This is a genomic window from Prescottella agglutinans (assembly GCF_004011865.1).
GTDB classification, from domain to species: Bacteria; Actinomycetota; Actinomycetes; order Mycobacteriales; family Mycobacteriaceae; genus Prescottella; species Prescottella agglutinans.
The window spans coordinates 229,094-455,495 of sequence record NZ_RKLP01000002.1 but is presented as its reverse complement, the minus strand read 5'-3'; the positions used below and the strand labels follow the sequence as shown (position 1 = coordinate 455,495).

The 226,402-nt window shown below is 69.5% G+C and carries 220 protein-coding genes, 3 tRNA genes and 4 pseudogenes (2 of these 227 cut by a window edge); 117 read left to right on the top strand and 110 right to left on the bottom strand.

Features of this window, described 5'->3' with window-relative positions; genetic code table 11:
- The 7 genes from EGT67_RS06145 to EGT67_RS06115 form a co-directional block, all read right to left on the bottom strand.
- A protein-coding gene (locus EGT67_RS06145; RefSeq protein ID WP_127915316.1) for an ATP-binding cassette domain-containing protein crosses the window boundary here: on the bottom strand, nt 1–928 show its 5' portion. The gene continues 35 nt to the left of window position 1, outside the view; 928 of the gene's 963 nt are visible here — the first part of the coding sequence; the start codon lies at nt 926–928; its stop codon lies off the left edge, out of view.
- Nucleotides 929–930: 2 nt separating this feature from the next.
- Nucleotides 931–1,803 carry a DUF4097 family beta strand repeat-containing protein gene (locus EGT67_RS06140; protein ID WP_127915164.1) on the bottom strand — a complete coding sequence of 291 codons (873 nt, stop codon included), beginning with the start codon at nt 1,801–1,803 and terminating at the stop codon, nt 931–933.
- A gap of 47 nt (nt 1,804–1,850) precedes the next feature.
- Nucleotides 1,851–2,366 carry a hypothetical protein gene (locus EGT67_RS06135; RefSeq protein WP_127915163.1) on the bottom strand — a complete coding sequence of 172 codons (516 nt, stop codon included), beginning with the start codon at nt 2,364–2,366 and terminating at the stop codon, nt 1,851–1,853.
- 86 nt (nt 2,367–2,452) lie between these two features.
- The gene (locus tag EGT67_RS06130; protein ID WP_127915162.1) at nt 2,453–3,721 is read right to left on the bottom strand and encodes a hypothetical protein; all 1,269 of its coding nucleotides are present in this window, start codon (nt 3,719–3,721) and stop codon (nt 2,453–2,455) included.
- Between the two features lie 37 nt (nt 3,722–3,758).
- A complete protein-coding gene (locus EGT67_RS06125) occupies nt 3,759–4,565 on the bottom strand; it encodes a class I SAM-dependent methyltransferase (protein ID WP_127915161.1) in 807 nt (268 codons plus the stop codon).
- Nucleotides 4,562–5,155, bottom strand: coding sequence for a hypothetical protein (locus EGT67_RS06120; RefSeq protein WP_127915160.1), 594 nt, complete (start codon nt 5,153–5,155; stop codon nt 4,562–4,564). The genes EGT67_RS06125 and EGT67_RS06120 overlap by 4 nt, the downstream gene beginning before the upstream one ends.
- A gap of 180 nt (nt 5,156–5,335) precedes the next feature.
- A complete protein-coding gene (locus tag EGT67_RS06115) occupies nt 5,336–6,103 on the bottom strand; it encodes a crotonase/enoyl-CoA hydratase family protein (RefSeq protein ID WP_127915159.1) in 768 nt (255 codons plus the stop codon).
- Between the two features lie 77 nt (nt 6,104–6,180).
- On the opposite strand from EGT67_RS06115, the gene EGT67_RS06110 reads away from it, so the two are divergent.
- Both EGT67_RS06110 and EGT67_RS06105 read left to right on the top strand, forming a co-directional pair.
- A complete protein-coding gene (locus tag EGT67_RS06110; protein ID WP_127915158.1) occupies nt 6,181–6,789 on the top strand; it encodes a TetR/AcrR family transcriptional regulator in 609 nt (202 codons plus the stop codon).
- A gap of 66 nt (nt 6,790–6,855) precedes the next feature.
- Nucleotides 6,856–7,656: an FAD:protein FMN transferase gene (locus tag EGT67_RS06105; protein ID WP_127915157.1), complete on the top strand. Its 801-nt coding sequence runs from the start codon at nt 6,856–6,858 to the stop codon at nt 7,654–7,656.
- Between the two features lie 9 nt (nt 7,657–7,665).
- On the opposite strand, the gene pgi is transcribed toward EGT67_RS06105, so the two are convergent.
- Nucleotides 7,666–9,303, bottom strand: a complete 1,638-nt coding sequence (gene pgi / locus EGT67_RS06100; protein ID WP_206612305.1) for a glucose-6-phosphate isomerase — start codon at nt 9,301–9,303, stop codon at nt 7,666–7,668.
- Between the two features lie 91 nt (nt 9,304–9,394).
- Between pgi and EGT67_RS06095 the strand changes: the two genes are divergently transcribed.
- Nucleotides 9,395–10,846 (top strand): NAD-dependent succinate-semialdehyde dehydrogenase, encoded by a 1,452-nt coding sequence (locus tag EGT67_RS06095; RefSeq protein WP_206612295.1) that lies wholly within the window; start codon nt 9,395–9,397, stop codon nt 10,844–10,846.
- A 107-nt stretch (nt 10,847–10,953) separates the two neighbouring features.
- Here EGT67_RS06095 and EGT67_RS06090 read toward each other — a convergent pair whose 3' ends face one another.
- Nucleotides 10,954–11,247, bottom strand: coding sequence for a chorismate mutase (locus EGT67_RS06090; RefSeq protein ID WP_127915154.1), 294 nt, complete (start codon nt 11,245–11,247; stop codon nt 10,954–10,956).
- A 332-nt stretch (nt 11,248–11,579) separates the two neighbouring features.
- Between EGT67_RS06090 and pcrA the strand changes: the two genes are divergently transcribed.
- Complete coding sequence (gene pcrA, locus EGT67_RS06085; RefSeq protein WP_127915153.1) at nt 11,580–14,042, top strand: DNA helicase PcrA; 2,463 nt, start codon at nt 11,580–11,582, stop codon at nt 14,040–14,042.
- A 79-nt stretch (nt 14,043–14,121) separates the two neighbouring features.
- Here pcrA and EGT67_RS06080 read toward each other — a convergent pair whose 3' ends face one another.
- On the bottom strand, nt 14,122–15,231 hold the full coding sequence (locus EGT67_RS06080; protein ID WP_127915152.1) for a M23 family metallopeptidase: 1,110 nt from the start codon (nt 15,229–15,231) through the stop codon (nt 14,122–14,124).
- 264 nt (nt 15,232–15,495) lie between these two features.
- Here EGT67_RS06080 and EGT67_RS06075 point away from each other — a divergent pair, with 264 nt between their 5' ends.
- The 3 genes from EGT67_RS06075 to sucD all read left to right on the top strand — a co-directional run bounded on the left by EGT67_RS06075 (nt 15,496) and on the right by sucD (nt 19,584).
- Nucleotides 15,496–17,352, top strand: coding sequence for a hypothetical protein (locus tag EGT67_RS06075; protein WP_127915151.1), 1,857 nt, complete (start codon nt 15,496–15,498; stop codon nt 17,350–17,352).
- Nucleotides 17,353–17,496: 144 nt separating this feature from the next.
- A complete protein-coding gene (sucC, locus tag EGT67_RS06070) occupies nt 17,497–18,666 on the top strand; it encodes an ADP-forming succinate--CoA ligase subunit beta (protein ID WP_127915150.1) in 1,170 nt (389 codons plus the stop codon).
- A 15-nt stretch (nt 18,667–18,681) separates the two neighbouring features.
- A complete protein-coding gene (gene sucD / locus EGT67_RS06065) occupies nt 18,682–19,584 on the top strand; it encodes a succinate--CoA ligase subunit alpha (protein ID WP_127915149.1) in 903 nt (300 codons plus the stop codon).
- A gap of 97 nt (nt 19,585–19,681) precedes the next feature.
- Here sucD and EGT67_RS06060 read toward each other — a convergent pair whose 3' ends face one another.
- On the bottom strand, nt 19,682–20,320 hold the full coding sequence (locus EGT67_RS06060) for an IMPACT family protein (protein ID WP_127915148.1): 639 nt from the start codon (nt 20,318–20,320) through the stop codon (nt 19,682–19,684).
- A gap of 82 nt (nt 20,321–20,402) precedes the next feature.
- Between EGT67_RS06060 and EGT67_RS06055 the strand changes: the two genes are divergently transcribed.
- The 5 genes from EGT67_RS06055 to purH all read left to right on the top strand — a co-directional run bounded on the left by EGT67_RS06055 (nt 20,403) and on the right by purH (nt 26,613).
- Nucleotides 20,403–21,794 carry a DUF2252 domain-containing protein gene (locus EGT67_RS06055; protein WP_127915147.1) on the top strand — a complete coding sequence of 464 codons (1,392 nt, stop codon included), beginning with the start codon at nt 20,403–20,405 and terminating at the stop codon, nt 21,792–21,794.
- Nucleotides 21,795–21,877: 83 nt separating this feature from the next.
- The gene (locus EGT67_RS06050) at nt 21,878–22,735 is read left to right on the top strand and encodes a DUF5336 domain-containing protein (protein ID WP_127915146.1); all 858 of its coding nucleotides are present in this window, start codon (nt 21,878–21,880) and stop codon (nt 22,733–22,735) included.
- A 70-nt stretch (nt 22,736–22,805) separates the two neighbouring features.
- Nucleotides 22,806–24,371 carry a cell division protein PerM gene (locus EGT67_RS06045; RefSeq protein WP_127915145.1) on the top strand — a complete coding sequence of 522 codons (1,566 nt, stop codon included), beginning with the start codon at nt 22,806–22,808 and terminating at the stop codon, nt 24,369–24,371.
- Between the two features lie 84 nt (nt 24,372–24,455).
- Complete coding sequence (gene purN / locus EGT67_RS06040; RefSeq protein ID WP_206612294.1) at nt 24,456–25,067, top strand: phosphoribosylglycinamide formyltransferase; 612 nt, start codon at nt 24,456–24,458, stop codon at nt 25,065–25,067.
- Entirely contained in the window at nt 25,060–26,613 is a 1,554-nt protein-coding gene (gene purH / locus EGT67_RS06035) for a bifunctional phosphoribosylaminoimidazolecarboxamide formyltransferase/IMP cyclohydrolase (RefSeq protein WP_127915144.1), read from the top strand. The genes purN and purH overlap by 8 nt, the downstream gene beginning before the upstream one ends.
- 43 nt (nt 26,614–26,656) lie before the next feature.
- On the opposite strand, the gene EGT67_RS06030 is transcribed toward purH, so the two are convergent.
- Together EGT67_RS06030 and EGT67_RS06025 are read right to left on the bottom strand one after the other, a co-directional pair.
- Nucleotides 26,657–26,929 carry a hypothetical protein gene (locus EGT67_RS06030; protein ID WP_127915143.1) on the bottom strand — a complete coding sequence of 91 codons (273 nt, stop codon included), beginning with the start codon at nt 26,927–26,929 and terminating at the stop codon, nt 26,657–26,659.
- Nucleotides 26,930–27,263: 334 nt separating this feature from the next.
- Nucleotides 27,264–28,229 carry an alpha/beta hydrolase gene (locus EGT67_RS06025; protein WP_127915142.1) on the bottom strand — a complete coding sequence of 322 codons (966 nt, stop codon included), beginning with the start codon at nt 28,227–28,229 and terminating at the stop codon, nt 27,264–27,266.
- An 85-nt stretch (nt 28,230–28,314) separates the two neighbouring features.
- Between EGT67_RS06025 and EGT67_RS06020 the strand changes: the two genes are divergently transcribed.
- Nucleotides 28,315–29,709: an ATP-binding protein gene (locus EGT67_RS06020; protein ID WP_421958096.1), complete on the top strand. Its 1,395-nt coding sequence runs from the start codon at nt 28,315–28,317 to the stop codon at nt 29,707–29,709.
- A 13-nt stretch (nt 29,710–29,722) separates the two neighbouring features.
- On the top strand, nt 29,723–31,672 hold the full coding sequence (locus EGT67_RS06015) for a vWA domain-containing protein (protein WP_127915141.1): 1,950 nt from the start codon (nt 29,723–29,725) through the stop codon (nt 31,670–31,672).
- Nucleotides 31,673–31,681: 9 nt separating this feature from the next.
- Here EGT67_RS06015 and EGT67_RS06010 read toward each other — a convergent pair whose 3' ends face one another.
- The 10 genes from EGT67_RS06010 to rpmB all read right to left on the bottom strand — a co-directional run bounded on the left by EGT67_RS06010 (nt 31,682) and on the right by rpmB (nt 37,721).
- Nucleotides 31,682–32,068 (bottom strand): VOC family protein, encoded by a 387-nt coding sequence (locus EGT67_RS06010; protein ID WP_127915140.1) that lies wholly within the window; start codon nt 32,066–32,068, stop codon nt 31,682–31,684.
- 24 nt (nt 32,069–32,092) lie between these two features.
- Entirely contained in the window at nt 32,093–32,662 is a 570-nt protein-coding gene (locus tag EGT67_RS06005) for a DUF6630 family protein (RefSeq protein ID WP_127915139.1), read from the bottom strand.
- Nucleotides 32,663–32,698: 36 nt separating this feature from the next.
- Complete coding sequence (locus EGT67_RS06000; RefSeq protein ID WP_127915138.1) at nt 32,699–33,625, bottom strand: AEC family transporter; 927 nt, start codon at nt 33,623–33,625, stop codon at nt 32,699–32,701.
- Between the two features lie 49 nt (nt 33,626–33,674).
- Nucleotides 33,675–34,445 (bottom strand): ABC transporter ATP-binding protein, encoded by a 771-nt coding sequence (locus EGT67_RS05995; RefSeq protein ID WP_127915137.1) that lies wholly within the window; start codon nt 34,443–34,445, stop codon nt 33,675–33,677.
- Complete coding sequence (locus EGT67_RS05990) at nt 34,442–35,476, bottom strand: FecCD family ABC transporter permease (protein WP_127915136.1); 1,035 nt, start codon at nt 35,474–35,476, stop codon at nt 34,442–34,444. The genes EGT67_RS05995 and EGT67_RS05990 overlap by 4 nt, the downstream gene beginning before the upstream one ends.
- On the bottom strand, nt 35,473–36,654 hold the full coding sequence (locus EGT67_RS05985) for an ABC transporter substrate-binding protein (protein WP_127915135.1): 1,182 nt from the start codon (nt 36,652–36,654) through the stop codon (nt 35,473–35,475). The genes EGT67_RS05990 and EGT67_RS05985 overlap by 4 nt, the downstream gene beginning before the upstream one ends.
- Nucleotides 36,655–36,737: 83 nt before the next feature.
- A complete protein-coding gene (gene rpsR, locus EGT67_RS05980) occupies nt 36,738–36,995 on the bottom strand; it encodes a 30S ribosomal protein S18 (protein ID WP_031940661.1) in 258 nt (85 codons plus the stop codon).
- Nucleotides 36,996–37,004: 9 nt separating this feature from the next.
- On the bottom strand, nt 37,005–37,310 hold the full coding sequence (gene rpsN / locus EGT67_RS05975) for a 30S ribosomal protein S14 (RefSeq protein ID WP_127915134.1): 306 nt from the start codon (nt 37,308–37,310) through the stop codon (nt 37,005–37,007).
- Between the two features lie 4 nt (nt 37,311–37,314).
- Entirely contained in the window at nt 37,315–37,479 is a 165-nt protein-coding gene (gene rpmG, locus EGT67_RS05970) for a 50S ribosomal protein L33 (protein WP_127915133.1), read from the bottom strand.
- Between the two features lie 5 nt (nt 37,480–37,484).
- Entirely contained in the window at nt 37,485–37,721 is a 237-nt protein-coding gene (rpmB, locus tag EGT67_RS05965) for a 50S ribosomal protein L28 (protein WP_127915132.1), read from the bottom strand.
- A gap of 115 nt (nt 37,722–37,836) precedes the next feature.
- Between rpmB and mrf the strand changes: the two genes are divergently transcribed.
- The 9 genes from mrf (at nt 37,837) to EGT67_RS05920 (ending at nt 44,749) form a co-directional block, all read left to right on the top strand.
- Nucleotides 37,837–39,066, top strand: coding sequence for a ribosome hibernation factor-recruiting GTPase MRF (gene mrf / locus EGT67_RS05960; protein WP_421958095.1), 1,230 nt, complete (start codon nt 37,837–37,839; stop codon nt 39,064–39,066).
- Nucleotides 39,063–39,332, top strand: coding sequence for a type B 50S ribosomal protein L31 (locus tag EGT67_RS05955; RefSeq protein WP_127915130.1), 270 nt, complete (start codon nt 39,063–39,065; stop codon nt 39,330–39,332). Before mrf ends, EGT67_RS05955 begins: the two co-directional genes overlap by 4 nt.
- A gap of 3 nt (nt 39,333–39,335) precedes the next feature.
- Nucleotides 39,336–39,509: a 50S ribosomal protein L32 gene (rpmF, locus tag EGT67_RS05950; protein WP_127915129.1), complete on the top strand. Its 174-nt coding sequence runs from the start codon at nt 39,336–39,338 to the stop codon at nt 39,507–39,509.
- A 33-nt stretch (nt 39,510–39,542) separates the two neighbouring features.
- Nucleotides 39,543–40,154 (top strand): trimeric intracellular cation channel family protein, encoded by a 612-nt coding sequence (locus tag EGT67_RS05945; protein WP_127915128.1) that lies wholly within the window; start codon nt 39,543–39,545, stop codon nt 40,152–40,154.
- Between the two features lie 68 nt (nt 40,155–40,222).
- Entirely contained in the window at nt 40,223–40,909 is a 687-nt protein-coding gene (locus tag EGT67_RS05940) for a response regulator transcription factor (RefSeq protein WP_127915127.1), read from the top strand.
- The gene (locus EGT67_RS05935; protein WP_421958100.1) at nt 40,909–42,372 is read left to right on the top strand and encodes a HAMP domain-containing sensor histidine kinase; all 1,464 of its coding nucleotides are present in this window, start codon (nt 40,909–40,911) and stop codon (nt 42,370–42,372) included. Before EGT67_RS05940 ends, EGT67_RS05935 begins: the two co-directional genes overlap by 1 nt.
- 164 nt (nt 42,373–42,536) lie before the next feature.
- Complete coding sequence (locus EGT67_RS05930; protein WP_127915126.1) at nt 42,537–43,928, top strand: S1C family serine protease; 1,392 nt, start codon at nt 42,537–42,539, stop codon at nt 43,926–43,928.
- A 95-nt stretch (nt 43,929–44,023) separates the two neighbouring features.
- Nucleotides 44,024–44,518 (top strand): MogA/MoaB family molybdenum cofactor biosynthesis protein, encoded by a 495-nt coding sequence (locus tag EGT67_RS05925; RefSeq protein ID WP_241565908.1) that lies wholly within the window; start codon nt 44,024–44,026, stop codon nt 44,516–44,518.
- Nucleotides 44,519–44,533: 15 nt separating this feature from the next.
- Entirely contained in the window at nt 44,534–44,749 is a 216-nt protein-coding gene (locus EGT67_RS05920; RefSeq protein WP_127915125.1) for a hypothetical protein, read from the top strand.
- Between the two features lie 94 nt (nt 44,750–44,843).
- Here the strand turns inward: EGT67_RS05920 and mscL are convergent, their stop codons facing one another.
- The 4 genes from mscL to EGT67_RS05900 form a co-directional block, all read right to left on the bottom strand.
- Nucleotides 44,844–45,281 carry a large conductance mechanosensitive channel protein MscL gene (mscL, locus tag EGT67_RS05915; protein ID WP_127915124.1) on the bottom strand — a complete coding sequence of 146 codons (438 nt, stop codon included), beginning with the start codon at nt 45,279–45,281 and terminating at the stop codon, nt 44,844–44,846.
- Nucleotides 45,282–45,320: 39 nt separating this feature from the next.
- On the bottom strand, nt 45,321–46,028 hold the full coding sequence (locus EGT67_RS05910) for an RcpC/CpaB family pilus assembly protein (protein ID WP_127915123.1): 708 nt from the start codon (nt 46,026–46,028) through the stop codon (nt 45,321–45,323).
- Nucleotides 46,029–46,130: 102 nt separating this feature from the next.
- Complete coding sequence (locus tag EGT67_RS05905) at nt 46,131–46,421, bottom strand: FmdB family zinc ribbon protein (protein ID WP_127915122.1); 291 nt, start codon at nt 46,419–46,421, stop codon at nt 46,131–46,133.
- A 112-nt stretch (nt 46,422–46,533) separates the two neighbouring features.
- A complete protein-coding gene (locus EGT67_RS05900; protein WP_164877491.1) occupies nt 46,534–47,130 on the bottom strand; it encodes a 5-formyltetrahydrofolate cyclo-ligase in 597 nt (198 codons plus the stop codon).
- 60 nt (nt 47,131–47,190) lie between these two features.
- On the opposite strand from EGT67_RS05900, the gene EGT67_RS05895 reads away from it, so the two are divergent.
- Genes EGT67_RS05895 through EGT67_RS05885 form a run of 3 tightly spaced genes read left to right on the top strand, consistent with a single transcriptional unit; the run spans nt 47,191 to nt 50,072 of the window.
- On the top strand, nt 47,191–48,114 hold the full coding sequence (locus tag EGT67_RS05895) for a UTP--glucose-1-phosphate uridylyltransferase (protein ID WP_127915120.1): 924 nt from the start codon (nt 47,191–47,193) through the stop codon (nt 48,112–48,114).
- A gap of 55 nt (nt 48,115–48,169) precedes the next feature.
- Entirely contained in the window at nt 48,170–49,429 is a 1,260-nt protein-coding gene (gene glp, locus EGT67_RS05890; RefSeq protein ID WP_127915119.1) for a molybdotransferase-like divisome protein Glp, read from the top strand.
- Between the two features lie 7 nt (nt 49,430–49,436).
- Complete coding sequence (locus EGT67_RS05885; protein WP_127915118.1) at nt 49,437–50,072, top strand: GNAT family N-acetyltransferase; 636 nt, start codon at nt 49,437–49,439, stop codon at nt 50,070–50,072.
- Between the two features lie 76 nt (nt 50,073–50,148).
- On the opposite strand, the gene EGT67_RS05880 is transcribed toward EGT67_RS05885, so the two are convergent.
- Nucleotides 50,149–50,880 (bottom strand): MspA family porin, encoded by a 732-nt coding sequence (locus EGT67_RS05880; RefSeq protein WP_241565907.1) that lies wholly within the window; start codon nt 50,878–50,880, stop codon nt 50,149–50,151.
- Nucleotides 50,881–51,352: 472 nt separating this feature from the next.
- On the opposite strand from EGT67_RS05880, the gene sepX reads away from it, so the two are divergent.
- Entirely contained in the window at nt 51,353–52,174 is an 822-nt protein-coding gene (gene sepX / locus EGT67_RS05875; protein WP_127915116.1) for a divisome protein SepX/GlpR, read from the top strand.
- A 194-nt stretch (nt 52,175–52,368) separates the two neighbouring features.
- Nucleotides 52,369–52,441 (top strand) — tRNA-Ala (locus EGT67_RS05870).
- A 110-nt stretch (nt 52,442–52,551) separates the two neighbouring features.
- Here the strand turns inward: EGT67_RS05870 and EGT67_RS05865 are convergent.
- The gene (locus tag EGT67_RS05865) at nt 52,552–52,968 is read right to left on the bottom strand and encodes a helix-turn-helix domain-containing protein (RefSeq protein ID WP_127915115.1); all 417 of its coding nucleotides are present in this window, start codon (nt 52,966–52,968) and stop codon (nt 52,552–52,554) included.
- Nucleotides 52,969–53,201: 233 nt separating this feature from the next.
- Between EGT67_RS05865 and EGT67_RS25015 the strand changes: the two genes are divergently transcribed.
- The gene (locus EGT67_RS25015) at nt 53,202–53,345 is read left to right on the top strand and encodes a hypothetical protein (protein ID WP_164877481.1); all 144 of its coding nucleotides are present in this window, start codon (nt 53,202–53,204) and stop codon (nt 53,343–53,345) included.
- Between the two features lie 128 nt (nt 53,346–53,473).
- Nucleotides 53,474–54,313 (top strand): SDR family oxidoreductase, encoded by an 840-nt coding sequence (locus EGT67_RS05860; RefSeq protein WP_127915114.1) that lies wholly within the window; start codon nt 53,474–53,476, stop codon nt 54,311–54,313.
- On the opposite strand, the gene EGT67_RS05855 is transcribed toward EGT67_RS05860, so the two are convergent.
- Together EGT67_RS05855 and EGT67_RS05850 are read right to left on the bottom strand one after the other, a co-directional pair.
- Entirely contained in the window at nt 54,297–55,010 is a 714-nt protein-coding gene (locus EGT67_RS05855) for an ABC transporter ATP-binding protein (protein ID WP_127915113.1), read from the bottom strand. The two genes, EGT67_RS05860 and EGT67_RS05855, sit on opposite strands and share 17 nt — an antisense overlap.
- A 29-nt stretch (nt 55,011–55,039) precedes the next feature.
- The gene (locus EGT67_RS05850) at nt 55,040–56,107 is read right to left on the bottom strand and encodes an ABC transporter permease (protein WP_127915112.1); all 1,068 of its coding nucleotides are present in this window, start codon (nt 56,105–56,107) and stop codon (nt 55,040–55,042) included.
- Between the two features lie 128 nt (nt 56,108–56,235).
- Here EGT67_RS05850 and EGT67_RS05845 point away from each other — a divergent pair, with 128 nt between their 5' ends.
- From EGT67_RS05845 to EGT67_RS05835, 3 genes are read left to right on the top strand one after another with little or no spacing between them, the layout of a single operon-like run.
- Nucleotides 56,236–57,441 carry a sensor histidine kinase gene (locus EGT67_RS05845; RefSeq protein WP_127915111.1) on the top strand — a complete coding sequence of 402 codons (1,206 nt, stop codon included), beginning with the start codon at nt 56,236–56,238 and terminating at the stop codon, nt 57,439–57,441.
- Entirely contained in the window at nt 57,438–58,064 is a 627-nt protein-coding gene (locus EGT67_RS05840) for a response regulator (RefSeq protein WP_127915110.1), read from the top strand. Before EGT67_RS05845 ends, EGT67_RS05840 begins: the two co-directional genes overlap by 4 nt.
- A 22-nt stretch (nt 58,065–58,086) precedes the next feature.
- Nucleotides 58,087–58,599, top strand: a complete 513-nt coding sequence (locus EGT67_RS05835; RefSeq protein WP_127915109.1) for a DUF2505 domain-containing protein — start codon at nt 58,087–58,089, stop codon at nt 58,597–58,599.
- A gap of 2 nt (nt 58,600–58,601) precedes the next feature.
- Here the strand turns inward: EGT67_RS05835 and soxR are convergent, their stop codons facing one another.
- A complete protein-coding gene (gene soxR, locus EGT67_RS05830; protein ID WP_127915108.1) occupies nt 58,602–59,063 on the bottom strand; it encodes a redox-sensitive transcriptional activator SoxR in 462 nt (153 codons plus the stop codon).
- 87 nt (nt 59,064–59,150) lie between these two features.
- Between soxR and EGT67_RS05825 the strand changes: the two genes are divergently transcribed.
- Nucleotides 59,151–60,377, top strand: coding sequence for an arginine deiminase (locus EGT67_RS05825; RefSeq protein ID WP_164877490.1), 1,227 nt, complete (start codon nt 59,151–59,153; stop codon nt 60,375–60,377).
- A gap of 8 nt (nt 60,378–60,385) precedes the next feature.
- Here the strand turns inward: EGT67_RS05825 and arsC are convergent, their stop codons facing one another.
- Nucleotides 60,386–60,742: an arsenate reductase (glutaredoxin) gene (gene arsC / locus EGT67_RS05820; protein WP_421958099.1), complete on the bottom strand. Its 357-nt coding sequence runs from the start codon at nt 60,740–60,742 to the stop codon at nt 60,386–60,388.
- Nucleotides 60,743–60,823: 81 nt separating this feature from the next.
- Here arsC and EGT67_RS05815 point away from each other — a divergent pair, with 81 nt between their 5' ends.
- The 4 genes from EGT67_RS05815 to EGT67_RS05800 all read left to right on the top strand — a co-directional run bounded on the left by EGT67_RS05815 (nt 60,824) and on the right by EGT67_RS05800 (nt 64,095).
- Entirely contained in the window at nt 60,824–61,510 is a 687-nt protein-coding gene (locus EGT67_RS05815) for an SDR family oxidoreductase (RefSeq protein WP_127915106.1), read from the top strand.
- Nucleotides 61,511–61,553: 43 nt separating this feature from the next.
- A complete protein-coding gene (locus EGT67_RS05810; RefSeq protein WP_127915105.1) occupies nt 61,554–61,913 on the top strand; it encodes a GntR family transcriptional regulator in 360 nt (119 codons plus the stop codon).
- Between the two features lie 103 nt (nt 61,914–62,016).
- Nucleotides 62,017–62,445, top strand: a complete 429-nt coding sequence (locus EGT67_RS05805; protein WP_127915104.1) for a DoxX family protein — start codon at nt 62,017–62,019, stop codon at nt 62,443–62,445.
- 93 nt (nt 62,446–62,538) lie between these two features.
- Complete coding sequence (locus EGT67_RS05800; protein ID WP_127915103.1) at nt 62,539–64,095, top strand: BCCT family transporter; 1,557 nt, start codon at nt 62,539–62,541, stop codon at nt 64,093–64,095.
- A 12-nt stretch (nt 64,096–64,107) separates the two neighbouring features.
- Here EGT67_RS05800 and EGT67_RS05795 read toward each other — a convergent pair whose 3' ends face one another.
- Both EGT67_RS05795 and EGT67_RS05790 read right to left on the bottom strand, forming a co-directional pair.
- Nucleotides 64,108–65,157: a phosphatidylinositol-specific phospholipase C domain-containing protein gene (locus EGT67_RS05795; protein ID WP_206612292.1), complete on the bottom strand. Its 1,050-nt coding sequence runs from the start codon at nt 65,155–65,157 to the stop codon at nt 64,108–64,110.
- A gap of 54 nt (nt 65,158–65,211) precedes the next feature.
- Nucleotides 65,212–66,771, bottom strand: a complete 1,560-nt coding sequence (locus EGT67_RS05790; RefSeq protein ID WP_127915102.1) for a dolichyl-phosphate-mannose--protein mannosyltransferase — start codon at nt 66,769–66,771, stop codon at nt 65,212–65,214.
- A gap of 23 nt (nt 66,772–66,794) precedes the next feature.
- Between EGT67_RS05790 and rsmI the strand changes: the two genes are divergently transcribed.
- Complete coding sequence (gene rsmI, locus EGT67_RS05785) at nt 66,795–67,634, top strand: 16S rRNA (cytidine(1402)-2'-O)-methyltransferase (RefSeq protein WP_127915101.1); 840 nt, start codon at nt 66,795–66,797, stop codon at nt 67,632–67,634.
- Nucleotides 67,635–67,700: 66 nt separating this feature from the next.
- Here rsmI and EGT67_RS25445 read toward each other — a convergent pair whose 3' ends face one another.
- Entirely contained in the window at nt 67,701–67,829 is a 129-nt protein-coding gene (locus EGT67_RS25445) for a hypothetical protein (protein WP_277750143.1), read from the bottom strand.
- A 346-nt stretch (nt 67,830–68,175) separates the two neighbouring features.
- Between EGT67_RS25445 and EGT67_RS05780 the strand changes: the two genes are divergently transcribed.
- Nucleotides 68,176–72,264: an nSTAND1 domain-containing NTPase gene (locus EGT67_RS05780; protein WP_127915100.1), complete on the top strand. Its 4,089-nt coding sequence runs from the start codon at nt 68,176–68,178 to the stop codon at nt 72,262–72,264.
- Here the strand turns inward: EGT67_RS05780 and EGT67_RS05775 are convergent.
- From EGT67_RS05775 to metG, 3 genes are all read right to left on the bottom strand, one after another.
- Nucleotides 72,185–73,489, bottom strand: a complete 1,305-nt coding sequence (locus EGT67_RS05775) for an aminodeoxychorismate synthase component I (protein ID WP_127915099.1) — start codon at nt 73,487–73,489, stop codon at nt 72,185–72,187. The genes EGT67_RS05780 and EGT67_RS05775 overlap by 80 nt on opposite strands.
- An 88-nt stretch (nt 73,490–73,577) precedes the next feature.
- Nucleotides 73,578–74,792, bottom strand: a complete 1,215-nt coding sequence (locus tag EGT67_RS05770) for a DUF2786 domain-containing protein (protein WP_127915098.1) — start codon at nt 74,790–74,792, stop codon at nt 73,578–73,580.
- 46 nt (nt 74,793–74,838) lie between these two features.
- Nucleotides 74,839–76,413: a methionine--tRNA ligase gene (gene metG, locus EGT67_RS05765; protein ID WP_127915097.1), complete on the bottom strand. Its 1,575-nt coding sequence runs from the start codon at nt 76,411–76,413 to the stop codon at nt 74,839–74,841.
- Between the two features lie 20 nt (nt 76,414–76,433).
- Here metG and EGT67_RS05760 point away from each other — a divergent pair, with 20 nt between their 5' ends.
- A complete protein-coding gene (locus EGT67_RS05760) occupies nt 76,434–77,273 on the top strand; it encodes a TatD family hydrolase (RefSeq protein ID WP_127915096.1) in 840 nt (279 codons plus the stop codon).
- A gap of 4 nt (nt 77,274–77,277) precedes the next feature.
- Here the strand turns inward: EGT67_RS05760 and EGT67_RS05755 are convergent, their stop codons facing one another.
- The gene (locus tag EGT67_RS05755; protein ID WP_127915095.1) at nt 77,278–78,270 is read right to left on the bottom strand and encodes a pirin family protein; all 993 of its coding nucleotides are present in this window, start codon (nt 78,268–78,270) and stop codon (nt 77,278–77,280) included.
- A gap of 200 nt (nt 78,271–78,470) precedes the next feature.
- Here EGT67_RS05755 and EGT67_RS05750 point away from each other — a divergent pair, with 200 nt between their 5' ends.
- The 6 genes from EGT67_RS05750 to EGT67_RS05725 all read left to right on the top strand — a co-directional run bounded on the left by EGT67_RS05750 (nt 78,471) and on the right by EGT67_RS05725 (nt 85,291).
- On the top strand, nt 78,471–79,598 hold the full coding sequence (locus tag EGT67_RS05750; protein ID WP_127915094.1) for a resuscitation-promoting factor: 1,128 nt from the start codon (nt 78,471–78,473) through the stop codon (nt 79,596–79,598).
- A 9-nt stretch (nt 79,599–79,607) separates the two neighbouring features.
- Nucleotides 79,608–80,735 (top strand): resuscitation-promoting factor, encoded by a 1,128-nt coding sequence (locus tag EGT67_RS05745; RefSeq protein ID WP_127915093.1) that lies wholly within the window; start codon nt 79,608–79,610, stop codon nt 80,733–80,735.
- Between the two features lie 29 nt (nt 80,736–80,764).
- Nucleotides 80,765–81,664 carry a 16S rRNA (adenine(1518)-N(6)/adenine(1519)-N(6))-dimethyltransferase RsmA gene (gene rsmA / locus EGT67_RS05740; RefSeq protein ID WP_127915092.1) on the top strand — a complete coding sequence of 300 codons (900 nt, stop codon included), beginning with the start codon at nt 80,765–80,767 and terminating at the stop codon, nt 81,662–81,664.
- Between the two features lie 178 nt (nt 81,665–81,842).
- Entirely contained in the window at nt 81,843–82,442 is a 600-nt protein-coding gene (lppU, locus tag EGT67_RS05735) for an LppU family putative lipoprotein (protein ID WP_127915309.1), read from the top strand.
- Nucleotides 82,443–82,648: 206 nt separating this feature from the next.
- The gene (locus EGT67_RS05730) at nt 82,649–83,536 is read left to right on the top strand and encodes a hypothetical protein (protein WP_127915091.1); all 888 of its coding nucleotides are present in this window, start codon (nt 82,649–82,651) and stop codon (nt 83,534–83,536) included.
- 150 nt (nt 83,537–83,686) lie between these two features.
- Entirely contained in the window at nt 83,687–85,291 is a 1,605-nt protein-coding gene (locus EGT67_RS05725) for an ABC transporter substrate-binding protein (RefSeq protein ID WP_127915090.1), read from the top strand.
- Between the two features lie 54 nt (nt 85,292–85,345).
- Here the strand turns inward: EGT67_RS05725 and EGT67_RS05720 are convergent, their stop codons facing one another.
- From EGT67_RS05720 to EGT67_RS05710, 3 genes are read right to left on the bottom strand one after another with little or no spacing between them, the layout of a single operon-like run.
- Entirely contained in the window at nt 85,346–87,616 is a 2,271-nt protein-coding gene (locus EGT67_RS05720) for a heavy metal translocating P-type ATPase (protein WP_127915089.1), read from the bottom strand.
- Nucleotides 87,616–88,560, bottom strand: coding sequence for a hypothetical protein (locus EGT67_RS05715; protein ID WP_127915088.1), 945 nt, complete (start codon nt 88,558–88,560; stop codon nt 87,616–87,618). The genes EGT67_RS05720 and EGT67_RS05715 overlap by 1 nt, the downstream gene beginning before the upstream one ends.
- A gap of 8 nt (nt 88,561–88,568) precedes the next feature.
- Entirely contained in the window at nt 88,569–88,781 is a 213-nt protein-coding gene (locus EGT67_RS05710; protein WP_127915087.1) for a heavy-metal-associated domain-containing protein, read from the bottom strand.
- 325 nt (nt 88,782–89,106) lie between these two features.
- On the opposite strand from EGT67_RS05710, the gene cspE reads away from it, so the two are divergent.
- Nucleotides 89,107–89,310 carry a transcription antiterminator/RNA stability regulator CspE gene (cspE, locus tag EGT67_RS05705; protein ID WP_005514750.1) on the top strand — a complete coding sequence of 68 codons (204 nt, stop codon included), beginning with the start codon at nt 89,107–89,109 and terminating at the stop codon, nt 89,308–89,310.
- Between the two features lie 163 nt (nt 89,311–89,473).
- On the top strand, nt 89,474–89,944 hold the full coding sequence (locus EGT67_RS05700; protein ID WP_127915086.1) for a nuclear transport factor 2 family protein: 471 nt from the start codon (nt 89,474–89,476) through the stop codon (nt 89,942–89,944).
- On the opposite strand, the gene EGT67_RS05695 is transcribed toward EGT67_RS05700, so the two are convergent.
- Nucleotides 89,929–90,897, bottom strand: coding sequence for a helix-turn-helix transcriptional regulator (locus EGT67_RS05695; protein WP_127915085.1), 969 nt, complete (start codon nt 90,895–90,897; stop codon nt 89,929–89,931). The genes EGT67_RS05700 and EGT67_RS05695 overlap by 16 nt on opposite strands.
- A gap of 108 nt (nt 90,898–91,005) precedes the next feature.
- Here EGT67_RS05695 and EGT67_RS05690 point away from each other — a divergent pair, with 108 nt between their 5' ends.
- The 6 genes from EGT67_RS05690 (at nt 91,006) to EGT67_RS05665 (ending at nt 96,574) form a co-directional block, all read left to right on the top strand.
- Nucleotides 91,006–91,965, top strand: a complete 960-nt coding sequence (locus EGT67_RS05690; protein ID WP_127915084.1) for an ATP-binding cassette domain-containing protein — start codon at nt 91,006–91,008, stop codon at nt 91,963–91,965.
- A 53-nt stretch (nt 91,966–92,018) separates the two neighbouring features.
- Nucleotides 92,019–92,762, top strand: coding sequence for an ABC transporter permease (locus EGT67_RS05685; protein WP_127915083.1), 744 nt, complete (start codon nt 92,019–92,021; stop codon nt 92,760–92,762).
- Between the two features lie 73 nt (nt 92,763–92,835).
- Complete coding sequence (locus EGT67_RS05680; protein WP_127915082.1) at nt 92,836–93,771, top strand: 4-(cytidine 5'-diphospho)-2-C-methyl-D-erythritol kinase; 936 nt, start codon at nt 92,836–92,838, stop codon at nt 93,769–93,771.
- Nucleotides 93,771–95,561, top strand: coding sequence for an ABC-F family ATP-binding cassette domain-containing protein (locus EGT67_RS05675; protein WP_127915081.1), 1,791 nt, complete (start codon nt 93,771–93,773; stop codon nt 95,559–95,561). Before EGT67_RS05680 ends, EGT67_RS05675 begins: the two co-directional genes overlap by 1 nt.
- Before the next feature lie 123 nt (nt 95,562–95,684).
- Nucleotides 95,685–96,179: a nuclear transport factor 2 family protein gene (locus tag EGT67_RS05670; RefSeq protein WP_127915080.1), complete on the top strand. Its 495-nt coding sequence runs from the start codon at nt 95,685–95,687 to the stop codon at nt 96,177–96,179.
- On the top strand, nt 96,176–96,574 hold the full coding sequence (locus tag EGT67_RS05665) for a VOC family protein (RefSeq protein WP_127915079.1): 399 nt from the start codon (nt 96,176–96,178) through the stop codon (nt 96,572–96,574). Before EGT67_RS05670 ends, EGT67_RS05665 begins: the two co-directional genes overlap by 4 nt.
- 94 nt (nt 96,575–96,668) lie before the next feature.
- Here EGT67_RS05665 and EGT67_RS05660 read toward each other — a convergent pair whose 3' ends face one another.
- Nucleotides 96,669–98,027 carry an MFS transporter gene (locus EGT67_RS05660; RefSeq protein ID WP_127915078.1) on the bottom strand — a complete coding sequence of 453 codons (1,359 nt, stop codon included), beginning with the start codon at nt 98,025–98,027 and terminating at the stop codon, nt 96,669–96,671.
- A gap of 183 nt (nt 98,028–98,210) precedes the next feature.
- Here EGT67_RS05660 and EGT67_RS05655 point away from each other — a divergent pair, with 183 nt between their 5' ends.
- Together EGT67_RS05655 and EGT67_RS05650 are read left to right on the top strand one after the other, a co-directional pair.
- Nucleotides 98,211–98,915, top strand: a complete 705-nt coding sequence (locus tag EGT67_RS05655; RefSeq protein WP_127915077.1) for a pyridoxine/pyridoxamine 5'-phosphate oxidase — start codon at nt 98,211–98,213, stop codon at nt 98,913–98,915.
- A gap of 26 nt (nt 98,916–98,941) precedes the next feature.
- The gene (locus EGT67_RS05650) at nt 98,942–100,012 is read left to right on the top strand and encodes an enoyl-CoA hydratase/isomerase family protein (protein ID WP_127915076.1); all 1,071 of its coding nucleotides are present in this window, start codon (nt 98,942–98,944) and stop codon (nt 100,010–100,012) included.
- On the opposite strand, the gene EGT67_RS05645 is transcribed toward EGT67_RS05650, so the two are convergent.
- From EGT67_RS05645 to EGT67_RS05610, 8 genes are all read right to left on the bottom strand, one after another.
- Nucleotides 99,983–101,269 (bottom strand): sensor histidine kinase, encoded by a 1,287-nt coding sequence (locus EGT67_RS05645; RefSeq protein ID WP_127915075.1) that lies wholly within the window; start codon nt 101,267–101,269, stop codon nt 99,983–99,985. The genes EGT67_RS05650 and EGT67_RS05645 overlap by 30 nt on opposite strands.
- The gene (locus tag EGT67_RS05640) at nt 101,266–101,967 is read right to left on the bottom strand and encodes a response regulator transcription factor (RefSeq protein WP_127915074.1); all 702 of its coding nucleotides are present in this window, start codon (nt 101,965–101,967) and stop codon (nt 101,266–101,268) included. Before EGT67_RS05640 ends, EGT67_RS05645 begins: the two co-directional genes overlap by 4 nt.
- Before the next feature lie 22 nt (nt 101,968–101,989).
- Nucleotides 101,990–102,421, bottom strand: a complete 432-nt coding sequence (locus tag EGT67_RS05635) for a hypothetical protein (RefSeq protein WP_127915073.1) — start codon at nt 102,419–102,421, stop codon at nt 101,990–101,992.
- 187 nt (nt 102,422–102,608) lie between these two features.
- A complete protein-coding gene (locus tag EGT67_RS05630) occupies nt 102,609–104,054 on the bottom strand; it encodes a cellulase family glycosylhydrolase (protein ID WP_241565905.1) in 1,446 nt (481 codons plus the stop codon).
- 59 nt (nt 104,055–104,113) lie between these two features.
- Nucleotides 104,114–106,279: a phosphocholine-specific phospholipase C gene (locus EGT67_RS05625; RefSeq protein WP_127915071.1), complete on the bottom strand. Its 2,166-nt coding sequence runs from the start codon at nt 106,277–106,279 to the stop codon at nt 104,114–104,116.
- A gap of 127 nt (nt 106,280–106,406) precedes the next feature.
- Nucleotides 106,407–107,279: an LLM class F420-dependent oxidoreductase gene (locus tag EGT67_RS05620; RefSeq protein WP_127915070.1), complete on the bottom strand. Its 873-nt coding sequence runs from the start codon at nt 107,277–107,279 to the stop codon at nt 106,407–106,409.
- A gap of 28 nt (nt 107,280–107,307) precedes the next feature.
- The gene (gene pnuC / locus EGT67_RS05615; RefSeq protein WP_127915069.1) at nt 107,308–107,976 is read right to left on the bottom strand and encodes a nicotinamide riboside transporter PnuC; all 669 of its coding nucleotides are present in this window, start codon (nt 107,974–107,976) and stop codon (nt 107,308–107,310) included.
- Entirely contained in the window at nt 107,973–109,655 is a 1,683-nt protein-coding gene (locus tag EGT67_RS05610) for a peptide chain release factor 3 (protein ID WP_127915068.1), read from the bottom strand. The genes pnuC and EGT67_RS05610 overlap by 4 nt, the downstream gene beginning before the upstream one ends.
- 163 nt (nt 109,656–109,818) lie before the next feature.
- Here EGT67_RS05610 and EGT67_RS05605 point away from each other — a divergent pair, with 163 nt between their 5' ends.
- Entirely contained in the window at nt 109,819–111,447 is a 1,629-nt protein-coding gene (locus EGT67_RS05605) for a fatty acyl-AMP ligase (protein WP_127915067.1), read from the top strand.
- Here EGT67_RS05605 and EGT67_RS05600 read toward each other — a convergent pair whose 3' ends face one another.
- The 5 genes from EGT67_RS05600 to EGT67_RS05580 all read right to left on the bottom strand — a co-directional run bounded on the left by EGT67_RS05600 (nt 111,448) and on the right by EGT67_RS05580 (nt 116,440).
- On the bottom strand, nt 111,448–111,939 hold the full coding sequence (locus EGT67_RS05600; RefSeq protein WP_164877489.1) for a YfbM family protein: 492 nt from the start codon (nt 111,937–111,939) through the stop codon (nt 111,448–111,450).
- Between the two features lie 170 nt (nt 111,940–112,109).
- On the bottom strand, nt 112,110–112,688 hold the full coding sequence (gene pth / locus EGT67_RS05595; RefSeq protein WP_127915065.1) for an aminoacyl-tRNA hydrolase: 579 nt from the start codon (nt 112,686–112,688) through the stop codon (nt 112,110–112,112).
- Between the two features lie 98 nt (nt 112,689–112,786).
- Nucleotides 112,787–113,383 carry a 50S ribosomal protein L25/general stress protein Ctc gene (locus tag EGT67_RS05590; RefSeq protein WP_127915064.1) on the bottom strand — a complete coding sequence of 199 codons (597 nt, stop codon included), beginning with the start codon at nt 113,381–113,383 and terminating at the stop codon, nt 112,787–112,789.
- Between the two features lie 271 nt (nt 113,384–113,654).
- Nucleotides 113,655–115,130: an FAD-dependent oxidoreductase gene (locus tag EGT67_RS05585; protein WP_127915063.1), complete on the bottom strand. Its 1,476-nt coding sequence runs from the start codon at nt 115,128–115,130 to the stop codon at nt 113,655–113,657.
- Nucleotides 115,131–115,267: 137 nt separating this feature from the next.
- On the bottom strand, nt 115,268–116,440 hold the full coding sequence (locus EGT67_RS05580; RefSeq protein ID WP_127915062.1) for an aminotransferase class V-fold PLP-dependent enzyme: 1,173 nt from the start codon (nt 116,438–116,440) through the stop codon (nt 115,268–115,270).
- An 87-nt stretch (nt 116,441–116,527) separates the two neighbouring features.
- On the opposite strand from EGT67_RS05580, the gene egtA reads away from it, so the two are divergent.
- Genes egtA through egtD form a run of 4 tightly spaced genes read left to right on the top strand, consistent with a single transcriptional unit; the run spans nt 116,528 to nt 120,779 of the window.
- A complete protein-coding gene (egtA, locus tag EGT67_RS05575) occupies nt 116,528–117,754 on the top strand; it encodes an ergothioneine biosynthesis glutamate--cysteine ligase EgtA (protein WP_127915061.1) in 1,227 nt (408 codons plus the stop codon).
- Nucleotides 117,751–119,043, top strand: coding sequence for an ergothioneine biosynthesis protein EgtB (gene egtB, locus EGT67_RS05570; protein WP_241565904.1), 1,293 nt, complete (start codon nt 117,751–117,753; stop codon nt 119,041–119,043). The genes egtA and egtB overlap by 4 nt, the downstream gene beginning before the upstream one ends.
- Nucleotides 119,043–119,771, top strand: a complete 729-nt coding sequence (gene egtC, locus EGT67_RS05565; protein ID WP_127915059.1) for an ergothioneine biosynthesis protein EgtC — start codon at nt 119,043–119,045, stop codon at nt 119,769–119,771. Before egtB ends, egtC begins: the two co-directional genes overlap by 1 nt.
- A gap of 36 nt (nt 119,772–119,807) precedes the next feature.
- Entirely contained in the window at nt 119,808–120,779 is a 972-nt protein-coding gene (egtD, locus tag EGT67_RS05560) for an L-histidine N(alpha)-methyltransferase (protein ID WP_127915058.1), read from the top strand.
- Here the strand turns inward: egtD and EGT67_RS05555 are convergent, their stop codons facing one another.
- The 6 genes from EGT67_RS05555 to EGT67_RS05530 all read right to left on the bottom strand — a co-directional run bounded on the left by EGT67_RS05555 (nt 120,780) and on the right by EGT67_RS05530 (nt 125,618).
- Entirely contained in the window at nt 120,780–121,289 is a 510-nt protein-coding gene (locus EGT67_RS05555; RefSeq protein ID WP_127915057.1) for a GNAT family N-acetyltransferase, read from the bottom strand. It abuts the gene before it with no gap.
- A gap of 16 nt (nt 121,290–121,305) precedes the next feature.
- On the bottom strand, nt 121,306–121,989 hold the full coding sequence (locus EGT67_RS05550; protein WP_127915056.1) for a hypothetical protein: 684 nt from the start codon (nt 121,987–121,989) through the stop codon (nt 121,306–121,308).
- A gap of 141 nt (nt 121,990–122,130) precedes the next feature.
- On the bottom strand, nt 122,131–122,766 hold the full coding sequence (locus EGT67_RS05545) for a DUF2461 domain-containing protein (RefSeq protein ID WP_127915055.1): 636 nt from the start codon (nt 122,764–122,766) through the stop codon (nt 122,131–122,133).
- A 64-nt stretch (nt 122,767–122,830) separates the two neighbouring features.
- Entirely contained in the window at nt 122,831–123,811 is a 981-nt protein-coding gene (locus EGT67_RS05540; RefSeq protein ID WP_127915054.1) for a ribose-phosphate diphosphokinase, read from the bottom strand.
- On the bottom strand, nt 123,808–125,286 hold the full coding sequence (glmU, locus tag EGT67_RS05535; RefSeq protein ID WP_127915053.1) for a bifunctional UDP-N-acetylglucosamine diphosphorylase/glucosamine-1-phosphate N-acetyltransferase GlmU: 1,479 nt from the start codon (nt 125,284–125,286) through the stop codon (nt 123,808–123,810). Before glmU ends, EGT67_RS05540 begins: the two co-directional genes overlap by 4 nt.
- Nucleotides 125,287–125,547: 261 nt before the next feature.
- Nucleotides 125,548–125,618: transfer RNA gene (locus tag EGT67_RS05530), tRNA-Gln, on the bottom strand.
- A 172-nt stretch (nt 125,619–125,790) separates the two neighbouring features.
- Between EGT67_RS05530 and EGT67_RS05525 the strand changes: the two genes are divergently transcribed.
- From EGT67_RS05525 to EGT67_RS05515, 3 genes are all read left to right on the top strand, one after another.
- Nucleotides 125,791–126,381, top strand: coding sequence for a TetR/AcrR family transcriptional regulator (locus EGT67_RS05525; protein WP_127915052.1), 591 nt, complete (start codon nt 125,791–125,793; stop codon nt 126,379–126,381).
- A 127-nt stretch (nt 126,382–126,508) separates the two neighbouring features.
- Entirely contained in the window at nt 126,509–130,165 is a 3,657-nt protein-coding gene (gene mfd / locus EGT67_RS05520) for a transcription-repair coupling factor (RefSeq protein ID WP_127915051.1), read from the top strand.
- Between the two features lie 5 nt (nt 130,166–130,170).
- On the top strand, nt 130,171–130,857 hold the full coding sequence (locus tag EGT67_RS05515; protein ID WP_127915050.1) for a nucleoside triphosphate pyrophosphohydrolase: 687 nt from the start codon (nt 130,171–130,173) through the stop codon (nt 130,855–130,857).
- A 16-nt stretch (nt 130,858–130,873) separates the two neighbouring features.
- Here EGT67_RS05515 and EGT67_RS05510 read toward each other — a convergent pair whose 3' ends face one another.
- The 4 genes from EGT67_RS05510 to efeU all read right to left on the bottom strand — a co-directional run bounded on the left by EGT67_RS05510 (nt 130,874) and on the right by efeU (nt 136,179).
- Nucleotides 130,874–132,478, bottom strand: a complete 1,605-nt coding sequence (locus EGT67_RS05510) for an ABC-F family ATP-binding cassette domain-containing protein (protein ID WP_127915049.1) — start codon at nt 132,476–132,478, stop codon at nt 130,874–130,876.
- A gap of 332 nt (nt 132,479–132,810) precedes the next feature.
- Nucleotides 132,811–134,127 (bottom strand): iron uptake transporter deferrochelatase/peroxidase subunit, encoded by a 1,317-nt coding sequence (efeB, locus tag EGT67_RS05505; protein WP_127915048.1) that lies wholly within the window; start codon nt 134,125–134,127, stop codon nt 132,811–132,813.
- Nucleotides 134,108–135,241, bottom strand: a complete 1,134-nt coding sequence (gene efeO, locus EGT67_RS05500) for an iron uptake system protein EfeO (protein WP_127915047.1) — start codon at nt 135,239–135,241, stop codon at nt 134,108–134,110. The genes efeB and efeO overlap by 20 nt, the downstream gene beginning before the upstream one ends.
- A 26-nt stretch (nt 135,242–135,267) precedes the next feature.
- Nucleotides 135,268–136,179 carry an iron uptake transporter permease EfeU gene (gene efeU, locus EGT67_RS05495; protein ID WP_127915046.1) on the bottom strand — a complete coding sequence of 304 codons (912 nt, stop codon included), beginning with the start codon at nt 136,177–136,179 and terminating at the stop codon, nt 135,268–135,270.
- Nucleotides 136,180–136,438: 259 nt separating this feature from the next.
- On the opposite strand from efeU, the gene EGT67_RS05490 reads away from it, so the two are divergent.
- The 6 genes from EGT67_RS05490 to EGT67_RS05465 all read left to right on the top strand — a co-directional run bounded on the left by EGT67_RS05490 (nt 136,439) and on the right by EGT67_RS05465 (nt 141,073).
- Nucleotides 136,439–137,221, top strand: a complete 783-nt coding sequence (locus EGT67_RS05490; RefSeq protein ID WP_127915308.1) for a lytic transglycosylase domain-containing protein — start codon at nt 136,439–136,441, stop codon at nt 137,219–137,221.
- Between the two features lie 204 nt (nt 137,222–137,425).
- Nucleotides 137,426–138,721, top strand: coding sequence for a phosphopyruvate hydratase (gene eno / locus EGT67_RS05485; RefSeq protein WP_127915045.1), 1,296 nt, complete (start codon nt 137,426–137,428; stop codon nt 138,719–138,721).
- Nucleotides 138,722–139,023: 302 nt separating this feature from the next.
- Nucleotides 139,024–139,437: an FtsB family cell division protein gene (locus EGT67_RS25255; protein WP_241565902.1), complete on the top strand. Its 414-nt coding sequence runs from the start codon at nt 139,024–139,026 to the stop codon at nt 139,435–139,437.
- Entirely contained in the window at nt 139,434–139,970 is a 537-nt protein-coding gene (locus EGT67_RS05475) for a DUF501 domain-containing protein (RefSeq protein ID WP_127915043.1), read from the top strand. The genes EGT67_RS25255 and EGT67_RS05475 overlap by 4 nt, the downstream gene beginning before the upstream one ends.
- Nucleotides 139,967–140,923, top strand: coding sequence for a Ppx/GppA phosphatase family protein (locus EGT67_RS05470; protein WP_127915042.1), 957 nt, complete (start codon nt 139,967–139,969; stop codon nt 140,921–140,923). Before EGT67_RS05475 ends, EGT67_RS05470 begins: the two co-directional genes overlap by 4 nt.
- A gap of 76 nt (nt 140,924–140,999) precedes the next feature.
- Nucleotides 141,000–141,073: transfer RNA gene (locus EGT67_RS05465), tRNA-Leu, on the top strand.
- Nucleotides 141,074–141,449: 376 nt separating this feature from the next.
- Here the strand turns inward: EGT67_RS05465 and EGT67_RS05460 are convergent.
- Entirely contained in the window at nt 141,450–141,836 is a 387-nt protein-coding gene (locus EGT67_RS05460) for a VOC family protein (RefSeq protein WP_127915041.1), read from the bottom strand.
- A 62-nt stretch (nt 141,837–141,898) separates the two neighbouring features.
- Between EGT67_RS05460 and EGT67_RS05455 the strand changes: the two genes are divergently transcribed.
- A complete protein-coding gene (locus EGT67_RS05455) occupies nt 141,899–142,927 on the top strand; it encodes a helix-turn-helix transcriptional regulator (protein WP_127915040.1) in 1,029 nt (342 codons plus the stop codon).
- 69 nt (nt 142,928–142,996) lie between these two features.
- On the opposite strand, the gene EGT67_RS05450 is transcribed toward EGT67_RS05455, so the two are convergent.
- The 6 genes from EGT67_RS05450 to EGT67_RS05425 all read right to left on the bottom strand — a co-directional run bounded on the left by EGT67_RS05450 (nt 142,997) and on the right by EGT67_RS05425 (nt 147,644).
- A complete protein-coding gene (locus EGT67_RS05450; RefSeq protein ID WP_127915039.1) occupies nt 142,997–144,031 on the bottom strand; it encodes an alpha/beta hydrolase in 1,035 nt (344 codons plus the stop codon).
- A 214-nt stretch (nt 144,032–144,245) separates the two neighbouring features.
- Nucleotides 144,246–144,425 (bottom strand): hypothetical protein, encoded by a 180-nt coding sequence (locus tag EGT67_RS05445; RefSeq protein WP_127915038.1) that lies wholly within the window; start codon nt 144,423–144,425, stop codon nt 144,246–144,248.
- A gap of 225 nt (nt 144,426–144,650) precedes the next feature.
- Complete coding sequence (locus EGT67_RS05440; protein WP_127915037.1) at nt 144,651–144,923, bottom strand: hypothetical protein; 273 nt, start codon at nt 144,921–144,923, stop codon at nt 144,651–144,653.
- A gap of 197 nt (nt 144,924–145,120) precedes the next feature.
- Complete coding sequence (locus tag EGT67_RS05435) at nt 145,121–145,456, bottom strand: GNAT family N-acetyltransferase (RefSeq protein ID WP_127915036.1); 336 nt, start codon at nt 145,454–145,456, stop codon at nt 145,121–145,123.
- A gap of 7 nt (nt 145,457–145,463) precedes the next feature.
- On the bottom strand, nt 145,464–145,964 hold the full coding sequence (locus tag EGT67_RS05430) for an SRPBCC family protein (protein WP_164877488.1): 501 nt from the start codon (nt 145,962–145,964) through the stop codon (nt 145,464–145,466).
- Nucleotides 145,965–146,006: 42 nt separating this feature from the next.
- Entirely contained in the window at nt 146,007–147,644 is a 1,638-nt protein-coding gene (locus EGT67_RS05425; RefSeq protein ID WP_127915034.1) for an acyl-CoA dehydrogenase family protein, read from the bottom strand.
- A gap of 158 nt (nt 147,645–147,802) precedes the next feature.
- Between EGT67_RS05425 and EGT67_RS05420 the strand changes: the two genes are divergently transcribed.
- From EGT67_RS05420 to EGT67_RS05410, 3 genes are read left to right on the top strand one after another with little or no spacing between them, the layout of a single operon-like run.
- Entirely contained in the window at nt 147,803–148,891 is a 1,089-nt protein-coding gene (locus EGT67_RS05420) for an LLM class flavin-dependent oxidoreductase (RefSeq protein ID WP_127915033.1), read from the top strand.
- A complete protein-coding gene (locus EGT67_RS05415; RefSeq protein WP_127915032.1) occupies nt 148,888–149,514 on the top strand; it encodes an FMN reductase in 627 nt (208 codons plus the stop codon). Before EGT67_RS05420 ends, EGT67_RS05415 begins: the two co-directional genes overlap by 4 nt.
- Nucleotides 149,515–149,567: 53 nt before the next feature.
- Complete coding sequence (locus EGT67_RS05410) at nt 149,568–150,623, top strand: alpha/beta fold hydrolase (protein WP_127915031.1); 1,056 nt, start codon at nt 149,568–149,570, stop codon at nt 150,621–150,623.
- A 62-nt stretch (nt 150,624–150,685) separates the two neighbouring features.
- Here EGT67_RS05410 and EGT67_RS05405 read toward each other — a convergent pair whose 3' ends face one another.
- Nucleotides 150,686–151,621, bottom strand: a complete 936-nt coding sequence (locus EGT67_RS05405; RefSeq protein ID WP_164877487.1) for an NHL repeat-containing protein — start codon at nt 151,619–151,621, stop codon at nt 150,686–150,688.
- A gap of 167 nt (nt 151,622–151,788) precedes the next feature.
- Here EGT67_RS05405 and EGT67_RS05400 point away from each other — a divergent pair, with 167 nt between their 5' ends.
- A complete protein-coding gene (locus EGT67_RS05400; RefSeq protein ID WP_127915029.1) occupies nt 151,789–152,922 on the top strand; it encodes a class I SAM-dependent methyltransferase in 1,134 nt (377 codons plus the stop codon).
- Between the two features lie 9 nt (nt 152,923–152,931).
- On the opposite strand, the gene EGT67_RS05395 is transcribed toward EGT67_RS05400, so the two are convergent.
- Complete coding sequence (locus tag EGT67_RS05395) at nt 152,932–153,270, bottom strand: hypothetical protein (RefSeq protein WP_127915028.1); 339 nt, start codon at nt 153,268–153,270, stop codon at nt 152,932–152,934.
- A gap of 243 nt (nt 153,271–153,513) precedes the next feature.
- On the opposite strand from EGT67_RS05395, the gene EGT67_RS05390 reads away from it, so the two are divergent.
- Nucleotides 153,514–154,368, top strand: a complete 855-nt coding sequence (locus EGT67_RS05390; protein ID WP_206612290.1) for a Bax inhibitor-1/YccA family protein — start codon at nt 153,514–153,516, stop codon at nt 154,366–154,368.
- A gap of 156 nt (nt 154,369–154,524) precedes the next feature.
- Here the strand turns inward: EGT67_RS05390 and EGT67_RS05385 are convergent, their stop codons facing one another.
- A complete protein-coding gene (locus EGT67_RS05385; protein WP_127915026.1) occupies nt 154,525–155,742 on the bottom strand; it encodes an acetyl-CoA C-acetyltransferase in 1,218 nt (405 codons plus the stop codon).
- Between the two features lie 306 nt (nt 155,743–156,048).
- Here EGT67_RS05385 and EGT67_RS05380 point away from each other — a divergent pair, with 306 nt between their 5' ends.
- The 4 genes from EGT67_RS05380 to EGT67_RS05365 all read left to right on the top strand — a co-directional run bounded on the left by EGT67_RS05380 (nt 156,049) and on the right by EGT67_RS05365 (nt 160,802).
- Nucleotides 156,049–157,431, top strand: coding sequence for a cystathionine beta-synthase (locus EGT67_RS05380; protein ID WP_127915025.1), 1,383 nt, complete (start codon nt 156,049–156,051; stop codon nt 157,429–157,431).
- Between the two features lie 77 nt (nt 157,432–157,508).
- Nucleotides 157,509–158,090 carry a hypothetical protein gene (locus EGT67_RS05375; RefSeq protein WP_127915024.1) on the top strand — a complete coding sequence of 194 codons (582 nt, stop codon included), beginning with the start codon at nt 157,509–157,511 and terminating at the stop codon, nt 158,088–158,090.
- 34 nt (nt 158,091–158,124) lie between these two features.
- Nucleotides 158,125–159,279: a cystathionine gamma-synthase gene (locus tag EGT67_RS05370; RefSeq protein ID WP_127915023.1), complete on the top strand. Its 1,155-nt coding sequence runs from the start codon at nt 158,125–158,127 to the stop codon at nt 159,277–159,279.
- Between the two features lie 164 nt (nt 159,280–159,443).
- Nucleotides 159,444–160,802: a C40 family peptidase gene (locus tag EGT67_RS05365; protein WP_127915022.1), complete on the top strand. Its 1,359-nt coding sequence runs from the start codon at nt 159,444–159,446 to the stop codon at nt 160,800–160,802.
- A gap of 97 nt (nt 160,803–160,899) precedes the next feature.
- Here the strand turns inward: EGT67_RS05365 and greA are convergent, their stop codons facing one another.
- Entirely contained in the window at nt 160,900–161,394 is a 495-nt protein-coding gene (gene greA, locus EGT67_RS05360) for a transcription elongation factor GreA (protein ID WP_127915021.1), read from the bottom strand.
- Between the two features lie 245 nt (nt 161,395–161,639).
- On the bottom strand, nt 161,640–162,065 hold the full coding sequence (locus tag EGT67_RS05355) for a DUF4307 domain-containing protein (RefSeq protein WP_127915020.1): 426 nt from the start codon (nt 162,063–162,065) through the stop codon (nt 161,640–161,642).
- A gap of 206 nt (nt 162,066–162,271) precedes the next feature.
- Here EGT67_RS05355 and mca point away from each other — a divergent pair, with 206 nt between their 5' ends.
- The 3 genes from mca to EGT67_RS05340 are packed head-to-tail and all read left to right on the top strand — an operon-like array spanning nt 162,272 to nt 165,495.
- The gene (mca, locus tag EGT67_RS05350; protein WP_127915019.1) at nt 162,272–163,147 is read left to right on the top strand and encodes a mycothiol conjugate amidase Mca; all 876 of its coding nucleotides are present in this window, start codon (nt 162,272–162,274) and stop codon (nt 163,145–163,147) included.
- Nucleotides 163,148–163,149: 2 nt separating this feature from the next.
- Nucleotides 163,150–163,470, top strand: a complete 321-nt coding sequence (locus EGT67_RS05345) for a hypothetical protein (RefSeq protein ID WP_127915018.1) — start codon at nt 163,150–163,152, stop codon at nt 163,468–163,470.
- Nucleotides 163,471–163,479: 9 nt separating this feature from the next.
- Complete coding sequence (locus EGT67_RS05340; RefSeq protein WP_127915017.1) at nt 163,480–165,495, top strand: thioredoxin domain-containing protein; 2,016 nt, start codon at nt 163,480–163,482, stop codon at nt 165,493–165,495.
- A gap of 57 nt (nt 165,496–165,552) precedes the next feature.
- Here EGT67_RS05340 and EGT67_RS25010 read toward each other — a convergent pair whose 3' ends face one another.
- The 6 genes from EGT67_RS25010 to trhA all read right to left on the bottom strand — a co-directional run bounded on the left by EGT67_RS25010 (nt 165,553) and on the right by trhA (nt 171,789).
- Nucleotides 165,553–165,705 (bottom strand): hypothetical protein, encoded by a 153-nt coding sequence (locus tag EGT67_RS25010; protein ID WP_164877486.1) that lies wholly within the window; start codon nt 165,703–165,705, stop codon nt 165,553–165,555.
- 980 nt (nt 165,706–166,685) lie between these two features.
- Nucleotides 166,686–167,717: an alpha/beta hydrolase gene (locus tag EGT67_RS05335; RefSeq protein ID WP_127915016.1), complete on the bottom strand. Its 1,032-nt coding sequence runs from the start codon at nt 167,715–167,717 to the stop codon at nt 166,686–166,688.
- 29 nt (nt 167,718–167,746) lie between these two features.
- The gene (locus EGT67_RS05330) at nt 167,747–168,814 is read right to left on the bottom strand and encodes an alpha/beta hydrolase (RefSeq protein WP_127915015.1); all 1,068 of its coding nucleotides are present in this window, start codon (nt 168,812–168,814) and stop codon (nt 167,747–167,749) included.
- A gap of 386 nt (nt 168,815–169,200) precedes the next feature.
- On the bottom strand, nt 169,201–169,392 hold the full coding sequence (locus tag EGT67_RS05325; protein WP_127915014.1) for a hypothetical protein: 192 nt from the start codon (nt 169,390–169,392) through the stop codon (nt 169,201–169,203).
- Between the two features lie 147 nt (nt 169,393–169,539).
- Nucleotides 169,540–170,976 (bottom strand): wax ester/triacylglycerol synthase domain-containing protein, encoded by a 1,437-nt coding sequence (locus EGT67_RS05320; protein WP_241565901.1) that lies wholly within the window; start codon nt 170,974–170,976, stop codon nt 169,540–169,542.
- A gap of 135 nt (nt 170,977–171,111) precedes the next feature.
- On the bottom strand, nt 171,112–171,789 hold the full coding sequence (trhA, locus tag EGT67_RS05315) for a PAQR family membrane homeostasis protein TrhA (RefSeq protein WP_127915012.1): 678 nt from the start codon (nt 171,787–171,789) through the stop codon (nt 171,112–171,114).
- A gap of 178 nt (nt 171,790–171,967) precedes the next feature.
- On the opposite strand from trhA, the gene EGT67_RS05310 reads away from it, so the two are divergent.
- From EGT67_RS05310 to EGT67_RS05290, 5 genes and pseudogenes are all read left to right on the top strand, one after another.
- On the top strand, nt 171,968–172,735 hold the full coding sequence (locus tag EGT67_RS05310) for an isoprenyl transferase (protein ID WP_127915011.1): 768 nt from the start codon (nt 171,968–171,970) through the stop codon (nt 172,733–172,735).
- Nucleotides 172,736–172,753: 18 nt separating this feature from the next.
- Nucleotides 172,754–172,826, top strand: a pseudogene (locus EGT67_RS05305) (ATP-binding protein); the annotation flags it as partial.
- Nucleotides 172,827–173,200: 374 nt separating this feature from the next.
- Nucleotides 173,201–173,464, top strand: a pseudogene (locus EGT67_RS25595) (transposase); the annotation flags it as partial.
- 128 nt (nt 173,465–173,592) lie between these two features.
- Nucleotides 173,593–173,970: a TA system antitoxin ParD family protein gene (locus tag EGT67_RS05295; RefSeq protein WP_127915010.1), complete on the top strand. Its 378-nt coding sequence runs from the start codon at nt 173,593–173,595 to the stop codon at nt 173,968–173,970.
- Entirely contained in the window at nt 173,967–174,548 is a 582-nt protein-coding gene (locus EGT67_RS05290) for an ATPase (protein ID WP_127915009.1), read from the top strand. The genes EGT67_RS05295 and EGT67_RS05290 overlap by 4 nt, the downstream gene beginning before the upstream one ends.
- Nucleotides 174,549–174,716: 168 nt before the next feature.
- On the opposite strand, the gene EGT67_RS05285 is transcribed toward EGT67_RS05290, so the two are convergent.
- Entirely contained in the window at nt 174,717–175,316 is a 600-nt protein-coding gene (locus tag EGT67_RS05285) for a hypothetical protein (RefSeq protein WP_127915008.1), read from the bottom strand.
- A 65-nt stretch (nt 175,317–175,381) separates the two neighbouring features.
- On the bottom strand, nt 175,382–175,699 hold the full coding sequence (locus EGT67_RS05280) for a hypothetical protein (protein WP_127915007.1): 318 nt from the start codon (nt 175,697–175,699) through the stop codon (nt 175,382–175,384).
- Nucleotides 175,700–176,206: 507 nt separating this feature from the next.
- Here EGT67_RS05280 and EGT67_RS05275 point away from each other — a divergent pair.
- Together EGT67_RS05275 and EGT67_RS05270 are read left to right on the top strand one after the other, a co-directional pair.
- Nucleotides 176,207–178,006, top strand: a complete 1,800-nt coding sequence (locus EGT67_RS05275) for a BCCT family transporter (protein ID WP_206612289.1) — start codon at nt 176,207–176,209, stop codon at nt 178,004–178,006.
- A gap of 315 nt (nt 178,007–178,321) precedes the next feature.
- Complete coding sequence (locus EGT67_RS05270) at nt 178,322–179,959, top strand: alpha/beta fold hydrolase (RefSeq protein WP_127915006.1); 1,638 nt, start codon at nt 178,322–178,324, stop codon at nt 179,957–179,959.
- A 124-nt stretch (nt 179,960–180,083) separates the two neighbouring features.
- Here EGT67_RS05270 and EGT67_RS05265 read toward each other — a convergent pair whose 3' ends face one another.
- Nucleotides 180,084–180,443, bottom strand: coding sequence for a YybH family protein (locus EGT67_RS05265; RefSeq protein ID WP_127915005.1), 360 nt, complete (start codon nt 180,441–180,443; stop codon nt 180,084–180,086).
- A gap of 212 nt (nt 180,444–180,655) precedes the next feature.
- On the opposite strand from EGT67_RS05265, the pseudogene EGT67_RS05260 reads away from it, so the two are divergent.
- Nucleotides 180,656–181,041, top strand: a pseudogene (locus tag EGT67_RS05260) (transposase); the annotation flags it as partial.
- 77 nt (nt 181,042–181,118) lie between these two features.
- Here the strand turns inward: EGT67_RS05260 and EGT67_RS05255 are convergent.
- The 4 genes and pseudogenes from EGT67_RS05255 to EGT67_RS05240 all read right to left on the bottom strand — a co-directional run.
- Nucleotides 181,119–181,514 (bottom strand): annotated as a pseudogene (locus EGT67_RS05255) (helix-turn-helix domain-containing protein); the annotation flags it as partial.
- 37 nt (nt 181,515–181,551) lie between these two features.
- Entirely contained in the window at nt 181,552–182,319 is a 768-nt protein-coding gene (locus tag EGT67_RS05250) for a MerR family transcriptional regulator (RefSeq protein WP_127915004.1), read from the bottom strand.
- A gap of 29 nt (nt 182,320–182,348) precedes the next feature.
- Nucleotides 182,349–183,257: a DUF2268 domain-containing putative Zn-dependent protease gene (locus EGT67_RS05245; protein ID WP_127915003.1), complete on the bottom strand. Its 909-nt coding sequence runs from the start codon at nt 183,255–183,257 to the stop codon at nt 182,349–182,351.
- Nucleotides 183,258–183,343: 86 nt separating this feature from the next.
- Nucleotides 183,344–183,994 (bottom strand): TetR/AcrR family transcriptional regulator, encoded by a 651-nt coding sequence (locus EGT67_RS05240; protein ID WP_127915002.1) that lies wholly within the window; start codon nt 183,992–183,994, stop codon nt 183,344–183,346.
- A gap of 107 nt (nt 183,995–184,101) precedes the next feature.
- On the opposite strand from EGT67_RS05240, the gene EGT67_RS05235 reads away from it, so the two are divergent.
- Together EGT67_RS05235 and EGT67_RS05230 are read left to right on the top strand one after the other, a co-directional pair.
- The gene (locus tag EGT67_RS05235; protein ID WP_127915001.1) at nt 184,102–185,436 is read left to right on the top strand and encodes a flavin-containing monooxygenase; all 1,335 of its coding nucleotides are present in this window, start codon (nt 184,102–184,104) and stop codon (nt 185,434–185,436) included.
- On the top strand, nt 185,433–186,572 hold the full coding sequence (locus tag EGT67_RS05230) for a serine hydrolase domain-containing protein (protein WP_127915000.1): 1,140 nt from the start codon (nt 185,433–185,435) through the stop codon (nt 186,570–186,572). The genes EGT67_RS05235 and EGT67_RS05230 overlap by 4 nt, the downstream gene beginning before the upstream one ends.
- 52 nt (nt 186,573–186,624) lie before the next feature.
- Here EGT67_RS05230 and coaA read toward each other — a convergent pair whose 3' ends face one another.
- Complete coding sequence (gene coaA / locus EGT67_RS05225) at nt 186,625–187,557, bottom strand: type I pantothenate kinase (protein WP_127914999.1); 933 nt, start codon at nt 187,555–187,557, stop codon at nt 186,625–186,627.
- A gap of 160 nt (nt 187,558–187,717) precedes the next feature.
- Between coaA and EGT67_RS05220 the strand changes: the two genes are divergently transcribed.
- The gene (locus tag EGT67_RS05220) at nt 187,718–188,947 is read left to right on the top strand and encodes a DUF885 domain-containing protein (protein ID WP_127914998.1); all 1,230 of its coding nucleotides are present in this window, start codon (nt 187,718–187,720) and stop codon (nt 188,945–188,947) included.
- 58 nt (nt 188,948–189,005) lie between these two features.
- Nucleotides 189,006–190,316 carry a serine hydroxymethyltransferase gene (gene glyA / locus EGT67_RS05215; protein ID WP_127914997.1) on the top strand — a complete coding sequence of 437 codons (1,311 nt, stop codon included), beginning with the start codon at nt 189,006–189,008 and terminating at the stop codon, nt 190,314–190,316.
- A 52-nt stretch (nt 190,317–190,368) separates the two neighbouring features.
- Here the strand turns inward: glyA and EGT67_RS05210 are convergent, their stop codons facing one another.
- A complete protein-coding gene (locus EGT67_RS05210) occupies nt 190,369–190,983 on the bottom strand; it encodes a nucleoside/nucleotide kinase family protein (RefSeq protein WP_127915306.1) in 615 nt (204 codons plus the stop codon).
- 300 nt (nt 190,984–191,283) lie between these two features.
- Between EGT67_RS05210 and EGT67_RS05205 the strand changes: the two genes are divergently transcribed.
- The 3 genes from EGT67_RS05205 to kstD all read left to right on the top strand — a co-directional run bounded on the left by EGT67_RS05205 (nt 191,284) and on the right by kstD (nt 195,795).
- Nucleotides 191,284–192,594 carry a PhoH family protein gene (locus tag EGT67_RS05205; protein WP_127914996.1) on the top strand — a complete coding sequence of 437 codons (1,311 nt, stop codon included), beginning with the start codon at nt 191,284–191,286 and terminating at the stop codon, nt 192,592–192,594.
- Nucleotides 192,595–192,955: 361 nt separating this feature from the next.
- Nucleotides 192,956–193,918 (top strand): prolyl aminopeptidase, encoded by a 963-nt coding sequence (gene pip, locus EGT67_RS05200; protein WP_127914995.1) that lies wholly within the window; start codon nt 192,956–192,958, stop codon nt 193,916–193,918.
- A 173-nt stretch (nt 193,919–194,091) separates the two neighbouring features.
- Entirely contained in the window at nt 194,092–195,795 is a 1,704-nt protein-coding gene (gene kstD, locus EGT67_RS05195; protein ID WP_127914994.1) for a 3-oxosteroid 1-dehydrogenase, read from the top strand.
- On the opposite strand, the gene EGT67_RS05190 is transcribed toward kstD, so the two are convergent.
- The 4 genes from EGT67_RS05190 to glpX all read right to left on the bottom strand — a co-directional run bounded on the left by EGT67_RS05190 (nt 195,782) and on the right by glpX (nt 199,281).
- The gene (locus EGT67_RS05190) at nt 195,782–196,192 is read right to left on the bottom strand and encodes a carboxymuconolactone decarboxylase family protein (protein WP_127914993.1); all 411 of its coding nucleotides are present in this window, start codon (nt 196,190–196,192) and stop codon (nt 195,782–195,784) included. The genes kstD and EGT67_RS05190 overlap by 14 nt on opposite strands.
- Before the next feature lie 77 nt (nt 196,193–196,269).
- The gene (locus EGT67_RS05185; protein ID WP_127914992.1) at nt 196,270–196,680 is read right to left on the bottom strand and encodes a limonene-1,2-epoxide hydrolase family protein; all 411 of its coding nucleotides are present in this window, start codon (nt 196,678–196,680) and stop codon (nt 196,270–196,272) included.
- A gap of 48 nt (nt 196,681–196,728) precedes the next feature.
- A complete protein-coding gene (locus tag EGT67_RS05180; protein WP_127914991.1) occupies nt 196,729–198,147 on the bottom strand; it encodes a class II fumarate hydratase in 1,419 nt (472 codons plus the stop codon).
- Between the two features lie 93 nt (nt 198,148–198,240).
- Complete coding sequence (gene glpX / locus EGT67_RS05175) at nt 198,241–199,281, bottom strand: class II fructose-bisphosphatase (RefSeq protein WP_127914990.1); 1,041 nt, start codon at nt 199,279–199,281, stop codon at nt 198,241–198,243.
- A gap of 182 nt (nt 199,282–199,463) precedes the next feature.
- On the opposite strand from glpX, the gene EGT67_RS05170 reads away from it, so the two are divergent.
- Nucleotides 199,464–200,033, top strand: coding sequence for a DUF4245 domain-containing protein (locus tag EGT67_RS05170; protein ID WP_206612287.1), 570 nt, complete (start codon nt 199,464–199,466; stop codon nt 200,031–200,033).
- Between the two features lie 22 nt (nt 200,034–200,055).
- Here EGT67_RS05170 and EGT67_RS05165 read toward each other — a convergent pair whose 3' ends face one another.
- The 3 genes from EGT67_RS05165 to EGT67_RS05155 are packed head-to-tail and all read right to left on the bottom strand — an operon-like array spanning nt 200,056 to nt 202,129.
- Complete coding sequence (locus tag EGT67_RS05165; protein WP_127914988.1) at nt 200,056–200,277, bottom strand: exodeoxyribonuclease VII small subunit; 222 nt, start codon at nt 200,275–200,277, stop codon at nt 200,056–200,058.
- Nucleotides 200,274–201,530 (bottom strand): exodeoxyribonuclease VII large subunit, encoded by a 1,257-nt coding sequence (gene xseA / locus EGT67_RS05160; protein ID WP_127914987.1) that lies wholly within the window; start codon nt 201,528–201,530, stop codon nt 200,274–200,276. Before xseA ends, EGT67_RS05165 begins: the two co-directional genes overlap by 4 nt.
- Nucleotides 201,527–202,129, bottom strand: a complete 603-nt coding sequence (locus EGT67_RS05155) for a lipid droplet-associated protein (RefSeq protein WP_127914986.1) — start codon at nt 202,127–202,129, stop codon at nt 201,527–201,529. The genes xseA and EGT67_RS05155 overlap by 4 nt, the downstream gene beginning before the upstream one ends.
- Before the next feature lie 121 nt (nt 202,130–202,250).
- Between EGT67_RS05155 and EGT67_RS05150 the strand changes: the two genes are divergently transcribed.
- Complete coding sequence (locus EGT67_RS05150) at nt 202,251–203,255, top strand: 4-hydroxy-3-methylbut-2-enyl diphosphate reductase (protein WP_127914985.1); 1,005 nt, start codon at nt 202,251–202,253, stop codon at nt 203,253–203,255.
- A 76-nt stretch (nt 203,256–203,331) separates the two neighbouring features.
- Here EGT67_RS05150 and EGT67_RS05145 read toward each other — a convergent pair whose 3' ends face one another.
- Complete coding sequence (locus tag EGT67_RS05145; RefSeq protein ID WP_206612286.1) at nt 203,332–204,252, bottom strand: DUF6542 domain-containing protein; 921 nt, start codon at nt 204,250–204,252, stop codon at nt 203,332–203,334.
- Nucleotides 204,253–204,412: 160 nt separating this feature from the next.
- Between EGT67_RS05145 and EGT67_RS05140 the strand changes: the two genes are divergently transcribed.
- Entirely contained in the window at nt 204,413–205,609 is a 1,197-nt protein-coding gene (locus EGT67_RS05140; protein WP_127914984.1) for an exonuclease SbcCD subunit D, read from the top strand.
- Nucleotides 205,606–208,587, top strand: coding sequence for an AAA family ATPase (locus EGT67_RS05135; RefSeq protein ID WP_127914983.1), 2,982 nt, complete (start codon nt 205,606–205,608; stop codon nt 208,585–208,587). The genes EGT67_RS05140 and EGT67_RS05135 overlap by 4 nt, the downstream gene beginning before the upstream one ends.
- Here the strand turns inward: EGT67_RS05135 and EGT67_RS05130 are convergent.
- Nucleotides 208,584–209,804, bottom strand: coding sequence for an AI-2E family transporter (locus EGT67_RS05130; protein ID WP_127915304.1), 1,221 nt, complete (start codon nt 209,802–209,804; stop codon nt 208,584–208,586). The genes EGT67_RS05135 and EGT67_RS05130 overlap by 4 nt on opposite strands.
- Nucleotides 209,805–209,987: 183 nt before the next feature.
- Here EGT67_RS05130 and EGT67_RS05125 point away from each other — a divergent pair, with 183 nt between their 5' ends.
- Entirely contained in the window at nt 209,988–210,485 is a 498-nt protein-coding gene (locus tag EGT67_RS05125) for a hypothetical protein (RefSeq protein ID WP_127914982.1), read from the top strand.
- Here EGT67_RS05125 and EGT67_RS05120 read toward each other — a convergent pair.
- Nucleotides 210,466–212,073: an FMN-binding glutamate synthase family protein gene (locus EGT67_RS05120; protein ID WP_127914981.1), complete on the bottom strand. Its 1,608-nt coding sequence runs from the start codon at nt 212,071–212,073 to the stop codon at nt 210,466–210,468. The genes EGT67_RS05125 and EGT67_RS05120 overlap by 20 nt on opposite strands.
- Nucleotides 212,074–212,169: 96 nt before the next feature.
- Between EGT67_RS05120 and EGT67_RS05115 the strand changes: the two genes are divergently transcribed.
- From EGT67_RS05115 to ychF, 6 genes are all read left to right on the top strand, one after another.
- The gene (locus EGT67_RS05115) at nt 212,170–212,601 is read left to right on the top strand and encodes a MarR family winged helix-turn-helix transcriptional regulator (protein WP_127914980.1); all 432 of its coding nucleotides are present in this window, start codon (nt 212,170–212,172) and stop codon (nt 212,599–212,601) included.
- Nucleotides 212,602–212,687: 86 nt separating this feature from the next.
- A complete protein-coding gene (locus EGT67_RS05110) occupies nt 212,688–213,143 on the top strand; it encodes a MarR family winged helix-turn-helix transcriptional regulator (RefSeq protein ID WP_127914979.1) in 456 nt (151 codons plus the stop codon).
- Between the two features lie 126 nt (nt 213,144–213,269).
- Entirely contained in the window at nt 213,270–214,889 is a 1,620-nt protein-coding gene (locus EGT67_RS05105) for an MDR family MFS transporter (protein WP_476742038.1), read from the top strand.
- Nucleotides 214,890–214,970: 81 nt separating this feature from the next.
- Nucleotides 214,971–215,558: a class I SAM-dependent methyltransferase gene (locus tag EGT67_RS05100; RefSeq protein ID WP_127914977.1), complete on the top strand. Its 588-nt coding sequence runs from the start codon at nt 214,971–214,973 to the stop codon at nt 215,556–215,558.
- A 66-nt stretch (nt 215,559–215,624) separates the two neighbouring features.
- On the top strand, nt 215,625–216,044 hold the full coding sequence (locus EGT67_RS05095) for a CD225/dispanin family protein (RefSeq protein ID WP_127914976.1): 420 nt from the start codon (nt 215,625–215,627) through the stop codon (nt 216,042–216,044).
- 74 nt (nt 216,045–216,118) lie between these two features.
- Nucleotides 216,119–217,198: a redox-regulated ATPase YchF gene (gene ychF, locus EGT67_RS05090; protein ID WP_127914975.1), complete on the top strand. Its 1,080-nt coding sequence runs from the start codon at nt 216,119–216,121 to the stop codon at nt 217,196–217,198.
- Between the two features lie 151 nt (nt 217,199–217,349).
- Here ychF and EGT67_RS05085 read toward each other — a convergent pair whose 3' ends face one another.
- On the bottom strand, nt 217,350–217,604 hold the full coding sequence (locus EGT67_RS05085; protein ID WP_127914974.1) for a hypothetical protein: 255 nt from the start codon (nt 217,602–217,604) through the stop codon (nt 217,350–217,352).
- Between the two features lie 149 nt (nt 217,605–217,753).
- Here EGT67_RS05085 and EGT67_RS05080 point away from each other — a divergent pair, with 149 nt between their 5' ends.
- Nucleotides 217,754–218,740: a glycoside hydrolase family 43 protein gene (locus EGT67_RS05080; RefSeq protein WP_127914973.1), complete on the top strand. Its 987-nt coding sequence runs from the start codon at nt 217,754–217,756 to the stop codon at nt 218,738–218,740.
- 543 nt (nt 218,741–219,283) lie between these two features.
- Here EGT67_RS05080 and EGT67_RS05075 read toward each other — a convergent pair.
- A complete protein-coding gene (locus EGT67_RS05075) occupies nt 219,284–219,625 on the bottom strand; it encodes a hypothetical protein (RefSeq protein ID WP_127914972.1) in 342 nt (113 codons plus the stop codon).
- A 349-nt stretch (nt 219,626–219,974) separates the two neighbouring features.
- Here EGT67_RS05075 and EGT67_RS05070 point away from each other — a divergent pair, with 349 nt between their 5' ends.
- Nucleotides 219,975–220,484: a hypothetical protein gene (locus EGT67_RS05070; RefSeq protein WP_127914971.1), complete on the top strand. Its 510-nt coding sequence runs from the start codon at nt 219,975–219,977 to the stop codon at nt 220,482–220,484.
- 52 nt (nt 220,485–220,536) lie between these two features.
- Here the strand turns inward: EGT67_RS05070 and EGT67_RS05065 are convergent, their stop codons facing one another.
- Complete coding sequence (locus EGT67_RS05065; protein WP_127914970.1) at nt 220,537–221,505, bottom strand: pseudouridine synthase; 969 nt, start codon at nt 221,503–221,505, stop codon at nt 220,537–220,539.
- Between the two features lie 180 nt (nt 221,506–221,685).
- Between EGT67_RS05065 and EGT67_RS05060 the strand changes: the two genes are divergently transcribed.
- Nucleotides 221,686–221,946, top strand: a complete 261-nt coding sequence (locus EGT67_RS05060) for a hypothetical protein (RefSeq protein WP_127914969.1) — start codon at nt 221,686–221,688, stop codon at nt 221,944–221,946.
- Nucleotides 221,947–221,955: 9 nt separating this feature from the next.
- On the opposite strand, the gene EGT67_RS05055 is transcribed toward EGT67_RS05060, so the two are convergent.
- The gene (locus EGT67_RS05055; RefSeq protein WP_127914968.1) at nt 221,956–222,225 is read right to left on the bottom strand and encodes a GlsB/YeaQ/YmgE family stress response membrane protein; all 270 of its coding nucleotides are present in this window, start codon (nt 222,223–222,225) and stop codon (nt 221,956–221,958) included.
- A 390-nt stretch (nt 222,226–222,615) separates the two neighbouring features.
- Between EGT67_RS05055 and EGT67_RS05050 the strand changes: the two genes are divergently transcribed.
- The 4 genes from EGT67_RS05050 to EGT67_RS05035 are packed head-to-tail and all read left to right on the top strand — an operon-like array spanning nt 222,616 to nt 226,266.
- Complete coding sequence (locus tag EGT67_RS05050) at nt 222,616–223,626, top strand: ABC transporter substrate-binding protein (RefSeq protein ID WP_127914967.1); 1,011 nt, start codon at nt 222,616–222,618, stop codon at nt 223,624–223,626.
- Nucleotides 223,623–224,465 carry an ABC transporter permease gene (locus tag EGT67_RS05045; protein ID WP_127914966.1) on the top strand — a complete coding sequence of 281 codons (843 nt, stop codon included), beginning with the start codon at nt 223,623–223,625 and terminating at the stop codon, nt 224,463–224,465. Before EGT67_RS05050 ends, EGT67_RS05045 begins: the two co-directional genes overlap by 4 nt.
- Nucleotides 224,438–225,172: an ABC transporter ATP-binding protein gene (locus EGT67_RS05040; RefSeq protein ID WP_127914965.1), complete on the top strand. Its 735-nt coding sequence runs from the start codon at nt 224,438–224,440 to the stop codon at nt 225,170–225,172. Before EGT67_RS05045 ends, EGT67_RS05040 begins: the two co-directional genes overlap by 28 nt.
- Nucleotides 225,169–226,266: an LLM class flavin-dependent oxidoreductase gene (locus tag EGT67_RS05035; RefSeq protein ID WP_127914964.1), complete on the top strand. Its 1,098-nt coding sequence runs from the start codon at nt 225,169–225,171 to the stop codon at nt 226,264–226,266. The genes EGT67_RS05040 and EGT67_RS05035 overlap by 4 nt, the downstream gene beginning before the upstream one ends.
- A gap of 53 nt (nt 226,267–226,319) precedes the next feature.
- Here the strand turns inward: EGT67_RS05035 and EGT67_RS05030 are convergent, their stop codons facing one another.
- Nucleotides 226,320–226,402: the end of a zinc-dependent alcohol dehydrogenase family protein gene (locus EGT67_RS05030; protein ID WP_127914963.1), read on the bottom strand. The gene runs 952 nt beyond the window's last position; the window shows 83 of its 1,035 coding nt (coding positions 953–1,035); its start codon lies off the right edge, out of view; the stop codon is at nt 226,320–226,322.

Genomic DNA, 226,402 nt, shown 5'->3' with positions numbered 1-226,402 from the left:
CGGTCAGGGCGAGGAAGACGTCGTCGAGGTCGGGGGTGTGGATCGACAGGTTGGTGACCTCGATCGAATCCTCGTCGAGTCGATCGAGGATCGACCGCAGCGACGGCACGCTGCCGTCACCGGGAACGTCGAGGGTGAGGGCGTCGTCGTCGCGCGGGGCGACTCCGAGTGCGGTTGCGGCCATAGCCAGTTCGCGAGGGTCGGCGAACGAGAGGCTGACGTGTCCGCCCGGCACCAGGCGCTTGAGGTCGGCGGGCGTGCCCTGGGCGATCACGCGACCGCCGTCGAGCACCCCGATCCGGTCGGCGAGTTGATCCGCCTCCTCGAGGTACTGGGTGGTGAGGAAGATCGTGACCCCGTCGGCGACGAGGCCTCGCACGATGTCCCACATCGTGCGCCGACTGCGCGGATCGAGACCGGTCGTCGGTTCGTCGAGGAAGATGATCCGCGGACGGCCGACGAGGGTCATCGCCAGATCCAGTCGGCGACGCATGCCACCGGAGTATGTTCCGGCGGTCTTCGCCGCGGCGTCGGCGAGGTCGAAACGTTCGAGAAGTTCCGCGGTGCGGCGACGCTCCTCGCGGCGCCCGAGGTGGTGCAGATCGGCCATCAGTGCCAGGTTCTCGGCGCCGGTCAGAAGATTGTCGACCGCGGAGAACTGGCCGGTGACACCGATCGCGGCGCGGATCGCGTCCGGTTCCTGTGCCAGGTCGTGCCCACCCACCCGGACATCGCCGCCGTCGGGGTGGACGAGGGTGGAGAGAATGTGGACGGTGGTGGTCTTGCCGGCGCCGTTGGGGCCGAGCAGGGCGAAGACCGAACCTCCCTCGATGTCGAGGTCGATCCCGTCGAGAACAACCTTGTCCCCGAAGGACTTCCGTAGGGACCGGACTCGAATGTCCGATGTCATGAGGGTAGCTGCGGTCATCATCACTCCGCCTTCTCGCTGGTGGGCTGGTCGGGGGTCGCGCGTCGAACGAGGATGTCGCCGAAACCGGTGTGCGCCTGGACCTCGACCGAATCGTCGGTCGACGCCGGACCGGCGGTCTCGGCCAGTAGGTTCTGAACCTTGCCGAAGGTGGTGTGGACGTCGAGGCGCGCCGCGGTGCCGCTCCGGATGCCGATCTCGATCTCGCCGCGTGCGGTCCGCAGGTTCGCCGCCCCGCGCGCGATCTCACCGATCCGGATGTCCCCGTTGGCGGTTGCGGCCTCGACGTCGTGTCCCACCCCGTCGACGACGATGTCGCCGTTGGCAGTCTTGGTCCGGAGCGATCCTGTGACCGGGCCGATCCGGTTGTGGCCGTTGGAATTCTTGACGACGGCACTGCCCGCGATGCTGCGCACCTCGATCCGGCCGGATCCGGTGCTGACCTGGGCATCGCCGTCGACGTGCTCGATGGTGACGGCGCCGGCACCGGTGCGGACGTGCGCGGCGCGGGTCGCGCTCAGGCGGACATCGCCCGTCGAGGTTTTGATCCGGCAGTCGCCGAGTGCGCCGGCCGCGCGGACGGCGGCGACCGAGGCGTCGGCCTCCAGGTCGGAACCGGTCGGGAGTTCGATCGTCACGTCGACCGATCCGGCCTTGCCCCACAGAACGCGGGGCCGGGGGGCGCGGACGACCAGTCGGCCGGACGTGTACTCGACCCGGGTCTGCTCGGCGGCGCGCACGTCCGCGTCGCGGGTCGCGTCGGTGGGCCGTACCTGCACGACCGTGTCGTCGCGATCGGTCGCCGTGACGGTGGCGTCGCCGACGGCGAGTTGGATGACGGCCGAGATCGGTTCCGGGGTGGTGAAAGTGGGCATCGTGATCCTCTGGGTGTGATGGAGGTGGCTGCTCTGCGGAGGCGGGGTCAGTGGACCCAGCCGGTGAATCGGTCGCCGCCGGTCGGGGCCCGGCGCTCCGGGCGCCGCGTCGTGGTGTTCTCGTCCAGCGTCGCCGTCGCGGCGCGGACGAGCCACGCATTGACCGACAGACCGGCCGCGCGTGCCGCGTCCTCGACGCGGTCCTTGAGGTCCTGTGAGAGCCGGAGATTGATCCGGGTCATCGGGCCGTCCTCGACATCCGCGGGACGCGTGGACGGCGCCTCCGCCGGGGCGGCGGGTTCGTCGAACGCCGGCGGTGCCGGCGGGGGAGTGACGACGAAGCCCGGTTCGCGTCCCCGCAGGCGCAGGTCCACCGAGCCGGGGGCGAGGTCGCGGGTGATCTCGTTCGCGGCCGCCGAGAGGGCGTCGAGCAGAGCCAGGCGTACCGCCGAATCGAGCGGGGCAGTCAGCCGCTCGGCGACCGCCCGGGCCTCCGGACCACCGGCCTCGGCGGCTACCGCGAGGTCGTTCTGGAGTGCGGTTACATACGGTGTCAGATCCATGGCATCACTATGGCACCAAAATGATGCCATGTGAAGGCCCCTGTCGAACTTTCCAGGTCAGGGTGGTGCCAAAGTGGCACCACTCGTCACCACGAGTGTGCCGTCAGCCCCTTTGCTGCGAGTGCGGCCACCGTGAGGTCCCGCAACCGTTCACCGCTGTCGAAGCGGTCCGGGTCGATCCCCACCAGCGACAGCGTGTAGGTGCCGCCGAGCGAGGACAGGTAGGCCGACAGGTGTGTGGTCGTCCGCACCGGGCGGTCGGCGGAGATCCCCGGGTGCATGGCCCGCGTCGCGACGCCGGTGGTGCGGTGCGGACCCAGCGACGCGAGGGCGCCCGGCAATCGGCCGATGTTCGAGCACAGGGCGTCGAGTTCCCCTGCCCCGGCGGTCAGGCGCGCGGCGATCCGGTCGGGCAGGATCTGCGCGGTCTCCTCGGGAAAGCCAGACGGTGCGCCCATCGGCGCCGCGGCGAAGGCGTCACGGCTCGCCCTGCGGATGTCGGAAAGTGAATCATTCGGTTTCACAACCACTTCGGTGATCACCATCGCGTTGTCCACGGCGTCGGAGTTACGGGTGTCGACCGGCACGCTGATGTGCAGCGGCATCGGTACACCGGAGGCGTCGGCGATCGCGGTGACAACCGCGAGGAACAGTCCGTTCGCGGTGCCGCCGTCGGCGGCCGCGGCCGCGTCCCACGCCGCCCCGTCGACTTCGACGATCGCCGTGCACGTCCCGGTCGTGAGGTGCGTCCGTCCCGGCCCCGGCTTGGGGGCGGCGTCGACGAACTCGCGCAGTTCGCGGCGCCGTGCGGCGCTGAACGCGAGCCCCAGCGACGCCCCGGCCCCGCCGAGCAGCACGGTGCCGACGGTCCGGACCGCATCCGCGACGTCCGACGTCCGGGGTGCTGTCGGGGCGGGCGGGCGGCCGGTGAGGGCGGCGTCCACGGCGGACACGAGGCCGCGGGCGTCGGCGACGACGTGCGAGCACACCAGCGAGACCACGGTGCCACCGCCGGTGACGGGCGCCGCGGACAGCGCCCACCCGGGGCCGAACTCGGGGTCGACGTCGACGTCGGCCTGCGCGTCGGCCCACCGCACGACATCGTCGATCGGGTCCTGCTCGTAGCGGAGGGGGCGGGCGTCGGCGCTCGCCTCCCACCGGGGCCGCGCGCCGGGCACCCGCGGGCGGACGACGCGGCGGCCCAGCGCACTGTGCGTGAGGGCGTCGTGCACCGATTCCAGGACCGCGGCGTCCACGGCGTCCGCGGTGCGCCACACGCCCTGCATCACGATCGGGACCCCGTATCCGTGATGCCGGCGCAGGAATATCTCGTCCACCATGGTCAACCGGTCCATGGGTTCGGACGCTACCGTCAGCCGGCCCGGTCCGGTGTCACCGTCGCTTCCGGAGGGCCAGAACCGCGGTGTGTCCGTCGTCGCCATGGTGCCGGCGGACCCCGAAGCCGGCGCGGCGCGCGTGTTCGGCCGCGCTCGCGCACTGGCCCCGGTTCATCTCGATCAGCACCGACCCGCCCCCGCTGAGCCATTCGCCCGATTGGTCGATCAGCCGCCGGACGTGGTCGAGTCCGTCGGCGCCGGCGAACAACGCCCTGCCCGGTTCGTGCTCGAGTGCCTCACGAGGAAGGAGACCGGACGCCGTCGTGGGCACGTACGGCGGAACGGCGGCGATGACGTCGATCCGCCCGCGCAGCGCCTCGTCGACGGCGGTGATTCCGGCGCCGCAGAACACGCCGGCGCGGGTGCCCAGGTTCCGTCGGGCGAACCCGGCTGCGACCGCGTCGATCTCGGTGGCGTGCACGTGGGCATGCGGAACGAAACGACGCACCGACGCGGCGATGGGCGCGGCGCCGGCGAACGCCTCCAGGACGATCGGAGCGCGAAGGGGAGCCGCGGTCGCGACCGCGACACCGGCGAGCAGCAGGGATCGCTGCCGGGGGACGAACACGCCGACCCCGACTTGGAGGCGGAGCCGGCCGAACGCGACCCAGCCCACGACGTGCTCCAGCGGCTCGCCGGAAACACGTCGTGCACAGAGACTTTCGAGCTCGTCAGCGTCGGTGGCGCTCAGGCGCAGTACGGCGGCCTCGTCCTCCGCGAAGACACAGCCCGCGTCGCGAAGTCGTCGCACCAGCGGATCCGACCCACCCACCACGGCTACGGGGGAGGGCGTGTCGTTCATCGCTGCGGGTACTCCACGACGAGGAAGCCGTCGTCGACCGCGACGAGCCGACCGCCCGCGCGGTGCATCGCGGTCGCCGCGGCCGCGAGGCGGCGATAGGCGGCCCCGGCGTCCGGCAGGCTCGCCGCCCGGTCCGCGGCATGTCGGTGGCCGAGTGTTTCCACCGTGCGGACGAGGACCCCGTCGATCACCGCATGGCTCCGCAGCGCGCCGTCCCGGACGGCCAGCCAGGGCGTGGCCGGAGCGCTCTCGAACCCGAGATGCGGTCGATCCGCCGCGGCCGGCTCGTCCACGACACGCACCCGCCAGCGCAGCGCCGGCGCGGTACCGGTGGCGCTGTCCGCACCCGCGGTCGCCGTCCGTGTTCGCTGCCGTCGGGAAGGTCGGCGTGCATGCAGCCGCCCGTCCGACATCGGTCCCTCCAGCCACCATCCCGCGGAGTGCGCGGACATCAGTTCCTCGGCGATCGCCGCGAACCGGGACGCAGCCTCCGGCAGCGAGTCGACGTCGTCGAAGTCCCAGCCGTGGGACGCGAAATGCTCGGAACCTCGCCACGGCGACGGCCGCCCGACCTGCACGTCAGTAGTCATGTGATCCCTGCCCTCACTCGATCTCGCGCGCCTCGGGCAGCGGGAACTCGGTGATCGAAATCGACCGACCCGGCGCTGCGTACGACAGCCGCGACCAGCGGAGTGCGGGTTCCCTCGTGAGAGGTCCAGCGCAAGTCAGCACATGGTAGACGTTCGAGCGCCGCCGCCGATATCGGACGGTCACGGTTCGTCGAATCGGCCGTGTCGTCCCTCGCCGGCCGCGAATCGGGCGGCGCCGGTGAGCGCGTCCACCGTCACCGCGACCATGCCGTGCCGGAACTCCGACGCCAGCGCCTCCTCTTCGGGCAGGCCCTCCTGGTCGAGCACCGACATCCGGTCCTCGCGCAGGCACGTCTGCGGGAAGCGGGCGAGTTCGGCGGCCAGTTCCTCCGCGGCCGCGCGTGCCTGCCCGGTCGGCACCACCCGGTTCACCAGGCCGATCGCGAGGGCCTCGTCGGCGTCGACCGACCGACCCGTCAACACCAGGTCCATCGCTCGACCGGCCCCGATGATCCGCGGCAACCGCACCGTGCCGCCGTCGATCAACGGCACCCCCCACCGTCGGCAGAACACCCCGAAGACGCTGTTCGACTCGGCAATTCGAAGATCGGCCCACAACGCCAACTCGAGCCCGCCGGCCACCGCGTGACCGGAGACCGCGGCGATCACCGGCTTCGACAGCCGCATCCGGGTCGGCCCCATCGGCCCGTCGCCGTCCGGGGTGACGTGATTGGAGCGGTCGGTGCCCAACGCCTTGAGGTCCGCGCCCGCGCAGAAGGTGCCGCCTTCGCCCCACAGGACCGCAACGGCGGCGTCGGGATCGGCGTCGAACTCGCGGAACGCGTCCGCGAGCGCGGCGGCGGTGAGCCCGTCGACCGCGTTGCGCACCTCGGGCCGGGACAGCACGATCGTCGTGACGGGCCCGGATCGTTCGGTGCGCACCGGCATGGTTCGACGCTACCCGCGCGCGAGCGGTCCTCAGGACCGAATCGCGACTTCCCCGCTCGCCCTGGTTCACTGAATACATGGCCTACCGTCGGACCCCTGCAGTCGAGGCGCGCCTCGCTGCGCAGCGTGACGCTATCTTCGAGGCCGCGGTCGCGGTGCTGTCCGAGTCCGGCTACCAGGGATTGACGATCGCCTCCGTCGCGAACCGGGCGCAGGTCGCGACGGGCACGGTGTATTCGCACTTCGACGGCAAGTCGGATCTGGTGGTCGCGGTCTTCCGCGAGATCGTCGGCCGGGAGGTGGCGGCGGTGAACGCCGCCGCGGGGCCGGGCCGGTCGGCCGGCGAACGCATCGCCGCGGTGATCGAGACGTTCGGCGGGCGCGCGATGCGGAACCCGAAACTCGCGTACACATTGCTCGCCGAACCCGTCGACGCGGCCGTCGACGCCGAACGGTTGATCTTCCGGCGCACCTTCGCCGACGCCTTCGCGGCCGCGGTCGCCGCCGGTGTCGCCGCCGGGGAACTGGCGCCGCAGAACGTCCCCCTCGTGGCAGCCTCGCTCGTCGGTGCCACCGCGGAGGTGCTGGCCGGGCCCCTCGCGTCCGGACATGACGCCCCCGGCGTGATCGACGACCTGGTGCGGTTCGCGCTCACCGCCGTCGGCGTGGTGCCGGTAAAGCGCTGATCGGGAAGTTTGCGCAGCGAGCGCATACTGGGGGCAGCACAATCACGATCCGTACGGAGCACGGTCATGCAGGTCGACACTCGCTGGAGCGCCTGGAACGAGGAGATCGAGGTTCAAGTCACCGAAGGTGCCGCGCTGGGGCCCGCGGTGGCGCTGGTGGGGACGGTGCTCACCGAGGTCGAGGCTGCCTGCAGCCTCCAGCGCGGTCACGCCGAGATCCACGCCCTCAACCTGGCACAGGGACTGCCCGTGCGGGTCAGTGTCCGCCTGGCCGGATTGCTGAGGTCGGCGCTGTGGGTGGCCCGCATGACCGACGGCGCCGTCAGTCCGCTCGCGATCGAGGAATCACCGTCCGGCGTTCCGCCCATCCACCCCGAACCGACGTTCGCCGACGTCCAGATCGACGACGCGACCGTCCTGGCCCCGTGGGGCGTCTCGTTCGACATCGCCGACACCGCGAAGGCCGACACCACCGACCGGGCGGCGGCGCTGGTCGCCCACGAACTCGAGTGCGGCGTGCTGGTGCGCGTCGGTTCCGTCCTCGCGACGGCGGGACACTGCCCGGCCGGCGGCTGGCAGGTGGCGGTACCCGGTGACGGCGCGGTGGAGTTGCGGGCGGGTACCGCGATGGCGACCGTCGGCGCCGATCTGACGTACGGCGGGCACGATCCGGTCAGCGGGGAGTGGGAGCAGGTGTCGGTGATGGCCGACGACGGGCTGTGGGCGTACGGCGCGGCGGCGGCGTCGATCCGGCGCGGCGTCGGCGCGGTGCCCTGGCTCGAACAGCAGGAACTCGGCGCGCGACTGGTCGACCGACTCGGCCGGGTCTACACGACGGACGGGTGGAGCCACCCGCACGCCGCGTAGCGGCGCACGTCAGACCGCGCGACCCCGCTGTGCCCGGTACCAGCGCACCAGCGTGTCGGTCGACGAATCGTCCTGCTGCGGAGGAGCTTCCGGCGACGTCAGCACGGGGCCGAGTTCGAGGGCCTGCGCCTTGCCGAGTTCGACACCCCACTGGTCGAACGAGTCGATTCCCCAGATGACGCCCGCGACGAACACCTGGTGCTCGTACAGCGCGATGAGCTGGCCGATCGTCGACGGCGTGAGCCGCGGGGCCAGGATGGTGGTCGAGGGCCGGTTGCCCGGCATGACCTTGTGCGGCACCAGTTCCGGTGCGGTCCCCTCCGCGGCGATCTCCTCGGCGGTCTTGCCGAAGGCCAGCACCTTGGTCTGCGCGAACAGATTGCTCATGAGCAGGTCGTGCATGCTGCCGGTGCCGTCCGCGGTGGGCAGGTCGTCGGTGGGCTCGGCGAAGCCGATGAAGTCGGCCGGCACCAATCGGGTGCCCTGGTGCAGCAGTTGGTAGAACGCGTGCTGGCCGTTGGTGCCGGGCTCGCCCCAGAAGATCTCACCGGTCTTGGTGGTGACGGGGGTGCCGTCGGCGCGCACCGACTTGCCGTTCGACTCCATCGTCAGCTGCTGCAGGTAGGCGGCGAACCGGGCGAGGTCGTTCGAATACGGAAGCACAGCACGCGATTCCGCATCGAAGAAGCTCGAGTACCAAACGCCGATCAGGCCGAGCAGTGCCGGCGCGTTCCGCTCGAGTGGCGCGGTCCGGAAGTGCTCGTCGATGGTGTGGAAGCCAGCGAGGAATTCGGCGAACCGCTCCTTGCCGATCACCGCCATCACCGACAGGCCGATCGCCGAATCCACCGAGTACCGGCCGCCGACCCAGTCCCAGAACCCGAACATGTTGTCGGTGTCGATACCGAAATCGGCGACACGCTGCGCGTGCGTGGAGACCGCGACGAAGTGCTTGGGCACCGCCTCCTCACCGAGTTCGTCGACCAGCCAGCGACGGGCCGCCGACGCGTTGGTGAGTGTCTCGAGCGTCGAGAAGGTCTTCGAGGCGACGACGAACAGCGTCGTGGCCGGGTCCAGATCGGCGAGCGTCCCCACGAGGTCCGCCGGATCGACGTTCGAGACGAACCGGGCCGAGATCCCGGCGTCGGCGTAGTGACGCAGCGCGCCGCACACCATGACCGGTCCGAGATCGGAGCCGCCGATACCGATGTTGACGACCGTGCGGATCCGCTCGCCGGTCGCGCCGCGCCACTGTCCCGAGCGCAGGCGGTCGGTGAAGTCGCCCATCCGCCGCAGGACCGAGTGCACGTCGGCGACGATGTCCTGACCGTCGACCTCGAGTGCGGTGTCGGCGGGCAGTCGCAGCGCGGTGTGCAGCACCGCCCGGTCCTCGGACGTGTTGATGTGGGCGCCCGCGAACATGTCGTCTCGCCGCTGTTCGACCTGCGCGGCGCGCGCCAGATCGAGGAGCAGGGACAGGGTTTCGCGGGTCAGGCGGTGCTTGCTGTAGTCGATGTACAGGTTGCCCGCCGAGACGGTCAGCTCGGTTCCGCGCCGGGGATCCTGCGCGAACAGGTCTCGCAGATGGGCAGATTCGATCACTCGATGATGCGCATCCAGGTTCTTCCAGGCTGCGGTACCGGTGATGTCTGTGCTCATGGAACAGCAGCTTATCGGCACCACCCTCGTCGAGTCGGACGACTCTCGTGGAACGAGAAGACGGCGCATGATGGAGGTCATGAACCCAGCCGAATTGATTCGTGCCGTTCCTACCAAACTGTGGATCGGGGGCACCCCGGTCGATGCCGAGAACGGCGCCACGTTTCCCGTTCACGACCCCGCCACCGGCGAGGTGCTCACCGAGGTCGCCGACGCCAGTCCGGGCGACGCGGTCAAGGCGCTGGACGCCGCGGCGGCCGCGCAGTCGGACTGGGCCGCGACGCCGGCCCGCGAGCGCAGCGAGCTGCTGCGTGCGGTGTTCGAGAAGATCACCGCACGGGCGGAGACGTTCGCCCAGTTGATGACCCTCGAGATGGGCAAGGCGCTGCCCGAGAGCCGCGCCGAGGTGCGGTACGGCGCGGAGTTCTTCCGCTGGTTCGCCGAGGAGGCGGTGCGCGCGGAGGGCCGCTACCAAGCCGCGCCGGCGGGCAACGGCCGCATCCTCGTCAGCAAACAGCCGGTGGGACCGTGCCTGGCGATCACGCCGTGGAACTTCCCGCTCGCGATGGGCACCCGCAAGATCGGGCCGGCGCTGGCCGCCGGCTGCACGATGATCGTCAAGCCGGCGTCGGAGACGCCGCTGACGATGCTCGCGCTCGCCGAACTGTTCGTCGAGGCGGGGCTCCCGCAGGGCGTGCTGTCGGTGCTGCCCACGTCGCGTTCGAGTGCCGTCACCGAGCCGCTGCTCGCGGATCCGCGGCTACGCAAGCTCACCTTCACCGGGTCCACCGGTGTCGGCCGGTTGCTCGTGGAGAAGTCGGCGAAGGGCCTGCTGCGCACCTCGATGGAACTCGGCGGCAACGCCCCGTTCGTCGTGTTCGACGACGCCGACGTCGATGCGGCGGTCGACGGCGCGATGCTCGCGAAGCTCCGCAACGGCGGCGAGGCGTGCACCGCTGCGAACCGTTTCCACGTCGCGAACGCCGTCCGCGAGGAGTTCACCGCGAAGCTCGCCGAACGCATGGCAGCGTCGAAGCTGGGCCCCGGAATCGACCCCGCGACGACCCTCGGCCCGCTGGTCAACGCCGATCAGCTCGCCACCGTCACCGAACTGGTCGACGACGCCGTGCAGGCCGGTGCGAAAGTGCTGCTCGGCGGTGAGGCGCCGGGCGGGCCGGGCTGGTTCTATCCCGCGACCGTGCTCGCCGACGTGCCCCCGTCGGCGCGGATCCTGCGCGAGGAGGTGTTCGGTCCGGTCGCCGCGATCAGCGGGTTCGACACCGAGGAGGAGGCGATCGCGGCCGCCAACGACACCGAGTTCGGCCTGGCGGCCTACATCTACACGCGCGATCTGGACCGGGCCCTGCGCGTCTCCGACGCGCTCGAGACCGGAATGGTCGGTGTCAATCGGGGCGTCATCTCCGACACCGCGGCACCGTTCGGCGGCGTCAAGTCGTCCGGCTTCGGGCGCGAGGGCGGCAGCGAGGGCATCGCCGAGTACCTGGAGACCAAGTACATCGCCCTGACCTGACCTCCCTGAGGCCGCGGACGCGACCGCGAAACCAGAACCGCCCGGTCCGAAGACCGGGCGGTGCTGGTTGGGAAGTTCGACGCGTGGAGCTCGACGCTCTCGGAGGTCTAGTGCCCCAGTCGTCCGCGACCGAGGCGCAGCAACAGCATGGCGAGGGTGTGTCCCTCCTGGCCGAGCTCGCTGAAACGCTCGAGAACCTTCATCTCCCGGCTGTGGACCAGGCGGGGTCCACCGGAGGCCATCCGGGTGCGGCCGATGATCTGGGACACCTCGCTGCGACGCTTCACGGCGGCGAGGATTTCCGCGTCGAGGCGGTCGATCTCCTTCCGGAGTTCGGCGATCTCGGCCTCGCTCGAAGGCAGGGGTGACTCGGATGAAGGCGTTGCGGTCGGACTGCTCATAATCTTCTCCTCGTGTCGGAACTAGGTTCGTTCGGTTCCCTCGAGTCGTTACGAATCCGGGTCCAGCTCACAAGAACGCCCCGGGATCCGGTGTGGACCTCGGGGCGCGCGGGGGATCAGGCCGCGGGCACCGTCGGTCGGTACCCGCTGGGAAATCGCCAGTGCTCGCGGGGCGAGCGCCATCGGATACCCGGCTCTCCCTGTGCGGCAATGATCATCACCCCAGTTTGCCACGCAAAGGAGTGCAACCCAAGCAGAGGTGACTGCCTTCACCGTCGGCGCGATCGGGTCCCTGCCGCAATGTCGGACTTCGCCGGTAGCGTGGACAGACGATGAACACGATTCCCGGCTCCACGATCGGTGCGGCAGGCCGTTCTCACGCCTCGTCCGACGCCCTGCTCGAAGGTCTCAACCCCCAGCAGCGGGAGGCCGTCCTGCACGCGGGATCGCCGCTGCTCATCGTCGCGGGCGCGGGGTCCGGCAAGACCGCCGTGCTGACCCGGCGGATCGCCTACCTGCTGGCCGAGCGGGACGTGGTGCCCGGGCAGATCCTCGCGATCACGTTCACCAACAAGGCCGCCGCGGAGATGCGCGAACGCGTCGCGCAGTTGGTCGGCCCGCGCGCCAACAGCATGTGGGTGTCGACGTTCCACTCGAGCTGCGTGCGGATCCTGCGCGCCCAGTCGGCGCTGCTGTCGGGCCTGAACTCGAACTTCTCGATCTACGACGCCGACGACTCGCGCCGCCTGCTGACGATGATCTCCAAGGACCTGGAGATCGACACCAAGCGTTACTCGGCACGGCTGCTGGCGACCAAGATCTCGAACCTCAAGAACGAACTGATCGACCCGGAAGAGGCCGCGGCGGACGCGGACCGCGACTCCAACGATCTCGACAAGCTCGTGGCGCGGGTGTACGCGCACTACCAGCAGCGCCTGCGCGCCGCGAACGCGCTCGACTTCGACGACCTGATCGGTGAGACGGTGTCGCTGCTGCAGCGGCACCCGCAGGTCGCCGAGTACTACCGGCGTCGGTTCCGGCACGTCCTGGTCGACGAGTATCAGGACACCAACCACGCGCAGTACGTGCTGGTCCGTGAGCTGGTGGGGGAGCCGAGCGACGACCCGCACGCCGTCCCACCGGCCGAGTTGTGCGTCGTCGGCGACGCCGATCAGTCGATCTACGCCTTCCGCGGCGCGACCATCCGCAACATCGAGGAGTTCGAGCGGGACTACCCGGAGGCCCGGACCATCCTGCTCGAGCAGAACTACCGGTCCACCCAGAACATCCTGTCGGCCGCCAACTCCGTCATCTCCCGCAACACCGGTCGCCGCGAGAAGCGGCTGTGGACCGACTCGGGCGAGGGTGAACTGATCACCGGCTACGTCGCCGACAACGAGCACGACGAGGCCCAGTTCGTCGCGTCCGAGATCGACCGCCTGGTCGACGCCGGCGAGGCCAAGTTCAGCGACGTCGCTGTCTTCTACCGGACCAACAACTCGTCGCGGGCGCTGGAGGAGATCTTCATCCGCCTCGGCATCCCGTACAAGGTGGTCGGCGGCACGCGGTTCTACGAGCGCAAGGAGGTGCGCGACATCGTCGCGTACCTGCGTGTGCTCGCCAACGAGGACGACGCGGTGAGCCTGCGGCGCATCCTCAACACCCCGCGCCGCGGCATCGGCGACCGCGCCGAGGCGTGCGTGTCCGTGTACGCCGAGCAGAAGGGCGTCGGGTTCGCCCAGGCGCTGCGGGCCGGCGCCGAGGGCGTCGTGCCGCTGCTGAACACCCGGTCCCAGAAGGCGATCGCGTCGTTCCTCGAGTTGCTCGACGGGGTGCGCGGGCTGATGGCGTCCACCGACGCCGACGGAAACGACCTCACCGACATCGGCGAGATCATCGAGGCCGTCCTCGACCGCACCGGGTACCGCCGCGAACTCGAACTCAGCAGCGATCCGCAGGACGGCGCACGACTCGACAACCTCAACGAATTGGTGAGCGTTGCGAGGGAATTCAGCTCCGATGCGCGCAACGCGGCCGCGTTCGCCGAGGAGAACGCGGCCCCCGACGACGTCGTGGACGACGAGGGCATGCCCGACCCGGGTTCGCTCGCGGCCTTCCTCGAGCGGGTCTCGCTGGTCGCGGATTCCGACCAGGTGCCCGACTCCGGTGAGGGTGTCGTCACGCTCATGACGCTGCACACCGCGAAGGGTCTCGAGTTCCCCGTCGTGTTCGTCACCGGTTGGGAGGACGGGCAGTTCCCGCACATGCGGGCGCTCGGTGACCCCGCCGAGTTGTCGGAGGAGCGTCGCCTCGCCTACGTGGGCATCACGCGGGCGCGGCACCGGCTCTACCTCACCCGTGCGATCGTGCGATCGGCGTGGGGGCAGCCGGTCACCAATCCGGAATCACGCTTCCTGCAAGAGATCCCGGCCGACCTGGTCGACTGGCGCCGGGAGGACCCCGGGGTCCTCGGGGGCGGTGGAGCGATCGGCGGTGGTCGCCCACGCGGTCAGGGTTACGGCGGATCGGGTTACGGCGGATCGGGATTCGGTGGTTCGGGCTTCGGAGGCGGAGGCCGGGCGGCCGGCTCGTCGCCCAGCTTCGGGGCCCCGCGCGGACGCAACAACAATCTGGTGCTCGCGGTCGGCGACCGGGTGAGTCACGACAAGTACGGCCTCGGCAAGGTCCTCGAGACGAAGGGCAGCGGACCCACCGCGACCGTCACGATCGACTTCGGGTCCGCCGGCAAGGTGCGCCTGATGCTGATCGGCGGCGTGCCGATGGTCAAGCTCTGAGGCTGCCGCACGAAAAACGCCTGCGGGCCACGCGAATTCGCGTGGCCCGCAGGCGTTTTTCGTGATCGGGGAGCGAGCGTCAGGGCTGCTCGACGCCGAGGCTGATGCCGCGGGTCGCGAGCCACGGAATCGGATCGATCTTGTTGTCGCCGGCGAGGTGGACCTCGAAGTGGAGGTGCGGGCCGGTGGAGAAGCCGCGGTTGCCCATCGTGGCGATCTGGTCGCCGGCCATCACCTGCTGGCCGACCGTCACCAGGGTCTCGTTGATGTGGCCGTACACGGTGATGGTGCCGTCGGCGTGCTGCACGCGGACCCACATGCCGAAGCCGGAGGCCGGACCGGAGTCGATGACCACGCCGTCGGCCACCGCGTAGATCGGGGTGCCGATCGCGTTGGCGATGTCGACGCCCGCGTGCAGCGTGCCCCAGCGGGCGCCGAAGGACGAGGTGTAGGTGCCCTTGGCGGGCAGCACGAACAGCGGGCGGCGGGCGGCGGCCTCGCGGGCGGCGCGCTCCTCGCTGAAGCGCTGGCCCTTGGCGAGGAGGTTCGAGAACTGGCCGAGGTCGGTCGGGCTCGCGACGGCGAGAACCTGCGGTGCCGAACTGTCGGAGGAGTTCTGCGCGACGTCGCTGAACTGGGCGGCCTGTGGAACCGCGGTGGAGGCGACGGAGCCGGAAGCGGTGAGTTCGACCTCGGAGTGGTCGGAATTCTCGGCCGGGCCGTTGGTGGCTGCCTGGCCTGCGGCGACGACTGCGCCGGCGGCGACCGCGATGACTGCGGCGCGGCCCTTCAGGGCGGAGGGGGGAGCGGGGAGGCGGTGCTGGCCGCCTCGGCGGGGCGCGACGACATCGGCTGTCGGGTCGATCGTTCCCGCGGGGGTGAAGAACTCGGTCGGAGGCCCGTCGATGTCGAGGGCGTCGTCGTGGCTTTCGGGTTCGGAACTCTTGGAACTGTGGAGCATGGCGTTACGAATCTCAGATCTTTCCGCCTCGGGGTAACGAACCCCCGAGGGCGTCGGATAGCTGGTTGTGACGCCGTTCGCCCGTTCCGACAGCTTGACCGGAGACGGCTCCGCTGCTGGATTGCAACGCTCGAACTCGTGATCTGCCGCAGCCGGGAACCGTCGGGCTTCCGGGTCAGCGTGTTGATTCACAAAACGGCTGGCGGTGAACTGAGTGCGGTGGCGCATGTGCCCTTCCGTCCTCCTGCCCGTGACCTGCCTGTGACTTAGACCCTGGCGACGGTAACGAAACGGTTGCAGGGGAGCAACCCGTAAGACCGGACGAAACGGGAGATGTGACTGGCGTCACAGCGTGAACTGGGCGGATGCCGAACATGCCAAATGGTCTCGTTCATATATCGGGACGGGCCCGCCGCGTTACATCCCGTATATCCGCGGTCCGCCATCCCCGTTCGAGCGACGATCGGCCGCGCACCCGCTAGCGTCGCGCGAGTGGATTCCCCAACCCAACTCAGCGCGGTGCCCGAAGCGATCGAGCCCGACGGAAAACGGACGACCGACCGGCCGGCGGGCCGCGGTGACGACGGACCCGGGCTGCTGCCGTACGCGGCCGTGGCGCTCGCCGCCGTGGGCGCACTCGGGGTCGCCGCGGGAACTCTCGGCGCGGTCGCTCGCTCCGCAGCCGACGGCACGCGGATTCCGGCGGTCGGCGCGGCCGCCGTCGTGACGGTGGTCCTCGCGCTGGCCGTTCCCGTCGTGGCCGCGGTCCTCACCGCGCGGAGGTCGCCGGCGGGTGCCGCTCTGCTCGCGGGGGCCGGCGTCGTGTCGGCCGGGTTGTGCGTGATGGATGTGCAGTTGTGGACCGGTCCGATCGACGCCAACCGGCTCGAACTGTTCCGCCCGCTGACCGCCGGTGGAATCGAAGCCGGGCCCGGTGCCGTGCTCGTCCTCGCCGGGCACGTGTGCGCGGTCGTGGCGGGGATCATCGGGCTGGTGGCGGTCCACCGCGCCTCGCACGCAGACGGTTACGGCTCGTCGCCCGATCCGGACGCGGTCGGGCGTCCGGTGGGGAGCCGTGTCGGGGCCGGACTCGTCGCGGTCGTCCTCGCCGCGGCCGGGGCCCTCGCGGCGGCCCTCTTCGCGCGCCCGTTCACGTCGAGCGATCCGGTGCTCGTGGTGCGCGCCGCGATCGCTGCGGACGCCCCCACCGCGATCGGCAGTGCCGTCGTCGCGATCGCCGTGCTGATCGCCGTCGCGGCGGCCCTGGCGTCGGTGGACGTCGCAGTGGCGGCAGGCGTCGTCGGGGGAGCGGCCCTGGCCGCACTCGGGCCGACCGGCAGCCGCCTGGCCGCGGGGCTCGTCGACGACCGACTCTCTCCCGGCGCCGGCACCGTGTGGGGCGTTCTCGGTGCGGCGCTGCTGGCCGCGGGGGCGGCGGCGATACCGGCCGTCGCGGGCCGCCGGGAACGGCGTGCGGTCGCGCGGGTCGCGGCGTCCGCCGAGACCCCGGCCGACGCCCGCGGAACCGGTGCCACGGCCCGGGACCGGATGCAGCGGTGGCACGCCGCTGCGGGGATCGCGGGCATCGTCTCCGGCGCGCTCGCGAGCGTGGGTGCGCTGCTGCCGGCGCTCTCCGTACCTGCAGGTCTGCCGGAGCCGAGCATCCCCGCCACCCGGATGGTGCTCGTCGCCGGGGTGTTGCTGGCGATCACGGGCGTGTGGCTGCTGATGTCGGAGTTCTCCGTGTTGTTCCGGCCGGCCCTCGCGATCATGTGGGTCGCGGTGGTCGCCGCGGCCGCGGACGTCGCGCAGACCGCCCTGACCGCGGTGCAGATCCCCGGCGTGACGTTGGGCGTGGGCAGTGCGCTCGTCACGGGCGCGGTCGTCGCGGCCGTCGGCGCCGGTGTCCTGGCGGGTATCGCCGGCGCGGCCGAACGTGACGACATCGACACCTCGGAGCCGAACGATCCCCCGCAACGGGTACTGGTCGTCGGGGCGGCCGCCGCCGTCGCGACGGTGCTCGGGTACGCGTTGCCGCTGTACCGCGGCAGCGACGGCACGGCGGCGGCGCTCGGTCGCCTGCCGTGGGGTTGGGACGCGTGGGGGCAGGTGCTGTCGGTGGTCGCGATCGTGGTCGCGGTGCTGGTCGCGATGGGTGCGCGGGCCCAGCGCGGCGCCGTGCTCCTGGTGGGTGCGGCCGTGGTCGTCGCCCTCCACGTGCTCTCGTGGCCGCTGTCCGCCGGGCGTCTGACCGATCCGGTCGTCGCCGCCGGTGTGGCACCTGCAATCCTTGCGGTAGTGCTCCTCGCGGTGAGCGCGGCGCTCGTCGGGCGCCGTGACCGCCGTTGAGGCGTGCATCGACGGCTGTCGTCGCGTGACATATGCCACATAGCATGTGGGCGGGCGATAGTCGATTGATTGAACTAGTTAAAGTCCGACACGGACCCGCTCCTACCCCTGAGCGGGCGTCAACGCAGACGAGACGGTGAGCAGATGGATCTCTTCGAATACCAGGCGAAGGAACTCTTCGCCAAGCATGACGTGCCGACGTCGGCCGGCCGTGTTACCGACACTGTCGCCGGTGCCCGCGAGATCGCGGAGGAAATCGGTAAGCCGGTCATGGTCAAGGCGCAGGTCAAGGTCGGTGGCCGTGGCAAGGCCGGTGGCGTGAAGTACTCGCCCGACGCGGATGCCGCGCAGGCGAACGCCGAGGCGATCCTGGGCCTGGACATCAAGGGTCACGTCGTCAAGAAGCTGCTGGTCGCAGAGGCGAGCGACATCGCTGAGGAGTACTACATCTCCTTCCTGCTCGACCGCACCAACCGCACCTACCTGGCCATGTGCTCGGTCGAGGGTGGCGTCGAGATCGAGGTCACCGCCGAGGAGAACCCCGACGCTCTCGCGAAGATCCCCGTTGACGCCGTCAAGGGTGTCGACCTCGCGTTCGCGCGCAGCATCGCAGAGGCCGGCAAGCTGCCCGCCGAGGTGCTCGACGCCGCGGCCAACACGATCCAGAAGCTGTGGGAGGTCTTCATCAAGGAAGACGCTCTCCTGGTCGAGGTCAACCCGCTCGTCCGTACGCCCGACGACCAGATCCTGGCCCTCGACGGCAAGGTGACGCTGGACGAGAACGCTGGGTTCCGTCAGCCCGGCCACGAGGCTTTCGAGGATCGTGACGCCACCGATCCCCTCGAGCTCAAGGCCAAGGAGAACGACCTCAACTACGTCAAGCTCGACGGCGAGGTCGGAATCATCGGTAACGGCGCCGGCCTGGTCATGTCGACCCTGGACGTCGTCGCGTACGCGGGCGAGAAGCACGGCAACGTCAAGCCCGCCAACTTCCTCGACATCGGTGGCGGCGCCTCGGCTGCCGTCATGGCTGCCGGCCTGGACGTCATCCTGAACGACGCGCAGGTCAAGAGCGTCTTCGTCAACGTCTTCGGTGGCATCACCGCGTGTGACGCGGTCGCCAACGGCATCGTCGGCGCCCTCGAGACCCTGGGCGACGAGGCCAACAAGCCGCTCGTCGTGCGCCTGGACGGCAACAACGTCGAAGAGGGTCGTCGCATCCTCGCCGAGGCCAACCACCCGCTGGTGACGGTCGTCGCAACCATGGACGAGGCTGCCGACAAGGCTGCCGAGCTCGCGTTCGCCGCGAAGTAAGGGACACACACAACAATGGCTATCTTCCTGACCAAGGACTCCAAGGTCATCGTCCAGGGCATCACCGGCGGCGAGGGCACCAAGCACACCGCGCTGATGCTCAAGGCCGGCACCCAGGTCGTCGGTGGCGTCAACGCCCGCAAGGCCGGCACCACGGTCTCGCACACCGACAAGGACGGCAACGCTGTCGAGCTGCCGGTCTTCGCGACCGTCGCCGAGGCCATGAAGGAGACCGGCGCGGACGTCTCGATCGCGTTCGTTCCCCCGGCCTTCTCGAAGGACGCCATCGTCGAGGCCATCGACGCGGAGATCCCGCTGCTCGTGGTCATCACCGAGGGCATCCCGGTGCAGGACTCCGCTTACGCGTGGGCCTACAACGTGGAGAAGGGCAACAAGACCCGCATCATCGGCCCCAACTGCCCCGGCATCATCACCCCGGAGGAGGCCCTCGTCGGCATCACCCCGGCGAACATCGCGGGCAAGGGCCCGGTCGGCCTGGTCTCCAAGTCGGGCACCCTGACCTACCAGATGATGTTCGAGCTGCGTGAGTACGGCTTCTCGACCGCCATCGGCATCGGTGGCGACCCGGTCATCGGCACCACCCACATCGACGCCATCGAGGCGTTCGAGAAGGATCCCGAGACCAAGCTGATCGTGATGATCGGTGAGATCGGTGGCGACGCCGAGGAGCGTGCCGCCGACTACATCAAGGCCAACGTCACCAAGCCGGTCGTCGGCTACGTGGCGGGCTTCACCGCTCCCGAGGGCAAGACCATGGGCCACGCCGGCGCCATCGTCTCCGGTTCCTCGGGCACCGCGCAGGCCAAGAAGGACGCCCTCGAGGCTGCCGGTGTCAAGGTCGGCAAGACGCCGTCCGAGACCGCGGCTCTCGCTCGGGAGATCCTGAAGACCCTCTGATCCACCGTGCGGTGAGCGCTCGCCGCTCACTCGGGGATCTCACGAACGGCGCTCGCAACCAGGACGTTCCGTCCGGTTGCGGGCGCCGTTCGGCGTCTCACACGTCCACCCACCGGACGCCGGCGGGCTCCAATTCTCCTGCGCCGGAGGTGAGTTCGGCGACGATCGCGGCCAGCTGTGCGGGGTTCTTCGTCGCCAGGGTGAAGGTGACCTCGGCGCCGTAGTCGGTGTCGACGACAGGGATCCCACGGCCGCGCAGTTCGGCCTCGATCCGGCCCGCGGTGTCGTGCCCGACGTCGAGCGACAGCAGGTCGAGGCGCTCGCGGCTGAGCAGGCCTGTGCCGGTCGCGGCGGCAGCATCCACGGCCACCGCGACCGCGCCGGAATAGGCGCGCACCAGTCCGCCCGCGCCCAGCTTGATGCCGCCGAAGTACCGGGTCACCACCGCGGCGACGTCCACCAGGTCCCGTGCCCGCAGCACCTGCAACATCGGCACGCCGGCGGTGCCGCCGGGTTCGCCGTCGTCGCCCGACCGTTCGGCCCGCTCGGACGGTTCGTTGCCCGTCACGTACGCCCAGCAGTGGTGCCGCGCGTCGGGATACAGCCGACGCTGCTCGTCCACGAACTCCTGGGCGCCGACCGGGTCGTCGACCCGTCGCAGCGCCGCGATGAACCGCGAATGCTTCACCTCGGTCTCCACGACGACGTCGGAACCGGCGGGCAGCGTGAAGGACATACTTCATCTTCTCTGTTCTCGTGCCCTGGCTGCGTAGCGGGGAGACAATGGGGCGGTCGGGACCGAGCGGAGGCGAGGCGCCATGACCGACGTAGTCCAGTTACCCAGCCGGACCGACCGCGTGCGCCGCGGGGAGGAGACACGTCGCCGCGTGCCGTTCGATGCGCTCGCCGACATCGGTCCCGACGCGGACCGCGATCCACTCGGGCTGCTCGAGGAGCAGGCGCGGACCCGTATCCCCGATCTGGTGCCCGTGCGGTACTCGCGAATGTCGACGACCGCGTTCGCCTTCCTGCGCGGCGCGGCACTCGTGATGGCCGACGACCTGTCGCGGACACCGGACACCGGCCTGCAAGTGCAGTTGTGCGGCGATGCCCATCTCGCCAACTTCGGGATCTTCGCGACGCCGGAACGCCGACTTGCTTTCGACCTCAACGATTTCGACGAGACCTATCCCGGCCCCTTCGAATGGGACGTCAAACGTTTGGTCGCGAGTTTCGAGGTAGCGGCCCGGCAGATCGGATTCGGTGAGAAGCGCCGTTCGCGCATCACCCGGGCGTGCGTCGCCGAATACCGGGAGACCATGGTCAGGCAGGCGGATCTCGGAAACCTTGCCGTCTGGTACGCACATGTCGAACCGGCGAGTGAACTGGCGCAACTGCGAGACGAACTCGACTCGGCTACCCGCAAGAGCAGCCGGAAACTCGTCGAGAAGTCCTGGCGCTACGGCAGTTTGCAGGCGCAGGGGAAGCTGACGGCGGTGGTGGACGGGCGGCGTCGGATCGTCAGCCGTCCACCGTTGGTCGTACCGATCGAGGAGGTGTTCGCCGACGCGGACGCCGACGGTCTGTATCGGGAACTGCGTGGTCGTCTCGGCGAGTACGCCGACACGCTACAGCGCGAGTGTCGGATCCCGTTGGAGCAGTACGAGTTCGTCCAGGCGGCGAGGAAGGTCGTCGGGGTGGGGAGCGTCGGCACCCGGGCCTGGATCCTGCTGCTGCGGGGGCTCGACGACGACGATCCGCTGTTCCTCCAGGCGAAGGAGGCGCAACCGTCGGTGCTCGCGCGGTATCTCGGCGGCCCGTCCTACCGCTGCGAGGGACAGCGAGTGGTCGAGGGGCAGCGGGTGATGCAGGCGGCGAGCGACATCTTCCTGGGTTGGCAGCAGGGGGTGGGGTACGACGGCGTGCGCCGGGACTACTACTTGCGCCAGCTGCGGGACGCCAAGGGGTCGGTGTCGATAGACGGGGCGACCTCGACCGGTGCCGAGATCTACGGCCGACTGTGTGGGCGGGTGCTCGCCCAGGCCCATGCCCGCTCGGGCGATCGGGTCGCGATCGCGGCCTATCTGGGGTCGGGGTCCGGATTCGACGAGGCCGTCACCGCTTTCGCCCGCGCGTACGCGGACCGGAACGCGGACGACCACGCCTTACTGGTCGGAGCGCTCGGGTCCGGGCGGCTCACGCAAGGGTGAGTGTGCACGCTCCGTCGATCACCTGGCCGCGCGAAACTGAGGGTAGCGTTCATGGGGTTGCGGTATCTCGACGAGGAGCAGACATGACTTACACCGACGGAGGGTCCTACGGGCAGCCTTCGAACGCCCCGGCCACGGACGGGACCAAGGGGCTGTCGTTCTATCTCGGACTCGGCGTCCTCACCCTCGGCGTCGTGAACTTCCTGCTCGGGTTCGCCCCCTACGTCGAGAACTCGACGACCGTCGGCTACGGGTTCACGTTCACGCAGGACGCATTCGAGAGCGGCGGCGCGCTGCCGCTGGCGTTCCTGCTGACGGGTGGACTACTCGCCGGGCTGTCGCTGCTGCCCAAGCAGGAGCACGCCGCTCCGGCCGCCGTCGCGTCGGTCGTGGGCTTCCTCGTGTCGTTCGTCTTCATGCTGAGCCTGCCCGGTGGTGGCAGCCTCGCTGCCGGCGGGATCGCGATCCTGATCCTCTCGTTCGTCCAGGCGATGATCGCGGTCGCCGTTTTCCTCTTCGGCGCGGGCATCGTCAAGATGCCGCAGCCGCGGCCGTCGCGCACCCACGTCCATCCGGCCGCGTACGGCCACCCGCAGGGATACAACCCGCAGGCCCCGCAGCAGGGCTACGGTGCACCGCAGGGGTACGGCACCCCGCAGGGCTACCCGCAGCAGATGCCCGGCTACGGCCAGTCCACGCCGCAGGGCCAGCAGGCCTACCCGCAGCAGCCGACGGCCGGATACGGGCAGTTCCAGGCGTACCAGGCGCAGCAGCCGACGCAGCACCTGCCGCAGCAGTCGTCGACGCCGCCGGCCCAGCCGCAGGCTCCGCAGTCCGGTGAGTCGTCCGGCGCCCCGGCCGTGAACCCGACCGACACCACCGGCGCACCCACGCAGGCATTCGACGCGCAGGCGCGCAAGGACGACGACGAGCAGAAGTGACGCAGTGCGCCCCACCGTGCCTCGGCGCGCCTGAGGGGCGTCGCCCCGAGCGGGTGCGACCCTCGATCCGATGACTTCTCTGCTTGCTCGCGGCACCCGCCGCGACACTCCCGGCCGCTCCGACCACACCCCCGAGCAGCTTCGTGCCCTGGTCGGGGTGGCGCTGCGCCCCACGGGCGTCGCGATCGTCCTGATCAGTGCTGCCGTGCTCGTCACATTGGTGTCGTCGAACAGCGACCTGACGGGTGCTGTCGGCGCCATCGCGGCGTGCTGGCTGGCGCTGCACCAGGTGTCGCTGACCGTCACCGACGCACCGCTCGCGATCCTGCCGCTGCTGCCGACGGCGCTGCTGGTGTGGGCCGTCGCGCGGGGCTGTGCCCGGGCGGTGACCCCCCGGTCGTCACTCGCGGACGCGGCGCGGGTCGTCGCGGCCGCGGTCGCCGGCCCGCTGGCGGCGACGCTGATCGCGGCCGCGGTGATCACCGACGCCACCGTCGTCATCCCGCTGGCGGCGCCGAATGTGCTCGAGGCGCTCGCCTGCGTCGTCGGCATCCACCTCGTCGCGGCGTGCGCCGGTGTCGCGGTGGTGATCGGACGTGCCGAGAACGCCCGGTTGGGCGCCCCGGATTGGCTGCCCGACACCGCCCGGCCCGCCACGCGCGCGGCGGGGTTGCTCTTCGCTGCGGGTACCGCGGTGACGGTCGCATCGCTCGTGTGGTCGTGGTCGGAGGTCGGAGACCTGCTCGACGACGACTCCGGGTTCGTCGGGGTGCTGGGCCTGACCGTGCTGTCGGTGCTGTATCTGCCGAACGTCGCGGTCGGTGCCGTCGCCGTGCTCGTCGGCGGCACCGCACACGCGGGCGGGACGGCGTTGAGTGTGTTCGAGATCGTCGGTGGGCCGGTACCGCCGGTCCCGGTGCTCGGTGGCGTGCCCACCGCCCTGGTCGGCAACGCGTGGCCCCTCCTGCTCGTCGTACCGGTGACGGTGGGTGCCCTGCTCGGTCGTGACTGCGGGCGCTTGCGCCTGCCCTTGGCGGAGACCGCCTACACGGTGTTGTGCGCCGCGGCCGGCGTCGGTGTGCTGGCCGCGGTGGTCGGCGCTCTGGCGGGCGGCGACATCGGATCGTACGGGTTCGTGGGGGTGGAACCCCTCGCCTTCGGGCTGGTCACATTCGGCTGGTTGGCCGTGCCGGGTGTCCTCGTCGGGGTGCTTCTCGCGCGACGGGGCGGCGCCGCATCCGACGACGACCAGGCCGGCTCGGCGGACGCGGAAGACGCATCGCCCGAGGCGGCGGCCGGCGAGCCGACCTACGAGGTGAAGCGGCTCGAGCGTCCCGCGATGAGGTACCGTTCGCCGGCCGTTCCCGAGTTGGAACAGGCCGCCGGCGAGACAACCGAGACGACCGAAACCGAGACGGTGGTCGAGGCCGAGATCGTGTCGGAACCGGCGGATTCGTCCGTGGTGGACGAGCCGTCCGGCGGCGCCGCCGGATCGGACGAGGCGATCGAGGCCGTCGTCGAAGAAGTCGTCCAAGCCGACGAAGTGGTCGACGAGGGATCGCGGAAGAACCGGCCGGAGGGCGCCGCAGCCGCCGAAGGCGACCTGCCGGACGGTCCGGTGACCCCCAGCGACTAGGCTTGGGGCGGCCCGTGACGCGGCCGGATCGTCTCGAAAACCAGGAGTAGTGCGCTGACTGCCACGCGTGACCAGCTGCGGCCCATGGTGCCCGCTCGGATTGTCGTACTCGCGTCGGGGACGGGCAGCCTGCTGCAGGCGCTCATCGAGGCCACGCGCGCCGACGGCTACCCCGCGACGATCGTCGCGGTCGGGGTCGACCGGGACTGCGCCGCCACCGATCATGCCGCTGATGCCGGCATCGCGCACTTCAAGGTCGCGCTCCGCGATCACGCCGACCGCGCCGCCTGGGACGTCGCGCTCACCGAGGCCGTGGCCGCGCACCAGCCCGATCTGGTGATCAGTGCCGGTTTCATGAAGATCTTCGGCCCGGCGTTCATGGAACGCTTCGCCGGCCGCATCATCAACACGCACCCCGCGCTGCTGCCGTCGTTCCCCGGCGCACACGCGGTGCGTGACGCGCTCGCGTACGGCGTGCGGATCACCGGATCGACGGTGCATCTGGTCGACTCCGGTGTCGACACCGGCCCGATCCTGGCGCAGGAGCCGGTCGAGGTCCGCGTCGACGACGACGAGGCCGCGCTGCACGAGCGCATCAAGATTGTCGAACGGCGACTACTGGCCGAGGTCGTGGCCGCCGTCGCCCTCCGAGGTGTTGTTTCCGACGGACGAAAGGCCGTGATCCCCAGTGAGTGAACGCAAGGCTGTGCGCCGCGCACTCGTCAGCGTCTACGACAAGACCGGACTGGTCGAACTGGCCACCGGCCTGCACCAGGCCGGTGTCGAGCTGGTGTCCACCGGCTCGACCGCAGCCCAGATCGCCGACGCCGGCATCCCGGTCACCAAGGTCGAGGACCTGACCGGCTTCCCCGAGTGCCTCGAGGGCCGCGTGAAGACGCTGCACCCCCGCGTGCACGCCGGCGTCCTCGCCGACACCCGCAAGCCCGAGCATCTCGCGCAGCTCGAGGAGCTGGGCATCGAGGCGTTCCAGCTGGTGGTCGTGAACCTGTACCCGTTCACGCAGACCGTCGCGTCGGGCGCCACCCCGGACGAGTGCGTCGAGCAGATCGACATCGGCGGCCCGTCGATGGTGCGTGCCGCCGCGAAGAACCACCCGTCCGTCGCGGTCGTCGTCGACCCGAAGAAGTACGAGGGCGTTCTGGCTGCGGTCGAGGCCGGTGGCTTCAACCTCTTCGAGCGCACCGCTCTGGCCGCGCAGGCGTTCCAGCACACCGCGTCCTACGATGTCGCGGTCGCCACCTGGATGACCGAGAGCCTGATCGAGTCCGACGACAAGTTCCCGCGCTGGGTCGGCGCGACGTGGGACCGTTCCGCGGTGCTGCGCTACGGCGAGAACCCGCACCAGGCTGCGGCGCTGTACGGCAACCCGGCCGAGCCGGCCGGTCTCGCGCAGGCGAAGCAGTTGCACGGCAAGGAGATGTCGTACAACAACTACACCGACGGTGACGCCGCGTGGCGTGCCGCGTTCGACCACTCGGAGCCCGCGGTCGCGATCATCAAGCACGCCAACCCGTGCGGCATCGCGGTCGGCGCCGATATCGCCGAGGCGCACCGCAAGGCGCACGCGTGCGACCCGGTGAGCGCTTACGGCGGCGTGATCGCCGCCAACCGCGAGGTGACCGTCGAGATGGCCGAGCAGGTCGCCGACATCTTCACCGAGGTCATCATCGCGCCGTCCTACGCGGACGGGGCGATCGGTGTGCTGCAGCGCAAGAAGAACATCCGCGTCCTCGAGGCGGCCGCACCCACCGCGACCGGCATCGAACTGCGCCCGATCTCCGGCGGCACACTGCTGCAGGAGCGCGACGTCCTCGACGCCGAGGGCGACAACCCGGCCAACTGGACGCTGGTCGTCGGCGAGGCCGCGGACGAGAAGACCCTCGCGGACCTCGAGTTCGCGTGGCGCGCCTGCCGCGCCGTGAAGTCCAACGCGATCCTGCTCGCGAACGACGGCGCCTCGGTGGGTGTCGGCATGGGCCAGGTCAACCGCGTCGACTCCGCGCACCTCGCGGTGCAGCGTGCCGGTGACCGCGCCAAGGGTTCGGTGGCCGCGTCCGACGCGTTCTTCCCGTTCCCCGACGGACTGCAGGTCCTGCTCGACGCCGGCGTCCGCGCCGTCGTCCAGCCGGGCGGCTCGGTCCGTGACAACGAGGTCATCGAGGCCGCCCGCGAGGCCGGCGTCACCCTCTACCTGACCGGTGCGCGCCACTTCGCGCACTGATCGAAAGCCTCTGCAGCGCTCCCTCTTCCGGAGTTCGCGGGCCTCAGGCCGCGAGCCCGGACGGGGGAGCGTTGTGCTGTGCCGAGGCGAGCAGGGTGCGGGCGCGGGCGTCGTCGGTGCCTGCGACGACCAAGCGGGCCGCCCCGCGGGCGATCAGTTCGCTGAGCAGTTCCGTCGCGCCGGCGTCCTGACCGGGGTCGACGTGGCGCAGATCGACGGTGACGACCTGCCCGGTGAGATCGCCGGGCAGATCCTGGGTGGTGGTGCCACCGGCACCGTGTCGAGTGGCGCCACCGGCGCCGAGTCGAAGTTTCATGTGGTTCTCCTGACTGGATGTAGGTAAAAGAAAAGGCACCCGAGGCGGTGTGCCTTCGGGTGCCCGAGAGAGGTTCCGGTTACGGGGAACTCGTCTCTCGGGGCCACCTGAAGAAGGCTGCGTGGCTGTGCTGCGCGGGTACGGCGAAGAATGCGTGCTTCGAAGCGTGCTTGGCGTATACGTGCATTGATGAAAATGCCGGGATCTTGCCGTGCATCGCGACCGTACCTTTCTCGTGTGTGCCCGTCGGTTAACGGAGAACCATACAGCAGTGTCCGCCGGACGACATCTCGGTTTTTCGTCGAGCGTGTCGCCGGCGGCACGGGGAGTGACGTCAGAGGCTGCGGAGCCAGCCCTCGAATCCGCTGGTGAACTCGGTCGACCAGGGCAGCGGCTCGATGTAGTCGGCACCGGTCGAGGCGGCTGCGCCGATCTCCTTGAGTACGTGATTCGCCGTCGTCATCCGCACCGACGTGAGCGCGGTGTGGGCGAGGGCGGCGTCGAGGGCGTCGACGTCGGCGCAGTCGAGCTGGATGTCCTTGGCGGAGCAGCTCGTCACGACCGGCAGGCCGGCGGGCAGGCGACGCGCGAGCTCACGCGGGTCGAGCGCGTCCTCCTCCGCGAGCGCCCGCGCGTTCGCCGGAACCAGGCCGGCCGCGCGCAGCGGATCGGGCAGGTCGTCGCTGAGCGTGGCATCGGTGCGCAGCGACTCGACGGCACCGGCCAGTGCCAGCCGCAGTTCGTCGGCCAGTTCGACGGGCAGCTGCCCTGCCCCGACGACCGCGGTGAGCTGGCTGTCGATCTGCGTGGTCAGCAGGTCCAGCAGACGCACGCTGAGCGGCTCGAGCAGGCCCAGTCCGGCGACCGTCGCGCCGCTGTCGGCGAGGGCCAGCGCGATGAGCGCACCCTCGCTGTGCCCGACGACGGACACGCGTTCCGGGTCGACGGCCGCGCGGCCGGACAGGAAGGCCAGTGCGGCGGCGGCGGAGTCGGTGAACACCGAGAAGCCCAGGTCACCGATGTCCTCGACGTCGTACGGGCCGAGCCCGGTGGTGCCGCTGCCGAGCTTGTCGTAGCGCAGGCTCGCGAACCCGTGCTCTTCGAGCAGGTCCGCCAGGAACTCGAGGGTGCCGATCGAGCCGGGCAGCAGGGCGCTGTCGCCGTTGCGGTCGGTGGGACCGCTGCCGGCGAGCAGCAGCACCGCGGGCGCGGGCGAGTCCGCGTCGGCGCCCGCGGGGAGACGGAGGCTGCCGTGCAGCGTGATGTCGCCGGTGGTGAAGGTGATCTCGAAGTCGGGCATGACGTGTGTCTATCAGAGCCGGGGAAATCGCAGCGCACACGACGGCCGTTCAGGTGCCGAATCGCCAGAACGCTCGTAACTTGGAGTGGTGACTGCCACACCGCCTGCGTACCTGCCCCGGACACTCGGCGAACTCCGGGCGTCCGGCCACGTCCAGCGTTCGGTCAAGGACGAGATGCGGGAGAACCTGCTCGTGTCGCTGCGCGACGGCTACGACCCGTGGCCCGGCATCGTCGGCTTCGAGGAGACGGTGTTGCCGCAACTCGAGCGGGCGCTCATCGCCGGTCACGACGTCGTGCTGCTCGGCGAGCGCGGCCAGGGCAAGACCCGTCTGCTGCGCACCCTCCAGCTGCTGCTCGACGAGTGGACACCGGTGATCGCCGGCTCCGAACTGGGCGAGCACCCGTACGAGCCGATCACGCCGATCTCGCTGCGGCGGGCCGCCGAACTGGGCGACGCGCTGCCGGTCGCGTGGCGGCACCGCAGCGAGCGGTACGCGGAGAAGCTCGCGACGCCTGACACATCGGTCGCCGACCTCGTCGGCGACGTCGACCCGATCAAGGTCGCGGAAGGACGCAGCCTCGGCGACCCTGAGACCATCCACTTCGGCCTGGTGCCGCGCGCCCACCGCGGCATCGTCGCGATCAACGAGCTGCCGGACCTGGCCGAGCGGATCCAGGTGTCGCTGCTCAACGTGATGGAGGAACGCGACATCCAGGTCCGCGGCTACACGCTGCGGCTGCCGCTCGACGTGCTGCTGGTGGCCAGCGCGAACCCGGAGGACTACACCAACCGCGGACGGATCATCACCCCGCTCAAGGACCGCTTCGGCGCCGAGATCCGCACGCACTACCCGTCGCTGCTCGAGGACGAGATCGCGGTGATCCGGCAGGAGGCGAACCTCCAGGCCGCCGTCCCGCACCACCTGCTCGAGGTCCTGGCCCGGTTCACCCGGCTGCTGCGCGAGTCGACGTCGGTGGACCAGCGGTCGGGGGTGTCGGCCCGCTTCGCGGTGGCCGGTGCCGAGACCGTCAGCGCGGCCGCGGTGCACCGCAGCGCGATCCTCGGCGAGGCGGAGGCGGTGGCCCGGCCGATCGACCTCGGCACGATCGTCGAGGTGCTGCGCGGCAAGGTCGAGTTCGAATCCGGGGAGGAGGGGCGCGAACTGGAGATCCTCGAGCACCTGCTGCGCCGGGCGACCGCCGACACCGCCCGCCTCCGGCTCGGCGGCATCGACCTCGCGCCGCTCGTGACCGCCGTCGAGCTGGGACAGCCGGTGGTGACCGGGGAGCGGGTCACCGCGAAGGCCCTGCTCGGCGAGCTGCCGGAACTCGAGGTGCTCGACGAGGTCGCCGAGCGCCTCGGTGCCCAGTCCGACGGCGAACGCGCGTCCGCCGCGGAACTCGCGCTCGAGGGCCTGTACCTGGCCCGGCGGATCTCGAAGAACCCGGACGAGAACGGGCAGGCGGTGTACTCATGAGGACGGCGGCCTCGTGAGTCCGGCTCGCGGCGCACGGTATGGCCCGTACGAGGGCGGCGATCCACTGGCCCCGCCGGTGGATCTGCGGGAGGCGCTGGCCGCGATCGGCGACGACGTGCTCGAGGGGGCGTCGCCGCGGCAGGCGCTGCGGGAGTTGCTGCGCCGCGGATTCGGCGACCGGCGCGGACTCGACGACCTGGCCGCGCAGGCCAACCGGCGACGCCAGGAGTTGTTGTCGCGCAACAACCTCGGTGGGACGCTCGACGAGGTGCGGGAACTGCTCGACCGCGCGGTGCTCGAGGAGCGCAAGACCCTGGCCCGCGCCCTCGACGACGACGCCCGGTTCGCGGAGATGCGGATCGAGGAACTGCCGCCGTCGACGGCGCAGGCGGTCGCCGACCTCGCCGACTACGACTGGCGCAGCAGTCAGGCCCGCGAGGACTACGAGAAGATCCGAGACCTGCTCGGCCGTGAACTGCTCGACCAGCGGTTCGACGGAATGAAGCGGATGCTCGAGGGTGCGACGGACGAGGACCGTCAGCGCATCCGGGAGATGCTCGAGGACTTGAACTCGTTGCTGGACAGCCATGCTCGCGGCGAGGACACCACCGAGCAGTTCCGGGAGTTCATGGACCGGCACGGCGAGTTCTTCCCCGAGAACCCGCGCAACACCGACGAGTTGCTGGACTCGCTGGCACGTCGGGCCGCGGCCGCGCAGCGGCTGCGCAACTCGCTCACCCACGACCAGCGCGCGGAGCTGGACGCGTTGGCGCAGCAGGCATTCGGGGATCCCTCGCTGACGAGCCAGCTGGACCGACTGGACGCGCACCTGCAGGCCGCCCGGCCCGGCGAGGACTGGGACGGATCGGCACAGTTCCGTGGTGACGAGGGCCTGGGCCTGGGGGAGGGGACGTCGGCCGTCGCGGATGTCGCCGACCTCGAGCGGCTGTCCGAGCAACTGTCGCAACAGTATCCGGGCGCCCAACTCGACGACATCGACACCGAGGCGCTCGCCCGGCAACTCGGGGACCAGGCCGTCGCCGACGCCCGCACCCTCGCCGACCTCGAGCGGGCGCTGCAGCAGCAGGGTTTCTTCGATCGTGCCCCCGACGGTCAGTGGCGGCTGTCGCCGAAGGCGATGCGCCAGTTGGGGCAGACGGCGCTGCGCGACGTCGCCGGTCGGCTCGCCCACCGCGGCGGCCAGCGCGAGACCCGGCGCGCCGGCTCGATGGGCGAGCCGACCGGGGCGTCACGGGCCTGGGAGTTCGGCGACACCGAGCCGTGGGACGTCACCCGGACCCTGACGAACGCGATCCTGCGCGAGCCGGGCCGGAGGCCGGTGCGGATGACGGTCGCCGACGTCGAGGTCGCCGAGACCGAGCAGCGGGCGCAGGCCGCCGTCGCGCTGCTGGTGGACACGTCGTTCTCGATGGTGATGGACGGGCGCTGGGTCCCGATGAAACGCACCGCCCTCGCGCTGAATCACCTGGTGACCACGCGGTTCCGGGGAGATGCATTGCAGCTCATCGGTTTCGGCCGCTACGCGCAGACTCTCAGCGCCGCCGAACTCGCCGGCCTGGACGGGGCCTGGGACCAGGGCACCAACCTGCACCACGCGCTGCTGCTCGCGGCCCGGCACCTGCGCCGGCACCCCGACGCGCAGCCCGTCGTGCTGATCGTCACCGACGGCGAGCCCACCGCGCACCTCGAGCCCGACGGGCAGGCGTTCTTCGACTACCCGCCGAGCGTGCGGACGCTGGGGCTGACGGTGCGCGAACTCGACACCCTCGCCCGACTCGGCGCCCAGGTCACCATCTTCAGACTCGGCGACGACCCCGGCCTGGCCCGCGTCGTGGACCGGATGGCGGAGCGCGTCGGCGGCCGGGTCGTCGCGCCCGACCTGGACGGACTCGGCGCCGCGGTGGCCAGCGACTACATGCGGATGCGCCGGCCGGGTCGGTGATCGCGGGCGTCAGGGCTGACTGGCGATCTGGATGAGGTTGCCGCACGTGTCGTCGAGGACGGCCGTGGTGACGGGCCCCATCGAGAGCGGTTCCTGCGTGAACACGACGCCGAGCGCCTTCAGTCGCCCGTACTCGGCCTGGACGTCGTCGACGGCGAAGGACGCCGCCGGAATCCCGTCCGCGACGAGGCCCTTCTTGTAGGCCTGGGCCGCCGGGTGCTGGTCGGGCTCGAGGAGCAGTTCGGTGCCGTCCGGGTTCTCGGGGGAGACGACGGTGAGCCACTTGTGTTCGCCGAGAGGGACTTCGGTCTTCTTCACGAAGCCGAGGACGTCGGTGTAGAACGCGAGGGCCTTGTCCTGGTCGTCGACGTGCACGCTCGTCAGGTGGATTCTCATCTATTCCCTTCCTCTCTGTCCGGCTCAGGCGGGTTCCACGATCATCGGCGCGATCGGGGTACCGGTGGGGTCGAACAGGTTTCGAGCGCACGAGTTGCATTCGCCTTCATCGGGCCGGGAATCCGAGACGGACAGCAGCCACATGTTCATGGCGCCGCACGGGCAGTCGATGATGTAGATCAACTCGGACGCGGGCCGATCGAGGCCCCAAGAGCGAATCGATTCATCCGTGCGGCGCATGACGCCGACACGGTACGTATCGTCGCCGAACCGCAGTTCGCCGAGTGCCAGCCCCGCAGGCGCGAGGGCGTCATCCACGGCGCGCAGGATCGCCGGCACATGTTCACCGCGCGCCAGGTCGTCGGATCCGGCGGCATCCCTGGCCGCAGATGCCACGGCATCGGCAACGGCGTGGCCCCTGCCGAAGGCCTCCACTCGCCGCGCCACGAACTGCGATATCTGTCCGAGATGCTCCTCGCCGGACCAGTCGACGGACAGAAGGACGCCCGCCCGGAGCAGGGAATCCACCACGTCGTCCCCATCGAGCGGGAACCCCCGCTCGGCCGTCTCGAGAAAGAACGCCATATCGCTCATGCGGCCAGCCTAGACACGCACCGGATCGAAGCGACGTCAGGCCAGCAACGCCGCCACGAGCGCAATCGCGGGGATCGACGCGAGGGTCGTGACGAAGGCGGCATCGCGGGCGAGGACCGTGCCGCGCTGGTACCGGCTGGCGTAGACGAAGACGTTCTGCGCGGTCGGCAGCGTCGAGACGACGACGATCGCGAACAGCTCGTGGCCGTCGAGGCCCAACAGGAAGCGGGCCATCAGGTAGCCGAGGACGGGTTGGACGCAGATCTTGAGCACCGACGCGAGCGCGACGTCGCGGCGCGGACTCGCGCCCTTCTCCAGGACCCGCACCCCGTAGAGCGACAGGCCGAACGCCAGCAGCGCACCGGGAACCGAGGCCCCGCCGATCAGGCGGAACGGCTGCATCAGCGCCTCGGGCGGCGTCCACCCGGACACCGCGACGGCCAGGCCGGCGGCACCCGCGAGCACGATCGGATTCTTGAACGGCGCGGTGATCGTCTCCAGCCGGGAGGCGCCCTGGCGCATCGTGCTGATGTCGAGCACCGTCAGCGCGATCGGCGAGAAGATCATGATCTGGAACAGCAGCAGCGGCGCGACGAACGACGCGTCACCGAGCACGAACACCGCGATCGGGATGCCGAGGTTGGCGGAGTTCACGTACGACGACGCCAGCGCGCCGATCGTCAGTTCCGGGAGCGGCCGACGCAGCCACAGGCGCGCGATCACCAGATAGATGCCGGCGACGACGAATGCGGTGGCCGCCGCGACCGCCAGAGTGGGGGAGAAGACCACCGACAGATCGGAGTTCGCGAGGGTGTCGAACAGCAGCGCCGGCGTCGCGACGAAGAACACCAGTCGGCTCAGGACGAACTGGCCGTGATCCCCGAGGGTGCCGCTGCGACCGAGGAAGTACCCGATCGCGATGACGACGAAGATAACCGTGAAACCCGCGACCACACCCGACACGCCGCGGGGCACCTCCAAACCGAACCGAAACTCGGCGGAAAGTCTAGACCTACTCGAGGCGGAAGATGCCGTCGGTCGGGTCGAAGCGGACGCGACGCGAATCGAACGCCCGCCGGATCGCGCCCGACTCGACGAGGGCGGCCGGCGTGCCGTCGACGACGGTGCCGTCCCCGGCGGCCAGCCACACGTGCCGCGACGTCCGCAGCACCAGTTCGACATCGTGGGTGGAGAGCAGCACGGTGATGCCGGCGTCGTCGGCGATCTCCTCGAGCAGCGCCAGGAGTTCGACCCGGGCGGCGACGTCGAGGAACGCGCTGGGCTCGTCCAACACCAGCAGCGAAGGCTGCTGGACCAGCGCCCGCGCGATCAGCACCCGCTGACGCTGCCCGTCGGACATCTCGTGCAGCCGGACGTCGGCCAGGGGCGTGGCGCCCATCCGCTCGAGGCTGTCGGCGATCAACTGCTTCTCGCCGGCGCTGAGCCGCGACGCGAACCCCTGGTGCGGCAGCCTGCCGAGCGCGGCCACCTCGCCGCCGGTGAGCAGGCCGCCGTCGACCCGGTCGGTGAGGACCACCGCGATCCGCCGGGCCCGCTGCGCCGGCGGCAGGGACGTGACGTCGACGCCGTCGAGTCGCACCGCCCCGCCGAGCACCCGCTGCAGCCCGGCGACCGACCGCAGCAGCGTCGACTTGCCGGCACCGTTCGGGCCGAGCAGCGCCGTCACCTGCCCGGAGTGCGCGGTCAGGTGCAGGTCGGTGAGGACCTTGCGCGGCGGGCGTCCCGGGTAGCCGACGGTCACGCCGTCGAGCACGAGAGTCATGCCATGCCCGCCTTCGCCCGGCGCGAGCGCAGCAGCACCAGGATCACGACCGGCGCGCCGACGAGCGCGGTCACCACGTTCAGCGGCAGCACGCCGTCGCGTCCCGGAAGCTGCGCCACCACCGAGCACAGCAGCGACACCGCCGCGCCCATCAGGATCGCGCCGGGCAGCAGCAGCCGGTGATCCGACGTCCGCAGCGCGAGCCGCGCCAGGTGCGGGACCGCGATGCCGAGGAACGCGATGGGTCCGCAGAACGCCGTGACCACGCCCGCGAGCAGGGCGGACGAGGTGATCGCGACGGCCCGGGTGCGCGGCAGGTGCACGCCCATCGAACTCGCGTAGTCCTCGCCGAGCAGCATCGCGTTGAGCGGGCGCACCAGCGTCGCGGCCAGCACCAGGCCGACGAGCACGACGGGCACCAGCACCCGCAGATCCGACCACGACGCGCCCGCATAGGAGCCGAGGCTCCACAGGATGAACTGCTGCATCTGGGCGGGCTGCGAGAACGCGACCAGCAGGGAGACGACGGCGCTGGTGACCGAGCCGACCATGACGCCGACGATCAGCAACGTCACCACCGACTGCACCCACCGCGAGATCGCGAGCACCACGAGCAGCACCACGAGCGCGCCCACCGCGGCGGCGGCCGCGATCCCGAGTCTGCCGGTGCCGGCCACGGCCGCGAACACGCCCGCCCCGGTGCCCGAGCCGAGCACGACCAGCGCGACACCGAGGCTCGCGCCGGACGACACCCCGAGGATGTACGGGTCGGCGAGCGGGTTCGCGAACAGCGTCTGCATCAGCAGGCCCGCGACCGCGAGGGCGGCACCCGCGCACGCCGCCGTCACGACCCGGGGCAACCGGATGTCCTCGATCAGCGTGGTCCAGCGGCCGGTGCCCGCGTCCCCGGTGAACAGGTAGCGGACGGTGGCGTCGAACGGAACGGTCACCGACCCGACCGACACGGCCAGCACGGTCGCCGCGACGACGAGCGCGACGAGCGCGGTGACGGCGGCTGCGGTGCGGTTCACTGCAGGCGACGGTAGAACGTGAACTCGTGGCCGGGCAGCAGGTCCGGGTGCGCGATCGCGATGAGATCGGCCAGCACCAGGTCGGGCCGCAGGACACCCTGCTCGTAGATGTCGAGGGCGCCGGCGTCGGTCACGCGGTTCGACGACGTCCACACCTGGCCGTCCCGGAACGCCGCGAACTCGGCCAGGCGCGGTTCGGCGCCGATCGCCTCGGCCTTGCTGGTGTTCGAGGACGTGCTGATCGCGAGCGGGATGTCGCCGGCCTTCGCGAACACCGTCTCGAGGTCGGTCTGCAGGCTGCCGGTGCCCGGCTCGCTCATCCACGGGTGCGTGATGTGGGCGGTGGCGTACAGGTCGTTGGAGTAGCTGGCCAGCGGCACCGACCAGGCGCCCTGGTACGGCAGGCCCGGGACGATCGGCACGGGCGCCGTGTTTGCGGCCAGGGTCGTGTACTTGTCGTACTCGGCGACGATGCCGTCGAACGTCTCGGTGGCCTGCTTCTCGGTGCCGGTCAGCGCCGCGAAGAACTTGATCCACTCGGCGCGGCCCAGCGGGTTCGTCTCGAGCCAGTCGTAGTTGTCGAGGACCGGGATCTGCGCGCGCTCGATCACCGCGAACGCCGGATCGGTGAAGCCGCCGGTGACGAACGCCTGCGGGGCGTGGGCGACGACCGCCTCGGCGTCCACCTGGCCGGCCGTGGCGAACTGCACGACGCCGGCGTCGGCGATGTGATCGCGGGCGGTCTGGCTGTAGACGTAATCGGCGCTCGCGAAACCGGTGAGGGTGTCGAGCTTGCCGAGCGCCTCGAGGCTCGGCAGGTGCGTCGTGGACTCGGCGAACAGGTCCGTCACGGGCGTGGTGACCTGCTGGGCGGCGGCCAGGTCGCCCTTCATGTCGGGCGTCGGGGCGCCGCACCTGGTGAGCACGTACGACTCGTCGGCCTGGCCGGGCTGCCGGACGGTGAGCACCTGGTACGAGTTGTGGTACTCGATGTCGAAGTTCTGTGCGTACTCGACGGTCTGCTTGTCCGGGAAGTAGTCGACGCTCGGGTCGAAGTCGGTGATGCAGCCCTCGGCGTCGGACGCCGACGGCGAGGAATCGGACGAGCAGGCCGTCAGGCCACCCACGGCGAGGGCGGTCGCGGCGAGGAAAGCGGCGGTACGGATCGGAAACGACACCCGGAGAATCTAGCGCGACGCCGAACGCGCGAGGCCGCGCAGTCTCTGCGACTGCGCGGCCTCGCGCGGGATTCGGCGGGGTGCTACCGGCTGGTGAACGGCAGCAGTGCCATCTCGCGGGCGTTCTTCACCGCGACGGCGACCTGACGCTGCTGCTGCGGGGTCAGGCCCGTGACGCGCCGGCTGCGGATCTTGCCGCGATCGGAGATGAACGTGCGGAGCAGGTTCACGTCCTTGTAGTCGACGTACTCGATCTTGGCCGCGAACAGCGGATTCTTCTTGGGCTTGCGGCCCGCGTCCGCGCCGCGTCCCTTCTTCGACGGTGCCCTCTTGACTGCCATTGCTCTTCCTTACCAGCTCGACTTGTGTACGCCTGGCAGTTCCCCGCGGTGGGCCATCTCGCGTACCCGCACGCGGGAAAGACCGAATTTCCGCAGGTGACCGCGCGGACGTCCATCCGCAGCGTCTCGATTGCGCAATCGTACCGGACTGGCGTTCCGCGGCAGCCCTGCCAGCCGAAACTGTGCGGCGGAACGTTCCTCGGGCGTGCTGGACGGACGCCGGATCGTCTCCTTCAGTTCGGCCCGCAGTGCGGCATAGCGCGCGACGACCAGCTTGCGCTGCTCGTTCCGGACGATCTTCGACTTCTTCGCCATGCGGTCAGCGCTCCTCTCGGAAGTCGACGTGCCGGCGCACCACCGGGTCGTAGCGGCGCAGCACCAGTCGGTCGGGGTCGTTGCGCCGGTTCTTCCGGGTGACGTACCGGTAGCCGGTGCCCGCCGTCGAGACGAGCTTGACCAGCGTGCGGATCTCGTTGCGTGCCATGGTTTTCAGACCCTCTCTCCGGCCGCCCGCATCCGGGCGACGACGGCCTCGATGCCGTCGCGGTCGATCGTTCGGATGCCCTTGGGGGTCAGGCGCAGGGTGATCCGGCGGCCCTCGCCGGGCAGGAAGTACGTCTTGGTCTGGATGTTCGGGTTCCAGCGCCGACTGGTCCGTCGGTGGGAGTGCGAGACGGACCGACCGAAGCCGGGTCGTCTGCCGGTCACCTGGCAGCGAGCGGACACGGGTGCTCCTTTCCGGCCGCGGACGGCCAGCTAATGAAAACGATTGTCGTTAACCGCTCGATGAGTGTAGTCTCGACAATCGTTAATGACAATCATTTTCGAAAGGGGCTCGATTGTGGCTGCGAAGCCGGACGGCCGCACTCCGCTGATCGTGGTGAGTGGATGGAGCGGGCCGGTTCACGAGACCGCGCACTCGTTCCTCGGCGACCGGGAGACACCCACCGTCGTGGTGCGTCACGACCTCGGCGACCTCGGCCAGGGTGTCGTGCGCCGGACGGTCACGACCGGGCCGGTGGATGCGCCCGAGGTGACCACCGAGGTCCTCGAACTGGCCCACGGATGCGTGTCCTGCACGCTCCGCTACGACCTGCTGCCGCTGCTGCGGAGACTGCACGCCCGAAGCTCGGTCGGCCGCATCGTCCTCGAACTCGACCCCGCGCTCGAGCCCGAGGCCGTGTGCTGGGCGGTGGAGCACGTCCCGGTGGTCGGCGTCGTCGGACAACTCGACGGACCCGCGGGCCGCGACGTCCGGGTCGAGGCCGTCGTCACCTGCCTCGACGTCGACGCCTGGTGGGACGCCGTGACCGGCGACGAGGAACTCGGCGACGACCGGACCGTCGCCCAGGTCGCCGTCGGACAGGTGGCGTTCGCCGACGCCCTCGTCGTCGACGCCCACGACCCCTGGCTGACGCACCGGGTGGCGGCGGTGCTCGCGAGGCTCGCCCCCGGCTGCCCGACGTCCGCCGTGCCGAACGGTCCGGCGCTGCTGGCGCGCGTCGGAGCCGACGCCCGCCGCGGCCGCGTCGACGGCGCCCACTCGCCGCTGCTCCGCTGCCGTCCGCCACTCGACACCGACCACGGCGTCGCACTCGTCGAGTTCACCGCTCGGCGACCGTTCCACCCCGGACGGTTGCACGAGGCGATCGACGTGCTGCTCGACGGCGTCGTCACCGCGCGCGGCCGACTCTGGCTCGCCACCCGCCCCGACGTCGCGCTCTGGCTCGAATCGGCGGGCGGGGGACTACGGGTCGCCGCGGCCGACCGCTGGCTCGCAGACCTGACCGACGACGAACTGCGCGACGTCGACGCCGAGCGTCGCGCACTCGCCGCCCTGCGCTGGGACGAGCGGTTCGGCGACCGGGACACCTCGATCGTCGTCCTCGTCCACGACGCCGAACCCGCCGCGATCACCGCGGCGCTCGACTGGGCGCTGCTCACCGAACGCGAACTCGCCGACGAGGCGTCGTGGCCCACGTGGGACGACCCGTTCGGCGAATTCCACACCGACCCCTGCGCCCCGACCTCCCTGGGCGCACTCGAGAAGAACGGAGAAACGACATCGTGAAACCCGGCATCCATCCCGACTACCGCCCCGTGGTGTTCCAGGACGCGGGCACCGGCACCGCCTTCCTCACCAGGTCCACCGCCCGGACCGAACGCACCGTGCGCTGGGCGGACGGGCGCAGCTACCCGCTCGTCGTCGCCGACGTGACCAGCGCGTCCCACCCGTTCTGGACCGGCGCGGACCGCATCGTCGACACCGAGGGGCGGGTCGAGAAGTTCGAGCGCCGGTACGGTCGCCGGACGCGTCCCGGAACGCGGGAGGGCTGAGCGGTGGCGGTACCCAAGCGGCGCATGTCCCGCGCCAACACCCGCAGCCGGCGGGCGCAGTGGAAGGCGTCCGTCCCGGATCTGGTGACCGTCACGGTCGGTGGGACGGCGTACCGCGTGCCGCGCCGACTGGTCCGCGGCATACGACTCGGCGTGGTCGATCCGTCGCGCCTGTGATCGCGGGCGGCAGGTCCGTGCGAGGCTGTCCGCGTGCTGCTGAAGATCCTCGAACTGGTGGGCATCGTGGCGTTCGCCGCATCGGGTGCCCTGGTCGGGGTCAGCAAGCGCTTCGACATCTTCGGGGTGTGCGTCGTCGGTGTGTTCACCGGCATCGGCGGCGGCATCGTCCGTGACCTGCTGCTCGGGATCCATCCGCCGACGTCGCTGACCAGTTGGCCGTTGTTCGGCACGGCGGCGGCGACGTCGGTGATCGTGTTCTTCGTGCACTCCGCGCTGGGGAAGTTGCGGCGCGAGATCCTCGTGCTCGACGCCCTCGGCATGGGCCTGTTCGCGAGCACCGGCGCGACGATCGCGCTCGAGGCTGACGCGGGCCCGCTCGCGTCCGCCCTGATCGGGGCGACCGCAGCCATCGGGGGTGGCATCCTGCGCGACGTGCTGGTCAACGAGGTCCCGCTGCTGCTGCATCGGGACCTGTATGCGATCCCGGCGCTGCTGGGGGCGGCGCTGGTCGTCGCGGGGTCGTCGGCGGGCATGACCCACAACTGGGCCCTGGTGCTGGGCACGGTGGTCGCGACGACGTTGCGACTGGTCGCGATGTGGCGGCGCTGGAGCCTGCCCGGCCCCCGGACAGCGTCCGACTGAGCCGACACGCGGGTCTACTCCGCGGGACCTCTCAGCGGGATCTCAGTCGGTCGGGCCAAAATGTCGGCATGCGCATTTTGGTGGTCGACGACGACCGGGCGGTCCGCGAGTCGCTGCGGCGGTCCCTCAGCTTCAACGGCTACACCGTCGACCTCGCCGTCGACGGGGTCGACGCGCTCGAGAAGGTGACAGCGTCCCGCCCGGACGCGCTGGTGCTCGATGTCATGATGCCGCGACTCGACGGGCTCGAGGTGTGTCGTCGGCTCCGCAGCACCGGCGACGACCTCCCCATCCTCGTCCTGACCGCGCGCGACTCGGTGTCCGAACGGGTTGCCGGACTCGACGCCGGCGCCGACGACTACCTGCCCAAGCCGTTCGCGCTCGAGGAACTGCTGGCGCGGCTACGGGCCCTGCTGCGCCGTGCGGCCCCCGCCGCCGGTGAGGACTCGGAGACGATGAAGTTCGAGGACCTCACGCTCGACCCGGTCACCCGCGAGGTGACCCGTGGCGGCCGCTCGATCAGCCTCACCCGCACCGAGTTCGCGTTGCTCGAGATGCTGATGGCGAACCCGCGCCGGGTGCTCTCGCGCAGTCGCATCCTCGAGGAGGTGTGGGGGTACGACTTCCCGACGTCGGGCAACGCGCTCGAGGTGTACGTCGGCTACCTGCGCCGCAAGACCGAGGCCGACGGCGAGCCCCGGTTGATCCACACGGTGCGCGGCGTCGGATACGTGCTGCGGGAGACGCCACCGTGATGGTCACCCCCTTCGGTCGGGCGGGTGCCCGTCCCAACGGCCCGGAAACCCCGCTCGGCCCGATGCCGCCGCCCCGGCACGAGATGCGCCCGCCGATGCCGCTGACCCGCTCGGTGTCGCTGCGCTGGCGTGTGACGTTGCTCGCGGCGTCGGTCGTCGCCATCGCCGTGGCCGTCATGGCCGTCGCCGCCTACGCGGTGGTGTCGCGCGCCCTGTACGCCGACGTCGACAAGCAGTTGCAGTCGCGGGCGTCGGCGATCGTCGACAACGACCTCATCACCTTCGACCCGCGGTACGTCGCGGGCGCGACGCTGTACACGAGCGACATCAGCGTGGCGCTGATCTTCCCCGACCTGAACAAGTACATCCCGCCGGGATCGGTGGTGCCGATCGGCGCGCCCGAACTCGCGGTGGCCCGTGGACAACGCGACTTCTCGCTGCGGACGGTCGAGGACAATCGGGTGCTCGCCGAACGCACGCGCGACGGCAGCACGCTGGTGATCGCGCAGCGACTCCAGCCCACGAAGGACGTCCTCGACCGCCTCGCCTGGGTGCTCTTCGTCGTCGGCGGCTGCGGCGTCGTCCTGGCGGCGGCCGCGGGAACCACGGTGGGGCGGACCGGGCTGAGACCGATCGGCCGGCTCACCGCCGCCACCGAACGCGTCGCGCGCACCGACGACCTCACGCCGATCCCGGTCACCGGCAACGACGAACTGGCCCGTCTGACGGTCAGTTTCAACACGATGCTGCGCGCGCTGGCCGAGTCCCGGGTGCGGCAGAGCCGGCTCGTCGCCGACGCCGGACACGAGCTCCGCACCCCGCTCACCTCGCTGCGCACCAACATGGAGTTGCTCATCGCGTCCAGCCGTCCCGGGGCGCCGCACATCCCGGACGAGGACATGGCCGAACTCCGCGCCGACGTCATCGCGCAGATCGAGGAGCTGTCCACCCTCGTCGGCGATCTCGTGGACCTCGCGCGGGAGGACGCGCCGGAGACCGTCTTCGAACTCGTCGATCTCCGCGAGGTCGTGGAGCGGTCGCTCGAGAAGGCGCGGCGGCGGCGCAACGAGATCGACTTCGAGGCGGTCACGACACCGTGGTTCGTCTACGGCGACCAGGCCGGGTTGTCCCGGGCGGTGCTCAACGTGCTCGACAACGCGGCGAAGTGGAGCCCGTCCGGCGAACGCGTCGACGTCATGATGCGGCAGATCGGGGACCGGCTGCTCGAACTCACCGTCGACGACGCCGGCCCCGGCATCCCGATCGAGGAGCGCGAGCTGGTCTTCGAGCGGTTCTACCGCGCCACCGCGTCGCGGTCGATGCCCGGATCGGGGCTCGGCCTGGCGATCGTCCGGCAGGTGGTCGTCAAGCACGGCGGCACGATCGCCGTCGAGACGTCCGATCGCGGCGGCGCCCGCATCCGCATCGTGCTGCCGGGCGAACCGGACGCCGACGCCCGCTGAGCGGGGCCGGCCGGGCACCCCGGTGTGATCTCGGTGGCATTCGTGGCAAGTCCACGGGAAACTGAAAGCGGCGTCTCAGGGGCCTCTCAGCCGTGCCGGGCAATCTGAAGTCAACGACCGGACCAGAGCCGCCCACCAAGGCGGTCACGAATGAAGGCGGTGCGATGACCGACGACCGTAACCCGCACGGTGGCCCCGACCAGGGGGCTCCGCAGCACGGCAACCCGCAGCCCGGCACTCCCCAGCAGGGCGCTCCGTACCAGGCGCACGGACAGCAGTCCGCGCCGCAGGATCCGTGGCGGTACCAGCCCCAGACCCCCGGTTACCCAGGCGCTGCGGGCCATCCCGAGCAGGGCTACCCGCAGCCCGGCTACCAGGCGGGTTACCAGCCGACCGAGCAGTTCCCCGGCGTCGGAACGACCGGCACGCTGCCGACCACCGGCGCGCCGGTGGACACACCGCCGCGGCGGGTGGGGCGGACCTCGCTCGTCGCCGGCGCCATCGCCCTGGCACTGGTCAGTGGCGGTATCGGCGGTGCCGTCGGCTCGCTCGCGACGTCGTCGGGCAACGGCAGCAACGCCCCGGTGTCGAACGCGCTCGACGCCCCCAAGGCGAGCACCAGCCCGGCGTCCAACGCGCCGGAGGGCTCCGTCCAGGCGGTCGCGGCCAAGGTCGTGCCGAGCGTCGTGCAGATCCAGGTCTCCGGCAGCCGCGGCGAGGGTGAGGGATCCGGTGTGATCCTCTCGTCCGACGGCCTGATCATGACCAACAACCACGTGGTCTCCGGCGGCGGGCCCGACGGCAAGCTGATGGTCGCCTTCTCCGACGGCAGCACGGCACCCGCGACCCTCGTGGGGACCGACCCGACGTCGGACATCGCGGTCATCAAGGTGCAGGGCAAGTCGGGCCTGACCCCGGTCGAGCTGGGCTCCTCCGAGGGGGTCCAGGTGGGTGAGCAGGTCGTCGCGATCGGCTCGCCGCTCGGACTGGCCGGCACCGTGACCTCCGGCATCGTCTCGGCGCTCGACCGGCCGGTGTCGACCAGCGGCGAGACCGGCAACCAGAACACCGTCATCGACGCGATCCAGACCGATGCCGCGATCAACCCCGGTAACTCGGGTGGCGCGCTGGTGAACATGAACGGCCAGCTCATCGGCATCAACACCGCCATCGCGACCGCCGGTGGTCAGGGCGGATCGATCGGTCTCGGCTTCGCGATCCCGGTCGACCAGGCCCGACGGATCGCCGACGAACTCGTCGACACCGGCAAGGCCACGCAGGCGATCATCGGCGTGCAGGTGTCGGCCAAGGAGTCCACGGGCGGCGCGGCCGTCGTCGAGGTCACCCCGGGCGGTCCGGCGGACAAGGCCGGCATCCCTAAGGGCGTCATCGTCACCAAGGTCGACGATCGGGTCATCACGAGCGGTGACTCGCTGATCGCGGCCATCCGGTCCCACGCTCCCGGTGACACCGTGAAGGTGACCTACCAGGACTCCGCGGGCAACAGCAAGACCGTCGACGTCCAGCTCGGAACCCAGACCCAGGGCGGGCGTTGATGGAATCCGGTCATCCACGGCCCCCGGCACGGATTCTCAGGCCGCTCCCGACGGTGTCGGGCGGGCTGCCGGGGGCTGCCACTACGGTAGGGGCCATGGAACTCGAAGCACCGCTCGCCGGACGTGCGCTCGTCGTGATCGTCGATGACCGAACCGCACACGGTGACGTCGACTCGATCGGACCGCTCGTGACCGAACTGCTCACCGAGGCAGGATTCCTGGTGGACGCGACGGTCGCGGTGACCGCCGACGAGGTGGAGATCCGCAACGCACTGAACACCGCGGTGATCGGTGGCGTCGATCTGGTGATCTCCGTCGGCGGCACCGGTGTCTCGCCGCGCGACGTGACCCCGGACGCCACTGCAGACGTGCTCGATCGGGAACTGCCGGGAATCAGCGAGGCACTGCGGTCCTCGGGACTCGCGGCCGGCGCGGTCGACGCCGTCATCTCGCGAGGCCTCGTCGGGATCTCGGGCAGCACCCTGGTGGCCAACCTGGCATCGTCCCGGGCCGCGGTGCGCGACGGTATGGCGACGCTGACCCCGCTGGCGAGCCACGTCATCGGGCAGCTGTCCAGCATCGAAGAATAGGCGGCACGAACAGACATGTCGGAGGAACAGACGGACACCGGCTCGACGGCAGAGGGCCGGGCGTCGTCGGTGTCCGGACGGGCCCGCATCGATCGGGCCCGGCTGGACGCCATCTTCGGGACGGTTCTGCCGGAGCAGACCTCCGACGAACGCTCCCGCGACGGCGCGTCGTCCTCGGGCGGCGGCCAGGACGAATGGCTGCGGCGGCAGGTGCCGCCGCACCACGGCTGACCGGCGTTCCGCCCCGACAGCGCGACGACAACGACGAAGGAGCCCATCCGAATCCGATTCGGATGGGCTCCTTCGTCGTTGGGGGATCGAGCGGCTAGTCGAGGACGCGGGTGTGCTTCCCGTCCGGCTCCGTGCCGGCCGCCTCGCCGATGCGGCCCTCCGCCAGGATGTCGCGGATCTGGATCAGCAGATCGGCCTCGCTCGCCTTCGTGTCCTCTTCTTCGGTCGCGAAGCGGGCCTTGACGGCGTTCGCGGGCACGATGAGGACGAAGTAGACGACGGCGGCGATGATGACGAAGTTGATGATCGCGGTCACCACGGCGCCGACGTTGACGAACGTCTCGGGGTTCCCGGCGATGATCTCCTTGCCCCACGCGTGCTCCTCGGAGCCGCCGACCGCGGCGACGAGCGGGTCGACGATGTTGCTGGTGAACGCGGTCACGATCGCGGTGAACGCGGCGCCCACGACGACCGCGACCGCGAGATCCAGAACGTTTCCACGGAGCAGGAAGTCCTTGAAGCCCTTGAGCATGTGATGTCCCCTCTGTGTGTTTGCCCGACCGAGGCGAGACTAGTGCAGCGTCACCGTGATCGCGTCGGTGAGCGACGCGGCCGCGACCGCACTCGCCTCGGGCGCGGGGAGCGCGAGCATCACGACCTGGTCCCGCCGCGCCCCCGACGACGGTTGCTCGGGTGACACCAGGACCACCGCCGCGCCGGACGCCAGGACGGTCGCCGTGGGCGGCCGGGACGAGTCGGCTGCACGGGCTTCGCCCACTGTGAGGACGTCCACCCGGTCGCCCTCGCGGATGAATTGGGCGAGCCCGGCGTCGGACAGGCGGACGGGCACCACGCGGGCGTCGGCGGATCCGACGGCGGCCTCCGCGAGCCGAGGTCCGAGCAGGCGGACGTCGGTGAGGATCTCGCCGCCACGGACGGGGGAGGACACGGTGCGCCCGATGACCGCGCCGGAATCGTCCACGGCGGCGTCGGGGAGGTCGGTGCGGGGTCGGGCGACGGTGCGGATGTCGTTCGCGGTCACGACGTGACCGGGCGTCAGGTCGCGCGCCGCCACGACGACCGCTTCACCGGCGTCTTCGCGGTTGTCGCGGACGAACAGGACGAGCGCCACCGCGGCCAGGGTCGCCGCGGCGATCCGACGCGCAGTATCGGTCCGGGCCCACCCGGGGCGCAGCACCCGACCGAGCCGGTCGGTGATCGTCGGCGCGAGGGCTCCGCTGCGGTCGGTCTCGCGCCGACTGAACAGGTCGAGAGGCATGACGGGAACGCTAGGCCCGGGAGTGGAGGCCGGAACCCGTCCGAGGCGTGGTTTCCGGCCCGCCTGTGGATGAACGGCGGGCTGTGGAGAACCTGCTGTGGACTAGCTGGCGGCGGCGGGGGCGGAGGCGCTCGACGACGATCCGGACGTCGACGAGGTCGACGTGCTGGACGAGGAGTCGCTCTTCTTCGCCGGTTCGCTGGCGGTGCTCGAGCCGCCGCGGCTGTCGGTGCGGTAGAAGCCGCTGCCCTTGAAGACGATGCCGACCGAGTTGAACAGCTTGCGGAGCTTGCCGGAGCACTCCGGGCAGACGGTCAGGGTGTCGTCGGTGAACGACTGCACGATGTCGAATCGGTTGTCGCATTCGGTGCAGGCGTACGAATAGGTGGGCACTGGGGTTCCTCCGCATTGTGTAGTCAAACCGCAGGTGTTGGCACTCTACAGTCGACAGTGCCAACAGCGCGAACCAGCCGACTATTCCGCCGGTAGCGGGTGGACCTGGCGATTACGCCGGATCGCCCGCCCCGAGACGCACCAGCCCGCGACCCGGCGTGAGGGCATGGGTCATCGCCACGTCGTGCGGATCACCCGGCAGCCGCGGCACCAGCTCGCTGTCACGGACGATGGCGACCAGCATCGCGTCGGGTCGCGCCATCCCCAGCGTGCGGTCGTAGAAGCCGGCCCCCCGGCCCAGCCGGACGCCCTGTTCGTCCACGGCCAGCGCCGGCACGAGGACCACGGAGGCGGCGCCGACCTCGGTCGACGGCAGTACCGGACCGCGGGGCTCGCGCAGCCCGTATCCGGCCGGAACGAGGTCGTCCTGTCCGGTGAATTCGGCCCATTCGAGCGGGCCGGGCGCGCCGGTCACCGGCAGCAGCACCCGGCGTCCCGCGTCGCGCAGCGCGTCGAGCATCGCCGTCGAGCCCGGCTCGGTGCCGACCGGGACGTACGCGCACACCGTGGCGCCGACGTCCGGGGCGGGTGTGACCGATGTGACGAAAGCGACCAGCGACTCCGCCTCGGCCTGCTTGGTCTCGGGCGCGACGGCCCTGCGTTCCCGGAGTACGCGGGTCCGCCATTCCGCTTTGGTCGGCACATTCATGATCGCCACCTTAGGATCGCTCCGACCGGCCGCGGGGGCCGGTGGATAGGGTGGTGAGTTATGACAGATGCCGTCACCAATGACAACAGGTGCTTTCGGACGGCGGTCGTTCCCGCTGCAGGTATGGGAACTCGGTTCCTACCTGCGACGAAGACCGTCCCGAAGGAGTTACTTCCGGTGGTCGATACCCCCGGTATCGAATTGGTGGCGGGAGAGGCGGCCGACTCCGGGGCGAACCGTCTGGTCATCGTGACCTCACCGGGTAAGGACGGCGTCGTCGCTCACTTCGTCGAGGACCTCGTCCTCGAGAGCAAGCTCGAAGCCAGCGGCAAGTACCACCTTCTCGAGAAGGTGCGGAAGGCCCCCGGGCTGCTCGAGGTGGACTCCGTGGTGCAGGAGGAGCCGCTGGGTCTGGGACACGCGGTCGGGTGTGCCGAGGCTGTGCTCGACGACGACGAAGACGCCATCGCGGTGCTGCTGCCGGACGATCTCGTCATGCCGCGCGGCGTGCTCGAGACCATGTCCCGTGTGCGCGCCAAGCGCGGCGGCAGCGTGCTGTGCGCCATCGACGTGCCCAAGGAGCAGGTCAGCGCATACGGCGTGTTCGAGGTCGAGACGGTCCCGGATACCACCAACCCGGACGTCCTCAAGGTCACCGGCATGGTCGAGAAGCCCGCGATGGAGGACGCGCCGTCCACGTTCGCCGCGGCGGGCCGCTACCTGCTCGATCGGGCGATCTTCGACGCGCTGCGCCGGATCACGCCGGGCGCCGGTGGCGAGTTGCAGCTCACCGACGCGATCGCGCTGCTGATCTCGGAGGGCCACCCGGTCCACGTCGTCGTCCACCGCGGATCCCGACACGATCTGGGAAATCCCGGCGGCTACCTGCGCGCTGCGGTTGACTTTGCATTGGACAGCGAGGAATACGGCCCGTCCCTGCGTGAGTGGCTGACCGACCGTTTGAAGCGGCCGTCCGCCGAATAGCAGCACGCAGCAGTACACGGTCGGGTCGGCCAGGGTCGGGAGGACGAGAAACCACATGCGCTCGGTTGAGGAGCAGCAGTCGCGAGTGACTGCTGCCGCGGTCGCCCCCCGGCCCGTCCGGGTCGCAATCTCCGAGGCGCAGGGGTTGCTGTGCGCCGAGGAAGTGGTGACCGAACGGCCCCTGCCCGGCTTCGACCAGGCCGCCATCGACGGCTACGCCGTGCGCAGCGTCGACGTCCTCGCCGCGGGTACCGACATCCGCGGCGAGGACGGCGAGCCCACCGAGCTGACCTTGCCGGTCGTCGGCGAGGTCACCGCGGGTTCGCGCCAGCCGATTCGGCTGCAGCCGCGTCAGGCGGTGCGGGTCGACACCGGTGCGCCGCTGCCGACGCTGGCGGACGCGGTGCTGCCGATGGACCGCACGGACGGCGGGCATGCCCGCGTCAAGGTCTACAAGCCGGTCCGGTCCGGCGACTACGTTCGTCGCGCGGGCGACGACGTCCAACCGGGTGACGTCGCTGTGCGGGCCGGCACGATCATCGGTGCCGCGCAGGTGGGTCTGCTCGCCGCGGTCGGCCGGGACAAGGTCCTGGTGCATCCGCGTCCGCGCCTGTCGGTCATCTCGGTCGGCGGCGAACTGGTCGACATCGACCGGACCCCCGGACCGGGTCAGGTCTACGACGTCAACTCGTACGCGCTCGCGGCCGCGGCCCGCGACGCCGGCGCCGACGTCAATCGGGTCGGTATCGCGACGATGGATCCGCGGCGCCTGCGCGAGGTGGTCGAGGGTCAGCTGATCCGCTCGGAGATCGTCGTGATCGCGGGGGCTGTCGGCGGCGGCGCCTCCGACGAGGTCCGCGATGCGCTCGCCGACCTCGGGAACCTCGAGGTGGAGCGGGTGGCGATGCACCCGGGCTCGGTGCAGGGCTTCGGACAGCTCGGACGGGACGAGGTGCCGACGTTCCTGCTGCCGTCCAACCCGGTGAGCGCCCTGGTGGTGTTCGAGGTCATGGTCCGGCCGCTCATCCGTATCGCCCTGGGTCGCCGACAGCCGATGCGCCGGATCGTCACCGCGCGGACGGTCAGCCCGATCACGTCCATCGCGAACCGCAAGGGTTATCTGCGCGGTCAGCTGATGCGCGACGAGTCGACAGGGGAGTACCTGGTCCAGGCGCTCGGCGGCGCGCCGGGTGCGTCGTCGCATCTGCTCGCGACGCTGGCCGAGGCCAACTGTCTGGTTCTTGTCGAGCCGGACGTCACCGAGATCCGTGCCGGCGAACAGGTGGAAGTCGCGTTCCTTGCGCAGCGGGGCTGAACGCTCGATGTCGGTGCATCCGGGTTGGCCGGTACGGATCGGCCCGCTGCGGGTCCCGGCGGGCCGAGTGACGTTGCGACCCATCCGATTGCGGGATGCGGCCGTGTGGAGTCGGCTGCGGATCGAGAATCAGGAACACCTCGAGCCGTGGGAGCCGACCGGGCAGGCGCCGTGGGCGGACCGACACCACATCACGGCGTGGCCGGGGCTGTGCTCGAGTCTTCGTTCGGAGGCCCGCAAGGGTCGGATGCTGCCGATGGCCATCGAACTGGACGGCGACTTCTGTGGGCAGATCACGGTCGGGAACATCATCCGCGGTGCGCTGTGCTCGGCGTGGATCGGCTACTGGGTGGCCAAGGAGGTCGGCGGACAGGGAGTCGCGACGGCGGCGCTCGGGCTCGGCTTGGACCACTGCTTCGGGCCCATGATGCTGCACCGGGTGGAGGCCACGGTGCGCCCCGAGAACGTGGCCAGCCAGGCGGTGCTCCGACACGCCGGGTTCCGCGAGGAAGGGTTGTTGCGCCGATACCTCGACGTCGACGGCCAGTGGCGTGATCATCTGCTGGTGGCGATGACGGTCGAGGAGGTGCCGGGTTCGGTGTCCGATCGGCTGGTGCGCGAGGGGCGCGCGGACTGGGCGTAGTCCGCCCTCGTCGAACCCGAGAAACGCGGAGCGGCCCCGCCGGTGCCCGACTGCCGGCGAGGCCGCTGATCCGTGCTCAGACGATGACCGGCGGGCCGTAGCTGACGACGACGTCGTCGGCGACGTCGGTCGACGCGGTGAAGATGGCGTACGAGCGCACCGACACCGAACCCATCGCGTGGTTGACCTCGAGGTGCACGTCGCGCAGCGTGATCGCGCACTGCGTGGACTTGCACTCCTTCTTCTGGACCGGGACCGTCGCGATGGTGCCGGGGGCGACCTGCGTCGAGAGGTTGCCCTCGACGGGTGCCTCGACGCCGAGCTCGAGTGCCTGGCCGGTGAACAGGTTCACGGCGGCCGGCACGTTGGGATCGGCGGTGAGGATGAGGGTCTGCGCCTCCTCAGGGATGTAGACCGCCCCCGGCGTGAGGCCCGCGTTGCCGGTGATCACGGCGCCGTTGGAGACGTCCGCCTGGTAGCCGATCTGGTAGCCGACCTCGAGGGTGCCGCCGGTGAACGGCGCGCCGCCGTTGCCGCTCACCGTGGCGAGAGCCCGCTGGCTGGCGAAGAGGTCGCGCGTGAACTGGTTACCGGACAGCGGCGGAACGCTGTTGATGGACTGTCCGGTCTGGTCGATGCGGAGGTCCCAGCCGTCGAAGCTGACGGTGTGGGCGGACGTGTCCTCCTGTTGCATCACGTCGGCGCCGGCCGACCCGATGGAGATCGTCAGCATCAGGGCCGCGGCCCCGGCGAGGGCGAGGGTGCTGGAGCGTGCGAGCTTGCGGCGAAGGAAAGACTGGTGATTCACGAGCATAGGAATTCCTCGTCTTCGTTTGTTCGCGACCGGTGCAAACCGGCCTCGGGCAGTTTTGGACGACTCCGCGCGGCGTCGCCTCGATTGCAGTATTCGTTCTCCATCACTGGCGCGTAAGATTTTGGCGACTAGTTATCGCAAATTTGATAAAGAAAAGCTAACAATTCGGATTCGGTCTACCAAATGTGCCAATTCCGGTTTTCGAGCGAATCGTCGGAATTGGCACCCCGGGGCGGGGTGCGGGGGTGAGCGGTGCCCGTGCGCCGCCCCGGATCGGTGGGGCGATCACCGTCACTGAATCTCGAGGCTGCAATTTCGTTCTCGAGGGGTGATAATCGAGTGACGGGTGTGACACCTGCGAAAGCTGAGTCGGCGCGTCTGCGACGATGAGGGAGCGGATGCCACTACCCTGAACGGGGCAAGAGCGTCATCAGTGCTGGTAGACGAATGGGAGGAGGTCGCCGGTATGCCGAGTTCCTCGATCATCTGGATCGCGCTGGTTGCCGTCTGGCTGTTCGTCCTTGTTCCGATGCTCGTCAGCAAGCGGCCTCGCATCCGGCAGACCACAGATGCGGCGCTCGCCACTCGAGTGTTGTTCCGGGGAGGCGCGGATCGGCCGGCACGTGGTCCCGCGGCAGGGCATCGCAGTGATCCGAACTGGCATCACGGGCCGACATCGCAGAGCAGCGACACACACGGCGACGACGACATGTACGGCACAGACGCGGAGGACCGAATGGATGTTCATGCCGACTCCGAAATGATGGATGACGAGATGGATCGCCAGCGCGGTTCCGCACGGGAATTCGTTCCCAATCGGCGCGGCCGGGGCGGATTCGACCCGGAGGCCGACGCGCTCGCCCGGGCGGCGCGCTATCAGTTCCGGCAGCGCGCCATGCTCGGGTTCGTGTTCGCGGCGATTCTCACGGCCGCGCTCGCGATCGCCGTCAGTCCGGTCCTGTGGTGGGTGTTCGCCCTCGCCGTATTCGGGCTCGTCGGCTACATGGCGTACCTGCGGCGTCAGGTCAACCTCGAGCAGGAGATCCGGCGGCGTCGGATGGCACGACTCGGCCGCTCCCGCCTGGGGGTGGAGTCCGACACCGACGAGGAACTGCGTCTGGTGCCGTCGCGGCTCCGTCGCACCGGGGCGGTCGTGCTGGAGGTCGACGACGGGGATCCGGCGTTCGACCACCTCGAGCACTACGACATCGAGGCGGAGGAGTACGGCGAGCGGCGTGGCTACGACGGCTACCGCGACGACGGGATGCGGCGGGCGTCGGGGATGTGACGCCCCGCGGCACGGCCGCGAGGGACTCCGCGGGAGTCGCCGAAGCACTTCGAGAGCGCTGAGCGCCCGATCACCACGGTGATCGGGCGCTCGTTTCGTTTGCGCCTAGACATGGGATCTGACCAGGCGATTCGTTGTCCGGGGTCATGTCCTGTTACAGTTTCCGAGCGGTCAGCGAAAGCGGATCGTGGTTCGGGGCTGTGGCGCAGTTGGTAGCGCGCTTCGTTCGCATCGAAGAGGTCAGGGGTTCGATTCCCCTCAGCTCCACAACAAGAGAGGCCCCCTCCTTCGGGAGGGGGCCTCTTTCGTGTCCGGTCTTCTCGCGGACGGGGCGACTTCTGCGGGGGCTCGCTCGTCGGATCGCCGCCGCGGGTCCGTTAGCGGGACGCGTCCGGCGGGATCTCCGGCAGCCCTTCCGCGGCCCGCAGCTTCTCCGCGAGCGCCGTCAGCAGCGCCTGTGACTCCTCGGACAGGTCGAAGGCGCGTGTCGCGAGCCTGCGCAGCCCGTAGCCCTGCAGTTGGGACAGCAGGTCGAGGTCGTGGTCGACCTTCGCGGCGTAGATGTCGTTGAAGAAGTACGCCGGCTTCACCTTGAAGAACTTCGCGAAGGCCGCGACTGTCTCGTCCGACGGATTGGACCGCTGCCCCGAACGTAGCTGCGAGATGTACGGCTTCGAGATCTGGTGGCCGTCGGCGATGAGGGCGTTCGCCACCTCGGCGTTCGTGTGGGGTTTCCGGCCGGGAGGGTGGACGGTATCGAATAGCTTGTTGAGCCGCGCGGCGAAGTCAGACATCGCGAAGATAGTAGCACCGGGAATAACCGGCGGGTAGCTCGAGAATGATGATTGGTCGACCGTTCGGAAGACGCTCTCGTTGCCCCGTTCGAGACGGTGGAACGGGGCCTTGGAGTGTGAATAACCTTGTGATAGCTCGACGCCACGCTGTGCGGTAACGATGTCGGCCCGGTGCCACCGGAACCTGGAAAATGTGAGTGCCTGCGGGGAAACTGGGACTCATGGACCGCAGAATGAGCGACAACGAATTGCGCCGGGCGATTCGCGTGCTGCGTGAGCGGGCGGACGACGCGCGCAGCCACGGTCGTCCCGAGGACGCGGACGGGATCGAGAAGACCATCCGCGACTACCAGGACGAGATGACACAGCGCCTCTAGGCACTCGTCCCACAGCTTCCGGCGCCGTGTATCTCGGCGCCGGAAGTCGTCGAGCGCGGAAGTGGCGTGCGCCACGTACACTGCCGACACGGACCGAACGGATCGGCGAAGGTGGGGGACTGCACGCGATGGCGATCAAGACGCTCGACGGTAAGAAGTGCCTGATCACCGGGGCTGCCAGCGGGATCGGCCGGGCCACCGCGATCGCCGCGGCGGCACGCGGCGCCCACCTGTTCCTCACCGATGTGAACGAGATCGGGTTGGCCGAGACGATCGCCCTCATCGGCGCGGCCGGCGGCACCGTCAGTTACTCGCGGGCGCTCGACATCTCCGATTTCGAGGCGGTCACCGCCTTCGCGGACGAGATCCACGATCAGTTCGGCAGCCTCGACGTCGTGATGAACGTTGCCGGGATCTCGGCGTGGGGCACCGTCGAGAACCTGGAACACCGGCACTGGAAGTCGATGGTCGACGTCAACCTGATGGGACCGATCCACGTCATCGAGTGCTTCGTGCCGCCGATGATCGCCGCCGGACGGGGCGGGCACCTCGTGAACGTCTCGTCGGCGGCCGGCCTGCTGGCGCTGCCCTGGCACGCCGCGTACAGCGCCGGCAAGTTCGGGCTGCGCGGCGTGTCCGAGGTGTTGCGGTTCGACCTCAAGCGCCACGACATCGGGGTGAGCCTCGTCGTTCCCGGTGGCGTCCGCACGCCGCTCGTGGGCACCGTGCAGATCGCCGGGGTGGACCGCTCCGATCCGCGGATCGAGAAGCTCACCCGCCGGTTCGAGAAGCGCGCGGTCACCCCCGAGAAGGTGGCCGCCTGCATCCTCGCCGGTATCGCGAAGAACCGCTTCCTGGTGTACACGTCCGCGGACGTCCGGTTCGGCTACTGGTGGGCGCGCAAGTTCGCCCCGCCGTACGAGTTCGTCATGCAGAAGGCCAACGACCAGTTCAGTAAGCTCCTGTAGCCGCCACGGGGACGGTGGGAACTGCAGCCCGGGGCCGCAGCCGCCCGCTGTGCATCTCGTAGGCCGCGTCGACGAGGTCGAGCTGGTTCAGGTCGTGGGTCACCATGACCGTCGCGACGGAGCGTTCGCGGCTCAGGTCGGCCAGCAGGGCGACGATCTCCCGGCTGCGTTCCTCGTCGAGGGCCGACGTCGGTTCGTCCACCAACAGCACCGCGGGATCGTTCACGAGCGATCGGGCGATCGCGACCCGCTGACGCTGTCCACCGGAGAGCTGGTGCGGGCGTCGGTCCAGCTGGCCCTCGAGGCCGAGGCTGCTCAGCAGGTCGCGGGCGCGCCGGCGGCTCTCCCGGACCTTGCCGCCGTTCAGGTGCGTGATCATCTCCAGCTGCTCGGTGGCGGTGAGGGACGGCAGCAGGTTCGACTGCTGGAACACGAAGCCGAGCTTCTCGCGCCGCACATCGGTGCGGGCTGCGCGGTCGAGGCCGGTGACGTCGGTGCCGTCGATCGTCACGGTGCCGGAGTCGGGTGAGGTCAGCAGCCCGGCGACGGCGAGGATGCTCGACTTGCCGGACCCGGACGGGCCGGTCACGGCGACCAGGTGGCCGCGGTCCACGTGGAGGTTCACCTCGTCGAGGACGCGCAGCCGGGTGTCGCCGTCGGGGTAGGTGAGGACGATGTCGCGGAGGTCGATGCTCATGGGAGTCCTTTCGGGGTTTGTCGGCCGGCTCAGCGGGCGTTCGCGAGCGCAGACTGGGGGTCGATCGAGACGATGCGGGCCAGGGCGGCGGCGGCGCCCACCATGCCCATGACGATCAGCGCGACGAACGGCACGAGGGTGCCGGACAGGGTCAGCGTGAACGGAACGAACTGTGACGCGACCGCGCCCAGTGCCACCGCGGCGAGGCTGCCGAGCCCGGCGCCGAGGACCAGCACGATCAGCGACTGGCCGAGGGCGTCCTTGAGCAGGTACTTCGTGGATGCGCCGACAGCCTTGAGGACCGCCAGGTCCTGGCTGCGCTGGATGGTCCAGACGGTGAAGAACGCGCCGACCACGAGGGCGCTGACGGTCATCAGCATCGCCTGCATGAGGAGCAGCGAGCCGCGCTCCGAGGTGTAGGAGCCGATCGCCTCGAGGGCGCCCTTCTCGTCGGTGATCGACGTGCCGGTCGCCGCGGCGGCGCCGTCGGCGTCGAATCCACCCGACGTGCGCAGTGCGACGACGGTGCCGTCGCTGCCGCCGGCGGACGGCAGCTGCGTCCACATCTCGTGGTCGATCCACACCACGGGCTGGTGGCTGTAGAGGGAGTCGTCGACGAGTGCGGTGATCGTGAACGTCTGTGCGCCGACATTGATTCGGCTGCCCACGTCCCACCCGTTGTCCTTCGCGAGGTCGCTGTCGACCGCGGCCGATCCGGCGTCGAGAGGGACGGGGGCGGCGAAGGATCCGCCGTCCACACCGAACGCGGACGCGGCCACCTCCCTGCTGCCCGTGCTGATCCGGACCGGTGCGATCCCGATGATCGAGGCCTCGTCGACGCCGGGCGTCGCGGCGAGGGCGTCGCGCTGCTGCTCGGTGACGGTGGATTCGCCGAACGAGAGCGACTGACCGTCGGCGGGCTCGCCGAACGCGAACTTGTCGGCGCCGATGTTCTGCACGGCGGCGATCGACTGGTTGCCCAGTCCTGTGGTCAGCCCCGACAGCATGACTACCATCAGGGAGATCAGGAACAGGGCCGAGCTCATGAGGGTGAACCGACCCTTGGCGAAGCGGAGATCTCGAATACTGAGGAACATGTGATCCAGCGTCCCGCGGAGTAGGGGTCGGGGGCATCGCGCATCGGTTGACTTCCTCGGTCCATCGAAAGTAGGAGTTCGCCGCTCGCTGCGGCGAGTGGTGTACCGGCGGTGTTAGCGTGAGTGAAATGCAGACTTCCGACGCATCCCACCCCGGCGGTGTCGCCCCGGTGCTGCGCGCGATGCAGATCGGTGCGCACTTCCTGTTCGTGCTTCTGCTCGCGATCGGCGTCGGACGGGTCCTCGTCACGAAGGGCGCCGACGGCTGGTGGATCGTGGCGATCGCGGTCGCCGAACTGGTCTGGTACGGCTGCGGGGTGTTCTTCGCCCGTGGTGCCCGGGACGGCGGCCCGGTCGACAAGGCGTCGGGGCGGTCGTGGCTGGGCATCCTCGTCCTCGGCTGGCTGCTGCTCGTGGTCTCGGACCCCAACTTCGTGTGGCTCGTGTTCGCCCTTTTCTTCCTGTGTTTCCACCTGCTGACGATTCCGCAGGCGTTCGGCGCGACCGGTGCGCTCACGGCGGTGTCGATCGCGGCGAGCCTGTGGCACGGCGTGACCGAGACGGTGCCGTCGATCGTGGGACCGCTGATCGGCGCGGCCGTCGCCGCCGGCATGGCGACGGTGTACCAGTTGCTGGTGCGCGAGGCCGCCGAACGGCAACTGTTGGTCGACGAACTCACCGAGGCCCATCGCGAACTCCTCGGCGCGCAGGACGAACTGGTTGCGCTGCAACGGGAATCGGGTGCGCTCGCCGAGCGTTCACGGCTGGCTCGTGACATCCACGACACGCTCGCGCAGGGGTTCTCGTCGATCCTGCTGCTGGCGCGCGCCGGCTTGCGCGGCACCGAGACCGGTCCGATCTTCACTCAGATCGAGGACACCGCGCAGCAGAACCTCGTCGAGGCCCGCCGGGTCGTGGACGCGCTCGCGCCCGCCGCCCTCGAGTCGGCGCCGCTCGAGTCGGCGTTGCGCCGGTTGCTCGACCAACTCTCCGACCAGACGGGCATCAAGAGTGAACTGGTCACGGACGGCGCACAGGCGCTCTCGATGGACTACGACGTGGCACTGCTGCGGGTCGCGCAGAGCGCGCTCGCGAACGTGCGCCTGCACTCGCAGGCGCAGCGGGTCCGGGTCACCCTGAGCTACGCGGCCGACGAGGTCCGCCTCGACATCGTCGACGACGGTATCGGGTTCGATCAGCGCGAGGCCGGTGGGTTCGGTCTGCGCGCGATGCGGGATCGGCTCGGCGAACTCGGCGGCACGCTGGTCGTCGAATCGGCCCCCGGCGACGGGACGGCGGTTGCGGCTACGCTTCCAGTCGGGAGGCTGGTGTGAGCGAGATTCGGGTCCTGTTGGTCGACGACCATCCGGTGGTGCGTGCCGGTCTGCGCGCGTTGCTGGCGTCGCACGACGGGGTCGAGGTGGTGGCCGAGGCGTCGTCGGGCGAGGAGGCCGTGGCGCTCGCGGCGACCGCGAAACCCGATGTGGTGCTGATGGATCTGCGGCTCGGTGCCGGTATGGACGGGGCCGGGGCCACCGCGAAGATCACCGCGATGCCGGAGCCGCCGCGGGTCGTGGTGCTCACGACGTACGACACCGACGCCGACATCCTCCGGGCGGTGGAGGCGGGCGCGTCCGGCTACCTGCTCAAGGACACCGCCCCGCACGTGCTGATCGATTCGGTGGCGGCCGCGGCGCGCGGCGAGACGGTGCTGGACCCGGAGGTCGCGCAGCGGCTGTACCGGCGGATGCAGCAGCCCCGCGCCGACCTGAGCGCGCGGGAGATCGAGGTGCTCGGACTCGTGGCCCAGGGGCTGTCGAACCGGGCGATTGCGAAGCAGTTGTTCGTCAGCGAGGCCACCGTCAAATCGCACCTGGTGCACGCGTTCACGAAACTCGACGTCGACAGCCGCACCGCCGCCGTCGCGGCGGCCCGCGAACGGGGCCTCATCACCTGATCCGTCCGGTACCGTCGGCACCATGCCGAAGCGTTTCGAGTTCTCGGCCGAGTTCGATCATCCCGTCGAGCGTGTGCACGCACTGCTGACCGACGAGGACTATTGGCGCTCGCGCGTGGCCGCGGAGTCGCGCGCAGTGGTGCAGGTCGGCGAGGAGGCCGACGGCGACGGGCCTCCGGTGGTGACGGTCACGATGACCGAAACGGTCGACCCGGACAACTTTCCGGCATTGGTGCGCAAGGTGATTCGCGGCGAGATGCGGATGGAGCGGACCGACGTGTGGTGCCCGGTCGACGGCGGTAGGGCGGCGGGACGGGTCACCGGACGCTCCACCGGGATCCCCGTCGCGATCGACGGCGAGTATGCGCTGCGGCCGAACGGCGCAGGGGCGGTGCTCGACGTGCGCGGCACGATCACCGTGCGCGTCCCACTGGTTGGTGGACAGATCGAACTGCTGGCGCGGCAGATGGTGTCCCAGATGGTCGAGCGCGACCGCGTCGCGGCGCAGCGCCGCCTCGACGGGGACGGGGCGTGACGTCAGTCCAGGTCGACGTCGATGACGCGTGCCCCCGGGCCCTCGGTGCCGAGTTCGTCGTGCGGGTTGGCCAGGGTGCAGCTCGCCAGTGACAGGCATCCGCAGCCGATGCAGTTGGTGAGGTCGTCGCGGAGCCGGATCAACTGCTCGATCCGTCGGTCGAGGTCGGCGTGCCAGCGGCTCGACAGGCGGGCCCAGTCGCTGCGGGTCGGGGTGCGGCCGTCGGGCAGGGTCGAGAGGGCGTCGCGGATCTCGGCGAGCGGGATGCCGACGCGCTGCGACAACCGGATGAACGCGACCCGGCGGAGGACGTCGCGCTTGTAGCGCCGCTGGTTGCCGCTGGTGCGGCGGCTCGAGATGAGGCCCTCGCGTTCGTAGAAGTGCAGCGCCGATACCGCCACCCCGCTCCGCTCGGACAGCTGCCCGGGGGTGAGCTCCTTGGTGTGCCAGTCCGGCTTGTCCACGTCGTCCGCCTTTCTCGAGCCGGCAACCTCGACAATAGTCGAGGATTGCGAGGTGCCCACCGCGCGGCGCGGGACTACCGTTTACCCATGAGCGTGCGGGAGGCCCCGGGGCTCGGTGTTGACACCGAGGTGGGCACGTTGCGGTCGGTCCTGCTGCACCGCCCCGGCGACGAACTCAGGCGTCTCACGCCCCGCAACAACGACCAACTCCTGTTCGACGGGCTGCCGTGGGTGGACCGCGCACAGGACGAGCACGACGCGTTCGCGGACCTGCTCCGCCGCCACGGCGTCGAGGTGCTGCTGCTGGCCGACGTGCTCACCGAAACCCTGACGACCAGCGGTGCGGCACGCATGCAGGGCATCTCGGCCGCGGTCGATCCGCGCAAGCTCGGGCACGCGCTGGCGCAGGACCTGGCCGCGCACCTGCGCGGTGTCCCCGCCGACGAACTGGCCACGATTCTCACGTCGGGCATGACGTTCGACGAATTGCCGATCGGTACCGGTGCCGCGACGCCGTCACTGGTTCGGCTGATGCACCACGGTGGCGACTTCGTCATCGACCCGTTGCCGAATCTGCTGTTCACGCGCGATTCGTCGTTCTGGGTAGGCGGTCGCGTCGCGATCACGTCGCTCGCGCTGCCGGCGCGGGTGCGCGAGGCGTCGCTGACCGACCTGATCTACGCGCACCATCCACGATTCCGGGGGGTGCGCCGGGCGTACGAATCGCACACGGCGCCGGTCGAGGGCGGCGACGTCCTGCTCCTCGCGCCCGGGGTGATCGCGGTGGGGGTGGGGGAGCGGACCACGCCGGCGGGGGCGGAAGCGTTGGCGCGCAGCGTCTTCGAAGACGGTCTCGCGCACACGGTGCTCGCGGTGCCGATCGAGCAGCGGCGCGCGTCGATGCACCTCGACACGGTGCTCACCATGGTCGACTCGGACGCCGTGGTGATGTATCCCGCGGTGCGGGACACGTTGTCGGCGTACACGATCCGACGCGAGGACGGGCTCGTCTGCATCGGCGGGCCGGAGCCGTTCCTGGAGGCCGCGGCGACGGCGATGGGCATCGGCAAGCTCCGGGTGATCGACACCGGACTCGACCACGTCACCGCCGAGCGCGAGCAGTGGGACGACGGCAACAACACCCTCGCGCTGGCGCCGGGAGTCGTAGTGGCCTACGAGCGGAACGTCGAGACGAACGCCCGGATGGAGGCGTCGGGCATCGAGGTGCTGCGCATCTCCGGGTCCGAACTGGGGTCGGGCCGGGGCGGACCGCGATGCATGTCGTGTCCACTTGCACGCGATCCGCTGGCCTGACCGGCGAACTACAGGATCTCGCGCACCTTCTCGTAGGGGCGCGCCAGCACGGTGCCGCGATCGGTCACCACGATGGGGCGTTCGATCAGGATCGGGTTGACGACCATCGCGTCGAGCAGCTCGTCCTCCGACGCCGTCGCCAGCCCGAGTTCCTTGAACAGGGCCTCCTTCTTGCGGATGGCCTCGCTGGGGCGCAGGCCGGCGTCGTCGAGGAGCTTGCGCAGTCCGTCGTGCGACGGCGGCGTCTCGAGGTACTTGACGATCGTGGGCTCGATTCCGGCGTCCTCGATCAGCTTCAGGGTGTTCCGCGACGTGCTGCAGCGCGGGTTGTGGTAGATCGTTGCGGTTTTCGCGGTCTCGTTCATGCCTGCCATGCAAGTCATTGTGCACGGGGACAATGGCAGGGAGCGGACACGTCATGTCGAAACCAGTGTGAGGAGTCCACCATGACCGATCGACGCGTCGTCATCGCCGGCGGGCACGGGAAGATCGCCCGGCACCTGATCAAGCTGCTCACCGCCTCGGGGGACCGGGCGGTGGCGCTCATCCGCAATCCCGACCACGAGGGCCCGGTCCGGGCGCTCGGGGCGTTTCCAGTGCTCGTGGACCTCGAGCAGGCGACCGCCGACGAGGTCGCCGAACTGCTCCGCGGTGCCGACGCCGTGGTGTTCGCGGCCGGTGCCGGACCCGGGAGCGGTGCGGCGCGCAAGGACACCGTCGACCGCGGTGCGGCGGTGCTCGTGGCCGACGCGGCCGAACGTGCCGGGGTTCGGCGGTTCGTGCAGGTCAGCTCGTTCGGGGCGGGGGAACCGGTTCCGCCGGGTACCGACGAGGTGTTCGCCGCGTACCTGATCGCGAAGTCGGCGGCCGAGGAGGATCTGCGCGGCCGGGACGGCCTGGACTGGACGATCCTGAGGCCCGGCGGCCTCACCGACGACGAGCCCACCGGGGAGGTGGCGCTGACCGAGCCGCCGCTCGAGCGCGGCACGGTGCCGCGAGCCGACGTCGCCGCGGTGATCGCGGCTCTGCTCGATTCCGGCGCGGACGGCCGCACACCCCGGGCGGTGGGCCGCACTTTGATGCTCACGCAGGGCTCGATTCCGATCCCGGACGCCGTCGCCGCGATACCGTGAGTTCACGGGCCGGATCAGCAAGGACGACGAAACGGGGACGCCGGTGGAGATCGAGATCGACCACGACGCTGCGACACCGCCGTTCGAGCAGTTGCGGATCCGCATCCTCGAACTCGTTCGCAACGAGGAGTTGGTCGCGGGCACCAAGATTCCGACGGTGCGCAAGTTGGCCGCCGATCTGGGGATCGCGCCCAACACGGTGGCCCGCACGTATCGCGAACTCGAGCAGCTCGGGGTGATCGAGACCCGCGGCCGGCTCGGTTCCTTCATCGCGGCGACCGGAGATCCGACGCGGACCAAGGCGCAACGGGCGGCGTCGGAGTACGTCGCGACGGTGCGGCGGCTGGGAATGTCCGACGAGGACGCGGCCGCGTTCGTCGCGACCGCGCTCAAGGGCGCGTGAACCGTTTAGTTGACGCTTCAACTTAAACCTGTCACAGTGGAGGCATCCGAGGGCGCGGTCCCGTGCGTCCGAATCCCATCCCGATCCCACCCTGAGGCCTCTCATGAACTCCACGGCATTCCGTGACGCCACCCTGCTCATCGCCCGCGTCGGTATCGGCGTCGTCTTCATCGCCCACGGCTGGCAGAAGTTCTTCGACTGGGGCATCGACGGCACCCAGGCCGCGTTCGCCGGCATGGACATTCCGCTCGCCGACGTCTCGGCGATCGTCGCCGCCACGATCGAGCTCGTCGGCGGCATCTCGCTGCTCATCGGGTTCGCCACCCGCATCGCCGGTGTCCTGCTGTTCCTGAACATGCTCGGGGCGTTCTTCTTCGTCCACGTCGGCAACGGCGTCTTCGTCGGCGACGGCGGTTACGAGCTGGTCGTCGCCCTCGGCGTCGCGTCGCTGCTCATCGCGGGAGTCGGTGCAGGCCGGGTCAGCGTCGACGCCTTCGTCGGCAAGAACTCGCGCATCCTGTCCGCGGCATAACCGCGCAACGCCAGGTCGCACGCGAGCACCCGGACGCCGCCACGAGCGTTCGGGTGCTTGCTTTTGTCCCTGAAGATGAGCAGCGTGTGAGGAATGGCAGGCACGCGCGAGGTGTCCCGGACCGATCGTGTGGTGTTCGGCGTCGCCGCGGGTGCGGTCGCCGCCATCCTGGTGTGGGGACTGGCCGCACCCGACAATCTCGAGTCGGTCACCGGGGACATGCTCGACTGGCTGGTCACGAACATGGGCTGGCTGTTCGTCATCGCCGCCTCCGGTTTCGTGATCTTCACGCTGTGGCTGGCGGCGAGCCGCTACGGGCGGATCCCGCTCGGCAAGGACGGTGAGAAACCCGAATTCACCACGGTCAGTTGGATCGCGATGATGTTCAGCGCGGGCATGGGCATCGGACTGATGTTCTTCGGTGTCGCCGAACCCCTCGCACACTTCGTCACCCCGCCGCCCGGCACCGACGGCGGTATCGGAACGGCCATGGCCACCACCATGTTCCACTGGAGCCTGCACCCGTGGTCGATCTACGCGGTGATGGGACTGGCGATCGCCTACGGCACCTACCGTCGTGGACGCCCGCAGCTGATCAGCGCGGCCTTCTTCCCGCTGCTCGGCCGGCGCAGCGAGGGGCCGATCGGCCGGGTCATCGACATCCTCGCGATCTTCGCGACGATGTTCGGTACCGCCGCGTCCCTCGGGCTCGGAGCGCTGCAGATCGGTTCCGGACTCGAGGTCGTCGGCTGGATGGGCGAGGTCGGCACCTTCCTCCTGGTCGCCGTCGTCGCGGTGCTCACCCTTGCCTTCGTCGCGTCCGCGGTGTCCGGAGTGGCCAAGGGCATTCAGTGGCTCTCGAACATCAACATGGTGCTGGCGCTCACCCTCGCGGTGTTCGTCTTCGTGCTGGGGCCGACGGTGATGATCCTCAACCTCGTGCCCGCCACGATCGGCAACTACGCGGCCGACCTGGCGATGATGTCCGCGCGGACGGCGGCGTCGAGCAATCCGGCCACCGGAGAGTGGCTCTCGTCGTGGACGATCTTCTACTGGGCGTGGTGGATCTCGTGGACCCCGTTCGTCGGGATGTTCCTCGCCCGGATCAGCCGCGGCCGCACCATCCGGCAGTTCGTGGTCGGCGTCATCCTGATCCCCAGTCTCGTCAGCCTGCTCTGGTTCTCGGTGTTCGGCGGCGCCGGCATCAACGAGCAACAGGAGGGCATCGACCTCGCCGGCCGCGACACCACCGAGAGCCAGTTGTTCGGCATGCTCGAGCACCTGCCGCTGTTCGGGCTCTCGACCGTCATCGTCATGGTGCTGGTCGCGATCTTCTTCGTCTCCGGCGCCGACGCCGCCTCCATGGTGATGGGCACGCTGTCGCAGCGCGGGGCGCTCGCGCCGGCCCGCTGGGTCGTCGTCTTCTGGGGCCTGCTCACCGGCGGCGTCGCGGCCTTGATCTTGTGGACCGGCGGCGCCGACGCGCTCAACGGGCTGCAGACCATGACGATCATCGCGGCCGCGCCGTTCGTGATCGTCATGATCGGGCTTAGCATCTCGCTGTACCGGGATCTGTCGCGTGACCCGATGATCCTCGCCGAGCGCAAGGAACGACGTCTGTCGGTGCGGGCCCGCAGTCGCTGGACGTGACGCGCCGACCGGTCAGCCGCGGTCGGTGACCATCGACAGGATCCGGGGCAGCGGCGTCCAGTCGGTGGAGACGACGGACGCCGACCGGCCCGCGAGTTCGAGGACCCGCGCCCGCGCGCCCGCCTCGTCGGGGGCGACCGGGTCGAGCGCCGGAGCCACCTTGTGCGCGTCGGTCATGACCACCAGGTAGCCGTTGTCGCGGTACCACTCGGTGTCGATGTCGCCGCCCGTGAACGCCGTCGCGTCGCCGTCGAACACCACGAACCACGGCCGCAGGGCCTCGTCGTAACGCACGCGCGGATCGCCGGCCTGCGCCTTGTGCACCGCGGGGAACGCGCTCGCCAGGCCCACACCGTCGACCCGGGCGAGGTCCGCGAGGTGCGTCGCGTAGGCGCGGTCGATCCACCAGGTGTCGAGCGGATTGACCTCTTGCACGGTCCCCGGGATCAGTTCGAACAGGAACTTCCCGCGCAGCGCGTCCACCGCGGGCCAACCCGCGGTGCGCACGGCGTCGTCGAGCGTCGCGGCGCCCGGCCCACCGTGGGCGAGCAGATCGGCGGGCCCGAACACCGCATCCCCGAGATGGCTGCGCACCAGCGCGTCGAACTCCCGTGGACCGCGACCGAGCGGCGCGGTGAACCCGTCCTTCATCTCGACCTTCACCACGACGGGCGGATGGTCCGGGTTCGCGTCGTGCCACGTCCGCAGATCGTCCAGACAGCCACCCAGGAACTGGTCGCGCGGACCGGTCCGCAACTGTGCCGGAGAGGTCGCGCCCGCGCAGTTGTTGTCGTTCGCGACCGGGTTCGAATGCGACACACGCCAATCCGGGCCCGCGGCGTTGGTCCACACGTCCAGCTCGATCAGGCCCGCCCCGGCATCGAGGGCATCGGTGAGGAACGGGTAGCGCTGCTTCTCGAACGTGTTGTGGACACCCACCGACGTCACGTCCGAGTAGCGTGGCGCCCCCGGACCGGAATCGGCTTGCGCCGTTGCGGGTACGAGCACGGTCAGCACGGCGAGTGCGGTCGTCGCGATTGCCGCGAGAGACGTTCTGGGCATCCGGTGCACACTACCCACACGCGGGCACGTCCGGACGCCTTTCACGGAGCGGGGTCAGCGCCAACTCGGCAGCCACAGTTCCCGCTGCCACATCTCCGGGGTGATCGGCATCGCCGTGAGGATCGGCCACAGCCACACGAAGTTCGCGACCACGAGCCCCACGTACAGGCACACCGCGAGCAGTCCGGTGCCGCGCCGCTCGGCCGAATCCCTCACGGTTCCCAGAATCTCGCCGAGAATCAGCGCGATCGCCATCACGAAGAACGGGGCGAGCGCGACCGCGTAGAAGTAGTACATCTGCCGGTCCAGCGTCACGAACCACGGCAGCAGCGCGGCGGCGTACCCGGTGAGCACGGTCGCGTACCGCCAGTCGCGGCTCACGAACGTTCGCCACAACGCCCAGCCGAGCACCGGCACCGCCAGCCACCACATCGCGGGCGTGCCGATCAACATGACCGCCTTGACGCAGCTGGGCCCGCCGCAGCCGGACACGTGATCGCCCTCGGCGTAGTAGTACAGCATCGGCCGCAGGCCCATCGGCCACGTCCACGGCTTGGACTCCCACGGGTGGTGGTTGCCCGCCGAATTGGTGAGCCCCGCGTGGAACTCGAGCACCTTCGCGCTGTAGTACCACAGCGACCGCAGCGCCTCGGGCACGAAGGAGAACGGCCCGCCCGCGCCGATCTGATTGCCCACCGCGTGCCGGTCCACACCGGTCTCGCTCGCGAACCAGGCACCGTACGTGCCGAGATACACGATCAACGGCACCGCGACGAGCGCGTACAGCGACGGGCCGATGTCACGGATCGCCGTCCCGACCCACGGCCGGCGCACCCCGTACGCGCGTCGGGCCGCGATGTCGAAGCCCACGCACATGAGTCCGAAGAACGCGATGAAGTACATGCCGGACCACTTGGTGCCGCACGCCAGCCCGAGCATGATGCCCGCGCCGAAACGCCACCACCGGACACCGAGTCTGGGCCCGAAGTCGGTGACGTCGATGCGCCCCTCCGCCCGCACCCGGGCCATCCGCTCGCGCACCTGGTCGCGGTCGACGACGAGGCAGCCCAGCGCCGCGACGGTGAACAGGGCCAGGAAGATGTCGAGCATCCCGAGCCGGGACGAGACGAACGTGACGCCGTCGACGATCAGGAGCAGGCCGGCGATGGCGCCGATCAGCGTCGACCGGGTCATGCGGCGCACGATGCGGACGACCAGCAGCACCAGGATCGTCCCCGCCATCGCCGACGCGAACCGCCAGCCCCACGCGTTGTAGCCGAACAGGGCCTCGCCGATCGCGATCAACTGCTTGCCGACCGGGGGATGCACCACCAGCCCGTAGCCGGGGTTGTCCTCGATGCCGCCGCCGGTGAGCACCTGCCAGCCCTGCGGGGCGTAGTGCTTCTCGTCGAAGACCGGGGTGCCCGCGTCGGTGGGGTAGTTCAGCATCGTGAACCGGGTGATCGCGGCGAGCGCGGTCACGATCGCCGTCACGATCCAGCCACGTCGCCGATCGGTCGGGCCGAAGTCCGGGGCGGGGGCGAGCGGCGCCGGGCTCACGAGTCGGCCACTGCCGGACGACGGCACGGGACGATCGTCCGTCAGCTGGGTCACGAGTCGATCGTAGGCTGTCACCCATGACTGGTCGCCTCGTCCTCGCCGCAACTCCGATGGGTGACATCGGTGATGCCTCCGATCGCCTGCGCAGCGCGCTCGGATCCGCCGACGTCGTCGCCGCGGAGGACACCCGTCGCACCAAGGCGCTCGCGGCCGCGTTGGGGGTCACGATCACCGGTCGGGTGGTGAGCTTCTACGACCAGGTCGAGGTCAGCAGGCTGCCCGCACTGCTCACGGACCTCGAGGAGGGCCGGACGGTCCTGCTCGTCACGGACGCCGGGATGCCGTCGGTGAGCGACCCCGGCTACCGGTTGGTCGCGGCGTGCGTCGAGAAGGATCTGCCGGTGACGTGCCTGCCCGGGCCGTCCGCGGTCACGACGGCGCTGGCGTTGTCCGGGCTGCCAGTCGAGAGGTTCTGCTTCGATGGGTTCCCGCCGCGCAAGGCGGGGCAGCGCCGCGCCTGGCTGGAGGCCCTGCGGACCGAGCCGCGGGCGTGCGTGTTCTTCGAGGCGCCGCACCGGCTGGCGGCCTGCCTCGCCGACGCAGTGGACGTGCTCGGCGGGGATCGGCGCGCCGCGGTCTGCCGGGAGCTGACGAAGACGTACGAAGAGGTGCGCCGCGGCACGCTCGCGGAGCTGGCCGAGTGGGCGGTCGACGGTGCCCGAGGCGAGATCACGGTTGTCCTCGAGGGCGCGCAGCCGGTCTCGGCTGATCCCGAGGATCTCGTGGGGGAGGTGGAGCGTCTCGTCGCCGAGGGCGTCCGGCTCAAGGACGCGTGCGCTCAGGTCGCCGCGGAGAAGTCGCTGGGCGTGTCCAAGCGAGAGTTGTACGAGACGGTGCTCGCGACGCGTCGGGACTGACGCCCGGCGCGTCCGGACAAAAAATCGCCGACGGTTGCCGGCCCCCGCCGACCCCCGTCGAACGACTCACCCGCGGGTGGGGGCTTCGACCGAGATCGAAGCCCCACCCGGCGGGTTCGCGGCCGCATCGGCGGGGGCCGCACCCAACAGCACCATCAGCCCCACAGTCGCCGCGATCACGAGAGCAGCTGCCACTGCCGGCGGTGTTCTCGCCGTCAACTTCGTCGCTCTTTCGATCATCGCGCGCTCCTCCTCGGTGGCGTGTGCCGGTTGGGACTACCCCTCGTCTGTCTCCAGCCCCTACCGGCAACCGCGCCGCCGGCCGGGGCCGTTGTGCGTCGATGTCGACTTTGCCCCGCTTCGCCGAACTCAGAAACCGACGAGTCCGCACGAAGCGCTATCATCGCAGTTCGCAGGCGGTGAGGAATTAATCCGCAGCGGAATTCGAGGGGTCCTCTACGCCGCCTACGTCGTCGGCTGAGGGGCGGAATCGACACGAATCGGGCCAACCAGTCGGGGACGGAAGGAGGGGACGCGGGCGATGACGTCCGAGACCGAACAGACGCCGGACGCGGGGCAGTCGGGATCGCAGGCACGGCTGTTCTTCGCCGACCAACTGCGGCTCCTCTTCGCGACCGCGGGCGGCCCACCGCTGAAGAAGGTGGTCTCCGAAGCCGCGACCCTGACGCGCTCGATGGGCGGGGAGAAGCCGGCGTCGGTCCAACGCATCAGCGACTGGCGTTCGGGCAAGCGGATGCCCGCCACGTTCGATTCCGTGCGTCCGGTGCTCGCCGTGCTGATCCGCATGGCGCGCTCACTCCATGTCGGTCAGCCTCCCACCGACGGACTGTTCTCGATGCGGCAGTGGGAGGCGTGGTGGCGCAGCGCCAACGCGGTCCCCGCCGCGCGGACCGCCGGTGGCAGCGCCGAGCCGATCGTCCCGGCCCTCCCCGCGGGCGTGCGGCCGTACCGCGGACTCGCCCCCTATCGGGAGAAGGACGAGCGGCTGTTCTTCGGTCGACGCCAGAGCGTGAGTGCCCTCGTCGCCGCAGTGCTCGCGGCGCAGGGGCAGGGCCTCGTGATCGTCACCGGCGCCTCGGGCGTGGGCAAGTCGTCGCTCGTGCAGGCCGGCGTCATCCCCGAACTGCGCGGACACGACCGCAGCGAGGGCCGGACCGCGTTCGCGCCGATCGTGTTCGCGCCCGGCGCGAACCCGCTCGACGCCCTGGTCGCGGCCGTGCCGGAGCTGGAGAAGTGTGTCGCGGCGCCGGACCACGAGCAGATCGACCTCGCGCTTCGCGAGGCCGCGATCAGGCTGGGCGCCTCCCAGGTGCTGCTGGTCGTCGACCAGATCGAGGAACTCTTCACCCAGTGCACCGATTCGGACCAGCGGACGCGGTTCCTCGCGGTGCTCGATTTCGCGGCGACCGCCCGGTTCGGCCACGAGCCGTCCGAGACACCGTCCGTCGTCGCGACCATGCGCTCGGACTTCTACGCGCAGGCCCTCGCCTACCCGGTGCTCGCTCGTGCGCTGGAACAGCGCAGCAAGGCGGTCGCGCCGCTGCTGCGTGAGGACGTCGTCGAGGTGATCACCCAGCCGGCTCGGATGATCGGCTTGAAGCTCGAGCCCGGTCTGGTGGACCTGATCCTCAACGACCTCGGCGTGCTCACGGCCGCGTCCCCCAACCCGTCCGACGGCGGTGACGCCGTGCCGCCCGAGGGGAGCGGCACCGTGCTGCCGCTGGTCTCGTACCTGCTCGACACGATGTGGGAGCGTCGCCGGGGCGGCCAGCTCACGATCGCGAACTACCGCGGCACCGGCGGTGTGCTCGGCTCCGTCGCCGCGGCCGCCGAGCAGGCCTGGGAACAACTGGACGAGCGCGGTCGTGTCCTCGCGCGGGCGATGCTGGTGCACCTGGTGTACGTCACCAGCACGGGCACCGACGTCAAGATCCGTCGCACGCTCGCGCAGCTCGTCGCGTTCGAGGGTGCCGACATCGGCGCCGGCCGGCGCGTGGTCGACCACTTCGTCAACGCGCGCGTGCTCGTCGTCGACGGCGACGACGTCGAGCTGATCCACGACGCGGTGATCGCCACCTGGCCGAGGCTGGCGAGCTGGATCCAGGAGGATCGGTCCTACTCGGCGCTGCGGCAGCAGGTCGAGACCGACGCCGTGCACTGGGACGACGCGGAGCGTAATCACAGCCTGCTCTATCACCGCGGTCGTCTCGATCTGCTGGCCGAGCATGCCGCGAAGCGTGCCGACCGCTCCGCCGACGCCGCCGAGGGCGGGATTCCCGCGGTCGCCGCCTCGCTCACGCCCGCGGCCGTCGACTTCCTGGACGCGTCCGTCCGCCAGGTTCGGCGCCAGTCCTGGATGGAGCGGAGCGTGATGGCGGCCCTCGCGTTCTCCGCCGTGGTCGCGGTGGTGATGGGCGTGATGGCCCTGGCCGCGAAGTCCCGCGCCGAGAACGAACGCAGCGCGGCGCAGTTCCAGCAGGTCGTGGCGCTGGCCGACGCGCTGCGCGACAACGACCCGACGACGTCGGCGCAGCTCTCGCTCGCGGCGTGGCAGATGCGTCCCGGCAGCGACGACGCGTTCTCCCGACTGGTCGCCACCGAGAACACCCCGATCTCCCGCGCGCTGCCCGGCCACACCGGACCGATCTACGGGGTGGCGATCTCGGCCGACGGCCGCACGCTCGCCACGGCGAGCGACGACCGGACGGTGCGCCTGTGGGATTTCACCGATCCGTCCGACCCGGTCCAGTTGGGTGCCGACCTGACCGGTCCGGACAAGTACATGGCATCGGTGTCCTTCAGTCCCGACGGCCGCCTCCTGGCTGCGGGCAGCGGCGACGGCGCGACGTGGATCTGGGACGTGACCGACCGCGCGGCGCCGCGTCCGCTTGTCGACGGCGAGCGGTCGGCGCCCGGCGCCGTGCACAACGTGCGGTTCAGCCCCGACGGCCGACTCCTCGCGGTCCCGCACGACAACGGCACCGTCACCCTCGTCGACACGTCCGACCCCGACTCCGGACGGTTCCCGTCCTGGACGTTGCAGGGCCATTCCGGTGCGGTGCGGACGGTGTCGTTCCGTGGGGGTTCGGTCCTCGCGACGTCGAGCGACGATCGCACCGTCCGGGTGTGGGACATCGCCGACCCGGCGCGTCCCGTCCAGATCGGGCGTGAGCTGACGGGTTTCGACGACGTCGTGCACTCGGTCGCGTTCAGCCCGGACGGTCGAAGCCTGGCCGCGAGCAGCGACGACGGGCTGATCAGGATGTTCGACACCACCGATCTCGCGGCGATCCGGCCGATCGACACCCCGGTCCAGGCGCACACGGGCGGTATCTGGACCATCGCGTTCGCGGCGGACGGGGCGACGCTCGCCAGCGCGTCGTGGGACGGGACCGCGAAACTGTGGTCGGTGGACCCGGCGACGCGCATCCTGCACGAGATGAAGCCTGCGCTCAGCGGCAACGGCGGCGGGGTGCCCGCGCTCGCCCTCTCCCCGGACGGGGGCGCGATCGTCACCGGCGGCCAGGACTCGGTCATCCGGGTCTGGACGTTGGCGCCCGGCACGGTGCCGGTGTCGGATTCGCAGTTGACCCTGCCGTCGTTGAACCAGGACGGTTCGCTGCTGGCGACCGCCGGATACGACACGGCGGTGCGGCTGTGGGCGGTCGACGCGGAGGGACGCCTCGACCAGGTCGGGGCGATCGACGTGCCGCGACCGCGCGGCGGTGCGAACGTCGCGGCGCTCTCACCGGACGGCAGGATCCTGGCGACCACGCAGACCTCCGGCGGGCACGTGCAGTTGTGGGATGTTCAGGATCCGACCGCGCCCACTCCGTTGGGGCCGGCCATCGTCACCGCGACCCGGTTCACGTGGGAGATTGCGTTCAGCCCGGACGGGAGGACGTTGGCGATCGGCGACGACGACTTCAGTGTCGCGTTGTGGAACGTCTCGGATCCACGGGCGCCCGTCATCCACGGCCGGAGCCTCACCGGACCGCGCAATCTGGTGCGCACCGCCCAGTTCAGCCCGAGCGGCGACCTGCTGGTGGTGGCCAGCGCCGACGGTGATATCCAGGCGTGGGACGTCACCACTCCGTCCGCGCCGGTGCCGCGGGATCTGCGGGGCGCTGGTCACGAGGGTGGTGTCAACGCCGTCGCGTTCAGCCCGGACGGTTCGACGATGGTCACCGCGAGTGACGACCACACATTGTTGCTGTGGGATCGCGACGCGGACGGCGGATTCGACCAGCGTCCGGAACCGTTGCGGGGCCATACCGGCACGGTGTACAGCGTCGCGTTCACGGCGGACGGGTCCCATGTCGTCAGCGGCAGCGACGACGGCTCGGTCCTGTTGTGGAGCGTGGCCTCCAATGGCGAGGCTGTCGGAGGCCCCTTGACGACTCTGGGGAGGGGGCGCTGGCAGGTGACGACGATGCCGCGGACCGACACGGTGGTCGCGGGTGGCGGCGACGGAGTGCTGCGCATGTGGCGACTCGACACCGACACGATCACGGGACGGATCTGTGCCGCTACCTCGGAACTGACGCAGGATCGGCCGGCGCACTTCGAGATGCCGGAGTCGGGGCGGGATGCGTGCGGGACGCGGTGAGCGTCACGATGCTGCGCGCCTTGTCGAGGCATTCCTGCCACTCGGCGGCGGGATCGGAGTCGATCGTGATGCCGCCGCCGACGCCGAGTCCCACTCGGCCGCCGGGCTCGAACTCGACAGTGCGGATCGCGACGTTGAGTTCCAGACCCGCGACCGGGCTGTGCATGCCGACCGTGCCGCAGTAGACGCCCCGCGGCTCCGGTTCCCACTGCGCGAGTAGTTGTCGGGCGGAGTGTTTGGGGCACCCGGTCACCGACGCGGGCGGGAAGGCGGCGTCGATCAGTTCTTCGGTTTCCACGGTGCCGGGGACGGTCGCGGTGACGGTGGAGACCAGGTGCCAGACGCCGGGGGCGGGCTTGACCCGCAGCAGATCGGCCACCCGGACGGATCCCGGCTCGGCGACCCGGCCGAGATCGTTGCGGACGAGGTCGACGATCATCACGTTCTCGGCCACGTCCTTGACCGAGGCGCGGAGCAGCGCGGGGTCCTCGCCGAGCGGGAGGGTGCCCTTGATCGGGCTCGACGTGACGGTGTCCCCGCGCCGAGTGAGGAACACCTCGGGGGACAGCGACGCCACGGCACCCCACGGCCCCTGCACGAAGGCGGCGCGGCTGGGGCGGGTCCGCTCGACGGCGTCGGCGAAGAAGTCGGCGGGCAGTCCCGAGCTTGCGCCTTGGAACCGCGCACACACGCAGGCCTGGTAGACGTCGCCGCGGGAGATGGCGTCGAGACAGTCCTCGACGCCGCGGCGATGCGCGTGCCGGTCCGGTTCGGTCCACTCGATGTGCCACGGCTGGGGAGATGTGTCCGGGCGGCACACCGCTCGGACGATGTCGTCGGGGCACGGTTCGTCGAGCAGACTCTCGAACCACCAGCAGCCCGACGCGTCGAGCCGCACGACGTGATCGGTCCAGCCGCCGGCCGCGGCGGGCAGCGCCCCGGTCCGGTCGGGATAGGCGCGGTAGCCGATCCATCCACCGCCGACGATCAGCCCGTCCGGTGTCGGTGTTTCACGTGGGACGGTTTCGGGAAGTGGGAGCGGCGTGAATGCCGTCGCGGGATCGCACGGCGTCGCCCGAACGCTCGGTGCGATCACGGCGGCCGTGCCGAACCAGCGTCCGGTCAGGCCGGCCGGCGGGGGAAGCTGCCGCGTCCGAGCCCGTCGAGCCAGTGCGCGGAACACGTCGGCTGCGGTGCCACCGTCTCCGAGCCGCTCGATCCGCATTGGTCCAGCTTTCCATGAGGTGCGGGCCGCACCGGCATCGGTCCGCGGTGACGTCGATCGGGCCGGCACCCGATGTGTGGCCGGTACCTCATCGGGGGATCGCTCGTGCGGACGGTGACAGCGAGGCGTCGTCGGCTGCGGACTGCCCCGCGTGCCACCCGTCGGCGTCGACGGCGCGACTCCGGGATGCCCTGGTGGTCGGGAATAGCCGCTCGAACTCGGCATCGACGGCCGCGGACCGCGCGGCCAGCACCGGCAGCAGGTCGTCGATCCGCACGTCGGCGTCCACCGCCGCCTCGGCGGTGGCGCGGCTGTCCGTCTCCTTGAGTCGCTGTCCGATGCGTACCGCGAATCCGAACAGGAATGCCTTCCGGAACGACGCCGTCCGGGAGGTGCCCGCGTCGTGGGCGCCGGCCGCCTGCATCGCTCGAGTGGCCTGGACCAGCAGCGACGTGAACAACAGGTCGACCTGTTCGAGGTCGAGTGGGCTGCCCACGACGGTCGCGATCGCGAACCGGTCGAACCACACCGTTCGCACGCGATTGGCCTCGCCGATCGCGGTGAGCAGGTGGACCTTCTCCCGCACGTACGGGTTGTCGAGGTGGAGGCGGCGGCTGTGGACCGCGGTGGACGCCCGCGCGCTCCCGCCGAGCAGCGCGGTGCTGATCGCGTACCGCGTCATGAGGTCCTGCGCCTTGGCGGTGAAGGTCTCGGCTTCCTCGACGAACTCGGTTGCCTCGGCCTTAGCGAGGAGCCCGCGGATCCGGCCCAGGACCCGGGGGTCGACGGCAGCGGCGGGGACCTCGGTGCCGGGGCCGTCGTGCTGCGTCGGCACGCGCGACCACGCGGACGGCGGTGCGCACAGCTGGTTCAGCCGAGGGAACTCGAGCCACAGCACCGTCAGGTCGACCCAGTCGCGCACCCCGATCTGCCAGTCGACGGCGTCGAGGGCCGCGGCGAAGTCGTCGGGGTCGCAGCGGGGCGCCAGCCCGTCGGCGAACCGGGCGGCGTCGGGTTCGCCGTCCGCGATCCGGGTGAGCTGCGCCCGCCAGTCGCGTGGGGCCCGGTCCGCGGTGTCGCAGGTGCGTGCCTGGAAGAGCACCGCCGCGGCGGCGGTCGCCGCGGTCCCGGCGCCGAGTGCGCGCCGGGACACGTGCATCACGTCGGCGGGCTGCCAGCCGCGCTCGTAGGCATCGGCGAGGGCGGCCATGAGGCCGGCAGCCGACCGATGCCGGGGCGGCGGTGGGCATCCGAACCGATCGAATGCGTCGCGCGTTCGAAAGTATGTTCTATTGCTCCCCATGCGTGACAGTGTGCACGAGGGGACCGACAACTTTTGGGAACGAAAGCTACGCGTCGGTCTCCTCGACGTACCGCGGGAACACGCCCACGGGCTTCGGCAGCGGCGTACCAGCGACGATGCGGTTCTCGAGGTCGACGAAGGCGCGGGCTTCGGGGGCCTGGCCCAGCAGGTCGAGGATCTTCTCGGCCGAGCCCGGCATCACCGGCTGGACCAGGATGCCGACGATGCGGACCACCTCGAGGGTCACGTAGAGGACCGTCGCCATGCGGGCCGGATCGGTCTTGCGGAGCACCCACGGTTCCTGCTGCGAGAAGTACCGGTTGGTCTCGCCGAGCACGTGCCAGATCGCCTCGAGTCCGAGGTGCAGGGCCTGCACGTCGAACTCGGCGCGCACCTTCTCGAGCAGCGCGTCGGCCTGCGTGAGCAGCGCCCGGTCGTCGTCGGTGAGTTCACCCGGCGTCGGAACCTGTGCGTCGCAGTTCTTCGCGACCATCGACAGCGACCGCTGGGCCAGGTTGCCCAGTTCGTTCGCGAGGTCGGTGTTCATGCGGGTGACGATCGCCTCGTGGCTGTAGCTGCCGTCCTGGCCGTACGAGATCTCGCGCAGCAGGAAGAAGCGGACCGCGTCGAGTCCGTACTGCTCCACCATCGCGAGCGGGTCGACGACGTTGCCGACCGACTTCGACATCTTCTCGCCCTTGTTGAACAGGAAGCCGTGGACGAAGACGCGCTTGGGCAGTTCGACGCCCGCCGACATCAGGAAGGCCGGCCAGTACACGGTGTGGAACCGCGTGATGTCCTTGCCGATGATGTGCAGGTTCGCGGGCCAGTACCGCTCGAACTCGTCCGAATCGGTGTTCGGGAAGCCGGCGCCGGTGAGGTAGTTGGTGAGCGCGTCCACCCACACATACATGACGTGCGCGGGGTCGCCGGGCACCGGGACGCCCCAGTCGAACGTGGTGCGCGAGATCGACAGGTCCTTGAGCCCGCTCTTGACGAAGCTGAGGATCTCGTTGCGGCGCGTGGACGGCGCGATGAAGTCCGGGTTCTCCTCGTAGTGCGCGAGCAGGCGGTCCTGGTATTTCGACAGCCGGAACGTGTAGTTCGACTCCTCGGTCCACTCGACCGGCGTACCGGTCTCGGTGGCGATCCGGGTGCCGTCCTCGAGGACCTTCGTCTCCTCCTCGGCGTGGAACGCCTCGTCGCGGACCGAGTACCAGCCCGAGTAGGTGTCGAGGTAGATGTCGCCGGCCGCGACCATCCGCTCCCAGATCGCCTTGCTGGCCTCGAGATGGTCGGCGTCCGTCGTGCGGATGAACCGGTCGTACGAGATGTTCAGCACCTTGTCCATGGCCTGGAACACGTCCGAGTTGCGCGTCGCGAGGTCGCGGACGTCGATGCCTTCCTTGGCCGCCGTCTGCTGCATCTTCAGGCCGTGCTCGTCGGTGCCGGTCATGAAGAACACGTCGAACCCGTCGAGGCGCTTGAAGCGCGCGATCGCGTCCGACGAGATGTACTCGTAGGCGTGCCCGATGTGCGGGACGCCGTTGGGGTACGCGATCGCCGTCGTCAGATAGAACGGCGGACGGGCGGGCTGGGCGGGCGAGGAAGGCACAGTCATGGTGCGCCTACTCTATCGACGTGAGCAAAGATCGTCCCGCCCCGGACCTGCCCGAGCCGCTTTTTCCGCTCGTCGACGCCCATACGCACCTCGACGCGTGCGGTGCCACGGATGCGGCGAGTGTGCGGGAGATCGTCGACCGCGCGGCGTCGGTCGGCGTCGAGCGGATCGTGACGGTGGCGGACGACCTGGCGGCCGCGCAGTTCGCCGTGGACGCCGCGAATTGGGACGAGCGCGTCTTCGCGGCGGTCGCGATCCACCCGACCCGGGCCAACGCCCTCGACGACGCCACCAGGGCGGAGATCGAGCGTCTGGCGTCCGACCCGCGCGTCGTGGCGGTGGGCGAGACCGGCCTGGATCTGTACTGGCCCGGCAAGCTCGACGGCTGCGCGACGCCGGACGAGCAGGAGGAGGGCTTTCGCTGGCACATCGACCTCGCGAAGCGCCTCGGCAAGCCGCTGATGATCCACAACCGTGAAGCGGACACCGACCTGCTGCGCGTCCTCGACTCCGAGGGTGCCCCCGACACGGTGATCTTCCACTGCTTCTCGTCCGACGCGACGATGGCCCGGGCCTGCGTCGACGCCGGCTACGTGCTCAGCTTCTCCGGCACGGTCAGCTTCAAGAACGCCAAGGCACTCCGCGAGGCCGCGCTGCTGGTCCCCGCCGACCAGTTGCTCGTCGAGACCGACGCGCCGTACCTCACCCCGCACCCGTTCCGCGGTGCGCCCAACCAGTCGTACTGCCTGCCGTACACGCTGCGCGCGCTCGCCGAGGTGCGCGGCGACGACCCCGCCGAGCTGGCGAAGGCGTCGACCGCGAACGCCGAGCGCGTCTACCGGCTGCCCAGCCGCGACTGAGCACTCAGGCCGACGGGGGGTTCTTGCGCGGCCGGATCCGGGCGTTCGGCAGCGGCGGCGCGGGCAGTCGCTGCACGGCACCGGCGTAACCCTCGACGGCCCCGAACTGGTCCGACTCGGCCTGCCAGGCGTCGCGGAACCGCTCGATCTCCTCGTGGCTGCGCCCGACGAAGTTCCACCACATCACGATCTCCTCGCCGAACGGTTCGCCGCCGAGCAGCACGACGCGCGCCGGGTCGTCAGTGAGGTTCGTGAGCGTCAGCGTCGACGCGCCGATCCCGACGTAGCCGAGGTCGGCGCGGGCGAGGTCGAGGTCCTCGAGGCGGACCGCGCCGGTGTCGACGAGTGCGCCGTGTTCGAACGCCGGGTCGACGTCCAGGCGCACCTGCGCCCGGGGTTCGAGCGTCAGTTCCGCGCCGAGCAGAGGGGTGAAGGTGTGGACGGGGGACCGGGATCCCGCCAGCGAGCCGAGGAACACCCGAGCAGACCCGCCCTCGAAGGCCACGACCGGCGGTACGTAGTGCTCGAAATTGCGGGGAGCATCGCGGGCGTCGTCGGGCAGGGCCACCCACAGTTGGACGCCGTGCAGGATCGTCGTGTCCGGCGTGGAGACCTCGGAGTGGCAGATGCCGCGGCCGCCGGTCATGAGGTTGACCTCGCCGGGCCGGACCATCGCGTGCACGCCCTTGCTGTCGCGGTGCTCGATCTCACCGGTGAACAGCCAACTGACGGTCTGCAGCCCGGTGTGCGGGTGCGGTGCGACGTCCATGCCGCCGGTGACCGCGACGTCGTCGGGCCCGTAGTGGTCGGCGAAGCACCACGCCCCGATCAGTGACCGCTGCCGTTGCGGGAGGGTGCGGCGCACCGGCATCGCACGGGGTCCGCCGAGCGGCACCTCCCGGGACGTGATGATCTCCGTCAGCGGTCGCCCGGAGACGGGTGTGTCGGGTCCGTGCTCGCACTCGATCTCGACCGGATCGGCTTCGACGTTGCTCATTGCCCCACCCTTTCATGTGCCCGCAGGGTGAGCGTCCGGACATTCGACGACCAAGGGCCCGTGACCGATTCGTGACTGACCAGCGGCGTTGCCGAGACGTTTGTTGCAGCATATGTGCTGATCGACACGTTGCGGTTGCCAGATCGCAGACCCACCGTTACCGTGCTGTGATCAACTTGTCGTCGGCCCCAGGACGTGTCGTGTCTCCTCTCAGTCGGATCAACACCGTCAGGTCGCCACTGCTGTACGGCGTGATCGCCGCCCTGTTCGTGACGCTTCTCGCCGGTGGCGGACTGGTCGTTGCTCGGCACAAGACGATCACCCTCGACGTCGACGGCGAGGCCGTCGCGCTCAGCACGTTGCGGACGGATGTCGGGTCGATCCTGGACAGTGCCGGCTATCCGATCGGTGAGCACGACGTCGTCGCTCCCGGTGCCGACGCGAAGCTCTCGGACGGCGACACCGTCGTCCTGCGTCGCGGCCGCGAGATCGTGCTGACGGTCGACGGCGAACGTCGGACGGTGTGGACGACGGCCCTGACGGTCGACGACGCGATGCGCCAGCTGAGTCTGGCCGGCGATGCGTACGTGTCGGCGTCGCGTGGCCAGCGCATCCCGCTCGACGGCATGGAGTTCGACGTCCTCAACGCCAAGACCGTGAAGGTCTCCGACGGCGGCGCGCCGCCGGTCGAGGTGCGGGTCGCCGCTCCCACGGTGGGCGAGTTCCTGACCGTCACGAAGGCGGCGCTCGAGCAGGCCGACACCGTGACGCCGGCGCCGGAGACGCCGCTGACCGACGGCCTCGAGGTCGTCGTGACCCGCAACCGCACCGAGACTCGTACCGAAACCCAGCCGATCCCGGCCCCGGAGCATCGCGTCGACGACCCGGAACTCGAGCAGGGCAAGACCACTGTCGAGAACCCCGGTGCGCCGGGGGAGCGGACGGTGACGGTGTCGGTGACGACGGTCAACGGTGCGGAGACGCATCGGCAGGAGCTGTCGTCGTCGGTGGTGCGTGAGCCGGCCGTGACGGTCGTGCGGGTCGGCACCAAGCCCAAGCCGTCGGCGCCGTCGGTGGCGAACGGCTCGGTGTGGGATTCGATCGCGCACTGCGAGGCCACGGGCAACTGGGCGATCAACAGCGGCAACGGATACTACGGCGGCCTCCAGTTCAACCAGGGCACGTGGGAGGCGTACGGCGGCACCCAGTACGCTCCGCGTGCCGACCTGGCCACCCGTGAACAGCAGATCGCTGTCGCAGAGAAGGTCCAGGCGGCGCAGGGCTGGGGTGCGTGGCCCGGCTGCACCAGCAAGTTGGGTCTCGGATAAGGAATCGCGATGTCGCCCCTGTCGAAGATCAACACGAGTCGGTCGCCGCTGATGTACGGCGTGGTGGCCGCGACTCTTGCGACCCTGTCGGTCGGCGGCGCGACCGCGATCGCGCAGCACAAGACCGTCACCGTCGACGTCGACGGCGACCTGATCCAGGTCGGCACGATGTCGTCGGACGTCAGCGGAGCGCTTGCGGCGGCAGGCTATTCGGTCGGCGAGCACGACGCGGTCGCGCCCGCGGTGGACTCGGACCTGCACGACGGCGACACCGTGGTGTTGCGTCGCGGCCGTGAGGTTGCGCTCACCGTGGACGGCCGGGAGCGCAGCGTGTGGACCACCGCGCTCACGGTCGACGAGGCGCTGAACCAGTTCCGGCTCGCCGGGGACGTGCATGTGTCGGCGTCGCGTTCGCAGCGGTTGCCGCTCGAGGGTGCGGACCTCGACGTGGTCAACCCGCGCACCGTCCGCCTGGTCGACGGCGCTAATGCGGCGACCGACGTCCGGTTGGCCGCTCCGACGGTCGGTGAGTTCCTCGCCGCGCACGGGACCCCGCTCGAGCAGGCCGACACCGTCGTCCCGGCCGCCGACACCCCGCTCACGGAGAACATGGAGATCACCGTGACCCGGGGCCGGGTGGAGACACGCGTGGTCACCGAGTCGGTGGCCCCGCCGGAGCAGCGCATCGAGGATCCGTCGATGAACATGAGCCGCACCGTCGTCGAGAACGCGGGCCGCTCGGGTGTCGCGGACGTCACGTACGAGGTCACGACGGTCAACGGCGTCGAGGCCGGGCGCACGCCGGTCGGCTCCGTGGTCAGGGTTGCGCCGGAGCCGCGGGTCGTGCGGGTGGGCGCCAAGCCGGGCACCGAGGTGCCGCCGGTACAGAACGGCGCGACGTGGGACGCGCTGGCGCAGTGCGAGGCCACGGGCAACTGGGCGATCAACACCGGCAACGGGTTCTACGGCGGCGTGCAGTTCGACCAGAACACGTGGGAGCGTCAGGGCGGACTCAAGTACGCGCCCCGCGCCGACCTGGCGACCCGCGAGGAGCAGATCGCGATCGCGTCGCGTACGCAGGAGACGCAGGGCTGGGGCGCGTGGCCGTCGTGCACCAGCAGGCTGGGCCTGCGCTGACCGCTTGCCTCGTGGGTTAGGTTCTTCAGGTGTCAGACGCCGTGCCGCCCCCCATCCACCCGCGAGGACAGGCCGCCCTGCTGGGCCCCGCCGAGGTCCGCGCCCTCGCTGAAGAGTTCGGGGTGCGCCCCACCAAGCAGCTCGGGCAGAACTTCGTGCACGACGCCAACACGGTGCGCCGCATCGTGGCCTCGGCCGGCGTCGGCCCGCAGGACACGGTGCTCGAGGTCGGTCCGGGGCTGGGCTCGCTGACGCTGGCGCTGCTCGACGTCGTCGACAAGGTCGTGGCCGTCGAGATCGACCCGAAGCTGGCCGCGCGCCTGCCCGCGACGGTCGCGGACCGTGCGCCGGAACTGGCGGACCGGCTGACGGTGGTCGGCGCCGACGCGATGCGGGTGATGCCCGACGACGTCCCGGGTGAGCCGACGGCGCTGGTCGCGAACCTGCCGTACAACGTGGCCGTCCCGGTGCTGCTGCACCTGTTCGCGGAGTTCCCGAGCCTGCGCACCGCGCTGGTGATGGTGCAGTCCGAGGTCGCGGACCGGTTGGCGGCGACGCCGGGCAACAAGGTGTACGGCGTGCCGAGCGTGAAGGCCAACTTCTTCGGTGCGGTCAAACGTGCAGGCGCAGTGGGGCGGGCGGTGTTCTGGCCGGTGCCGCAGGTGGAGTCCGGTCTGGTGCGCATCGACCGGTACACCGAGGAGCCGTGGCCGATGGACGCCGCGCACCGACGTCGGGTGTTCGCGGTGATCGACGCAGCATTCGCGCAGCGCCGCAAGACTCTTCGCGCTGCCCTCGCCGGCTGGGCCGGCTCGCCCGTCGAAGCGGAGCGGCGACTCGTCGCCGCCGGGATCGAACCGTCGACCCGGGGCGAGAAGCTGGACGCGGCCGCCTTCGTGCGACTCGCGTCGATCCCGGAATCGGATTGATACCCGGATCATCCTGCGTGGCAGGGGGGTTCGCCCCGTATTTGTGATCCGAACGGCTTCGATTCGTGCGGATCGGACTTCTGGACCACAATGGACCGGGCGGTCTCTGTCGGGGGAGGTCGCCGTGAAACGATCCCGTCGAGCTGTGATTTCGAGGAAAACTGTTGTGAACAAGCGAATGTGGGCATATCTGTGCCGGTCGATCGGTGTGGCGTCGGTGGTGGCAGCGACCGCGCTGGTCGCCGGTTGCGGTGGTTCGGTGGAGGGCACTCCGGCGGCTGCCGATTCCGGGTCGAGTTCCTCGAGCACGAGCAGCGCGGCTCCCACGACGGTGGCCGGTCAGGCGGGGAGCGACCGCGGAGGTTCGGTCGACATCGACGTCGAGATCGGCGACTGCGTGCGACTGGGCGGCACGTCGGATGCGGCAACGATCGCCGAGGCCACCTGCGGCAGTGACAAGTCCAACTACAAGGTCGTCGCCAAGGCGGCGCAGAACTCACAGTGCCCCGCGGACGTCGATCAGGTCTACTACGAGACCAAGTGGGGCAGCGAGCGCGGCGCCCTGTGCCTCGACGTCGACTGGGTGATGGGCGGTTGCATGAGCATGCCCGACGGCGAGGACGAACCGCAGCGCGTGGACTGCAACGATCCGTCCGCGCCGAACATCGAACGGGCCATCGAGATCATCGAGGGCGTCACGGACGTCGAGCAGTGCTCGGAGGGCGGCTTCGTCCACGACGAGCGGCGCTTCACCGTGTGTACGGAGACAGTGAGCTAGCACCGTCCCGAGACGACGGCCCGGAGGAATTGCCTCCGGGCCGTTCGTGTTTCGTGGGCCGGTGGGTTCGTACGGGCGTCTCCTCCTTTCGTACGGAAGTGCTCCTACTTTCGTATCGGCATGCCTCGGTGTGGTCCCGGTGCCGGCGCGAGTCGCCCTAGGTTCGTCGGGTACAGCCTCGCTATTTCGCCTCGAAAGGTGTTTCCATGTCTCGAATTTCGATCCGCCGTGCCGCCGCCGTCGCCGCGATCGCGGGCACTGCCGCACTGGCCGTTCCTGCTCTCTCCCATGCCGAACCCACCGGCTCCCTCGGTTCGCTCGGCAGTGCGGACGGCGGCTCCTCCACCGGGTCGCTCGGTGGTTCGCTCGGTGGTTCCTCCACCGGTTCGCTCGGTGGTTCGCTCGGCGGTTCGTCCGACGCACCCGCCGGCGGTTTCACGTGTGAGTCGCTCTCGACCGAGGCGACGCCGGCGGGCTGGGGCATCCCGTTCGACGACGAGCAGGGGCAGGAGGCGTCCTACTCGGCGTCGGGTGTCTTCGATCGGAACGGCTCCCTCGAGCTCGCCGTCGACGGGCCGTCGGACCGCGCCGCGTGGTACCACTCGGCGGGCAGCGTGAAGCTCGCGGACGTCATCGGGAAGGAGATCGGGTTCGCCGAGAAGGCGGCCACGTCGACCGCGTCGTTCCAGATGCGGCTGCTGGGGACCACGGGCGGCAAGTTCGAGAACGGATTCACCACTCTCGTGTGGGTCGCCGAGCCGGGCACCACCTCCACCTCGGACGGCGGCATGCACGACATGATCCAGAACGGCCGGTGGTGGAGCACCCAGAACATCGACGGCGCGAAGGATCGGGTGCCGACGACGCTCGCCGCGATCTCGGCCGCCAACCCGAACGCCACCGTCGAGCACTACGGCGTGAGCGTCGGCACCGGTTCGGTCGCGACCTCGACGCTCGTCGACGCGGTGACGTTCAACGGCTGCACCACCGACTTCGCCACGAACGGTCCCGCCGCCCCGGCCACGGGATCGGGCTCGGGCACAGGCTCGGGCGCGGGGTCGCTCGGAAGCCTGTCCGGCAGCACGTCCTCCTGATCCACCTCCGCTGCGCCGTCCGAGCCCGAGAGAGGCTCGGTCGGCGCGGTTCTCACTGACCGGGAACGGGCGTTCGGGACAAACCGGGGCCGGTTAGCCTCTCCGCAATCTGTGGCGGGCGTCACAGTTTCACGAGTGGTGGGAGGGTGCGTGGCCGGAAGATCGGTGTTCGGAAAGGGCTTGGTCGCGGCGGTGGTCGCGAGTGCGCTGGTGCTCGCGGGATGCGCGAACTCGGCCGACGGCAGCGAGTCCGGGGGCGGGGACACGCGGACCCCGCCGGCCGTCGGCTTGGTGGGCGACCAGGAGGGCACGCCTGGCCCGGTGCCCCAGTTGACGTTCAGCGTGCAGGCGCTCGCGGCCGTCCTGGATCCGGCGAGGACCGCCGCCCGCGGCGGCAGCGGCGGCGACGAACTGGCTGCGGTCTACGACGTCCTGCTGCGGTACGACGACAAGACGGGCGAGTTCGTGCCGCGGCTCGCACAGTCCCTGACGGCGGACGGCAGCAGCATGGTGTGGACGCTGAAACTGCGTCCGGGCGTGACCTTCAGCGACGGCACGCCGCTCGACGCGAACGCGGTGGTGGCGAGCATCGACCGCTACAACACCAATCGCGGTAACGGTGCCGCGGTGTGGGTCGACGCGGTCGAGTCGACGACGGCCGTCGATCCGCAGACGGTCGAGTTCCGCCTGCGCAAGCAGTGGCCGACCTTCCCGTCGATGCTGGCCCTGGGCCACGGCATGATCGTGGCACCGAGCGCCGGTGAGGGCGAGGCGTTCAAGCCGATCGGTGCCGGCCCGTTCGTGCTCGAGCGGTATGCGCCCAACGAGGAGCGCATCCTCACCGCGCGCGCCGACTACTGGAACGGCAAGCCCAACGCCGACCGGATCCGGTTCATCGCGCTGAGCGGCTCGAGGGAGAACCTCGAATCGCTGAAGACCGACGGCATCGACATCGGCTTCATGCGCGGCAACCCGCAGGCCATCTACGACGCTCTCGACGCCGACTACCCGGGCTCGTTCAGCATCCTCAACAGCGGTGGCGCCGAACTGGTGAACAATCGTGAGGGCCGCCCCGGCTCCGACGTCCGTGTCCGCAAGGCGATCGCGCTCGCGATTGATCCGGAACTGGTGGGCCAGCGCGGCGACAACGGTCTCGGCCTGCCGGGCAAGGCGATGTTCGACAAGCGCTCCCGCTGGGCCACCGACGTCGAGGGCCTGCCCTACGATCCGGACGCCGCTCGCAAGCTGCTCGACGAGGCCAAGGCCGACGGATACGACGGCAAGCTGAACTACATCGTGTTGCAGGAGCCCACCGAGGCGGCGATCGGCCTGGCGGTGCAGTCGCTGCTGCAGGCGGTCGGGTTCACTGTGAACATTGTCAACGCGAACAACGCGGGCGACATCGTCAAGCAGGTGTACGTCCAGCACGACTACGACATGGCGCACGCCGGTATCGGCCTGTACGAGGCGATTCCGTTCCTGGGCCTGCAGACGACGTTGGCGGGCAACTCCGGCGCCAACTTCTCGGGGTACTCGAACCCGCAGATGGACGAGTTGCTCGCCAAGCTGCAGGCCGCCGACGGCGACGACCGGATCCGCGGCGTGATCTCCGAGATCCAGACGCTGTGGAACGAGACCGTGCCGAGCGTGCCGATCAGTTCCGTGATGATCTACGTGGCCTGGCAGCAGGACGTTCGCGGCGTGCTGCCCACCGCGACGGGAATCATGCTGCTCGACAGGGCCGGTCGCGCCTGACGGGACACACGACGACGGGCCCGGCGACAGTGTCGCCGGGCCCGTCTCGTCCGCTCAGGAAGAGGGGCGGAACCGCCGCAGCCGCAGGCTGTTGCTGACGACGAACACGCTCGAGAACGCCATCGCCGCGCCGGCGAGCATCGGGTTCAGCAGGCCCGCCGCAGCGAGCGGGATCGCCGCCGCGTTGTACGCGAATGCCCAGAACAGGTTGCCCTTGATGGTGCGCAAGGTCTTGCGCGACAACTCGATCGCGTCGGCGGCCGAACGGAGATCACCACGGACCAGGGTGATGTCGGCAGCCTCGATCGCGACGTCGGTGCCGGTGCCCATCGCGAGTCCCAGGTCGGCCTGGGCGAGGGCCGCGGCGTCGTTGACGCCGTCGCCGACCATGGCGACGACCTTGCCGCGGGACTGCAGGTCCTTGACGGCGGTCACCTTGTCACCGGGCAGCACCTCGGCGATCACGGTGTCGATGCCGACCTGCTCGGCCACGGTCCGCGCGACCGTCTCGTTGTCGCCGGTCAGCAGGACGGGGGTCAGGCCGAGGGCCTTGAAGCGGCGCACGGCGTCGGCGCTGGTGTCCTTGATCGCGTCGGCGACGACGAACACGGCGCGGGCCTGCCCGTCCCAGCCTGCCGCGATCGCGGTCCGTCCCAGCTTCTCGGCGTCCCGCTTGGCGCGGGCGAGGTCCTCGGGCAGGTGCTGCGACCAGTCGGCGAGCAGGCTCTCGCGTCCGGCGATCACGGCGTGGCCGTCGACGATGCCCTGGACACCCTTGCCCTCGACGTTGAGGAAATCCTCCACGCCGGGCAGGGTGCCGACGCTGCGGGCGGCGCCGGTGGCGACGGCCTGGGCGATCGGGTGCTCGGACGCATTCTCCAGCGCCCCCACCAGCCGCAGCGCCTCGTCGCGGTCGACGCCGTCGGCGGTGATCACGTCGACGAGGGTCATCTTGCCGGTGGTGACGGTGCCGGTCTTGTCGAGGACGACGGTGTCGACGCCGCGGGTGGTTTCGAGGACCTCGGGTCCCTTGATCAGCACGCCCAGTTGGGCGCCGCGGCCGGTGCCGACGAGCAGCGCCGTCGGGGTGGCCAGGCCCAGCGCGCACGGGCACGCGATGATCAGCACCGCGACCGCGGCGGTGAACGCGACCTGCAGCGGGTTGCCGGTTCCGATCCAGTAGCCCAGGGCGGCAACGGAAATCGCGATCGCGATGGGCACGAAGACGCCGGCGATGCGGTCGGCCAGACGCTGGACCTCGGCCTTGCCGTTCTGCGCGTCCTCGACGAGCGCGGCCATCTGCGCGAGCTGGGTGTCGCTGCCGACCCGGCGGGCCCGCACCACGAGCCGTCCGCCCGCGTTGACGGTGGCGCCCACGACGTCGTCGCCGACGCTCACCTCGACGGGCACCGATTCGCCGGTCAGCATGCTCATGTCGACGGCGGAGCTGCCCTCGACGACGACGCCGTCGGTGGCGACCTTCTCGCCGGGCCGGACCACGAACAGGTCGTCGACACGCAGTTGGTCTGCGGGGATGCGGGATTCGACACCGTCGCGCAGGACGGAGACCTCCTTGGCCCCGAGTTCGAGCAGCGCCCGCAGCGCCGCGCCGGCGGTGCGCTTGGACTTGGCCTCGAAGTACCGTCCGGCGAGCACGAACGTGATGACGCCCGCGGCAACCTCGAGGTAGATGTTCGCGGCGCCGTCCATCCGGCCGATCGTCAGCTCGAAGGCGTGCGTCATCCCGGGGGTGCCGGCGGTGCCGAAGAACAGCGCGTACAGCGACCACGCGAACGCGGCGGACGTGCCGAGCGAGATCAGGGTGTCCATCGTCGCGGTGCCGTGGCGCAGGTTGGTCCACGCGGCGCGGTGGAACGGCAGGCCGGCCCACACGATGACGGGCGCGGCGAGGGTGAGCGACAGCCACTGCCAGTTGGTGAACTGCAGCGCCGGGATCATCGCCATCGCGATCACCGGAATCGACAGGACCGCGGACACGATCAGCCGGGTGCGCAGCGCCGCGAGTTCGCGCTCGCCCGCGGCGTGACCCTGCTCCTCGCCCGTGCCCTGCCCGTCGGCTGCCGGGGGAGTGGGCAGGGTCGCGGTGTAGCCGGCGTTCTCCACCGCCGTGACGAGGTCGTCGGTGCTGACGCCCTCGGCGAAGGCGATCTTGGCCTTCTCGGTGGCGTAGTTGACGGTCGCGGTGACGCCCTCGATCTTGTTGAGCTTCTTCTCGACTCGGGCGGCGCACGAGGCGCACGTCATACCGCCGATCGCGAGTTCGATGGTGTCGTTACGGCCGGTGGTGAGATCGGCGGTAGTCATCAGTGTCCTCCTTCGTGACCGTCGTGTCGTGCGGGTGCGGGTGCGGATTCGGTGGCCGGCGCGGCGGCCGTCGGGCCCACCGGGACGGTGAACTCGGCGGTGCGGACCGTCCCCTCGTGCTGGAAGTCGAGGAACAGCCGGTAGGTGCCGGCGGTCGGGGCCTGCGCGTGGAAGGTGACGTCCGGGCCGGGTGCGGTGACGCCGTCGCCGGGCTCTCCTTCGGGGTGGACGTGCAGGTAGGCGAGGTCGCCGGTGCGCAGTGCGACCAGGTGCCCGTACGCCCCGAGGTAGGGGTCCAGGTCGGTGACCGGGACGCCGTCGCGGGTGACGCGGAGCGTCAGCGGGCCGCCGGCGGTGGTCAGGTCGCCGTCGAGGGTGACGGTGTAGCCGTCGACCGTCGCGGTGCGCGAGGCGGCCGGCAGCGGCGCTGGTTCGAGGTCGCCGGCGACGTCGACGTTGCGGCCGAGCGTGAGCTGACCGGGCGCCCCGGACGCCTGGAAGTCGGCGAAGACGCGGTAGGTGCCGCCCGTGGGCCAGGTCCAGTCGATCGACCAGGTGCCGTCGGGGCCGAGTGTCGGGTGGACGTGCCGGAACCTGCTGGTGTCGGCGCGGACGACGATCAGGTGGAGTTGCTTGCCGTGCAGTTCGGCGAACTCGCGGACCGGATTGCCGTCGGCGTCCTGGACGCGGAAGCTCAGCGTGCCGGACTCGCCGGCCCGGGTCGGCGAGGTGACCTCGCCCAGGGTGTATCCGTCCTGTGAAACCTGCAGCCCGGCGGGAACGTCCGCGTCGGGTGCGGCTGTCGGTGCGGCCGCCGAATGGCTGTCGGTGTGTGTGCTCGTCATGTCTATCGGGCTTCCCGTGACGGTCCCCACGCCGAGGGCCGCGGCGAATACGACCGCGAGCCCCCCGGCGTAGGCGATGAGCGTGGTGGACGTGCGCATCGGATTCCTCAGATCGGCTGTGCCGTGTAGCCCGCTTCCTCGACGGCCGCGGCGACCGCGGACTCGGGGAGCGGGGCTGCGGACGTGACGGTCAGGCGGCCGGACTGCAGGTCGACGGCGACGTCGGAGACGCCGGCGATCGCGCCCACCTCCTCCTTGACCGAGGCGACGCAGTGTCCGCAGGTCATCCCGGTGACGGCGTATTCGGTGGTGCTGCTCATGTCGGTCTCCCTCCGTTGTACCACTACCCCGTGTGGGTATGGCTCGAACAATTCGTAAGGTACCCCCAGGGGGTATCAGGACGCAAGGGGTCGATTTCGAGACGTGCGACACGTCTGGGCCGGACCGGTGCGCAGCGGCGCTGGTTGTGGTTGACTGATCTCGGTCGTAGTTTTTGTGTTTGTGTTAGTCCACGCTCGCAAATCCTGAAGTTGCGGGCGGACGAGTCTCTCCTGAGAGCGACGTAGCCGCCGAGTAACACCGGCCCGGGAATCCCTGACCTGGAGTTTCCCGAGTTTGCACTGTGTAAGAGGAGAGAAAAGAAACATGGCAGAAGGCACCGTGAAGTGGTTCAACGCTGAAAAGGGCTTCGGCTTCATCGCGCCCGACGACGGCTCCGCCGACGTCTTCGTCCACTACTCGGCCATTCAGACCAACGGCTTCCGCACCCTGGAAGAGAACCAGCGCGTGCGTTTCGAGATCGGCCAGGGCAACAAGGGCCCGCAGGCCACCGACGTCACCGCTGTCTGAGCTGACTCGGATCTGCCCGGCTGAGCCGGGCGCATGACGAGACACGGGCCCCACTCCTTCCCGGAGTGGGGCCCGTGTCGTGTCTCCGGCCCGATTCGTCGCACCGGCACCGGGTTCGGCGCTAGGGTTCGGCAACCGAGCCGACGAGACGGAGGGGGCCGACGTGACGCCCGAGGAGTTGAGTGACCGCGCCGAGATCGGCGACGTGCTGCACCGCTATTTCCAGGGCGTCGACCGCCGGGACTGGGCGGTGGTACGGAGTTGCTTCTTCGACGACGCGCACAACGACTACGCGCCGTTCTATCAGGGCGGCATCGACGACTTCATGCAGTTCCTGGCCGACCCGGCCGGCTTCGGACTCTTCGACCGCACGTTCCACTTCGCGGGCACCCAGTCGATCGAACTCGACGGCGACACCGCCGATACCGAGATCTATGCGATGGCGCAGCACACCAGCGCGGCCGACGCGGGCAACCCGACCCGCAACTTCCTCGTCGTCTGGCTGCGCTACCTCGACCGTTTCGAGCGCCGCGACGGACGGTGGGCCATCGCGGACCGCCGGATCGAGGTCGACTGGATCCGCAACGACACCGGCAGCGGCTGGATGGACGTGCCGGGTCAGGCGCCGCGGTAGCGTTCGGCGACCAGCGCGTGATGCTCGGCGCGGCGCCGGCACTCATCGCGCAGTTCGGGCGGGTCGAGCACCGTGAAGTCGACGTCGAACGCGCTCAGCCATCGTGCGATCGACCGCACCGAGTCGCTCCCGAGCGCGACCACACAGCGATCGTCGGGGGCGACCTCGAGCGTGCCCCATGCCGCGTCGACCATCGGGGCGATGTCCTCGATCGGGGCGTGGAGCAGCACGCGAGCGCGCACCCGGGTCACCGCACTGCCGACGCCGCGCGCGACGAACTCGGCGGCCCCGCCCGGCGGTAGCTCCCGGGGTGTGAAGCGCGGTCCGGTCGGGATCTTGGGGTCCATGCGATCGACCCGGAAGGACCGCCAGTCCTCCCTCGTCAGGTCCCATGCGACGAGGTACCACCGCTGCCCGGAGCGGACCAGCCGATACGGCTCCACCTCGCGTCGGCTCTCGCTGCCGTCGTGGGTCCGGTAGTCGAACCGGAGGCGCTCGTGGCCGTGGCACACCGACGCGATCGCGGACAGCACCGCGGCGTCGACCGCGCTGGGCGCCGGTTCGCGCTGCACCACGTCCACCTGCAGCGCCTCGAGGCGATGGCGCAGCCGTGACGGCATCACCTGCCGCAGCTTGGTGAGCGCCCGTACCGACGACTCCCCGATCCCCAGGACGGCGCCCGTGGCACCGGACTGCAGGCCGAGCGCGACGGCGAGTACCTCGTCGTCGTCGAGCAGCAGGGGTGGCATCTCCGCGCCCGCGCCGAGCCGGTACCCGCCGCCGACGCCGACGGTCGCGTCGACGGGGTAGCCGAGGCCGCGCAGCTTGTCGACGTCGCGGCGCACCGTCCGTGGGGTGATGTCCAGGCGCTCGGCCAGCTCCAGACCGGACCAGTCCCGTCGGGTCTGGAGCAGGGAGAGCAGCCGGAGCAGCCGTGCCGATGTTTCCCGCATGCGTCGAAGCATCCCAGATATTGCGGACGCTAGGTGTCCTCAATAGGTCGTAGCTTTCGTGTCGAGAGACGAATCGACACGGAACGGGGAGGCATCACGATGCACGCGATGATCCGCACGGAGGGTCTGACCAAACGCTTCAAGCAGGGCAAGAACACGGTCGACGCGGTCGTCGACGTCGATCTCGAGGTTGCCGACGGCGAGTTGGTGGCGTTGCTCGGGCCCAACGGTGCGGGCAAGTCGACGACGCTGCGGATGCTGACGACGCTGCTGCCGCCGACCGCGGGGCGCGCGACGGTCGCCGGCTTCGACGTCACCGCGGACCGCGACGAGGTGCGGCGCCGGATCGGCTACGTCGGGCAGGGGAGCGGGGCCGGGCACAATCAGCGGGTCCGGGACGAGTTGGTGACGCAGGGACGCTGCTACGGCATGACCAAGCCGGCGTCGGACACCCGCGCGGACGAACTCCTCGACGCCCTCGATCTCGAAGACCTGGCCACCCGGAAGGTCAGCACGCTCTCGGGCGGTCAGCGCCGACGGCTCGACATCGCGCTCGGTCTGGTCCACCGGCCGCCGCTGCTGTTCCTCGACGAGCCGACCACCGGCATGGACCCGCAGAGCCGCGCCAACCTGTGGGAACACATCCTGCGACTGCGCGCCCGGATGGGCACCACGATCGTGCTCACCACCCATTACCTCGAAGAGGCCGACGCGATGGCCGAACGGGTGATCGTCATCGACCGCGGCACGGTGATCGCCGACGACACCGCGTCCGCGCTCAAGTCCGAACTGGCCGGCGACCTGTTGACCGTCGGGTTCGACGACCCGGCGGCGGCGACCCGCGCCGCGGGTCTCGCAGCAGGCCTCGTGACGGTCCGCGACGTCACGGTGACCGGTGCCGTCGTCGAGGTGCGGACCCGCGAGGGCGAGGTGACCCTGCCCGAACTGTTCCGGGTGGCCGAGGACCACGGCCTGCGCGTCGCGACCGCCGCGATCGCGCGGCCCACACTCGACGACGTCTTCCTCGGCCTGACCGGACGCAGCCTACGTGAGACGGCCGCCGCGTGAACCCCGCCCCTTCCGCACCGCTCGACCATCCGACCCCACCGAGGAGACTTCTCATGACCGGAATCGTCCGCGACAGCGGCATCGTCATGACCCGTGAACTGCGGCCTACGCTGCGCGACCCCGTGAGCGTGGTGTTCAGCCTCGCTCAGCCGCTGATCCTGCTCGCGCTGTTCGGCCCGCTGTTGAAGACCGTCCCCGGTATGGGGGAGGGCGTGTGGAACTGGTTCATCCCCGGGGTGCTGGTGATGATCGCGATCTTCGGCACCTCGATGACGGGCTCGAATCTGCTGATGGAGATGCAGCAGGGCTCGCACGAACGGATGCTCGTCACGCCGCTGCACCGCTCGTCGCTGCTGATCGGCCGGGCCGCGAAGGAGATGGTTCCCCTTGCGGCGCAGGCGGTTCTGATCATCCTGGTGGCGCTGCCGCTGGGGCTCGACGTCGATCCGCTCGGCGCCGTCGTCGGTATCGCCGTGCTCGGCGTGTTCGGGGTGGGCCTCGGCGCGCTGTCGTATGCGCTGGCGCTGGCCGTGCGGGACCAGGACTGGATGTTCTGGGTGGTGCAGCAGACGCTGATGTTCCCGATGCTCATCCTGTCGGGCACGATGCTGCCGCTCGACGACGCCCCGGGCTGGATGCGAGCGCTCGTCTCGATCAACCCGCTCGGCTACGTCGTCGACGCCGAGCGCGCCCTGTTCGCGGGCGATCTGGCGTCCGGGACGGTGCTGTCGGGCGTGATCGCGGCGGTCACCGTCGCCGTGGTGGGACTCGGTGTGGGCGTGCGGTCGGTGCGATAGCGATTCGACGGCGGGGAAGTGCGCCTGAGGTGCGTTTTCGTCCCCTCGGGCGCACCGCCTATTGTTGGAACCTGTGCTGTCCGTCGTTCCTCGCCCCGTCACGGTCCGGGCCCCGTCCAAGGTCAACCTGCACCTGGCAGTCGGGGACCTGCGGGAGGACGGCTACCACGAACTGACGACCGTCTTCCAGGCGCTCTCGCTCACCGACGACGTGTCCGTCGTCCCCGCCGAGACCCTCACGGTGCGGGTGCGTGGTGAGGGTGCCGACTCGGTGCCCACCGACGCCTCCAATCTGGTCTGGAAGGCCGCGGAGATGCTCGCGGCCGAGGCCGGCATCGCCCCCGACGTCGAGATCTCGATCGTCAAGGGCATCCCGGTCGCGGGCGGCATGGCCGGCGGCAGCGCCGACGCGGCGGCCGCGCTGGTGGCCCTCGACGAACTGTGGCGACTCGGCCTGGACCGCGACGCCCTCGGCGAGTTCGCGGCGCGACTCGGCAGCGACGTCCCGTTCAGCCTCCACGGCGGTACCGCGTTCGGCACCGGGCGTGGCGAGAAGCTGCTGCCCGTCCTGTCCCGCAACACCTTCCACTGGGTGCTCGCGCTCGCGAAGGGCGGGCTGTCGACCCCGACGGTGTTCCGCGAACTGGATCGGCTCCGCGCCGAGGGCCGGCCGCCCCGCGTCGGCGACGCAGCCGACCTGATGCACGCCCTCGCGTCCGGCGACGCCGAGGCGCTGGCACCGCTGCTCGGCAACGACCTGCAGTCGGCGGCCCTGTCGCTGGCCCCCGAACTGCGGCGCACCCTCCGGGCGGGCGTGACCGCCGGCGCCCTTGCCGGCATCGTGTCCGGATCCGGGCCCACCTGCGCGTTCCTGTGCGCGGATGCCGACGCCGCCGTCGCGGTGGGCGCGGAGCTCTCGGGTGCGGGAGTGTGCCGCACCGTGCGCGTCGCGAGCGGGCCGGTGCCCGGCGCACGCGTGATCGACCCCGAGCCGGAAGGCAGCCACTGATGGCGAATTTGATCAATCTCGAACAGGTTTCGAAGTCCTTCGGCATCAAGCCGCTGCTCGATTCCGTCTCGCTCGGTGTGCAGGAAGGCGAACGCATCGGCGTCGTCGGCCTCAACGGCGGCGGCAAGACGACGATGCTCGAAGTGCTCGCCGGGATCGAGGAACCGGACTCGGGCCGGGTCAGCCGCGTCGGCGGACTGCGGATGGCCGTCGTCACGCAGCGCGGTGTGCTGCCGTCGGGGTCGACGGTCGGCGACGTCGTCCTCGGCCCGCTGGGCGTCGCGGACCACGAGTGGGCCGGTGACGCGCGCATCCGCGGCATCCTCGCGGGCATCGGCATCGACAACCTCGGCCTCGACGCGAAGGTCGACGGCCTCTCCGGCGGCGAACGGCGTCGCGTCGCGCTCGCGGCAGCCCTGGTGCAGGACCTCGACCTGCTCGTGCTCGACGAGCCCACCAACCACCTCGACGTCGAGGGTGTGCAGTGGCTCGCCGAGCACCTGGTGTCGCGGCGCTCGGCGCTGGTCGTCGTCACCCACGACCGCTGGTTCCTCGACACCGTCGCGACGCGGACGTGGGAAGTGGTGGGCGGCAAGGTCGAGAGCTACGAAGGTGGCTACAACGACTGGATCTTCGCTCGCGCCGAGCGGGCCCGGCAGGCCGACGCCGCGGAGGAGCGGCGACAGAACCTGGCGCGCAAGGAACTCGCGTGGCTGCGGCGCGGTCCGCAGGCCCGCACGTCCAAGCCGAAGTACCGGGTGGAGGCGGCCGAGGCGCTCATCGCCGACGTCCCCGCCCCGCGCGACAGCATCGCGCTCGCGTCGTTCGCGAAGCGGCGGCTGGGGCGGGTCGTCGTCGAACTCGAGGACGCCAAGCTCGCCACCCCGGACGGCCGCGAACTGGTGCACGACCTGACGTGGCGGCTCGCGCCGGGCGAGCGCGTCGGCCTGGTCGGGGTCAACGGTTCGGGCAAGACGACGCTGCTTCGCACCCTCGCGGGCGAGCTGGAACCGGCCTCCGGCAAGCGGATCCAGGGCCAGACCGTCAAGATCGGCTGGCTCCGCCAGGAACTCGACGATCTGCCCACCGACATGCGCGTGCTCGACGCCGTCAAGGACGTCGCGGAGCGGATCACGCTGGGCGACAAGGAGATCTCGGCCGGGCAGCTGGCCGAGCGGCTCGGCTTCGCGCCGGCGCGGCAGCGGACGCCGGTCGGCGACCTGTCCGGTGGCGAGCGCCGCCGACTGCAGCTCACCCGCGTGCTGATGTCCGAGCCGAACGTGCTGCTGCTCGACGAGCCCACCAACGACCTGGACATCGACACCCTGCAGCAGCTCGAGGACCTGCTCGACGGCTGGGCCGGCACGATGGTCGTGATCTCCCACGACCGCTACCTCATCGAGCGGATCTGCGACTCCACGTGGGCGCTGTTCGGTGACGGCAAGCTGACGAACCTGCCCGGCGGCATCGAGGAGTACCTGCGGCGGCGCGCGGTGCTCGCCCAGAAGCCGGAGAACGTGGCGCAGTCCGTGGCGTCGACCGCCGGGGCGGCCGCCCCCAAGGTGGCCCGCGACGGCGCCGCCGACCGCGCGGCCCGCAAGGAACTGGCGCGGCTCGAGCGGACGGTGTCGAAGCTGTCCGAGCGGGAGGAGAAGCTGCACGCCCAGCTCGCGGAGGCGGCGACGGACCCGTCCAAGCTGATGAGCCTGGACGCCGAGCTCAAGCAGGTCGTGGCCGAGAAGGAGGCCGCGGAGGAGCAGTGGATGGAACTCGCGTCCGAGCTCGACTGACCCCGTCGGCGAATCGTCCCGTTCGTATTCGCGTGCAACGATAATGCCGCTACCGGCCCCAGATACCTGCGGTGACGGTTAGCCTGCACTAGTACCGTACGCGCGGGGTGGAGGGCGGGCATCGTGGATCTGGAGGCGATAGCCGAGATCAGTCGGCTCAAGTACCGGTACGTGCGCGCCCTCGACACGAAGTCCTGGGTCGATTTCGCGGACACCCTGCTGCCCGACGCGACGGCCACCTACGCCGAGCATCTGCGGTTCGACTCGCGGGACGCCTTCGTGTCGTTCCTGCAGGACACGCTCGGTCCGCACGTCATCACCGAGCACCACTGCGGCCACCCGGAGATCGACGTGCACGGCGACACCGCGACGGGTATCTGGTACCTGTCCGACACGGTCGTGGTGCCCGGCGACCAGATGCTGATGCACGGCGCCGCGTTCTACCAGGACCGGTACGCGAAGGACGCCGCCGGACGGTGGAAGATCGCGCACACCGCGTACGAGCGCACCTACGAGTCGGTGTACTCGCTGGCCGACATGCCGAGCTTCCGGCTCACCTCGAACCGGTGGGCGCTGATCGGGTCGCCGCAGTCGGGGGTGCCCGGGGTGGCCCCGTGACGGACTTCCCTCCGGCCGGCGCCCTGCCGTACCTGACGGTCCGCGGGGCGCGGGAGGCGCTGGAGTGGTACCGGAAGGCGTTCGGCGCCGAACTGGTGGGGGAGCCGATCGTGATGGACGACGGCCGGATCGGGCACGCCGAGTTGCGCCTGCAGACCGGCATGATCTACCTGGCCGAGGAGTTCCCGGAGATGGGGCTCACCGCGCCCGAGTCGGGCGCGACGTCGGTGAGCCTGATGCTGCCGGTCGACGACACCGACGCGGTGCTGGCGCGGGCCCACGACGCCGGCGGCACCGTGGAGCGGTGGATCTCGGAGAACTACGGCCGGCGCAACGCGACGCTGATCGACCCGTTCGGGCACCGCTGGATGCTGTCGGGCCCGGTCAAGCCCTGACGGACGCGTGGGCGGACCAGAGCGGGTCTCCTTCGTCGAGGTGGCCGCTGGGGGAGACCACCGGGCTCGAAGGAGACCCGTCCTCGTCGGCGCGCTACCGGGCCACGTTGTCCAGCACGGGCGCGGGAGTGGGTTCGGCCTGTCCGCCGCTCCGGTTCAGGGTCTCCTTGGACAGGAACACCGCCAGCGCGGACAGTGCGATGAGTCCGATGAAGTACCAGGCGATGTTGGAGGTGCCGCCGCCGTTCCCGAGTCCGACGAGCCAGTTCGCCATGAGCGGCGCGGTGCCGGCGCCGAGGACCGAGCCGAGTTGGAAGGTCAGGGAGACACCGGTATAGCGGTCCTGCGTCTCGAACTTCTCGGCGAGGAAGGCGCCGATCGGGCCGTACATCGACGCCTGGATGATCGGGTTGCCCACCAGGAAGCCGATCGCGACCAGCCAGTAGCTGTCGGAGTTGAACAGCGCGAACATCGGGAAGACGAGCACGACCGAGACCAGTCCACCGACGAGCATGACCGGCCGGCGCCCGAATCGATCCGAGAGCCAGGCGAAGAAGGGGATCGCGAAGATGTGTACGACGCTGGAGAAGGTGAGCATGTAGAGGGCGTCCTGGCGCGGCACCACCCCCTGGGCGGCGACGTAGGGGACGATCCACACGGCGAGGAGCGCCTGCATGAACAGCGGCCCGGCCGCCGCCAGAATTCCGTACACCGTGGATGCCGGGTACTTCTTCAGGACGCGGAGGATCGGCGTGCCGGTGTGTACCTCACCGGCCGCCCGAGCCTTCGCGAAGTCTGGGGACTCCGTCACGCGGTAGCGCATGAACAGACCGACGATCACCAGGGCGGCGGAGAGCAGGAACGGCACGCGCCAGCCCCAGCTGAGGAACTGGTCGTCCGGAAGCCCCGCGAAGAGGGCCAGGACCAGCGTCGCCAGGACAGACCCGGTGGGGCCTCCCGTGACCGCGATCGATGCGGCGAGGCCGCGACGGTTCTGCCCCACGTGCTCGGCGGCCATCAGGGTGGCACCCGCCCATTCGCCGCCGACGGCCAGACCCTGGATGACGCGGAGGGCGACCAGGATCAGCGGTGCGGCCACCCCGATCGTCGCGTAGGTCGGCATGAGGCCGATCGCGACGGACACGAGACCCATCATCATCAAGGTGACGACCAGAATGTTCTTGCGTCCGAACTTGTCGCCGAAGTGGCCGAAGAGGATGCCGCCGATCGGGCGCGAGACATATCCGGCGAGCAGGATGATGAACGAGAGTGTCGACCCGAGTACCGGATCCATCGTCTCCGGGAAGAACAGGGTGGGAAACACCAGGCCTGCAGCGGCACCGTAGAGCAGGAAATCGTAGTACTCGACCGTCGATCCCAGGAAGCTCGAGACCAGGGCGCGGCGCGAATCCCTCGGGGAGGGATCGGTCTGCGCGGGATACGGAACTTGCATTGCACTCCTTCGCTTCGGCTACGTCAGGCGACGAACCCAAAGCGTCAACTGTGTGTCACGTCACAGCAATTGATCGTTCCGTACGACGGAACGACGGGTCGGTGGGCGTGATCGGCCTTCGTGCGACCGGCGGCAGCCACGGCGGGTAGGCGGTCGCCGGGGCGGACGACTAGGGTTTCGCGTATGTCCGCCAGGCAGATCCGCGCGTCGTACCCGGACACCCGCAGTTGGATCCGAGCCATTCCCGGCGCCGCGGCCGGTGCGCCCGCTACCGGACTGCCGATGCCCGGCGACACCGCACTGCCCGCGGACCCGGTGCCGCTGTTCCTGACCTGGCTCGAGGACGCCGTCGTGGCCGGGGTGGTGGAACCGCACGTCGCGACGCTGTCGACGGTGGACGAGTCCGGATTCCCCGACGCCCGCACGTTGCTGCTCAAGGACGTCACCGCGCGCGGGTGGTGGTTCTCGAGTGACTTGCGCTCGGCCAAGGCGCGTCAACTCGACGCCCGTCCCGCGGCGGCGTTGACCTTCTACTGGCGTGAGCAGGGCCGTCAGGTGCGGGTACGTGGCGGGGTGGAACGCGGGGACGTCGATGTGAGCGCACGCGACTTCCGGGAGCGGTCGGCGACGGCGCGGGCGGTTGCGGCGGCGAGTCGGCAGAGCGAGATCCTCACGGATGTCGCCGAATACGATGCCGCGGTCCGGGCGGCGGCGGCCGAACTGGAGGCCGAGCGAATGCTCGTTTCGGAAACCTGGCAGGCTTGGTGTCTGGTTCCGGCGGCAGTCGAGTTCTGGCACGCAGACCCGGGCCGACGGCACCTGCGTCTCCGCTACCGTCGCACCCCGGATGGGGCTGCCGGGTGGCAAGCCGACGCGTTGTGGCCGTGAATCGTTCGACAGGAGAGGTAGGCACGATGACGTCGTTCATCGAGACCCGTGTGCACGGCAGTGTCGCGGAGATCGTGCTGGATCGTCCCAGGGCGCTCAACGCCTTGGACAACAGCATGATTCGCGACATGTACGACGCGCTGGTGCAGTGGCGCGACGACGACGCGATCTCGGCGGTCCTGGTGACCAGCTCATCGGACCGGGCATTTTGTGCGGGCGGCGATATCAAGTCGGTGCGCCAGTCCTCGCTCGACCGGGACACCAACGCGGTCCACAAGTTCTTCTCCACCGAGTACAAGCTCAACGCGCTCATCGCGAACTACCCCAAGCCGTACATCGCGCTGATCGACGGGCACGCGATGGGTGGCGGGCTCGGCATCTCGGTGCACGGCTCGGTGCGTGTGGTGACCGAGCGGGCCGGCCTCGCGATGCCCGAGACGGCGATCGGCTTCTTCCCCGATGTCGGTGCCAGCTACTTCCTGCCGCGGCTGACCGGAGCCGCGGGAATGTACCTGGGCCTGACCGGTGCCCGCGCGTCCGGCGCGGACGCGGTCGCCATCGGGCTGGCCACCCACTTCGTGACCAGTGACAAGGTCGACGCGCTCGCCGCCGACATTCGCGCGATGAGCGCCGGGGACCTCGACACCGTGCTGGCGCGCCACGTCACCGACGCGCCGGCGTCGGAGATGGCGGAGCGGCAGGCCGAGATCGACCGCGTCTTCGGGTCGGGCACTCTGGCGGACATGGTGGCCAGGCTCACCGGCGACGACGTGTGGACCAAGACCACCCGCGAGGAACTGGCGTCGGTGGCGCCCAGCAGCCTGTGGATCACGGCGGAGCTGGTGCGTCGGGGCGCGGACCTGACCCTCGAGCAGTGCCTGGATCTCGAGCTGACGCTCGGTGCCGAGGTCACCTGCAACGCGGACTTCATCGAGGGCGTGCGGGCCCTTCTGGTCGACAAGGACCGCAACCCGTCCTGGAACCCTCCGGCGATCGCAGACATCGATCCGGAGGCGATCGAGGCGCTGTTCACCGAGATCACCGCGGATCCGGCGGAGCGGACGCCGTCAGGCGGTCACGGGAAGGTTCAGGCGTAGTCGCGCACCGCCGAGTGGACTGTCGGTCAGCTCGGCGGTGCCGCCGTGCAGAGCCGCCTGCTGCGCGATGAGCGCGAGACCGAGCCCGGAACCGTCCGGGTGCGCGGACGCCCCTCGCACGAAGCGCTCGAACACGGTCGTCCGCTCGTGTTCCGGAACGCCGGTGCCGTTGTCGTCGACCGTGATCGTGACCTCGCCGGCGTGCCCGGCGACGGTGATCCGGACGCGGTCGGCCACACCGTGACGCGCAGCGTTCACGACGGCGTTCTCGAGAACCATGCGCAGGCCCGACGGCAGCCCGCGCATCGGCAGCGTCGGCGGTGCGGTCAGTGCCACGTCCACGTCGGGAAGGCGACGCGTGGATTCCTGCACGCACCGGTCCGCGACCTCCACCAGGTCGAGATCCTCGTGATCCGCGACGTCGGACAGTTCGCCCACCGCGAGGCTCTCCAGGTCGCTCAGGGTCGCCTCTATCTGACGTTCGGTGGCGCGCAGTTCGCTCAGGATCTCGGTGCGCTGTTCGTCGGTGAGGGGCATGGTGGCCAGCACCTCGAGATCGGTCCGCATGGATGTGAGCGGCGTGCGCAACTCGTGCGCCGAGACGGCCGCGAAGTCCCGGGCCGAGCCGAGCGCCTCCTGGGTTCGGTTCTGGGCCTTACCGATCCGGTCCAGCATGTGACCGATCGCGTCGGCCAGGTCCTCGGCCTCGCGGGCGCCGCGAATGTCCGGCAGCGACGGAGGGAGGTCGCCGCCGACGGTGTGGGTGGCGGCGGCGAGGCGCTGCAGTGGCCGGACGGCGCGCCCGGCGAGAAGCCAGCCGAGACCGGCCGCGACCGCGATCGCGGCGACGGCGGCGCCGGCGACCTGCCACTGCTGCTCCCGGATGGCGCGGGTGAGCGCGTCCTCGGGAACGGACACGGCGATCACCTGGCCGGCGGTCCCGGCGATCGGGACGTCCTTCGCGCGCACGGCGGCACCGTCGATCGTGGTCGTGCGGACCGGGTCCGCTCCGGTGGCCGTCACGGAGGGCTCGAGACCGACAGCAGGGGCGCTCATCTGATCCTCGTACGCGGTGGTGGTGTCCGCCGCGACGCTGAGTGACACCGAATCGAGGGTGCGGTCGAGTTGCTCGGAACCGTTCACCCGTAGGAACACGGCGAAGGCCACACCGATCGCGCCGATGACGATCGTGGCGGCCAGCGCGGACACCAGAGCGACGCGGGTGCGCAACGACAGCGAGTGTCGGCGCGCCTTCACGGCTGTTCCCGCAGAACGAAGCCGACGCCCCGGACGGTGTGCAGCACGCGTGGCATTCCTCCGGCCTCCAGCTTTCTCCTCAGGTACGTCACGAAGACGTCGACGACGTTGGTGTCGGCGTCGAAGTCGTAGCCCCACACCAGTTCCAGCAGGCGAACCCGGCTGAGCACGATGCCGGCATTCTCGGCGAGAACCTCGAGCAGGTCGAACTCGCGTTTGGTGAGGTCGACGCGTTCACCGCCCATGTGCACGCGGCGGCCGGGCAGGTCCACCTCCAGCGGACCCACCGTCACGGTGCCGGAGGGGACGGGGGCGCGGGGTGCCCGGCGCAGCAGCGCCCGCAGTCGCGCCACCAGTTCGCCCAGTTCGAACGGCTTGGTGAGGTAGTCGTCGGCCCCGGCCTCGAGTCCCGCGATCCGGTCGCCGACCGTGCTGCGCGCGCTGAGCACGCAGATCGGGACGTCGTTGCCCATCGCCCGCAGCGCGGTCACCACGCTCACCCCGTCGAGGACCGGCATGTTCACGTCGAGCACGATCGCGTCCGGGCGGGACGCGGACACGGCCCGCAGCGCGGAGGCTCCGTCGTCGGCGGTCTCGATGTCGAAACCGGACAGGCGGAGCCCCCGCGTGAGGGAGGACAGGACCTTGGGGTCGTCGTCGACGAGCAGGATGCGGGCACTATCGGTCACTGCATCCATAGTGCCCGCGTTCATGGAGTGGTCAGCAGTTCGTGGATGTGACGGTCACCGCCCCGTCCTTCGTGTCCGCCGCGGCGCGGTCCTGGGGGACAACTTCGGCGGGAGTGGCTTCGGTGGTCTCGGCGGCGATCGAAATCGTGACCGCCACGTTGCCGTCGCCCACCACCGCCGGATCCGTGGAGATGACGCCGTCGTCGATCAGCTTCTGCAGTTCCTCTGCGGTGAGCGACTGCACCGACACAGCACAGTTGTTGCCGTCGGCGTCGACCGCGGTGCCCTCGGACGCCGGCGTGAGCTGGGCCGCCGGGGTGGCGACGGCCACCGGAGCACCACCAGGAATGGCGTTCTGTGCCCATGCGACGCCGGGCACGGCCATCGCGGCGGTGGCGGCGAGGCCGACGGCCGCGGCAGCGACCTTGCGGCGGGAGATGCGGCTGACGAAGGACGTGTTCATGCGCTGGCTCCTCGTTCGGTGTCGGGGCCCGAGTGGCCTCGACACCGACGAAGCTATGCGGGCGCGACTGGACTTCCGTTGGCGAAGTCTTAGGGATTCGTGAGAATCCCGGAGCAGGTCGATCCCGCTGTCGAGCAGTCTCTTTCAGGCCTGATCGCACCCGTCCGATCCGGTCCGGTGGCGACGTTCAGGACGCCGGTGTGACGGTGACGGTGACGGTGGCTGCGTCGGTCGCGGTCCGAACGGTGAGCAGTCGGCTCTGACGATCCCAGTGCACGACGTCCGCACCCTCCACGTCCACGTCGCCCGGGAATCCACTCTCCGGGAGGTAGATCTCGGTGGGTGCCGTGACCAGCGGGGAGGGGCTGAACGTCACCTGCAGACGGTCCACGGTCGACGACCAGTCGAGGGGCGTGCCGGCCACCGCGCGGGGATAAGGCTTGTTCACGGTGTCGACGAGAAGTGTCCGCGTTCCGTCCGGCAGGTACGGGCCCCACGGTCCCGGGTCGCTGGACCAGTAGGAGACCCCGGCCCCGATCTCGCGCGCGGTCGCGTAGACCCGATCGAAGTAGTCCCGGGCGCCGGGCAGCGTGGTGTCCATCCCGAACTCGCCGAGGATGACCGGAGCCCCGCCGAGCACGCTGCCGGCGACGCGGGAGACGTCGGCGCGCCAGGCGTCGATGGTCGCGTCGGTGAGCGCGCGTGCCGCACCCTCGTAGCCCCCACCGATGTCGAGAGGAAGGGGGTAGAGATGCGGGCAGTAGGCGATGCGCTGGTCGCCCGGCCGCGGATCGGTGATCCTGGCGAGCCCGCTGGGGACGCCCTGGTTGACCCCGATCGCCTGCGGCGCCACGCACACCCAGCTGTCCTGGTCCACCTGGCGAATGGCGTCGGTGGTCCGTTGATACAACGCGGTGAGCGGGCCGCCCTCGAAGGCGGGGCCCTGCAGTGAGCCTCCCCACGGCTCGTTCATCAGGTCGTACGCCACGACGGCGTCGTTGTCGGCGAATCGCTCGGCGACCGCCCGCCAGGCGTTCGCGTAGTGCTCGGTGAGCTCGGGGTGCGTGCCGGTGGTGTTCCAGAAGTTGTCGAACGCCCGCATGACGCCGGGCTGGAGGTAGTACAGCTCCCACCTGTCCTGCGGCTCGACCGGAAGTCCGTCGGTGTAGGTGGCCCATGCCGGTGCGCCGTTGCCGATCGGGCCGGCGCCGTTTCCGGCGCCACCGCCGGGGAGGGCCGCCCCGGAGTACACGTCCTGGTGCATGTCGAGCATGACCTTGTAGCCGCGCTCGGCGTACCAGCCGACGCGTTCCTCGACACGGTCCAGATACGCCGGGTCGTACTGTCCCGGCGCGGGTTCCACCGACCGCCACGAGATGAGGAAGCGCACGAAGTTCGTTCCCATGTCGGCGTGTTCGCGCTCGAGGTCGGACTCGGTGAACAGCGGCATGCCGTCCACCGCGCTCTTTGCGCTCGACGCGGTGTTGAACCCCCGCAGGATCAGCGACCTGCCGGCCGTGTCCGTCAGGTACGACGGATCCGCGGCGGTGCTCCCGCTGCTGCCGGTACCCGGTTCGGGCAGGCTGCTCTGCGCGGCGGCCACACCGCCACCGATGACCAACGAGCCTGCCACGATCAGGGATGTGAATCGGATGCGCCGCAAAGGCTTCTCCTAACGGATGGTTGCTCTGGTCAGGGTTGGGCGTCGATCGTGTCGAGGCCGGAGTGCAGTGGTTGGCTGATGCTGTCGCGGCCGTTCTCGACGTGCCCGACGAGTCGGCGTCGGAAGGTGGCGTCCTCGTCGACGGTCACGACGGACTCGTACCAGCCGTCCTCCGACGGCACGGTCCACGTCGCCCGGCCCCCGGGCGCGAGTCGACGGCGGTCGCCACCGACCACCACCGTCAACTCGTGCGGTCCGCGGTTCGCCGCGACCAGGTCGAGTGTTCGCGTCGACGCGTCCACCGACGTGGACACCTCGAGCGCGGCCGCCGCGCCGTCGGTCGATCCGGTGAACTCTCGCCGGAAACCGTTCGGGCCCAGCAGCGTCAGGTCGTACCGAGGGCCGCCGGGTAGGGCGAGGGTGTCGGTTGCCTCGCCCGAGACGTCGTAGTGGCGCGGCACGTCGAACTCGCCCGCGTACGGATAGAGGGCCAGATGGGCCGAGGCGGTGCCGGTGTTGACCAGGCGGACGGTCAGCGACCGGTCGCCGGGGTTCACGGCCGCGTGCGCGTCCGGTTGGTACGGCAGCGCGCGTGCGGGCCGGGTACCGCTCTCCTGCACGGGAATTCGCTGTTCGGCCGGGGGAGTCGGCGTCCATCGAGGTTCGAGCGGGGGAGTGGGCTGCGGGCGGGTGACGGCGGGCAGGCTGCGGGGGGAGCCGAAATCGAACGCCGACGTCAGGTCCCCGCTCACCGTCCGCCGCCACGGGTCGATCTCCGGCTGCGCGATCCCGAACCGCCTCTCCAGGAACTGCGCGACCGAGGTGTGGTCGAAGACCTGGGAACACACGAAGCCGCCCACGGTCCAGGGCGAGATGATCGTCATCGGCACCCGGGGGCCGAGTCCCAGGGGTTGGTCGCGCACCCACTCGGAGGTCGCGGACAGTGGTGGGCGGGGCGGCGGCACGTGGTCGTAGTAGCCGTCGTTCTCGTCGAAGTTGACGATCACGGCGGTCTTCGCCCACAGCGCCGGGTCGGAGGCGACGGCGTCGAGCACCTGGTACAGCAGTGTGGCGCTCGCGGCCGGCGACGACCCGGACGGATGCTCCGAATCGGCCTCCGACGGAACCAGATAGCTGACCTGCGGCAGTGTGCCGGACTCGACGTCACGCCGGAACTCGGCGGCCAGGGTCCCCGGACGGGACCGGTACAGCGCGCGGTCGTACAGTTCGCGATCGGCGGGGGCGAGGCGGTCGGCGGCGACCGCGAGGGCTTGGACCGCCGCGTCCTGGACCGGCCCGGGCAACGACGGTAGCGCCAGGTAGAAGCCGGCGAGGGTCTGCAGTTCGTAGGGCAGCAGGCTCGGCTGGCCGAGCAGGGCCGCCGCCACCTTCTTGAACGTCGTGAAGTACTCGAGGTTGTTGTCGCCGAAGTTGTCCCACTCCTGGTAGGTCTTCCAGGTGACACCGGCGGCCTGCAGGCGCTCGGGAACGGTGGCCCACCCGTAGCCGGCGTGCCAGGGGTCGTAGGCGGCGTTGGTGACGGCCCGCCCGTCCGGCCCCGCCGGATCCGACGACGACCCCAGGGATGCCGTCGGGCTCGGCCCGGCGGGTTCGAAGCCGGTGTACCCGGACACCCAGTAGTTCCGATTGGGGCTGGTCGATGTCGGCACCGAGCAGTGGTACGCGTCGCAGACGGTGAACGCGTCGGCGAGTTCGTAGTGGAACGGGATGTCCTGGCGGTCGTAGTACGCCATCGTGGTGGCGGTCTTGGCCGCGATCCAGCCGTCGTGCCAGCCGTCCGCGAGCGCCTGGTGGCCGCCCTCCCAGCTGTGGTCGAGTCCGCCCACGTTCTGGGCGTCCATGCGCTGCGCCGCGGCGGAGTCCCGGATCGGGAACGGCAGGACGGGACCGTTCGACCCCGGCTGTTCGAAGACGCCGCCGCCGCCCCGCAGGCGCAGCGCGTTGGGGTCGCCGAACCCGCGCACCCCGCGCAACGTCCCGTAGTAGTGATCGAACGAGCGGTTCTCCTGCATCAGGAGGACCACGTGTTCGATCGACTCGAGCCCGCCCGACTGGACGGGTGTCGCCAGGGCTCGCTGCAGCGAGGGCGGCAGCAGCGAGGACGCTGCCACCGCCGCGGCCGCGCCGGCGCCGGCGGCGAGAAACCTTCGCCGGGAGAGTGCGTTTCGGGTCACGTCGGCTCCACTGGGAAGAAGTTAGGTTCACCTACGGTCCGAGACTGTAAACCAAGCGTCCAGTTTGAGTGCCGAAACGCGCATATCCGCCCGAGGAGCAGATCCCCTCGGGCGAGGCGGCCGCGGTCTAGCCGCCGACGCCGAGCTGCGCCGCGAGTTCCCGCAGCGCCGGGAGCGGCTCGCCCGCCATCGGCAGCACCTGGATCGCGACGTGGTCGGCGCCCACGTCGAGGTGCGCGGTGAGGCGGGCCGCGACGGTGGTCGCGTCGCCGTGCGCGACGAGCGCGTCGATGACGCGGTCGCTGCCGCCGTTGTCGAGTTCCGCGGTCCGGAAACCGAGGCGTTCGAGGTTGCGGCGGTAGTTCCGCAGGTGCAGGTACGGGTTCTCGACGGCCTCGCGGCCGATCGCGCGGGCGGCGTCGGAGTCGGTGGACAGGACCACCTTCTGTTCCGGCGCGAGCAGCGCGTCGGGGCCGAGGATCTCCCGCGCCTGCCGGGTGTGCTCGGGCGGCGTCAGATAGGGGTGCGCGCCGGCGGATCGGTCCGCCGCCAGCCGCAGGACCTTGGGGCCGAGCGCGGCCAGTACCCGCCGCTCCTTCGGGACGCCGGCGTCGTCGAGGACGTCGAGGTAGCGGACGAGCGCGTCGTACGGCTTGTCGGCGCCCATACCGGCCACCTCGGGGTGTCCGACGCCGATGCCGAGGACGAAGCGCCCCGGGTGGCGGGACTCGATGCGCTGGTACGACTTCGCGATCTCGTCGGCCGGCGCGGAGAAGATGTTGACGATCCCGGTCGCCACGGTGATCTTCTCGGTGCCGGCGATCAGGTCCTCGATCACCTGCAGATCGGCGGGCGGGGAGCCGCCGGCCCAGATGGCGCCGTAGCCGAGTCGTTCGATCTCGGCGACCATCTTCGGTGTCGTGACGTACGCCGCCCGCCACACACCGAACCTGCCGAACGTCGGAGTTGCTACCGAATCCTGTGCTGTGACCTCTGCCATACCGGGTCAAACAGGACAGGTCGGTGGATCATTCCGACGCGGTGACGTCCATCTGCGCCGCGGACCGGCGCTGGATCCGCAACCACACCGCGAAGCCCCACAACACGAAGGCCGCATACACCAGGTACAGCAGCGCCGACGGGTAGTAGCCGCCGCTGAACAGCAGCGGCACCCCGACGGCGTCGACGCCGATCCAGATCAACCAGAACTCGGTCCAGCCGCGGGCCATGCCGTAGGTGGCGAGGATCGACCCGGTGAAGATCCAGGCGTCGGGCCACGGGCCCCACGACCCGAGCGCCTCGAAGACCTTCGCGAACACGACGGTGCCGAGCGCCATCGTCGCGATCATGCCCACCCGCGCGCGGGTGGACGCCCAGTGCGGGAGCACGGCCTTGCCGGAGTCGTTCCGCGACTGCAGCCAACGCGTCCAGCCGTACACGCTCACCGTGATGAAGAGCAGTTGTCGCCCGGCCTGGCCGTACAGGTTGAGGTCCTGCGGGGTGTGGAACAGCGCACCCATGAACACCGTGAACAGCAGGGCGTTGCCGATGATCCCCACCGGCCACGCCCACACGACCCGCTTCATCCCGCCGATCGCGGACGCGATGCCGAACGCGTTGCCGATGATCTCGCGCCACAGGATCGTGGCGCCGCCGATGTGCAGTTCGGCGTCGAACAGTGTCTGCAGCAGGCTCACTGATCGCCCGCGGCGACAAGCGCCTCGAGCGTGAGCTCCGGCATCTCCTTCTGGATGTACTGGAGCCGCCACTTGTCGCTGAACAGTGCCAGCAGCACGCCGTCGGTGCGGGTGAACACCTCGACGCCGCGCTGGCGGCCCAGCTCGACCGCCGACTCGGCGTCGGTGCGCCGGGCGAGGGCGTAGCCGAGCGGCTCCATCCGGGCCTCGACGTTGAACTCGGCCTTCATGCGGGCCGCGACCACCTCGAACTGCATGGGGCCGACGGCGGCCATCACGGGGGAGGCGTCGCCGCGGATGTCGTTGCGCAGGATCTGCACGACGCCCTCGGACTCGAGCTGGTCGACCGCGCGGCGGAACTGCTTGTACTTGCTGGCGCTCTCGGCGCGCAGCACCGAGAAGTGCTCGGGGGCGAACGACGGGATCGGCGGGAACTCCACCTTCTTGTCGCTGAACAGCGTGTGGCCGGGGGCGAGTGCGTTGGCGTTGACCAGACCGACGATGTCGCCCGGATACGCGTTCTCGACCGTGTTGCGGTCGCGGCCGAACACCGTCAACGCGTACTTGGTCGCGAACGGCTTGCCGGTCTGGGCGTGCGTGACGACCATGCCGCGTTCGAACACGCCAGAGACGACACGCATGAACGCCAGACGGTCCCGGTGGGCGGCGTCCATGCCGGCCTGCACCTTGAACACGACCGCGCTGAACGGGTCGGTCACCTCGCGGGCGCCGTCGGCGACGTCCTTGCGGGCGCCGGGCGCGGGGGCCAGCGCGATGAGGGTGTCGAGGATCTGCCGGACGCCGAAGTTGAGCATCGCGGACGCGAAGATCACCGGCGAGGTCTGACCGGCCAGGAACAGCTCCTGGTCGTGGTCCTGGCCGCTCGCCGAGAGCAGTTCGCTCTCCTCGGCCGCGGTCACCCACTCGTCGCCCTCGCGGGCCGCGGCGGCGTCGGCATCCATGACCTCCTCGGGGGCGATCTTGGCGCCGCCCGCGGTACGGGTGAAGCGGATGTATTCCTGCGCGACACCGTCCTCGCCCCGGCGGAGCAGACCACGGAAGTCGCCGGCGATCCCGACCGGCCAGTACAGCGGCGTGGGGGTGAGGCCGATCCGTTCGTCGATCTCGTCGAGCAGTTCCAGCGGGGTGCGGCCCGGGCGGTCCCACTTGTTGATCACGGTGATGACCGGGATGCCGCGGTGGCGGCACACCTGGAACAGCTTGAGGGTCTGCGGCTCGAGGCCCTTCGCGGCGTCGATGAGCATCACCGCGGCATCGACGGCGGTGAGCACACGGTAGGTGTCCTCCGAGAAGTCGGAGTGGCCGGGAGTGTCGACCAGATTGACGACGTTGATCTGGTCGTCCGGGGTCTCCTCGGCGTGGTAGTTGAACTGCAGCGCCGTCGACGAGACCGAGATGCCGCGGGCCTTCTCCATCTCCATCCAGTCGGACACCGTCGACTTGCGTCCGGCCTTGCCGTGCACGGCACCGGCCTCCGAGATCACCTTCGCGTGCAGCGCGAGCGCCTCGGTCAGCGTCGACTTACCGGCGTCGGGGTGGGAGATGACCGCGAACGTGCGACGTCGCGCGGCCTCGGCCGCGAGGGACTTCGGTGCGGAACCGGCGATCGGCGCCTTCTCGGCGGTGGTGAGTTCGGCCGAGTCGGGGGCGCTGGTCAACGGTGAACCTCTCGAGAGTCGGGGTCGGTGGACGAACAGGTCAGAACCGTTACCAGGGTACGCGGGCGGTGTCCTGCAGTAACAGGTCGGCACCGCTTCCGGATATACGTGAGGGGATCGGCCGCGCAGTCGTAGTGTCCGGACTGAACCGGAGGAGCTTTCGATGAGCAAGTTCACCGACGAGATGTATGCCACGGCCGCGACCAGCGCGCAGGCCCTGATCACCGGTGAGCCCGACGCGCCGCTCCGGCAGGAGTGGGGCGAGGTGCACGCCGTCGCGCGCCGGATGGCCGGTGCGCTCGCCGCCGCCGGGATACGACCGGGCGACGCGATCGGCGTTCTCGCCGGCATGCCCGTCGACATCGCGCCGGTCTGCCAGGCGACGTGGATGCGGGGCGCGTCGGTGACGATGCTGCACCAGCCGACCCCGCGGACCGATCTGCAGGTGTGGGCGCAGGACACCGAGGCGATCATCCGGATGATCGAGGCCACCGCGGTGATCGTCGGTGCGCCCTTCGAACCGGCGGTGCCGCTGTTGATGGAACGCGGCATCCGGGTCGTGACGATCGACGAGATGCGCGACGGCGAGGACATCGACCCCGTCGAGACCGCCGAGACCGACATCGCGTTGCAACAGCTGACGTCCGGGTCCACCGGTTCACCCAAGGCTGTGCAGCTCACGCACGCCAACTTCTACGCCAACGCCTACGCGATGATCGACCGCGTCAAGTTCAGCCCCGACCGGGACGTGATGATCAGCTGGCTGCCGCTCTTCCACGACATGGGGATGATCGCGTTCCTCTCGGTGCCGATGCAGATCGGTGCCACGACCGTCCACATCACCCCGCTCGACTTCCTCCGGACCCCGCTTCTGTGGGCCGAACTGATGGGCAAGTACCGCGGAACCGTCACCGCCGCACCGAATTTCGCGTACTCGCTGCTGGCCCGTCGGCTCGCGCAGGCCCCGAACGGCGAGTACGACCTGTCGTCGATGCGCTGCCTGCTCAACGGTGCCGAGCCGGTCGACCCCGACACGATGGTCGCGCTCGCGGAGGCCGGCGCCCGCTTCGGACTCGACCCGCTCGCCCTCGCGCCGACCTACGGGATGGCCGAGGCGACGCTCGCGGTGTCGGTGCCCGAACCCGGGCAGGGACTGGTGGTCGACCATGTCGACCCGGACCTGCTCGAAGCGGGCGGGCTGGCGGTCCGCTCCAGCCGGAGCAACGCCCGGCGCTTGGCAACCCTGGGTCCGCTCGTCCCCGGGCTCGAGGGCCGGGTCGTCGCGCAGGACGGGCTGGAACTGCCACGGCGGGCGGTCGGGGTGATCGAGCTGCGCGGAAAGTCCGTCACCCCTGGTTATCTCACCGTCGACGGTCCGGTTTCCACGCAGGACGAGGACGGCTGGATCAGCACCGGCGACATCGGCTACTTCACCGAAGAGGGGCTCGTCGTCGTGTGCGGGCGCGTCAAGGACGTCATCATCATGGGCGGCCGCAACATCTATCCCACCGACATCGAGCGCGCAGCCGGATCGGTCGCGGGGGTGCGCCCGGGCAACGCCGTCGCGATCCGCCTCGACGCCGGCGACAAGCGCGAGAGCTTCGCGGTTGCCGTGGAGACCAACGCAATCGACGACCCCGACGAGGTCAAGCGCATCGAACACGAGGTGGTGCACGCCGTCGTCGCCGAGGTCGGCGTGCGGCCACGCTCCGTTGCCGTGCTCGGTCCCGGCTCGATCCCCAAGACGTCGTCGGGCAAGCTGCGGCGGTCGAGCTCGATCGGGTTGCTCTGACTACTGATCCACCGTGAAGATCACGGCCCGGCCGTTCCGCGCTGCCGCGCGGTAGAAGTCCTTGAGCCCGGACAGAAAGGCCACGGTGTACTCGATGTCGTCCGCATCGCCGGCGCCGTCGTAATCGTCGAACGTGAGCGTGGCGAAGCGATCGCGCAGCCACTGCCCGTCAAGGGGTTCCAGGGCTGCTGCGACCTCGGGAACCTGCTCAGCGGTGACGTAGCAGACGAGATAGTCGTCCTCTTCGTGCAGCGGCACCCCGCCGAGGATGACGTGCGACAGGGGGAACTCGCCGTTGTCGAAGGCCAGGTCGCCGTCCGTGAGGCAGCGGTGCATCGCGTCCCAGGACTTGTCGAGCTCGCAGACGTGGTCCGCTTCCCAGCGCTCCTCGACCTCCCCGACGAGCTGCATCAACTCGTCGTCGTCCCGGCAGGCCAGCAGCCGTTCGGCGTCGTTGCCGTCCAGGGCGAAGAGCACCGCGAGAGCCGTCATTCCGATTCCTCCCATTGATCGACGTGGCGTGATCCAATCACCACCCGCCGACACGTCCGCTGCCGGCGGACGAATCACACACCTTCTGGCGTTGTCACACACCATTTCTGCGTCGAGAAGGTGTGTGATGCCGGCAGGAGGTGTGTGATGCCCGCCGCTCGTGGAGGCGATCAGTGCAGCCGGTTCTGCGCCGCCTCGAGTCCGAGTTGCAGGACCAGTTCGACGGCGTCCGCGGACTCCTCGCAGACGAGGTCGAGTTCCTTGCGTTCGACGCTGGAGAACGGCTTGAGTACGTAGTCGGCGGGGTCTTGGCGGCCCGGGGGGCGCCCGATGCCGACACGGGTGCGCAGGTAGTCCTTGGTGCCGAGGGACTGGGAGATCGAGCGCAGGCCGTTGTGGCCGCCCTCGCCGCCGCCCTGCTTGAGCCGGATGGTGCCGAAGTCGAGGTCCAGCTCGTCGTGGATGACGACGATGTTCTCCGGCTTGACGGAGAAGAAGCGGGCCAGCCCGGACACCGCGCCGCCCGAGAGGTTCATGTACGAGCGGGGCTTGGCGAGGATCACCTGCCGGCCGACGAGCCGGGTCTGCACGATCTCGGCGCCGCTGCGCTTGTGGGCGCTGAACTTTCCGCCCACGCGCCCGGCGAGGACGTCGGCCACCATGAAGCCGACGTTGTGGCGGGTCTTCTCGTACTGCGGTCCCGGGTTGCCCAGGCCGACGACCACTGCGGTGCCGGTCTCGTCACTCACTGCTCGACAGTCCTTTCGAAACGACGGTGCTCATACGACAGCGGCGCGTCGAACCCGAACGGGATCGACGCGCCGCTGGATGTTCAGCGAGATGCTGATCAGGCCTCGGCCTCGGCAGCCTCGGTCTCCTCGCCGGCGGCCGGCTCGGCAGCCTGAGCGGCGACGATGTTCACCAGCAGCAGCTCGGCGTCGTCGGCCAGGGTCGCACCCTTGGGCAGCGCGACAGCGCCGGCCAGGAACTGGGTGCCGACCTCGGCGCCCTCGACCGAGATCTCGACGGACTCGGGGATGTGCAGAGCCTCGACCTCGAGCTTGATCGTGGTGACCTCTTCGGTGACCAGCGCGCCGGGAGCGGCGGTGCCGGTGACGACGATCGGAACCTCGACCGCGACCTTCTCGCCCTTCTGGACGATGAGGAGGTCGGCGTGCTCGATGTGGCGGCGGATCGGGTGGACGACGACCGACTTGGTCAGCGCCAGCTGCTCCTTGCCGTCGATCTCCAGGTTGATGACGACGTTGGTGCCGTGCGCGCGCAGGATGGCGGCGAACTCGCGAGCCGGGAGGTTCAGGTGCTGCGGGTCGGTGCCGTGGCCGTACACGACGGCGGGAACCTGGCCGTCGCGACGAGCGCGGCGGGCAGCGCCCTTGCCGAACTCGGAACGGACCGAGGCTACGAGGCGGTTTTCGTCAGACATGTGAAACGGCTCCTACAACTCACGTGAGATTTCGTTGGCGGTCGTTCGTCGCGGCGAGAGGCGGACGGACACGGACCGGCTGGCGGGCAGAACTGCCCGTGCAGAGCCGTAGCCGCGTCGATCACGGTGATTCAGCGTGTGAAGGTGCTTCGCGAATCGCCCTCGCCGAGACAACTCGAAATACTCTACCGGACGTGCGGGGCCGGACGGGAATCGGCCCGGTCGGCGCGAGAGTGCGTCGACCGGGCCGATCCGGTTCGGGTGGGGGGCGTCAGGCCTTGGCGGCGCTGATGCCGGCGCGACGGCCGAAGAAGCTGCCGTCGCCCAGCGAGGTCCCGGACGCGTAGCCGCCGGCGCAGACGCCGGAGGTGCAGCGGCCGGCCGCGAACAGGCCGGGGATCGGCTCGCCGGAGACGTGCAGCACCTCGGAGTCGACGTTGGTGCGCAGGCCGCCGAGCGTGAAGCCGCCCGTCATACCGCGCAGGTCGATCGCGGCGACGGGGGAGCCGATCGGCTTGACCCACTCAGGCTTCTTGCCGAACAGCGGATCCTCGCCGTTCTCGGCATGACGGTTGTAGACGTCGACCGTGGACTGGAGGGCGCCGGCGGGCAGGCCCATTTCCGCCTCGAGTTCCTCGACAGTCTCGCCAACCCACTTGGGCTGGTGCCGCAGCTGTTCGGTCGCGGTCGGGCGGGTTAGGCCCTCCTCGTACGCGGCTTCGTCGATGATCAGGTACGACTGGTTCTCGTTCTCGTACAGCGTGGCCTGACCGACGCGGCCCGGGTAGGTGTCCTCGTTGATGTACCGCTGGCCGCGGCCGTTGACCAGGATGCCGCGGATGAAGAGCTGCGGATCGCAGAAGAACGCAACCTCAGCCGCGTCCATGTGCGCGAGGTCGGCGCCGAGTGCCTGTGCCATGCGGATCGCCCGGCCGTCGTGCTCCTCGATCGATGCGGCCGGCCGGCCCACCAACTTCGGTGCGTACGACTCGAGCATGGTGTCGTTGTATGCGAAGCTGCCGGTCGCCAGGACGACGCCCTTGCGGGCGCGAACGGCGACATCCTTGCCGTACTGCTTGGCCTGGATGCCGACGACGCGACCATCGGTATCGACGATCAGGGCCTGCACGCGCATGTCGTACTCGGCGCGCACGCCCAGCTCGGCCGCCTTGTCGGTGAGCGGCTTCATCAGCATGTAGCCGCCACCCTTTTCGCCGCCACTCTGCTTGTCCGACATCTGCGGGACGTGACCACGCGGGGCCGGGGGAATGGTGGCGTTGAACGGCGCGGCGTTCTCACCGCCCGAGTACTGCAGGCCGTCGTCTCCGGGCGGCTCCCAGCCCGGCTCGCCCCAGAAGCTCATCTTGAACGGCACGCCGCACTCGTCGACCAACCAGTGGTAGTGGTCGACGCTGCCGTCGCAGTAGGCGTCGATCTTCGCCTCGTCGGTGCCGGGGCCGAGAGCGGCCTTCATGAAGGCCTTCATGTTGTCGACGGTGTCCTCGAACCCGCACGCCTTCTGCAGCGGGGTGCCACCGCCCATGTAGATGAAGCCGCCGGCCATCGCCGCGGCGCCACCCCAGCCCCCGGTGCGCTCGAGCACCAGGACGTCGGCGCCCGCCTGGGCGGCGCCCACAGCGGCGGAGGCGCCGGCGACACCGAACCCGGCGACGACGACGTCGGCCTCGTAGGCCCATTCGGTGACCTGCTCTGCCGGGATGGGACGGATCGGTGTGGCGTCAGCCATGTGGTGGTCCTCTCACGCGAATAAATGTGTGACACAGATCATTTACACCGGAGGAAGGTTTGACGTCATGGAGATCCCGCCCAGCGGGAACCCATCTTCGAATGTGACCCGACCGACCAGTCCGTTCGGTGAAGGGGTCAGGCGACCCGCGCGACGGCCGCCAGGAACCGGTCGATGTCGCTGTCGGACACGAAGTAGTGCGCGGAGGCGCGCACGACCGCGTCGAGTCCGCGCGCGCTCATGTCGAGCAGAGTCGACGACCGCCCGCTCACCGTCACCGTTATCGCGTTGCGTGCCAGCTGTTCCCGGACGCTTCCCGGATCGACGCCCTCGACGGTGAAGGTGACGATGCCGCAGCGATCGGTGCCAAGGTCGCGGACGGTCACACCGCGGAGATCACCGAGGCCGCCGCGCATCCTCTCGGCACGATCGGCGATGGCGGTTGCGGCGTACTCGATTCCGATGCCGAGCAGGTAGTCGGCCGCCGCACCGAGCCCGAGGCGTGCGGCGACGTCGCATTCCCACAACTCGAATCGTTGCGCGTCCGGCGCCGGTCGATACGCGTCCGGGCCGGTCCACTCGGCGCCGTGCAGATCCAGCCCTGTCGGCTCGAGGGATCCCGCGAGTTCACCACGCACATAGAGGAACCCGGTTCCTCTCGGTCCGCGCAGCCACTTCCGGCCGGTGGCGGACAGCGCGTCCACCCCGAGCGCGCCGACGTCGATGGGAACCTGCCCCACCGACTGGCACGCGTCCAGCAGCACCAGCGCGCCGTGGCGATGCGCCGCCTCCACCACCTCCCGGACCGGATTGATCAACCCGCCGTTCGTCGGAACGTGGACCAGCGACACCAATCGGACGCGGTCGTCGAGCATCCGTTCGAGGGCCTCGACGTCGATGCGACCGCTGGGATCGCTCGGGACGACCTCCACCGTCGCACCCGTCGCGCGGGCACGGTGCAGTGCGGTGATCGCATTGCTGGCGTACTCCACCTGGGAGATCAGGATCCGGTCGCCCTGCGCGAAGCGGATCGCGGCCACGAGTTCGCTCCAGGCCCGCGTGGCGCTGTCCATGAGGGCGATGTCGCGCGGCGCCGCGCCGATCAGCGCGGCCAGCGACCCGCGCACCGCGGCGAGGTCGTCGGCCCGTTCGGCGGCCGCGACGTAGCCGCCGACCTCGGCCTCGCGGCGCAGGTGCCCGATCACGGTCGCCAGCACCGGCTGCGGTGGCAGTGACGAGCCCGCGCTGTCGAGAAACACCCTTTCCAGACATCCCGGGGTATCGCGTCGAAGCCGTTCCATGTCGAGCATCGCCAAATCCTCCCGATCGGTAGCCACGACGGGGAGCGGGCTCTACCCTCGAGGAGGACGCTCGACCGCTCCCGAGGGGAGGATGGCATGGTTGTCGCAGTCGAGTCCACCGGTCTCAGCACGCGCCCCGCGGCAGAGTCCTACGTCGGCGGAGTGTGCTTCAAGCTGGGGCCTCCGAGGCTGATCGGTGCCGAACTCGAATGGCTCACCGAACACCGAAGTCCCTCGTCCACCCGCCCCGACCTCGCATCCATCGCCGCAGCTCTCGGGCCTCACGCCCCGCGGTCGATCGTCCCCGATTCTCCCGCGCACCCGCTGCCGTCCGGCAGCCTCGTCACCATCGAACCCGGTGGTCAGATAGAACTCTCCAGCGCGCCCCGCGACAGTGCCGTCGCGATCTGCGACGCCCTCGCCTCCGACGAACGGACCCTGCGCGCGCTGCTCGCGACCCGCTCCATCACTACACACGCGCACGCCGCCGATTCCCGGCGGCCCGCGCAGCGCCTGCTCCAACTGCCGCGCTACCGGGCGATGGAGGAGCGGTTCGAGGACATCGGCCCGTTCGGCAAGCTCATGATGTGCAACACCGCGGCCGTGCAGGTCAGCGTCGACGTCGGGGCCGACACCGCGGACGTCGCCCGCCGGTGGAACCTGCTGCACACCGTCGGGCCCGCGCTGATCGCGGCGTTCGCGTGCTCGCCGCGGCTGCGTGGCATCCCCTCGGGCGACTGGGCGTCGCAGCGGATGCGGACCTGGCTCGAGCTCGACGGGTCGCGCACGAGCGGGCCCGCGGAGTCCGGGGAGTTCTCGGTGGACCCGATCGGCGACTACGCGCGGTGGGTGCTCGACGTCCCGCTGCTGTGCGTGAGGCGCGACGGACCGTGCTGGGCGGCCCCGCCCGGTGCGACGTTCGCGGACTGGATCGACGGCGCGCTCGACGACGAACTCGGTCGGCGGCCAACGCGCGCCGACCTCGACTACCACCTGACGACGGTGTTTCCCCCGGTCCGGGCGGTCGGCCACCTCGAGGTGCGGTACTTCGACACCCAGCCGGGTGACCGGTGGCGCCTGCCGGTGGCGGCGCTCGAGGCGCTGCTGATCGCGCCGGAGGCCCTCGACGTCGCGTTGCCGACCCGCGGCCGGTGGCGGGATGCGGCGCGTGACGGGCTGGCGGACGGCGATCTGCGCAGCGGCGCGGTCGCGTTGCTCGAGTTGGCGGCCGACCACGCGCCGGACCGCGTTCTCGCATCGGAACTGGCGGCCGCCGCCCGACGGTGCCATCGCGGCGAGCGGCCGGACGAGGAGCCCAGGTGAACGGCCTGCGCGAGCAGCTCGAGTCGGCGTTGTCGAGGGCCCGGCAGCGCACGGTCGCGCTCACCGACTGCGTCGACGAGCCCGATCTCGTGGCACAGCACTCGCCCCTGATGAGCCCGCTGGTGTGGGATCTCGCCCACATCGGGAACCAGGAGGAGCTGTGGCTGGTCCGGGACGTCGGCGGCCGTGACGCGGTGCGCAGCGACATCGACGAGCTGTACGACGCGTTCAAGCACGCGCGCGCGGCGCGCCCGACGCTCCCGCTGCTGGGGCCCGGGGAGGCCCGGCGCTACGTCGGCGAGGTCCGGGAGAAGGTCTGGGACGTTCTGGACGCGAGCAGGTTTCGTGGCAGTCGGCTCGAGGAGAACGGGTTCGCGTTCGCCATGATCGCGCAGCACGAACAGCAGCACGACGAGACGATGCTCGCGACACACCAGTTGCGTGCCGGGGTGGCGGTGCTGACCGCGCCGCCCGTCGCCGTCCCCATCGCTCCGGTGCTCGAACCCGAAGTCGTCATCCCGGCAGGCGAATTCACGATGGGAACGTCCGAGGACCACTGGGCGCTCGACAACGAGCGGCCCGCGCACCGGGTGTTCGTCGACGAGTTCGCGATCGACACCGTCCCGGTGAGCAACGCCGACTACACGGCGTTCATCGAGGACGGCGGTTACCGGCGGCGGGAACTGTGGAGCACCCGCGGATGGCGGCATCGGGTCGAGGCCGGGCTCGAGGCGCCGCAGTTCTGGATCGGCGACGGCGGCGGGCATTGGTGGCGGCAGCGGTTCGGGGTGCTCGAACCGGTGCCGCCGGCCGAACCGGTGGTGCACGTCTGCTGGTTCGAGGCGCAGGCGTACGCGCGGTGGGCCGGCAAGCGGTTGCCCACGGAGGCCGAGTGGGAGAAGGCGGCGCGCTGGCATCCGGCCAGCGGACGCTCGCGGCGGTTCCCCTGGGGTGACGACGATCCCGACCGCCGGCGGGCCAATGTCGGGCAGCGCCATCTCGGTCCCGCCCCGGTCGGGTCCTATCCCAAGGGTGCGTCCCCGGCGGGTGTGTACCAACTGATCGGCGACGTGTGGGAGTGGACGTCGTCGCCGTTCACCGGGTACCCGGGCTTCGAGGCGTTCCCCTACCGGGAGTACTCCGAGGTGTTCTTCGGCGGCGACTACCGTGTCCTGCGCGGCGGTTCGTTCGGGACCGACCCGGTGGTGTGCCGGGGCACGTTCCGGAACTGGGACCATCCGATCCGACGCCAGATCTTCGCGGGCTTCCGCTGCGCGAGGGACGTCTGATGTGTCGCCATCTGGGCTACGTCGGTCCGACGCGCTCGGTCCGCGAGGTGATCACGGCGGGGGAGTTCTCGCTGCTGCGGCAGTCGTGGGACCCACGGGACATGCGCGGCGGCGGCACCATCAACGCCGACGGGTTCGGCGCCGCATGGTGGGGGTCGACGCTGTCGCGGTACCGCAGCGCGATGCCGATCTGGTCGGATCCCGCACTGCCCGAGATGCTCTCGCGGGTCCGCTCGCACGCGGTGCTCGCGGCGATCCGTTCGGCGACGGTCGGGATGCCGGTCGAACGCAGCGCGTGCGCGCCGTTCGTCTCGGGGCACTGGGCGTTCAGCCACAACGGGCGGATCGTCGGCTGGCCCGAATCGATGGTGGAGCCGGCGCGGGGACTGCCGACCGTCGACCTGCTGGGCCTGGAGGCACCCACCGATTCGGCGCTGCTGTGGCTGCTGGTGCGGGACGCGCTGCGGGAGAACAGTCCGGAGGTCGCGTTGATACAGGTCACGCAGCTCGTGGCCGAGGCCGCGCCCGAGTCGAGGCTGAACATGCTGCTCGGTGACGGACGGCAGCTGTGGGCCACGACGTGGGACCACTCGTTGTCGGCGCTCGTCGACGACGACCGTGCGGTCCTGAGCTCCGAACCGTTCGACCGGAACCACGAGTGGAAGGAGATACCCGACGGGCACATCGTCACCGCACGACCCGGTCACCTGATCAACACCCCGCTGTGAGCGTCATCCGAGCCGAACATTTCAGATGGGAGAGGAATGAGTGCACCGACCCTCGAGGTCCACATCGCACCCGAGCAGCTGACCGCGGCGCTGCGGACGGACGCCGCACGCGGGCTGACGTCGTCGCCCAAGTGGCTGCCGCCCAAATGGTTCTACGACGCGCGCGGCAGCGAACTGTTCGAGCGGATCACGCGGCTGCCGGAGTACTACCCGACGCGCACCGAACGGGCGCTGCTCGAGGCCCACGCGCGGGAGATCGCCGACGTCGCGGTGCCGGAGATCCTCGTCGAACTCGGGTCGGGGTCGTCGGAGAAGACGCGGCTGCTGCTCGAGGAACTGGGGGCGCGGGGGTCGCTGGAACGGTACGTCCCGCAGGACGTCTCGGAGAGTGCGCTGCGGGACGCCACCCGGCGCATCGCGAAGGAGTTCCCCGAGATCGGCGTGCACGGGGTGGTCGGGGACTTCACCGAGTCGCTGCATCACCTGCCCGGCGGGGGCCGGCGGATGATCGCGTTCCTGGGCGGCACGCTCGGCAACCTGGTGCCCGACGAGCGCCGCGAGTTCCTCGCCGGCATCGCGGACGTCCTGGACCCGGGGGAGCACCTGCTGCTCGGCGTCGCGTTGGTGACCGACCCTGCGGTGCTGGTGCCGGCGTACGACGACGCGGCCGGGGTCACCGCGCAGTTCGACCTGAACGTGCTCTCCGTGCTGAACAAACAGTTGGGCGCGGACTTCGACCTGGACCGGTTCCGGCACGTCGCGGTGTGGGATCCCATCAACGAGTGGATCGAGATGCGGCTCGAGGCCATGTCCGAGATGACCGTGCACATACCGGATCTCGGACTGACCGTGCCGTTCGACTCGGGGGAACAGATGCGGACCGAGATCTCCGCCAAGTTTCGGGAGGACGGCATTCGGCGAGAACTCGCGGCCGCCGGATTCGACGAGGTCCAGACCTGGACCGACCCCGACGACCGTTTCGCGCTGGTCTGTGCCCGGCGTGGCTGACTAGGCGTCCGCGTACGGATCGGGCAGCGTCAGCTGCAGGTAGGTCATGTCCAGCCAGCGGCCGAACTTCCGCCCCACCTCGGGCATCTGGGCGACCACGCGGAAACCGAACCGCTCGTGCAGCGCGATCGACGTGGCGTTGGCCGACTCGACGCTGGCGACGATCACGTGGATCCCGCCGGCGCGGGCCCGGGCGATCAGTTCGGTCATCAGGGCCGTCGCGATGCCGCGCCGGTGGAAGTCGACGTGCACGTACACCGAGTTCTCGACGGTGTGGCGGTAGCCGCTCTTGGGCCGCCACACCCCGTACGACGCGTACCCGGCGACCCGGCCGTCGATGTCCGCGACCAGGATCGGGAAGCCGAGGCGGCGGCGGTCGTCGAACCACGACCGCCGTTCGTCGAGGTCGGCGAGCGTCTCGTCCCAGATCGCCGTCGAGTTGGCGATCGCCTCGTTGTGGATCTCGAGGATGCCGGGCAGATCGTTCGGGGTGGCGTCGCGGACCAGCATGTCGGGCGGTGCGTCCCTATGCGCCCGCGCTGCGGCGGGCCTTCTCCAGCGCCGCGAGCGTGCGGAGGATGGTCGCCTTCTGGCCGTTGAGGTCGTTGAGGCGGGCCCGCGCGGCCAGGCCCTGTCCGGCCTCGGCGAGCTCGATCTGCGTGTCGACCTTGGTGAGCTGGTCCAGCAGACCCGTCACGCGCTCCTCGAGCGCGGCGACGTCGAGCTTCTTCGCCGGTGCGACGGCCGCGGTCGGCGTGGGGGCGGGAGCGGACGGCGCCGTACGGGGACGGGCGGCGGGCGCCTTGCGCGCGGGCGCGGACTCGGCGTCGAAGGCGCTGACGATGCGAGCGGCCTTGGGACGCATCGCCTTGCGAACCAGGGCCGGGTCCGGCGGCTCGGCCAGACGGATCCCGTTCAGGGCCGCGCGGGCGTCACGGGCGGCCACTCGCCACTCGCGCTCTTCCTCGTCGTCCGACTGCAGGGTGCCGCCGATCGGGCGCAGGCCGTACATGCCCATGAACTTGCGAGCCTCGTCGATCACGCCCTCGTGCTCGCGGCACGTTCCACAGCGCGGCTCGTTGCGGAACTCCTCGATCGAATCGTCGCTTCCGCACCACACACAAGACCCGGGAGTCCATCGGCGAACCGTTTGGCTGTTCGAGAATTCAGGGCCTGCGGAAGGGCTTTCCAGGGTCTGCGCGTCGATCACGACGAGCCACAATAAGGCACCGCTTCGAGCCCGGCTACACCGAGGTCCAATTTTTCCGCCGTCCGTGACCAAACTCATGCCCGGTACCGGCCGGTAGCGGCAAAGTCTTGTGCCACACGCGTTCTCCGCTCCCCGCCGAGTTCACCCCTTCGCGCCGAACGCGCTCGTGAACCAGTCGACGAGGGGGCTCATCGCACGCCAGGCGACCCGCACGTGGTCGGCCGCCTCGCCGGTGCCGAGCCAGTCGGGACAACCCAGATGCGACCCGGCCGTCAGCGTCCGGTGCCGCAGCAGTTCGAGGCGTGGATGATCCGGTGCCACACCGCGGGGGCGGGTGGCGAGACGGTCGCCACCGATGTCGTAGTCCGACGATCCGAGTTTGCGCACGACCCGCTGCAGGGCGCGGCCGCGGCGCTCGTCGTCGACGGCCTCGCGGTAACGCGCAAGTTGCTCGGGGGTGTGGGAGTAGTAGCCGCCGGCCACGAACAACCCGGATGCGTCGATCTGGACGTAGAAACCGACACCCGGGCAGGCCTCGACGAACCCGCCCTGGTGGGTCTTGTAGGGCGACTTGTCCTTCGAGAACCGGACGTCGCGATAGGGGCGGAACACCTTGCCGGAACCGAACTCCGGTTCGAGTTCGGCGAGCAGGTCGACCATGGGCACCCGCACGTCGGTGTCGTAGATCGACTTGTGGGAGGTCCAGAAGGCCTTGCTGTTGTCGGCCTCGAGGTCCTCGTAGAAATCCAGTGCGGTGGTCGGGAAACCGGAGAACACACCGGAGACACTACGCCCGTGCCCGGCACGCCAGGGGCGAACCGGGCACGGGCGAGGAACGGATCTAGGCGATGCCGTTGAAGAGGGACGTCACCGAGCCGTTCTCGAAGACCTCCTGGATGGTCCGCGCCAGCAGCGGTGCGATGGACAGCACCGTCAGCGTCGGGAACCTCTTCTCCTCCGGGATCGGCAGCGTGTTGGTGGCGATGACCTCCTTGGCGCCGCAATTCGCGAGGCGCTCGGCCGCCGGATCGGAGAACACGCCGTGCGTGGTCGCGATGATGACGTCGCCCGCGCCGGCGTTCTTGAGGACCTCGACGGCGCCGGCGATGGTGCCACCGGTGTCGATCATGTCGTCGATCAGCACGCAGGTGCGGCCGCTGACGTCACCGACGACGCGGTTCGACTTCACCTGGTTCGGGACCAGCGGGTCACGGGTCTTGTGGACGAACGCGAGCGGTGCGCCGTCGAGGGCGTCGGCCCACTTCTCGGCGACCTTCACGCGACCGGCGTCGGGGGAGACGACGCAGATGTTCTCGGTGCCGTAGTTGTCGCGCACGTAGTCGGCCAGCTGGCCGAGGGCGTGCATGTGGTCGACCGGTCCGTCGAAGAAGCCCTGGATCTGGTCGGTGTGCAGGTCGACCGTGATGATGCGGTCGGCGCCGGCGGTCTTGAGCAGGTCGGCGATGAGGCGAGCGGAGATGGGCTCGCGGCCGCGGTGCTTCTTGTCCTGACGCGCGTACGGGTAGAACGGCAGGATCGCGGTGATCCGCTTGGCCGAACCACGCTTGAGGGCGTCGATCATGATCAGCTGCTCGACGAGCCACTGGTTGAGCGGCGCGGGGAAGCTCTGCAGGACGAAGGCGTCCGAGCCTCGCACCGACTCCTCGAACCGGACGAAGATCTCGCCGTTGGCGAAGTCACGAGCGGTCTGCGGCGTGACCTTGATGTCCAGTTCCTTGGCCACCTGCTCCGCCAGTTCGGGGTGTGCGCGGCCCGAGAAGAGCATCAAGTTCTTCTGCACGTCGCTGGATATCGCGCTCACTGATCTTCGCCATCCTTTGGTTCTTGCCGATCGGATTCTTGCTGGAGTGCTAGTGCCGCCGCCTCCGCAGCGGGAGTGCCGGGCCTGTTGCGCTGGACCCAACCCTCGATATTGCGTTGCTTTCCACCCGAGACGGCGAGCGCCCCCGGCGGAACATCGTTGCGCAGGACCGTGCCCGCGCCCGTGTAGGCGCCGTCCCCGACATGGACCGGGGCGACGAACATGGTGTCGGATCCGGTGCGTACATGCGAACCGACGACGGTGCGACTCTTGTTCACGCCGTCGTAGTTGACGAAAACGCTGGATGCTCCGATGTTGCTGTGCTCGCCGACGGTCGCGTCGCCCACGTACGTGAGGTGCGGCACCTTCGAGTGTGCACCGATGTCGGCGTTCTTGGTCTCGACGAAGGCGCCGAGCTTGCCGGACGCGCCCAGGACGGTGCCGGGTCGCAGGTACGTGTACGGGCCGACGGTCGCGTCGGGGCCGATCACCGCGTCGTGGCCGTGGCTCCGGATCACCGACGCGCCCTCGCCGACCGTGACGTCGGTGAGCGTGGTGTCGGGGCCGATCACGGCGTCCTCGGCGACGCTCGTGGCGCCGCGGAGTTGCACGCCCGGACGCAGGGTCACGTCGCGGCCCATCGTCACGCCGACGTCGACCCAGGTGCTCGACGGGTCCTCGACGGTGACACCGGCGCGCATGTGGCGCTCGAGGATCCGCCGGTTCAGTTCCCTTGCGAGAGTGGCGAGCTGGACGCGGTCGTTCGCGCCGGCCACCAAGTGGTTGTCCGCGATGTTCTGGCCCCGAACGGTTTTCCCGGCCTGCCGGGCGATGGCGATGACGTCGGTGAGATACAGCTCGCCCTGCGCGTTGTCCGCGCTCAGGGATGCGAGCGCGCTGCGGAGCGTGGCGGCGTCGAAGGCGTAGACCCCGGAGTTGACCTCGGTGATCGCGCGCTGGGCCTCGGTGGCGTCGGCCTGCTCGACGATCGCGGCGACCTCGCCGTCCGTGGTCCGCAGGATCCGTCCGTACCCGGTGGGATCCGGTGCCGTCGAGGTGAGCACGGTCACCGCGGCGGCGGGCTCTGCGGTGTGCGTGTCGACGAGCGCGCGGAGCGTGTCGGCGTCGAGCAGTGGGACGTCGGCGGCGGTCACCAGCACGGTGCCGGCGAAGTCGTCGGGCAGGGCGGTCAGTCCGCAGCCGACGGCATGACCGGTGCCGTTCTGCTCGTCCTGGACGGCGGTGGCGACGGCGCGCCCGAGGTCCTTGGCGACCTCGTCGACGGCGGCGGAGACCGCTTCGCGGTCGTGTCCGATCACGGTCACGAGTTCGGTGGGATCGACGGCGGCGGCGGCATGGAGAGAGTGGGCGAGCATCGATCGACCGGCCAGGGTGTGCAGCACCTTGGGGGTCTTCGACCGCATTCGCGTCCCGGCACCGGCAGCGAGGACGATGACGGCGGTCTGCGGTGGCATGAAGCTCCCTCGAAGTCGATCTACGCTTAGCCGCTCCAGCGGCCGGACTCGTCGCACACGTTCCGGAAAAGAATATCGCGAGCCGTTCACGAGATGGCAACGTGCCCGAGCGTAGCGGTGCGCGAGCGCACTCGTCGGTGGAACCGCGCGCGTCGGGACGGCCGATCGCAGAGGCGAGGTAGCGGGAAATTAGCGAGATCGGACCGACTGGTCGGCTTACGGTGGCCGGAATCACAGTCGGGTCGTGGTCGTGTCGATGGGCTCCGCCGCCAGGACTCGAACCTGAACTATCTGAACCAAAATCAGAGGTGCTGCCATTACACTACGGCGGATTACCGCGCGGGCGAGCTGGTGCTCGCAGCGCGGGAACGATCCTCGCATGCCGACGCGCCGCGCGTCGAACTGCTCGAGAAATTCGCCTGCGGCGTGTCGGAAAGGACGGTACCTCGAGTGTCGCGACCAGCACGGGAGTCCTCGAATCCCGAACGTACTCCCCGGACTCGGATGACCGGGACGCAGCGACGGGAACAGTTGATCGAGATCGGTCGGACACTGTTCGCCGAGCGCGGCTACGAGGCCGCCTCGATCGAGGAGATCGCGGCGCGCGCCCAGGTCTCCAAGCCCGTGGTCTACGAACACTTCGGCGGCAAGGAAGGGCTGTACGCGGTCGTCGTGGACCGTGAGATGTCGAAGCTGCTCGAGATGATCACGTCGTCGCTGACGCAGAACCGCTCCCGCGTCCGCGTCGAGCGGGTGGCGCTGGCGCTGCTGACCTACGTCGAGGAGCGCACCGACGGCTTCCGGATCCTCGTGCGGGACTCGCCGGTCGCGGCCGCCGAGGGCACCTACTCGAGCCTGCTCAACGAGGCGGTCCGCCAGGTCGGGCACATCCTGGCCGGCGACTTCGCGCGCCGCGGCTTCGACCCGGAACTCGCGCCGCTGTACGCCCAGGCGCTGGTCGGGATGGTCGCCACCACCGCGACGTGGTGGCTCGACGAGCGGACGCCGTCGAAGGAGGTCGTCGCCGCGCACCTGGTGAACCTGTGCTGGAACGGGCTCACGAACCTCGAAGCGGATCCGCAGCTGGGGGAGTGATCCGCCCGGTTCGGCCCGGAGCGGGCGCCGGGCCTCGTGTCGGTCCGCGCGCCTAGAATCGAACAGTCTGCATTTCACGACATCAGGAGCGCCGTCGTTGTCTTCCGTGTCCTCTTCAGCTCCGTCCGTGGCGCCTGTCGGCGGGCCGACACCGCTCGCCGGGCTCGCGCGGACCGTCCTCACGGACTCCGCGATCGGGCAAGTGGTCGACAGTGTGGGTCGCGCGGCGCTCGACATCGTCGCCCCCAACCCGGTGCGCCCGTTCGTCGCGACGGCCGTGTCCGAGAAGGCGCAGCTGCTGCTGGTCACCGCCACCGGCCGCGAGGCCGACGACCTCACCGTCGAGCTGCGCGAGATCATCGGTGACGCCGTCGCGCAGTTCCCGTCGTGGGAGACCCTCCCGCACGAGCGGCTCTCGCCGAGCGCGGACACCGTCGGACGTCGGCTGCAGGTGCTGCGCCGCCTGGCCCGGCCCGACGACCCCGAGTACGGTCCGCCGCTGCGGGTGATCGTGACCACCGTGCGCTCGCTGGTGCAGCCGATGGCCCCCGGGCTGGGGGAGATCGAGCCGATCATCCTGCGGGTCGGCACCGAGCACGACTTCGACTCGCTGATCGCCCGCCTCGTCGAGCTCGCGTACACCCGCGTCGACATGGTCGGCAAGCGCGGAGAGTTCGCGGTCCGCGGTGGCATCCTCGACCTCTTCCCGCCCACCGCCGACCATCCCGTGCGTGTCGAGTTCTGGGGTGACGAGGTCACCGAGCTGCGCGCGTTCTCGGTCGCCGACCAGCGTTCGCTGCCCGAGCTCGAGCTCGCCTCCGTCATCGCGCCCCCGTGCCGGGAACTGCTGCTCACCGAGGCGGTGCGCGACCGGGCCGCGCAGCTCGCGGCCGACAACCCGGCCGACGCCGCGCTGGTCGAGATGCTCGACAAGCTCTCGGCCGGCATCCCGGTCGAGGGCATGGAGGCGCTGCTGCCGCTGCTGCAGCCGGGCGAGCTGCAACTCCTCACCGACGCGCTGCCGCGCGACACCCACGTCCTGCTGTGCGACCCCGAGAAGATTCGCACTCGCGCAACGGATCTGGTGCGGACCGGGCAGGAGTTCCTGGAGGCGTCGTGGACCGCAGCGTCGATCGGCGGCGCGGCCCCGATCGACACCTCGGTCCTCGGTGGCGGCATCGACCTGGGCGCCTCGGCGTACCGGTCGCTGCGGCAGGTCCGGGAGACCGCCGAGGCACAGGGGCGCCCGTGGTGGACGATCAGCCCGCTGGCGTCCGGCCGCGACGACGAGACGGTGCTGCCGGTGCAGTCGGCGCCCGAGGTGCGCGGCTCCGACGAACTGCTGTCGATGTTGTTCGTGAACCTGCGCGCGCACGTGACGACCGGCGGGCGGGCGGTGGTCGTCGTCGCGGGTTCGGGCACCGCACACCGTGTCCTCGAGCGGTTGCGCGACGCCGACGTCCCCGCCGGCGAACTCGCCCCGGGCGCCGAACCGGCCCGCGGACTGGTGGGCGTGCTGTGCGGCTCGCTGCACGAGGGCCTGGTGCTGCCGGGCGACGAGGCCGCCGGGGTGCCCGGCCTGGTGATCGTCACCGAGTCCGACCTGACCGGCAATCGGGTCGCCGCGGCGGGCGACGGCAAGAAGATGCCGGCCAAGCGGCGCAACCAGGTCGACCCGCTGGCGCTGACCGCCGGGGACATGGTGGTCCACGACCAGCACGGCATCGGCCGGTTCGTGGAGATGGTCGAGCGCACCATCGGCGGCGCGCGCCGCGAGTACCTGGTCATCGAGTACGCGGCCAGCAAGCGCGGGCACCCGGGCGACCGGCTGTTCGTGCCGATGGAGTCGCTCGACCAGCTCTCGCGCTACGTGGGCGGTGAGATGCCCGCCCTGTCCAAGCTGGGCGGCTCCGACTGGCAGAACACCAAACGCAAGGCGCGCAAGGCGGTTCGGGAGATCGCGGGCGAGCTCGTGCAGCTGTACGCCGCGCGCCAGGCCGCGCCCGGTCACGCGTTCGGCCCCGACACCCCGTGGCAGAAGGAGATGGAGGACGCCTTCGCGTTCACCGAGACCCACGACCAGTTGACCGTCATCGACGAGGTGAAGGCCGACATGGAGAAGCCGGTCCCGATGGACCGCGTCGTGATCGGTGACGTCGGCTACGGCAAGACCGAGGTCGCGGTCCGCGCCGCGTTCAAGGCCGTCCAGGACGGCAAGCAGGTCGCGGTGCTGGTCCCGACGACGCTGCTCGCGCAGCAGCACCTGCAGACGTTCTCCGAGCGGATGGCGTCGTTCCCGGTGAAGGTGCGCGGGCTGTCCCGCTTCACCGACGCCGCCGAGTCCAAGGAGATCATCGCGCAACTGGCGGAGGGGGAGATCGACGTCGTCGTCGGCACCCACCGCCTGCTGCAGACCGGTGTCCGCTGGAAGGACCTCGGTCTGGTGGTCGTCGACGAGGAGCAGCGCTTCGGCGTCGAGCACAAGGAACACATCAAGGCACTGCGCACGCACGTCGACGTGCTGACGATGTCGGCGACGCCGATCCCGCGCACGCTCGAGATGAGCATGGCCGGTATCCGGGAGATGTCGACGATCCTGACCCCGCCGGAGGAGCGGCACCCGATCCTCACGTACGTGGGCGGGTACGCGGACAAGCAGGTGGCCGCCGCGATCCGCCGCGAGCTCCTGCGCGACGGACAGGTGTTCTACGTCCACAACCGAGTCAGCTCGATCGACAAGGCCGCCAAGAGGATTCGTGACCTCGTTCCGGAGGCGCGGGTCGTCGTCGCGCACGGGCAGATGAACGAGGAGACGCTCGAGAAGACCGTGCAGGGCTTCTGGCAGCGCGAGTTCGACGTCCTCGTCTGCACGACGATCATCGAGACCGGCCTCGACATCTCCAACGCCAACACGCTCATCGTCGAGCGGGCCGACTCGCTCGGCCTGTCGCAGCTGCACCAGTTGCGCGGTCGGGTCGGCCGCAGCCGCGAACGCGGCTACGCGTACTTCCTGTACCCGTCGGAGAAGCCGCTCACCGAGACCGCGTACGACCGGCTCGCGACCATCTCGCAGAACTCGGATCTCGGCGCCGGTATGGCCGTCGCGATGAAGGACCTCGAGATCCGCGGCGCCGGCAACGTTCTCGGCGCCGAGCAGTCCGGTCACGTCGCGGGTGTCGGCTTCGACCTGTACGTGCGACTGGTCGGCGAGGCCGTCGAGGCGTACCGCGCGATCGCGGACGGCCGACCGGTCACGACCGAACCGGAGACGAAGGAGGTGCGGATCGACCTGCCGGTCGACGCGCACATCCCGCCCGACTACGTCACGAGCGACCGCCTCCGTCTCGAGGGCTACCGCAAGCTGGCGGCCGCCGTCGACACCGACGCCATCGCCGGGGTCGTCGAGGAACTCGTCGACCGGTACGGCCCGCTGCCCGAGGAGGTGGGCCGACTGGTGTCGGTCGCGAAGCTGCGCCTGCTGTGCCGCGAGTACGGGATCGAGGAGGTCGCCGTCACCGGCACCCAGCTCAAGGTGTCGCCGATGCAGCTCCCGGATTCGAAGCAGTTGCGGCTCAAGCGGATCTATCCCAGCGCGCAGTACCGTGCCACCACCGGAATGGTCCAGATGCCGTTGCCGCGCACCGGATCCGGCGGTGTGGGTGCCGAACGGGTGCGCGACGTCGAACTGCTGCAGTACATCGCGGACTTCCTGCTCGCGATGGACGGCAAGGCGGCGGGGTCGGTCGACGTGAGCACGCGGACCGGCGCGCAGGCGGGGGTCTGACCCGGATGAGTGCCAGTGGGGAGCGCCGCGACGGGTGGCGCGCCGGTGACGCGCTCATCGAGGCCGTCGAGGTGATGGACAAGCTGTGGGGTTACGGCGGCTGGGAGGTGACGCAGACCCACGACTCGCTGCGGCCGTACCTGCTCGAGGAAACCTACGAATTGCTCGACGCGGTGCAGGTCGGCGACCCCGACGGTATCCGTGAGGAACTCGGAGACCTGTTGCTGCAGGTGCTGTTCCACTCGCGGATCGCCGAGGCCGCGGGGGAGTTCACGGTCGACGACGTGGCCGCGACGCTGGTCGCCAAACTCGCGCACCGCAGCCCGCACCTGGCCGAGGACGTCGTCGGCCCGGTGGACATCGCCGAGCAGGAGCGGGCATGGGAGGTGCGCAAGGCCGCGGAGAAGGCGCGCGAATCCTGCATCGACGGCATCGCACTCCTGCAACCCGCGCTCGCGCTCGCCGAGAAGGTGATTTCGCGGGCCCGCAAGGCCGGGCTGCCGGACGAGTTGGTGCCGGACGAGCTGCGGGTGGTGCGGCTGGGTGGCCCCGGCAGCGCCGAGGACGAACTGCGCAAGGCGACACTGCGTTTCGTCGAACGGATCCGGGCCGCCGAGTCCGCCGCGCACGCCGACGGGGTCCCGTGGGGCGGACTCGACGCGGACGCCTGGCGGACCCACTGGATGCGGTAGGTCCGCCGGGCGTCAGCTATTGCGCCAGTTGCGAATCGGTGCAGATCCGTCCGTCCTCGTCGAGTTCGACGGTGACATCGATCCCGACCTTGCGCAGGAACTCGTAGTCGTGGCTGACGATCAGCATCGCGCCACCGTAGGCGTCGAGCGCCTCGGCGAGTTGCTCGACGCTGGTGATGTCGAGGTTGTTCGTCGGCTCGTCGAGGATCAGCAGTTGTGCGGGCGGGTCCGCCAGGAGCAGCTTGGCGAGTGAGACGCGGAAGCGTTCTCCGCCGGAGAGCGTCGCGACGGGCCGGTCGGCAGCACTGCCACGGATCAGCAGTCGGGCGAGTTGGTTGCGGATCGTGCCGGCGGGCGTGCCGGGCGCGACCTCCTGCACGTTCTCGAGCGCGCTCCTGGCCTCGTCGAGGTTGTCCAGTCGCTGCGGGAGGTAGCCGACTCGTTCGGTGAGTAGCACGCCGCGCACCCGATCCTCGTCGCCGACGGTGCCGTGGACGAGATGCTCGAGCAGGGTGGACTTGCCGGCCCCGTTGGGGCCGACGAGCGCGACGCGTTCCGGGCCCTGGACGACGACGGTGCGGTCTCCGTCGCGGAACTCGACGAGGCGTCGGCTCCGTGGCACGTCCGGATCGGGCAGCACGAGGTGGAGGTGTTCGTCCTCTCGCACGCGCGAGTCCGCGGCATCGACGGCGGCCTGCGCGGCCTCGACCTTGGCCTCGAGCGTCGAGCGCATCGACCCCGCGGACGCCTGAGCCTTGCTGGCTCGATTCCCTGCCAGGATCTTGGGGATCCCGCCGTCCTTCTGGGTCTTCTTCGCCGTGCGTTCGCGGCGTGCCAACTTGGTCTCGGCTTCGATCCTCTGGCGCTTCTCGACCTTCAGTGCCTGCTGGGCCGAGCGGGCGGCCTGGACCGCCGCGGCCTGTTCCTGCTCGAGGTATGCCTTCCACGCGCTGTACGGACCGCCGAAGACATCCAGACGCCCGGCGTGCAACTCGGCGGTGTGATCCATGTGTTCGAGCAGTTCCAGGTCGTGACTGACGACGACGAGAGTGCCGGTCCAGTCGTCGACCATCTCCGCGAGACGCGCGCGGGTGCGGCGGTCGAGGTTGTTCGTGGGTTCGTCGAGCAGGGTGATCGGGGTGCGGCGGACCCGCAGGCCGGTGATGCCGATGAGCATCGCCTCGCCTCCGGAGACGGTGTCGACGCGGCGGCCGAGGTCTGCGGCGGTGAAGCCTATGTCGTGCAGTGCTTCGTCGGCGCGCGCCTCGATGTCCCAGTCGTCGCCGACCGTGTCGAAGTGGTGTGCCGCGACATCGCCGGACTCGATCGCCCGGAGTGCTCCGATGATCCCGTCGATGCCGAGGAGTTCGGCGACCGTCGAGTCCTTCCGCAGAGTCAGCGTCTGCGGTAGGTATCCGACCTCACCCACACGGTCGATCCGACCCGACGTGGGCCGCAGCAGTCCGGCGATCAGTCGCAGCAGCGTGGACTTGCCTGCTCCGTTCCGGCCGACGAGTCCGGTGCGACCCGCGGTGAAGGTGCCGCTCACGCGGTCGAGGGCGACCGTACCGTCAGGCCATTCGAAGGTGATGTCTCTCAAAGTGATTGCGGAGGCACTCATGCGTTGCCGTCCCTTTCGTGAAAGGTTGCTGATCAGCGGTGCTGAAGGACGGACCGATCACGAGAAGTCGTCGAGCAGGCGTGCGAAGGCGCCGGGAACCCGGAACGTGGCTGCGTGCCGGAAGGCATGCGTTCGCCGGGAAGGTCGACATCGCTGTGCACGCGGGAGACGTGATCGGCGCGAGGCGGACATGCGGGGTGGAGCCCGAAAAGGGTAGGGGTCGTTCGCCGAGGCGCGGTCCGCGCCGGATCGGCAAAGCCACCGGCAGTCCGGTGGCTAGATTCTGTCGACCTCGATATCCATGGCCGGCACTCTATCAGCCTCGCGCCGGGTCACGCCTCGAACAGTGTCGACCCCCAGTAGCCGCCGTCGCCGACGCCCGGCGGCACGGCGAACACCGCGGAGCCGACGTGCTTGATGTACTCGTTGAGCGCGTCGTTGCGGGCGAGGTTCTGCTGCATCGGTACGAACTGCTTCTGCGGGTCGCGGCAGTACGCGATGAAGAACAGTCCGGCGTCGAGGTGACCGAATCCGTCCGTGCCGTCGGTGAAGTTGTAGCCGCGGCGCAGGATCTGGATGCCGTTCAGCTCCTCGGCCGACGCGAGGCGTACGTGCGCGTCCTTGTCGATCACCGGCTTGCCGCCGGCGCCCTTGGCGTCGAGTTGCAGGTCGTCGAACTCGTCCTTGCGGCCGAGCGGGGCGCCGCTGCCCTTGCTGCGCCCGAACACCCGCTCCTGCTCGTGCAGGGTGGTGCGGTCCCACGGCTCGATGAGCATCCGGATGCGCCGGGCCACGAGGTACGAGCCACCGGCCATCCAGGCCTGGTCGTCCTGCGGGTCCACCCACACGAACTCCGACAGTGCGGCCGGGTCCTCGGCCTTGATGTTGCGCGTTCCGTCCTTGAACCCGAACAGGTTTCGCGGCGTCGTCTGGCTCGTCGAGGTCGACGACGTGCGGCCGAACCCGAGCTGCGACCAGCGGACGGCGACCACGCCGAAGCCGACGCGGGCGAGGTTGCGCACCGCGTGCACCGCGACCTGCGGGTCGTCGGCGCACGCCTGGATCGCGATGTCGCCGCCCGAGCGCGCGGGCTCGAGGGCATCGCCGGTGAACTTCGGCAGATCGACCAGCGCCGCGGGCTTCTTGCCGGCGATGCCGAACCGGTCCTTGCCGTCGACGCCGAACAGCGACGGCCCGAACCCGATCGTGAGCGTCAGCTTCGACGCGTGCAGGTCCAGTGCCTCGCCGGTGTCACTGGGCGGGTTGTATTCGCCGGCCCCGGTCGCGCCGTCCTCGGTGGCCTCGTCGCCGGCGGTCATCCGCGCGGCCATCTCGGTCCACTTCTTCAGCATCGCGATCAGCTCGTCACGCGAATCGGTGATGACATCGAAGGCGACGAAGTGCATGCGATCCTGTGCGGGCGTGACGATTCCAGCCTGATGGGTGCCCCGGAACGGCACCACCTCGGAGGTCGACGCCGCGGCCTCGGGGGCGGTCAGGCGCCCCACCGCGACGCCCGCGCCGGCGAGCACCGCGCCGGCCCCGACGGCGCCGAAGAGGCGCCGGCGGGACAGGCCCGGACGTGGCTCGGGCCGGGCGTCGCCGGCCGCGTCGTTGCTGCCGTGCTGACTACTGTCCTGCGATGACACCCTGCACCTGGCTCACTTCGGCGGACAACGCGTCGATCTTCTGCGACAGGGCCTGCCGCTGCGGCTCGGTCACCGTGTCGTACGAGACGAACCCGTCGCCCCGGCGGTACTGCGCGAGTTCCGCGTCGAGGTCGGCGAAACGCTGATCGATGCGCGCCGCGAGCTCGGGGTTGCGCTCCTCGAGGATCGGCCGCACCGACGCGATCGCGGCCTGCGAGCCGTCGGCGTTGGCCTGGAAGTCGTAGAGATCGGTGTGCGAGAAGATGTCCTCCTCGCCGGTGATCTTGGTGCGCGCGATCTCGTCGAGCAGCGTCTGCGCGCCACCGGCCACCTGGATCGGGTCGACCTCGAAGTCCGGGGCGGACACGCCGTCGATCAGTTCCTGGAGGTCGGCCTGCAGCTGGTCGGCGATCGCGTTGGTGTCGGGCTGCAGCCCCTGCACCCACAGGTCCTTCTCGAGCCGGTGGAAACCGGTCCAGTGCCAGCCGGGTTCGACGTCGACCTCGCGAAGGTCGATGCGCGGGTCGAGATCGTTCGGGAAGCTCTCGGCGATCGGCTCGATGCGCTCGTAGTAGGTGCGGGTCAGCGGGTACTGGGCCTTGGCGGCGGCGATGTCCCCGGCCTTGATCGCGGCCACGAACGCGCCCGCGGTCTCCTGCAGCGCGGTGATCTGGCTGTCGACGTAGCGCTTGTAGCCGGCCGCGGCCTCCGCGAGGCGGCTGTCCTGGTCGGTCGCGACCACGGAGTCGCCGGTGACGGTGAACTCGCTGCGGATGCCGTCGCCGACCATGCCCGGCTTGCACGCCGTGTGGTACGTCCCGGCCTCGGCGAGGTTGACGATCAGCTGACGGGTCAGGCCGGGGCCGACGTTCTCGACCTCGCCCATCACGCGGTCGCCGTCGCCGAAGACGTAGAACTCGGTGACCTTGGAACCGTTGTTGGTGATGGAGAACGTGGTGTTGCCGGTCTCGCCGGTGGTCCCGGAGATCTCGCACGTCGTGTCGGTGGCGGTCACCGTGATGGCCTCGGCGCCGGCGGCGGACTTGGACGTGCACGCCGCGAGAGCGAGCGGAGCGATCGCCAGGAGGGCGAGCGCGGAGGTGGTACGACGCACGGGCGGAACCTTTCGGGAAACGGTGCTCAGGAAACGGTGACGGAGGTGTCGGTGCTGCCCGATTCGGGGCGCGGCGCGGCGGCATCGGCCTTGGCCTTGGCGGGGCGCAGGAACAGCGGCATCACGATCGCGAGGTACGCGATCCACGCGACGAGCTGCAGCACCGTCGGGTCCGGGCGGAAGTTGAAGATGCCCTGCAGCACGGTGCCGTACCAGCTGGAGGTGTCGAACACGGACGAGGCGTCGAACGCGAGCGTGGAGCCGCCCGGCAGCCAGCCGGCGATCTGAAGCGCGCGGACGCCGTAGGCGAGGATGCCCGCCGCCACGACGACGAGGAAGGCGCCGGTGTAGCGGAAGAACCGGACGAAGTCGATCCGCACGGCGCCGACGTACAGCAGCACGGTGAGCACGGCGGCGACGACGATGCCGAGCAGCAGCCCGACGAGCGGCCACGCGCTGCCGGCGGTGTTCTCCGCGTATCCGACCAGCAGCAGCGCGGTCTCGACGCCCTCGCGGCCGACGGCGAAGAAGGCCAGCATCACGACAGCGGCCGGCCCGACGGCCAGTGCGCGGTCCAGCCCGGCGCGCAACTGACCCGAGATCGACGCCGCGGCGGTGCGCATCCACAGCACCATCGCGGTGACGATCGCGACGGCGACGAGGGACGCCAGGCCGCTGATCAGTTCGGCGGCGGTGCCGGTGACCGTGGAGGTGCCGAAGTGGATGACGCCGAAGATCACGGCCACCATCGCGACCGCGGCGCCGACACCGATCCACACCCACTTGAGCGCGTCACGCCGGCCGGACTTGACGAGGAACGCGACGAGGACCATCACGACGATGCCGGCCTCGAGCCCCTCACGGACGCCGATCAGACCGCTGCCGAACAACTGGGTGGCGATGGAGGGCGCGTCGGCGCCGGCGGCGAGGACTGACACGGCATGTGCTCCTGGGACGAGTCGGGACGGCCCGGTCTCCTCGTCATGAGGGAAGGCAAGGCAAACCTGGAAGGGCCTTCGGTGAACGTAGCATTCCCTAAGATCGCTAGAAAAACTCCCCCTGCCTGGTCTTTTTTGTCTGGAATGGGGCTTTGGTCCCGATATCGGCAAGCGTCACGACCGCGCGGTCTGGATGATGGACGCCGTGACGAGACAAGCCGCGACCCGGAGCGGGGCTCCCCGGACGAGCACGGCAGCCATGCCGCCGGATCCGTTTCCGCGCCGCCCGCGGCGCCGATTCCGGACCTTCCTCGTCGTGACGTCGGCGACCCTGGTGGCGGTCGCGGCCGTCACGGTCTCTTCGGGGCTGGACGAATTCGACCAGCGCCAACCGCGCATCGAGATCCCCGAGGGCATTCCTCCCGGGCCCGGCGCGCCGCTGCCGCCGATCGACGTCGACGCACCGGGCCGGACCGCGACGCAGTTGGCGGGGTGGGCGGCGCCGCTGTCCGACAGCCTCGCGATCTCGTCCACCGCCCTCGAGGCCTACGGGTACGCGGCCGCGGTGATGGCCGCGTCCCGGCCCGACTGCGGGATCGGGTGGACGACCCTCGCCGGCATCGCCGCCGTCGAGAGCAAGCACGGCACCCACGGCGGCTCGCGGGTGGCGGACGACGGATTGGTGAGCCCGCCCATCCGGGGGATTCCGCTCGACGGGTCGCCCGGTGTCGCGGAGATCCCCGACACGGACGGCGGTGGGATGGACGGCGATGCCACCCACGATCGGGCGATGGGGCCGCTGCAGTTCATCCCGGAGACGTGGAAACGCTGGGGCGTCGACGCGAACGGCGACGGCGCCGCCGACCCGGACAACATCGACGACGCGGCCCTCACCGCGGCGCGCTACCTGTGTGCGCGCGGCGGCGACCTCACCACCGAGGACGGGTGGCGCACCGCCCTGATGGCCTACAACCTGTCCGGCGAGTACCTCATGGACGTGCGGGACCGCGCCGCCGCGTACTCGGTGGGCGTCCGGCGGTGACCGGTGTGACACGCGCGCCTCGGCGCGGGAGTCGGTTACTCCGGTTAGGCTCAGACCTGGCACTATGCTTCCGGCGGCTTCCGGCCGCCGACAACCGGTGGCTCGCTGCCGCCGCCCGCCCGTAGACAACCCAGACGCTGTCTGTCCGGACCGGCACTGTCCGCCCGGAAGCAGTCGAACGAAGCCGCCGAAGGAGAACCATTCGTGGCCATCATTGAGCAGGTAGGAGCTCGCGAGATCCTCGATTCCCGTGGCAACCCCACGGTGGAGGTCGAGGTGCTGCTCGAGGACGGCAGCTTCGCCCGCGCCGCCGTTCCCTCCGGTGCCTCCACCGGTGAGCACGAGGCCGTCGAGCTGCGTGACGGCGGCGACCGCTACCTGGGCAAGGGTGTCCAGAAGGCCGTCGAGTCCGTGCTCGGCGAGATCGCGCCGGCCATCATCGGCCTCGATGCCACCGAGCAGCGCACCGTCGACCAGGCTCTGCTGGACGCCGACGGCACCCCGGACAAGTCCCGCCTCGGTGCGAACGCACTGCTCGGCGCGTCGCTCGCCGTCGCCCGCGCCGGCGCCGAGAGCTCGGGCCTGGAGCTGTTCCGCTACGTCGGTGGCCCCAACGCGCACGTGCTGCCGGTCCCGATGATGAACATCCTCAACGGTGGCGCCCACGCCGACACCGGCGTCGACGTCCAGGAGTTCATGGTCGCGCCGATCGGTGCGCCCACCTTCAAGGAGTCGCTGCGCTGGGGTGCCGAGGTGTACCACTCGCTCAAGGCCGTCCTGAAGCAGAAGGGCCTGTCCACCGGTCTCGGTGACGAGGGCGGTTTCGCCCCCGACGTCGCCGGCACCGTCCAGGCGCTGGACCTGATCAGCGAGGCCATCGCGAAGACCGGCCTCAAGCTGGGCTCCGACATCGCGCTGGCGCTCGACGTCGCGGCCACCGAGTTCTACACCGAGGGCAGCGGCTACAAGTTCGAGGGCAAGATCCGCACCGCCGAGGAGATGGGTGCGTTCTACGCCGAGCTGCTGGGTCAGTACCCGCTGGTCTCCATCGAGGATCCGCTGAGCGAGGACGACTGGGCCGGCTGGGTCGCGCTCACCGAGCAGATCGGCAACAAGATCCAGCTCGTCGGTGACGACCTGTTCGTCACCAACCCGGAGCGCCTCGAGGAGGGCATCGTCAAGGGTGCCGCCAACGCTCTGCTGGTGAAGGTCAACCAGATCGGCACGCTCACCGAGACGCTGGACGCCGTCGACCTGGCGCACCGCAGCGGCTACAAGACGATGATGAGCCACCGCTCGGGCGAGACCGAGGACACCACGATCGCCGATCTGGCCGTCGCGGTCGGCAGCGGCCAGATCAAGACCGGTGCGCCCGCTCGCAGCGAGCGCGTCGCGAAGTACAACCAGCTGCTGCGCATCGAGGAGAGCCTCGGCGACGCCGCCCGCTACGCCGGCGAGCTGGCCTTCCCGCGCTTCGTGTTCGAGGGTGCCGCCAGCTGATGAACCAGCGCGGTAGGTCGCGGTCGGGTCGCCCCGGTGGGCGTCCCGCGCGCCGCGGTGCCGGGTCGGACCAGGGGCCGCGTCGCCCCCGGCGGAGCCGGTCCGGCGGGCCCGCCGCAGCTACCGACCGCTTCCAGGCGGCCGCCCCGGGGGAACCCGGGGCGGCCGGCGGACGCGGAACCGCCGCAGCGTCCTCGTCCCGTGCCCGCGCGACGCGCGGCACGGGGCGGGGATCGGCTCCGGCCAGGGCCGAGCGCACCTTCTTCGGGCTCTCGACCGGGCGAGCCGTCATTCTCGGAGTGGTGATCTGCGCGTTGGCGCTCACCCTCGCGGTGCCGCTGCGCACCTACCTGACCCAGCGTTCCGAGGCCGATCGCCTGGCCTCCGAGCAGCTGGAGCTCGAACAGCAGCTCGCGGAGCTGCAGCGTCAGAAGGAACAGATCGACGATCCCGCGTGGATCGCCTCGCAGGGCCGCGAGCGACTGGGCCTGGTGCGTCCGGGGGAGACGCCGTACAAGGTGCAGCTGCCCGGCGACTACAAGCCGCCGGAGGAGGACGCACCGCCCCCGCCGCCGTCCACCGGCGCCTGGCACAGTGATCTGTGGCAGCGGCTCACCGAGCCGCCGCCCACCACCGAGCCTCGATCAGATGCACCGCCGGCGGCCCCCGTGGCGCCGGCTCCCGCACCAGAAGAACCAGGAGTACCCACCGGGTGAGCGAATCGTCCGTCCCCCAGGAAGACCTCGACGCGGTGGAGGCCCAGCTGGGTCGTGTCCCGCGCGGAGTGCTCGAGATCGCGTACCGCAGCCCGGACGGCCAGCCCGGTGTCGTGAAGACCGCCCCCCGGCTCCCGGACGGCACGCCGTTCCCCACCCTCTACTACTTGACGGACCCGCGCCTGACCGCCGAGGCGAGCCGTCAGGAGTCGGCCGGTGTGATGCGCGAGATGACCGAGCGTCTGGGCACCGACCCGGAACTCGCGGCCGCCTACCGCGCCGCGCACGAGTCCTACCTCGCGGAGCGCAACGAGATCGATTCCCTGGGAACAGATTTCACCGGTGGAGGCATGCCGGACCGGGTGAAGTGCCTGCACGTTCTGATGGCCCATGCCCTCGCGAAGGGGCCGGGCGTCAACCCGTTCGGTGACGAGTCCGTCTCCCTCGCCGCGCGTGGGAAGCTCCGTGGCACCGCGATTCCCGCCGACTGGCCCGAGTACCAGGGGCCGGCCGACACCGGGGACGACGAGTGACCAGGGTCGCCGCGATCGACTGCGGTACCAACTCGATCCGACTGCTCGTCGCGGACGCCGACGAGCACGGGCGGCTCACGGATGTGACCCGGCTGATGCGGATCGTGCGCCTCGGGCAGGGGGTCGACGCCAACGGCGCCTTCGCTCCCGAGGCGATCGAGCGCACCCGCGTGGCGCTCGCCGAGTACGCCGACATCATCCGCGAGACCGGCGCGACGGCCGTGCGGATGGTCGCGACGTCGGCCACCCGCGACGCCGCGAACCGGGAAGACTTCTTCGCGATGACCCGCGAGGTGCTGGGGGCCGTGATCCCCGGCGCCGAGGCGGAGGTCATCACCGGAGACGAGGAGGCGCGACTGTCGTTCGCCGGCGCCGTCGGCGAACTCGACGCCGCGGAGGGTCCGTTCGTGGTGGTCGACCTCGGCGGCGGGTCCACCGAGGTCGTCCTGGGCGACGACGCCGGCGTCCACGCCGCGTACTCCACCGACGTCGGCTGCGTGCGGGTCACCGAGCGGTGCCTGCACGACGACCCGCCGACCGACGAGCAGGTCTCTGCGGCACGCGAATTCGCGGCCGAACGGCTCGCGGAGGCGTTCGCCCGTGTGCCCGTCGAGCAGGCGCGCACCTGGGTCGGGGTCGCCGGGACGATGACGACGCTGTCGGCCGTCGCACAGAACCTGCCGGAGTACGACGCCGACCGCGTGCACCTGTCGAGGCTCAGCCTCGCCCAGTTGCACGACGTCGCGCACCGTCTCGTGACGATGACGCACGACGAGCGCGCGGCGCTCGGCCCCATGCACCCGGGTCGGGTCGACGTGATCGGAGGCGGCGCGATCGTCACGGCCGTTCTGGCGGACGAACTCTCGCGCCGCGCCGGCATCGGCGAACTCGTCGTGAGCGAGCACGACATTCTCGACGGAATCGCAATGTCAGTCCCACTGGGCGGGTCGTGAATTAGCTCACTATTAGTTCCGCCTACACTGTTCTGAGTTCCACGGTCGTGGGCCACCGGAGTCGGGCCGGTGGTGGGCCCCCATAGCCCAATTGGCAGAGGCAGCGGACTTAAAATCCGCCGAGTGTGGGTTCGAGTCCCACTGGGGGCACCGCCACCTACCGGTAACGGAGGTGGCGGTGCCGTGTTCACTCACCTCGGCGTGCAGCAAACGTGCAGCACCCGTGCCGATATCGCCATCGAGCGCCCCTCGGACCATCGGCCGTAGACGGTGAATTCGCGCCGCCACGATCGGTTCCCCGTCGACGAGTGCGGAATCGACAGCGTCCTCCCATCGAATCCGCGCTTGCGCCGGCTTCCCTCCGCCGGTGAACGCCGTCGACGATGCCACTGCTGTCGAACACGTGTCCCCATGGGTCTTGATGTTCGCGTCCTGGATGTAGTCGACGTAATCGGTTGCACTGTTTGATATTTGGATGAAACATCTCCCTACCGGCGCGGGTCGTGGCCGTTCGTCGACCGGCCGCTCACACCAGGGTGGAGATGCAGAAGGGATGGCCTGCGGGATCGAGTAGGACCCGCCACCGGTCGGGATCCGGCTGGAACTCGGGCTTGGCGGCCCCCATGGCGAGCAGTCGGGCTTCAGCGGCTTCCAGATCGTCTACGCCTAGTTCGATATGGGCCTGCTTTTCCTGCGAGGGGTCCGGCCAGGTGGGGCGGCGATAGTCGGTCAACCGGTTGAATCCCAGCCCGGCCGCGCCGGCTTGGCCGAGCAGGACGAAGTCGTCAGTGGAGAAGACTACGGGCAGGCCGAGCGCTTCGCCGTAGAAGCGGGCCAGTTCGGTGGGCTCCGGGCAGTCGAATGTGACGGCCGAGTAGCGGAACGCAGGTGCGGAGGTGGTGTCTGTGCTCATGGAGAGGGACACTAGGACGAGTCCAGGACAGTTTTGGTCCTGGTTGTGGAACACTCCGGAAAGTGATCAACACGTCCGCCCGCCTGCTGCAATTGGTGTCGTTACTGGCCGCCCGGCCGTCGTGGACCTGCGGTGAGCTAGCCGACCGGATGGCCGTCACCGATCGCACAGTGCGGCGGGACATCGCCAAGCTCCGGCAACTCGACTACACCATCGACTCCGACCCCGGACCCTGGGGCGGCTATCGCCTCGGCGCCGGAACTCGGATGCCGCCGCTGATCCTCGACGACAACGAAGCACTCGCTGTGGCTGTCGGACTGCGCGAGGCCGCCGTGAGCGGCGCTCTCGGCGGCCACCAGGCCGCACTGTCCGCACTAGTGAAACTGCGGCAGATTCTTCCGCAACGGATCGCGGACCGACTGGGCGAGATCGACGCCACCGTCGTCCACACCCCCAGGCCCGACGAGCCGCAGATCACGCCCGACATGCTGCTGCAACTGGCCGTCACCTGCCGGCGCGGCGAACGCGCCCAACTCTCGTACCGCGACTGGAAGGGGAATGCGACAGACCGTTGCGTCGACCCGTACCGCCTCGTTCACACCGAACGCCGGTGGTATTTCGTCGCCAGAGATGTTGCTCGAGGCGAATGGCGGACCTTCCGCGCCGACAGGGTGGACCGAGTACGGCCCACAGGGCAGCCGGTGGAACTCATCGACCCACCCGACCCGGCGCTGCTCGTCTCTCGCTCCGTCGCGACCGGGCCTTACCCCCTCCTCGCAAGAATCCGCCTGCCGCTCCCCATGGGCGATGCGCTGCGGTTGATCCCATCGACGGTCGGTACCCACCATCCCGAAGGCCCCCATGCCACGATCGTCGACATCGGCGGCCCCGACGCGGACGGGCTTGCGAAGTACCTCCTCGGCCTCGCCACACCCCTGCGGGTCCTGTCACCGGATCCAGTGCGACAAGCCCTGCTGCACCATGCCCGTCAACTCTGCGAACACAACACGCACAGCGAACCCCAAAGCGGGACAATGGCATCGGAACGAGCATTGCGATCCAGTGATCAGAGCAGCAAGCTGTCGAACTGAAGGACGCCTTTCGCGTGGGGGTGCCGTTCTCCGACCTGCCACCGGCCCTTCTGCGGCTGAGGTGTCGGCCTAGATTCCCATGGACCGGGCGATGACCGGCCAGGAGTTGTGCAGGTCGTCCTGCCAGTAGCCCCACGTGTGCGTCCCGGTGGGCTTGAAATCGAAGGTGGCGGGGATCTGCAGGTCGGCGAGACGGTTGGCGAGGTTGCGGGTGCAGTAGTTGGTGACCAACTCGATCACGCCGCCGCCCATCACCCGGTCGGCGAGCACATTCGGCTGACCGTCGATCCCGGGGCCGTCGAGCGTCTCGTGCGGGCCGGGCAGGCCGGAGGCCGTGGTGATGTAGAGCTCTGTGCCACGGAGCTTTTCGGCGTTGACGACGGGATCGTTCTCGACCCAGCCCGGTCCGTCGAGTGGGCCCCACATGTTGGTGATGTCGGCGCCGCCGCGGATACCGGTGACGATCTGGATCGCGTTCTGGCCGATCAGGGTGCTGGTCTCGGCACATCCGCTGTACGAGCCGACGGCCCTGTAGAAGCCGGGCTTGGCGATCGCCAGGTTGAGCACCGAGGTGGCCGTCATGGAGATCGCGGCGACGGACTGCACCTTGTTGGTGCCGAACTCTTTGTCGATGACCGGCGGGAGTTCCTCGAGCAGGAACGTCTGCCACTTCTGGCGGCCCAGTTTCGGATCGTCCTTCTGCCAGTCGGTGTAGTAGCTGAAGGCGCCCTCGAGCGGGGTGACGACGTTGACGTTCTTGTCCTCGAAGAAGTCCATGACGTCGGTCCTGCGCTGCCAGGTGGCCGAGTCCTCGCCGCCGCCGGCACCGTTCAGCAGGTACAGCGTCGGCCGCGGCTCACTGGTGTCCGCGGGGAGGATGACCTCGAGGGGGATGTTGCGGCCCATCGCCGGCGAGAACACCGAGATGGTGACCTTGCGGTCGGAGTTCTTCGTCGTGTCGACGAGATAGGCGCCGGAGACGTCTGCCGCGGCCGTGGCGCGAGTGTCGGCGAATGCGGTCGCCGGTACCGCGAGCAGTGATGCCGCGGATACCACGACGGCGGCGGCAAGAACCCGCGCCCGCCCGACCTGCGAATTCCTCATGTGAACGTCCTCCGGTGCAACTCGAAACATCACGCGCAATGCTGACGATTCGTGCGCGTGCCGATTCGGCACCGGCGTCCTCCTCGGCCTGGCGATAGCGGCCGCAGATTACCGGCCCGGAGAGTCTCAAATGTCCCGATCAGGGATTCTGGTGCAGGAATTCACCCACCATTTCATTCCTTTTCGATGCTGCTGTGCGGGAGGGGCGGCGCTCCTACCGGCAGTGCCAGTGTCCGTATGCCTGTGGGTTCTGCCAGCGTCGGCACGGGGCGTCGTAGTTGGCGCCCGCCTGCTGCGTGGCCGCCACCGTGGGGCCTGTGACTGCGTGGACGGTGTCGGCGGCTGCGGGGGCCGCGGAGACGGCGATCGGCAGTGTCGCGAACATGGCTGTCACGAGAACCTTTGTGAGAAGGCGTAATCCGCTGGTCGCGCCCCGTCCTCGGGCGTGCTCCTGTGTCATCGGTCCGATCCTTCGTGGCCGTCGCGATGCGCTCGCCGCAGCGGGACGCAATCGGTCGAGCGTGCATCGCTGCTGTACGTCCATCGTAGGGGCCCGGAAGCGGTCGTGGCGGTGCCACTGGAGATGTTCGGGTGAAGCGGTGCGCCCGGATGGCTCCGGTCAGATCGCGACCGCGGCGACACCGACCGCCAGCGCGGACAGGCCCCCGACGACGATGCCCTCGGTCGGGGTTCCGGTCACCGCCATGTCGACGACGGCGGGCAGCAGGCCGGCCGAGGTCGCGAGCGTGAATTTGCCCGGGAATCGACGCTTCCGTGCGGGTTCGCCGGAACCCACGTCGCACGCGGTGTGCCCCGGGCGACTCGACGGAGGCAACTGCGAGGTGAGGAAATCGGGCCCGGTGTACTCGGGGCTCACCTCCGTGTTGGGCACAATTCTGTGCGGCAATGTCTTCTTCACCATCCTGGATTCTGGGTTGCGGAATCCGAACGCGAACGGCGGCTCCCTTGTGGGAAGCGGCCCGGCTCCCAGCGTAGGGGCCGACGGCGGATGGCCTCCAGGGCCTGGAGAGCAACACCACAATCCGGGCCGATGGGAAGACACGGTCTGCGGTACCCGGTCGGGTGACGTCAGACCTGCGATTCGCGGACTGTGCGCTTCGCCTCCGCAGTGACCGGATCGACGTGGTCGGCGAAGTCGTCGTGCTTCTCCAGGAATCCGGCCACGAACGGGCAGATCGGGACGATTCGTTTGGCGTGGGCCGTGGTGTCCTCGAGCGCTGCCCGGATCAGCGTGCTCGCCAGGCCCCGGCCGGAGAAGCGTTCGTCGATCTCGGTGTGGAAGAAGATGCGCTGGTCGCCACTGTCGACGAACTCGGTGAAACCTGCGGTTTCATTTCCGACGCGGATCTCGTAGCGCCGGCTGTCGGAGTGGACCTCGGGTTGTGCGTCCAGTTCGTCGCTCATGATCCCACTATGACGTGGATGGTCTCCCCGCGCGACCGTTGGGGTCGTCGCCGCGTACCCGACGCTCGTGCGTGACTGCCTCGTCGCCGAGTCGGTCCAGCGTCGTCGTCATTCCCTGCCTCAGATGCTCGGCGCGATCGGTCACCCCCGTCAGGCGCTGGAGGATCCGGACGGGCAACGGTGACGGAACTCCCTGCTGCATCGACTCGGTCACCAGAGTGCTGCCACCCGCGGTCCGTTCGAAGGTGTACGTCCACAACGCGCCCGCTCGCCCGGGTACCCGGAACGCGAAGCGCTGCCCAGGCTCTGCGCTGACGACCTCCGGCTCGGTCGACCAGCGTGCCCGTCCGATCCGGTTCGTGCCCTCGAACCGGGCCCCGATGCGCGGTCCGCGGGCGTCGTCGAGCCAGCGCGCGGACACCGTTTCCGGGCTGAAGTCCCCCATCCGGGTGACGTCACTGATCAGGTTGTACAGGGTGCTCGGCCGGGCCGGGATCACCTTGCTCACGGATACGCACACTGGCGCGGGTCTGGACATGACAGGTCTCCTTCAGGAACCGACCTTCGGCGTCGCGCGTTCGATGATCGGAGCGAGGTCGAGGCCGGTCGGCAGGGTGCCGAACACGGTGCCCCAGTCGCCGCCCAGGCGCGTCGCACAGAAGGCGTCGGCCACCGCGGGATGTCCGGTGCGCACCAGGAGCGCACCCTGCAAGGCGAGAGCCATGTCGCCGACCACCCGGCGGGCCCGGTGCTGGAGGCTCTCGACGTCCGCGAACGACGCCTTCAGTGCCGCCACGGCGGCGTCGAGGCGGGCGTCGGCGCCGGCGCTGTCGTCCAGTTCGTCGAAGAACGCCTCCACCGTGTCGGGCCGGCGCGCCATCGCCCGCAGGACGTCGAGCGCGGCGACGTTGCCCGATCCCTCCCACACCGACAGCAGCGGCGCCTCCCGGTACAGGCGCGGCATCCGCGACTCCTCCACATATCCGTTGCCGCCCAGGCATTCCAGGGACTCGGCGGCGTGAATCGGTCCGCGCTTGCACACGTAGTACTTGCTGACGGCGAGGGCGATGCGGCGCAGCGTCGCGGCCTGCGGATCACCGGCGCCGGCGCGGTCGGTGAGGGCGGCGAGCCACAGTGCGACGGTGGTCGCGGCCTCCGACTCGACGGCCAGGTCCGCGAGCACGTTCCGCATGAGGGGCTGGTCGATCAGGTGCGCGCCGAACGCGCTGCGGTGCACCGCGTGGTGGGCGGCCTGCGTGACCCCGACGCGCATCCCGGTCGCCGTGCCGATGGTGCAGTCCAGTCGGGTCATGTTGACCATCTCGATGATCGTCGGGACGCCGCGGCCCTCGTCGCCGACCCGCCACGCGACCGCCTCGTCGTACTCCACCTCGCTGCTCGCGTTCGACCGGTTGCCGAGTTTGTCCTTGAGTCGCTGCAGGAACATCGCGTTGCGGGTGCCGTCGGGCAGGACGCGGGGGAGCAGGAAGCACGTCAGCCCCAGGGGAGCCTGCGCGAGGACCAGGAAGATGTCCGACATCGGCGCGGACGTGAACCACTTGTGGCCGGTGAGCAGGTAGGAGCCGTCGGACTGCGGGACGGCGCGCGTCGTACCGGCGCGGACGTCGGAGCCACCCTGCTTCTCGGTCATCGACATGCCCGCGGTCAGCCCGGCCTTCGTGAGCGGCGGCCGCGCCGTCGGGTCGTAGACGCGCGCGGTCAGCAGCGGCTCGTACTGCAGCGCCAGTTCGAGGTTGTGTCGCAGGGCCGGCACGACGGCGTAGGTCATCGAGATCGGGCAGCCGTGGCCGGCGTCCACCTGCCCCCACACCGCCGTCTTCGCGGCCCGGACCAGGTGTGCGTGCGGGTCGGGATCGGCCCATGGGGCGCCGTGCAGGCCCAGTTCGACGGCGGTGCTCATGAGTTGGTGGTACGCGGGGTCGTAGTCGACCTCGTCGATACGGTGGCCGTAGCGGTCGTGGGTGTGCAGCACCGGGGGATGGGCCTCGGCCAGGTCGCCCCACCGCTGCGCCTCCGCACCTCCGGCGAGCCGGCCGACGCGGTGCAGGTCGTCGAGGGCGGCGTGCGCGCCTTCGCGTCGGAGGGCCTCGAGGATCGGCGGGTAGTTCGCCGCGTCGTAGTCGACGAGCGGCGGGACCTGATTGGTGACCTGGTGTGTGATCCTCATGCGACCCCCTGGTGCGGTGGCGACAGTCGATCCTCCGACTGCAGTCAACGACGGCCCGGCCGACGCGTCAAGCAGTCGCCGGTCGCGCCGGGAATATCCGCGGGGCCGGCGGGGTTCGTGGCATATAGTTGAAACTTGAAATACTTCGGAGGTAGGGCATGCAGTTCGGAATCTTCACCGTCGGCGACGTGACCATGGACCCCACGACCGGGCGGACCCCGACCGAGGCCGAGCGCATCAAGGCGATGGTCGCGATCGCGGAGAAGGCCGAGGAGGTGGGCCTCGACGTGTTCGCCACCGGTGAGCACCACAACCCGCCGTTCGTGCCGTCCTCGCCGACGACCATGCTCGGCTACATCGCCGCGCGCACCGAGCGCATCGTGCTCTCGACGTCGACGACGCTCATCACCACCAACGACCCGGTGAAGATCGCCGAGGACTTCGCGATGCTCCAGCATCTCGCGGACGGCCGCGTCGACCTCATGCTCGGCCGCGGCAACACCGGCCCGGTGTACCCGTGGTTCGGCAAGGACATCCGCGAGGGTATTCCGCTCGCGATCGAGAACTATGCTCTGCTGCACCGACTCTGGCGCGAGGACGTCGTGAACTGGCAGGGCAAGTTCCGGACGCCGCTGCAGTCGTTCACGGCGACGCCACGCCCGCTCGACGACGTGCCGCCGTTCGTGTGGCACGGCTCGATCCGCAGCCCCGAGATCGCCGAGCAGGCCGCCTACTACGGTGACGGCTTCTTCGCGAACAACATCTTCTGGCCCAAGGAACACTTCATCCAGCTGATCGACCTGTACCGCCGCCGCTACGAGCACTACGGCCACGGGGCGGCGGACCAGGCGATCGTCGGCCTCGGCGGCCAGGTGTTCATGCGCAAGAACTCGCAGGACGCCGTCCGCGAGTTCCGGCCCTACTTCGACAACGCCCCGGTCTACGGCCACGGTCCGTCGCTCGAGGAGTTCACCGAGCAGACCCCGCTGACCGTCGGCAGCCCGCAGGAGGTCATCGACAAGACGCTCACGTTCCGCGAGAGCTTCGGCGACTACCAGCGTCAGCTGTTCCTCATGGATCACGCCGGTCTGCCGCTGAAGACCGTGCTCGAACAGTTGGACCTGCTCGGCGAGGAGGTCGTGCCGGTGCTGCGGCGCGAGATGGATGCGATGCGACCCGCGCACGTGCCCGAGGCGCCCACCCACGCCGGCCTGCTGGCGCGGAAGAATGCGGAGGTGCTGTCGTGACCGACGCGAAAACCCGTGCACTGACAGTGATCTCGGCGGGTCTGACGCAGCCGTCGTCGAGCCGGCTGCTCGCCGACCGCCTCGCCGCGGCCACCGTGGACGCGCTCGCCGAGCGCGGCGTCGCGGCCGCCGTCGAGGTGGTCGAACTCCGCGACCACGCGCACGCGCTCGTCGACAACCTGCTCACCGGTTTCCCGAGCGGCGCGTTGCGGGCGGTGACGGAGCGCGTCGCGGTGTCCGACGGCCTGATCGCGGTGACACCGATCTTCAACGCCTCGTACAGCGGTCTGTACAAGTCGTTCTTCGACGTTCTCGAGCCGGGCACGCTCGACGGTGTGCCCGTGCTGCTGGGTGCGACCGGCGGCACCGCGCGGCACTCGCTGGCGCTCGAGCACGCCGTTCGGCCGATGTTCGCGTACCTGCGTGCGGCCGTGGTGCCGACGGCCGTCTACGCGGCGTCGGAGGACTGGGCGGGTTCGGGCGATCACGGTCCGGCGCGGCGGATCGCGCGGGCCGGGGCCGAGTTGGCCGAGGCGATGTCGTCGCGCGAGAACGCGGGCCCTGTCGACCCGTTCGCGAACTCGGTGCCGTTCGAGAAGTTGCTGGCACAGCAGGCGGAGTAACTGACTCTCCAGTAAGATGCCCGCAACGAAGGTCGACAGGGCGGGGGAGAGTCGTGCGGGAATCGGACTGGTGGACATGGGTGAACGCGTCGCTGCGCAACGCGTGGGGGCTGACGCTGGGTGACGGTGTCGCGCCGGTGGAGCGGACGCCGTCGACGCCTATTCACCTGGAGTTGCATCGCGATCTGCACCGCTACGGGCCCGCCGGCGACGGCCGACCGGTGCTGCTCGTCCCGCCGCTCGCGGTGTCGATGCACTGCTACGACCTGCGACCCGGGCAGAGCCTCGCGGCCCACCTGCAGGGTACGGGGCGCACGCCGTACGTCATCGACTACGGGACCATGAGCTACGCCGACCGCGGCCTCGGCTTCGAGGAGTGGATCGACGACATCGTCCCGGACGCGCTGCGGCGGGTGAGTGAACTGCACGACGGTGCCGCCGTCGACGTCATCGGGTGGAGTCTCGGCGGGACGCTCTCGCTGCTCACCGCGTCCGCGCACCCCGACCTGCCGATCGCGTCGATCGCTGTGCTCGGCACGCCGGTCGACTACACACGGATCCCGATGATGGCCGCCGCGCGCGGCGTGGGCCGCGTCACCGGGCACCGACCGGTGACCGAACTGACCCGACTGATGGGCGGGCTGCCCGCTCCGCTCGTCCAGGTGGGCTACCGGGCCACCGCCCCGCAGCGGGAGTTGCTCAAGCCGTGGTTCGTCGCCCGCAACCTGCACGACACCGAGACTCTCGCCCGGATGGAGGCGATCGACCGGTTCATGGCCGAGATGCCCGGCTATCCGGCGCGGCTGTTCTACCAGATGGCGGAGGAGTTCGTGCTCGGTAACGGGCTCTTCGAGGGGCGGGTCACGCTGGGCGGCAGAACGATCAAGCTCGCCGAGGTGTCCGTTCCGGTGCTCGCGGTCGGTGGTACGGACGACGTCATCGCCACCGCGGACTCAGTAGGCGCGATCGTCGACGTCCTGCCCGGATCGCGGTCGGTGCGGTTCGAGGACGTTCCCGGGAGTCACCTGGGCCTGCTCGCCGGACCCGGCGCGAAGGACACCACGTGGCGCCACATCGACGCGTTCCTCGGCGAGCTCGAGACGGTCTGAAACGTCTGTCGTCCTCGGCACGCCACCCCGTTCCGGTGTGGCGTGCCGAGGCGCCGCGCGCCTCAGCTTCCGAAGGGGGAAGCAGAGCTTGCTGGGGCCGGTCCCAGGGGGAAGAAGGGCGTCAGGACCTGCGGCACCGCCTCGTGCACTCCGTCGACCAGGTAGCCCTGCCCGTTGTCGATGTGGAGGACGGCAGGCTCGCTGAAGTCGCTGAAATTCAGCATCCAGCCCATGGTGTCCCCTTCGGGGATCTGAGCGATCCCGTCGGTCGGAGGCTGCTGTGTCAGCGACCCGAAAGCGATGGGTACCCAGCCCGTTTCGAGCCTGGAGTAGTAGATGTCGCCGTTGTCCACGTCCAGCCCGGTGATCGTGTGGTTCGTCTTGAACGGCCGTACGGTCGGTGTCGTTGCGCCGGAGGGCAGTTCGACCAAGAGATTGCCGGACGAGTCGATTGTGTACACGTCGCCGTCGTCCACGGCGAGTTGATCACCGACGGCGAGTTCGCCGAAGGGGAGCACTGTCGGCGTGGATTCTCCGGCGCGGAGCGCGAGGATTCGGTGATTCCCGGTGTCGGCGACGTACACGGTGCCGTTCTCGACTGCGATCGCCCCTGGACGCGAGAGTCCGTCGAACGGAAGCCGCACCGGGGTCGACTGGCCGTCCAGGAGCGCGAGCACGCGGTCGTTGCCGGTGTCGGTGACGTAGACGTTGCCGTTCTCCACGGCGATACCGGACGGGGAATCGAGTCCCGTGAACGGCAGCGTGATCGGTTCCTCAACTCCTGGAACGATTCTGATCGCCCGGTGGAGTGCGGTGTCGGCGACGTAGAGGTCGCTTCCGTCGACCGCGTATGCGCCGCCCTCGAGGGTGGGCAGTAGCGGCCTCGACTGCATGGAACTGTTGGCTGGGGGCGCCGGTGGGTAGCCGGGCGCCGCGAACACCGTCCCCGCGCCCGAGACGACGAGTCCCGCAGCCATCGCCGTCGTCGCGATTCCCACCGCACATTTTCTCGCCAACGCCATCGAATTCCCCCTGCTCATTCGGTTTGTGGACTTCGAGGCGGGAGCCTAGCGACGGTATATGGCGGAAAAGGGTGATTCGCGGATTCTCGTCCGAGCGTCCCCCGCTCCGGACACCGTCGTGAGCGTCGAGGACACTTGACGTCATGCTCTCCGTCGAAGACCTGTTCAGCCACCTGCGGCGCTTTCCCGACGTCGAGGCGCCCAACCTGTTCGCCGTCGACGCGGCCGACCGGCTGATCCTCGACGAGGCGGCCGACGCCCTGGCCGCCGCGCCGGACGGCGCGGTGGCGGTGATCGGCGACCACTACGGCGCGCTCACGCTCGGGGCTGCGATGCGCGTCGGCGCGAACGACATTCGGGTACACCAGGATCCGATCACCGGTGAGCGGGCGCTGGCGAACAATGCGGAGGCGGCCGGATTGTCCGCACGTTACCGGTCGCGCCGACTGGGGGAGGACCTGCTCGCCGGGGCGCGCGTCGTGCTGCTGCAGTTGCCGCGCAGCCTCGACGAACTCGACGAGATCGCCGACACGATCGCGCGGTACGCCGCCCCCGACGTCATCGTCTACGCGGGCGGACGGAACAAGCACATCACTCCGGCGATGAACGACGTGCTGCGGCGGTCCTTCGCGAACGTGCGGGCGACGCTGGGCCGCCAGAAGTCGCGGGTGCTGATCGCCGACACGCCCCGGCCACCGGCCGCGTCGTCGCGATTCCCCGTCACCGAACACCTCGACGAACTCGGACTGGATGTCGTCGCGCACGGTGCCGTGTTCGCCGGCCCCAAGCTCGACATCGGAACGCGGTTCCTACTCGAGTTCCTGCCGCGGATGCGGGACGCCGACACCGCCGTCGATCTCGGGTGCGGCACGGGCATCCTCGCCGTCAGCCTCGCGAAGGCCCGGCCCGCCGTCACGGTTGTCGCGAGTGACCAGTCCGCGGCTGCGGTCGCATCCGCTGCGGCGACCGCCCGGGCCAACGGGGTCGACGACCGGGTGCGGGCGCTTCGCGACGACGCCATCGCGTCGCTGCCCGACGCAAGCGTCGACCTCGTCTTGTGCAATCCGCCGTTCCACGTCGGGGCGGCCGTGCACACCGGTGGTGCGGGCAAGATGTTCGACGCCGCCGGCCGGGTGCTGCGCCCGGGCGGCGAGCTGTGGACCGTCTACAACTCCCACCTCGGTTACAAGGGTGCGTTGAAGCGTGCCGTCGGGCCGACCGAAGTGGTCGGGCGCAGCGCGAAGTTCACCGTCACGCGGTCCGTACGCGTGCGATAGCGCGGCCGGCTACTGCACCGGGCCGCCGCCGGCCGCGTCGCCGTCGACCTGGCCGCGGTGCAGACCGATGTCCTCGACGATGACGCCGTCGACGATCTCGGCGCCCTGGAGTTCGTCGTCGTCTTCGCGTTCCTCGCCGAACGGCGGGACGTCCGGCTCCTCCTCGGCGAGGCGCTGGTCGAGGCTCTCGCCCTGCTCGGCCTCGCGCAGGGTGGTGCCGAACCGGTCGGCCTCGCTCCACTCGTCGGGCGCATCGACCACGTCGTCGCCGTCGGCATTGCGGACCTCGTCAGAATCGAGGCTCTCGCTGACATTCAGTGTCTCGTCGGATCCGTCTTCGATTCCCATGTCGCCATTGTCGGCCGGATCGCCATTTCCTGCTGGATTGTCGAGGCAGGCGATACCGTTTGGTCGGATCCTCGTATAGCGATTGAAGCGGTACGCCCGGTACAGTCCGAAATGTCCAACTCGGCGCGTCGTCGGGAACTTTCCCCGCGATGCCGGACGTTTCATGGACAACGACGCCGGGCGACACCGGCCGACTCGGGCCCCACGGGGCACGACAGACGACCACGAGAAGGGATGTGCACGGTGCGCACCACCAGCAACCCGGTGTTCAAGAACCTGCCCAAGCAAGAGGGTGGGGGTTACGCCACATTCGGATCTGCGCAGGCAGGTGCCGCGCAGGTTGCCCAGGAATACGGATACGGCCAGCAGTACCCGGCGCCCGAGCAGTACCAGACGCCGCAGCGGGCCATGACGATCGACGACGTCGTCACCAAGACCGCCATCACGCTGGGCGTGCTGACGATCTCGGCGATCATCTCGTACTTCCTGACGAACGACAATCCGTCGCTGGCGGCGCCGTTCGTCATCGGCGGCGGCCTCGTCGGCTTCATCCTCGTGATGGTCGCGTCGTTCGGCCGAAAGATGGACAACCCGGCGATCGTGCTCGCCTACGCCGTGTGTGAGGGCCTGTTCCTCGGCGCGTTCTCGTTCATGTTCACCACGTGGACGATCGGTGAGAGCGGCGTCGACGCGTCCATCCTGATCGGCCAGGCCGTCCTGGGCACGTTCGGCGTGTTCTTCGGCATGCTCGTCGTCTACAAGACCGGCGCGATCCGCGTCACCCCGCGCCTGACCCGCATGATCATCGGCGGCCTCATCGGCGTGATGGTCCTCATGATCGGCAACCTGATCGCCAGCTTCTTCACCGACGGCGGCTTCGGCCTGCGCGACGGCGGCACCATCGCGATCATCTTCAGCCTCGTGTGCATCGCGCTCGCCGCGTTCAGCTTCCTGCTGGACTTCGACGCCGCCGACGAGCTGATCCGAGCCCAGGCGCCGGAGAAGGCCGCGTGGGGCGTCGCCCTCGGCCTGACCGTCACCCTGGTCTGGCTGTACGTCGAGATCCTGCGTCTGCTGAGCTACTTCAACAACGACTAGCCTCACCACGCCTGAAGAACGGGCGGTCGTCGCGAACGCGGCGGCCGCCCGTTTTCGTATCCCCTGGAGATCCCCCGAAACGCAGAACGGGCGGTTACTGCGGCAACGGCCGGGAGCCGTGCGCAGTAACCGCCCGTTCGCGGTTTCAGCCGAGGATCAGCTCAGGCGCTCGAGCACCATCGCCATGCCCTGGCCGCCGCCGACACACATGGTCTCGACACCGAACTGCTTGTCGTGCGTCTGCAGGTTGTTGATCAGCGTCGCGGTGATGCGGGCGCCGGTCATACCGAACGGGTGGCCGACGGCGATGGCGCCACCGGAGACGTTCAGCTTGTCCTCGTCGATGTTCAGCGCGCGGGCCGAGCCCAGCACCTGCACCGCGAAGGCCTCGTTGATCTCGAAGAGGTCGATGTCGCTGACCGACTTGCCGGCGAGTGCGAGGGCCTTCTTGGTGGCCTCGATCGGGCCCAGGCCCATGATCTCGGGGGACAGGCCGGAGACGGCGGTGGAGACGACGCGCGCGAGCGGGGTCAGGCCCAGCGCCTTGGCCTTGGTGTCGCTCATGATGACGAGCGCGGCAGCACCGTCGTTGAGCGGGCAGCAGTTGCCGGCGTTGATGGTGCCGTCGGGGCGGAAGACCGGCTTGAGCTGGCTGACGGCCTCGTAGGTGACGCCGGCGCGCGGGCCGTCGTCGGTGCTGACGACGGTGCCGTCGGCCAGGGTGACGGGGGTGATCTCGCGCTCGAAGAAGCCGGCCTTGATGGCCTCCTCGGCGCGGTTCTGCGAGCGGACGCCCCAGCGGTCCTGGTCCTCGCGGGTGATGCCGGTGATCTGCGCGACGTTCTCGGCAGTCTGGCCCATCGCGATGTACGCGTCGGGGACGATGCCGTTCTCGCGCGGGTCGCTCCACTGGACGCCACCCTGCGCGGCGACGGCGGTGCGTTCCATCGCCTCGGCGAAGAACGGGTTCTTCGTGTCGGGCAGCGAGTCCGAGGTGCCGGCCGCGAAGCTCGACACCGACTCGACACCGGCGGAGATGAAGACGTCGCCCTCGCCGGCCTTGATCGCGTGCAGCGCCATGCGGGTGGTCTGCAACGACGACGAGCAGTAGCGGGTGATCGTGGTGCCGGGGAGGGTGTCGTAGCCGAGCTTGATGGCGACGATGCGACCCATGTTGAAGCCGGCCTTGCCGCCGGGCAGACCACAGCCCAGCATCAGGTCGTCGATCTCGGCGGGATCGAGCTCGGGGACCTTGGCGATCGCGGCGGCAACCATCTGAGCTGCCAGGTCATCCGGGCGCATGCTGGCCAGCGAGCCCTTGACGGCGCGGCCGATGGGCGAGCGGGCAACGGAGACAATGACTGCCTCGGGCATGGAAACTCCTTCGTACGTTGGTCTCTTCGCCCATGAACTTACGTTGCCGGGGCGGTATCTCCACGCGGCCGCCTCCCGTAGGCGCCCGGAAGATCGTCTCGAGTCAGGTTTCGCCGCCACGAAGGGCTCGCGACCAGCGGGAACGTCCTGGGTTCTGGAACGCGTTCGCCCGCCGTGGCGTGACGAACGTCCGTCCCACTCAGCGAGAGCCTTCCGGGCGCGGACGGTGCGCTTCGGTGGAAGGTCTGCGACCGCGTCCTGCGGATCGGGTGGGCGTGTCCGATTCCGATCTGGAAGCATGGGGTCATGCGCATCGCGGATCATGTCGTCGACCTCATCGGCAACACCCCCTTGGTCAAGCTGTCCTCCGTGGTCGGAGAGGGCTCCGGGCTGGTCGCCGCCAAGATCGAGTACCTCAATCCGGGCGGCAGCTCCAAGGACCGCATCGCGGTCAAGATGATCGACGCCGCCGAGGCGTCCGGCGAGCTGAAGCCGGGCGGCACCATCGTCGAGCCCACGTCCGGCAACACCGGCGTCGGCCTCGCCCTGGTCGCGCAGAAGCGCGGCTACAAGTGCGTGTTCGTCTGCCCCGACAAGGTCAGCGAGGACAAGCGCAACGTCCTGCGTGCCTACGGCGCCGAGGTCGTGGTGTGCCCCACCGCGGTCGCGCCCGAGCACCCGGACAGCTACTACAACGTCTCCGACCGCCTGGTGAAGGAGATCCCGGGCGCCTGGAAGCCCAACCAGTACGCGAACCCGGGCGGGCCCGACAGCCACTACGAGACCACCGGCCCGGAGATCTGGCGCGACACCGACGGCAAGGTGACGCACTTCGTCGCCGGCGTCGGCACGGGTGGCACCATCACCGGCACCGGCCGCTACCTCAAGGAGATCTCGGGCGGCAAGGTCAAGGTCATCGGCGCCGACCCCGAGGGCTCGGTGTACTCGGGCGGCACCGGCCGGCCGTACCTCGTCGAGGGCGTCGGTGAGGACTTCTGGCCCACCGCGTACGACCCGTCGGTGCCCGACGAGATCATCGCCGTGTCCGACGCCGACTCGTTCGAGATGACCCGTCGCCTCGCCCGCGAGGAGGGCCTGCTGGTCGGCGGCTCGTGCGGCATGGCCGTCGTGGCGGCACTCAAGGTCGCCGAGCGCGATCCGGATGCCGTCGTCGTCGTGTTGCTGCCCGACGGCGGCCGCGGCTACCTGTCGAAGATCTTCAACGACGAGTGGATGGCGTCGTACGGCTTCCTGCGCACCCCGCTCTCGGGTGAGACCACCGAACCGACCGTCGGCGACGTGCTGCGCGGCAAGTCCGGTGAGCTGCCGGATCTGGTGCATACGCATCCGGGCGAGACGCTGCGCGACGCGATCGAGATCCTGCGCGAGTACGGCGTCTCGCAGATGCCCGTCGTCGGCGCGGAGCCGCCGGTCATGGCCGGCGAGGTCGCCGGTAGCGTGTCCGAGCGTGACCTGCTGAGCGCGGTCTTCGAGGGCCGCGCCGCCCTGGCCGACCCGGTCGAGAAGCACATGAGCAAGCCGTTCCCGCTCATCGGTGCGCACGAGCCGGTGTCCGCGGCGACCAAGGCCCTCGGCGACACCGACGCCCTGATGGTCGTCGACGACGGCAAGCCCGCCGGGGTCATCACTCGACACGATCTGCTCGGGTTCCTCAGCGCCGGAGCCTGATTGCCCGAATCCTGACGAATTCCCGGTGGACACCCACCGGGAATTCGTCGTTTCGGGCCTCGGCTAGGCTCTGCGCCATGCAGTGGGGGAGAAACGTGGGGGCTGTCGCATGTCTTGCGGCAGTGGTGGTGTCGGGTTCGGCGTGCGGGGGCACGGTCGAGGGGACGGCGAAGGCGACCGGCGGGGGTGAGATGGTCTCCGCGCACCCGTCGGTGCAGGCGCCGCCTCGGACGTCGACCGTGCCGACGGGTGCGCCCCGCACGGCCGACGTCGCAGCCGGGAGGCTTCCGACGTGCGCCGAGGTCGAGAAGGCGATCGCCCGTTACGCGAGCGGCTTCAAGATGACGGTCCTGGCGGAGGGCAGCGGGACGATGTGCCTCTTCGTGGGCAAGGGCGAATTCACGGTCAACGTCGAACCGGCGGACGTGTCGAAGGAGGAGGTCGACAAGCTCCGGCCGGCGATCGCCCGCTCGAAGATCTACGTCCCCAGCAAAGAGGCCGAGGCGATCGGCGGCTACATCACGTCGATCGACGACGTCGGCACCACCTACAACTCGCCGGGCGCGACGCTCTTCCTCTTCCCCCGCGACGGGGCCACGTTCTCGAAGGAGGACGCCGCCGCACTGTTGGTCGCGGTGCGGTCGACGATGGTGAGCTGACCGGAGAGCGAACCCGGTCGCTAGGCTGAACGCCATGAGTGAGCAGGGATTCTCCGCAGGGTTCTCCACCAGGGCCATCCACGCCGGCTACGAGCCCGATCCGCAGACCGGCGCCGTCAACGTACCGATCTACGCCAGTTCGACGTTCGCGCAGGACGGCGTCGGCGGCATGCGCGGCGGGTTCGAGTACGCACGCACCGGCAATCCCACCCGTCGTCCGCTCGAGGCGAACCTCGCCGCGCTCGAATCGGGCACGTTCGGGCGGGCGTTCGGTTCCGGCATGGCGGCGACGGACTGCGTGCTGCGGTCGGTGCTTCGTCCTGGCGACCACCTGGTGATCCCGAACGACGCCTACGGCGGCACGTTCCGGCTCATCGACAAGGTGTTCACGCAGTGGGGGATCGAGTACACCCCCGCGGCCGTGTCCGACGTCGACGCGGTTCGCGCCGCGATCCGGCCCGAGACCAAGCTGGTGTGGGTCGAGACGCCGACCAACCCGCTGCTCAACGTCGGTGACATCGCCGCCATCTCCGAGGTGGCGCACGCGGCAGGTGCGAAGCTGGTGGTGGACAACACGTTTGCGTCGCCGTACCTGCAGCAGCCGCTGACGTTGGGTGCCGACATCGCGCTGCACTCGACGACGAAGTACATCGGCGGCCACTCCGACGTCGTGGGCGGCGCGCTCGTCACGAACGACGAGGAACTCGACGCCAAGTTCGCGTTCCTGCAGAACGGTGCCGGCGCGGTGCCCGGTCCGTTCGACGCCTTCCTGACGATGCGCGGCATCAAGACCCTCGCGCTGCGCATGGAGCGGCACAGCGACAACGCCGAGAAGGTCGTCGACCTGCTCACCGGCCACTCCGCGATCGCCCAGGTCATCTACCCGGGCCTCGACTCGCACCCGGGCCATGCGGTGGCGGCCAAGCAGATGCGCCGCTTCGGCGGCATGGTGTCGGTGCGGTTGAAGGGCGGCAAGCAGGCCGCACTCGACTTCTGCTCGCGCACGCAGATCTTCACGCTCGCCGAATCCCTCGGCGGCGTCGAGTCGCTGATCGAGCATCCGGGTGCGATGACGCACGCGTCGACCGCGGGCTCCGCTCTCGAGGTTCCCGAGGATCTGGTGCGTCTGTCGGTCGGCATCGAGGATGCTGCCGATCTGCTCGCCGACATCGAGCAGGCCCTCGGCTGACAGGTCGTTCGACCTGAGGTTTTGCGCACTTGCCGTCGTCGTGGGTGAACGCCCGGCGACGGCAAGTGCGCGAAAGGCTGAGGGTTTCCTGAATCTCGCACGCGCCAGTCAGTTTGCCCGTTACGGTGAGTCCTCGGAACAAAGCGCGACCCCAGGAGCCGTGTATGTCATGGGAGCCTGCAGCCATCCTCGTGGCTGTTACTGCAGCAACAGGTGCGGCATTTCCGGCAGTAGCCAACGCAGCACCCGACCCGGCTCCAGCGGCTCCGCCCATAGAGCAACCCGCCCCGCAGCCCGCACCGCAGTTGGTCGAACCAGTCAACAGCATCATCGGGCTGCTGCCGCCGGAGATGCGGGAGCAGGCGGCGTCGGATCTCGCGAGGGCCATCCCCGCACTCCAGGCGCCGGCCCCACCCGCGCAGCCTTCGACGACGGAGGCGCCCGGGCAGCCGCCGACCACCGAACCGGTGCCGCCCGCGCCCGCACCGGCCGCACCCGCGGCGCCCTCGGCTGCGGTCCAGGCACCGGCGCCGGTGGCGGCGCCCGCGGTCACGCTGCCGGGGATCGGTTCGCTCACCCTCCCCACACTTCCCGCCACGCTTCCTTCGAATCCCGCACTGGGACAGGTCGGTTCGATCGCCGTGTTCGCGCCGTGGCTGCGCAAGGGCGGCGAGATCTGCGACGGCGTGAAGGCGCCGACGCTCGCGGCGCTGTTCTCGGTGGAGAACGACTTCCGCTACGGCCCCAGCGCGCCGGTCTCGCTGGCCGGCGGACGGGGACCGGCCAAGTTCATGCCCAGCGAGTGGGCCAAGTACGGCAAGGACGCCGACGGTGACGGCACCGCCGACATCACCGGTGTCGCCGACTCCGTCATGGCCGCCGGACACATGTTGTGCGACAACTACGCTCAGATGGACGCCTGGAAGCAGGAGGGCCTGGTCCAGGGCGACACCCTCGACCTGGCACTCGCGGCCTTCAACGCCGGTACCCGGGCGATCCGCAAGGCGGGCGGCATTCCGACCGGCGTCGACGACGCGGCCGACCAGAGCGGCCCGTACGTGCAGAAGATCCGCGGGTCGGAGGGACAGTTCGAGCAGTTGCTGTCGCCGTTCGCGAACTTCAACTTCGACATCAACCTGCCCACCACCGGCCTCGGTGGTGCCGCCGTCCAGCTGGCGATGCGGTTCCTCGGACTCCCGTACGTGTGGGGTGGCGGCAACATCAGCGGACCCACGATGGGCGGCTTCGACTGTTCGGGCCTGACGTCGGCGGCGGTGTTCGCGGCCAGCGGCGGCAAGGTCGTCCTGCCGCGCACGTCGGAGACGCAGTGGGGTGTCGGCACCGAGGTCTCCATGGCCGCGGCGCAGCCGGGTGACCTGGTCTTCGGTAACTGGCAGGCGGCCGGCCCCGGCCACGTCGGCATCTACATGGGCAACGGGCTCATGGTGCATGCCCCGCAGACGGGCGATGTCGTCAAGATCGGACCGGTTTTCGCGGACATGAAGGCCCGTCGGGTGCTCTGACGGAGCGGCGAAAGCGAGAACCCCGGCCGGGCAGCTGCCCGGCCGGGGTTCGTCGTATCGAGCTGCGTCCGCTCAGCCGCGGTGCGGCTGCGACGGATCAGCCGTGGTACGGCTCGGCGCTGACGAGGGTGACCTTCATCAGGCTGCCGTTGGGAAGGGTGTACTCGCGGGTCTCGCCGACCTTGGCGTCGATGAGCGCGCCGCCCAGCGGGGAGCTCGGCGAGTAGACCTCGAGCTTGTCGTTGCTGGCGCCTTCCTCGCGGGTGGCGATGAGGAAGGTCTCGGTGTCGGTCTCGTCACCGTCGTAGTAGACCTTGACGACCGAGCCGGGCAGCGCGACGCCGGACTGCGTCGGGGCCTCGCCGACCTTGGCGCTGTTCAGCAGCTCCTGCAGCTGGCGGATGCGGGCCTCCTGCTGGCCCTGCTCCTCGCGAGCAGCGTGGTAGCCGCCGTTCTCCTTGAGGTCGCCCTCTTCGCGACGCTCGTTGATCTCGGCAGCAATGACCGGACGATTGGCGATGAGCTGGTCGAGCTCAGCCTTGAGCCTGTCGTGAGACTCCTGAGTAAGCCAGGTCACCTGGGTCTCGGTCATTGTCGATCACTCCCTTGTTGTCGAAGTCCACCGTGGACTCCCTCGGCAGATCGCTGCGAGCAGCAACGATCAACGGGCAGGCCGCTCTTGTCCGTGGCGGTTATCCCCCGGTCGCCCACATCGTGAGCAGACTCGTCCTGCCGTCAATGCAGCAATACACGGCTCCGAGTGGAACCGTGTATCAACTGATTTTAGCACGGAGGGGCCTTTCGGCCCGGTCTAACGAAGACCGGTCGGTCTGAACGTCAGCCGGCGCGAAGATAGTCCGGAACGTCCATACTGCATCCGTACAGATCGCCCATAGCGGGTGGCTGGGAGGCGTGGACGGGGGCGGTGACCTCGACGGTCTTCGATTCTGACGGCGCGATGTACACCTCGCGGCGGCCGGTCTCGGAGCCGTCCTTCGAGCGGGTGCGGACGATGCACACCGCGGGCTCGGACGGGTCCTCGCGGGTCACCGTGATCTGAATGTTCATCGTCCGATCGTCGACGATGTCGAACGCGACCTGCTTGCCGTCGACGTCCTTGACGGAGAACTTGGTGTAGCCGATGTAGGCGATTCCGATGCCGGCGAGGATCACGAGACCCGTCAGCACCAACTTGCCCCAGTTCTTCGGGCGGACAGTCCGCGGCGCGGACCCGTAGCGGTCGGTGGGAGGTGTACTGCTCATCACTTCGCTCTCGAGCCGGTTTGTGGTGGTGCTCCGTGGGGCCGTCGGGATCGCCGTATGCCACGCGTAGCGGGGGTACGACAGACGGTCGTATGTGTCAGGTGGAACTATAGGGGAAGGACGACGGCGCGCCGTGCGCGGTAGCGGTCGACCACTGCAGGTGACACGCCACGACGGTGACACGCGAAGCTGAGGTGAAGACACACGTGAGCGGATTCCGACTCATGGCCGTTCATGCCCATCCCGACGACGAGTCGAGCAAGGGCGCTGCGACGATGGCTCGCTACGCCGCGGAGGGTAACGAGGTCCTCGTGGTGACCCTCACTGGTGGTGAGCGCGGCGACATCCTCAATCCGGCGATGGACGTGCCGGGCATCCGGGAGCGGATGACCGAGGTCCGGCAGGAGGAGATGGCCGAGGCCGCCCGAATCCTGGGGGTGCAGCAGACGTGGCTGGGGTTCGTCGACTCCGGCCTGCCGGAGGGCGACCCCAAGCCGCCGCTGCCCGAGGGGTGCTTCGCGCTCGAACCGCTCGAGGTTCCCACCGAGGCGCTGGTCAAGGTGATCCGCGAGTTCCGTCCGCACGTGATGACCACGTACGACGAGAACGGTGGGTACCCGCACCCGGACCACATCAAGTGCCACGAGGTGTCTATGGCCGCCTACGACGCGGCGGGGGATCCGGAGCAGTTCCCGGACGCCGGCGAGCCGTGGGAGGTGCAGAAGGTCTACTACTCGCACGGGTTCATCCGGAAGCGCCTGGTCCAGTTCCAGGAGGAGTACGAGCGCCGCGGTGAGGAATTCCCGATGGCCGACTGGCTGAAGAAGTGGAAGACCGAACAGGGTGATCTGATGGCCCGGGTGACGACGCAGATCGCGTGCGGCGACTACTTCCCGCAGCGGGACGACGCCCTGCGCGCCCACGCGACCCAGATCGATCCCAACGGGTCCTTCTTCGCGGTGCCGCTCGACATCCAGCAGAAGATCTGGCCGACCGAGGAGTTCGAGTTGGCCAAGACCCGGGTACACACCGCAATCCCGGAGAACGATTTGTTCGCGGGCATCGTGAAGGATGAGCAGTAGTGATGACGACGTTGGCGTGGGAGATCCTCGCCCAGGGAACCAGCACCCCGAGCAGCCCGCAGGGGCCCGAGTTCGGCAAGGCGTCACCGCTCGGACTGGTGCTCGTCGTGGCGCTGCTGGTCGGCACGGTCCTGCTGATCCGTTCGATGAACAAGCAGCTGAAGAAGCTGCCGGACACCTTCCAGCCGGAGCATCCGGAGGCCGATCAGGCAGCCGACGAGGGCACGGATCGGGGTGCGGCGATCGCGGAGGTCACCGAACCGGAGCAGCCGGCCGGGGGCTCGCAGCCCGAGCAGGACCCACCCACCAAACCGACGAGTTAGGGGAGAGTCGTGTCGCTCGAGCGGAATACCCTGGGCGGCGCGACCAGCCCGTATCTACGGCAGCACGCGGACAACCCGGTCCACTGGTACGAGTGGGGCCCGGAGGCGCTCGCGTGGGCGCGTGATCGCAATGTCCCGATCCTGTTGTCGATCGGGTACGCGGCGTGCCACTGGTGTCATGTCATGGCGCACGAGTCGTTCGAGGATCCGGCGACCGCGGCGGTGATGAACGAGAACTTCGTGTGCATCAAGGTGGACCGCGAGGAGCGCCCCGACCTGGACGCGGTCTACATGAACGCGACGGTCGCGATGACCGGGCAGGGCGGCTGGCCCATGACCTGCTTCCTGACGCCGGACGGTTCCCCGTTCTACTGCGGCACCTACTACCCGGCGCAGCCGCGGGGCGGCATGCCGTCGTTCACCCAATTGCTGCACGCGGTCACCGACACCTGGCGTACGCGGCGCGGCGACGTCGACGACGCGGCCGCCAACGTGGTCGCCGAGCTACGGCGCAGCAGTGCGCCGCTGCCGCTCGGCGGACCGCCGATCGACGTGCCGTTGCTGTCCGGTGCGGTCGCGAGTGTGCTGCGCGACGAAGACCGCGAGCGCGGTGGATTCGGCGGCGCCCCGAAGTTCCCGCCCGCGATGCTGCTGGAGGCGCTGCTGCGCTCGTACGAGCGGACGGGCGCCGAGCCGGTGCTGCGAACGGTCGAGCGCACCGCCGATGCGATGGCCCGTGGCGGCATCTACGACCAACTCGGCGGCGGTTTCGCGCGCTACTCGGTGGACGCCGACTGGATGGTGCCGCACTTCGAAAAGATGCTCTACGACAATGCGTTGCTGCTGCGGTGCTACGCGCACCTCGCGCGGCGCACCGACTCGGCCCTCGCTCATCGGGTCGTCGAGGAGACGGTCGAGTTCCTGCTGCGGGACCTGCGCACCAGCGCGGGGGCGTTCGCGTCGGCTCTCGACGCCGACACCGACGGCGAAGAGGGCCTGACGTATTCGTGGTCACCCGAGCAGCTGATAGACGTGCTCGGCGTCGACGAGGGTGCCTGGGCGGCCGAGACGTTCGCGGTGACGGCGGACGGGACGTTCGAACGCGGGACCTCCGTCCTGCAACTCCTGTCGGACCCGTCCGATGCCGCCCGCCTCGCCGACGTTCGCTCGCGCCTGTTCGCGGCGCGCAGTCGACGGCCGCAGCCCGCACGCGACGACAAGGTGGTCACCGCCTGGAACGGGCTCGCGATCACCGCGCTCGCGGAGGCCGGCGCGACCCTCGACCGGCCGGAATGGGTGTGGGCGGCGGTGGAATGTGCCCGCGTCCTGCTGACGACACACGTGGTGGACGGTCGTCTGCGACGCGCCTCGCTCGCCGGAGTGGTGGGCGACCCGGCGGGAATCCTCGAGGACCACGCCGCGCTCGCGACGGGCCTGCTCACTCTGCACCAGGTGACCGGGGAGGGCGAGTGGCTGGACGCGGCAACCGGCCTGCTGGACATCGCGATCGCGCGCTTCTCCGACCCGGATCAGCCCGGTAGCTGGTTCGACACCGCGGACGACGCCGAAACTCTGGTGACCCGACCACGGGATCCGCTCGACGGGGCGACGCCGTCGGGCGCGTCCGCGATGGCGGAGGCGCTGCTGACGGCGTCGGCGCTGGCGGACGCGGATCGGGCCTCGAAGTATGCGGGCGCTGCGGCGGATTCGCTGGCCCGCGCGGCGGTGGTGCTGCAGCGCGCACCGCGGTCGGCGGGGCACTGGCTCGCGGTCGCGGAAGCGTCGGTGCGGGGGCCCGTCCAGATCGCGGTGTCGGAGACCGAATCGTCCGAATTGTCCCGGCAGGCGCGGCGCCTCGCTCCCGGTGGCGCCGTAGTTGTTGCAGGCCCTGCGGATTCGACGCCGCTGCTCGCCGGCAGGCCGCAGATCGACGGTGTCCCGACGGCCTACGTGTGCCGGGGATTCGTGTGCGATCGGCCGGTCACCGAGGTCGAGGAGATGCGCGACCTGGTCGCGTCGGACTGACACGAAAAGAGCCGTGCGGCAGTGCCGCACGGCTCTTTTGTGATTCCTGTTCGGAGATCAGCTGTTGAAGATGTCAGCGACGCTGCCGAAGGCCTGGCCGGCGACCTTGCCAACACCCTGGAGCGTGACGGTGATCGAGTCGATGAAGCCGGCGAGGACGACGTCGGCGCTGCCGACCGGGATCATGACGGCGTCGAGGATCGAGCCCATGGTGTACCTCCGAGATGTGGTGGGGCCGATGGTTCGGCCCTACAAGTGATTGGGATGCTCCGACGGGAGCGAAACCGCGCCGGCGCTCAGTGACGCCCGCGGTTCTCGACAGGGTCTCAGCTGGCGAAGATGCCGGCGACCAGGTCGAAGATGTTCTCGACCGATCCGGTGACGGTGTCGAACAGGTGGCTGATGGCGAGCGACGAGTTGTCGAAGATGCCGTCGAGCGAGCCCATGAATCTCTCCTTCGTGAATGCTTTTGACAGAGGGATCCCGCAAAATCGATTGCAGGACAACCCTCTTCGTACGATCGCAGGGCAAGGCCCCGCGACTGCAGCGACGATAACCGGTCGGCGGAGGTCACGGAGGCGAAACGAGAAAAAACTGTTCAGTTGTCCAACTTGCGCCTCAGATACCGGAAGGGTCCGTAGTCATCGACTACGGACCCTTCCGACATCTCAGGCCGCCGAACTGGGTGGCCTATCGAACCCTCAGCTCAGGGCCAGGGTGGTGTAGTCGATGAGGTTCCGGAAGGACTGAAGGATTCCGATGCCGAGCGCATCGATGCTCATGACGGGAATCTGGATGAGATCTGCGAGCGAACCCATGTTCTTACCTCCTGATCGTGCAGACGTGCCAGCGCTGCAATTCGAGTGGTCGGGGAGTCGCTGCGCCGCACGGGCGCAGCGTCCTGCGTCAGCCGGCGGCGCTACCGGTGAGAAGTCCGCCCAGCCACGCGAGCAAGGTCGTGATGGTGCTCTCGGTCAGATCCACCGACTGGACGTCGGAAAGGATGTCCGCGATAGAACCCATGGGTCCTCCCTGTTTCCCGGTGCGGTGCGGGGGGCTCTCAACCAGTTGCCTAGTCCCGCAATCGCATTGCCTTCACGGGCAATTGCTCGTGAAGACACGACGCTAGCAGCAACTCGTCGGGTTCGCGCGTTATGTTCCCGATCAATCAGTCGGTTGTTTGGTTCCGGCTAGGGGCGGAGCGCCGCGTCGATCGTCGGCCACGAGCGTCCGAGTTCGTCCCGCCAGTAGTCCCACGCGTGGACACCCACCGGTTGAGCACTGCGGATCACGTCGGCGCCCGCGTCCCGAAGTGCCTGCGCCAGTTGGTCGGTGCACACGTTCGAGCCGGCCTCGAGGAGGCCGCCGACCACGACGGTGTTGGCGATGTCGGGCTCGTCGAGGGATTCGTGCGGGCCGGGCAGACCGTTCCCGGACGACAGGTAGACCTTCTTGCCGGCGAGGCGGGAGGCGTTGCGGAACAGGTCGTGATCGCGCCAGGCGTCGGAGCCCTGCGGCCCCCACATCATGTCCGACGTCGCCAAGCCGTTCATGACGATCAGGTCGGTCAGAATCTGTGCTCCCGGCCCTTCGGTGGCGTAGCAACCGCTGTACCCCACGGCGCCGTCGTACAGTTCCGGATCGCGCGCGGCGAGCATGACGGCGCCCTGGGCGCCGGAGGAGATGCCGCCGATGACGTTGCGTCCGTTGGTGTCGAAGCGGGCGTCGATCAGGGGAGGTAGTTCCTTGGACAGGAACGTCTCCCACTGGGTGCGACCGAACTTGGGGTGGTCCTCGGTCCAGTCCTGGTAGAGGCTCCCGGTGCCCCCGACCGGCATCACGACGTTGACGTTCTTGTCGGCGAAGAACGCCTGCGCATTGCCCTTGGTCGGCTCCAGCCAGTTGGTGCTCTCCACCTGCCCGGAGTTTCCGTCGAGCAGGTAGAGAACGCCGCGTGGTTCGCTGCGATCGGCGGGCAGCAGCACGTTCACCGGCACCTCGCGTCGCATGGCGGGGGAGGCCACCTGCAGCAGGAGGAGCCGGTCGGAGAGGGGCGTGACACTCGTGATCGACGGTGGGGCATCAGCGTCCACCTGCACGTACTGCGGGACATCCGCTCCCGTTTCCGTGTCGGCTGTCGCCGTGGTGGCCGCCGGGCCTGCCGTCAGCAGTCCTGCGGCCAACAGTGCGGCGGCCAGGTTTCGAACGTCGTTCCGTCGCATGAGTGTTCGATCTCTCCGGTTCTATGCGGTCAGATGCCGAGCGAGCGGGCGACCATCGGCCACGACTCGTGCAGATCGTCCTGCCAGTATCCCCACGAGTGGGTGCCGGCCGGGCGGAAGTTGTAGACGATGTTGTCCATGCCGAGCGCCCGGGTCTTCTTCGAGAGTTGGTCCGTGCAGTACTGCGTGGACGCCTCGATGATGCCGCCGACGACGACCTGGCTTGCCAACGCCGCGAACTTGCCTTCGATTCGGGGGTTGTCCATCGAGTCGTGCGGTCCGGGCAGTCCGCTGGCCGTGGAGATGTACATGGGGATGCGGGGGAGCTTGTCCGCGTTGACGTACGGGTCTCGGGCGATCCATTCCGGGTCGTCCTGCGGTCCCCACATGTTGTCGACGTTGCCGTCGCCGAGACCCACGACGAGCTTGACGAACTGGCGTCCGGGCGTCTTGCTGGTGATGGCGCATCCGCTGTACGAGCCGACGCTCTTGTACAGGTCCGGCGCCTGGATCGCCAGGTCGAGGACGGACGTCCCGGTCATGGAGATGGCGGCGATGGAGTTCGCGCCCGTCGTGTCGAATACGTCGTCGATGACCGGCGGCAGTTCCTCGGTCAGGAACGTCGTCCACTTGTTGATGCCGTTGTTGCCGGTGGTGGCGGCCAGTCCGGGATCGGGTTCGCGCCAGTCGGTGTAGTAGCTGAATGCGCCTTCCATCGGCGTGACGACGTTGACGTGCTTGTCGGCGAAGAACTCTCCGACATCGGTCTGCAGGTTCCAGGCCGCACCGTCCTCGCCGCCGCCGGCGCCGTTGAGCAGGTAGAACGTCGGGGCCGGGGTGCTGGTGTCCTTGGGGCGGAGCACCTGCAGCGGGATGTTGCGCTGCATCGAGGGCGAGTACACCTCGATGTCGACTTGCTGGCCTGCGCGTTGCGTGGAACTGACCAGCCGTGCACCGGACGTGCCGTCGATCGCGGTGGGATCCGGCGACCCCGGAACCTCCGCCGTCGCAGGGATTCCGCCGAGCAGCGGAAGTGTTGCCGCGGCCAGGACGACGCATGCCGTCCGCAGTCGTCGGGTTCCGTGGGAAGAGTTCATGGATCGGTCCTGGTTCGGGGCGGCCGGTGCGGTTGCAGGAAGGGCAGCTGCGGAGGTCGCGTCGCTAGATGGAGCTCTGACATGCGCAATCGGGACCCGCAAGGATGCGGATCCCGATTGGGGGTGCCGGACGGCACCAGCGCCAAGTGCTCTTACTTGGCCATGGGGTTGGTGCCGCCGCTCAGTGCGTAGAGCGCGTTGACAACCTTGGTGATGGCCGGGCCGGCGCTGCCGGTGAAGACGCCGAGAGCATCGTAAACGGATCCCATGATTCTCCTTAGGTATGGCGTGTTGGTGCGATTATCGAGGCTGTTTCAGGGCTAACCGGGATCGCTGGGATCCCGCACGCCCCGGCCGTCAATCGCGTGGTCGGTAAGGCCGATTGCTTACTTCTGCGGGCCGGCGGAGAAGCTCTCGATCGAGCCGAAGCCGATCTCGACCAGATCGCCGAGCGAGCCGAGTGCGCCCTGGATGGTGGACTCAGCCGAGCCGATGAAAGTGCCGAGGAGTCCGTCGGCACCCAGCGAGCCCATGCCGCCCTCGAGCAACGCGCCCATAATTCCCGTAAGAGAACCCATGTTTGCCTCCTGAAGACATATGTAGTTACCCGGTTTCGAATCCGGCAATACACAATTGATCGGATCGGCACCGGTCCACGTATCACGGTCGGATTGTCCGTGACGCAATGAGACGGTAACAACCAGTCCCAGCATGATGGGTCGGTTTCAGGAAATTTCTCTGGATTCTGTTGATATCGGCCCATTTGAACGGTCGACCAACTTCTGGAATTCCCTGGTGAGGAGTTCTTTGTAACGATCCGTGTCCGGCATCATCGCGGTGTCGGTGCAGAACGAGATCTCGATTTCGTCGTTGTGATGGGACACGATCAGGTGCCTGAGTCCGACCTTGTCGATGATCCCGAGAATGCCCAGACTCCGGACCAGGGGGGCGCCTCGCAACACCAGGTCGTCACCCACCCACGGAATGTTGCTGACCATGGTGTTGACGGTTTCGACGGTGCCTTCCGGTTGCTTTCGCAACTTCATCAGTGACTTTACGCCACGCAGCAACCACGCCGGCGACGTTTCCACCCGGGACGCCGCGATCTGGACATCGGGGTGGCGGTGACGGCTCTTCTCCGCGCGGACCGACGTATTGATCGCGCGAAGCCGTTCGAGCGGGTCGTCGATATCGGTGTGCAGATCGACGGTCATCAGAGCGAGGTGATTGGCGCGATTGTTGTCCGGTTGATTCGCGACACCCGGTCTGGTGCCCCGCAGCGACATCGGGACCACCGCGGCCAGCGATGCGGTGGGAGTCTCGCCCTTCTCGGCGAGGTACGCGGCGAGTCCGCCCGAGATGGTCGCCAGGAGAACGTCGTTGAAGGTCACGCCCTCGACCGCGGCCTGCACGGTCCGGATGTCGTCCGGTGAGAAGCTTACGACGTCGAAGATCAGATCGGGTGTGATCTCACCGTTGAACCGCGTCGCGGGCCGGCGCGGCCCGGGCGGGGCGATGGTGCCGGCCTGGACCTCCTCGGTGACCCGCTCGGCGGCCTCCCCGGTCGTGGTCAGTCCCTCGCGGAAGGTGCGCCACTGGGTGGGAAATCGGCCCAGTGCCTTCACGAACTCCGTCGGCAGGGACCAGTTCTCGGAGGTCGACGGAATCGGTGGATGAACCTCGGACCGTCCGAAGATACGCAGCCCCAGGTCGCGGGCGGTGAGTCCGTCCCCGGAACTGTGGTGGCACCGCAGCACGGCCACTGTCATCCGGTCGGGAAGCCCCTCGATGCCCGTGACGCCGGTGAGGAAGTGCAACTGCCACGGCGGCCGGGTGAGATCCAGTGGCTTGCCGGAGAACCGGGAGATGTGGCGTCGCAGCGCGTCCCACCCGGGGCCGTCGACCGGTTCGACGACCACGTGCTTCGAGAGGTCGAGCGTGGGGTCGGGAACCCAGAAGGGGTAGTCCAGTTCCAGGGGCAGGTGTCGAAGTCGCCTGGTGAACACCCCGCTGTAGCCGAGGCGCGCGCGCATCCATTCCTCGGCCTCGCGCTGGGTGATCGGAACGGTCTCGCCGGTGGTGTCGAACATGTAGATACCGGTCGAGTTCGAGATGTGGCGCTCTGCCTCGTTGTAGACGAATTCGGCATCCTGTGGCGCCAATTGGGCGACTCCACCAACTGTTTGCTCGGTCGTTGTCACTGCGCTCCTTCCCCCGGGTAGATAGGTCAGGGTAAGCAGACCGCTTGAAATTCCGTGTCGTTTCCGGAACCTTGACGCAATTCGGGCGAACCTGGACTAACCGAAGACCACCAGGCAGACCGCCACGAAATGGCACACGGCCGCGACAGCGGTGGCGGCGTGGAAGAACTCGTGGTGGCCGAACGTCTGCGGCCACGGGTCGGGCCACTTGGTGGCGTAGAGGATCGCGCCGACGCTGTAGAGGACGCCGCCGACGGCGAGCAGGATCATCGGCGCGATACCGGCCTCGTGGACCAGTTCACCCGCGACCGGGACGATCGCCCAGCCGAGCAGCAGGTAGAGGGGCACACCGACCCAGCGGGGCGCGATGGGCCACAACATCTTCAGTGCGATGCCCGCGAGGGCGCCGCACCACACCACCGTGAGCAGGACCGTGCCCGTGTGCGGCGGCAGCGCCAGGAGGCCGAACGGCGTGTAACTGCCCGCGATGAACAGGAAGATCATCGAATGGTCGGCGCGCTTCATCCAGGTCCTGGCGCGGACCGTGTGCCAGTGGACGCGGTGGTACGTCGCGCTCACCGCGAACAGTCCGCACACGGTGGTGCAGTAGACGAGGGTCGCGAGACCGGCGCGGGTGGACTCGAGCGTGAACGCGAGCGTCACCAGCGCGACGCTCGCGACGGCGGCGACGACGAGCGACCACGCGTGGATCCAACCGCGCATCCGCGGCTTGGTCGGGAGTGCTGTGCGGTCGTCGAGCGCGAGAGCCGTCATCGGCGTGCCCCTGTCGTCGGTGCGGACCGGGAGAAACCCGGTAACTTACGGAACCGTAACCTACGGTGGAGTAACTACGGTAGGGGTTCGAGGTGAGGCGTGCGCGACATCGAGCGTCGGCACGGTGGTCGGTGGAACGTGTTCGCGGCGTACTCTTTCTTCCCGTGGTGATGTCCAGGTGAAGTTGCGCGGCCTGCTGTACAGCATCTACGAGCGACGGCTGCTACGCCGTCTCGACGGTTTACAGCATCCGCGCCATGTGGCGGTGATGTGCGACGGTAATCGGCGTTGGGCGCGGGAGAACGGATTCACCGACGTCAGCCACGGGCACCGGATGGGTGCCCGCAAGATTGCCGAGCTCCTCAGCTGGTGCGACGCGGCCGGGATCGAGATGGCGACGATCTACCTGCTCTCCACCGAGAACCTGCGCCGCGAGCCGGAAGAACTCGACACGCTGCTCGAGATCATCACCGAGGTGGTCGAGGAGATCTCCGCGCCCGGGAAGAACTGGAGCGTGAAGATCGTCGGCACGCTGGACCTGCTGCCCGAGGACCAGGCTCGGCGTCTGCGTGAGGCGGCCGAGGGTACGCGCGGCCGGACCGGCACTCACGTCAACGTCGCGGTCGGGTACGGCGGCCGGCAGGAGATCGCCGACGCCGTCCAGTCGCTGCTGCGGGACAAGCTCCGCGAGGGCCTCGGTGGAGACGACCTCGTCAAGGCGATGAGCGTCGAGGGCATCGACAGCCACCTCTACACGTCGGGCCAGCCGGACCCGGACCTGGTGATCCGGACGTCGGGGGAACAGCGGCTGTCGGGGTTCCTGCTGTGGCAGAGCGCGTATTCGGAGATCTGGTTCACCGAGGCGTACTGGCCGGAGTTCCGGCGCGTCGACTTCCTGCGTGCGTTGCGCGACTACGCGGCACGGCACCGGCGATTCGGCGTGTAGTCGCAGTCCTCGACGCTGGTGTTCGGCGACGACTCCATTGCCGCGGCCATGCTCGACCGCCTGGTCCACCACGCGGAAGTCATCTGCCTCGAGGTCTGGGAGGCGGTAGCGGATATTTCGGTGAGTCGTCTGCCTGCCTCGACCAGGGTTCCCGGTAGCTTTGCCGCAAGATCCCTGATGGACCGGAGGCGTGCTGATGCGCGTGGCCGCCCGTGTCGCGCCGTAACAGTGATCCGATCTACGCCCAGGCGCGGCGTGCCTACCTCGAACGTAACCACCCGACGCTCGCGGCCCGCGCCCGCGGATCCGCCTTCGAGTTGCCCGTCGCGGGCGACGAATTCGAGACCGCCGCAGTCGGATACGACGTGCCCGGACGGCCTGGGTGTTCGGCGGTGTGGTTCCCGCCGGTAGTCGCCGGGACTGTCCGAATGGCGGTGGATTCGATCTTGGTCCGACGCGGCGGGTGTGCGCCTGGTGGGGAGGATCGATGATGAGCGAAACGCTGGAACCGATGGCTACCGAGGTGGATTCGGAGCAGCTCGCCGAGCAGCTTCTGGCGGACCAGTCGTGATCGAGGTACCGAGAGACGCCGATGCCTCGTTCGACCCGCAGATCGTGAAGATGCGCCAGCGCCGCCTGACCGGAGTGGACGAGATCGTCCTGTCGCTGAGCGTGAAAGGCCTGGCGATCGGCGAGATCGCCGCGCACTTGCCAACCGCCCGCGGCGCGCAACGGAAGAGTGGCGCAGCCCGGCCGGCGCCGGCCACCCTATGGCCCATGAGCAGCGCAAACGCCTCCTGTTGCAGATTGCTACAATGGTCTCGGTGGTATAGCTAGAAGGGCTAGAAGGAGGAGTCATGACGGAGATCGTCGACAAGGTCACCAGGTTCTCGTCCGAGCTTTTCGACGCCGCCTCGGCCGAGGGAGAGCGTGAGCACCGCTCGGCACGCCAGCAGCTCGAGCACTGGGCGCGGGTGGGTCGGGAAGTATCGAACCAGCGACAGGTCGCCCGCCGCCGCGTCGAGGCTGCCCTCGCCGGCCGGATGCCGTTGAGCGCCCTCTCCGCGGAGGAAGGCGCGGTGTTCAACGCCGAGATCGCGGCCTCACTCGAAGAATCGCTCGCCACCGGCAACCACGTCGCCGACCGCGCCGCGCAGGGACGCGCGGCAGTCGTGCTCGACGACCAGGGCCGCGTCGTCAAGCACCTGCCTGACGGCACCCAGATCATCCTGTGAGACGTCTCGACCTGATTGTCGGGCCGAACGGTGCCGGCAAGTCGACGTTCGTCGAGCAACGCCTCGCGCCGCTGCTACCAGGCAGCGTATTCGTCAACGCCGACGTGATCGCGAAGGACCGCTGGCCCGACAGCGCCGAGGCGCACTCCTACGAGGCCGCGCAGATCGCGGCGACCATCCGGGACGCCCTGATCGGACAGGGCGAGTCGTTCATCGCCGAGACGGTGTTCTCGCACCCCTCGAAACTGGAGCTGATCGACCGGGCGCGCCACGCCGGATATGTCGTCGTGCTGCACGTGGTCCTGGTGCCCGTCGAGCTATCCGTCGCGCGTGTCGCCGAGCGGGTCATCGAGGGCGGACACTCGGTGCCCGAGGAGAAAATCCGCGAGCGATTCAAGCGGCTGTGGCCGCTGGTCGCCGACGCGATCGGCCGTGTCGACCACGCGACCGTCTACGACAACACCGCCGCGGACGTCACGCGAATCGTCGCGCGGTTCGTCGATGGCGACGCCGTCGGCGAGATCACCTGGCCCGCATGGACTCCCGAAGAGTTAATGCTGACCGGCGGGCGTCAGTGAACCGTGACTAGATAGCCTTCGCAGCGTCTTTGCATGCGGGACTACGGCGCGGAACGGCTATCCGATGAAGAGCGGGATAGCGGGGGCGTCCGGAGTGGGGAGAGGGAGGCTGAGCGCACCCTCACAACAAGGCCCGTCCTCCCCGAACGCACGGCCAGCCAACGACCTTCACTCTCGGAATAGGGGCCGCGGACTCACAACGTCTCTATGAACGTCTCGCACTGGATCTGCCCAGAGGCGCGCACCAGTATCGGATCGCCGTCGATGGCTCGTCGCTTTGCCGGTCACCTCGAACGTCACCGTCGGATCAGTGTCGCTCGCGACGATCGTGGCGTTCTTCCCATGCACACCACCGAGTGTGTAGTGCCGGCCGTCCGGATCCGAGAAGAGGATCCTCGCGAATGGCGGCGAGGGAGTCTCGTCCGGGTAGGTTTCGCGGTCGAAGGCGGTGACGTCGAGATCGAAGTCCCTCCCTGGGTGCTCACCACCGCTGTCGTATTCCGCGAAGCTGCTGGTCTTCGCCGTGTACTCGCGGGAATCTCCCGTGTGCGGCAGACGCAGGCATTCGGCGTTGCGTGTGGAGGGCAAGTCGACCCGTTCGGGCCACGCCCCAGCCAGTCGGATCCACGTGCCCGATTCCGATCCAGCGCCCACCGCGGCCGAGGAATCCGGTGTCGCTGACGGCTGGGATGTTCCGCATCCGGCGATCACGATGGCCGCGGCCGCGATCGTTGCTGACGCTGCGACTCTCTTGTTCACACCCAGCATGGCCTCCACCGTATTTCGGTGCGGCGAACCCTGCGAGGTCGGCTTTCGGTCCGGGCCACCAAGCATCAGGAATGCACCTTTTGGCCGTGAAGCACCGTGACAAGCAGGCTCGGCAACCCGTTGACCGCCACGAGCACGGTAACGACGATCGCGATGCTCAGCCCCGGGCTCGAAACCCATAGCGGGTCGCCGATCCAGAGTGCACCGACAATGCTCGATATCCATCCGGCAGTGTGCAGACGCCGAGCGACCTGCGGCGACTTGCTCGGATGGCGCGCCGACGCCACCGGCAGTGCACGGTCGCGATCGTCACGGGCCAAACGGTAAGCCCCCGCCGTGTGAAACACGCCGCCGAGTAGTAAGGCGCACAATCCAATCAGCACGCTTCTCCCTCCCCTGGCCGAACGAGCTGCCTCGACTGTATCTCGAGAGTCACTGGCCGAAGTCTGAGCGCCGTCAGGTGAGCGGTTTCCCGGGTTCAAAGATGCAAGTTCTGCTGCTTTGAGGGCATCGTTCGGATCCCCCGCGCATCCTCGGTGGCTAGCCGATGCGCTCCGCAGCTTACCTGCTCGTTCCTCGCCCCCCGGTGGTCGGACCTTTCGCCGCCCAATGCCAGAGACACTTCTCCGTAGTGAAATTGGCGTTCCATCAATGCATTTCACGTCAGTGACTAAATCGATATCCTGGGCCGAAGTAGCTGGTCACAGGCCGCTTTGTGTCCACCTCGAAGGCGGGGTGTCGGTCTGCCGTGCTTGAGTCGGGTGTCCGAATTCGTTTACGGTCGGACGTCGTGATGCGCACCGGAAGCCGCGGATCCGCCTGATGCGGAACAGGGATCGCAGTCGTTCTTCGCTCTGCACCGCCGTGTCCATCCAACGAAGGGAAATGCGTTGAGAGCAGTGCGAGAAGCGTGGAATGGACTGCGCAAGCCAGTGTTCGTACCAGCCTCTCTGGTGATCGTCGTGATGATCGTGTTCGCCGTTGTCTACTCGGGAACTGCCGGCGATGCGTTCTCGAGGTTGAAGACGGCCATCACTGACGGGGTGGGATGGTGGTACATCCTTGCGGCCACCGGATTCGTGCTCTTCGCACTGTATTGCGGGTTCTCCAAGGTCGGGGGGATCCGACTCGGTGACGACGACGAGAAGCCCGAGTTCGGTCTGCTGTCCTGGTTCGCGATGCTCTTCAGCGCAGGCATGGGGATCGGCCTGGTCTTCTACGGAGTGGCCGAACCGCTGTCACACTACGTGAATCCGCCTCAGGCTGGCCGTATTCCGGGATCAACCGACGCGGCGGCCAACCAGGCGATGGAGTTGACGCTGTTCCACTGGGGCCTGCATGCCTGGGCCATCTACGTCGTGGTGGGTTTGGGTCTGGCCTACATGACCTATCGCAAGGGCCGACCTCTGTCGATCCGTTGGTTGTTGGAACCGCTCCTCGGACGTAAGCGGATCGAGGGTCCGATCGGTCACGCGATCGACATCGTCGCGATCGTCGGCACGCTGTTCGGGGTGGCCACATCGCTGGGGTTCGGAGTGCAGCAGATTTCGGCGGGACTCGAGTATCTCGGGTGGATCCAGCCGAACAACTGGTTCACAATCGGACTGATCGCGGCAGTGACCGGTTTGGCCACCTTCTCTGTGGTCAGCGGAGTGACCAAGGGTCTGCGCTGGCTGTCGAACATCAATATGGTCCTGGCGGCCGGGTTGGCGCTGTTCATTCTGCTGCTTGGTTCGACGTTGTTCCTGATGCAGTCCTGGGTGCAGAACCTCGGTGGATATGTCCAGGCCCTGCCCGAACTGATGCTACGAACCGCACCGTTTGCGGATGATGGATGGGCGGGGGCGTGGACCATCTTCTACTGGGGGTGGTGGATGAGTTGGGCGCCATTCGTGGGCATGTTCATCGCTCGAATCTCTCGGGGGCGGACTATCCGCGAGTTCGTATTCGGTGTTCTGCTTGCACCCACTCTCATCGGGTCGCTGTGGTTCACGATCTTCGGCAACTCGGGAATCCTTCGCCAGCGCACCACGGGTGACATGACGGGTGTGGACGGGTCGGTCGACACCAATACGACGCTGTTCCAGCTTCTCGGCGGATTGCCGCTCGCCACCCTGACGAGTGTGCTGGCGATCGTTGTTGTGGTGTTCTTCTTCGTCACCTCGGCCGATTCTGGATCCCTTGTCATCGATATCCTTTCCTCGGGAGGCGATCTCGAAACGCCGAAGGTGACACGCGTCTACTGGTCGGTACTCGAGGGGGTCGCTGCCGCGGTGCTGCTGCTCATCGGCGGGGCCGGCTCGCTCACAGCCTTGCAGACGGTATCGATTGCGACGGCCGTACCGTTCTCGATCATCATGGTGCTTGCATGCGTGTCGATGTTGAAGGCCTTCCGCTACGAAGTGGCTACCATGCCGCGCTATCTCCAGGTGTCGACGCGGGCCAGGGCCAATGGTGACGGGACCAGAGCAGTCGCTTCCGGCACTTCGCTCTCCCGGCGCGGCTCGGGCGTGTCGGCGACACTCGCCGGGCTGGCTCCGCCGACGTATGCCGGCACTGTAGGTCGTCAAGACGGATGTTTCGTGGTCGCCGTGCACGAATTGCCTTCCAACGCTGTAGATGTGGATCCTGCGACCGGCACAATGCATCAGTCGCACCAATCGCCGGCGCGCGATCCGCTAGTCGAGTGAAAGTCGGAGATGTCTTCAATAGGTCTGGGGACGGGCTTCGGCGGACGCTGTCTGCGTGAGCCAAGTAAAGGTGGGCGATCCCCCGATCGACGGAGGCAGCGCGGCGCATCGACCGGCCTGCCCCCGCCCGCCTTCTCATGCGGTTTGATCCCACGGGGCGCTGCTTACAGATGTCAACAGAACGGGCCGTGACTATTCAACTCCCACGCACACCTTCTGCGAGGCGTCAACGACACGCTCCGTCCTGGAAGGGCCGGACGGCACCACGCTGTATGCCGACTCGGTTCGACGGAACGTGGCCCGCACACTACCGTCGTGGATGTGCTGAATTCGGGGAGCAGTATTCGGAAGTCGCAGTCCCGCACCGGTCGCAGGGCTGGTCTGGGTGCGGTCGCGATCGGCTTGACGGTCGGATTCGCTTCCACTGCAGTACCTTCGGCTGCCGCCGCCCCGCCCGGCGGGGAGCTGGTCTGGGGTCCGTGCCCCGCCGAGTACGCGCTCGATCCGGCTACTGACCAGTGCGGAACCGTCGCAGTGCCGCGCGACTATGCGAATCCGGGTGCCGGATCGATCGACGTCCTCGTCACCCGTCACCGGGCCGAGGACCCGACCGCGCGCCGGGGCGTGCTGTTCACCAACCCCGGCGGCCCGGGTGGCGACGCGATCGCGTCCAACGGCATGCTCGCTCAGGCGCTTCCCGAGCAGATCCGTCGGCAGTGGGATTTCATCGGTGTGCAGCCACGGGGTCTCGCGCATGCTGGAGCGGTCGAATGTGCTGTCACCCCGGAGTTGATGGCGGCGATGAACGTCGGCTTTGCGGGTGGCGCAGCGCGGAAGGCGTGCGACGGTGGGGCACTCGGCGCCACCGCGCACATCACGACCGAGAACACCGCCCGCGACTGGGAACAGGTGCGGATCGCGCTCGGTGTAGACGTGATCGACGTCTACGGCCTGTCGTACGGCACCATCCTCGCCTCGACGTACGCCACACTGTTCCCGCAACACACGGGACGGATGGTGCTCGACTCGGCCGTCGATCGCGACTGGCTGTGGAACGACGTCCTGTGGCAGCAGAACGACGGCTACAAGACGCGCTTCTACGACCTCATGGACTGGATCGCGGCGAACGACGCGATCTACGGCCTCGGTGATACTCCGCTGAAGGTGTACCAACGCTGGTCCGACCGCATCGTCGAGGAGGCGGGAGGTAACCCCACCCTCGCGCCGCCACCGGCCCAGATCGGCGACGTCCCACCCGGCCTCGAGCACATCGCCGACGGGTACCGGACCGGTGTGGACCTCACCGGTCCCGCCCGAGTCCAGTTCGAGGCGTTCGTGCGTCGTCTCGCCGATCCGAACCATGTCCAGACCACATCGAGCCTCTACGCCCTGACACGCCAAACGCTGCCCTCCCGGAACGGTTGGCCGATGGTCGCCCGCGTCATCCGGGACGGTCTCGGGGCGCTGCCGGACGGCGCGTCCGGCGATGTCACCGAGGACCAGGTCGACTCGATCGTCCAAGCCCGGATGATGCAGGCGATCGTGCTCTGTAACGAGAACGGAGTAGGGCCGCGGCCCGACCGGCTCCCGGGCTGGCTCTTCTCGACGTTCGTCACCGGTGACCTGTTCGACGCGATCGGGTACGGCTACAGCGCAGGTGCGGGGTGCGTAGGCGCACCTCCGGTGACCGCGGTGCCGGAGATCGGCAACAAGGGCTTGGCCACGGCGCCCCTCGTGCTGCAGGGATTGCGGGACCCGCAGACGCCCTACGGCGGCGGTGCCCAACATGCCCGCGACATGAACGCGCACCTGGTCACCGTGGATGGCGGAGACCACGGCGCCGCCATCCAGGGCGGCAACACCACGGTCGACACGGCGATCACGGACTACCTGCTGACCGGGGCGACCGCCGTCTCCCGGGCACCGGAGGCACCGATCACTGCGCCGCTATAGCGCGACGGTAGTCCCGCCACCCTTGACAATCCACTCCATGAACGGCGGAACGCACAGCCAGCCGACCCCGAAAGCTGATGCACCAGTGAGGGTCCGCCTGCCCGCGCCGGGCGCGGCGACGTGCCTATCCGAGAACCTGGGGCTGGTCGATCACCCATAGCCAGCTGCCATCCGGCTGTCGGCGGGCCACCTCGACGGTGGCTCCACCGTCAGGTAGGCGCACTGACGTCATCGCGACGTTTCCGCTGCGGAGGGCGGGCAGAATCTCGCCCGGGCAGAACAGGGGATCGTCCGCCACGAGCTGTTCGTAGGCGGCCCGGATCTCGGAGGTCCCGGTCGCGACCCGACCGTCAGGCAAGGCAAGCACTGCATCTGCCTCGTACAGGGCGACCAGTCCATCGACATCGCCGGCACTCAGCCGCTCCACAACCAACCGGTTCAAGTCCTCAGGCTCCGCGGCCCGCGTTGTCGTTGTTCCACTCATTGTGTCCAGACTCCTTGTCGAATCGATCCACCGGTCTAGCAGGACATCTCGGGATTGTGGCAGCCGGGTATGACACGACCGAGAACCATTGTGTTCGTTCCCAACGGACGCTGCGGTGGGTCTTATCCGATTGCGGCCGGGACTGTCCGAATGGCGGTGGATTCGATCTTGGTCCGACGCGGCGGGTGTGCGCCTGGTGGGGAGGATCGATGATGAGCGAAACGCTGGAACCCATGGCTACCGAGGTGGATTCAGAGCAGCTCGCCGAGCAGCTTCTGGCCCAGGTCAAGGAGCAGGGTATCGATTCGGTGGGCCCGAACAGACACGATCCAGTCGGCCGGGGTAGCGGCAACTCGCGCAACGGACCCGCTCGAAGACCGTTCTGACGGAGATCGGACCAGTCGTGATCGAGGTACCGAGAGACGCCGATGCCTCGTTCGACCCGCAGATCGTGAAGATGCGCCAGCGCCGCCTGACCGGAGTGGACGAGATCGTCCTGTCGCTGAGCGTGAAAGGCCTGGCGATCGGCGAGATCGCCGCGTACTTCCCCGATGTCTACGGCGCGAGCGTGTCGATAGACACGATCAGCCGGATCACCGCCGCACAATGGCCGACGGGTGGGCTTACGCCCGCTGCTACCGCTCAGCGGCAGAACGACGAGACGCTCTCGAGTCATGGCTGCGCGTGCTCGTAACGGCGGATCGGTTCACCGGTCGCCCGGTCGACGTGCGACAGCCGATTCAATCGAGCAGCGGTGAGGATGCGGTGGACTGTGGAGGGCGCGATCCCGAGTCGCGCTGATAGTTGAACTGGACCTTCCCGCAACCTGATCCGCAGTTCGACGCACAGTTTCGTGACGGGCTTGCTCGTCTTGTTCGGCGAGCTCTTCGGGCGGGAGGTCCGGTCGTTCATGGGCTCGCCGGCGCGGTAGCGGCCGACCCAGCGCTTCACGGTCGGCCACGAGACCTGGAATCGGGCGGCGACCTCACAGATCGGCCAGCCCTCCTCGACGACGAGTTGGGCAACCTTCAGACGGTGACGCGGTGTGAGCGTTGGGATGGGACATGGCATCTTTCGATCCGGGACGGCGCCGCGGCACCCGCTGCTGTCAGGCCGGATGCTGCACGTGTATGCGCAGTGCGTTCGCAGCGAACTGTGCAGCCTCTGGGCTGCCGAAGGTCTGGTGGAAGTCTTGGTTGGTTTCGTAGAGGTCGGCCATGCCTCGCACCATTGCGGCGGATCGTTCGGCATCGCCGGCGTGGGTGGGTGTTCCGGGGATGTCAGCGAACCAGGCTATGTGGTCGGCAGCGTGCGCTCGAGCAACTGGTGAGCCGGGTGTGTGGCCGGCTTCGTGGATCTCGGCCCACCGTGTGAGCAGAGCCTGGGCGCTGGCCTGCCAGTCGCGTTGCTGGCCCACGGACTTTTCATGCCACCACCGGTTCGACTCGGCGAACGCCTCGCGCCCCCACCGTCGTACGACCTCGGCCTCGTAACGGTCGTTGAAGCCTTCGAGCATCACATCCATGCACGGTTCGCGACCCTCTCGACGCATCTGCAGGGTGTGCTCGACCGCACTGATGCGCCGGTCCAGGGCCTCGCGGTCCTCGGCGAGCTGTGTCAGGTGGGCCTGGAGCGCTTCGACCTCGGCGGTCGGCGTCTCGGGTGCGTCGAGGACTGCGGCGATGTCGGCCAGTGGCATACCCGTGTCGCGGAGCAGGAGGATGCGTTGCAGGCGCGCGACGGCGTCGGGACCGTAGTAGCGATAGCCGTTGGACCCGACGCGATCGGGCTCGAGCAGCCCGATGCGGTGATAGTGGCGCAGCGTGCGGCCGCTGATGCCTGCGCGTTCAGCGAGCTCATGCACCGTCCATTCCATCACCAGGCTCCTGTCGTTCGATGTGCTGCTCAGTGTGCCGCGTCTGTGGTCAGGCCCAGCCGTGGCAGCGCGATGCGCAGGATCTCGGACGCGGGAGTGCTGACGTTTCGGGCGGCCGTGGTGCCGGTGGCGTCGAGGTATGCGCGGACAAGCCGAGCGCCGGCTGCATAGCCGGCCCCGGTCGGCAGACCGACAGGCTCGGCACCGAATAGTTGTGCGCTGGAGTCGCCGAGCACCCAGGCGGCGAAGTCTGCCATTCCGGTGACGCCCAGGCCGCTGGCGACCTTCGCCAGGACTTGGTCGTCGGAGCGGGTTTCGTCGCGCACGAAGTGGGTGTAGCCGGCGTCGCCGTACAGCTCGGACGCGAAAACATCGGCGAGCCCTTCGGACACAACGTGCTCGCCAACCATCACCGTCTGTGGGTCCCACACGATCCCGCCGGGTGAATAGCGCACGTTGTGGTGCAGTTCGTGGACCGCGATCGCCTCGAGGCGATCGAGGACGCGCGAGGTGGGCCAGACGGTGATGGCGATGTAGCCGCCGATACCGCCGAACCCTGAGATCCCTTGCACCTCGTCGACGAAGTGGTGGCTGGTCGGATCCCCCAGGACGAGCAGCACGTTCAGGTCGGGGATCGTCACACACGGATCGGCAGACGCCAACGCTGCGACGCCGTCCTCGAGGGCCTTCTCGATGCGGCTCCAGGCATGGGCCGCGACAAGAGACTCCAGACCTTCGCGGACCTGCTCGATCGCGGAGTCCGGACGGAAGCCGAAGTTCTGCTGGTGCACGGTGGCCATGTCCACGCAGCCGGGGATGAAGTGGTACATCCCCGCCATCGGAGCCCACATGTCACGGATGAGGTCGGCGCGATCCTTCGCGTCCGCCGTCAGGACTCGGCTCATGCCCGAGGCGCTGTCAATCACTGAAATGGTCATGACAAGCGACCGTAAGCATTGCCGTTACGACAAGGTCAACCGTTGTCTCGATCAATGTCCCCGGTCAGTACATCCAGGCGCCGTCCTCACGGCGAGGGCGGTGTGAGGGCCGGGAACCAGATGTCGGTGAGGACCTCCGCGGCCTGTTCGCGGGGGATCTCGATCGTTCCCTGGACGGCCCATCGGGTGAAGAACCGCTCGAGCTGCGTGACCAGCAGTTCGATCCGTACGCGGGCTTCGCGTTCGCGGTCGGCGCCCCAGCGCGCCAGGTAGGACGGCATCGCGTTCGGCAGTGCCGCGATTGCTTCCCGTGCGGGCTCGCGGAAGTCGGGTTCGAGCACCAACGCCTCGTCCCAGGCCGGCAGGATCGCGCGATTGCGGTCGAACCAGTCGATGGCCCGCTCGATCCACCGGGTGAACTCGTCGCGGGAGCCGGACTCGAGCACCTCGTCGAGGTCGGCGTAGATGGACACCGCCCGCGGATCCATCGACTCGGCTCCGATCCGGCGCAGGACGTCGGTCTTGCCGGTGAAGTGCAGGTAGAACGTGGCTCGGCTGCAGCCGGCCGCGGACGCGATGTCGTCGATCTTCACCGCCGCGTAGCCGTTGGCCGCGAATTGTTCTCGAGCGCAGTCCAGGAGGCGCCGCCGCGTCAGTCGCTTCTGCTCGTCCCGCAGCGTCGGCTTCCGGTCGGGGGCCTGGTCGATCTCGTTCACTGCACACCTCCCGATCGGCATCGTACGGCGGCGCTCGCTTGACAGCGTGTCAGTGAATCCGGTTCTATGACGCAGATCACTTTTTTCACTGAACGTCTGTGCGATCGGATTGTGGGAAAGGAACTTCCATGCCTCAGCTGCCCAAGGTGTGCATCATCGGTGCCGGTTGTTCCGGCTTCACCACGGCCAAGCGGCTCAAGGACCACGGCATCCCGTACGACTGCTTCGAGGCGTCCGACGACATCGGCGGCAACTGGTACTACAAGAACCCCACCGGCATGTCGTCCTGCTACGAGAGCCTGCACATCGACACGTCGTCGACGCGGTTGCAGTTCGAGGACTTCCCGGTCCCCGCCGACTGGCCGCACTTCCCGCACCACTCGCTCATGCACGGCTACTTCCGCGACTACGTCGAGAAGTTCGGCCTGCGCGACACCATCACGTTCGGCACGATGGTCGAGAAGGCGGAGCGTCTCGCCGACGGCACGTGGGCGGTCACGCTGGACAGCGGTGAGACCCGCACGTACGACGCGCTCGTCGTCGCGAACGGTCACCACTGGGATGCGCGGATGCCAGAGTACCCGGGCAAGTTCGACGGGCAGATCATCCACAGTCACGACTACCTCAACGCCTACGACCCGATCGACATGCGCGGCAAGAACATCGTGGTCGTCGGCATGGGGAACTCCGCGCTCGACATCGCGTCGGAACTCTCGCACCGATCCGTCGCCAAGCACGTGTGGGTGTCGGCGCGACGCGGTGTCTGGGTGCTCGCCAAGTACCGCGAGGGCAAGCCGGCCGACAAGATGATGATGCCGCCGTGGATGCCGAAGAAGCTCGGCCTGGCGATCGCGCGCCGCAAGATCAAGAAGTCCCTCGGCAGGATGCAGGACTACGGGCTTCCCGAGCCCGACCACGAGCCGCTCGGTGCGCACCCGTCGGTGAGCATCGACTTCCTCGCCAAGGCCGGTTCCGGTGACCTGACGTGTGTCCCGGCGATCGAGTCGCTCGACGGCGATCACGTCCGGCTCGTCGACGGCCGTCGGATCCCTGCCGACGTCATCGTGTGCGCCACCGGGTACAACATGAGCTTCCCGTTCTTCGACGACCCGTCGCTCCAGCCCGATGCGCAGCACCGGTTCCCGCTGTTCAAGCGGATCATGCAGCCCGGCGTCGACAACCTGTTCTTCATGGGCCTCGCGCAGGCGTCGCCCACGATCGTCAACCTCGCCGAGCAGCAGAGCAAGCTCGTCGCCGGCGTTCTCAGCGGTTCGTACGAGCCGCCGACCGCCGACGAGATGCAGCGGATCATCGCGGTGGACGACGCGGCCAGCCTCGCGCAGTACTACCAGGCGCCACGGCACACCATCCAGGTCGACTTCGCGCGGTACGTGCGCGACCTGAAGAAGGAGATCGCGGCCGGCGAGAAGCGGGCACAGCAGACGCCGGTGGGCGCGCGGTGACAGCGGTCGAGGGATTCGCCGATCCGGCCTTCGGGGGGCTGCGAGAGCTGTTACAGCGCAACCTCGACGACGGCACCGACGCCGGTGCGTCGGTGTGCGTCGTGCGTGACGGGGAGACCGTCGTGGACCTGTGGGGCGGCGTCGCCGACGTCGACACCGGCGCGCGTTGGGTCAAGGACACCGTCGTCAACACGTACTCGCTGACGAAGACCATGACCACGCTCGCGGCGCTGGTACTCGTCGACCGCGGTCTGCTCGACCTCGATGCCCCGGTCGCCCGGTACTGGCCGGAGTTCGCCGCGAACGGCAAGGACGGCGTGCTGGTGCGGCACGTCCTCGGGCACACGTCGGGCGTGAGCGGTTGGCAGCAACCGGTCACGGTCGCCGACATCTGCGACGAGGTCCGCGCCGAGGATCTGCTTGCGCAGCAGGCGCCGTGGTGGGAGCCGGGCACGGCATCGGGCTACCACGCGACCAACTTCGGGCACCTGGTCGGCGGGATGGTCCGGCGCATCACCGGGCGCGGCCTCGGCGACTTCTTCGCCACCGAGGTCGCCGACGCGTGCGGCGCCGACTATCTCATCGGCACGCCCGCTGACGTCGATCCGAGGGTCGCGCCGCTGATCGCGCCGCCGCCCACCGGATTCGACTACGCGTCGCTGCCGCCCGACGGCGTCTTCGTCAAGACCATGGCGAACCCGGTGATCCCGGTCCCGGAGACGTCGAGTCGGCTGTGGCGCGGCGCCCAGATCGGCGGCGCCAACGGTCACGGCAACGCCCGCTCGGTCGCCCTCGCGCAGTCGGTCGTCTCCCACGGCGGACGGACCCCGTCGGGCGAACAGTTGCTGCGGCCCGAGACCGTCGAGCGGATCTTCGACGTGCAGGCCGACGGCGTCGACCAGGTGCTCGGGGCGTCACTGCGGTTCGGCCTCGGCTATGCGCTGCCCGCGCCCGCCGTCCACCCGTCGATCCCCGACGGCCGGGTGTGCTGGTGGACGGGGTACGGCGGATCGATCGTCGTCAACGACCTCGACCGGCGCATGACCTTCGCGTACGCGATGAACAGGATGACCCCGCAACTCCTGGGTGCGCCGCGCACCGAGGAGTACGTCGCGCAGGCGTACGCGGGGCTGTAGACCCGGGTGTCCTCTGCGTCGCGAGGGGGATGCAAAGGACACCCGCGCCCGATCAGAGCTTGCGCAGGCGCAGCCGGTTGATGGTGTGGTCGGCGTCCTTGCGCAGCACCAGCGTGGCGCGCGGACGGGTGGGCAGGATGTTCTCCACCAGGTTCGGTCGGTTGATCGAGTTCCAGATGTCCTCGGCGGCGAGCGTCGCGTGCTCGTCCGACAGTGCCGCGTAGTGGTGGAAGTGCGCGTTCGGGTCCGCGAACGACGTCTTGCGCAGCGCCAGAAAGCGTTTGATGTACCAGCGCTCGATGTCCTCGATGCGGGCGTCGACGTAGATCGAGAAGTCGAACAGGTCCGAGACCATCAGGCGCGGACCGGTCTGCAGCACGTTGAGGCCCTCGATGATGAGGATGTCCGGCTGGCGGATGAGGTGGTACTGACCCGGCACGACGTCGTACGAGATGTGCGAATAGACGGGCGCGGCAACCTCTTCGGCGCCCGACTTCACCTCGGTGACGAAGCGCAGCAGCTTGCGGCGGTCGTAGCTCTCGGGAAAGCCCTTGCGGTGCATGATGCCCCGGCGCGTGAGCTCGGCGGTGGGGTAGAGGAACCCGTCGGTGGTGACCAGGTCGACTCGCGGGTGGTGTTCCCAGCGGGCGAGCAGGGCCTGCAGCACGCGGGCCGTGGTCGACTTGCCGACCGCGACGCTGCCGGCGACGCCGATGACGAACGGCACCTGGCGGTCGGGGTGCTTCTCGCCGAGGAAGGTTGCGGTGGCGGCGAACAGGCGCTGGCGGGCGGCGACCTGCAGGTGGATCAGACGAGCGAGCGGGAGGTAGACCTCGGCCACCTCGTCGAGATCGATCTGTTCACCGAGGCCGCGGAGCCCGACGAGTTCTTCTTCGGTCAGCACCAGCGGTGTCGACTTGCGGAGCTTGCGCCACTGCTTGCGGTCGAATTCGACGTAGGGGCTGGATTCGCTCACCCGTGCCATCGGTGCACCTTCCGGGAGAGCGGCTTCGACTGCGATCGGTGCATGCGCGTGCTGAGGGGAGGCAGGTGCATGAGGCAAATTGTGCTCGCAGCCACAGGGGAGCGCTGCGCCGGGTCCGCCTCTCGGCGGAAACCACAGGTGAAGGACTATGGTCCCGAACATGGAACCGGACGCATTGGTACGCGACTACCTCCTGCTGGGTCTGCGTTTCGACCGCCTCGAAGAGGGCTTCGTCGACGCCTACACCGGTGATCCCGCCCTGCGGCGCCAGGTGGAGAACGAGCCGCGGCCCGACCCGCGCCGACTCGCCGGCGACGCCCGTGCGCTGCGCGCGGACCTCGGATCCGCGGGGCTGCCGGATGCGCGGACACGGTTCCTCGACGCGCACCTGACCGCCCTCGAGTGCTCGGCCCGCAAGTTCGCGGGCGACGGCATCGGCTTCGTCCACGAGGTGGCGGCGTACTTCGACGTGCGGATCGAGTCGGGCGACGAGGGCGAGTACCGCGAGGCCCACCGCCGGATGGATGCCGTGCTGCCCGGGCCGGGCCCGCTCGCCGAGCGCATGGAGGCGCACCGGGTCGCCGACCGCATCCCGCCGGACCGGCTGCAGGACTGCGTCGAGGCGTTCAACAGCGCGCTGCGGGACCGGGTGCGCGCCGAGTACGCGCTCCCCGAGACCGAGCGGGTCGAGTACGAGGTCGTCGGCGACAAGCCGTGGTCCGGGTTCAACTACTACCTCGGCGGCTACCGGTCCACGGTCGCGATCAATTCGGACCTCGATCAGCACATGTCGAACCTGCCGCGGCTCATCGCGCACGAGTCCTACCCGGGCCACCACACCGAGCACTGCCGCAAGGAGGCGGGTCTCGTCGGGACCGGGCAGCTCGAGCAGACACTGTTCGTCGTCAACACCCCGCAGTGCCTGATGGCGGAGGGGCTCGCGGACCTGGCGCTGGAATCCGTCGTGGGTGAGGGCTGGGGGCGCTGGGCGCAGGAGATCTACGCCGACCTCGGGCTGCGGTTCGACGGGGAGCGGGCCGAGGAACTGTCGGCGGCGTCGAGCGGGCTGCTCGGCGTCCGGCAGGACGCGGCGCTGCTACTGCACGACCGCGGCGCCGATCCCGACGACGTCGTGGCCTTCCTGCAGCGCTGGACGCTGTCGAGTCCGGAACGGGCGAAGCAGAGCCTGCGGTTCCTGTCGTCGCCGCTGTGGCGGGCGTACATCAGCACGTACGTCGAGGGCTACCGGCTGCTCGGCGGCTGGCTGGCACAGGTTCCGGTGGGTCCGGCGCGGTCCGAACGGTTCCGTCGACTGCTCGACGAACCGCTCACTCCGGGGGCTCTGCGCGACGAGGTCACCAGCGGTGGCGGAGCCGCGTTGGGGAACTGACATCCCCGTTCCTTAGACTGAGGGGGATACTTCCGCAATCCAGCCTGGAGATTCGCTGATGACTGCTGTGCCTGCCACCGACGTGAACACCGCGTCCCTCGCCGAACTGGACCCCGAGGTCGCCACCGCGATGGCGGGTGAGTTGTCGCGTCAGCGTGACACCCTCGAAATGATCGCGTCGGAGAACTTCGTTCCCCGCGCCGTCCTCGAGGCCCAGGGCAGCGTGCTCACCAACAAGTACGCCGAGGGCTACCCGGGCCGCCGCTACTACGGCGGCTGCGAGTTCGTCGACGTGGTCGAGGACCTGGCGCGCAACCGCGCCAAGGAGGTCTTCGGCGCCGAGTTCGCGAACGTCCAGCCGCACGCGGGTGCGCAGGCCAACGCCGCGGTGCTGATGGCGCTGATGAACCCGGGCGAGAAGCTGATGGGCATGGACCTCGCGCACGGCGGGCACCTCACCCACGGCATGAAGCTGAACTTCTCCGGCAAGCTGTACGAGGTCGCGTCGTACGGCGTCCGCGAGGACACCCACGTCGTCGACATGGACCAGGTCCGCGAGACCGCGCTGCGCGAGCGCCCGCAGGTCCTGATCGCCGGCTGGTCGGCCTACCCGCGTCACCTCGACTTCGCGGCGTTCCGCTCGATCGCCGACGAGATCGGCGCCAAGCTGTGGGTCGACATGGCGCACTTCGCCGGCCTGGTCGCCGCGGGTCTGCACCCGTCGCCGGTCCCGCACGCCGACGTCGTCTCCACCACCGTCCACAAGACCCTCGGCGGCCCCCGCTCGGGCATGATCCTGGCGAAGAAGGAGTGGGCCAAGAAGCTCAACTCCTCCGTCTTCCCGGGCCAGCAAGGCGGGCCGCTGATGCACGCGATCGCCGCGAAGGCCGTCGCGATGAAGATCGCCGGCACCCCCGAGTTCAAGGCGCGCCAGGAGCGCACCCTGGCGGGCTCGAAGATCCTCGCCGAGCGTCTCGGTGGCGCCGACGTCGCCGGCAACGGCATCTCGGTCCTCACCGGCGGCACCGACGTGCACCTGGTCCTGGTCGACCTGCGGCACTCGCAGCTCGACGGCCAGCAGGGCGAGGATCTGCTGCACGAGATCGGCATCACCGTCAACCGCAACGCTGTGCCGTTCGACCCGCGCCCGCCGATGAACCCGTCGGGCCTGCGCATCGGCACCCCCGCGCTGGCCACCCGCGGCTTCGGCGAGGCGCAGTTCACCGAGGTCGCCGACATCATCGCGACCGCGCTCGCCAAGGGCGCCGACGCCGACGTCCCGGCCCTGCGTGCCCGCGTCTCCAAGCTGGCCCAGGACTTCCCGCTGTACGACGGCCTCGAGGACTGGGGCCTGCTCCCCAAGGCCTGATCCTTCGGTTCACGACGGCCCGCACCTCACGAGGTGCGGGCCGTCGTCGTGTTCACGGTCCGTCCGATACGGCCGGACGGTCGGGGTGGTCGTAGCGCACCACGATGTCCGCTGCGGCGTCGTGCGCGGCGTCGTGCGTGAGCAGTGCGTCGATCGTCCACCGGTCGGCGGACGGAGTGCGGCGTTCGAGGGCACTGCGAGAGAGCATCAGCCGCACGACGACGTCGGTGCCGAGCTCGCGCCCGTGCAGCATCGGGCCGGCGATCAGGAGCACCTGACCGGGTCCGGCCTCGAGGACGGATGCCCGTGCCGAGCGGTCGGTGGATTCGTCCCACAGCCGGGGCAGCCACTGCCGCCGCTCGCGCAGCGCGGTCACGACCTCTCTCTTCAGCGCGGGATAGTCGAACCAGCCGGTGCGGTAGCTGTCGTCGTCGCGATGGCCGTGCTCGAGTCGGAGCGAAGCCGGCCGGACGTAGTCGTGCAGCGCTACCACCGCCGCGGGACGACCGGAGAGACGCAGATGGGCGGCGGTCCGCCCGGCGAATCCAACCGGATCCGTCGCATCGGCGCCGGATATCGCGACCAACCGGACACCCGGTGCGGCGGCGGCCCGGTCGGCCACCAGGTCGATCAGAGTGGCCGGCGTGACGGGGCGGAAGGTGGTCATCACAGACCCAGTGTGGCGGAACTTGTGCGGCCTGCGGCGAGCGGATCTTCCGTGAGCTGTCGTTCACGTGGACTTCACTCGACACGCCGGGCGCGTGCACTGGCGCATCGGTCTGCGGGCGTAGCGTCCCGGGATAACAGGCAGCAGGTGAAGCCGTCTGTACGGGAGGTCCTGATCGTGGCTGAACTATTCAGTGCGAGGGGGCCGGCACCCGGCCCTCGTGTCGACTGACACATCGGGTACCGGACCGGTCCAGCGAACAGGTTTGCGCGGGTGCCACGCAGACACGAGGAGCCTCACGTGACCGCAATCAGCTCCGTCCGCACCTACGTCCTCGACACCTCGGTCCTGCTCTCGGACCCGTGGGCCGTCACCCGTTTCGCTGAACACGAGGTGGTTCTGCCGCTGGTCGTGATCAGCGAACTCGAGGACAAGCGTCACCATCACGAGCTGGGATGGTTCGCCCGCGAAGCGCTGCGGATGCTCGACGATCTGCGTCTCGAGTACGGTCGGCTGGACCGTCCGGTCCCGATCGGCTCGGAGAACGGCACTCTCCAGGTGGAGCTCAACCACACCGACCCCTCGGTGCTTCCGGTCGGATTCCGTACCGACAGCAACGATTCCAGGATCCTCGCCTGCGCGCTCAACCTCGCGGCGGACGGCAGGGACGTCGTGCTGGTCAGCAAGGACATCCCGCTTCGCGTCAAGGCCGGCGCCGTCGGACTGCCGGCCGACGAGTTCCGTGCCCACGACGTCGTCCCGTCCGGCTGGACCGGCATGGCCGAACTCGACGTCGCGTCCGGGGTGATCGATCAGCTCTTCTCGGAGGGCGTGGTCGACGTCGACGAGGCACGGGAGTTTCCGTGCCACACGGGTATTCGACTCCTGGGTGGCACCTCGAGCGCCTTGGGTCGGGTGACGCCGGACAAGCGTGTCCAGTTGGTGCGGGGCGAGCGGGAGGCGTTCGGTCTGCACGGCCGGTCCGCCGAGCAGCGGGTGGCGTTGGACCTGCTGCTCGACGAGAGCATCGGGATCATCTCGCTCGGCGGCAAGGCCGGCACCGGCAAGTCGGCGCTCGCGCTCACCGCCGGACTCGAGGCGGTGCTCGAACGGCGCAGCCATCGGAAGGTCGTCGTGTTCCGGCCACTCTATGCGGTGGGTGGTCAGGAACTGGGCTACCTGCCCGGCAGCGAGAGCGAGAAGATGGAGCCGTGGGCGCAGGCCGTCTTCGACACCCTCGACGGGCTCGCCAGTCCCGAGGTGATGGACGAGGTGATGAGCCGCGGCATGCTGGAAGTGTTGCCGCTCACGCATATTCGTGGTCGGTCGTTGCACGACTCGTTCGTGATCGTCGACGAGGCGCAGTCCCTCGAACGCAACGTGCTGCTCACCGTGCTGTCCCGACTGGGTACCGGCTCGCGGGTCGTGCTCACGCACGACGTCGCCCAGCGGGACAACCTGCGGGTCGGCCGCCACGACGGCGTCGCCGCCGTCATCGAGAAGCTCAAGGGGCACCCGCTGTTCGCGCACATCACCCTCACCCGCAGCGAGCGGTCGCCCATCGCGGCGCTCGTGACCGAGATGCTGGAGGAGTTCGGGCCCAACGCCTGATCGATTTCACCGACGGGGGTGGGTGCAGTTGGATCCAGTCACCAGCCCGGCACTCCGAGGGGAGGAGTGCCGGGCGGTGGCGTTCAACCGGCGTGACCGAACCCACCGCCCGGCGGTTGAGCGCTCGCCCGCGTCGGGGGATGGGCGAGTGCTCGATACTGCTTTGACAGAGGACAAGCAGCGCCTGTGACGCTATCCGCAAGGAACGTCCGCGGCAATTCGAAAACCGCCGACGGTGACATTTCATCCCGGCATTTCACCCTCGGCGGCGTATCGCCGAGCGGATGGACTTGCTAAGAGGCGGGCCGATCGACTGCGAGGACGCCGGGGGTGACCGACCCGTGCTGTCAGACTGGGGCGCATGGTCGCGCTGTATCCGGCACCGGAACCCTACGAATCCGGTTTCCTCGACGTTTCCGACGGGCACACGCTGCACTGGGAGACGGTCGGTGACCCGGCCGGCACGCCCGCGGTCTACGTGCACGGCGGCCCGGGGTCCGGCTGCACGCCCGGTGTGCGCAGATACTTCGACCCCAACGCATTTCGTGCGGTGCTGTTCGACCAGCGCGGCTGCGGACGCAGCCGACCGCTCGCCGGCGATCCGGCGGTCGACCTGTCGACCAACACCACCGCGCATCTGGTGGCCGACATCGAGCGCCTGCGCGAGCACCTGGGGATCGAGCGGTGGATCGTCGTCGGGGTGTCGTGGGGCGTCACCCTCGGGCTGGCCTACGCGCAGGCGCATCCGGACCGCGTGATCGCCATGGCGTTGGGCGCGGTCACGTCGGGCACCCGCGGGGAGGTCGAGTGGATCACCCGCGACATGAGGCGGGTGTTCCCGCGGGAGTGGGAACGATTCGTCGAACCCGTGCCGGCGGCGGAGCGCGAAGGCAACCTCGCGGCGGCGTACGCGCGACTGCTCGCGCATCCCGATGCGGCCGTCCGCGTGGACGCGGCGCGGCGTTGGTGCGAGTGGGAGGACACCCACGTATCGCTGGTGCCGGGGTGGAGGCCGAGTCCGCGATTCCGGGACCCGACATTCCGGATGATCTTCGCGCGACTGGTCACCCACTACTGGGGCAACGACCATTTCCTCGCGGACGGGCAGATCCGAGAGGGCATGCGCCGGTTGGCGAAGATCCCCGCGGTTCTCGTCCACGGCCGGTACGACGTGTCCGGGCCGCTCGACACCGCGTGGGAACTCTCGCGGATGTGGGAGTGCAGTCGGCTCGTCGTCGTCGACGACGCCGGGCACGGGGGCGGCAGCTTCGTCGACCACTTCGTCGCCGCCATCGACTCGCTGACGGTTTCACGTACGCGCTAGCGCCGGAGCCGCAGACGCGGCGCTTCCCGACTGCAAGAAATACTTGTCACGATGCGTTCGCTGCCCGTCGCATTACACCTGGTCAAGGCGCTCGGGGCTCCCAAATCGTTGTTCAATATTGAAACGTGTTCTAAATTTGGGTGTCGCTTTCCAGTACGCACCGAGGGGTGGTCATGGCAGGGATTTCGGAATCGGACGAGCGTTTCGACGTCGTCGTGGTGGGCGCCGGCGGGGCCGGCATGGCGGCGGCGATCACGGCCGCCAAGCAGGGACGGAAGACCGTGATCGTCGAGAAGTCGCAGTATTGGGGCGGTTCGACGTCGCGCTCGGGCGGCGGTGTCTGGATCCCCGGCAACTCGGTGCTGAAGCGCGACGCGCCGGCCGATGACGTCGAGGACGCGCGGCGCTACCTGCACAACATCATCGGTCCCGGGGTCGATCCGGCGCGGATCGACACGTACATCGACCGCGGCCCGGAGGCGTTGCAGTTCCTCATCGACAACTCGCCGCTGAAGCTCGAGTGGGTCCGGAACTACTCCGACTACTACCCGGAGGCGCCGGGCGGGCTGGCCACGGGACGGTCGTGCGAGCCCAAGCCGTTCGATGCCCGCGCACTCGGTGACGACCTGGACACGCTGCATCCGCCGTACAGCAAGGCGCCGTTGAACGTCGTTGTGAAGCAATCGGACTACCGCTGGCTCAGCACCGGACTGCGGCACTGGCGGGGGCCGGTCCGGATGGTCCGTGTCGGACTGCGCACCTTCGTCGCCAAGGCCCGGCGCCGGAAGCTCATCGGCATGGGCGGTGCACTCATGGCGGAACTGCTGCTGGGTGTGCGCCAGGCGGGAATCCCGTTGCGGCTGAACACCGGTCTGGTCGACCTGGTGGTCGAGGACGGCCGCGTGACGGGCGTCGTCGTCGAATCCGGTGGGGACAAGCGCACGCTCCGCGCCGAGCACGGCGTCATCCTCGCCTGCGGCGGATTCGACGCCAACGACGAGATGCGCAAGAAGTACCAGCGCGCCCCCATCGGTTCGGACTGGACGATCGGTGCGCCGTCGAACACCGGTGACGGCATCAACGCCGGGCTGAAGGTCGGCGCCGCAATCGATTTCATGGACGACGCATGGTGGGCGCCGTCCATCCCGCTGCCCAAGGGTCCGTGGTTCGCGCTCGCCGAACGGTCGCTGCCGCGCAGCCTCCTGGTCAACGACCGCGGCGAGCGCTTCATGAACGAGTCGCTACCGTACGTCGAGGCGACGCACCGCATGTACGGCGGCGAGTTCGGGCAGGGCGACGGGCCGGGGGAGAACCTGCCGTGCTGGCTGATCTTCGACCAGACCTACCGTGACCGCTACCTGTTCGCCGGCGTCACCGCCCGCGCCCCGCTGCCGCGCAAGTGGCTCGAGAGCGGGGCGATCGTCAAGGCGTCGACCGTCGAGGCACTCGCCGAGAAGATCGGCGTGCCCGCCGACAAGCTCGCGGCAACCATCCAGCGGTTCAACGGGTTCGCGCGCACCGGCGTCGACGAGGACTTCCACCGGGGCGAGAGCCGGTACGACCACTACTACGGCGACATCACCAACAAGCCGAACCCGAGCCTGGGCGAGCTGAGCAAGGCGCCGTTCTACGCCGCGCAGATGGTCCCCGGCGACCTCGGCACCAAGGGAGGCATCGTCACCGACGTCGCCGGCCGCGCGCTCCGCGAGGACGGCTCGGTGATCGACGGCCTCTACGCGGCCGGCAACACCAGTGCCCCCGTCATGGGTCACACCTACGCCGGGCCCGGCGCCACCATCGGACCCGCGCTGGTCTTCGGTTACCTTGCGGCGCTGGACATCGCGGAGAAGGCGGGTGATCCGGTCAGTCGTCGCTGAGCGGACCCAGTTCGGCCTCGAGAACTTCCTGCACGACGCGCATCGCGGCGAGGCCGGCGGGGGCGCCGCAGTACGCGCTCGCGTGGATGACGGCCTCGACGATCTCGGTGCGGGTCAACCCGTTTCGCAGCGCGCCGCGGACGTGGCCGCGGAGTTCGTTCTCGGCACGCAGCGCGATGAGCATGCCGAGGTTGAGCAGGCTGCGACTGCGGCGGTCCAGACCGGGACGCGTCCACACCGATCCCCACACGTGCTCGGTGATGAACTCCTGGATGTCCTCCGAGTCGGTGCCGCGGGTGCGTTCGAACGCCCGCTCGACGAAGTCGGCGCCCATCACCTCGGTGCGGACGTCGAGTCCGGCCTGGAATGCGGGGGAGGTGTTCTGGTGCTCGGTCATCGCCGTCGGCTTCCTGTGCGGGGTTCAGCGGCACATCTCGCCGGTACCGCTCAGCGGGAGCCTACTAGGTCGCCTCGCTACCGGCGGAGGACGGAGCGGGCCGTCGCCGTGACGGTGCCCACGGCGACGTTGCCCCAGCTGAAGCGGTCCCGCCAGACGGCGATCCGCCCGTCGCGCAATACGAACGTCCCGCAGACCCAGAACGTCGAGCGCAGCGGTCCCACGAACAGCGTGTCGATCCGCTCGGTGAGCACCGTCTCGCCGTCGCTCGCGATGTTCTGCATCACCGCCTCGAACCGGAGCGCCGGACGGTTCGCGAACGCGAGTGCCCGCCGCACCGCGGGCAGTCCGCGCAGCGTCGGCAGGGTGATGTTCTGCCACACGACGTCCGGAGCGAGGTACCGGCAGGCACGCTCGACGTCCATGTCGGTGAGGGCGGCGAAGAAGTCCTCGACCACCTGCACGGCGGCGTCCGGTGGCGGGTTCACGGCATGCTCCTCGGTTCGCGTGCACGATCGGCGCGGTCGGTCTCGGGATCAGTCTTCCGGCGTCGACTCGTCGAGGTTCGTCATGGCGAGCACGTCCAGTCGGCGATCGAGTTCGGCCTCGGTGAGCCCGTCCCCGATCAGTCCACGGTCGATCACCGTCTGTCGGATCGTCTTCTTCTCCTTCAACGCCTGCTTCGCGACCGCCGCGGCCTCCTCGTACCCGATCGCCGAGTTCAGCGGCGTCACGATCGACGGCGACGACTCGGCCAGCGTGCGCAGGTGCTCCTCGTTGGCCTCGAGTCCCGCGATGCAGCGGTCGGCAAACAGTCGAGAGACGTTGGCGAGCAGGCGGAACGACTCGAGGAGGTTGCGGGCCATCACCGGGATGTAGACGTTCAACTCGAACGCCCCCGCGGCGCCGCCCCACGCGACGGCCGCGTCGTTGCCGACCACCTGTGCCGCGACCTGGGTGACCGCCTCGGGCAGAACGGGATTGACCTTGCCGGGCATGATCGAGCTCCCCGGCTGCAGGTCCGGCAGCCGGATCTCCCCGAGACCGGTCAGCGGGCCGGACCCCATCCACCGGATGTCGTTGGCGATCTTGGTCAGGGACACCGCCACCGTGCGCAACGCCCCCGACGCCTCCACCAGGCCGTCCCGGGCGGCCTGTGCCTCGAAGTGGTTGCGAGCGGGGGTCAGGGCGTCGATCCCGGTGGTGCGCACCAGTTCCGCGACCACGCGGGGACCGAAGTCGTCGGGCGCGTTGAGGCCCGTGCCGACCGCGGTGCCACCGATGGGAAGCTCACCGAGCCGCGGCAGCGTCGCCAGGACCCGCTCGATGCCCGCCTCGATCTGGTGGGCGTAGCCGCCGAACTCCTGCCCGAGCGTGACCGGGACCGCGTCCATCAGATGCGTGCGTCCGGACTTGACCACCGTCCGCCACTGGGCGGCCTTGTCGAACAGGGCGAGTCGTAGATGGTCGAGCGCGGGCACCAGGTCCTTGATGGCGGCCTCGGTCGCGGCGACGTGGGTGGCCGTCGGAAAGGTGTCGTTCGACGACTGCGACATGTTGACGTCGTCGTTGGGGTGGACGGTCACGCCGGCCTTCTCGGCGAGGCTCGCGATGACCTCGTTGGCGTTCATGTTCGAACTGGTGCCGGAACCCGTCTGGAACACGTCGATCGGGAACTGGTCGTCGTGACGGCCGTCGGCGATCTCGGTCGCGGCGGCGATGATCGCGTCGGCCTTTACCGGCGCGAGCAATCCGAGATCCTTGTTGACCTGCGCGCAGGCCGCCTTCAGCAGGCCCATCGCGCGGATCTGCGTGCGTTCGAGCCCGCGGCCCGAGATGGGGAAGTTCTCGACTGCTCGCTGCGTCTGCGCACGCCACAGGGCGTCGCTCGGGACGCGGACCTCGCCCATCGTGTCGTGCTCGATACGGAACTGCGGATGGCTGCTGTCAGTCATGGATCCAGCTTGCCACCGCGGGAACGCCGAAGGGTCCCTTCGTGCGCTGCGCGCGCACGGAGGGACCCTTCGGCTGGAACTACGGGTGGCCGATCAGGGCATCGGCGGCTGCGCGCCGTCGACGCCGTCGAAGTTGATCGACGAGAACTCGTGCAGCTTCTCGAGGCGGTGGTAAGCCTCGATCATGCGGACAGTGCCGGACTTGCTGCGCATGACGATCGACTGCGTCGTCGCGCCGCCACCGTAGTAGCGCACACCCTTCAGCAGGTCGCCGTCGGTCACGCCCGTCGCGCAGAAGAAGATGTTCTCGCCGGTGACCAGTTCCTCGGTCCGCAGGACGCGGTCCAGGTCGTGGCCGGCGTCGAGGGCCTTCTGGCGCTCGGCCTCGTCCTTCGGGGCCAGCTTGCCCTGCAGCGCGCCGCCCATGCAGCGCAGTGCGGCCGCGGCGATGATGCCCTCCGGGGTGCCGCCGATACCCAGCAGCATGTCCACGCCGGAATCGGGGCGGGCGGTCGCGATCGCGCCGGCGACGTCACCGTCGGAGATCAGGCGGATGCGGGCACCGGTCTCGCGGATCTCGCGGATGATGTCCGCGTGGCGCGGACGGTCGAGGATGGTCACAGTCGTGTCCGACACGGCGCGGTTCTTCGCCTTCGCGACGCGCCGGATGTTCTCGGCGACACCCGCGGACAGGTCGATGACGTCGGCGGCCTCGGGGCCGACCGCGATCTTGTCCATGTAGAACACCGCGGACGGGTCGAACATCGCGCCGCGCTCGGCGACCGCGAGGACCGCGATCGAGCCCGGAGCGCCCTTGCTCATCAGCGTGGTGCCGTCGATCGGGTCGACCGCGACGTCGCACAGCGGGCCGTCGCCGTTGCCGACCTCCTCGCCGTTGTAGAGCATCGGGGCTTCGTCCTTCTCGCCCTCACCGATCACCACGACGCCCTGCATCGAGACGGAGCTCACCATGTGACGCATGGCATCGACGGCGGCCCCGTCGCCGCCCTCCTTGTCACCCCGACCGACCCAGCGGCCGGCAGCCATGGCGGCGGCTTCGGTGACTCGCACCAACTCGAGAGCGAGGTTGCGGTCCGGGGCCTCGCGGCGACTCGATGGGGTGCTGGCCGTCATGGGCAGTGCCTCCTGCTGCAGTCAAGGTCGGCGCGATGTGTTGGCCGACACTTCGGGGCGGTCGACCGCGGTGCGGTCGGGCCGTGGATTCGGTGGACGAATCTCGAGGGTGATTCTCTCAGAACCGGAGGATGCGTGGCCTGCTGGGCCACCCGGAGCCGGGAACAGGAATACTGGACACCGTGCCCGAGAAGAAGCCCCGCATCCTGCAGAACGGCCAAGACATGGCGTGGTCACTGATCCCGCTGGTTCTGGCGTGTCTGCTCATCGCGGGCATCGCGACCCAGTGCTCGTTCAGTCCGGGCGGTCCCAAGCAGGGACCGATCCCCAGCTTCGACGCCGAGGCGGCGTTCAAGTACGACTCGCGCGAGCTGGGATTCCCGATCCGCCAGCCGGAGATTCCCGAGGGTTGGACGCCGAACTCGGGTTCCCGGAGCATCGTCACCGGTAACGGCGGCGGCGACTCGAGCAACATCGGTTTCATCACCGAGGCGGGCCGGTACATCCAGCTGACACAGAGCGACGCCTCCGAGGAGGCGCTGGTGCCGTTCATCGCCGGCGAACCCCGGTACGCGACCGGCACCGAGCAGGTCGGTGACCACACGTGGGACGTGTTCGGAGGCGACGGCGTCGAGGCCATCTGGGTCAGTGACTTCGGCGACACCCGGATCCTGATCACCGGGCCGGCCCCGGCGGACGAGTTCACCAAGCTCGCGACCGCGGTCGGGTCGGTCGAGCCGCTGCAACGGTAGCCGCCTACTCGGCCTACTCGGCCTACTCGGCGTCGTCCTCGTCGGCGTGCGCGAGCGCGTCCTCGACCCGCTTGCGGGCTCCGGCGAGGTGCTCCTCGCACCGCTTCGCGAGGGCCTCGCCGCGCTCCCACAGCGCGAGCGATTCGTCCAGGTCCAGGCCGCCCAGCTCGAGGGTCTTCACGACGACGACCAGTTCGTCCCGGGCCGCCTCGTACCCGAGTTCGGCCACATCTGCGTTGCTCATGACTCTCTTCCCATCACGGCGGCGCGCACCGCGCCGTCGGCCAGTCTGACTCTGATCTGCGTGCCGGGCGGTGCGTCGTCCACCGATCGCAGCACCTCGGGCTCGGTGTCGCCGAGCACCTTCTGCACCACCGCGTAGCCGCGGGCGAGGGTGGCGGCGGGCCCGAGCGTGGTCAGCCGCGCCTGCAGGTGCGCGACCGTCGTCGATTCGGCGTCGATCGCCCGGGTGACGTCCCGGCGCGCGGCGTCCCGCAGGCGCTCCACCTCCTCGGCGCGGCGGTCGATCCCGGACAGGGGATCGGCGAGCGCCGGACGGCTGCGCAGCTGCGCGACGAGGTGGGACTCGCGTTGCACCCAGTTCCTCAGGGCCGCCGCGCTGCGCTCGCGGAGATCGGTCACCAGGGCCTGCTCGGCGACGGCGTCGGGCACGACCCGCTTGGCGGCGTCGGTGGGGGTGGCGGCGCGCAGGTCGGCGACGTGGTCGCTGAGGGGGCTGTCCGGCTCGTGGCCGATCGCACTGACCACCGGCGTCGTGCACGCGACGATCGCGCGGCACAGCGTCTCGTCGGAGAACGGCAGCAGGTCCTCGACGCTGCCGCCGCCGCGGGCGAGGATGATGACGTCGACGCGCGGGTCCCGGTCGAGTTCCGCGAGCGCCTCGATGATCTGCGGGACCGCGGTCGGGCCCTGCACGGCGGTGTTGCGGACCTCGAATCGGACGGCCGGCCACCGGCGCTGCGCGACGCTCAACACGTCGTGTTCGGCGGCGCTGGCCCGGCCGGTGACCAGACCGATCGTGCCGGGCAGGAACGGCAGCGGACGCTTGAGCCGCGGATCGAACAGGCCCTCGGCGGCCAACAGTGCCCGCAGCCGCTCGATCCGGGCCAGCAGCTCACCGATGCCGACGGCGCGGATCTCCGTCACCCGCAGCGACACCGTGCCGCGGCCGGTGTAGAACGACAGCTTGCCGAACATCACGACGCGGCTGCCCTCGGTGAGCGGCACCGGGGCGTCGCGCAGGAGTTGCGGCGAGCACGTCACCGACAGCGACATGTCGACCGACGGGTCGCGCAGCACCAGGAAGGCCGTCCGGGTGCCCGGCCGCGCGTTGATCTGGGTGATCTGGCCCTCCACCCACACGCTGCCGAGACGGTCGATCCACTGGGCGACCTTGGTGGAGACGGTGCGGACCGGCCACGGCTGCTCGGCCGTGCTCGGGGACGGGCCGCCGGAAGCGGGGCGCGCGGACGTCACTTGGCTTTGGCGGAGGTGATGCGGTTGGTGAGCATCGTCTGGAACGGCGCCCGGGCGGCGGTGCGCTCCTCGTACTCGAGCAGCGCCGTCAGGTCCTCCACCGACAGCGACCGCAGCCGCGACCGCAGCTGGGCGAGCGTGAGGGCCGCGTAGTCGAGTTCCTCGGCGATCTCGGGAACCGGCACGTCCGGGGTGGTCGGCGCGGCGTCGGGATTCTCCACCCGGTCCGCGGCGTCGCCTTCCTCGGTGGGGTTCATCGAGTACAGCGCGAACCGGCCCGGCGAGGACGGACGCTCGGTGGCGTCGGCCTCGGACGGGGCCTCGACGTCCACCTCACCGTCGGTGTCGAAGTCGGCGCGGTCCTCGTCGAACACCGCCCACGACGGTTCTTCCTCGTTGCGGTCGAGGAGGCAGAACGCCTGGTCACCCTTGATGGCGAGCGCGGTCATGGACTGCTGGACCCGCATCGTGGTCTGCAGCACCTGGCTGACAGCGGTCATCGGCAGCGTCATGGCGGTGGACGGCAGCTTGAGCGCCTCTTCGTACGCCGTGATGGCCATGCCGGCGGCGACGCGCGCCATGAACGGGGGACGGATCATGCTCACAGCCTGCCTCACGACGGCGCTATTTGGTAGCCGACGGACCGATGATCCGGCCCGGGAATCGCGCCCCGACGTGTGCTGGAGCGGAGGCCGGTGGCGTGCACCGTACGCTGGTGTCATGTCTTCGGCAGTTCCTCTCAATCTGGGTATCGCCCGATCCGCCGGTGCCGACGCCGCCGATCAGGGCAAGCGGGTTCTCCTGGCCGAACCTCGCGGCTACTGTGCGGGCGTCGACCGCGCGGTCGAGACCGTAGAGAAGGCCCTCGAGAAGCACGGCGCGCCGATCTACGTGCGCAAGGAGATCGTGCACAACCGGCACGTCGTCGACACGCTCGCCGAGCGCGGCGTCGTCTTCGTCGACGAGACCGACGAGGTGCCGGCGGGGTCGGTGCTGGTGTTCTCCGCGCACGGCGTGTCGCCCGCGGTCCACGCCGCCGCCGCCGAGCGGAACCTGCACACGATCGACGCCACGTGCCCGCTGGTGACGAAGGTCCACCAGGAGGCCAAGCGGTTCGCGCGCGACGACTACGACATCCTGCTGATCGGGCACGAGGGCCACGAGGAGGTCGAGGGCACGGCCGGTGAGGCCCCCGATCACGTGCAACTCGTGGACGGCCCCGACGCGGTCGAGAACGTCACGGTGCGCGACGGCGCCAAGGTCGTCTGGCTGTCGCAGACGACGCTGTCGGTCGACGAGACGATGGAGACGGTGCAGCGGCTGCGGCAGAAGTTCCCGCAGCTCGAGGACCCGCCGAGCGACGACATCTGTTACGCCACGCAGAACCGTCAGGTGGCGGTGAAGGCGATGGCCCCGGAGTGCGACCTGGTGATCGTGGTCGGGTCGCGGAACTCGTCCAACTCGGTGCGACTGGTCGAGGTGGCGCTGGGTGCCGGCGCGCGCGCCGCGCACCTGGTCGACTACGCCCGCGAGGTCGATCTCGAGTGGCTCGACGGTGTGCGTACCGTCGGCATCACATCGGGCGCGTCGGTGCCGGAGATTCTGGTCCGCGGCGTCATCGACCTGCTGGCCGAGCAGGGCTTCGCGGACGTGCAGTCCGTGACCACGGCCAACGAGACGCTCGTCTTCGCGCTGCCGCGGGAACTGCGCGCCGCCCGCAACTGACGACCGACCGACGAAGGGAATGCCCCGGGACGAATGTTCGTCCCGGGGCATTCCCTTGTGCGTTCGGCTTGTCCGTCTACCGGTCGAGCGGGGGTTCGCGCCGTTCCCGGTAGCGCACCCGCGGTGCCGGGCGCGGCGGCGTGTCCATCGCCGGGCGGGAGCGGGCCGGGATCGGGTCGCGCTGGATCGGGTCGCGGTCGCGGGCGATCGGCTCGCCGTACACGGTCTCGCGTCGTGGGCCCTCGCGCCGCACCGGCTCGCGGTAGCCGCCGTCGCGCCTACCGTATCCGGGCACGTGCGCGGTGACGGGCTCGTGGGCGGGTCGGGCCGGGCGCGGATCGTTCGCCGGGGCGCGCCGCGGTCGGGGGCGGCGGTCCATCGGAGTCTCGTAGTCCTGCGTCTCGAAGTCCGGTGTCTCGTGGTCGTCTCGTCGTGCGCCGTCGCCGCGTCGCGATGCGGCCCGCGACGAGCGAGCGGCGGTGCCGCGACGACCTGCCGACGACTCGGAGCGAGCGGTTCGGGCCGGGGCGCGCCGGGACTTGGAGCGCGCCGGGGCACCCTTGCCCTGCTGGACGAAGAACACCCGCGCGCCGGCGATCAGAGCCACCACGACGGTCGCCGCCAGCATCAACGGGAATCGGTTGACCAAGGGATACGCGACGTTGAGCGCGAGGTCCTTGATGCCGGTACCGGTGCCGCCGGTGAGGAACTGCTGAGCGAGGGGAACCGCGACGAACAGCAGCAGCGGGGGCTGGACGACGGCGGTGAACAGGCCCCGGTAGCGAACGGCGAGCACCGCCAGGACGCATCCGAGGAAGTACATCATCGAGAATGTCGACGTCAGTTCGTCGCCCGACATGGTGTCGAGAGCGAAGCCGATGAAGGTCAACCCAGCGGCGACGACGACAGCCCCCCAGGCAGGTACACCGGGAACGGTGGGGAGGGCCGATCGTTGGTCGAGCGGCACCCCGGAACGAGCACGTTGGGTTGCGGACACACTTCGACAGTAGTCGCTGACGGTCGGCTTGCTTTGTTGGCGGGACCGGCGAACGCCGAGAATTCGCTGAGAATCCACAGCTTGACAGGGTCGATGGTCGCGTCCGACCGACATGTCCGATTCGGTGACCTGTCGGTCGGGTGCTCTACCGTCGTTCGCCATGAGGATCCTGCACACTTCCGACTGGCACGTCGGGCGCACCTTCCACGGCGTCGACCTGCTTGCGGACCAGTCTCGGGTGCTCGACGCGATCGCGGATCTGGTCGTCGCCCACGATGTCGACGTCGTGGTGGTACCGGGGGACGTGTACGACCGTTCCATTCCGAGCGCCGACGCGGTCGCAGTGTGCAACAGGGGGTTCGAGGCGATCCGCGCGGCGGGCGCTGTGATTGTCGCCACGTCGGGCAATCACGACTCGCCGGTGCGACTCGGCGCCGGCGCGGCCTTCTCGGCTGCGGGCGGCCTGCACCTGCTCACCCGGGTGGGGGCGCTGGACACGCCGGTGATGCTCGACGACGAGCACGGGCCGGTCGCGTTCTACGGCATCCCGTACCTCGAGCCCGAGATCACCCGTGCCGAGTTGGGGGCACCCCAGGCGCGGTCCCACGCCGACATCCTCGACGTCGCGATGACGCGGATCCGTGCCGACCTGGACGCACGGCGGGCGGTGGCGCCCGGGCTGCGCTCGGTGCTGTTGGCGCACGCCTTCGTCGTCGGCGGGGAGGCGACCGGGTCGGAGCGCTCGATCTCCGTCGGCGGCGTGGAGACGGTGTCGGCGGCGGCGTTCGACGGCGTCGACTACGTGGCGCTCGGGCACCTGCACTCGCCGCAGACCCTGGCCGAGAACGTCCGCTACAGCGGGTCGCCGTTGCCGTACTCGTTCGGCGAGCGGTCGCACCGCAAGGCGGTGTGGCTGGTCGACGTCGACGCGTCCGGTCTCGCCGGGGTGGAGCGGATCGAACTACCGGAGGTGCGCGGCCTCAGCCAGCTCACCGGCACCCTCGACGAGTTGCTGCACGACGCGGCGTTCGCGTCGGCGGAGGACCACTACGTGTCCGCGGTCCTCACCGACCCGTTGCGCCCCGTCGATGCCATGCGGGCGCTGCAGGCCCGCTTCCCGTTCGCGGTTCACATGGAATGGCAACGCCCCGAAGGTAATCCGGAGCTCCGCTACCGAGAGCGGGTCCGTGGCCGCTCGGATCTCGAGGTGGCCGAGGGCTTCCTGTCGGACGTGCGCAGCGAGGCGAGCACGGGGGAGATCCGGCTGCTCGAGGACGCACTGCGCAACGCGACGGCCGCCGAGTCGGTGTCGGTCGCCGGCGACGAACCGGCCGACGTGCTGGAGGCATCGGCGTGAGGCTGCACAACCTCGAGGTCACGGCGTTCGGCCCGTTCGCCGACACCGTCACGGTCGACTTCGACGAACTGGGCGCGGACGGGCTGTTCCTGCTGCACGGGCAGACCGGCGCCGGCAAGACGACGATCCTCGACGCGGTCGCGTTCGCGCTGTACGGCACGGTGCCGGGCGCCCGCAAGGAGGGCAAGCGGTTGCTGTCGGACCACGCACCCGCCGGTTCGGTACCGACGGTGACGCTGGAGGCGACCATCGGGGGACGACCCCTGCGCATCACCCGCAGCCCCGAGTACGAACGCCCCAAGAAGCGCGGTTCGGGGACGCTCACCGAGAACGCGAAGGCGACTCTCACGTGGCTCGACCGCAAGGGCGAGAACCTGTCCCGCATCCCGGACATCGCGCGCGAGGTCGAGCGTCTGCTCGGCATGACCGCCGACCAGTTCTTCCAGGTGGTGCTGCTGCCGCAGGGTGAGTTCGCCAAGTTCCTGCGGGCCGACAACGAGGAACGCGGCAAACTGCTCGAGAAGCTGTTCGACACCACGCGGTTCAAGTCCGTCGAGGACTGGTTCGTCGACCGCAAGAGGGCCAGCACGGCGCGGGTCGAGGACCACCGCAAGCAGGTGGACCTGCTGGTGGCGCGGGTGTCGACCGCGGCGGGTATCGAACTCGGGGCCGACGGCGACCCGCTCACCTGGTCGCGACGGCTGCTGGACCAGGCCGTCGAGACGGCCGATCTCACGTCGGTGGAACTCACCCGGGCCCGCGCCGCCGAGGACAAGGCCCGCGGTGCGGCGCTGGAGGCGAGGCGGGTGCGCGAGCTGCAGACCCGACGCGACCGCGCCCGGGCGGCGCTGGCCGAACTGGAGGCCGGGGCTGCCGAGCGTGATGCGCTGGCGGCCGAAGTGGATCGCGCGTCGCGGGCCGCCGTCGTCGCCGCGGCCGCCGCCGAATCGGACGCCGCGGCACGGGAAGCCGATTCCGGGGCGTCCCGCGCCCGCGTGGTCGCCGATCGGCTCGGTGCGTCCGAGGACGGCGCGGGTCTGGTCGCGACGCTGTCGTGGCCGCAGACGGCGGCCGATCGTGACGAAGTCCGGGCGCAGGGGCGGGAGTGGGCCGCGGAGGTGGTCCGGCTGGACGGCCTGCTCGTCGAGGCCCGCGCCGTGGAGCAGCTCGAGCGCGACGTCTCCGAGATGCGCCGTGGCAGTGCGGATCTGGCCCGGCGAGCCGAGAATCTGGCGGCCGACCGTGCCGAGTGGCCCGAAGTGCTCGGTGCGGCGGAGGAAGCGCTGCGTGCCGCCGAGCAGGCGCAGGCGTCGCTGCCCGCGCTCGAGGAGGCGGCCGCCCGCGCCACCGATGCTTCCGTCGCTGCCGAAGAATTGGTCTCGGCCAGAACAGCTCTGGAGGAGCGTCGCGGGGCGGTCGCGGGTGCCCGCGACGCGCACCAGAACGCGCGAGACCGACTTCTCGACCTGCGCGAGCAGCGAATCACGGGCATGGCGGCCGAGCTGGCCGCGCAGCTCGTCTCGGGGGAGAAGTGCGCCGTGTGCGGCTCGGTCGATCACCCCGAGCCCGCGCGGCCGGGCGACGCGACGGTCACCAAGGAGGACGAGGAGGCGGCCCGGCTCGCAGAGCAGCGGGCCGCCCGGGTGCTCGAAGCGGAGACGGAGCGGCAGTCACAGCTCGAGCGGACGGTCGATCTGCTGGCCCAGCGCGGCGGCGACGGCGATCGCGACGAGCTGCGGCGACTGCGCGAGACCGCCGCCGCGGCGGTCGAGCGGGCACGATCGATCGCCGCCGGCCTCGCGCGTGCGTCCGCATCGGTGAGCGAACTCCGTTCCCGCGGTGCACAGTTGGACGAGCAATCCCGCGCGGTCGCCACCGAGCGGGCCGCGCTCGACACCCGCATCGAGGCCGCCGAGGAGCAGGTGCTGTCGCTGCGCACCAGGCTGTCGGAGGCGGCCGGCGGGGACCGCAGCGTGCAGGCCCGCCGGGACCGGTTCGACGACCTCGCGACCCGGGCCGCGGAACTGCTCGACGCGCGGGACCGGGCCGCGACGCTCGCCGCGGCCGCCGCCGACCTCGCCGCCCGAGTGCAGACCGCCACGAGCGACGCTGGTTTCGCCTCGCTCGCCGAGGCGTCGGCGGCGGTCCGCCCGGCCGCCCGGATCGGGCAGATCGAGGCCGTGCTCACCGCGGCCCGTGACCGCCTCGCGGCCGCCCGCGGGGTGTTGTCCGAGCCCGACGTGGTGGCGGTCGCCGACCTCGAACCGGTCGACACCACGGTCCCCGAAGCGCACGCGCGTGAGGCGGCGACGGCGGTCGAGAACGCGGCGGCCGCGGCGGCGGAGGCGGACACGAGACGCGGGAACCTCGAGCGACTCGTCGCGCACCTGGAGGAGACCATGACCGCGCTCGGGCCGGTGCTCGCGGCACACGACGAACTCGCCGGACTGGCCGACGTGGTGGCCGGGCGCGGCCAGAACTCGCGCAAGATGTCGCTGCGGTCGTACGTGCTCGCGTCGCGGCTCGAGGAGGTCGCGGTGTCGGCGTCGGCGCGGCTGCGCCGCATGTCCGCCGGGCGGTACGAGTTCGTCCACTCGGACGAGGCGGGCTCACGCGGCCGACGCGGCGGACTCGGGCTCGACATCCGTGACGACTACACCGGCGTGGTCCGGTCGGCGAAGACGCTCTCCGGCGGCGAGTCCTTCCTGGCGTCGCTGTCGCTGGCACTGGGTCTCGCGGACGTCGTGGCCGCCGAATCGGGCGGCGTCGTGCTCGACACGATGTTCATCGACGAGGGCTTCGGCACGCTGGACGCCGACACCCTGGACCTGGTGATGGGCGTCCTCGACGAACTGCGGGCGGGTGGACGGGTGGTCGGGATCGTCAGCCACGTCGACGAGATGCGGCAGCGGATCCCGAGCCGGCTGCACGTCGTGCGCGGCCGGACCGGGTCCACTCTGGAGATGATCGCCGGCTAGGCCCGGCCGGGTCCCGACGAGTTGGTGTCGACGTCGACCACGGGGCCCGGGACGGTGTCCGCGATCGGGCTCGGCTCCGAGGTCTCCGGTTCGCCGACATGCTCGGTGACCGTGCCGTCCGCGGTGGCGTCGGCGGCGTCGAGCAGCGCGTCCTGCTCGAGTCGGTGGTCGATCTGCTCGCCCAGGTACCGGATCACCACGGCACCGACCGCGGCGACCGGGACGGCGAGGAAGGCGCCGACGATGCCGAACAGCGAACTGCCGGCGGCGACCGCGAGCAGCACCACGACGGCGTGCAGCTTCATGCTCTTGCTCTGCAGCACCGGCTGCAGGACGTTGCCTTCGATCTGCTGCACCGCGATGATGATCGCCAGCACGATCAGCGCGGTCGTCACACCGTTGGCGACGAGCGCGACGAGGACCGCGAGCGCGCCGGCGACGAACGCGCCGACGATCGGAATGAAGCCGCCGATGAAGGTGAAGATCGCCAGCACGGGCGCGAGCGGCACGCCGAGGATCAGCAGACCGGCGCCGATGAACACCGCGTCGATGAGGCTGACGAGCGCCTGGGTGCGGATGAAGCCGCCGAGGGTGTCCCACATCCGGCCCAGCACCTCTTCGAGGTGACGTCCGGCGCGGCCGCCGCCGACGCTGTGCAGCCACGGGATGAACCGCGGGCCGTCCTTGACGAAGAAGAACGCCAGCACCAGCACGAGGCCGAGCGTGACGAGCATCGAACCGGCGGTGGTGACGCCGCTGAAGACGCCCGACGCGATGGCCGTGCCGCTCTCCTGGATCTTCGTCGTGAGCGCGTGGATCGCGGTGTCGATCTGCTCGTCCTGCAGATTGACCGGCGGGCCCTTCAGCCAGTTCTGCACCTGCTGGACGCCCTGGGTGGCCTTGTTCGTCAGTTCCGGTGCCTGGTCGACGACCGACGGCACGATCAGCGCCACGATCCCGCCGAGCAGCGCGAAGAAGACCAGCAGGGTGATCGATGCCGCGCCGGCCGGGGGGACGCCGCGCCGGGTGAGCGCGCGGGTCGGCGGCCACAGCACCGTGGAGACGATGATCGCGAGAAGCACCGGCAGCGCGATCACCCACAGCTTCTCGAAGATCCAGCCCACGACGATCGCGCCGAGGGCGATCGCGGCGATGCACAGCGACCATTTGGCGAGCCACATCCCGCCGGCCCCGATCACCTCGCCGCGGTCGCGCATGCGGGTGACCGCGGAGGGTTGATCGATCTTCTTGACGCTCACAGCGCGGGGGTCCTTCCGGCGATCGGCTGACAGTCTTCGTCGAATCTACGCATTTCTCCTCGAATCGGCGCGATCAATCGATCCGGTCACGGCGCGGTTAAAGCCGACATCAGCGCTGCGGGCGAACGTAGGATCCGGCTCATGAGGAGCATCATCGGGAAAGCAACCGCGACGATTGTCACCGCATCTGCCCTCGTTTTCGGGCTCTCGGCGTGCACCAACGACGGCGGCACGTCCGAGGAAACCAAGGAGAAGATCAGTTCTGCGGTCACGTCCACCACGGAGGCGGGTCCGGGGGAGGCGCTGCGCTCGAGCGTGCAGGAGACGGCGTCGGGCCTGGTGTCGAGCGTGCAGGAGACGGCGTCGAGCGTGGTGTCCGGGATCGGCGGGGCGTGGGACCAGGCCAAGCTGACCGCGTTCACCGCCACCTTCCGCACGGCGTATCCGAATCTGTCGAGCGATCGCGACGACGAGTCGATCGAGTCGATCGTCAAGGAGACGTGCCCGGCCATCGACTCCGGCGCCAGCGACCAGGAGTTGGTCGAGAAGGTGACGAAGGTCGCGACCAACGACGGCACCGTGCCGACCGAGGATCAGGCCAACCGGATCCTGCAGTTGGTCAAGCCGGCGTGCCCGTAGGAGTCCGCGGCCGGAACGAGTAGGGGTCGGCGGCGAGCCAGTCGCGCCGCCATGCCGCCGGGGCGTGGTCGAGCAGTTCGCCCGGCGTGAGCCACTCGTACAGTTCGGCATAGTTGCGCGTCGTGACGCCGTCGATGCGCCGGTTCAGCATGGACGGGTGCAGTTCGTCGAAGCTGTCGAGTCCCATCGAGGCGATCATCTGCTTCGCGCTCGCGACGGTCGCCTTCTGGAATCGGTACACCCGGGCGGACTTGTCAGGGACGTCGAGGGCGCGGGTCCGCGCCGGGTCCTGGGTCGCGACACCGACGGGGCAGCGGTTGGTGTGACACTTCTGCGCCTGGATGCAGCCGACGGCGAACATCATCGCCCGCGCCGCCAGGGTGAAGTCGGCGCCCTGGATGATGCGCTTGACGATGTCGGCGCCGCTCGCGACCTTGCCGGACGCACCGATCTTGACGCGGTCGCGCAGTCCGGTGCCGACGAGCGCGTTGTGCACCGTCATCAGGCCCTCGGTGAGCGGCATCCCCATGTGGTCCTCGAACTCGACCGGGCCGGCGCCGGTGCCGCCCTCGGCGCCGTCGACGATGATGAAGTCGGGGGTGACGTTCCGGTCGAGCATCGCCTTGCAGATCGCCAGGAACTCGACGCGCGAGCCGACGCACAGCTTGAACCCGATCGGCTTGCCGCCCGAGAGGGTGCGCAGTTCCACGATGAAGTCGATGAGTTCGTCCGGCGCACCGAACGCCCGGTGCGCGGGCGGCGACGTCACCGTCTCGCCGATCGGGACGCCGCGCGCCTCGGCGATCTCGGCGGTGACCTTGGCGCCGGGCAGCACACCGCCCATGCCCGGTTTGGCGCCCTGGGACAGCTTGATCGAGATGGCCTTGATCTGGTCGTCGGACGCCTTCGCCGCGAACAGTTCGGGGTCGAACTCGCCGGCGGGCGTCCGGCACCCGAAGTAGCCGGACGCGATCTCCCAGATGAGGTCGCCGCCGTGCTTGCGGTGGTAGCGGCTGATGGCGCCCTCGCCGGTGTCGTGCGCGAAGCCGCCGCGCGCGGCCCCGGCGTTGAGGGCCTCGATGGCGTTCGCGGACAGTGCCCCGAAACTCATCGCCGAGACGTTCAGCAGGGCGATGTCGTACGGCCGGGCGCAGTCCGGGCCGCCGAGTCGCACCGTCGGGGTGGCCTCGGACGCGGTGCGGGCCCGCAGCGAGTGCGTCATGAACTCGTAGCCGACGGCGTGGACGTCGCGTTCGGTGCCGAACGGCTCCTCGTCCAGCGTTCCTTTCGCCCTCTCGTACACCAGGTCTCGCGTCTCGCGATCGAACGGTGTTCCATCGGTGGGGGATTCGATGAAGTACTGCTGGATCTCGGGGCGGATGCCCTCGAGCAGGAAGCGGGCGTGGCCGAGGACCGGGTAGTTGCGCAGGATGTTGTGTCGTCGTTGCGTCAGATCCCACGTGCCGAGCGCGGCCATCGCGACGAGGGGGACGGCGGCGACGAGCCACCACGGGGACGACGTCGGGACCGCGATCCCGGCGGCCAGGGCGAGCAACCAGAAACAGACGACGATCGCGATGCGGGCCATGCGGCGATGGTATGCGTCGGCGCCGGGCCGTACCCTGTCGGCGTTGCGAGTCGGTGTGTCCACCGACACGGTCGAAGCGAAGGGACGCCTACGAACATGAACTCGGATCCGATCACCGAGCTGGAGGCCGAATTGGTCGACATGTGGCGGCGGGGGCGGATCCAGTCACGTGAGCGGGCTCGGGCGATCCACCCGAAGCTCGATCCGGCGTGCTATCCGCTCCTGGCGATCCTCGCCTGCGGCGACTCGGTGCCGATGTCGGCGCTGGTCGCCGAGTTGGGGGTGGAGAAGTCGACGCTCACCCGGCAGATCGACGCCGTCGTCCGGCTCGGGCTCGTGGAGCGCCGCCCCGACCCGCAGGATGCGCGGGCCCGTCTGGTCGCGCTCACCGAGTCGGGGCGCACCCGGCTCACCGATCTGCGCGAGTCGGCGATCGAGCAGTGGCGCGAGCGGCTGTCGCGCTGGGATCCCGCCGACGTCCGGCAGCTGACGACGCTCCTGCGGAGGCTCGCGGAGAGCGCGAGCTGACGCGGCTGCGGACCTCCCGAATCAGATGGTTGCGCTATGCAACTATCTGCCCTATAGTTGTACTACTCAACTAATTGGGAGGTCTCATGATCGCGACGGACACCGCGGAGGTGCTCATCGATCACCTGCGCGACATCGTCCGGCGTAGTCGTGAGGTGTCGGCGGCGCTCGTTCGTGAGTCCGACGGCGCGATTCTCCCCCTGCCGATGGCGGCGCTGCTGTCGCACGTCGCCGCCGGTCAGGGGTGGCGGTGCAACGCCCTCGCGGACCGGATGCACATCACCCCCTCGACGTTGAGTCGGCACATCGCCCATGCGGAAGAACTCGGCTACCTCGAGCGAGTTCCCGATCCCGTCGATCGCCGGGCCACGCTGTCCGCGTTGACCGACGAGGGGGCCGCGGTTCTGCGTCGCCATCGAGCGCGGCAGAGGGAATGGTTGCTGGAATCGACGGCGGACTGGACGGACGAGGAGGTGCAACAGCTCGTGGACGGGTTGGCGCACCTACGTTCGTCGATGCAGGACGCCGCCTCGGCGCGCTGACGTCGAATCCCAATTCACTTTTTACGCAACTATTTTCGGGGCAACCCGAAGAATTCGCGAGGTTTCTGCATGAGTACATCCGTGAGCCGGGCCACCGGCGCACCAGAGCTGGCGGCGGACTCGCCGATGACGCACTCGCAGCGCATCCAGGCGCTCGTGGGTCTGCTCCTCGGCATGTTCGTCGCGTTCCTGTCGTCCACCATCGTCTCCAACGCGCTGCCGACGATCATCACCAGCCTGCACGGCACGCAGGACCAGTACACGTGGGTCGTCACCGCGACGCTGCTGGCGTCGACGGCGACCACCCCGATCTGGGGCAAGTTCTCCGACCTGGTCAGCAAGAAGCTGCTGGTCCAGTTGGCGCTGGTGATCTTCACGATCGGATCGGTGCTCGCCGGCCTGTCGCAGTCGGTGCCCATGCTCATCGGCGCCCGCGCCGTCCAGGGCCTCGGCCTCGGCGGCCTGCAGGCACTGGTCGTCATCGTCATCGCGACGATGTTCAGCCCGCGTGAGCGCGGCCGCTACCAGGGCCCGATGGCCGGCGTCATGTCGATCGCGACCGTCGCGGGCCCGCTGATCGGCGGACTCATCGTCGACACCAGCTGGCTGGGCTGGCGCTGGACGTTCTTCGTCGGCGTCCCGCTCGCGGTGATCGCGCTGCTCGTCATCCAGCGCACCCTCAATCTTCCGGTCGTGCGCAAGAACGTGAGCATCGACTACATGGGCGCCGTGCTCATCGCGTCCGGCGTCAGCACGCTGCTGATCTGGGTGACGCTGGCGGGCAAGAACTTCGACTGGGCGTCGGGTGTCTCCTTCGGTCTGGTCGCGCTCGGTGTCCTGCTGCTCGTCGCTGCGGTGTTCACCGAGACCAAGGCCAAGGACCCGATCATCCCGCTGCGCCTGTTCCGGGACCGCACCACCGCGCTGGCGACGCTCGCGAGCGTCGCGGTTGGTATCGCGCTCTTCGGCGGCTCGGTGTTCCTGGGCCAGTACTTCCAGATCGCGCGTGGCTACTCGCCGACCGCGGCGGGCCTGCTGACGCTGCCGATGGTCATCGGCTCGATGGTGTCGTCCGCCGTCTCCGGCTCGCTGATCACCAAGTTCGGTCGCTGGAAGGGCTTCCTCGTCGGCGGCGCGATCATGATGACGGTCGGATTCTTCCTGCTCTCGACGATCGACCACGAGACCAACATGGTCGTCCTCGGTTCGTTCCTGTTCGTGCTCGGTGTCGGTATGGGCATGACGATGCAGAACCTGGTGCTGGCGGTGCAGAACACGGTGAGCCCGGAGGACCTGGGATCCGCGAGTTCGGTGGTGTCGTTCTTCCGTTCGCTCGGTGGCGCGGCCGGCGTCTCGGTGCTCGGCGCGGTGCTGTCGAGCCACGTCGCGGACCTGACGATCAAGGGCCTGACGGCGGCCGGGGTCGACATGAGCCAGGCCGGCGGATCCGGTGCGGGCCTGTCGAACCTCAAGGAGCTTCCGGGTCCGATCGCGGACATCGTCCGCGGCGCCTACGGTGACGCGACCGCACGGATCTTCCTGATCTCCGGCATCGTCTCGCTGCTGAGCTTCGTGGCGATCGCGCTGATCAAGGAGGTGGCGCTGCGCACGTTCAGCGCGGACGAGCAGCGTCGCGCCGAGGCGTCCGGCGAGGACGTCGACGCCGAACTCGCCGAGATCGTCCAGGGCGACCCGGTTCTCGTCGATCCCGTCCCGGCGGAGCCGGCGGAGGCGAAACGCAGGTAGCGCAGGACCGACTCGGTTGCGGGCCGGGTGTCGTCGTGGACGGCGCCCGGCCCGTCTGCTGTCCGGGCCTATTGTGGGCGCATGGGCACTACCCGATGGCAGCGTGAACGATCCGCGTCCGACTCCCTCGCGTACATCGAGCGGTTCGCCCGGCTCGAGGCGGAGGGGACCGATCTGCACGGCGAGGCGCGGGCGGTGGACGCGATGCTGCCGCGCGGTGCCCGGGTCCTCGACGCCGGTTGCGGCACCGGGCGGCTCGGGGCGGAACTGGCCCGACGCGGCCACCACGTCACCGCCGTCGACCTCGACCCCGTGCTGGTGGCGGAGGCCCGCACGCATCCCGGACTGACGGTGCACGAGGCCGACCTGGCGACGCTCGATCTGCCGGGGGAGCGGTTCGACGCCGTCGTCGCGGCCGGCAACGTGATGATCTTCGTGGCGCGCGGCACCGAACGGCAGGTGCTCGGGCGCCTGGCCGATCACCTGGTGCCCGGCGGGCTGTTCGTGACCGGATTCGCCACCGACTACGAGTACACCGTCGACGCCCTCGACGCCGACCTCGCTGCCGTCGGGTTGGTGCACGAACACCGGTTCGCGACGTGGGACCTGCGGCCGTGGCACGACGGCGCGGGCTGGGCGGTCACGGTGGCGCGCAAGCCCAGGGGCTGACCGGCGAGTCGGTTTCGGCTACCTTCTGTGCCGACAGCCTCGTCGAAAAACCCCAGGGAGACGCCCGTGTCGGAGCCGACCTTCAACCAGCCGCCGGCAGGTGAGCCGTTCGGCGGCCAGCCCGGCTACCCGCAGCAGCCGTACCCGGGCGCGCCGCAGTACCCGACCGCGCCGGTGCCCGGCCAGTACGGGGGACAGCCGCCGTTGCCGCCGTCGAACGCCGGTTGGGCCGTAGCCGCGATCATCTTCTTCTGGCCCGTGGCGTTCGCCGCGTTCAACCACCTGCATTCGATCTTTCCCCGCTGGTCGATGGGCGACTACCAGGGCGCGCAGTACGCGTCGGAGCGCGTCAAGACGCTCGGCAAGATCGCCCTGGGCGTCGGGATCGGCCTGTTCGTGCTCGCGGTCGTGATGTGGTTCGTCATGCTCGCGGCGTTCACGGTGGCGGTCGACGACGCCGGGACGACCGCGACCTACTACGGGTGAACGGCGGCAGTGGTCGGCCCTGGAGTGCGGCCGACCACCGCCGCCGGGCCGCGACGCCGTAGAATCCCTATACCGTGAGCCTTACCCTCGGAATCGTCGGCCTTCCCAACGTCGGCAAGTCGACCCTTTTCAACGCGCTGACCAAGAACGACGTGCTCGCCGCGAACTACCCGTTCGCCACGATCGAGCCCAACGTCGGCCTGGTCGAGCTGCCGGATCCGCGGCTGAACAAGCTCGCCGAGATCTTCGGTTCCGAGCGCATCCTGCCCGCCACGGTGTCCTTCGTCGACATCGCCGGCATCGTCAAGGGCGCCTCCGAGGGTGCGGGCCTGGGCAACAAGTTCCTCGCCAACATCCGTGAGGCCGACGCCATCTGCCAGGTCGTGCGCGTGTTCGCCGACGACGACGTCGTGCACGTCGACGGCCGCGTCGATCCGGCGTCGGACATCGAGGTCATCGAGACCGAGCTCGTGATCGCCGACATGCAGTCCCTCGAGAAGGCGCTGCCGCGTCTCGAGAAGGAAGCGAAGAAGAACAAGGAGCTCAAGCCCCAGCACGAGGAGGCGCTCAAGGCGCAGGAGATCCTCAACGAGGGCAAGACCCTGTTCAGCGCCAAGGACAAGCTGGACTTCGCGCTGCTGCGCGAGCTGCACCTGCTCACCACCAAGCCGTTCCTGTACGTCTTCAACGCCGACGAGTCGGTGCTCACCGACGAGGCCAAGGTCGCCGAGCTGCGCGACTCCGTCGCCCCGGCCGACGCCGTCTTCCTCGACGCCAAGGTGGAGCACGAACTCCTCGAACTCGACGAGGACGACCGCCAGGAGATGCTCGACTCCATCGGCCAGTCCGAGCCCGGCCTGCACGCGCTCGCCCGCACCGGCTTTCACACCCTCGGCCTGCAGACCTACCTCACGGCCGGCCCGAAGGAAGCGCGCGCCTGGACGATCCACAAGGGCGACACCGCCCCGCAGGCCGCCGGCGTCATCCACACCGACTTCGAGCGCGGCTTCATCAAGGCCGAGATCGTCTCGTTCGACGACCTCGTCGAGGCCGGTTCCATGAACGCCGCCAAGGCCGCCGGCAAGGTGCGCATGGAGGGCAAGGAATACGTCATGCAGGACGGCGACGTCGTGGAGTTCCGCTTCAACGTTTAGGTCTTCTGGTGAGAGGGTCGATTCCGGCCCTCAGTACGCATGGCGTACGCAGCAGAACCCGTAGAGGCGCGGAAGAGTTCGTCCGCAGCCCTGCGGGTTCTGTCGTCTGTGGACGTCGAACCGGATTGCCCTCTGGTAGCGGCCGAGGTGATCAGGACCAGCCGCGTCGGTAGGCCCGGAGGGCAGCCAGGACGGCGACCGCCGACAGCAGATCTGCCACGGTGAGCCCGTGACTCGGCGTGACCACCAGCAGGACGGCGCCTTCGACCGGGCTGTTCACCGGAAGCCACACCGCGGCTGCGACCAGTGTCGTTGTGGCCGACCGCGCGGACGGGCGTGCCAGGCACCAGCAGATGGCTGCCGACAGCAGGGCCAGCCACACCAGTGGGAGGAATAGTTCCGGCACGGGTCAATCATGCCGCGGTTGCCGGGAGCGTCCCGAAGCAGCATGAGCCAGTCGATCACGATGCGCTCGTCCACGGGCGCCGTTGCCCCTTCGTCGGTAACGATCTGCCAATCCCTGTGGCCGAAGCGCGGCGTGGTGCTACTGCCGTCATGGATGCTGCAGAGGTGACGCTCGCCAAGCGAAGCATTCTCGCCGTACCGATGGTGATGCTCTGTGTCGCAGGCCTGTTGGTCGCGGCCGCGGGGAGCAGTGGGGCCGCACCGCAGCCGGGATGGCGATACACGATGGTGGCGTTCAGCAACACCAGCGACAGCGACATGGATGTGTTCGAGTCGGGGGACGGCACACAGTTTCAACTGGTTGAACCGTCGGCGTATCGGCCCCCGTCAGGACTTGTGCGTGACCCGAGCATCTTCCGGAACACGGACGGGCTGTACTACATCACGTACACGACTGGCGGCGGGGCGAGTATCGGCTTCGCGCGCAGCAGTGACCGCATCAACTGGACGCGCATGGGCAACCTTCCGGTCCCGTTCTGCTGCGCCTTGATGCCGGGGACGGGAGACGGCACGGGTTCGGCGAGCCTGCCGGGCTCCTCGGGGTCGGCAGGCTCGGCCGACGGGCCGTCGCTGTCTCCTTTCGTCACCAAGGCGTGGGCGCCTGAATGGTTCGTCGACGGCGACCGCGTCAACGTCATCCTGTCGATGTCGACCGGTGGGGGATTCGTGCCGTATCTGATGACGGCGCTGGAGCCGTCGCTCCGGCAGTGGAGCCTGCCCGTTCCGCTCGCCGGCATCGGAGCCGACCACATCGACACCACCGTGGTCAAGGTCGGATCGACCTATCATGCGTTCACCAAGAACGAGACGAAGAAGGTCATCGAGCATGCGGTCGCTTCGTCGGCGACCGGTCCCTATTCCTTCGTCCCGCCTGGAGACTGGGGCACCCGACTGGAGGGCCCAGCCGTTGTCCAGTTGCCAAATGGTGCCTGGCGGATCTACCTCGACGCCTACGCCGAAGGAAAGTACCTCTACTCCGACAGCACGGATGGGCTGAGTACCTGGTCGCCTACGCAAGAGCTTCCAGGTTCCTCCGGGAAGGTGCGCCACTTCGGCGTGATGCGAGAGCCGGCATGACACCGGCGGTATGACAGGCCGGCCTTCGCTGTTGCGTCGGAGGCGTTCTCGTCACGATCCGGTTTGCAGCGGGAAGAAGGTCGGGAATCGGGCTCCTTCAGCATGCTCCCGGAATTGCACCCTCAGACCAGGCGCGATGTCGCGGCGTCCCTGGATCCACGCGAACGTCCACTGGCCGCTGTCCAGTGCAAGGATCGCCATCCTTCGCGGTGCCGGCTCCCACGATCGAGGCATGTCTCGGATCGGTCTGAGGGCCACGACGGTGCCCGTCCTGGACGGATCACGTCCAGTGCATCGGTCGGCTACAGGTTGAAGGTCACCAAGCATCTGAACAGCTCCCGAAAGTGGACTGATTCGAGCACGTCCACACTGACCCGCAGGCACGAGAGGCCGCGACGGTACAAATACCTGGTTGTATACCTATGTCCTGTGTCGGCAACCCGAGGTGAAGGGATCGGAGGACCCGCCTCGGGACGCCGCCCGAACAGCCCGAGGCCCCGACCATCTACGGATGGTCGGGGCCTCGTCGGTCGTTTCAGCTGATCACGAGCCGAGCGAATCCGTACCCAGCGACCCCAGTGACCCGGAGTCGAGCGAACCGCCCGATGATCCGGCACCATCGGCGCCGGCCTCGTCAACCAGGTTCCACCCTCGGCAGCCACCGGTCATGAACCCGTCGTCGCCCGGATCGATCGTCACGGTGACCGGCCCGTATGAGCTTCCAGGCTCGATGATGGCCATGCCGCCGAGGGGCAACTCCTGGAGGCGGGACCATGTGCAGGGAAGCAGGCTGCCAGGCCAGGCGCCAGCGGTCGTGTACGTCCCCGGCTGGACGTCGACGCCGACGCGGTAGACGCCGTCCGTCAAGATCCTCGTCGTGGTCACGTCCAGAGATCCGGCGGAACCAGTATCAGCGGCTGATGCCACCCCCGCCCCGCCCGTCGCAATCCCGACAGCGGCCGCCGCGGCGACCACACCCACAACCCGCTTCGTCGGTCTGCGTGTGGGCGTGACTGATCGATCGAGCATGTCGGAACCTTCCCCAAGTCGTCTCGCGCTCAGGCTGCGCGTCCGGGGAGGAGCGTAGCCCGAAGCCGACTACGTGGCGGCCGAAACGATCTGGGAAGTTCCCAGTGACGGTTCACCATCGATTCACCCCGCAAAACCGCCCGAATAGTCTAGTCTGCCGACTACTGTCTCCGGGGTCCAGCCACGGAATCCCAGGGGGAACGGAATGCGTAAGTCCATCGCTGCCGGCGTCGTAGCGGCAGCATCGGTAGGAATCGTCCTCGGCGGCACGGGAATCGCCTCGGCGGCGTCCAAGACCATCCCGGAAGGGACGGGTGTCTACCGTGTGAACACCGACATCCGGCCCGGCACCTACTCGACGCAAGGTGCGATCGTCGGCGGGAAGCAGGTGTGCAGCTGGGTGCGTGGCGACCTCAAGTCGCTCAAGATGGAGCCGATCGCGTTCGGCGAGGGCAAGGGTCCCACCACGGTGAAGATCGAAGAGACCGATGACGTGTTCATCACCATGGGGTGCAGCGGGTGGACGCTCGACAAGCCCGAGCATGAGGGCTTCCTCTCGTCCGGATCCCTGTCCGGCTCGCTCGACTTCAGCTCTCTGACGGACACTTTCGTCAGCTCTCTCGAGCTCGGCTCTGCGGCCGGGGCGGTCGGCGGCTCGCTCGCCACCGGCTCCATCGTCAAGGGATCGCTCGAGAACGGAGCTGCCGGCTCCTGATCGCAGTGGAGTGGAGCGTGCCCCAACCGGTTTCGGTTGGGGCACGTTGCTTTCAGAGTGGCGCCTCGCTCAACGTCCGGCGGGTGACGAACCGCCGCGGCGTACCCGACAGCGGATCGGTGAATTCCAGCTCCCGCGCGAGCAATTGGAGCGGCAGAGAATGGTCGTCCGGCGTCTCGGGCAGCAGGTCGGGATACCAGCTGTCGCCGAGGATCCCGATGCCGAGCGCCGCCAGATGCACCCGCAGCTGGTGCATCCGTCCGGTGTGCGGGCGCAGGATCGTGTGCAGCACAGCACGTCCGGAGGCGCTCACGCCGGAGCCGCGGACCTCGATCACCGTCTCGGAGTTGGGTTCGCGGGAGTCGTCGACGACGACCCGCAACTCGCCGCGTCGCGCCTCGATGTGGTTGCGGTAGACGACGGGGACGGCGTGCCCGGCCAGCGCCGGGGCGTCCGGGTCCCACCCGGCCGGTAGCGCCGACACCGCCTCGTAGACCTTCGTGACCTGCCGCTTCTCGAACAGCGACTGGTAGGCGCCGCGCGTGGCGGGACGGGCCGAGAACATCACCAGGCCGGCGGTCGCGCGGTCGAGTCGGTGGATCGGCGTCAGGTCCGGGTTGTCGAGGCGGGTCCGCAACCGGACGAGCGCGGACTCGCGCAGGTAGCGCCCGCCCGGGGTGGTCGGGAGGAAGTGCGGCTTGTCGATCACGACGAGGTCGTCGTCGACGTGCAGGATCTCCTCCTCGAACGGCACCGGGTCCTCCACCGGCAGATCGCGGTAGTACCAGACGAACACGTGCGCGCCCAGCGCCGTGCCGCGACCGATCGGGGAGCCGTCGGCGCCCACGATCTCGCCGGCGTCGAACCGCCGGTACAGCTCGTCCGCGTCCATGTGGTCGAACCGCGCGACGACGAACTCGGCGATCGTCGCCCACGGCCCGGACGTCGGGACCCGCAGCCGGGTCGGCCCGACCCCGTCCTTGACGGGCAGCGGTGAGGGCATCGGCATGTTCCTCATCATCCCACCGGCCACGGGTTCGGCCGCGCCGCGGGCCGCGACGAGAGGTGGGCCACGCGTCCGACGCCTGACGAACGGGCGGTTACTGCGACAACGGCCGAGTGTCCACCGCAGTAACCGCCCGTTCGTGGTCGGGCGATGCGGCCGCTGGGCCGATGGATGCCGTCGAGCACGCTTCGCGTCGTGGTCCGCAGCGAGTTCGCCCCGTTGCGCACGGTTGTCGTGTCGCAGTCTCAGTTCGGTGCGCCGGAGGCGCTGTCGGAGAGCAGCACCGCCTTTCTGGCCCCGGAGGACCGGGAGATGCTCGCGACCATGCTCGGACGCGACCCGCGGACGCCTTCCCCGAACGGCAGCGGCGTCACCGTCGAATACGTCGACTTCGCGGTCACCCGCAGCTTCGGTGGGGCGTTCCGGTGCACCACCCAGGTGCTGCGCCGGGAGTGAGCCTCCGGCTCAGCTGACCGACGACGCGTCGCGGGACTTCCACCACAACCACAGGGTGGTGACGATGATCGCGCCCGCGAGGGAACCGATGATGCCGCTCGGGCGGAGCGCGAGGCCGTCGCCGGCGAGCAGGCTGATGAGCAGTCCGCCGACGAACGAGCCGCCCACGCCGGCGGCACACGCCAGGCCCCAGTCGATTCCGGCCTTGGACTTGCCCACGATGAGCTGGGCGACGGCACCGACGAGCAACCCGAACAGGATCATCCCGATGATCAGCATGGCCGGAGTATAGGCAGCAGAACCCGTCGAATGCCCGGTTTCGCCGCTCGGACACGCTGTTTCACCCTTGACGACATCGCATCGAACTCGGGTGATCCGAACCCTTGAACGCCCTGTCCAGGCCCGGTCCGGCCAGGGCGTGGGCGTCCGCGCCGCCGTTGACGGTCGGGCCGGTGCCGCCGAGGATTCCGGCATGACCTTCGCCAGCGTCGAGACCCGGGCACGCCAGCACGCCACCGCGGCCTGCTGCGCGTGTGCGCCCTGTCCGCGCTCCTGTTGACGTCGCCGGCCCGCGTGAACTGACCGGGCCACTTCTCTCATCTCACCCGCCGGTCGCCGCGACCGGGGTCGGGTTCCTCGTGCACCCTCACGTACTTTTCGGAGGTTTCCATGCGTCGTTCGACGCGAACACGTTTCGTCCTCACCGCACTGACGGCCGTCACGGCCCTGGTGCTGACCGCCTGCGGCAGTTCCAGCGCCTCGGAGCCGTCCGACACCGCCGGCAACGCCGCCTCGGGTGTCACTCTCCGCATCGGCGACCAGGTGAAGAGCACGCAGTCGCTGCTCGAGGCCGCCGGCGCACTCGACGACCTCGACTACAAGATCGAGTGGTCGACGTTCGAGGCCGGCCCGCCGCTGCTGGAGGCACTCGGCGCCAACAAGATCGATGCCGGCGGCACCGGCGACGTGCCGCCGGTGTTCGCGCAGGCGAACGGCAACTCGGGTCGCATCGTCGCGGTGCAGGCGCGGACCGGCGCCAACGACTTCCTGCTGGTGCCGGCGAACTCGACGGCGTCGTCGATCGCCGACCTGAAGGGCAAGAAGATCGCGGTCACGCAGGGGTCGAGTTCGCACGGTCTGGTGCTGGGCCTGCTCGAGCACGCGAAGCTGCCCGTCTCGGACTTCCAGTTCCAGTTCCTCGGTCCCGCAGACGCATTGAGCGCCTTCACCGCCGGACAGGTCGACGCGTGGGCGGTGTGGAATCCCTACTCGACGATCGGCAAGAACACCGCCGGCGCCAAGATCATCGCGGACGGCAGTGAGGTCACCACCGGCCAGTCGTACTTCTCGGCCGCGTCGGAGGCGCTGGCGGATCCGGCGAAGTCGGCGGCACTCGCGGACTTCTTCGGGCGATTGGCCCGTGCCCAGGTGTGGGCGGACGCGCATCCCGAGGCATGGGTGCCGATCTTCGCAAAGCTGACCAAGCTGCCCGAGGATGTCGCCGCTGCGTCGTTCGACACGTCGAAAGGGTCGTACGTTCCGATCGACGACCAGCGCATCGCGAAGCAGCAGAAGCTGATCGACCTGTTCGCCGCCGCGGGACTGCTGAAGCAGGCGCCGGTGGCCGGTGACTGGTTCGACGCCCGGTTCAACGAGCAGGTCCAGGCGGGTGCGAAATGACCGCGCTCCTGACGAAGGACGTCGCCGCGGTCGAGTCGGTCGAGGTTTCGGCGGCGCAGGAGGGGACGCCGCCGCGCCGCTCGTGGACACCGCTGCTGCGCCTGATCTCCCCACTGGTGCTGCTGGTGCTGTGGCAGGTGCTCAGCAGCACCGGTGTGGTGTCGGACAAGACGCTCGCCTCGCCCGCGCAGGTGATCTCGGCCGCCGCCGAACTGTGGTCGGACGGCAGCCTGCAGGACGCGCTGGCGGTGTCGGTGCAGCGGGTGCTGCTCGGCGCCGTGCTCGGAATCGCGGTCGCGGTGCTCCTGGGCGTGCTGGCCGGGTTCTCCCGGATCGTCGAACTCGCGATCGACCCGCCCATCCAGATGCTGCGAACGGTCCCGTTCCTCGGCCTGATCCCGCTGTTCATCATCTGGTTCGGGATCGGTGAGCAGCCCAAGGTGTTCCTCGTGGCGCTCGGCGTGATGTTCCCGCTCTACCTCAATCTGTTCGCGGGCATCCGCAGCATCGACGGAAAGCTGATCGAGGCGGCGGAGACGTTGGGGCTGAACAAGTTCCAACTCGCTCTCCACGTGATTCTCCCCGGTGCGCTGCCGCAGGCGCTGACCGGTCTGCGGATGTCGCTCGGCGTCGCCTGGCTCGCGCTCATCGTCGCCGAACAGATCAACGCCGACGCCGGGCTCGGCTACCTGATCAACAACGCCCGCATCTATTTCCGCATCGACATCGTCATCTTCGGTCTGCTCGTGTACGCGTTCCTCGGTCTCGCGACCGACGCGATCGTGCGGGCCCTGGAGGGAAGGCTGCTGACATGGCGCAAGACGTATCAGGGCGCGTGAGCGACGCCGTCGTCACCGCCCGCGGCGTGCGACGGGTGTTCGGCACCGACGTCGTGCTCGACGGCATCGACCTGACACTGCGCCGCGGCGAGATCGTCGCACTGGTCGGGCGCAGCGGGTCCGGCAAGTCGACGCTGCTGCGCACCATCGCCGGACTCGACCACGGGCACGAGGGCCGCATCGACGTCGACGGCTCGGTCGCCGTCGCGTTCCAGGAACCGCGCCTACTGCCGTGGAAGCGGGTGCACCGCAACGTCTCCCTCGGACTCCCGGACGGTGACGGCAAGCGGCGGGCGATCGAGGCCCTCGGCGAGGTCAACCTCGGTCACCGTGTCGACGCGTGGCCGCTCACGCTCTCCGGCGGTGAGGCGCAGCGGGTGTCGCTCGCCCGCGCGCTGGTCCGGGAGCCGGACCTGCTGCTGCTCGACGAGCCGTTCGGGGCGCTCGACGCGCTCACCCGGATCACGGCCTACGAGTTGCTGATCCGGTTGTGGCGGCGGCACGGCTTCGCCGTCCTCCTGGTCACCCACGACGTGGAGGAGGCGGTGCTGCTCGCCGATCGGGTGCTGGTTCTCGACGCCGGCCGGATCGCCCACGACGTCGCGGTCACGGCGCCGCGTCCGCGCCTGCGTGCGGACCCGGACGTGGTGGCGCTGCGCAAGCAAGTTCTCGCTCATCTCGGTGTTCTCGAAGGGATTTCGGCATGACCCTGCACTTCCACTGGTATCTGCCCACGAACGGGGACGGCCGGGAGGTGATCGGCGCGCTCGAACCTCGGGAGGCGTCGGGCCGCGCGTCCGAGTTCCGCCCGGCCTCGCTCGACTACCTGACGCTGGTGGCGAAGACCGCCGAACAACTCGGCTACGAGGCGGTGCTCACGCCGACCGGATCGTGGTGCCCCGACGCCTGGATCACCACGGCGGCGCTCATCCGGGAGACCCGGAACCTGAAGTTCCTCGTGGCATTCCGGCCTGGGCTGATCACCCCGACGCTCGCGGCGCAGCAGGCGGCGGCATTCCAGCAGCTGTCGGGGGGCCGTCTGCTGCTCAACATCGTCACCGGCGGTGACGCCGAGGAGCAGCGCCGGTTCGGCGACTTCCACTCCAAGGAGGAGCGGTACGAGCGCACGGGCGAGTTCCTCGACATCGTGCGCGGAGCCTGGGGCGGTGCGCCGTACGACTTCTCGGGCAAGTACTACACGGTCGAGGGCGCGGCGGCGTTCCCGACGCCGTCCCCGGCTCCGGGAATCTTCTTCGGCGGCGCCAGCGAACCCGCGCTCGACGTCGCGGCGAAGCACGTCGACACCTATCTCACGTGGACCGAGCCGCCGGTGAAGGTGGGCGCGCTCGTCGACGACGTCCGCCGCCGCGCCGCCGAGCACGGGCGCACGCTCAGCTTCGGCATCCGGGCGCACGTCATCGCGCGGGACACCTCCGAGGAGGCGTGGGCCGAGGCCGACAAGCTCGTCGCCCGCATCAGCCCCGCCCAGATCGAACTGGCACGCACCCGCCTGGCGCAGAGCGAGTCCGAGGGGCAGCGGCGTCAGCTGGGGCTCAGCGCGGACCTGCGGAATCTCGAGGTGTATCCGGGGCTGTGGGCCGGCTTCGGACTGGTCCGCGGCGGCGCCGGCACCGCGCTGGTCGGCAGCCACGAGGAGGTCGCGGCCCTCATCCGGGAGTACGCGGCGGTGGGCGTCGAACACTTCGTCCTGTCCGGCCAGCCGCACATCGAGGAGGCGTACTGGTTCGCGGAGGGGGTGCGGCCCATCCTGTCCCGGCAGGGGCTGCTGCAGGCGGCCTGAACCCTGAATCCACCGGTCGGTATGGCGGCACCGAGCTGCTCTTCGTCCCGGCCTCAGTCGAAGACGAAGAGCGGTTTGGTGCCGTGTGCCGGTGCTTCGGCGAGCGAGACGGCTTCGGCGAACCGTTCGAGCGGGA

Bases quoted from the DNA above. Each gene is read 5' to 3' on its own strand.
- EGT67_RS06140 (WP_127915164.1), bottom strand. From the start codon at position 1,803: ATGCCCACTTTCACCACCCCGGAACCGATCTCGGCCGTCATCCAACTC.
- EGT67_RS06135 (WP_127915163.1), bottom strand. From the start codon at position 2,366: ATGGATCTGACACCGTATGTAACCGCACTCCAGAACGACCTCGCGGTA.
- EGT67_RS06130 (WP_127915162.1), bottom strand. From the start codon at position 3,721: ATGGACCGGTTGACCATGGTGGACGAGATATTCCTGCGCCGGCATCAC.
- EGT67_RS06125 (WP_127915161.1), bottom strand. From the start codon at position 4,565: ATGAACGACACGCCCTCCCCCGTAGCCGTGGTGGGTGGGTCGGATCCG.
- EGT67_RS06120 (WP_127915160.1), bottom strand. From the start codon at position 5,155: ATGACTACTGACGTGCAGGTCGGGCGGCCGTCGCCGTGGCGAGGTTCC.
- EGT67_RS06115 (WP_127915159.1), bottom strand. From the start codon at position 6,103: ATGCCGGTGCGCACCGAACGATCCGGGCCCGTCACGACGATCGTGCTG.
- EGT67_RS06110 (WP_127915158.1), top strand. From the start codon at position 6,181: ATGGCCTACCGTCGGACCCCTGCAGTCGAGGCGCGCCTCGCTGCGCAG.
- EGT67_RS06105 (WP_127915157.1), top strand. From the start codon at position 6,856: ATGCAGGTCGACACTCGCTGGAGCGCCTGGAACGAGGAGATCGAGGTT.
- EGT67_RS06095 (WP_206612295.1), top strand. From the start codon at position 9,395: ATGAACCCAGCCGAATTGATTCGTGCCGTTCCTACCAAACTGTGGATC.
- EGT67_RS06090 (WP_127915154.1), bottom strand. From the start codon at position 11,247: ATGAGCAGTCCGACCGCAACGCCTTCATCCGAGTCACCCCTGCCTTCG.
- pcrA (WP_127915153.1), top strand. From the start codon at position 11,580: ATGAACACGATTCCCGGCTCCACGATCGGTGCGGCAGGCCGTTCTCAC.
- EGT67_RS06080 (WP_127915152.1), bottom strand. From the start codon at position 15,231: ATGCGCCACCGCACTCAGTTCACCGCCAGCCGTTTTGTGAATCAACAC.
- sucC (WP_127915150.1), top strand. From the start codon at position 17,497: ATGGATCTCTTCGAATACCAGGCGAAGGAACTCTTCGCCAAGCATGAC.
- sucD (WP_127915149.1), top strand. From the start codon at position 18,682: ATGGCTATCTTCCTGACCAAGGACTCCAAGGTCATCGTCCAGGGCATC.
- EGT67_RS06060 (WP_127915148.1), bottom strand. From the start codon at position 20,320: ATGTCCTTCACGCTGCCCGCCGGTTCCGACGTCGTCGTGGAGACCGAG.
- EGT67_RS06055 (WP_127915147.1), top strand. From the start codon at position 20,403: ATGACCGACGTAGTCCAGTTACCCAGCCGGACCGACCGCGTGCGCCGC.
- EGT67_RS06050 (WP_127915146.1), top strand. From the start codon at position 21,878: ATGACTTACACCGACGGAGGGTCCTACGGGCAGCCTTCGAACGCCCCG.
- EGT67_RS06045 (WP_127915145.1), top strand. From the start codon at position 22,806: ATGACTTCTCTGCTTGCTCGCGGCACCCGCCGCGACACTCCCGGCCGC.
- purN (WP_206612294.1), top strand. From the start codon at position 24,456: ATGGTGCCCGCTCGGATTGTCGTACTCGCGTCGGGGACGGGCAGCCTG.
- EGT67_RS06030 (WP_127915143.1), bottom strand. From the start codon at position 26,929: ATGAAACTTCGACTCGGCGCCGGTGGCGCCACTCGACACGGTGCCGGT.
- EGT67_RS06025 (WP_127915142.1), bottom strand. From the start codon at position 28,229: ATGCCCGACTTCGAGATCACCTTCACCACCGGCGACATCACGCTGCAC.
- EGT67_RS06010 (WP_127915140.1), bottom strand. From the start codon at position 32,068: ATGAGAATCCACCTGACGAGCGTGCACGTCGACGACCAGGACAAGGCC.
- EGT67_RS06005 (WP_127915139.1), bottom strand. From the start codon at position 32,662: ATGAGCGATATGGCGTTCTTTCTCGAGACGGCCGAGCGGGGGTTCCCG.
- EGT67_RS05995 (WP_127915137.1), bottom strand. From the start codon at position 34,445: ATGACTCTCGTGCTCGACGGCGTGACCGTCGGCTACCCGGGACGCCCG.
- rpsR (WP_031940661.1), bottom strand. From the start codon at position 36,995: ATGGCAGTCAAGAGGGCACCGTCGAAGAAGGGACGCGGCGCGGACGCG.
- rpsN (WP_127915134.1), bottom strand. From the start codon at position 37,310: ATGGCGAAGAAGTCGAAGATCGTCCGGAACGAGCAGCGCAAGCTGGTC.
- rpmG (WP_127915133.1), bottom strand. From the start codon at position 37,479: ATGGCACGCAACGAGATCCGCACGCTGGTCAAGCTCGTCTCGACGGCG.
- EGT67_RS05940 (WP_127915127.1), top strand. From the start codon at position 40,223: ATGCGCATTTTGGTGGTCGACGACGACCGGGCGGTCCGCGAGTCGCTG.
- EGT67_RS05935 (WP_421958100.1), top strand. From the start codon at position 40,909: ATGGTCACCCCCTTCGGTCGGGCGGGTGCCCGTCCCAACGGCCCGGAA.
- EGT67_RS05930 (WP_127915126.1), top strand. From the start codon at position 42,537: ATGACCGACGACCGTAACCCGCACGGTGGCCCCGACCAGGGGGCTCCG.
- EGT67_RS05925 (WP_241565908.1), top strand. From the start codon at position 44,024: ATGGAACTCGAAGCACCGCTCGCCGGACGTGCGCTCGTCGTGATCGTC.
- EGT67_RS05920 (WP_127915125.1), top strand. From the start codon at position 44,534: ATGTCGGAGGAACAGACGGACACCGGCTCGACGGCAGAGGGCCGGGCG.
- mscL (WP_127915124.1), bottom strand. From the start codon at position 45,281: ATGCTCAAGGGCTTCAAGGACTTCCTGCTCCGTGGAAACGTTCTGGAT.
- EGT67_RS05910 (WP_127915123.1), bottom strand. From the start codon at position 46,028: ATGCCTCTCGACCTGTTCAGTCGGCGCGAGACCGACCGCAGCGGAGCC.
- EGT67_RS05900 (WP_164877491.1), bottom strand. From the start codon at position 47,130: ATGAATGTGCCGACCAAAGCGGAATGGCGGACCCGCGTACTCCGGGAA.
- EGT67_RS05895 (WP_127915120.1), top strand. From the start codon at position 47,191: ATGACAGATGCCGTCACCAATGACAACAGGTGCTTTCGGACGGCGGTC.
- glp (WP_127915119.1), top strand. From the start codon at position 48,170: ATGCGCTCGGTTGAGGAGCAGCAGTCGCGAGTGACTGCTGCCGCGGTC.
- EGT67_RS05885 (WP_127915118.1), top strand. From the start codon at position 49,437: ATGTCGGTGCATCCGGGTTGGCCGGTACGGATCGGCCCGCTGCGGGTC.
- sepX (WP_127915116.1), top strand. From the start codon at position 51,353: ATGCCGAGTTCCTCGATCATCTGGATCGCGCTGGTTGCCGTCTGGCTG.
- EGT67_RS05865 (WP_127915115.1), bottom strand. From the start codon at position 52,968: ATGTCTGACTTCGCCGCGCGGCTCAACAAGCTATTCGATACCGTCCAC.
- EGT67_RS25015 (WP_164877481.1), top strand. From the start codon at position 53,202: ATGAGCGACAACGAATTGCGCCGGGCGATTCGCGTGCTGCGTGAGCGG.
- EGT67_RS05860 (WP_127915114.1), top strand. From the start codon at position 53,474: ATGGCGATCAAGACGCTCGACGGTAAGAAGTGCCTGATCACCGGGGCT.
- EGT67_RS05855 (WP_127915113.1), bottom strand. From the start codon at position 55,010: ATGAGCATCGACCTCCGCGACATCGTCCTCACCTACCCCGACGGCGAC.
- EGT67_RS05850 (WP_127915112.1), bottom strand. From the start codon at position 56,107: ATGTTCCTCAGTATTCGAGATCTCCGCTTCGCCAAGGGTCGGTTCACC.
- EGT67_RS05845 (WP_127915111.1), top strand. From the start codon at position 56,236: ATGCAGACTTCCGACGCATCCCACCCCGGCGGTGTCGCCCCGGTGCTG.
- EGT67_RS05835 (WP_127915109.1), top strand. From the start codon at position 58,087: ATGCCGAAGCGTTTCGAGTTCTCGGCCGAGTTCGATCATCCCGTCGAG.
- EGT67_RS05825 (WP_164877490.1), top strand. From the start codon at position 59,151: ATGAGCGTGCGGGAGGCCCCGGGGCTCGGTGTTGACACCGAGGTGGGC.
- arsC (WP_421958099.1), bottom strand. From the start codon at position 60,742: ATGAACGAGACCGCGAAAACCGCAACGATCTACCACAACCCGCGCTGC.
- EGT67_RS05815 (WP_127915106.1), top strand. From the start codon at position 60,824: ATGACCGATCGACGCGTCGTCATCGCCGGCGGGCACGGGAAGATCGCC.
- EGT67_RS05805 (WP_127915104.1), top strand. From the start codon at position 62,017: ATGAACTCCACGGCATTCCGTGACGCCACCCTGCTCATCGCCCGCGTC.
- EGT67_RS05800 (WP_127915103.1), top strand. From the start codon at position 62,539: ATGGCAGGCACGCGCGAGGTGTCCCGGACCGATCGTGTGGTGTTCGGC.
- EGT67_RS05795 (WP_206612292.1), bottom strand. From the start codon at position 65,157: ATGCCCAGAACGTCTCTCGCGGCAATCGCGACGACCGCACTCGCCGTG.
- rsmI (WP_127915101.1), top strand. From the start codon at position 66,795: ATGACTGGTCGCCTCGTCCTCGCCGCAACTCCGATGGGTGACATCGGT.
- EGT67_RS05780 (WP_127915100.1), top strand. From the start codon at position 68,176: ATGACGTCCGAGACCGAACAGACGCCGGACGCGGGGCAGTCGGGATCG.
- EGT67_RS05775 (WP_127915099.1), bottom strand. From the start codon at position 73,489: ATGCGGATCGAGCGGCTCGGAGACGGTGGCACCGCAGCCGACGTGTTC.
- EGT67_RS05770 (WP_127915098.1), bottom strand. From the start codon at position 74,792: ATGGGGAGCAATAGAACATACTTTCGAACGCGCGACGCATTCGATCGG.
- metG (WP_127915097.1), bottom strand. From the start codon at position 76,413: ATGACTGTGCCTTCCTCGCCCGCCCAGCCCGCCCGTCCGCCGTTCTAT.
- EGT67_RS05755 (WP_127915095.1), bottom strand. From the start codon at position 78,270: ATGAGCAACGTCGAAGCCGATCCGGTCGAGATCGAGTGCGAGCACGGA.
- EGT67_RS05745 (WP_127915093.1), top strand. From the start codon at position 79,608: ATGTCGCCCCTGTCGAAGATCAACACGAGTCGGTCGCCGCTGATGTAC.
- lppU (WP_127915309.1), top strand. From the start codon at position 81,843: ATGTGGGCATATCTGTGCCGGTCGATCGGTGTGGCGTCGGTGGTGGCA.
- EGT67_RS05730 (WP_127915091.1), top strand. From the start codon at position 82,649: ATGTCTCGAATTTCGATCCGCCGTGCCGCCGCCGTCGCCGCGATCGCG.
- EGT67_RS05720 (WP_127915089.1), bottom strand. From the start codon at position 87,616: ATGACTACCGCCGATCTCACCACCGGCCGTAACGACACCATCGAACTC.
- EGT67_RS05715 (WP_127915088.1), bottom strand. From the start codon at position 88,560: ATGCGCACGTCCACCACGCTCATCGCCTACGCCGGGGGGCTCGCGGTC.
- EGT67_RS05710 (WP_127915087.1), bottom strand. From the start codon at position 88,781: ATGAGCAGCACCACCGAATACGCCGTCACCGGGATGACCTGCGGACAC.
- cspE (WP_005514750.1), top strand. From the start codon at position 89,107: ATGGCAGAAGGCACCGTGAAGTGGTTCAACGCTGAAAAGGGCTTCGGC.
- EGT67_RS05695 (WP_127915085.1), bottom strand. From the start codon at position 90,897: ATGCGGGAAACATCGGCACGGCTGCTCCGGCTGCTCTCCCTGCTCCAG.
- EGT67_RS05690 (WP_127915084.1), top strand. From the start codon at position 91,006: ATGATCCGCACGGAGGGTCTGACCAAACGCTTCAAGCAGGGCAAGAAC.
- EGT67_RS05685 (WP_127915083.1), top strand. From the start codon at position 92,019: ATGACCGGAATCGTCCGCGACAGCGGCATCGTCATGACCCGTGAACTG.
- EGT67_RS05675 (WP_127915081.1), top strand. From the start codon at position 93,771: ATGGCGAATTTGATCAATCTCGAACAGGTTTCGAAGTCCTTCGGCATC.
- EGT67_RS05660 (WP_127915078.1), bottom strand. From the start codon at position 98,027: ATGCAAGTTCCGTATCCCGCGCAGACCGATCCCTCCCCGAGGGATTCG.
- EGT67_RS05655 (WP_127915077.1), top strand. From the start codon at position 98,211: ATGTCCGCCAGGCAGATCCGCGCGTCGTACCCGGACACCCGCAGTTGG.
- EGT67_RS05650 (WP_127915076.1), top strand. From the start codon at position 98,942: ATGACGTCGTTCATCGAGACCCGTGTGCACGGCAGTGTCGCGGAGATC.
- EGT67_RS05640 (WP_127915074.1), bottom strand. From the start codon at position 101,967: ATGGATGCAGTGACCGATAGTGCCCGCATCCTGCTCGTCGACGACGAC.
- EGT67_RS05635 (WP_127915073.1), bottom strand. From the start codon at position 102,421: ATGAACACGTCCTTCGTCAGCCGCATCTCCCGCCGCAAGGTCGCTGCC.
- EGT67_RS05620 (WP_127915070.1), bottom strand. From the start codon at position 107,279: ATGGCAGAGGTCACAGCACAGGATTCGGTAGCAACTCCGACGTTCGGC.
- EGT67_RS05605 (WP_127915067.1), top strand. From the start codon at position 109,819: ATGAGCAAGTTCACCGACGAGATGTATGCCACGGCCGCGACCAGCGCG.
- EGT67_RS05600 (WP_164877489.1), bottom strand. From the start codon at position 111,939: ATGACGGCTCTCGCGGTGCTCTTCGCCCTGGACGGCAACGACGCCGAA.
- EGT67_RS05590 (WP_127915064.1), bottom strand. From the start codon at position 113,383: ATGTCTGACGAAAACCGCCTCGTAGCCTCGGTCCGTTCCGAGTTCGGC.
- EGT67_RS05585 (WP_127915063.1), bottom strand. From the start codon at position 115,130: ATGGCTGACGCCACACCGATCCGTCCCATCCCGGCAGAGCAGGTCACC.
- EGT67_RS05580 (WP_127915062.1), bottom strand. From the start codon at position 116,440: ATGCTCGACATGGAACGGCTTCGACGCGATACCCCGGGATGTCTGGAA.
- egtA (WP_127915061.1), top strand. From the start codon at position 116,528: ATGGTTGTCGCAGTCGAGTCCACCGGTCTCAGCACGCGCCCCGCGGCA.
- egtC (WP_127915059.1), top strand. From the start codon at position 119,043: ATGTGTCGCCATCTGGGCTACGTCGGTCCGACGCGCTCGGTCCGCGAG.
- egtD (WP_127915058.1), top strand. From the start codon at position 119,808: ATGAGTGCACCGACCCTCGAGGTCCACATCGCACCCGAGCAGCTGACC.
- EGT67_RS05555 (WP_127915057.1), bottom strand. From the start codon at position 121,289: ATGCTGGTCCGCGACGCCACCCCGAACGATCTGCCCGGCATCCTCGAG.
- glmU (WP_127915053.1), bottom strand. From the start codon at position 125,286: ATGCCACCGCAGACCGCCGTCATCGTCCTCGCTGCCGGTGCCGGGACG.
- EGT67_RS05525 (WP_127915052.1), top strand. From the start codon at position 125,791: ATGACCGGGACGCAGCGACGGGAACAGTTGATCGAGATCGGTCGGACA.
- EGT67_RS05515 (WP_127915050.1), top strand. From the start codon at position 130,171: ATGAGTGCCAGTGGGGAGCGCCGCGACGGGTGGCGCGCCGGTGACGCG.
- EGT67_RS05510 (WP_127915049.1), bottom strand. From the start codon at position 132,478: ATGAGTGCCTCCGCAATCACTTTGAGAGACATCACCTTCGAATGGCCT.
- EGT67_RS05490 (WP_127915308.1), top strand. From the start codon at position 136,439: ATGCCGCCGGATCCGTTTCCGCGCCGCCCGCGGCGCCGATTCCGGACC.
- EGT67_RS05460 (WP_127915041.1), bottom strand. From the start codon at position 141,836: ATGAGCACAGACACCACCTCCGCACCTGCGTTCCGCTACTCGGCCGTC.
- EGT67_RS05450 (WP_127915039.1), bottom strand. From the start codon at position 144,031: ATGAGGAATTCGCAGGTCGGGCGGGCGCGGGTTCTTGCCGCCGCCGTC.
- EGT67_RS05435 (WP_127915036.1), bottom strand. From the start codon at position 145,456: ATGAGCGACGAACTGGACGCACAACCCGAGGTCCACTCCGACAGCCGG.
- EGT67_RS05425 (WP_127915034.1), bottom strand. From the start codon at position 147,644: ATGAGGATCACACACCAGGTCACCAATCAGGTCCCGCCGCTCGTCGAC.
- EGT67_RS05420 (WP_127915033.1), top strand. From the start codon at position 147,803: ATGCAGTTCGGAATCTTCACCGTCGGCGACGTGACCATGGACCCCACG.
- EGT67_RS05400 (WP_127915029.1), top strand. From the start codon at position 151,789: ATGCTCTCCGTCGAAGACCTGTTCAGCCACCTGCGGCGCTTTCCCGAC.
- EGT67_RS05395 (WP_127915028.1), bottom strand. From the start codon at position 153,270: ATGGGAATCGAAGACGGATCCGACGAGACACTGAATGTCAGCGAGAGC.
- EGT67_RS05385 (WP_127915026.1), bottom strand. From the start codon at position 155,742: ATGCCCGAGGCAGTCATTGTCTCCGTTGCCCGCTCGCCCATCGGCCGC.
- EGT67_RS05380 (WP_127915025.1), top strand. From the start codon at position 156,049: ATGCGCATCGCGGATCATGTCGTCGACCTCATCGGCAACACCCCCTTG.
- EGT67_RS05375 (WP_127915024.1), top strand. From the start codon at position 157,509: ATGCAGTGGGGGAGAAACGTGGGGGCTGTCGCATGTCTTGCGGCAGTG.
- EGT67_RS05370 (WP_127915023.1), top strand. From the start codon at position 158,125: ATGAGTGAGCAGGGATTCTCCGCAGGGTTCTCCACCAGGGCCATCCAC.
- EGT67_RS05365 (WP_127915022.1), top strand. From the start codon at position 159,444: ATGTCATGGGAGCCTGCAGCCATCCTCGTGGCTGTTACTGCAGCAACA.
- greA (WP_127915021.1), bottom strand. From the start codon at position 161,394: ATGACCGAGACCCAGGTGACCTGGCTTACTCAGGAGTCTCACGACAGG.
- EGT67_RS05355 (WP_127915020.1), bottom strand. From the start codon at position 162,065: ATGAGCAGTACACCTCCCACCGACCGCTACGGGTCCGCGCCGCGGACT.
- EGT67_RS05345 (WP_127915018.1), top strand. From the start codon at position 163,150: ATGACGACGTTGGCGTGGGAGATCCTCGCCCAGGGAACCAGCACCCCG.
- EGT67_RS25010 (WP_164877486.1), bottom strand. From the start codon at position 165,705: ATGGGCTCGATCCTCGACGCCGTCATGATCCCGGTCGGCAGCGCCGAC.
- EGT67_RS05335 (WP_127915016.1), bottom strand. From the start codon at position 167,717: ATGCGACGGAACGACGTTCGAAACCTGGCCGCCGCACTGTTGGCCGCA.
- EGT67_RS05330 (WP_127915015.1), bottom strand. From the start codon at position 168,814: ATGAACTCTTCCCACGGAACCCGACGACTGCGGACGGCATGCGTCGTC.
- EGT67_RS05325 (WP_127915014.1), bottom strand. From the start codon at position 169,392: ATGGGTTCTCTTACGGGAATTATGGGCGCGTTGCTCGAGGGCGGCATG.
- trhA (WP_127915012.1), bottom strand. From the start codon at position 171,789: ATGACGGCTCTCGCGCTCGACGACCGCACAGCACTCCCGACCAAGCCG.
- EGT67_RS05295 (WP_127915010.1), top strand. From the start codon at position 173,593: ATGACGGAGATCGTCGACAAGGTCACCAGGTTCTCGTCCGAGCTTTTC.
- EGT67_RS05285 (WP_127915008.1), bottom strand. From the start codon at position 175,316: ATGCTGGGTGTGAACAAGAGAGTCGCAGCGTCAGCAACGATCGCGGCC.
- EGT67_RS05265 (WP_127915005.1), bottom strand. From the start codon at position 180,443: ATGAGTGGAACAACGACAACGCGGGCCGCGGAGCCTGAGGACTTGAAC.
- EGT67_RS05250 (WP_127915004.1), bottom strand. From the start codon at position 182,319: ATGGAATGGACGGTGCATGAGCTCGCTGAACGCGCAGGCATCAGCGGC.
- EGT67_RS05245 (WP_127915003.1), bottom strand. From the start codon at position 183,257: ATGACCATTTCAGTGATTGACAGCGCCTCGGGCATGAGCCGAGTCCTG.
- EGT67_RS05240 (WP_127915002.1), bottom strand. From the start codon at position 183,994: ATGCCGATCGGGAGGTGTGCAGTGAACGAGATCGACCAGGCCCCCGAC.
- EGT67_RS05235 (WP_127915001.1), top strand. From the start codon at position 184,102: ATGCCTCAGCTGCCCAAGGTGTGCATCATCGGTGCCGGTTGTTCCGGC.
- coaA (WP_127914999.1), bottom strand. From the start codon at position 187,557: ATGGCACGGGTGAGCGAATCCAGCCCCTACGTCGAATTCGACCGCAAG.
- EGT67_RS05220 (WP_127914998.1), top strand. From the start codon at position 187,718: ATGGAACCGGACGCATTGGTACGCGACTACCTCCTGCTGGGTCTGCGT.
- glyA (WP_127914997.1), top strand. From the start codon at position 189,006: ATGACTGCTGTGCCTGCCACCGACGTGAACACCGCGTCCCTCGCCGAA.
- EGT67_RS05210 (WP_127915306.1), bottom strand. From the start codon at position 190,983: ATGACCACCTTCCGCCCCGTCACGCCGGCCACTCTGATCGACCTGGTG.
- pip (WP_127914995.1), top strand. From the start codon at position 192,956: ATGGTCGCGCTGTATCCGGCACCGGAACCCTACGAATCCGGTTTCCTC.
- kstD (WP_127914994.1), top strand. From the start codon at position 194,092: ATGGCAGGGATTTCGGAATCGGACGAGCGTTTCGACGTCGTCGTGGTG.
- EGT67_RS05190 (WP_127914993.1), bottom strand. From the start codon at position 196,192: ATGACCGAGCACCAGAACACCTCCCCCGCATTCCAGGCCGGACTCGAC.
- EGT67_RS05180 (WP_127914991.1), bottom strand. From the start codon at position 198,147: ATGACTGACAGCAGCCATCCGCAGTTCCGTATCGAGCACGACACGATG.
- glpX (WP_127914990.1), bottom strand. From the start codon at position 199,281: ATGACGGCCAGCACCCCATCGAGTCGCCGCGAGGCCCCGGACCGCAAC.
- EGT67_RS05165 (WP_127914988.1), bottom strand. From the start codon at position 200,277: ATGAGCAACGCAGATGTGGCCGAACTCGGGTACGAGGCGGCCCGGGAC.
- EGT67_RS05155 (WP_127914986.1), bottom strand. From the start codon at position 202,129: ATGATCCGTCCCCCGTTCATGGCGCGCGTCGCCGCCGGCATGGCCATC.
- EGT67_RS05150 (WP_127914985.1), top strand. From the start codon at position 202,251: ATGTCTTCGGCAGTTCCTCTCAATCTGGGTATCGCCCGATCCGCCGGT.
- EGT67_RS05140 (WP_127914984.1), top strand. From the start codon at position 204,413: ATGAGGATCCTGCACACTTCCGACTGGCACGTCGGGCGCACCTTCCAC.
- EGT67_RS05130 (WP_127915304.1), bottom strand. From the start codon at position 209,804: ATGCGCGACCGCGGCGAGGTGATCGGGGCCGGCGGGATGTGGCTCGCC.
- EGT67_RS05125 (WP_127914982.1), top strand. From the start codon at position 209,988: ATGAGGAGCATCATCGGGAAAGCAACCGCGACGATTGTCACCGCATCT.
- EGT67_RS05120 (WP_127914981.1), bottom strand. From the start codon at position 212,073: ATGGCCCGCATCGCGATCGTCGTCTGTTTCTGGTTGCTCGCCCTGGCC.
- EGT67_RS05115 (WP_127914980.1), top strand. From the start codon at position 212,170: ATGAACTCGGATCCGATCACCGAGCTGGAGGCCGAATTGGTCGACATG.
- EGT67_RS05110 (WP_127914979.1), top strand. From the start codon at position 212,688: ATGATCGCGACGGACACCGCGGAGGTGCTCATCGATCACCTGCGCGAC.
- EGT67_RS05105 (WP_476742038.1), top strand. From the start codon at position 213,270: ATGACGCACTCGCAGCGCATCCAGGCGCTCGTGGGTCTGCTCCTCGGC.
- EGT67_RS05100 (WP_127914977.1), top strand. From the start codon at position 214,971: ATGGGCACTACCCGATGGCAGCGTGAACGATCCGCGTCCGACTCCCTC.
- EGT67_RS05080 (WP_127914973.1), top strand. From the start codon at position 217,754: ATGGATGCTGCAGAGGTGACGCTCGCCAAGCGAAGCATTCTCGCCGTA.
- EGT67_RS05070 (WP_127914971.1), top strand. From the start codon at position 219,975: ATGCGTAAGTCCATCGCTGCCGGCGTCGTAGCGGCAGCATCGGTAGGA.
- EGT67_RS05065 (WP_127914970.1), bottom strand. From the start codon at position 221,505: ATGATGAGGAACATGCCGATGCCCTCACCGCTGCCCGTCAAGGACGGG.
- EGT67_RS05055 (WP_127914968.1), bottom strand. From the start codon at position 222,225: ATGCTGATCATCGGGATGATCCTGTTCGGGTTGCTCGTCGGTGCCGTC.
- EGT67_RS05050 (WP_127914967.1), top strand. From the start codon at position 222,616: ATGCGTCGTTCGACGCGAACACGTTTCGTCCTCACCGCACTGACGGCC.
- EGT67_RS05045 (WP_127914966.1), top strand. From the start codon at position 223,623: ATGACCGCGCTCCTGACGAAGGACGTCGCCGCGGTCGAGTCGGTCGAG.
- EGT67_RS05040 (WP_127914965.1), top strand. From the start codon at position 224,438: ATGGCGCAAGACGTATCAGGGCGCGTGAGCGACGCCGTCGTCACCGCC.
- EGT67_RS05035 (WP_127914964.1), top strand. From the start codon at position 225,169: ATGACCCTGCACTTCCACTGGTATCTGCCCACGAACGGGGACGGCCGG.